A 230686-nucleotide genomic window follows, 5' to 3' on the forward strand; every position below is an offset into this window, starting at 1 on the left:
TGATCGTTCAGAATAGCAGTGTGCTAAAGAAACTTCCTGCGGAACCTTAAATCTTTGCCCATCCGTTGGGTGAGCCTGTCGCCCCCCCCATCCAGTACCCTGAGCTACGCGATGGGCATCTTGGTTCAACTCTCTAAAAACACGAAAAGGCTCCCTCATCAGGAGCCTTTTTGTGTTTTTAAATATTGTTGTTAAAATTCTTCTTCTTGATTTAATACTTCTTTGTGATTACTCAGATTAGTTCTTGTTTTGGTTTTGTGTTTGTTGATCTGTCGTCTAATAGATTCAATTGCAATATCCGTTGCTTCCTCGAAACTTTTAGCTTGTGCTTTGGCAAACAATTGATTGCCGGGAACATTAAATTTAAGTTCTACTATTTTGTTGGCTTCATCTTCTACGTTTTCCAGTCGCAAATAACATACACCTTCGATGATGTTATCCAAGAACTGATTTAGTTTTTCCGCTTTCTTCTTAATGAACTCGATTAGCTTACTGTCAGCATTAAATTTAATAGATTGCACTGTAATGTTCATTTTTCCTCCTTTTTTAAGCTTTTGGATGAGCTTGTTTATAAATTGATTTTAAACGTTCTGCCGAATTATGGGTATACACTTGCGTTGCCGATAACCCAGCATGACCTAATAATTCCTTGATTGCATTTAAATCTGCGCCGTTGTCCAACAGGGCGGTTGCAAAGCTGTGCCGCAACACATGCGGACTTCTTTTCTTTTGGGAAGTGATCGTACTTAAGTATTTCTTGACAATTCGATATATCAGTTTAGGATAAGCTTCCTTCCCTTCTTTGCTAACGATCAATTCTGTTGATTTGTTTTGAAAATCTTTTGCTTTCTTCAAATCCAAATACTTCCTCAATTCGTTGGCCAATGTTTGGTGTATGGGAACAAAACGCTCCTTGCTCCTTTTTCCGAATATAAGTATTTTTTTATTATAAAAATCAATATCCTGCTCCTTTATTTTTAACAATTCCGCCAAACGAATACCAGTTCCAAACAAGAGTTCCAAAACGATGAAATCACGGATTTGCTCAAAATCCTCAGACGATGAATTCATGTTGTCCAATAATTTGATCATCTTTTCTTTCTCGACGACCACTGGCAGTTTCTTCGCTGTTTTCAAGGATTTGATCAAGGCAATCGGATTTTGCTGGACCAGACCTTCACGCATTAAAAATTTATAGAATGATTTCAATGAGGATATCGCCCTGTTCACCGAAGTGGCCTCTTTGCCCTGCTCCTTTAAATTGGAAAAATAATACCTCAAAAATCGATAGTCAATTTCCTCAAAAGCCATGGACTCGACATCCAAAAATTGGAACAGACCATCAATCTCACGCTCATAAGCAATGATCGTATGTTCAGAATACCGCTTCTCAAATTTTAAATAATTAATAAATCGATCCTTATACATTCTCATTTGCTTCTTATTGTAATATTAAGGATTATATAGCATAAAACATGTGATAAAGGACAATTTTACATTTGACTTACTTCACAATTTCTTAACCCCTCTTATAAGGTATTCCTATTAATATATACGAGTTAAAACTTAGCTTAGTATGCTAATACCGGAATTGTTTTCAACAGATTCAGATTTTCCATGATAAGGAGAATATAATGGCCAAAAGACCTTTGTCCCTCCAAAATTCCAGGTGAAATATCCTTACTCTGCATCGGGTCTTATTCGAGACATATTCGAGAAATCCTCTAGGCAGTTCGGGCGTTATCGAATATGCCTCGAATGAGGTCAGGATTAAAGCCGATAGCTGGACAAAAAAAGAGAGCTTTCCGCAATGGAAAGCTCCCTTATTATTATTATAATTCGATTAAGAATTAAATCTTATCTGTAGCATTTACAGCGTTCAATTCAGCAAAAGCTTGTTCCAAACGCTCAACGAAAGCTTCTTCACCTTTACGCAACCAAACACGTGGGTCATAATATTTCTTGTTTGGAGAGTCAGAACCTTCTGGGTTACCGATCTGTGCCTGTAGGTAATCACGGTTTTTAGCTTCGTATTTTCTTACACCGTCCCAGAATGCCCATTGCATATCCGTATCGATGTTCATTTTGATAGCGCCATAAGAAATTGCTTCTTCGATTTCTTCTGGTGAAGAACCTGAACCACCATGGAATACAAAATTAACAGGTTTTTCAGCTGTTAAATTGAATTTCTCGCGGATGTATTCTTGAGAGTTATGTAAGATAACTGGTTGCAATTTCACGTTTCCTGGCTTATAAACACCATGTACATTACCAAATGCAGCAGCTACCGTGAATTTATCAGAAACTTTAGAAAGCTCTTCAAAAGCATAAGCAACCTCTTCTGGTTGAGTATATAGTTTTGAGCTATCTACATCAGAGTTATCTACTCCATCCTCTTCACCACCAGTAACTCCTAATTCAATTTCGATAGTCATTCCAAGTGGTTTCATGCGCTCTAAATATTTTTTAGAGATTTCGATGTTCTCTTCCAAAGGTTCCTCTGAAAGGTCCAACATATGAGATGAAAACAATGGCTTGCCATGTTGAGCAAAGAATTTCTCGCCAGCGTCCAACAATCCATCAATCCAAGGCAATAATTTTTTGGCAGCATGGTCTGTGTGCAAAATAACGGCAACACCATAGTGCTCTGCTAATAAATGTACGTGTTGAGCAGCTGATACAGCTCCTAGAATACATGCTTGTAAATTGTCATTATTCAGGGATTTTCCAGCGTAGAACTGTGCTCCACCGTTTGATAATTGAATGATCACAGGTGAATTAACTTTCTTAGCCGTCTCCATGACAGCATTGATAGAATCTGTACCGATAATGTTTACTGCAGGTAATGCAAATTTATGCTCTTTTGCTTTTTCAAAAAGCTCTTGAACTTGATCTCCAGTTAAAACTCCTTTGAAATCTTTTAGGCTCATAGTATATTTTCTAAATTTTATTAATACCAATAAAGATAAAGTTTTTTTGTGAGTTCAAAGAATATAGTGTAAAAAATACACTATGAACTTTTTAGGCATCCTCCATAGTCTCCCTCCGTAGCTATTAAAGATTTTATTAATATCTTTAGCTGAATAAAACTTTCAAATATTATTATAGCTATGCTTCAGGTCTACGGAATTAAAAATTGTAATACAGTAAAAAAGGCAATAGATTGGTTAAATGAAAACCATAAAGAGTATGTTTTTCACGACTATAAGAAAGAACCGGCAACCTTAAACAAACTTGAAGAATGGGAAAAAGAAATTTCTTGGGAACAGTTGGTGAATAAAAAAGGGACAACCTGGAGAAAGCTGAGCCCTGAAGAACAGGCTGCCGTTAAGGATGCAAAGAGTGCAAATGCAGTCCTTCTTGGTAACAATAGTATGATAAAAAGACCACTGATCGAAAGTCCGAATGGTATTTTATTAGGTTTTAATGAAGACGAATACAAATCTAAATTATAAACACGCATGAATAAATCTATTATTAAGATATCCTTAGGCCTCCTATTGGCCCAAGCTGGTATTTTACAAAGCAGTTTTGCACAAAAAGTCGAGAGTAAATACGATTACAAAGAGGCTTTTAAACCCGGTTTTTATACCCAGAATGGAAATGTTTATCGTTCTGCTTCGGGGAAACCAGGCCAACTTTATTGGCAGAATGCAGCAAGTTATGATATCAAAGTAAGCTTGGACGATAAGACCCATGAGGTGAAAGGAACCGTAAAAATCCATTATACAAATAATAGCCCCGACCAATTGGATTTCATCTGGTTGCAATTGGAACAAAACCTATTCAATCAAAAATCCATCGGTCAAGCCGTGGTCCCATTGACAAACAGTCGCTACGGTGACGCAGGATCCGATTTCAATGGTGGATATACGATTTCCAATGTTTCAGGCGGTGGTAAGGCTGATGTAAAGTACAGCATCGACGATACCCGCATGCGAATCGACCTTCCTACTCCATTGGCAGCTAACGGCGGCAAAACAGAAATCAGCATGGATTTCTCGTATATCGTCCCTCAGTATGGCGCTGACCGTACAGGTATCCTTCCTACGGAAAATGGAGATATCTATGCTATCGCACAATGGTACCCTAAAGTATCTGTTTATGATGACGTAACTGGCTGGAATACTTTACCATACTCTGGTCCAGGTGAGTTTTACCTTGAATATGGAGATTTCAATGTAGAGGTAACTGCTCCTGCGAATCACGTGGTTGTCCTTGGTGGTGAATTATTGAACCCGCAAGAGGTATGGACCAAAGAACAGTTGGAAAGATACAACAAAGCAAAATCAAGTGATAAAACCGTCATTATCCGTTCTCAAGATGAAGTGACGAATAAAAATTCTAGGCCAAACAAAAGCACATTGACCTGGAAATATAGATTGGAAAATGCAAGGGATGTAGCTTGGGCTTCCTCTAAGGCATTTATCATCGATGGCGCACAGATTAACCTGCAAGATGGTAAAAAAGCATTGGCGCTATCTGCTTATCCAAAAGAGAGCAATGGTGGAAATGCATGGGAAAGATCTACTGAATATACTAAAGCTTCCATTGAGTATTATTCAAAAAAATGGCATAATTACCCTTATCCAGTTGCCGTGAATGTAGCATCCAATGTTGGGGGTATGGAATATCCAGCAATTGTGTTCTGTGGTAGCAAAGCAAAAGCAGGAAGCCTTTGGGGGGTAACGGACCATGAATTTGGCCATATTTGGTTCCCTATGATCGTAGGTTCCAATGAACGCCTTTATGCCTGGATGGATGAAGGTTTCAACACATTTATCAATGACCTTTCCACAGAGGCCTTCAACAATGGCGAATATTTCCGCAGAATGGGCGATAGAAATGCCATGGCGAAAGCGTTAATGCATCCGAACCTGGAGCCAATTTTCACCAGTCCTCAGGGCATGAAAGAAAGAAACATTGGCTTATTGGCTTATTATAAACCGGGATTTGCGCTTAGGATCTTGAGAGATGAGGTTTTAGGTCCTGAAAGATTTGACGCTGCCTTCAGAAAATACATCGACTATTGGGCATACAAACACCCTACACCAAATGATTTCTTCCGTACGATTGAAAATGAAACCGGAGAAAATTTAAATTGGTTCTGGAGAGGTTGGTTCTTGAACAATTGGTCTTTAGATCAAGCGATTAGCGATGTTAGCTACGTAGATTTAGATCCGGCCAAAGGTTCGGTGATCACGATCGAAAACCTTCAAAAAATGGCAATGCCCGTTGTGGTTGAAGCAACAACAGCAAGTGGTAAAAAAGTAAGAAAGAAATTACCAGTTGAAGTTTGGGAAAGAAATACCTCTTGGAAGTTTGTTTTAGATACTACTGAGAAGCTTACTAGCGTTAAAATAGATCCAGACAATGTTTATCCGGATATCAATCCAGAGAACAATAACTGGACATCAAAATAATATATGAAGATTCACAAAAATTTATTGCTATTGGTTATGTTGCTTTTGGGCAACATAACTATTTCATTTGCACAAGAGATCAAAGGCATAGTTTATGATTTGGAAACCAGTAAGAAATTGCCTGATGTACTGATCAAAAACCTGCGAACTAACGATCAAGTAAAGACCGATCTACAGGGGAATTTCACAATCCCTGGAAAGATGAGTGATTATTTAAGTCTAACCGCCCATGGTTATGACCGAGATACTGCATTTATCTATCAGGAAGGAATTACCCGTATCTATTTAGTAAACGACAAAAGCACCATTACGATTGATGAAGTTGTTGTTTCTAAGATTACCGATAGTCGATTGACCAGAGAAATCGAAAGGGCCAAGAACAACAGTAAAGCTGTTGAAACCAGCACAACCCGTGGAGGTTTGAGGATATCCCCTTCCCGATTATTTGGCAAGGAAGCCAAACAGGCGAGAGCATCGATAGAAATCTTGGAAATAGAACGAGAGCAACGGAACGTAGACCGCGTATTTACAAACGATGTCATCCTTTCACTGATTCCAATGGAGCGACAAGACCTTCTCTTGTTCAAAGATGGCTATAGGCCTTCCTATGAGTTTATCAAACAAGCTTCACCAGAAGATCTAAAAGCTTATATCTTGGATTCCTATGCTAAATTCAAGAAAAATAAGGTTGAGCCAATAAAGCAATAAGTTTTTTGGAATAAACATTTTATACAATAATTTGTATTAATAACAGGTTAGTCAAACTTTGAGAGAGGTTTGCTAACCTGTTTTTTATTGAATAAAATAGGACATATATGAAAGTAGCATTGATCGGAGCAACAGGGTTTGTTGGCTCCCATATATTGGAAGAATTGGTACACAGAAACATGGAAGTGACAGCGATCGCTCGGGATGTAGAAAGTCTCAAAAATAAACCTCATGTCCTAGCGGTACAGATGGACGTGATGCATGACACCAGCCTTGGCAGTGCTTTAAATGGCAATGATGTAGTAATCTCGGCGTTTAATGCAGGCTGGACCAATCCTGAGATCTATGATGATTACCTAGAAGGATCCAGACATATTCTAAAAGAATTAAAGGAGACCGGAATAAAACGTTTCATTGTCATTGGAGGTGCAGGAAGTCTCTTGGATGAAAATGACAATAGGCTTGTGGATGACCCTAATTTTCCAAAGGAGATTAAACCTGGTGCCTTGGCAGCAGCGGATTTTTATGAGGTTATCCAACGGGAAGATGAATTGGATTGGACCTTTATCAGTCCAGCCATTGAGATGAATCCAAGTAAAAAGGGAAAAAGAACTGGAAAATATAGGACTGGAACAGACCATCCTGTTTTTGATCATGATGGTCATTCCAATATCTCAGTTGAAGATTTGGCCGTAGCTGTGGTAGATGAAGTTGAAAACAATAAATTTATCAAAAAGAGATTTACAGCCGGCTATTAAGAGAGCACCACTAGCCTACTAGCTTACTGATCTTTAAGTAACCTATTTGAAGTATATCTTCAGATGTATCAGTAGCCTCCTGTATGCTGATGTGGTACTGTGATTTGAATTTGGGATTTAGCAAGTCTGATACTTCATAGATGTCATCTACATCGATACCATATTTATCATCGATGTGGGATGATTGATGATGTTTCCAAAATACGGTATCCTTGGCCACTTTGGTCGCTTCAGCTAAATCAGCTGCTACCACCAGCTGCTTGTAATGGTATTCCTCCATGTCATTGGGTTTGTATCCGCCTAAATTGACGAAAAATAATTTTTTGAAATTATCGGCTGTTTTCTTGGCCTTCTCTACAATTTGAATTTTGTACCCAGCAACCTTGCCCACCTTTCTCCAGGAATCGATATGCATCCTCCCTTCTAGAGCGGGCCAAAACTCATTCATAGCCGGCACTAAGTCCTTCAATTCATCAGCAATTCCAAAGAAAACATCATGCTGTTCGGTAAACCTTCCTTCTGGCTTACCGCCAATTACCACCATAAATAATTCCATAGTATTTTATTATTCCTTAAATTCGAGGTTCAACTAATTTAATTCTAATCCATGAAAAAACTATTCAGTCTGTGCATTATTTTTTTATCAATTATCTGTCATGCCCATGCTCAGAAGATCGACAAAAAGCTTACCGAGAAAATCAATCAAGCGATTGCGGGTTTTGAGGGGGACTTGGGGATTTATGTGAAGCACCTAAAGCAAAACAAAATAGTTAACATCAATGCTGACAGCATCTTTCCTACAGCAAGTGTAGTAAAGGTTCCGATACTGCTAGGGGTTTTTCAAAAAATAAAAGACGGGGAATTGAGCCTAGACCAAAAATTTATTTACCGAGATTCCCGAGCATATGGAGGATCTGGACTCATGCAATTTTTTAAGGACAGTACCGAAACTGACCTAGCCACATTGATTGGATTAATGTTGAGTTATAGCGATAATGTGACTTCCATTTGGTGCCAGGAATTGGCAGGTGGAGGTCAAAGCATCAATCCTATTTTGGACCAGTTAGGCCTTCAAAACACAAAGGTTAATTCGAGGACTCCTGGACGTGAAGAAATTTGGAAGAAGTATGGTTGGGGACAAACTACAGCAAGGGAAATGGCAACATTATATGAAATGATCCGAGACGGCAAAGTGGTTTCTCCTGCTCATTCAGATAAGATGTATCGGTTCTTAAAGAACCAATTCTATAATGAAAGGGCCCTGTCGCAGTTCCCTGCTGAAGTCAACTGGATTGGAAAGACCGGATCTTTGGATGAAGTGCGTTCTGAGGTCGTCTTGGTGAATGCACCACATGGTGATTTTGTTTTTTCTTTCTTCAGCAATAACAACAAAGACCGGAGTTGGACAAAAAACAATGAGGCCGAGGTCCTGACCAGAAAGATTGCGAATATCATCTGGAACCATTATGAAAAGGATTTTACCCCTTTTTCAGCTGATTAGTAGATATTAACGGTCTGTAAATTATCAAATAATTGTAATAACAGCGGTTATTTAAGACAAAATACTCTTTAATAAATAATACTGCTTATCTTTGAACTTTAGGTATTGATTATGTTTTCAAAAGCTTGTGAACACGGGATTAAGGCAATCATCTATATTGCCACGCAATCATTAGAAGGAAACCGCGTAAAAATTACGGCGGTAGCTGAGCATACTGGTACGCCAGAAGCCTTTACCGCAAAGGTTTTAGGGCTATTGACCAAGCATCAGATCCTACATTCGATTAAAGGACCATTCGGAGGATTTGAGATGGACCATAATCAGATACATAATATCAGTCTATCGCAAATTGTGAAAGCGGTAGATGGAGATCAGATCTTCATGGGCTGTGGATTAGGGTTGAAAGAATGTAATGCCTTGAAACCTTGTCCTATGCACAATAGTTTTGTGAAGATCAGGACCGATTTAAAGAATATGTTGGAAAAAACTACGGTCTATGAATTGGCTGTAGGCATTATTTCCGGTGAAAGTATCTTAATGAGGTAATGCAGTTTTTGAGGCCAATTGGCCTAAGAAGTTAAAGGAATTTAAGCATGGAAAGCGCGAAACATGATATCCAGAATATAGAGGATATCAAAGTATTGGTCAATACATTTTACGACCAAATAAGAGAGAATGAGTTGTTGGGACCGATCTTTAATGGAATCATTCAAGATCGATGGCCGGAGCATCTTGAAAAAATGTACCGGTTCTGGCAAACCGTTCTTTTGGAAGAGCACACCTATTATGGAAGTCCCTTTCCACCTCATGCAAAGATGCCGGTAGAAAAGAAACATTTCGACCAATGGGTTGGCATGTTTTCTAAAACCGTTGACAGCTTATATGAAGGTGAAAAGGCGGAAAGAGCAAAATGGCAAGGTGCGAGAATGGCTGAAATGTTTCAATATAAAATTGAATACTATCAGCAGAACAATTTAAAGCCACTAATTTAAATCAAAACCATATAACAACTATTTAGATAGGGATTTCCATCTTGCAGCAATGCAAGACCAGAAGTTGTTACGCCTAAATAAGGCAAAAAAAAGAGCTATAATTTCAAATTATAGCTCTTTTTACTTTAGTCTAATATTTTATTTCTTCGGCAGCCATTCACTGAAGAATCCCATTACTTTGTTTTCATCATAGCCTTTTCCTGATTCAAGGCTACCACTTTCACGCGTGAAAAGGACTTTACCATCGCTGTCCATGACGATAAAAAATGGAAAGCCATATTCCTCTCCTTTACCAGCTGCGTATTTATTAAATACTGCATCATTTTTATTTTCTGGGGAATAATTCAGGTGGTAATACACAAAGTTATCCTTTAGCAGATTGGCTATTTTGCTGTTTTGATGGATAAAATTGTTGAACCGCAGACACCAAATACACCAGTTACCGCCAGCTTGAATGATAATATTCTTGTTTTCCTTTTTAGCCAATACGACTAAACTATCTATATCTTTTTGAGCATCCGCCTCAGGATGATAAGGTTTTGCTAAGGAATCCAATTCTAGATTTGCTTTTTTTGTTTGGGCAAAACTCTGTGTTTGGAATGCTGAAAGCAGCATCACTAGGCTGAATCCTAATATTAACGTCAATTTCTTCATGTATATATATTTTCCAATGTAAAAACGACACGAATTTAATTAATCGTATGTAATTTTAGCATCATTTTACTTATTCATTATCTGTGTACCATTATCTTCTAATCCTTCACTCCTATTTCCGTTGGCTTGTTTTATTTGCGCTTCTATTTCAAATCGGCTGGATTTTTATCAACCATAGAAATAACAAGATCTTTAGTTTGAAGGATTATCAGATCTTACTTAGATTGACCTCGATCTATAATATACAATTCCTGATTGGTTGGATTTTATACCTGAACAGCCCCATCGTTACTGCCTTTTGGAATGATCTTTCAGTAGGTGTAAAAACTCGTCAACTCAGGTTCTTCGGATTGGAGCATATGTCAATGATGACTTTGGCGGTATTCCTGATCAATATCGTGAACAACCTTGTAAAGAAAAAGATTGGCAGCAATGGCTTTACTTATTTATGGAAAAGATATATTTGGATCAGTCTAATCATTCTGAGTTCCATTCCTTGGTCATTTTCTCCTTTTACCAACCGTCCTAACTTTAGATTTTAAGTCCCTTAGCCTTTGGTGAAATAGTTGATGAACTGAAATACCGAAGTTAAGATGACTACCCCTAAGACAATGTATTTGAAGACCCTTTCTGAGGTATATCTCAGGATTACTTTTCCCAAATAACTTCCCAAAATACTCACTAGGATCAGAAAAGGGATGAGTTTTATATATGCTGAAGGAAAATACCCTTGGGAAACATATACGACAGCTCGACTGAAATCAACACCTAGATCTATCAGGGCCGAAGTGGCAATAAAGATGTCCTTGGGTAGATTGAAGGCAGCAAGTGTAATTCCCCTAATGGCACCGCCAGTCCCAACAAGACCCGCAAAAAAGCCGGATATGACCCCTCCTAAATATAAGTTCTGATTCGTCTGTTTCAAGGGTTTGTCAAATCGGAAAAGAAGGAATACGGCAAGGCTGGCAATTAACAGGTTCATTCCCAATTCCATTTCCTTGACAGGAACGTATTTGGTCAACATAGCACCGATTATCACAAATAACACGGCAGGAATGCCGAGTTTCAGTGCTATATCTTTATTGATACCATTCCGGAATAAGGTAATCTTGGAAAGGTTACTGAAGACATGGAACACAGCTGTAATTCCCAATACTGCTTTAAAATCAAAGAACAGGGAGGCGGTCGGAACGAATAATATGGATGAGCCAAACCCAGACACCGTACCAATAATCTCTGTGATCAATGCTAAAACCAAGAAAATAAAATACTTCTCCATCTGAAGAATATTCGGTTAACAGTTAATAATGTTTTTCATGCAATAAATTGCCGGTCGGTATTCAAATATACCATTTATCAGATAGAATCAAGGTTATTGAGCTGAATTGGAGTATGGAAAATCGGTAATGCGTTTAATTTTTCCGTAAAAAAGCAAATGGGTGGGAATCTTATCGAAACCCAACCCATTTTTTTGGTGTTCTTTGCTTTTAATCGGAAAGCTAAGAACGATGGAAATGTATCATAATGATACTGTGAAGCTTGTTTAATTTCTGGTTTTATCTCCAGCCACCCCCTAAGGACCTATAAAGGTCAACATAGGATTCTAAGTGTTCTTGACGCAATTCGACCAATGCCAAATCTGAATCAAGTGCATTACCTTGTGCAGTGATCACCTCCAAGTAGGTCGCATAACCACCTTTGAATAACAATCCTGCATTTTTAACGGCTTTTTCTGAGTTCTCGACTCTTAATCTTGCAAATTCTAATTGCTCCCTTAATTTCTCTACGGTTACTACTGCATCTGATACCTCAGAAACAGCTTCCAATACCGTTTTTTGAAAATCTATTTCAGCCTTGTCTCTTTCAATTTTTGCAACTTCCCATTCGGTCTTTAATTTTCTGTTCTTAAAGATTGGAGCAGTCAAGCTTCCACCAATTCCACCTAAAAGGGAACCTGGAATGGAAAACCAGTTCTTTGGCAAACTAGAGTTGACACCAAATACCCCTTCAAGGGATAAACTTGGATAACGCATGGCCTGCTGTATATTTGCATTCGCATTAGCAGCAATCAAACCTAACTCCGCGCCTCGCACATCAGGTCTATTCCGGATGATCTCAAGCGGTGAGCCTAAAGAAATATCTTTATTTTCAGCAAATAAGTGCTCAAAACTGGTTCCTCTTGACACAGAATCTGGCATCTCGCCAATCAAAATCCTCAATGCATTTTCCTGAAGGACGATTTCTTTCTCCAATTCAGGCACTAAGGAGGCCGCGATCAATCGCTGGGACTCGGTTTGCTGGATAGCTAATGCGGTAATTTCACCTGCATCATATTGAAATTTGATCATCTGAAGGGTGCTATCGTTCAGTTGAACATTTCGTTTAGCCACTTCGATTTTGGCGTCTAACATCAATAGGTTAAAATAGCCTTTGGCAACACTAGCGATCAAATTGGTCTGGATGGCATTCTTCGCCTCCTGTGTATTCAGGTATTCTGCAACCAATTGGTCTTTGGCATTGCTGATCTTGCCCCAGATATCAATTTCCCAACTGAAGCCTATTTCTGTACCAAATTGGGAGGTATAAGTAAACATGTTCTCAGGTGCTTTTTTACCATTGAACTCATACCATCTGGTTGATGGACCAGAACCAAAGTGCTTGGATCTGTACTGTTTATTGACCCCAGCAATGGTTGCATCCACTTCGGGCAGATAATTGAACCTATTCTGGCGCATCCATTTGTTAGCAATCTCAATGTTTTTCAATGCGGTTTGCATATCATAGTTATTGCTCAATGCAGAATCAATCAAATCTTTTAGGGTAGGATCATGGAAAAATTCTTTCCAGGAAATCTCACTGATACTCGAAGTATCACCGAAATATGCCAGGGTATCACCCCTGAATTTCTCAGGCATGTTTAAATCGGGTTGCTGGTATTTCTGCCCTACCTTACAGCCCTGCACCATAAAGAATGCAGCACAAAGACAACCGATTAAAACTCTAAATATTATTTTCTTATTCATTGATGATCTATTCTTCTTCTTCCGTTTTAATTTTATTACGAACCTTTTCGTCCAGGGATTTGAAAACAACAAATAGCACTGGGATAATGAAAATACCAAAGGTTACTCCAAACAACATACCGCCAGCGGCACTGAAACTGATGGAATGGTTACCGATCGCTGATGGTCCAACAGTCCACATCAATGGGATCAAACCTGCTACGAATGCCAAACTGGTCATTAGGATCGGTCTTAACCTTAATCTTGCACCATTGATAGCGGCATCCACTATACTCATTCCCTTGTCTCTTTCCTGCACGGCAAACTCGACAATAAGGATGGCATTTTTCGCAAGCAAACCAATCAACATGATCAAACCGACCTGCACATAGATATTATTTTGTAGTCCTGCCAGACCGATCGTTGCATAAACTCCAATCAGACCTACTGGAATGGAAAGTAATACCGCCCAAGGGAGGATATAGCTTTCATATTGTGCAGCCAATAAAAAGTACACAAACAGGATACTCAATGCAAAGATGAGGATGGTCTGTGAGCCGGATTGACTTTCTTCCAAACTCATACCGGTCCATTCATAGCCGATATTTCCTGGCAACTTATCCTGTGAGAATTTCTCAATGGCCTCCATGGCATCACCTGTACTGTAACCCTTAGCAGGTTCAGCGTTGACTACGATGGCATTGTACAAGTTATATCGGGTGATGGTTTCCGGTCCAACGATCTTTTTCAAAGTGACTATGGTATTGATAGGCACCATTTTTCCTTCGGTATTCCTCACGAAAATAGAGCTAAAGGATTCCGGGTCGGTACGGAAATCAAAATCTGACTGTACATACACACGGTACTGTCTACCAAATCGGCTAAAGTCTGAGGCCTGTACCCTTGCGAAGTATAAACGGATGGTCGACATCAAACTGTTGATGCTCACCCCCAATGATTTAGCCTTAACTACATCAATATTGACTTCATATTGCGGGAAGGTCGATTTAAAACTGGTATATGCATTTCCTATCTCAGGTAATTCATTCAGTTGATTGATAAAGGTATCAGCCAAGACGTTGAAATCTCGGATATCACCTCCTAACCTATCCTGAAGAACCAGCTCGATACCGGCGAAGTCCCCAAACCCTTGAACGGTTGGTCTAGGGAAGACCGTAAATTTAGCTTCATGAAGTTGGGATAGATCATTCCTTACCGTATCCATAAATTCCTGGATATTCTTGATATACTTACGGTCAGCATGAGGAACCAATGTAATATAGCCAGCAGCAAATGCCGGACTGGAACTTGCGTCCAGTGCATTATACCCTGATACGGACGTCATCCCTTCGATATCCTTGTGTCTCCTTAAGATACTATCAGCTTTTTTGAGGACTTCTGTCGTTCTGGACAAGGAAGCACCTGCAGGCATGGCAATATTAAAGGTCACGAATCCATCATCCTCCGTCGGGATAAAGGATTTGGGTGATTTCATCATCAGGAAAGCTCCGATAGCCGTAATTACTGCTAATCCAGCCCATGCTACCTTTTGATTTTTGATCAACTTCTTAACACCAATGATATATTTATCAGTGAACCTATCGAATGAGGTATTAAAGGCTGTAAAGAACCTGTCTTTATAGGTATTGAATTTATTTTTCTTCTTACCGATTTCCTTTTCATCTTGAGGGGCCTTAAGAAGCAATGCACATAATGCAGGGCTTAAGGTCAAAGCGTTCAAGGCGGAAATTAAAATGGCGGTAGCCAAGGTATAGGCAAACTGTCGATAGAAAATACCGGCCGGCCCCTCCATAAACCCTACAGGTAAGAATACTGCGGCCATAACCATCGTAATGGAAAGGATAGCTCCCGTAATCTCCGACATGGTCGATAAAGTCGCCTGTCTCGGTTTTTGTCCCGTAGCATGCATCTTATGGTGGATGGCCTCGACGACGACAATGGCATCATCGACCACAATACCAATGGCGAGGACGAGTGCAAACATCGTCAGTACATTCAGCGAGAAGCCAAAGAGCTGCAAGAAAAAGAAGGTACCGATGAGGGATACAGGAATTGCAATGGCAGGAATCAAGGTGGATCTGAAATCTTGCAAGAAGATAAATACGATGATAAATACCAAGATAAACGCCTCGAAAAGGGTATGTTTTACCTGATCGATGGATTGGTCAATCTGGTCGCGCACGGAATAGGTAATATCATAGTCAATACCTTTCGGGAAGTATTTCCTCTGTTCCTCTAATACCTTACGTACCTCCACATCAATATCGTGGGCATTGGAACCACTGGTTTGGGTTAGGTTAAGCGTCAAACCTGGTTTCCCGTCAACCTTGTTATCAGAGTTTAAGTTGGTAGCACCAAACTCAACCCGGGCAACATCTTTCAGGTATAGAACGGAACCATCATTATTGGTTTTAATGACGATATTCTGGAATTCTTCCGGCTGACTAAATCGTCCTTTGTGTTTAATAACGGTTTCAAAGGCCTCATCAGATGTTTCACCAAATTTACCCGGTGCAATCTCAAAGTTTTGATCTTTGATGGCATCCGAAATATCTTTGGGCACCAGATTATACAGAGCTAATTTCTCTGGATTTAACCAAACACGCATGGCGTAATCCCTAGCTCCTAACCTGGAAACCTGGGCCACCCCATCAACACGAAGTAATGGGCGCATTAAGTTAATCTGAGCAAATGCCTGTAGGAATGTTTCATCGTAGACCGAATCTTTCTGGTTCGAGAAAATATTGATGGTCATGATAACCCCACTTTGCCGCGGCATCGTGGTAATACCAGCTTCGTTTACTTCCGCTGGAATGGAAGATATAGCTTTTGAGATCCTCGTTTGAACGTTTACTGAAGCCACGTCGGGGTTGGTACCGGTTTTAAAATATACGGTTACCGAACCAGAACCTGAGTTGGAAGCAGTTGACCTGATATAAGTCATGTTCTCTACCCCGTTGATTGCTTCTTCAATTGGCAATAATACGGAGCTGGCTACAGTTTCAGCAGTTGCACCGGGGTAACTCAAGGAAACAACTACACTTGGCGGAGCGATTTCAGGGAAACGCGTTACTGGAAGTAACTTCATCCCAACCAATCCCAAAATAACCAAGATAATAGATACAACAGTAGCTAAAACGGGACGACTTACGAATGTTTTAAGCATATAGCAATATTAGGGTTTAGCTATCCTAAGCCCTTCCTGCATGTGCAAAGGAAAGGTTAGAATAAGCAAAATTAATTTGACAATTATTTTTGTTGAGGTATAGGCATGATCACAGAGCCATCAGTCAGCTCTTCGAATCCACTTAAAATTACGCGGTCACCTTCTTGAAGTCCTTCAGATACGATATACTTATCCTTGGTAGAACCGTTCAATTTGATGTTACGACGTTGTGCCTGATTGTTTTTGTCAACAACAAACACAAAGGTTTTGTCCTGCAATTCATTGGTCGCAATCTGCGGAATCTGCAATACATCTTTTTTGACTTCGGCAATCTTTAAGGTACCGGTACTTCCTGAACGCAAGATATTGTTTGGATTAGGGAAAGTCGCTCTCAATGAGATGGAACCTGTGGTTCTATCAACTTGTCCATTAACCGCATCTACAACACCTTTGGAAGAATATTCCTCACCATCGGCCATCATCAGGGTAACCTCTGGGAAAGTCAGGCGTTTCAATTTATCGTATTTACGACCTTCGACACTATCAGCTTTTGCCTGTGCCTTTGAGAAGTACAAGAAGTCTGATTCGTTCATCGCGAAATAGATATAAACCTCCTGGATATCCGATAGATAAGTCAAAGGTTCTTTATCGCCTTTGGTAATCAAGTTTCCGATACGCTTAGGAATACGTCCTATATAACCACTCACTGGCGCGGTGATCGTTGTAAAATTTCTACTTAACTGTGCCGAGCGAACTTCTGCAGCTGCTTGGTCCAGTCCTGCTTTTGCGACTTGATAGTCAGATTCGGCCGATGCTAATCTAACATCTGCAATGACATCGTTCTCTACCAAGGGTTTCAAACGGTCAACTTCTAACTTCGCATTCTTTAATTTGGCTTGCGCCACTTTCTCTGCAGCATACATATTATTTAAATCCTCTTGATAAAAAGATGGATCTATTTTGAATAGCTTCTGTCCTTTTTGCACATAAGCACCTTCATCTACATAGATTTCCTGCAGCAAACCCTCTACCTGAGGACGTACTTCAACATTTACCTTACCTTCAATGGTACCTAGGTAATCTTTTACCGTTACAGCATCCGATTTATCGACGGTGTAAACTGGTAATGCCATGGGTTTTGCGGTATCTTCTTTTTCTTTGGATTTACTTTCAGAACAACTCGACATGATGCCGACTGCTCCTATTAATAATAACGTTGCTTTTAAAATTGATAACTTTGTTTTCTTCACAGTAATTTTCCGATTTTGTACTTTGTATTCGTAATATTTTTATTACACTTCCATCTTATTAACGTATCATTTAACAATTATTGTACCGTTTAACATTTGTTAACAGATTATACTTTAGTTAATATTTTGTTAATTCTAAGACATTTAAGCTTTAAATCATTGGTTTTCAAAGCATAAAACCAAACATTTGAAAAATAAAAAAGGGGGATTTCTTTATTTTTTTTTAATTAAACCAATTGGAAAATCAGCAGTCAAAGGCAATCCTTTGTATGATTTCAAGGAAATTTCAAGGGGATATTATTGCTACGGAGTATATAAAGTAACATATTTTGGTCAAATCGAAAGGATTACTCCAAATATTGACCTTGCCTTATTAATAGCCAGCGATACTTATTGAATACCGAGGACTTTGAAATAAAGCCCAGATATTGCTCATCTTTATTGACCACCGGAAGGATCCAAACATCTTCTTTGTTCATCTTGGTCATCACATGCTCCATATTCTCTGTTTCAATGATGATATCATTCGGTTTTTGAGCCAGGACTGCAAAAGTTTTGTCTCTTCCCTCCTCTTCTCCTAATAGAATTGAAAATAATCGCTCGCTGTAAAGAATACCAAGCAATTTTCCTTTTTCATCTACGATCGGGAATATATTCCGTTTGGAATGAATAATATCTGATTGACGGTCCAATGGGGTCTGGTCTGGTCTTAGGACGACAAAATTGGTTTCAAGAACATAGCGAAGTTTCATCATACTGAGTACGGTCCGGTCCTTATCTTCATAAGAAAGAAGATCTCCGGATTCTGCCAATACCTTGGTATAGACGGAATGCTTCATCACCCCTCTATTGATTAGGTATGAAATGGAGGCTACCAGCATCAAAGGTACCATCAAGGTATATCCACCGGTGATTTCTGCAATCAGAAAAATCCCTGTCAATGGCGCATGCATAATACCTGCAAGTGCAGCTGCCATACCAGCCATTACGAAATTAGGGACATTGAGCTGCACAAAGCCTGTTTGGTTCATGCCATAGGCAAAGGCAAACCCGATCAATCCCCCCATAACCAAACTAGGTCCAAAGATACCTCCGTTTCCTCCCCCATTGATCGTAAAGAGTGAGGCAAAGGATTTCCCAAACAGGGTCAATATCGTATAGCAGACGACTACCCAGGCCATATCCCTATAGTCTGAAAACAAGGAGTTCTTGACAATGGAGTTAAAGTGCCCATCTAGGATTTGTTGAATGGTCAGATAGCCCTCTCCATATAAGGCAGGGAATACAAAGATCATGACTCCCAAAGATATCCCACTTACCCATACCTTATTATATGGATTCTTGATCTTCGAAAACCAATTCTTAACTACTTGGCTGATCTTGGAGAAATAGATGGTATAGAGGCCGACCAAAACGGCTAATAGGATGTAAAAGAATATCGAGCTCACTTCCCAATCTGTTGCGGCAGTATGGAACAAAGGTTCGCTGTATAAGATCCTGGAGATTACCGCAGCTAAGGCCGAGGAAATCAACAATGGGATAAAGACAGGGATTGAAAACTCGGGCAATAGGATTTCAATGGCAAATACCATCCCAGCAACGGGGCTGTTAAATGCTCCGGATATACCTGCTGCAGCTCCACATGCCAAAAGCATCGTAACTTCTTTATAGCTCAATCCGAAGAATCGACCGATATTGGAACCAATGGCGGAACCCGAATAGGCAATCGGCGCCTCCAATCCTGAAGACCCCCCAAAGCCAACCGTAATGGCACTGGTAACAATTTGAGAATAAATATTATGTAAATCGATTCGACTGGAACGTCGGGAAATGGCGTAAATGATTGGTGTGATTCCGTGTTCAAGCTTCTTTCCCTTGATGAACTTGCGGACATATAGCACACTCAGGAAAATACCGATCAGCGGAAATATTAAATAAAGGGAATATTTGAAATGCCACTCTAGATCATCTTGTAATTTGGCCGCGATAAAATGAGTTAATCCTTTCAAGAGTGCAGCTGCCAACCCGCCTACAATACCCACCACAAAGGCTAGAACGATTAGAAAATTTCTGTTCGAAATCTTCTGCATTCTCCACCTATTTAAAGCCTCTAGTTTCTTTAGAAATTTTTGTCTCATTCTTTGGTCATTTCTCCTTTTAGATAGCTCAAGATTAATGTTTGCTATTTATAAAGGCTAAGGTTCCTATTATTAAATTAGCGTGAATAAAATCCCCTATTTTCTGCAAATATAGGAACCATTTATCGAATAGTTAAATAATACCCTAGGTATTACAGCAATAAATCTTTTTTGCCGATTAACATTTAGTATTTTTGGGGTGAAACAAAATCTATAGTTATGTTAAACTTTATCAAAGCAGGGATTATTGCTGCTTTCTTAACCACCGGAACGGTCATCATTCCGAATGCCATTCCTGATGAAGGGATGTTCCCATTGAGCGAACTGGGCAAGGCCGGTCTGAAAAAAGCAGGATTAAAAATTAGCGAAAAGGAAATCTATAATCCCGGACAGATAGGCCTAGTCGACGCCTTGGTTCAGGTTAGTGGATGTTCTGGCTCTTTTGTCTCGCCGAATGGATTGATCATCACCAACCATCACTGTGCTTTCAGTGCCGTTCAATTAGCCTCCACACCCGAACACAATTATTTAGAAAATGGATTCGTTGCGAATTCACATGAGCAAGAAATCGAAGCCAAGGGACTGAATATCCGGATTACGGACTCTTATGAGGATGTATCCCAAAGAATCTTAGAAGCTGTTGCTAATGTCACTGACCCTAGCCAGCGCATCGATATCATTACCAACAAAAGAAAAGAAATTGCCAAAGAAGCTGAAGCCCAAGATCCAACCATCAAAGCTGAGGTTTCTGAGATGTTCATTGGCAAGAGCTATGTATTGTTCAAATATAAAACCATAGAAGATGTGCGCTTGGTTTATATCCCTAGACAGAACATTGGAGAGTTCGGTGGTGAGACGGACAACTGGGTTTGGCCTAGACATACAGGTGACTTCTCTTTCTTGAGAGCCTATGTTGCCAAGGACGGTTCTTCTGCGAAATACTCTAAAGATAATGTCCCTTATAAACCAAAGAAGCATTTAAAGGTGAACCCTAAAGGTGTAAATGAAAATGATTTCGTTTTTATCCTTGGCTACCCTGGACGTACATTCCGTCATAGACCTGCCCAATACATCGAATATCAGCAGCAATATTTATTGCCATATACCTCTGAGCTTTATGATTTCCAAAATCAACAGATGCTACTTGCAGGAAAAGATGATAAAGCTACTGAATTGGCACTTGCAACAAGGATCAAGAGAAATGCAAATGTAATGAAGAATTACAGAGGTAAATTGAAAGGATTGAGAAACATAGACCTTGTCAATACCAAGATCAAGGAGGATGAGGAATTGGCAAAATTCATTGAAAATGATGCAACGTTGAAAGCTCAATACGGTTCCTTGATGAAAGATATAGACCAACACTACGGATTGGTTTTTCAAAATGCAGAAAAAGAATTATGGTATAACAATATCTATTCTGGAATTCGCTCCTTACAGTTTGCTTCATTGACCAATAGCTTCCAAGATGCAATTAACAAGGAGTTATCCAGCAAACGCAAGGAAGAACTGTACAAGGCCAATGTAGATAATTTCAAGAAACAGTTAGCTGGCCTTTATGAAAGCTTCAATCTGAATGTAGATAAAAGCATTGCAAACAGCATGTTTGCCCAAGCATACCAATTAAAAGATGGCAATGCCCTTCCTTTTGTTGCAGCTCACAAGTTCAGTAATGAACAGGCAGCTTCTGATTATATCACTAAAGCCATCGAAGACTCTAAACTTTCTAATCAAGAGTATTTTGAAAACACGGTCCTAAAGGATGTAAATTCTTTCTTAAAGTATTCGGATGATTTAATGAAATTTCAAAAAGAACTGGAAACAGAAATGCAGCCATTCTATGCGGAACAAAAAAGAAGAGAAGGTAATTTGAACAAGTTAATGGCGGATTATATTGCCGTAAAAGAAAAGTTCCAATCGAAAAGCTTTATCCCAGACGCGAATTCAACCTTAAGGTTGACATTTGGAAACATAAAGGGCTATAGCCCTGCAGACGCCACCTACATGGAGCCATTCACTACCGTAAAGGGAATTATTGAAAAAGGAAACTCAGGTTTAAATGAATTCACCTATCCTGAAGCAATCAAAACCAACTGGTTGGACAAGAACTTCGGAAACTACTTCAAAAAGGATTTGAACGATGTACCTGTTAACATCCTATATAACATGGACACTACGGGCGGAAACTCAGGTTCACCTATCATGAATGCTTACGGAGAATTAATCGGAGTGAACTTCGATAGAGCTTATGATGCTACTATCAACGATTTTGCTTGGAATGAGAGCTACAGTCGTTCGATCGGTGTCGATATCCGTTATGTGTTATGGATAGCAGATAAGGTTGACAATGCCCAATTCATCATCCAAGAAATGGGAGTTAAATAAGACACAATATATAGTTAAAACTGATTCGGCCAGTCTTGCAGAGCAATGACTGGCCGAATCAGTTTTAACTATATTAGAATTTAGATTTGGTAATTTTTTCTGAATATGGAAGATACATGGGAAGAGCAGCCGAACCATACCAGGTATAAATAGAATAAGTCAGATACCCCGCTTTTATGGCTGGATCAGTCTCCAGAATGGCTTTCGCTTCCTCTTCTGTCTTTACATTGTTTAGAATAAACAGACCCCTATATTGATCCGTATTCTTCCCAAAAGGACCAGCAACGATCAGCTTCTCTTCCTTAACCAACCTGTTGATATTATCCATATGGCCTTTGAAAGCTGTATTGATCAAATCTTTGTCCTGATCTTTATTTTCTCCAGTCTTCAAAACCACATAAAAGTAGGATTTCATGCCGTATTCATCTGAACCTAACTTCTGTGCTAAAGCTTCATCATAGGCAGTATCCTGCTCTGCAACTGAAAACTTCTTAGGCACGAAGATTTGTGTATGCTCTTTTCCCTGTCCAGCAATTTTTACAATCAGATTCCCTGTAGAGTCTGGAGCCTTGCTATAGGTAATTTCTTGCGGGAAATCATGCTTATGATTAACAAACTTGATCTCCTTATCAGATGGTTTACCATCGGCAGTAAATTCAATTGTTAAACCTTTATTCCGCCCCACTACCGTAGCCATCAAAACTACCTTCCCTTTTATCAATTGAATATCCAGATATTCAGAAACCTGAGGAATAGCACCGTCAATTTTGTAACCAAAGCCTTTCATGCTCTTGTCAGAAAGTACATCCCAATGTTCTTCGCTATTGCTCCCCTTAATTTTCCAATGACCTTTTAAAAACAGCGGTAATTTATCTTGGGCACAGGAAAGCTGAAAGCAGAACAGACACAGTACAGCAAATAGTATTTTCATAATTAGATGTTTTTGCAAACATAATTATTTTCAAACTACTTAAATAATACCCTATACAAAAGATGGTTCTACACTTGAATATTCTGCAATAAATTGTTCTACCTTTTCAACCATGTTCTTACTTCCGATGATCAACGGAGTCCTTTGGTGCAATTCAACAGGTTCAATGTCCAAGATTGGCATCTCACCGGTTGTTGCTTTACCACCTGCTTGTTCAGCAATAAATGCCAAAGGATTACATTCATACATCAATCGGAGTTTGCCATTCGGATACTGATACGTATCCGGATATAGGAACAGACCACCTTGAATCATATTCCTATGGAAATCGGCTACTAAAGAACCTATATATCGTGATGAATATGGACGGTTGGTTTCTTTATCGATTTCTTTACAGAATTGCAGGTATTGTTTAATCGCAAGGGAGAACTGATTGTAATTGCTTTCATTTACAGAATAGGTCTTTCCATTTTCAGGAATCCTTAAACCTGGATGGGAAAGACAGAATTCTCCAATAGATGGATCCAATGTAAAGCCATTCACTCCCTTTCCAGTAGTATAGACAAGCATGGTTGAAGAACCATAGATCACATATCCTGCAGCAACTTGTTTTCTACCGATCTGCGCAAAATCAATGTTCTCGATATCTTCTCCGGAGCTTACTCTTTTATAGATGGAGAAAATGGTACCTACTGACACATTTGCATCAATATTGGAAGAGCCATCCAAAGGGTCAAAATAAACCATATACTTACCTACAGCGTATTTATTTCGCTTTGTCAGATCTATTCCGTCTTCATGTTCTTCAGAAGCCAGATAGCAGCATTCGCCAACTCTTTCCAATGCATCCATAAAATAATGGTCTGCAAATACATCTAGTTTTTGCTGCTCCTCACCTTGGGCATTGGTATTCCCTTGCTTGCCTAGGATGTCAGCAAGGCCAGCTTTATTTACTTCTCTATGGACAATTTTGGCTGCTAAAGAAATCCCTTGTAGCAATCGAGTCAATTCTCCTTTTGCTTGGGGAAATTGGGTTTGTTGCTCAGAAATAAATTGCTCTAATGTTTGAATTCCCATTTCTCTGTTTATTAACTCAATACCTTTTCAACTGGTTTCGGGATAAATTGAGCATAGTTTTCATCAAACATTCCCTTTAATTTTTCCGCTAACTCCTCATAAGCTTCTTGATTGTCCCAAACGCGTTTAGGATTTAATAGATTAGTTGGGATTTCAGGACATTCCCTTGGCATCTGTAAATTGAAAATCGGATGTTTTTCATAGCCTGCCTCGCCAATATGACCTTCCATTGCGGTACGGATTAATTGACGGGTATATTTTAACTGTATCCTTCTACCTACGCCGTAAGGACCAGCTACCCAACCCGTATTGACCAACCAAACTTGGATATCCGGATTTTCTTCAAGTTTTTTCCTTAACATTTCTGCGTAGTGCATCGGGTGCAATGGCATAAATGCAGCACCAAAGCATGCAGAGAAAGTAGCCGTAGGAGTCTTTACTCCCATTTCTGTTCCTGCTACCTTAGCTGTATATCCATTGATAAAATAATACATAGCCTGTTCAGCAGTAAGCTTGGAGATCGGAGGAAGCACTCCAAATGCATCCGCACTTAGAAAAAAGATATGTTTTGGTGAAGCACCATATCCCCTAGGATTTACATTTTCCAAAAATTCGATTGGGTATGAAGCGCGCATATTTTCTGTGATGCTGCTATCGTCATAATCTGCTTCACGAGTCCCAGGTTTGAAATTCACGTTTTCCAATAATGCACCAAATTTGATAGCATTAAAGATTTGTGGTTCATGTTGCTGCGTCAAACCAATGGCCTTTGCATAACATCCACCTTCGAAGTTAAACACCTCATTTTCCGTCCAACCGTGCTCATCATCTCCGATCAATAAACGACCATGATCAGATGATAACGTTGTTTTACCCGTCCCAGATAGGCCAAAGAATAAAGCTGTGTCGTTTTTCTTACCGACATTGGCAGAACAGTGCATTGTTAACACGTTATGCTTTAAAGGCAAGTAATAATTCAGTGCAGAGAAAATCCCCTTTTTAATCTCTCCTGTATATGCCGTTCCGATGATGATGACCACTTTACGGGTTAGATCCAAAACCACGCAGTGTGAAGTTGGCAAGCCCAGCGCTTGGTAATCTTCAACTTTTAGATTTGAAGCTGCTAAGACCGTCCAATCGATTGGTCCTTGCGTTTCAACATCCACATTGATAAACATATTGTTTACAAAAATATCCTGACAAGGACTTTGGGTAACCGTAAGCACATTTTGCGCATAATCTTTATGATTACAAGCTTGTACAGATCTTACATAAATAGGATTTAATGAAAGATATTCAGTTACCCTAGCAAGCAACAGGTCAAACAGCTCAATGCTCATGGGTTTATTTACTTTTCCCCAATTTACATGCTCTGCTGTCTCGGAGTCTTTTACGATAAATCTAGACTCTGGCGAGCGCCCTGTAAAAATGCCAGTTTTGAAACTCAATGCTCCTGTTTCTGTTAAGGAAGCTTCATTATTTTTAATCGCTCTTTCCACCAGTTCTGGTACTGGAAGTTGAAAATAAATTGGACTTGAAGGACGGATCCCAAGTGACTCCAATTGACTACTGATTAAATTTGTCATATATAGGATTTATTTTGCGAACAAAGCTATATATATTTTTAGCAATAAAAAAAGTAAATTTAGCATATTGTAAAATTTACACAATTGTAACTATCTTATTTTCAATTGAATAAAATGAAAAATATAGATATAATTAATTTAGCAATTTTTGACAGCAAAAAACAGCGTTTTCCATAATGTGCCTTTAAACAGTTTAAATGCATTTTTCATGGTTTCTAGCGATTTTTAAGGGATTTTAAGGTATTTATTATTTTAATTGAAATGAAAATGTAGCGATAATTCTACCTTGCTAAAATGAAATGACAATATCCTTTAATAAATTGACAATATATGTTAAAAATTATTCCAATTTTGATTAAAAATCAAACGTAAAATTTGAACTTACTCAAATAAAAAATCCCTTAAACCCTATGTTAATACTAGACTACCTTCATGTATTCTCTATAAATTTTAGGAATCGTGACAAAGCTCAAATAATTCCATACATTAAGATTACCATTTCATTGTAATTAGCGATGTATATTTACCCTATGAAGAACATCCAATATTCACTACTGGAATTAGCTACCTTAAGAAAGAATAATACAGCCGCTGAGGCGATCGAAAGAGCCTCGGAAGGTGCCAAACATATAGACAAATTAGGTTATACCAGGATCTGGCTTGCCGAACACCATAACATGGAATTCATTGCCAGTTCGGCCACTTCAGTACTCATAGGCCATATTGCAAGCCAAACAAAAAACATCAGGGTTGGATCCGGAGGGATTATGCTTCCTAACCACTCCCCTTTGGTGATTGCAGAACAATTTGGGACCTTAGAATCTATTTATCCCAACCGAATTGATTTAGGCCTAGGGCGAGCTCCCGGCACTGATCAAGTTACAGCTATGGCGCTTAGACGGAATAATTTAAATACGGCTTTCTATTTCAAAGATGATGTGCAGTCCCTACAGCGCTATTTCAGTTCCGACAACCACAGCTCCAAGGTTCGCGCATTCCCTGGCGAAGGCTTAGAAATCCCTATCTGGATTCTAGGGTCCAGCACAGACAGTGCCTTCCTTGCTGCGGAATTGGGCCTACCCTATGCATTTGCGGCACACTTTGCCCCAAATATGTTAAAGGCCGCCGCTGATATCTATAGAATGAATTTCAAACCATCCGAACAACTACAGGAGCCTTATTTTATGGTTTGTGTAAATATAGTGGCAGCAGAAACCAATGAAGAGGCAATATTTTTATCCAGCAGCTTGCAGAACCTTTTTGCAGGAATAGTGACCAACCGAAGGATGCCTTTATCAGCACCAACGGAAAAACCAATATTCCACGGAATACCCGAAATCGAGCAAGCGGTTCAATCCATGACTTCAAGTACCTATACAGGCAACCCTGAACAATTGGCCAGGACACTTAATGAATTGATTGAGGAGGTAAATGCACAAGAGATCATGACAACAAATTATATATTTGATGATCAAAAAAGATTGAGATCCTTTGAATTAATTAAGGACACTTTCGATTTAATTAACAAAGAATAAGCAATTTCAACACATTCAGGTAATAAATAAAAGGGGATTTAACGTAAATCCCCTTTTTTATACCCTAACATTAGGGTATTGATAAAAAATATTAATAAAATAAACTCAAAAAACACATTTCTCTAAAACGTTTATGGTTATTTACTGTTATATTTACTACATCACACATAACTAAATCTTTGTTGAAAAGATTGCGAAGCAAGTGGCACATTAACGCTTGTCTAGCTTAATAAGGTACAAATATTATTAATGTGATTTAGTAATTAACAATTTTGGAGATATCAGTTAGATGTCCTTGGAAGGGTATGAATTTATCCTAAGGGTTAAAACATTGATTGAAGCAAAAAAAGTGAATTTCTAAACAAGTGAATCTAAACTGTTAGGCTATGGTTATCCAATCATAGCAAGATTTGCAATGCACTAAAACGCTTTATATCTATTAATGAATTTAATTGAGCTCCAATGATTAATAAAAAATTAGATTATGATTTGGAATTCTGCATATCTAGACCCACACCTGAATAAGGTGCCTAAACACATTTACAGCCAAATTGTGAATGACGAGGAATTGCCTGCCGAAAAATCAGACGCAATTTACATTGCTATTATTGGAGGTGGTCCGAAAGGTTTTTATGCTCTAGACCGTTTTATTTCTAAAGCTATAGACCAAAACATCCATAAACCCATCAACATTCATTGGTTCAATCACAACCGAGAATTTGCCTCTGGACCTCACTTCCAACCTACTCTGCCTTCCTATCTCATCATGAATGATTGCATTGCGGAAATCAGCTGTTGGGAAGAGCCGGAATCGTCACATTATATTCCAAACAGATTAAAACTTATTGATTGGATCCATCAAAACAAATCTGCAGAAAGCAGTCCTAACCCTTCAGATTTCTGTTCTAGGGAGCTGATGGGACTCTACTTAATGGATGCTTTGCACAAGACCTTGAGCCATAAACCCAATCAGATCGAAGTTAGCTTGGTCAATAGCAATATCTTGGACATGGATATACACATGGACAGAGTACAGCTGACAAGTTCGAAAAAGACATTGCCGTTCCAATATGAATCTGCCATATTTTGTACTGGCCACAGTTATTCCAATATGGAGGAAGAAGATCTTTTAGCATCGGATTGCAATGAAAACATCCTCTATCTTCCGCAAACATACCCTGTGGAGCTATTAGATGAGATTCCAGCGCAGGTCGATGTTGCCATTAAAGGAATAGGCTTGACCTTTATGGATGCTGTCCTACACCTTACTGAAGGCCGAGGAGGAATATTCTATAAACAGGACCATGAATACCGCTATCTTCCATCGGGATATGAGCCTATAATCTATCCGTTTTCAAGAAGAAACCTTCCCATGTTACCGCGGAATGCATTCTGGAATGGAAATAAATATGAATTAAAAATAATGAATGAGGATTGGCTCAATTTGTTGAAAAGCAGAAATGAACCTTTAAATTTTGAAAGGGACATACTGCCTACCTACAACCTTGAAGCACAATTAGCCTTCTATTCCTATACCCATGCAACCCAAGAGTTGACTTCAGCGGAAATTCTAGAGTTCATTGATACTTTTGATGCAACCAAACTGTTTTCAATCTCCGCACTCATCGATCCGATGACCTATTCAAAAGTGCAGATGGAAACAAATTACCATGAGTTCATTGTCGATCTTAGCATATACAGCATGAAGCTCTCTGACCAAGGTGAGCTAAAAAGTCCGATGGCAGCTGCGATTGCTGCGATTCGAGAAGGCTTTTATCTTATTGCCGAACTCTTTTCGCATAATGGATTTGACGAGGAATCCCAGGAATCCTTTGAAAAATATTGGCAAGGGTTCATTAATCATACCGCTTTTGGACCTCCAAGAGATAGTATTGATAAATTGTTCTGCTTGGCAAAAGATGGCTATGTAAAATTTATTTTTTCTGAAGAACCAGTTGTCGAAGTCCAACCTGAAGCCTTATTGTTAAAGAATTCTTATGTAGAAAAAGAATTTAATTTCCTGATCGATGCCCGAATCCCAAAAGGCAACCTGAAACTAAAAAACAACAAGCTATACGAACGTATGCGAAGGAAAGGATATGTGCAGGAAATTGTCAATGGAAACTATAGTAACGGGAAAATAGCGGTTGATAGAGAAGGAAAACTTATAGGCAATATACAGAATGGCTTAATTTACCTGTATGGAATTCCAACCGATGGAATATATTTACAGAATGACAGCTTATCAAGAGAAACGAATAATTTCAGCAATACCTGGTGTCAGGCTACATTAGAAAGGATAAAGAATAAATCAATATTGGAAAGCAGGCCAAATTACAGTCTAACCTTTACTAATGTTAATTACACAAACTTAACACCGAATTAATACACAGATTAAAGTCTATTTATATTTTTGATAATAAAAATTATTAAAGATGATAAAAGACGAAGTATTAACACAAGAATCGAATTCTATATTGATAGAATTCCTGTATGATGGTGATGATTTTAATTCAGAAGAGGATTAAAATCCACCATCATTTTTTTATCCCTCTCCCATTAACAAAACCAACCCCAATACCCTTCTTTATTTTTACAATTCGATTTTAGAAGAATCGAATAATTTTCTGTTTTCAAGCATTAAGCGCTGAACCACCAAGCTATTAAACTCTTTTTCAATATAATGGAATATATTTAATTTTTAATTACATATATTTATTCATATTAAACCATTGTTATAATACCTTTATCATTCAAAAATGAACACTCCAGTCAATATGTCTGACAAAAATTTGTACATCAAGTATTACAAATTCATAAATTTCTATGCATTCAAATTAACAGGGGATTATGACCGCGCAGAAGATTTAACACAGGATGCATTCACTTCTTACCTGTTGAACAAATCCAAAATATCCAGCAATCCCTCGGCCATTAAATCCTTTCTTTATACTACCGTGAGAAATAAATTGATCAATGAACATAGAAGAAATGAAATAAGTCAAAGGTATTGGAGAATTACAGGGTTTGATGAAAAAGATCCCCAAGATATTGACCGTCTCGTCATCTATACGGAACTATTGCAAGAAATCGATAGACTGGTCAATGCCCTACCCAACATGTGCCAACAGGTTATCAAACTCAGCTTTTTTGAAGGACTTACCAACAACGAAATTAAAGACCAATTAAATATCAGTATCAACACGGTCAAAACCCACAAAAAAAGAGGCCTAGCATTTCTGCAGAAGCACCTTAATCCCGAATATTTCTTAGTATTTATCAATTTCTTAACTTCCAATTAAATTTATTTTAATAAGCTTTCATCCTTTTCCGTAATTAAGTTTTCTTAATTATAATTATGAACCAAAAGGAGAAACTAATCGCCATTCTGATCTTCAAGTACATTCAAGGTATCTGTACGGTCCGTGATATCAGGAAATTAAATAATTGGTTGGAAGAAAACATCGATAACAAAGACTTTTTCCGAGATGCTGTAAATACCACGCAACTCAAAAACGATTTGGAGCTATTGAATTCTTTCGATGCTGAAAAATCATGGGCCAAGAGACAAAAAAAGAAGAAAAAGAGTTTATATAAATTCGCTATTGCAGCATCTGCATTCCTTATTGGATTTTCCGTGCTGTTCATGGATTTCGATTCTTGGCTTGATGACCGAGTGTCAAAGCAACATGCACGGCAAGAACATAATGAAACCACAATTTCCAAAGATAAATTTCCGGCCAAGGTCGGAGCTCAGCTTATCCTGACTAATGGTGAAAAGATCCAATTGGATAAGCCTTTACAGGTGAAACTTTCAGGAGAAATCCTCAATTCGGATCAAAAAATCATAACTACAGTCAACCAATCGACTAAAAATGAAAAAATAAAATGGCTAGAGATCCAGGTTCCTGCTGCCCAATATTATTCGATCGTACTTCCTGATAGCAGCAAGGTCTGGTTAAATTCCAACTCAACCCTAAAATTTCCTTCTCGATTCGATCAGCAAATCAGAATGATCAACTTAAGCGGTGAGGCTTATTTCCAGATAAAACACCATCCAAAACATCCCTTTATCGTCAAAACAGCCGATGCAGAAATTAAGGTTTTAGCGACTTCCTTTAATGTCAATAATTATAACAACAATTTAATAGCCTCCCTTGAGGAAGGTAAAATTGAAATAAGGTCAAAATTAGATCTCAAAGAATTGAAGCCTAATCAGAAAGTCGAGCTTATTGCAGATAAACTCATGATTTCAGATTCCGACTTACAAAAGGAATTAGCTTGGAAAAACAAAAAGTTCATCTTCCATAACGATAAACTCGCTGATATTTTATTCCAGATTGAGAATTGGTATGGCATAAGGACCAATTACCAAAGCATCCAGAAAAATGATGAAACTTTTACGGGCACTATTGATCGAGATGTAAACCTTTCTAAGATCCTTGGCATCTTAAATAACACCTCCAGATACAATTTCCAGATTATAGATAACCAAATAATTTCAACCCTTAAACATTGATAACATGAGGACATAACATCTATTTTAGGGATATAAAGCTACCTGTGGCTAGTCCCGATACAAACAAGAACCAATTTTAAACATCTAATCAATTTCTTAAAATGCTGTACTTTTTAGTTCACAAAAAACTAGGAAAAGAGAAAGGCTTTGACCTTAAATTCCTAGTAAAGATCCTAAAGTTCATTATTCTATTGATCCTTTTGATGCTATATAGCATTATCGTAAAGGCAAATGAACAATTAATATCCGTAAAGTTCCAAAAGGCAAAATTAAACACGGTCCTAAAGGCGATTGCTGATCAAACCAATTATCAATTTTTCTACAATGACCGTGTAAACCTGATCACTGGCCCTATTACCATTAATATAGAGAAGGGTACCGTGGTGCAAGTCCTGGAATTAATCTTGCCAAAGGAAAAACTGGCCTATCAAATTTCGGACAACCAAGTTACGATCAGTATCCGCAGGCAACAAACCCTGACCTCCTTTGTCAGCCAACAAGAAAACATCCAGGGTACTGTCCGTGATGCTGAAGGCAAAGCACTACCTGCTGCATCTGTCAGCATTAAGGGCACTAACAAAAGCACTTTTACAGATCCTGATGGAAAATTCGAGATCTCTGCCCTACCCACAGATATTGTCATTGTCAGTTTTCTAGGTTATAAGAGACAGGAGGTCACCATAAGGGGAAGAAAAACAATCAACATCACGATGCAACGCGACCAACAGACCTTAGAAACTGTTGATGTGGTCGCAACTGGCTACCAAACCATTGATCGACGTAAATTTACCGGAGCAGCAACGAAAGTAAAAGCCGAAGATGCACAACGATTTGGGGTTCCAGATGTATCCCGAATGTTGGAAGGCCAGGTCTCAGGTGTGAGTGTACAGAATGTCTCGGGTACCTTTGGAGCGGCTCCGAAAATTCGTGTACGGGGTGCGACCTCCATTACCGGTGATAACAAACCGCTATGGGTAATTGATGGGATTATTTTGGAAGATGTGGTCAATATTTCCAATGACCAATTATCTACAGGTGATGCCAACACGCTATTGGGATCCTCTGTCGCCGGAATAAACCCCGATGATATCGAAAGTTTCGAAATCCTAAAAGATGCTGCCGCTACATCGCTTTACGGTGCTAGGGCAATGAATGGAGTGATTATTATCACGACAAAAAAAGGTAGATCAGGAACTCAAGCCGTTTCCTATTTAGGAAATTTCACGACCTACCTCCGCCCTTCCTATTCTCAATTTGATATTGTCAATTCTTATGATCAAATGTCAATTTATTCAGAGATCGCCAGAAAGGGAGCCATTGATTATGCGTTGATCCGGAACAATATGAATTCCGGGATTTTCGGAAATTTATCCAGAGGCTTGTCTACCTGGAAAGCAGATGGAACCCCTTTAATTGAAAACACCCCCGAAGGTCGTGAAGCCTTCTTGAAAAGATACATCTATCAAAATACCGATTGGTTCAAAACTCTTTTCAACAATTCATTGTTACAGGAGCACTCCGTGAGTTTCTCAAACGGTAACAATAAGGTCCAAACCTATTATTCAACTTCATTTTTACAGGATAATGGTTGGGCAAAAGCGAATGGAGTAAGAAGATATACTGCGAATATTCGAGGAAATTACAATATCACCGATAAGTTATCGATAGGCTTGTTGACAACAGGTTCTATCCGTGACCAAAAAGCTCCCGGCACTTTAGGGCAAGATAGCAATCCAGTTACGGGTGTAGTGTCAAGAAATTTTGATATCAATCCTTTTTCCTATGCTATGAATACCTCAAGGGTCATCGCGCCCTTTGATGAAAATGGAAACAGGGAAAATGTAACCATGAATTATGCTCCGTTCAACATATTAAATGAACTGGATAAAAATTATATGGAGTTAAAAATGATTGATCTAAAGGTCCAAGGGGAACTAAACTATAAGCTTCCTAAAAACATAAATTATAACTTCATTGGAGCATATCGCTATGCAAGCACAGGAAATGAACATAAAATAAATGAAACCTCCAATTTATCCAATGCTTATCGTGCCGGTACAATTTACGGAGTAGACGGAATTGAAAATAGCATCATCGCAAACCAAAATAGGTTCTTATACCGAGACCCTGCCAATCCAGACGCTAGACCTATTTCCGTTTTGCCTTATGGAGGTATCTATATTACCAATGAGAACATTCTTAAAAGCTTTTATTTAAGGAACAGTTTTAATTGGAACCTTACTTCTCAAAAACACTATTTCACAGCATTCGCTACACAGGAAATAAGATTCTTGGACAGGATGACGAAAGATATGACCGGTTATGGATATCAGTTTGATAAAGGCGGGGTTCCTTTTATAGACCCAAATATTATCAAGATGGCCGTAGAAGGAAATTTACCCTACTACAAAATGCAGCTCTTCTCTGACCGTTTTGTAGCCTTTGCGGCAAATGGAACTTATTCCTTCGATAGCAGATATCAATTTACCGGTACAGCTCGATATGATGGGTCAAACCAATTAGGAAGAAGCCGCGTGGCAAGATGGCTCCCAACTTGGAACCTTTCTGGTTCATGGAATATCGACCAAGAGAATTTCTTCAAAAATCAGACTTTCTTCAACACCTTGACCTTGAGAGGTACTTATGGGTTGACCGCCAGTATGGGACCTGCCACCAATGCAAGTTTGGTTCTGCGTTCAGGTTCTGTCAACCGGCCATTCATTCATGAACAGGAACCGGTAATCAACATCGATTTTTTGGAAAACCAAGATTTGACCTGGGAAAAGCAATATGAAACGAATATTGGTTTAGATGCAACATTCGCCAATAGAAGATATCAGATTGTTTTGGATCTATATAAAAGAGATGCGTTTGATCTAATTGGTCCGATGCGGATTTCAGGAATTGGTGGTGAAGCTATAAAATATGCCAATTATGCCGATATGAAATCGCGGGGAATAGAATTATTGTTTAAGGCAACTGTGTTTGACAGAAAGAACTGGGGCTGGAAAACCCAATTGACAAATGCTTTTTACGACAATGAAATTACCTCCATTAGAAACGAACCTAACATCTGGAATTTAGTAAATTCTGTTGGAGCAGCTAAAGAAGGATATCCCCATCGTGGCTTATTTTCCATCGACTTCGATAAATTGAACGAATTCAATGGCACACCCATATTTGTCAATGAAAACAATGAAATCTCAAACAATGTATTCCTTCAAAGTATACAGACGAACTATTTAAAATATGAAGGACCGGTAGACCCAACATTCAATGGTGGTTTTTATAACAATTTCAACTATAAAAACCTTAACCTTTCGTTTTTAGTAACCTATAGTGCAGGAAACAAAGTAAGACTTAATCCTATCTATAAGAATCAGTATTCCGAATTGGATGCCATGTCCTATGATTTCCTAGATCGTTTTCTAGCGCCGTATGAAAGCTTATCCCCTTCTATTGCGACCTCTAGAACGTCTTCTAGATTACCTGGAGACCAAGTTTATAACGCATACAATTATACAGATCAACGCGTGGCAGATGGTGGATTTATCAGGATGAAACAGATCACCTTGGGCTATCAATTTCCAAAAAAATTCTTTGGTAAATCAATCTTCAATAACCTCTCTTTAAATCTTGTTGCAAACAACCTCTTTCTGATTTACTCAGATCCAAAGTTGAATGGTCAAGACCCTGAATTTTATGGATCCGGAGGAGTGGCATTGCCAATACCACGTCAATTTACTTTATCCATTAAAGCCGGATTATAAACGAAAACTATTATGAAAACAAATGTATTATTAACTATCCTTTCTGCCTTTCTATTGTTGGGATGTTCTAAATTTTTAGAGACACCACCCGATTTAAGGACAGAATTAGACTCACCGAGCAAAATTGCAGAATTATTGACTTCAGCTTATCCTAGAGGAAATTACATCCCTTTTACGGAATCTGCATCAGACAACGCTGGAGACAAAGGAATGACCAGCAGTTCCAATGTTCAAACGAACATGAACCCATGGATGTTCCGGGATGTGGAGACCAATGATTCCGATTCCCCCACCTTTTACTGGTATGCCGCATACAAGGCCATCAGTGCGTCTAATCATGCATTGGAGGCCATAGAAAAAATTGGGTTAAACAAGCAAACTGAGTCTTTAAAAGGTGAAGCCCTTTTGACCAGAGCCTATGCACATCATATGCTGGCCATCTTGTTCTGTAAAGATTATGATCCTATTACCTCCAGCACAGACCCTGGTATTCCTTTTATTGCTGTACCTGAAAAATTTGTACTCAATAAATATGAAAGAGGAACGGTTAAGGGCTTATATGACCTCATTGAAAAAGATATCGTGGAAGGACTTCCCTTACTTGATGACAATAGATATAAGGTCAAAAAATACCATTTTACCAAAGCTGCAGCCCATGCCTTTGCAACTCGCTTTTATTTATTTAAACATAACTATCAAAAAGCCGTTGAACATGGCAACCTTGCACTTGGGGAAGACCTTTCCAATTATATCAGGCCAGTAAATAACAGAGCCTTTGCTGGTTTGGAATACCTGACCCTGGAACAATGGTATTCAAGCACGGAAAACCCGACCAATCTTTTGTTAGTGGAAGCCGTTTCATCTTGGGGTAGAGATTTAGCATTCAATAGATTTGGATTTACCGCTCCTATACTTGCCGAATTAATCTATGGAGACAATATCACTACAGGTCGTTTTGCATACCCTATTTATGGTGGAACGGATTATTCCTTAAATATCCCAAAATTTAGAGAACACTTTGTGAAAGGAAGTCTAAATGCAGCCTATGGTATACCTCATAATATGATCCCACTATTGACTGCAGATGAGTTGCTATTAAACCGCGCGGAAGCTTATGCTCGCATTAAAAACTACGATAAAGGTATCAAAGACTTAAATACGTTCATCAGTCGTAAAGTCTTTTACGGCGCAGATATCCCTGTGTATGAACCAAATATCCACAATGTCAATGTCAATCGGTTAAACTCTTTTTACGGGAACTTAAATCTTGAAGAAAACATTATTAAAGCTGCCTTAGACTTTAAAAGAAGGGAATTTCTTTTTGAAGGACTTCGATGGTTTGATATCGCTCGACATAAAATAGTTGTGGTCCATAAAACTCATGATGAAAAAGAAACCTACATACTAAGTGCAAATAGCCCAATGCGACTTTTCCAGTTACCTGCTGAGGTCGTTTTATCAGGTGTTCAACCCAATCCAAGATAAAATACAATCGTTATGAAACATTATAAATATGCTATATTCTTACTCCTAATTTCCCTATTTACTTCTTGTGCCAAAGAGGAAACCTTGCCCGAAGAACCGATTGTGGATTTAGGTGGTGAAAGATGGGCAAACGGACCTTTAGATAGATTTATCCTCCAAGAATTTATTAAATCCTATAATATTGAGATCAAATATAAATGGACTCCATTCGAAATCAATTATAATAGGACGCTGGTACCGCCCCAAGAAAAAAAAGTGATTCCTGTACTAACGGCTGTTAGAGATATATGGATGAAACCCTATGAAAAAGTTGCTGGGAAAGAGTTTTTGAAGAGGTACTCTCTATCCAAGTTCATCTTGGTCGGCAGTGCGGAATACCAAAACAATGGAACTATTATTTTGGGTACTGCCGAAGGCGGAACCAAGGTCGTTTTATATGTTGTTAATGACTTTGATTTTTCAAAGCCTGAGACAGTCAGTCAGATGTTACATACCATTCATCATGAGTTCGCCCATATTCTGCATCAGAATATCCATTACCCTCAGGCCTGGAGAGGCATAAGTACAGCCTGGTATACACAAACTTGGTTCAATACCCCAGAAGCAACGGCTAATTCTCAGGGCTTTGTGTCGAGTTATGCAAAATCTGCCGAACAAGAAGATTTCGTTGAAACCATTGCCTACCTACTGGTGGAAGGACAAGAGAAGTTTGACGAGTTGGTAAAAGCCAATGTTCCTGTAGAAGACACTTTCCGCCTGAAGGAAAGAATCGTTGTCCAATACTATAAGGAAGTCTTCAATATCGATTTTAGGGCTTTACAAAGAGAAGTTCGAGCCGCATTTACTTCGTTAACTAAACCAACAACAAAATGAAACCATTAATTTTCTCAATGATTATATGCTTGCTCCTTATTTCCTGTAAAAAGGAATTTGAAGGAGTGCGACCTGATGCAAAATTGAACCAATTAAAAGATGAATATGCAAAACAATTGACGAGTTCAAAAAATGGCTGGATTGGCTATTTATATCCCAAAGGTGGAGGAAGTTATACTTTTAAGTTCACTTTTGACGATAAAAATAGGGTTAAAAGCTACGCAACAATTGATAACATCAAAGCAGGAACTTCCGACGAAAGTTCTTACCGATTAGCTGCTGATCAGGTTGTAAGTCTTTATTTTGATACTTATTCCTACATCCATCAACTATCAGATCCCGATGAACAAAAGAGTGGTGGTTTAAGGGGTGGTGGTTTGATCTCAGATTTTGAATTTTCCATTATCGAAACATCGACAGATACGATAAAGCTAGTAGGAAATCATAATGAAAGTGATTTAATTTTGATTAGGGCCAAAGAAAATGAAGGTGATGATTATATTAAAAAGGCTTTTATCCTGAATGAAAAGGTCGATGAAATTAATCAGCTATCACATTACTATAAAACCCTAAAAATAAACAACAAGGATTACGGGGTAATTTTCAATCCAGAATCTAAAAATATTGCTTTTTATTATGAGGAAAATTCAAATTTCAAATCCTTTAAGACCGAATATGCTGTAAACGACAAAGGAATTTATTTGAAAGACCCTTTTAATGCAGGTGGATTTGCAGTCAAAGGTTTTGAAAACTTTATCATTGATAAAACAAACAATAAGGCATCTGCCCAATTAAATGGATCTGTAAATATCGATATCACAAACCAAGACAAGCCCATCTCTATCGATAAAGATGCGCCTAGAAGAATGTATCTGATCAATAAAAGATATTCCTCTGCTTTTGGTTTTACGATCGCAGGTAAAAAAGATGCCTTGGGAATTAGATCCTTCCCTTCCTTTAATTTCCTGCTATATATCCCAAGAATGTACATAGACCCTTTTGACGCCTTGTTTATCATATTTTTGGACGAGTACAATCTTGGCCCCGTCTTTACCACTTTATATAACAATCAAGGCATTTTATCCTTCAAGGTATTTCGTGACATGGCTGGACAGAGCTTTGGGCCTGAATTTGAAGAAATAGTTAAAAATCAAAATCAGATTTGGTTTGATCCACAAGGGTTTTACGTTTTTGAAACGGGAGATGAACAATTCGATTTTGTAAGTGTGAAAGATAGTAGAGTATGGATAAGATTTAAATAATAAATATCATGAAAAAATATATATGGTTAATATTATCCCTTTGTGTCCTATTTTCCTGTAAAAAAGGAGAACTGAAAACTTTTGAAGTTGAAGAAGTCTGGGAGAAACCGGAAGTGAAATTACAACAATTAAAAGATGCCATAGCGGCACATAAAACAGGTTGGGAATTTACCCTTGAATATGGTCCAAATCAAACTGCAACCTATGGTTATCTTGGATTTAACACAGAAAAGTCTTCTGAATTCATGAGTGATTTTTCAAGGAACTTTTTAAGATTTGACAATACGGAATATCACTTTGGAATTGTTAATACCAATGCTTCATTATCATTTCCAAAAACCAGTAAATTTGGTAATCTCGCTGCTGATGCTCTACATATCGACACCTTATTCTCGTACAAGATCATCAAGAATGACACGATAATCTTGGAAGGAGAAACTAAAAAATCAATCCTGACTTTGACAAAATGTACTCCAGAAAAATTAACCAAGTTGAAAGGTAATTCTATTATTGCAGACCAAGAAAAAATCAAGAAATTGACAGAAATGCCGAAATTCTTCTTTTCTTATAAGCAAAACGGCAAGACCTTTGGTTTAGAAATCGACACCTCTTCACGGCAATTTTTATTTTATTCTGGAACCGATCAAAATCCAGTCGTTACGAAATCAAATTATTTCTTTAATGGCAATGGAGTTTCTCTGGTAAGACCAATTGAAATTGATGGTGTGAAAATAAAATTGATGGAAGGTTTAAGGCTCAACTCAACTTCGCTAAGTTCTAAAGATGGAATAGAAATCTCGAATGTCGGCAAACCACAAGTTTACGACATAAAAACAGCAAAGGAATTTACCATTGCCGGTACGAAAATTTTATGGTGGACATCTTCTCAAGGCTTTGGAAAGCGAAATCAACCTGATATTGCAGGCTTTCAAAAACTACCAAATTTCACTTCGTTTACTCTTGCTCCAAATTATGATTATAATGAGGAGTATAAAACCTATTACTGGTTTATGGCCATTGGTTTAAGAGGGGCTACCGCTGTTAGTAACCATGGTCCTGTAGCTAGATTTGGAGATAATGGTATCCTTAGGTTTATTCCATTTTTGGAAGGCAGACCCTCTACTAACCCTGCAATACTCCAAGCCATGAATATCACTACAAGTTATATCTATAACCCTAATGGGTTTTATATCATTAAAACGGGTCTTGGTTATACAATAGTCGATGCAACAGATGGATTAACTTGGGCTTATTTCCAAGATAACTCTGATGTTTCTTAGATTTATTTTACCAACTCCCTAGCTAGTATTCTTTCTGGGGAGTTGGTTTCTTTTTACCACACATTCAACAAACTATGCTGGCTTGCCGTAAATAAATTCCTAAACACGATATTCAATTCATTGTCTTTTTGCGCGGCCCTAATCCCGAACAAAGGCAAAATCTCTGCACAATCCATCCGCACATCCTTGGCAATTTCTCTGGATAGTTCTCCGATTTTCAGATACAGATCTGCCTCGACTTCATTTCCTTCAAGGGCATTTTCCCATAGCTCAGCAGCATAAGCCTTCACCTGACCTACCTTTCCTTCAAATTTTGTGCGTAATTGATCCAGCTGTTTGAAACGAGTTTTACTATGTTTATCCGCCCAATAGGTATCCTGAGACTTCTCGAAATAATACTTTTCGCACAGATCCAAAAACCGCTTAAACATGCCTACATAATTCACCAGCAAGGTCAATTCTGCAAATGGCATAAAAGGAATATTGAAAAGAGCTGAATCAGATTGCTTAAATTTTGGATCCAGGACAAAAGCATTTTCCTGGGGCACTTTCAGGTCTTGAAAGGAAAAGGAATGGCTAGCGGTACATTCCAACCCTATGGTATCCCAATCATAATGGATCAGTACATCATCCTTTGGCACCAGGAAGGAATAATACAAACTCTCGCCAGATTCATTCTTCAGTACCTCCCCATCTTTAATGATTTCAGCATTGAAGGTGAAATGGGTTAAATGAGGTGCACCGGTGGCATAGCTCCAAAAACCAGAAACCACATAATGGTCGCCAGCATCAATCGCCTTCCCTCCGACTCTTCCGCTGCCTCCCAAACAGATCTTGGGATCAGACCAGAGGCTTTTGGCAAATTTAGGTTGTATAAAACCGGCAAACATATTCGCTCCTGCACATAAAGTTACCGTCCAGGCTAAGCCGCCATCCCAATAGGCCAACTCTTCCAATAAATTTAAGCCTTCTGGAAAGGACATTTCCAAGCCGTTTAATGTTTTCGGCACCCAAAGATTGAACCAGTTGTTTTGGTACACAAGGTCAAGTTGCTCTTTCGTAAGCGCCTTATTCTTGATTCCTTCGGTCTGTAATTCCTTTATGATCTGGATTTGTTCTGATGTCAACATTTAATTGTCTGTTTTTAATTCTAATTTTTGGATCTTCATGATCCGTTTCCAATTGAGGTAACCGAATATGGCAACTATAAATAGAAACGTGGTCAGTGCAGCAAATAGGTAAAGATCTTTATGGATCAATAATGGAATCGCGAAGAAGTTACTGATATTGAGCAAGATCCAATTTTCTATTTTTCTTTTCGCCAAGAGCCACATACCTGCCCATGCTGTGGAGGTCACCCAAGCGTCCCAAATAGGCACATCGGAATTGGTAATGCTGCGAAGCAAAAAGTAAAAGATCAAGAAACCTCCAAATACGATGCTGAGAACGGTAATCCATTCTTGCTTAGTCGTATGGGTAATGGGCTGTTCCTTCGCGGTCTTATTGCTTATCCAAAACCACCAGCCATAGATACTCATTACCAAATAATAGATTTGTAAAGCGATTTCAGCATATAGGCCTGCATTGTACAGAACCAGCATCCCGGTCGTAATTCCCATTATCCCAAATAGGTAATTGGACACCTTATTGTTCTTGGACAATAGGACTTGGATAATGCCGCAGATCACAGAAAACCTTTCCAACCAGGAAGTTTGCTGCAATGTTTGAATAATGTTATTAAAGATTTCCTCCAATTTCGCGAAATGGTAAAAGCACTTATGGAGATAAGGGAAAGGATCTTTGTTTATTCCTACGCCAGCATTACCTGGATCAGGTTCATTCCGATCAAAACCGGAATTGGGTATTATCTCAGCCTAAAAATATGTCCCGTTTTCAACGGGACATATTTAGCACCCCATAAGTATTGTAAATTTTATTTATCGATCTGCAAAATAGCAGAGGTACGATTTCTTGTTGATTGACACAGCTCGGCATCATCATTTAACTTCTTGCCCCAAGATGGAATCATCTCACGCAATTTTTTACGGTAAGAATCAGATTTTGCACGGTCAGGGAAACATCTTTTCAATAAGTTGATCATGATCGCTACTGAGGTTGATGCACCTGGTGAAGCGCCCAATAAGGCAGCAATGGAACCGTCGGCACTGGAAACGACCTCCGTTCCGAACTCCAAGATACCACCATGTTTAGGGTCCTTTTTGATAACCTGTACGCGTTGGCCAGCTTTTTCGATTTCCCAATCTTCCAATTTAGCGGTAGGCATAAATTGTTTCAGGGAATCTAATTTGTCCTGAGGTTTTTTCATCACCTCGGTGATCAAATATTTAGTCAACGGTAGGTTATCCAATCCTGCCGATAACATCGGACGGATATTGGAAAGTTTAATGGATGCCGGCAAATCGAAATAAGATCCTTTTTTCAAGAATTTAGTCGAGAAACCTGCATAAGGACCGAACAATAGAGCTTGTTTTCCATCGATATAACGGGTATCCAAATGCGGAACCGACATCGGAGGAGCACCTACTGATGCCTTTCCATAAACCTTAGCATGGTGTTGCTTGATGATCTCTTCATTGTTACATCTCAACCATTGTCCACCAACTGGGAAACCACCGTAGCCTTTAGCTTCAGGGATTCCCGATTTCTCCAACAATAATAAAGAGTGTCCACCTGCACCGATGAAAACAAACTTAGCCAAGATTTCTCTCTTCTTGCCTGTTTTCAAATCTTTAACTTCTACTTCCCATCTACCATCATCCTCACGGTCAATATCTTTAACTTCTTGGTTCAAGGACAACTTGATATTGTCTTTTCCATCCAAGTAAGTAATCAAATCCCTGGTTAATGCACCGAAGTTCACATCAGTACCGATATCCATTTTTGTAGCAGCAATAGCCTCTTCAGCTGCTCTGCCTTCCATCATCAAGGGAACCCATTCATTCAACAAAGTTTTATCCTCGGTATACTCCATACCTTTGAATAGATTTTGTTTGGTCATGGTCTCAAATCTGGTCTTCAAGAATTGCACATCTCTATCGCCAAACACGGCCGACATATGCGGAACGCGGCGGATAAAGTGATTAGGGTTCTTGATAATATTCTTTTCTACTAGGTAAGACCAAAACTGCTTGGAAATCTCATATTGTTCAGCAATACTGATTGCCTTATCAATTTTCACACTTCCATCAGGCTGCTCTGGTGTATAGTTTAGTTCACAAAGTGCCGAGTGACCTGTACCGGCATTATTCCACGCATCTGAACTCTCTGCAGCAACAACATCCAAACGCTCGATTATCTCAATATTAATATCTGGACTCAGCTCATTAATTAACGTACCTAACGTCGCGCTCATGATGCCTCCACCAATCAGAACGACGTCAACCTCCGTTTTTTTTGTTTTCTTACCCATGGTTTTTAAATGAAATACAAAATTAATATTCGGTTTATATTATAGCGAATAAATTTGTCAGAAACATTTCAAATAATTGTGATTTTATCAATAAACACCTATTCCCTTATTCAAATCTACCATAATCCCATTTTTTTGAATTTTTGAGGGTTATAAAGGGGTGCTTTGGGATTAGATAGGCTCACCCACCGGAGGTTTGAACCAGGATTGGGGTATTTTTTAGAACCAGGATGAAAGGGATAAGAGGATAGACCAAGATCTGGGGAGGAACCAGGATAAATGGGATGTGAGGATAGACCAAGAACGTAGCCCATTGACTGCGGTTAATGCAAATTTGCGAAGGGGCGGCTTGCATACGCGCGCCACCTATTTTCTACATCATCCACAGACAGGAAGGATCTTGGAACCACACCATTTATTATGCTCAAGCCTCTCATCCTGAGGGATTAAAATTTGAACTAAATTTATCGGAAAGTGATGACAGCATGTTTGCATTGAAAATCTATTAGCTCTTTTATTTTTTAAATATAGAACCACTTTTGGGGTTCCATTATTTTAGCAGGCATGGCACGTTAGCCTGACAGTCGCGCAAAAACGATGTTCGATTAATCGAACATCGTTTTTGCATTAGCCCTATATAGTTTACCATCCTTCCTAAAATAATTCATTCCCTCTGGGGATGTATGGTGGCTAGAAATAATTTTCTGATAAATAAATATGGGCCTGAAAGGCTAGAAACACGCTTCTATCAAACTTGTAATTGGCAGGAAGGATCGCAGAGAAATGCGAACCTACAAAATCAAGGACCCATCTTGGTATTGGCGTACAGTTCCTTGACCTTCGGTTAAGGATGACAGGGACTGTGGGAGGAAAACCGTACAGATTCTTCACGAATTGTTCAGAATTGTAAGTTCGCTGAAGAGGGATTCAGAGTGCAACGAAGAATCTATTGTTGTTTTTTGAGGATGTTGGTCATAGCGAATCGTAAGATTAGCAAACTGGTTTCTTTCTTCAGGAAAATTGATAGACGAATAATTCATCTCCGCTGGGCAATGTCATAAAGTTTAGTTTTTTTCTGTGATTGGTAGCACAGTTTCTCTATTCAGAAAAATCTATTGAAAAATATTTCACCCACGCTGTGGGTTCGCCATTTCTAACATCCAATTTCTATAAAGATTCCACCCCCGCTGGGGGTTTTTAAAATAAACACCAACCTTCCGAAGGAAGCTCTCTGGCAACCGGCTCATTTCCAATGGCGGAAAAATGGAAAGAATGCCGTTGCCCAGCGTGATGGGATTGGCCTTGGAATGCTTTCAAAAAATTCTCCATCAAAAGGGAGAATTTTGAAGGAAGATATTCCCGACAACAAGGCACTCTTGTCCATGTGCGGATGACCGTGCGAAAAGCCAACTTAAATGAGCCGAAGCGGTTTGGTTACTTTTCCGCGAAAAAGTAACGAAGAGAATGCGGTCAATCTGCAAACGTACGACAGAAACTTTTCCAAAAATGAAGATTGGATAGTTCCGAGACCTTTCGTTCCTCAAGGTGACAGGGGAAAGGTCAAGGAAAAGGAGGTTTGTCCCGCTTGTGCTTAACCCCTGAACGACCCATCCTTCTATATTTATGTCACTGAATCCTTCCTATTGCTATTCATTTTTTGTATTATGCAGTTTATTTTCCACTTTTGTGGACTTTACATTATTGAACATAAATAATTATTTATATGAAATTGTTAGCCGGAAAAACAGCCTTGATTACTGGGGCATCCAAAGGGATCGGTAGAAAAATTGCTGAAGTATTTGCCCAAAATGGAGCGAATGTTGCTTTCACCTACCTTTCTTCGGTAGAAAAAGGCCAAGCCCTAGAAAAAGAACTTGAACAATTCGGAACAAAAGTAAAAGGATACCGTTCTGACGCTTCTAAATTTGATGAAGCTGATAAATTAATCAATGATATCGTTGCTGATTTTGGAACCCTTGATATCGTCGTGAACAATGCCGGAATTACTAAAGATGGTCTATTGATGCGTATGACGGAAGAAAACTGGGACGATGTGATCAACATCAACCTGAAATCAATCTTCAACGTTTCAAAAGCTGCTTCCAAAGTGATGATGAAAAACCGTAAAGGTAGCATCATCAACATGAGTTCTGTAGTAGGTGTACAAGGTAATGCTGGACAAGCTAACTATGCAGCTTCTAAAGCAGGTATCATCGGTTTCTCCAAATCTCTTGCTAAAGAACTGGGATCTAGAAACATCCGTACCAATGTGGTAGCTCCTGGATTTATCCGTACTGAAATGACAGATGTATTGGACCCTAAGGTTGTTGAAGGATGGGAAGCTAATATCCCATTAAAACGCGCTGGTGAACCTGAAGATGTTGCCAATGCATGTTTGTTCCTAGCTTCTGACCTTTCTTCTTATATCACTGGACAGGTAATCCCTGTTTGTGGAGGCATGTTATAAGATCGAACGAATTTTAATATATTTCTTCGGGTCAAGTTCTGGTCTCATTCGAGACATATTCGGAAAATTCCGAATATGTCTCGAATGAGGTCAAAGCTTGATCCGATTTTTTTTTAACTGTTTTTGGGATTTTTGAATTTCGACAGCATTAGAAAAACATTTAATATTTGTTGTCGTATATTTGCAGCAATGGAAATTTCGGACAAAATATTCGCTATTCAAAATGAAATAGACTTTAACAATTGCGCAGTTGAAATCTTTAGATTCCAAGCCAAGAACAATCTAGTCTATCAGCAATTTCTGGATATTTTAAAAGTGAATCCAGAAGCAATACAGCATTACCGTGAAATCCCTTTCCTCCCTATCCAATTCTTTAAATCGCAGGAAGTAATCATAGAAGGATTGGAACCGGAAGTGACCTTCTCTTCTTCAGGTACAACAGGTATGATTACCAGCAAACATCTTGTCGCAAAGGGTGAATTGTATGTGGAGAGTTTCAGAAAAGCATTCGAGCAATTTTATGGTAAGGTTGAAGACATCGCCATCGTGGCCTTATTGCCCTCCTATTTAGAGCGCTCTGGTTCATCCCTGATCTATATGGTTGATGACCTTATTAACCGATCTAATCAACCCGAAATTGGTTATTTTCTATATAACCATGAGGATCTGCTGCAAACATTGAGCAAACTCAAGAAAGAGGGAACCAAGACTGTCCTATTCGGAGTGACTTATGCCCTATTGGATTTCATTGAACAATACCGAATTGATTTTCCAGAGTTGATTGTGATGGAAACAGGTGGAATGAAGGGCAAGAGAAAGGAAATGATCCGTGAAGAATTGCATCAGATCTTATGTGAAGGGTTTAATGTGAAGAGCATCCATTCTGAATATGGCATGACCGAATTGCTTTCTCAAGGATACTCTTCTGGGGAAGGATTATTCCATACCCCAAACTGGATGAAAATCTTGATACGTGACACCAATGATCCACTGTCCTTATTGGACAATAAAAAAACAGGAGCAATAAATGTCATTGATTTAGCCAATTATTATTCCTGTTCATTTATAGCTACACAAGACCTTGGAAAGTTCCATACAGATGGATCCTTTGAAATCTTGGGTAGGTTTGACAACTCGGATATCCGAGGTTGTAATCTGTTAGTTCAGTAGCTTATTGCAAGCTAGGATCTTCAAAGGTATTTCCAGCATTGATATCACCGGTATCATATCCTTTTTTGAACCAGTACATACGTTGTTCAGAAGAACCATGGGTAAATGATTCCGGATTGGACTGTCCATAAGCTTGTTCTTGGATATGGTCATCACCTACAGCTGCTGCTGCACGCATTCCTTCAACGATATCATCATAGGTGATCTCTACATCGGTAGATTTATTTAAGTGATGTGCCCAAACGCCAGCATAGAAATCAGCTTGCAATTCGGTCATTACCGAGATCTTATTGTTTTCACGTTCGCTCAGTTTTGCTCGCATGGCATTGGTTTGCGATAGAACTCCAAAAATATTTTGGATATGATGACCTACCTCATGCGCAATGACATAAGCTAAAGCAAATTCACCCTTAGCACCATATTTTTGAGATAGTTCACGGTTAAAGCTGAGGTCAAGATATACTTTTTGGTCACCTGGACAGTAAAAAGGTCCATAAGCTGATCGACCAACTCCACAACCACCAGTTTCGGTACCTTCGGTGTATACCACCATGGTTGGTTTAGGATATGATTTTCCATTTTCCTGAAAAATCTTGCCCCATACATCATCGGTACTGGCCAGAACAACGTCAGCAAAATCCATTAATTTATCTTCTTCGGGGGTAGACTGATATTCACCTTGCTCATTGACAGTTCCTTGTTGCCCTGATCCTTGCATCTGGTTCAACAAATCATTAGGATCACCGCCCATTAAGAAGCCGATAATCAAAACGATAACCCCTCCTATTCCCCCAAGAGTCATTTTCTGTCCACCGGACATCCCTCTACGATCTTCAATATTTCCGCCGCGGCGGCCGCCTTGCCATTTCATAAATATTTCTTTATTTAATTTTAGTTTGTTTTGGTTACACTACAAATTCTTTGCCATAGGTATTATCAGGTGATAATATTGGTTAAAGGTACAATTCATTCCCCTCATTTAAAATGCTTATCTTTGAAATCATTATATATTACCAAACATATGTTATTAGACGATCTGAAAAATAGAAGTGAGAGTCAATGCGAATTATGTCGCTCATCCGAAAACCTGGACATTTATGAAGTCCCTCCTACTTCGAACCCTTCTTTAGATAACAGCATTTTGATATGTTCTGTTTGCAGAGCGCAGATAGAAAAAACCGAACAGATTGATCCTGAACACTGGAAAGTCCTTGGAGAAACCATGTGGTCAGAGCATTTGCCGGTGCAAGTGGTTGCATGGAGGATGTTGAGCAGATTGAGAAATGAAGCTTGGGCAGCCAATAATTTAGATATCCTATATTTAGATGATGACACCTTGGAATGGGCAAAAAAGACCGGTGACCATGAATCGGAGGCAACCGTAGAGTTCCACCAAGATTCGAATGGAACCCGCTTGTTTGAAGGTGATACCGTGGTGCTAATCAGGACATTGGACGTAAAAGGTTCAAGCATTTCAGCAAAATTGGGCACCGTAGTGAAAAATATTAGACTTGTTCCTGACAATACCGAACAGATTGAAGGTAAGATTGAAGGGCAAACAATCGTTATATTAACTAAGTACCTGCGTAAAGGCTAAGCTTTTAGGCAGCAAGAAAAACATAGAACATGAAAAAGTTATTATTCACCGCATTGATTGGACTTGCTTGTTTACAGGTAAATGCGCAAGAAAAAATTGATGCAAAAAAAATGGAAGAGGTCATAGCAAAACCTCAGACACAATTATTGGATGTTCGTACCGCTGCTGAATATGCCGGCGGCCATATTCCCAATTCGGTGAATGTGGACTGGAACGAAAAAGAAAACTTCAAGGAATCCTTAAAAACACTTGATAAAAATGAGCCTGTTTATGTGTATTGCCTTGGTGGTGGTAGAAGCAAACAAGCTGCGGCATTCCTGACAGAAAATGGTTTTAAGGTATATGATTATTCAGGTGGTATGATGGACTGGAGAAGTGCAGAGAAACCTGAGATTAAACCTGACAACGCTAAGGAAAGCAAAGGATTAAGCACTGAAGATTTTGATAAGATCATCAATTCATCTGATCTGGTTTTGGTTAATTTTTCTGCTGTATGGTGCGCTCCTTGCCAAGAGTTGAAACCTACGATTGAAAAGATTGAAAAAGAACAGGCTGGAAAAGTTAAGGTAGTAAAAATTGATGCGGACCAGAACAAGGAATTGATGAAGGTTTTAAATGTGCGTGGCATTCCTCAACTATTACTTTTCAAAAAGGGTGAGGAAGCTTGGAATAAATCAGGCGTTGCAACCGAAGCTGAAATATTAGCTCAAATCAAAAAAGCGAAATAAAGAATCAAATAATTAGAAAAAGGTGAATCAAACTGTATTAATATCCGGAGCGGTCCTAGGAATTCTATCCATTGTACTTGGAGCATTTGGGGCGCATGCCCTAAAAAAGGTGCTTTCTGAAGAAAGATTGAGTTCCTTTGAAGTTGGAGTTCGCTACCAAATGTATGCTGCCATAACCCTGCTGATCATCGGTTTTCACCTTGATTTCTCGAGTTCTATTGAAAACTGGGCATATTATGGTTTGTTTTGGGGATGTATCCTGTTTTCAGGAAGCATCTATATCTTGAGCTTTAAGGACCTTTTGAAGTTCAATATGAAATTTATCGGTCCAATTACCCCTTTGGGCGGTCTATTGATGATCGTGGGTTGGCTAATGCTCTTGATTTCTTTTATGAACTAGAAACTTAAAAAAGAAAAAAAATCCCCGAAAAATTTTCGGGGATTTTTTTATAACTCTTTATACCACTTCAAATACTGGTCAATGGCTTTTTTCTTGTCATCATCCAAATGGTAATTCAAATTCTCATTAAGATATTTATGATAATCAAAATTTGGGAAAATTGGCAAACCAGGAATGACATCATCAGGTCTGGAAACTCCATCTGCTAATGCAGCATTGAATTTTTCCTCAAAACTATCCGGTAATTTCTTATTCGACACCCAGACGGCGTAGGCAAATGGCAAACCTGTCAACTCTTTCCAATAATGCCCCATATCATAGGCATAAGGAACCTGCTCTTTTTTACCAAAGGTTCTGTCACCGATCAATACATAGGCATCAGCCTCTCCTTCCGTGACAATTTCCACATCTCTCTTCCAGTAATGCTTCAAGAGTATCCTAGCAAGACCATTTGAGGTCCTGGATTGCTTGTCCAAAAGCAGGGTATTGATTTCCTCAATAGGTTTCGTGGAGAAGATAAAAACTGAATCAACATAATCGGTTGAACCAATACAGTAATCACCGATATAATGATATTCCTTTAGATCGGTTAATGCGGCAGTGGGAATAATCCCCATATCAGATTCGTCGGCAATAACCTTGCGAGCACATTCTGATGGATAATCTACAGAAAGCTCAATATCGTTCATTACATCTGAATTTCTTATTCCTTGCAAAAAGGGCAATGTATTGGTATAAGAAACTGCAGATATTCTAATCTTATTCATTTAACAAACCTTCTAAATGTTTTGTATTGTAATAATCAACAATAGAAAAACTGTTGTTTTCATACTCTAATTTATATAGAGCGGTATTAGTGTGTGGAAAGTCATCCATTTTACATACGGGAACCTTAGTCAGGTGACAGAGCATTATCCGCATGGCACGACCGTGCATGCAGACCAGGATCGTTTCTTCGTCTTCTTGTTCCAACATGTAATCAACGGCTTCTTTCTGTCTATAGACAAGGGCATTTGGAGATTCCCCATTTTCAATAGCAAGATCCAGATCATTGTTTTTCCAAGAGGTAACCACTTTATCGAATCCCGACAGGATATCTTCAGTCTGCTCCTGCCCTTCGTAGATTCCCCAACTGATCTCATCCAAGCCCATCAATTGTTCCATAGGAACACCGTCTTTTAGGAAAGGAGAAACCGTTTGGTGGGTCCTCAATAAGGTTGAAGTATAGATCTTGTCAAAAGGGATGTTTTTATAAGCATCGTAGAAGGCTTGGGCCTGCTTAAATCCATTGTCATTCAATGGACTGTCCACACCTCTGCTCTGCACAATACCTTTTAAATTTAAATCGGTTTGACCGTGACGTATAAAATAAAATGTTTTCTTCAATTTAGCTCCGACTTATGAATTTACGACAGGCAAAGAATAATATTGTTTCTTTGGATTGGTTTCTTCAAATACAAAATCTTTATAATCTGTGACCACATTATAAAGGGTATCACGTTCAATCGGATGGCGACCAACATTCTTGATCAATTCAACCAGCTCTTTCGTACTCATCGCAGGGGTCTGTTCTTCAGCACCTGCCATACTATAGATCTTGGTGGTATCATCCAATGTGCCATCGATATCATCTACTCCAAAACTTAGGGCCATCTGAGCTGTATTTCTAGAGATCATCGCCCAATATGCTTTGATATGGGCAAAATTATCCAGATAAATTCTCGCTATGGCATAATTCCTCAAATCTTCAATAACGGATACCTCAGGGACATGGTCCATTTGGTTATCCTTGTTCCTGAATTTCAAAGGGATGAAAGTTTGGAATCCACCTGTTTTGTCCTGCAATTCCCTTAAGCGCTCCATATGGTCTACACGGTGCCAGTATTCTTCAATATGGCCATATAGCATGGTTGCATTGGTATGCATTCCTAATTTATGTGCTTGTTCATGGATATCTAACCATTGTTCAGCATTACACTTATCTTCCGCAATCTTCTCCCGTACTTCAGGATGAAAGATTTCAGCACCCCCTCCCGGCATGGAATCCAAACCACAGGATTGCATGAACTTCATACCCTCATAATGGCTCAATTTTGCTTTCTTGAAAATATAGTAATATTCTACAGGGGTCAGACCTTTGATATGCAGGTCTGGTCGGTGCTCCTTGCAACGTCTAAAAAACTCAGCATAAAACTCAAGGTTTTGTTTAGGGACAACTCCCCCAGTGATATGGACTTCGGTTACAGGCTCGCCATCGTATTTTTTCACGATGTCCATCATGCCATCAACATCCATTTCCCAACCTTCTGTCCTGTTCTTGATCAATCTAGAATAGGAACAAAATTTACAGTCATAAACGCAGACGTTGGTTGGTTCAATATGGAAATTACGGTTAAAGTAGGTGTAATCTCCGTGTTTTTTCTCTCTGATATAATTTGCTAATACGCCTAAATATCCTAATTCTGCGTTTTCATAAAGGTATACGCCTTCTTCAAATGTAATACGCTCGCTATTAAGTACCTTCTCTGCAATTAGCTTTAATTCATTCGATAAATTTTTGTCGTTCAATAAAAACGATAATTTTTCTGTTGCTTCCATTTCGCAGTCCTTACTATACAAATGTAGGAAAACATACCCGAAAAAGCTAAATTTTGGAGGTCTAAGCTTCTACAAATTGTTGCATATCAATCAGACGTTTGTAAAGACCATTTTGAGCGATCAAATTCAAATGCGAACCGACTTCGACAATTCGACCAGCTTCCAAGACGATAATTTTATCTGCATTTTGAATGGTACTCAAACGGTGCGCAATAACAACGGTGGTCCTATTCTCCATAAGTTTGTACAGGGAATCCTGCACAAGACGTTCAGATTCGGTATCCAACGCAGAAGTTGCCTCATCCAATAACATGATAGGAGGATTTTTCAATACCGCTCTGGCAATACAGATACGCTGGCGCTGTCCACCAGAAAGTTTGGAACCACGGTCACCGATATTAGTTTGGTAGCCAGCTTCGGTTCCCATGATGAAATCATGAGCATTGGCAATCTTCGCTGCTTGAATAACCTGTTCTTCCGTTGCTTCTGCATTGGCAAAAGCTATATTATTGAATATCGTATCATTGAACAAGATCGACTCTTGGTTAACCACGCCGATTATTCTTCTTAGGGAATCTTGTTTTAGATCCCTGACATCGATTCCGTCTATCAATATTGCCCCTTGGGTAGCATCCATAAATCGAGGGATTAAATCTACCAAGGTTGATTTCCCTCCACCTGAAGGTCCCACAAGCGCTACGGTTTCACCCTTATTGATGGATAGGTTAATATCTTGCAAGACTTGTGTCTCCTCATAAGCGAAGTACACATTATTGAATTCAATCTTGCTATCAAAACGTTCTATATCCAAGGCGTTCGGTTTATCTGCTACTTGATTCTTCTCATCAATAAGCTGCAATACACGTTCACCCGCAGCAATACCGTTATGAATATTGCTAAATGCATCGGTCAGTGCTTTTGCCGGACGCATCACTTGAGAGAAAATGGCTATATAAGCGATGAATTCAGAAGCTTCTAAATCACCTTGACCACTTAAAACTAGGTGTCCACCATACAGCAAAATTACTGCGACCATAGCCACACCCAACAATTCGGATACTGGAGACCCCATCTGTTGACGGCGTACCATCCTGCGGTTGATCTTTGCATATTCATCATTCTCCCAATTGAACCTCCCTTTAATAAATTCAACAGCATTGAATGATTTAATGATTTTTATACCAGACAAAGCTTCTTCCAATAAGGTAATCATATTGGCATAGATCTTTTGTCCCTGTTGGGCTTGATGCTTTAAGGTTTTAACGATCTTGGAAATAAAAAAGGCCGATACCGGAATGACCAACAAAGAAAACACCGTTAGTTTTGCAGAAATCAGGAACAGCATGACTAAATAAGCAATCAATTGCAAGGGCTCCTTGAAAGCAACCTGTAGAGTTCCCGTAACGGAAAACTGAACTACCTGTACATCGGATGCAATCTTGGAAATGATATCCCCTTTGCGTTGATTGGAAAAATAACCAAGGTGCAGGTTCATGACATTGTTAAAAACCGACTTTCTCAGATTTAACAAGGTATGTATCCTAAGGTTCTCCATGATCCTTTGGGAAAGGTACCTGAAGAGATTACTGATAAATACCGAAGCTACTATGACGATACAGACATATTTCAATGCATTGTATGGCCCTAAACGGTAGTTAAGGTCATAGGCAAAGTAATTGAAGTATCCCATCACATCAAAGCCTTCAGGCTTGGCAATAGGTTCGATGACGGCATCTTGGGAGTTAAATAAAGTATGTAATAGCGGTGCTAATAATGCTAAATTCAAGGTGCTGAACACCACCATTATCAAAGTACATATGATATAAGGAATAGCATATTTTTCTATGGGTTTCGCGAACGAGAGCAGTCTAAAGTATGTCTTCATGCAGATTACTAAGATTACAAATGTAATAAAAATTGTAATCTAAGCTGATTTTCGATCCTGATGGCATTGAATTGTTGCAAATAAATGTCAAAATCCAAGCTTAATAGTACATGGATCCCAAGCATCAAAATCACTATATAATGGTTTAATATTCTTGTCAGATTAATAAGGCTTAGTTTTCATAATACTGATAGTTTTCCCTGGTGACAATGTCAATTGGCATATATTGTAACTTAACGACCTTTCTTTTTGCAATAAAGAACTCATACAGGGCCAGAAATGCCTTATAGCCTTGTTCCAAGGGTTTCTGACAGATCAAGAAATCAATGATGCCATCTTTCAGGAATTCAATATTCTTACTGTGATAGCCATTACCCACTAATTTGATATGATCTAGACCACGATTTTTCAGGTAACTCGCAACGATATAGGCTCTTGAATTCGTCACATAAATAAGCTTAGGGTTTTTATTCAGCAAATAATCATCCATGAAAACGGAGAATTCATCATTTTCGTTTATTTCGATGTTAAAGCTGTCAATGGAGCAATTATAATGGCTATCCAGAAAATATTGTTCGAATCCCCTGATCTTTTCTTCCAAATGCTGAATTGAATCTTTCTCTCTGACCACATTGACCACTAAAATCTCATCTTTGGGTTGAATAAGGTACTGGCATAAATGACCTACCACCCTTCCTGATTGTTCAAGGTCTTGCCCGATATAGCTTAATGGATGGACTTTAGGGACCTGAGATTCAATAAAGACAAACTGTATCCTTCTTTCAATACATTTAGCAGCAAATTCCCGTGTTTCATTGATAAAAATAGGTACCACAATAACGCCATCGATATGTTTATTTAAAAGCTCTTCACTCTGTTCAATAAAACTCAATCGGTCTTCCATATCGAAGAAATAATAACGTAAGTCGACCCCAAAATCACCGAATTCTGAAAGCGCCTCCTTAATACCTGATACGGGTGCATTCCATTGGTCTGCCTCTGAGCATTCCTTGGGAATCAGGATACCAAACTTATAAACTCTTTTGGATGCCAATCTTTTTGCCAGAATGTTTGGCTTATAATCCATTTCTTTGATTATGGACAATATCTTTTCCTTAGTTTTTTGTGCTACGCCAGTTCGATTATGGAGAACTCTATCAACCGTGGCTATGGATACATTTGCTCTGCGAGCAATCTCTTTTACACCAGATAATTCAGATACTTTCATGCGTCTAGATAATTAAAGAAAATTTTTTACTCTTTGTTGTATTACACTATCATTTAAACGAAAATACACTTTTAAATCATTAATTATTATTTTCTTTTAAATTAATTTTATATGAACAAGTTTTTACATATTAAAATCAGGGGTAAAACAATACTTAACAGGAAAAATAGTTTAATCTTCATATGTTAATTGAACATTAATAAAGGTGCTGAAAGCATCTCATGGAAATAAATCGAGAATATGGACGAATACCCATTCCATCAAAACCTACACAATAATTAAATCCTCATGCAATACAAATCAGTTAAACCGACTGACTTTCTTTGAGTTAATTTTTTTAAGTAACCGATCATTTTCCTAATAATTATTTTTAGGTAATATATTTGGGCTTTATTTGATGTAGCTTAGTTAGGTTTTGGTTATTTAATAAAATTTAAAAAGGTTAAAAAAAAGTGGAAGTTTAAAATTCTTATGATTTTATTGAAAATCGGCCATTAATTATTCAAAAAGTAGGTTTATTATTTGTCATAATTGAAATAAAACCATTAAGATTTTATAATTTTATCGCCAAATTAAAACAAATAATGGAAATAGAAGTAGCGAAACGACTTCAACGAACTGAAGAATACTACTTTTCGAAGAAGTTGAGAGAGATCGATGAGATGAACAGGAACGGTGCGCAGGTGATTAACCTTGGCATCGGCAGCCCTGACTTGCCTCCTCATCCCGAAGTGATCAAAACGCTTCAGGAGCAGGCAGCATTATCAACCGCTCATGGTTATCAAAGTTATAAAGGCGCTCCTGCCCTTAGAACTGCCATGGCTGATTGGTATGCTCGATATTATCGCGTATCGCTAAATCCTAATACTGAAATCCTTCCATTAATTGGTTCAAAGGAAGGGATCGTTCATATCTGCATGACCTATCTACAAGAGGGTGATGAAGCTTTGATTCCGAATCCTGGATATCCGGCCTATTCAAGTGCGGTAACCATTACTGGAGCTACTCCAACCACCTATAACTTGAAGGCTGAAAACTCCTGGCTTCCTGATTTTGAGGAACTCGAATCTAGGGATCTCAGTAAGGTAAAACTAATGTGGATCAATTATCCACATATGCCTACAGGTTCATTGGCTAACCGTTCTTTCTTTGAAAGGATCGTTGAGTTTGGAAAGAAACACCAGATCCTGATCTGCCATGACAACCCATACAGTTTTATCCTGAATGAGCATCCCGAAAGCATCATGGAAGTGCCCGGAGCAATGGATGTAGCCATTGAGCTAAACTCGCTGAGTAAATCCTCCAATATGGCCGGATGGCGCATAGGAATGTTAATCGCTAATGAAAACAGGATCGGTCAGATCATGAGGTTCAAAAGCAATATGGATTCTGGTATGTTTTTACCGCTTCAGTTGGCTGCAGCCAAAGCATTGAGCTTGGATAGGGAATGGTATACACAACTAAATCAGGAATATAAGGTTAGGCGAGAAAAGGTCTATGAGATCATGGATCTATTAGGCTGTACTTATGATACCAAGCAAGTAGGACTTTTTGTCTGGGCCAAGATTCCGGAAGGATTTGAAAATTCCTATCAACTTTGCGATGATGTCCTATATAAGGCGCATGTATTTATCACTCCTGGAGGAATATTTGGTTCTGAAGGAGAAAAATTCATCCGCATTAGTCTTTGTGCAAAAAGCGAGGTCTTTGAAAACGCTATCGAACGGATCAAGAAAGCGATCGATTAAATCTTAGACCATTTTTTAAAAATTTGAATATTATTTGAAATGAATATAGCAATTGTCGGAATAGGTTTGATCGGTGGTTCCATCGGTATCCGACTTAAAGAAACCAAACTCTTCGAAAAAATTATCGGAGTAGAAAAAAGCGAGGTAAATCAAAAGAAGGCTCTCCAATTAGGTCTGGTAGATGAAATCCAAACCTTAGAGGAAGCATTGAAGTCCTGTAAGGTCATTGTCCTTACCATTCCTGTAGATGCGATCATGGTCTTGCTGCCAAAACTATTGGATATAGCAACAGATCAGGTCATCATCGATATGGGATCCACCAAGTCTAATATCCTGAACTTAATCAAGGACCATCCAAACCGTGGAAGATATGTAGCAGCCCACCCAATGGCCGGTACAGAGTATTCTGGCCCTGAAGCAGCCATCCCTAATTTGTTTAAGGATAAAATGATGGTCTATGTAGAAGCATTTCGCTCGGATGAGGATGCATTTGAACTGGCAGATTCCGTAACGGAGCAGCTGGAAATGAAAACCTCTTTTATGACGGCAGAAGAACATGATATGCATACTGCCTATGTTTCGCATATTTCCCACTTGACTTCTTTTGCATTGGCACTAACTGTTCTGGAAAAAGAAAAATCTCAGGGTAGGATCTTTGAATTGGCGGGTTCAGGTTTTCAATCGACCGTCCGTCTGGCAAAATCATCTCCCGATATGTGGACTCCAATCTTCAAGCAGAACAGAAATAATGTGTTGGAAGTATTGGAAGAACACATCAAACAACTGCAACATATCTACGATAAGATTGAAAAGGAAGATTATGATGCAGTACATAAATGGATTAAGAAATCCAATAAAATTAAACGTATCATTAAATAAAAGCTTATGTTGGAAAGAAAAACCTTAAGCAACGATTTGGTAAAATTAATCCCCATGATCAAAAATGATTTTGAATGGGTATTTGCTGCTGCGTCAGATCCAGAAATCTGGGCTCAACACCCAGACAGCAATCGCTACACACCGGTGGGTTTTACCAGATATTTTCAAAAACTGATTGATACTGATATCCCCTACTTGATAATAGACAGCAAAACCGAGCAGGTTATTGGTGCCACTTCATTCTATCACTATGATAGAAATGAAAAGTCAATAGCTATCGGTTATACCTTCCTTGCCAAAGAATATTGGGGTGGAGCATACAACCAGTCCGTAAAAAACCTGATGATGGATTTTGCCTTTGAAAAATTGGATAAGGTAATATTTCATGTAGCCTCAGAAAATACACGTTCTCAGAAAGCATTGGAAAAAATCAATGCGGTAAAAGAGAATGAATTTGATGAAAATGGTAGTTTGAAATTTACATACGCCATTTACAAAAACAATAGATAAGCAAATTATCGAACTGTATTTCAATCCCTTACTCAATGCAGTAAGGGATTTTTTTTGTTCAAATTTGTTTTAAAAAGCATTATATCGTAATATTGCGATACAAGGGAATACTATGGGAATTACAAAGAGTGAGATCTTTACCGAGGAACAAAACAAACTGGCCAATTACTTTAAGGTGTTAGGCCATCCTGCCAGGATTGCTATTCTACAGCATATCGTGAAGCAAAAGGGCTGTATCTGCAATGATTTAGTGGATGAACTGGGCTTGGCACAAGCCACCATTTCCCAACACTTGAAGGAGCTAAAAAGCGTAGATATCATCCAAGGAAGCATTGAAGGCAAGAGTGTATGCTATTGTATCAATGAAACGGTATGGAACGAACTCCAGGATGAAATCCATCATTTCTTTGAAAAGCCGTTTAAGAATGAAAAATGCTGTTAGCATTTTTTTTAACCCTAAGCATCGCAATATTACGATATATATATTAAAACAAATACCATGAAACTATCAGAAATAAAAGAAATCCTTCCCACATTGGACAATGTGGAGTTTCAATTGGAAAACGGAAACCAAGTTCCCGAACATTTTCATGTTACGGAAATAGGCAGTATCATTAAGAATTTCATTGACTGTGGTGGGACGATCCGCAAGGAGAAGGTCGTGAATTTCCAATTGTGGAGCGCCGATGATTTTGAGCATAGACTAAAACCAGGGAAATTATTGGACATCATAAAATTATCAGAAGATAAGTTACAAATTGAGGATGGAGAGATTGAAGTAGAATATCAGGCTGATACCATCGGAAAATATGACTTGGAATTCAACGGCAAGCAGTTTATCCTTAAGAACAAAAAAACTGCTTGTTTGGCGGAAGATTCGTGTGGGATTCCTCCCAAAAAGCAAAAGCTGAATTTGGCAGACCTGAATGTAATCGAAGGTTCTTGCTGTGTTCCAGGTTCGGGTTGCTGTTAAATATAAAAGAAGGAATGGTAGTTAACCATTCCTTCTTTCTATCAAGACCATCAGCATCAGACTGAGAACAAAACGCTCATCATCGACCTCACGCTGGGTTAATTTATTAACTGTAAACTTTCGACCAAAGAAGGAAGGTTCCTTTATAATTTCAAATACGGGTTCATCTTGATCATTTCGAAGGATATAAGCGGGGTTGAAGAGATAACCTGATAATATCCCTATCAAAGGGAGCTCGCCAAATAGCCCATCCCAAAACTTCACCCAAGGGTTCTTTTCCTTAATGGTATGGTCTTGGACATCGTTTGGATCCATTAGATTAAATGTAGACCTCCATAAAGATTTTATAGATTTCCTCCTTACCTTTCCGATCACTTTTCCTGTGCGATCTGTAATGGTAAATGTTTGCTGAAAGTCTATGAGTTTATTGGACCGAAGCTCATATAGCAATTCTGCCTTACTTTCATCCCTATAGACCATGATAATGTCACGCCAAGAGAATATCTTTTCTCGGACATAGTAGATACTGTTTCCATTGGCATCCTTTGCCGAAAAATCATTCGCAAGGCTCGTTACACGAAACTGGAAATGTAAAGGATATTGTAGGTCTTTCATGAAATAAAAATAGAGAATAGAATTGATATTTGGATGAAAGGACTTGATAGACTTTACAATGAGATAACGGTTGTGTAACACTACAATAATAGTCCCAGCCTAATTTTGCTAAATCATTTATTCTTAACTTTAAAACAAACACCTAAAACCATAATATTAAGTCATTATAATGAATCGAATTAAATATTATCTGAGCCTAGCATTTATTTGCAGTTTATCTATCAATTCCTTTTCTCAGGTCAAGCCCATTGCCTTTTTGCCGAACGCACATTCGCATAACGACTATACGCGCAATAATCCTTTTAACCAAGCTTACGGCTTAGGTTTCGGATCAATTGAGGCAGATTTATTCCTAAAGGACGGAGAACTATATGTTGCACACGACCCTGAAGACATTACCAAAGAAAGAACCTTTAGCAAGCTGTACCTAGAGCCAATACTCGAAGCGTATAAGCATAGCTCTGATGGATACCTGTTTCCTAACAAAGGGCAATTGCAACTCTTAATTGATCCAAAAACCGAAGGTGCACCGATTTTAGAGCATCTGACCAAGTTATTGAAACCGCATCGCCATCTTTTTGACAGCAAAAACAATCCTAAGGCCGTCAAGTTGGTTATAAGTGGAAATCGTCCGAAGCCTGCAGATTTTCATAAATACGATGAAATCTTCTATTTTGATGGGACGTTGAACGAGAAGTTCAACCAACAAGAGTTGGAAAGAATAGGGCTTATTAGTGCAAGTTTTGGTTCTTTATCCAAATGGAATGGCCTTGGACGATTAAACGACAAGGATTTAAAAAAAGTAAAATCTAAAGTAGATTCTGTTCATAACCTTGGAAAGAAAATCCGTTTTTGGGCAGCTCCTGATACAAAAACCACATGGATTGAATGGCAAAAAATAGGGATTGATTTCATCAATACGGACAAACCTTTTGAGTTAAGTGAATTCTTGCTCAATGAGCCAAAAACAGTTTATCAAGAGGACTCTACATACATCCCCTATCAGATTAAGGAAAAATTCCAAACTGGTTTAAAACCGAAAAACATTATTCTATTGATCAGTGACGGTGCCGGGCTATCGCAGCTTTGGGCTGCTGCCATGGCCAACAAAGGAAATCTGAATGTACTCAATATGCCCTATACAGGATATCTAAGGACACAACCCACTGACAACTACCATACCGATTCTGCCGCTGGAGGCAGCGCAATTGCCACAGGCCATAAAACCAAGAACCGATATATCGGGGTCGATAGCTTGGGAAATAAAGTAGAGAACCTGCCAGACCGGTTGAACACATTGGGTATGAGGACTGGTATTGTGTCCAATGATGAAATCACTGGAGCTACTCCATCTGCTTTTTTCACTCATGTCAATGAAAGAGACCTTTCTGACAGTATTGCTAACGACATTTTATATAGTAAATTAAACTTATTCATTGGCGGTCCTAACCAATCCTTCAGTAAAAATGATAGTTCACTCATTAAGAAGTTAAAATCTAAAGGTTTTGAAATCGGGACCTCTTTCGAAACCGTTCAAAAAAGTTCTGCTAAGCAACTTTTGGTTTTTCAAGAAGACCAAGTTGACCATAAATGGAATAAACTGGATAAAGAGCAATCGGAAATCAAAACATCCTATCGCTTTATTGAACATGCCTTGAAGCCTTCCATTGATTTCCTGCAAAAGGGAAATGACAAGGGATTTTTCCTAATGATTGAGGGCGCAAAAATTGATGGTGGTGGTCATAGCAATTCTACCGGTTTTTCAATTACGGAATATCTGAGTTTTGATAGATTAGTCGGTCAAGCATTGGAATTCGCGGAACAGGATAAAGAAACTTTGGTCATCGTGACCTCTGACCATGAAACCGGTGGTATGATTGTGCTTGATGCAGATCCAAAATCTGGAAGGGTCCTGGCGAGCTTTGCCACAAATGACCATACGGGTATTCCCGTTCCTCTAATGGCTTATGGACCCGCTGCAGAACGGTTTCAAGGATTTTTGGACAATACGGATATCGCAAAGATTATTTACGAATTAAAGGGCCTAAAATAGACAATCCAGCTGCCTAGAAAAAATTAAGGCTAGTTTTCCTTGAATCGGAGAACTAGCCTTAATTATTATTTCTTTAATGATCTAAGTCAAATAGATTAATATTTCCACTTCAACCTATCGAATACCTTTGACCACATCCAAATGGGTCCTATCGTCAATAGATTCAAGAAGGAAGCATTTCCTTTTTTTACCTTATTGCTGCTTAAGAACAATCCCAGCAATCCAATTATTGCAATAATACTGCACACTAAGATGACCGTTGGTCCGCCATCTCGCTCAACATATTCCAGTTGGACGATGAAATAACTCATGATCCCAATCGTGAATAGCACGGCATAAGAAAGGGTCGGTGCCAATTTCAAATAACAGTAAATGACAATAGCTATAAAAAATGACCCCCAGTTCAAGAACGTATGGGCATTCATCTTAACCAAAAAGTCTAATTGAGGAAAAGGGATCATCCATATCAATCCCATGATTCCAAAGAAGGCCAAAAAAATAAATATGGCATATAAGGCAAAGTTTCCCGTTCCATATGTTTGATCCAATTCGTAAAAATGTTTCTCTACAGGTCTGGAAAATTCTACCTTTTTATTGGTTTCATTAGCCTTTTTCTTCATGCCTGCAAAGTTAACTATTCTTCGCTAACATTTTATCCTTTCTATACGCATAATAAAACACTACCGGTAATACGGCAAAGGAAAGAATCAAACAGATCAACAGCCCACCTACAATCATAATGGCTAAGGGCTTCTGTATTTCAGACCCCATCCCACTGGAAAGCGCAGCAGGTAGCAATCCCATCGAGCCCATCAAGGCAATCATCACAATCGATCTGATCCTACTTTTCACTCCTTGGTCGATAGCTTCTTTCAACGGTTTCTTTTTCAGGTACTCCTTCATCACAGCGATCAGGATGATTCCATTGATGGTATTTACACCGAAGAGAATAATTAATCCGATACCAGCGGAAATCCCAAAGATGGTGCCTGTGATCCATAAAGACAGGAAGCCGCCAATAAAAGCAAATGGAATGGTAATAGCGGCAATGGCGGTATCTTTCATATTTCCAAAATTACTGTACAGCAATATAAGGATCAGCACCAAGGAAATAGGAATAACCGTCATCAATTGTTTGGTTGCCCGTTCCTTGCTTTCAAATTCACCGGCCCATTCCATATAGTTCTCCTTAGGAAGTTTTATGGAACTGGCTACGACCTCTTTTGCCTCCTCAATGGTACTCCCTAAATCCCTTCCCGATATGCTAAAACCAATACCAATGTATCTGCTATTGCCCTCACGATAGATAAAGGCAGGTCCTGTCACATACCCAATGCTAGCGATCTCTTGCAACGGGATGTTCTCACCGGTGCTTGTCGGTATTAGGATATTACCTATTTTTTCAGGTGTATCCCTATATTCCTTATTGAATCGGAGAACAACATCAAACTGTCGGTCTTTTTCATAAAATTTGGTTGCCGCCTGTCCGCCAATGGTCATCGCGATAACGGCTTGTACATCCTTGGTAAAGATGCCATACTTGGCCATTTTAGAATCATGAAGCTGAATCCTTAATTCTGGCAATCCTATATTCTTATAAACGTTGATATCTGTAATCCCTCGAACCTTACCGATCGCATTTGATACCTGATTTGCATAATCTTCTAACTTATACAGATCATCACCGAAGATCTTAATAACCAAAGAACTCTTAACCCCTGCCACATATTCCTCAACGTTATCTTGAATGGGTTGGCTAAATCCAAAATTAATACCAGGGTATTGATTCAATTTCTCTCTCAGTTCCTCGATGATCTCATCCTTGTCCAGTCCTCGTTTCCAAGTGTTTTGTTCAGTCAATTGGACATTAAACTCAATATTAAAGAAGCCCGTGGGATCAGTTCCATCATTGGGTCTTCCAGTTTGGGTTAAGATAAAATCTATCTCCGGACAGGTTTCTACCATCAATTGTTTCATTTCCTTGGTCAACCGGCTGGATTCATCCAGATTAATGCTATTGGGCAAAGTCGCCCGGATATAGATGGCACCCTCATTTAATTGAGGAAGGAACTCAGAACCATAATTCATGAACTTTATCGAACATAATGCTAGAATGCCAACAAAAACAACGAGGGTTATTTTTTTGAATTTCAGGGCATAACTATAAAGTCCATAGATAGATCTATGAAAGAATCTGGTCACAAAGTTTTCTTTCTCTTCAATGCCTTTGGTGAAAAGCAACTTGCACATGGCAGGAACATAAGTCAAACTTAATATCAAGGAACCTAACAACGCATAGCCTAAAGTAAATGCCAATGGGGTAAACATCTTCCCCTCTACCTTCTGGAAAGAGAATATAGGCAATAACGCAACGATCAGAATCATCAATGCGAAGAAAATATACGAAGCCACACTGCCTGCACTTTTCTTGATTACTCCCATCTTGGACATCTTTGCAAACCGCTCCGGACCTACCTTATGGGATAGCGTCGCTAAAGCAACAAAAACTGTTTCTACGATAACCAGTGTTCCCTCCAAGAGTAAACCGAAATCCAAAGAGCCCATTGAAATCAGATTCGCTGGTAACCCCTGGATCTTCAGCATTATTATGGCAAATAAGAATGAAAGCGGAATAACAGAAGCCACAATAAAGGTGGATTTCCAATTATATAGGAAGATAAATACAATCAGGGATACCAGTAAAACACCTTCAACAATGTTTTTTGAAACGGTCTTGACCGTGCTGTCCACCAATTTCGTGCGGTCAACAGCCGTCTCGATCTTGACATTATCCGGTAATGTCCTAGTATTTAATTCTTCGATCTTCTCCTTAAGCAATCCAATAACCTCGGAAGGGTTCTCCCCTCTCAACATGACCACAATCCCCTCCACCACATCTTCCTGCTCATTGTATCCTACGCGACCCAACCTTGGTTTATTGGAAACTACAACCTCTGCAACGTTTTTAATCAAAACAGGCGTAGAGCCATTTAATTTGACTGTTATATTTCCTATATCTTCAATCTTGTCCAACAACCCGACACCACGCACCACATAGGCTTGATCTCCTTGTTGGATTACATCCCCGCCCACATTGATATTGGATTTTGATACCGCTTCATAAACATCAAGCGGTGTCAGACTGAAATTTTTTAGTTCGGTCGGATTGATCTTGATTTCATAGATCTTTTCCTCTCCTCCGAAACTGATCACATTGGCCACTCCAGGTACGCCAAGAAGCTCCCTTTCAATTACCCAATCTTGGATAGCTGATATTTCCTTGATTGGCAGATCGCTCTTAATAATGTACCTAAAGATTTCTCCTGTAGCTCCCGAAGGTGGTTCTACCTCTATTTCCGTTCCTTCTGGAAGGTCTATTCCCGCTAATTTATTAGAAACATATTGCTGAGCATAAAAGTCATCTACCCCATCTTCGAACTGTACTGTTACCACAGACAGACCGAATAAAGAAATCGAACGGATATTTGACTTCTTGGGAATACTGTTCATCTCCTTGGAAATCGGCAAAGTGACCAGCTTCTCCACCTCCTCTGCACTTCGACCTGGCCATTGGATGATAATCCTCGCCCTCGTATTGGTAACATCAGGAAAGGCCTCAATCGCTGTATGTTTGAGCGCATAAATACCCGCAAACAAAAGGGCAAAGGTGGCAAATAAAATAAAAGTGGTATTCCTTAATGAAAAGGTTACTATATTTTGAACAAATTTCTTCATCCTTACAAGCCCTTAATCTGTTCAAAAATCAATAGTGCATTGCTACCAATAACCTTTTCGTCCGCTCCCAATTTATTGCTTACATAGGTCACCTCTTCATTGCTCGAAATAATTTCTAGCTTCTTTGCTTCCAATTGGCAATCTCCCTTGTAAACAACCATGAAATTTTCATTGTTACTGAATACAAGCGACTTATTAGGAATGGCTAATGCTGTTTCTTCTGATTTTACTTTATCGATAATGATGTCTGCGCTCAAGCCGGGCATCAGGTTAAGGTTTTGGTTCTCCAATACCACCCGTGCCTTCATTACATGCTCATTGGCATCAAATACGTTGTATATTTTATCAATTTTCCCGGTATAGACTTGATCTGGATAGGCAATGGTCCTCACCTTAACCTGGTCTCCAGTTTTGATAAACCTAAGGTTACTTGCATAGACGTTCAACATCACCCAAACTTCCTTCAGGTTCGAAATAGAAAACAAGGGATTGCTTTCCTGAGTAATGATTTGCCCTTGGCTGATATCTTTTTGGATGATATAACCATTTTTAGGTGCTAAAATCTGGAATGTCCCCTCGCCTACAGCGTGATAAAGCTGCAAAGATTGATTGATGCGTTTCAATTCAATCTTGGCACTTTCCAGTTCATGCTCCACTTGCAGCATTTCTGGTTCTGAAATCATCCCATCTTTCAACAGGTCTTTCTTGGTAACCAAAAGCTTCGCTAGTAGATTGATCTGGTTTTGCTGCGCATTCTTCTGTTGAAACAGACTTTGGATTTCCGTTGATTTGATGGTAGCCAGGACCTGACCCTTTTTAACTTGGTCACCTAACTCAAAATCAACTCGATCGACTACCCCAAGCAACAAACTTCGAAAGGTTACCAGATCATTCTCATTATATTCAATCTTTCCCGATAAGGTCAATTGCTCTACAATGGGGCTTTCCTTGACCGTAATAATTTCAGTAGTCTTTTTTAATTGAACGCTGATACAAAACCCTTTTGTGCTATCCTGTACGTCAATTTGTTGCTGCTGGCTGCTTCCACAGCCAGTGCAACATGCAATCAGGGTAATTAAACCTAAGGGTAAACTTTTAATATTTTTCATTATTATAGTTCCTGGCCAACCACATACTGTAGTTGTTCAAATGTGATTAAATATCTTTCCTGTAATTCCAAATAGGCTTGCTGAGCTTCACGAAAAGCTTGGGAGAAATCAATGAACTCGATGAGGGTCACCTGTTGTTCCTGAAGATATTTGATATAATTCTCTAGTACCCTGTGTTGGGCTTCAGTATTCGTATCCTTCCAGTTTGTGAGGTTCTCCCGAAATAAAGACAGCTTATTCAACAGCTTATCAATCTCATTTCCTATTTCTATTTGCCTAGCTTGAAACTGCGCTTGACCTTGCTCAACTTGGATTTTTGCAGCTTGGATATTTCCCTTATTTCTGTTGAAGATGGGTAGTTCAATGTTTAACCCAATACCAATGAAATTACTCATCACATTACCTCCACGCTCATAATTCATCAACAGGTTTAAGTTTGGGGTTCTCTGTGCTTTCTCCAATCTCAACTGACCTTCAGAAAGCTGAATTTCATTGGCCATCGAGCGCAAATAAATATTTTGGGAATTTGCTTTCTCCTTCAGCTCGGTCGGGAATAAAGTCTTCTCGCCAACCTGAAATCGATCAAAGGATAATTGTTCTGCTTTCAGATCTGGCAATTGAGTAAGGGTTCTTAATTGCTGAATGATCTCATTTTTTTGGCTCTTTATATCCAAAAGCTCCTTCTGGATACCGATTAACTCGGTATGGACCCGTAAAAAACTAACTTGGGATACATGCTGTTTCTCAGCTTGCGTCTTATATTGCTCATTCAATTTGGAGAACAATTCCAAAATGGATTGCAATTGATTTTCTTCCAATTGAATTCTTTGAAGGCTATAAAAATTGGTTCTTAAATCGAGCTTTAACTGCCTCAGGATCTCCTCAAACTCCAGCTGGGCAGAAGTCTTCTCCAATGTTTTAATGGCCACTCGTTTCTTTCTCTTTCCAGCTGTCTCGATCAGCTGTTCTAATTCCATGTTGAGCTGCTGTTTACTTCCGAAATTACCAATGATATTGGGCATGGTTTCAAAAGAGCGGTTAGCCCAAAGGTTAAGGTTGTCAACGGTAAGATTTGGGTTGGCCCATAACTTCTCCTGAACGATTAATGCTTCAGACCTATCAATATGAAACTTATTCGCGATTAACTGCAAATTGTTTTTCAGAAACTGGGATTCTAAATCCTTTAGGGAATAGGTCTGGGCTTGCAGAATAACAGCAAGGCAGCTTAGTACAAAAATTAGATAGAATTTCTTCACCATTAATATTTTCTGCAAACCTATAGCTTGCAGATTAAGGTGAGTTTTAAATTAGATTAGAATTTGATTAGAATTTGAGGGAGACCTGTGTTCCCATCCCTTCACTTTGTAGTTTCATTTCAACTTTGTGCAGTACAAAAATAATGTTGGCCATAGAGAGACCGATTCCCTTACCCGAAAATTTATTAGTGTTTTCCCCGCGGTAAAAGTTTTCCTTTACCTTATTGAGGTCCTCCTGAGAGATGCCGATCCCTTGGTCTACCACTAAAAGCTCCAACCTACCCAGGTCTTCATGAAGTATCACAGTTACTTTCTTATTGTTTGAATACTTTATCGCATTCTCAATGATATTATTGAAAGCTAAGGCCAAGAGCTTCTCATTCCCCTCCCATTCCATTAAGTTAGCATCCTCAACTTCAATTTTCACCTCAATATCAGCTTGGTAATAGAGAACCGCATTTTCAATGACCTGCCAAACAATCTCATCAATTCTCAATCTTGAGAACTCAAAGCTTGTTTTTGCACCAGACAGCAACATCATGTTTTCCAATGTCTCTTCCAGATCAGTGGTATATTGCTTGAGTTGCTGGATTACATCTTCATATTCCGCATTTGTCCGCTCTCTTTGGTTGGTTACCTCCAAGGTGCCCAATAGCGCGGTTATCGGAGTCCTGAGCTCATGGGAAACATAATCAATGAAATTTTTCTGAACATTGAAGGTTTGCGAGATACGATCTACAAACAGGTTATAGGTGTTCACCAAATCCTGTATTTCCGAATAGGATCTTTCCAATTGGATAGGTTTTTCAAAGTTCTTGCTATCTCGGTCTTTGATCTGTTTGATTACATCGACGATTGGCTGGTAAGCAATATAGCCCAGGAACCTTGAAAAGAAGTAAATTATACTCAATCCCACAAAAAATGCAATAATCAAGATATGGAATAAAGACTGCATCTGCTTATTGAAGTCCTCTTTGGATTCTCGGGTTACAATGACAAAATCCCCTTCGTTATCATTATAGAAAATACCGTTATAAAAGAAATGTTCTGTGTTAAAGAATGAGTTTTTATCCGTCCTGACCTGCGTTATAAATTCCTTCGAAATATCAGAAATTACGGACATGTCTCCAGCCTTTCTTTTATCAAGACTATCAAATACAACTATATCTCTTCTGGAAATAGTCTTCTGCAATTGCTTTTGGATATTTTCATGATCCAGGCTGCTCAACTCATCGCGTTCCAGATAATAGATGGCTGCCAATAATGATTTACTTTCTAAAGCATGTTGCTCAGATTTTTCCATCTGCACGTAATAGGCAAAATAAATAACTACTGAAATCAACAGCGTAACAACGCTAAAGATACAGATTGAATATAAGGCTAACCTATGCTTTAACTTCATGAATCATATTTAAACATATATCCAATCCCTTTTACGGTTTGGATGAACTTCTGATCTTGGCTTTCAACTTTATTTCTCAAATAGGATATATATACATCCACTACATTGCTGTGATTGTTAAAAGTAATGCCCCAAACTGCATTTAATATTTGCATTCGGCTGACCGTCTTATTTCGGTTTTCGATTAGGTACATCAACAATTTAAATTCCCTTGGCGAAAGGTCTACCAATTCGCCCTTTAAAAAGACTTTATACTGATCCGTGTCGATCTGCAGCTCATCAAATTCCAAAATCGGACTCTTCGGCTTTTCCTGATTATGGTATTGCTTTCTCCTGCTCAGGGCATTGATACGCGACAGCAGTTCCTCAAAATGGAAAGGCTTGGTCAAATAATCATCAGCACCATAATCCAAGGAAGTCACCTTGTCTTGAATACTGTTTAAGGCACTAAGCATTAATACAGGGGCATAAACCTGTTTATAGCGTAAGGTCTGTAATAACTGCACCCCATCGATTCCAGGCAACATTATGTCCAAAACAATGACATCCCAATCAATTTTAAGGTTCTCTTCCATCAAGGCATCCTCCGCCGTCTTACAAAGGGTAACCAAAAAACCATTTTCCTCTAAACCTTTAATTAAGAAGGAACTTATCCGATGATCATCTTCTACAACTAATACTTGCATTTCTTTTAATTATTTCAAATTTAGCCATTTAGCCCGTACCTTAATGCTATTTTATTGAATTCTAATCAAATTCTAATACAAGGGAAAAATAAAAAGCCCATCAAATGATGGGCTTTCCATAGATTCTAAATGAATTTTATTTTGCATAAGAAACCGATCTGGTCTCTCTAATTACTGTTACTTTGATCTGACCTGGATAAGTCATTTCCGTCTGGATACGGTTTGAAATATCTGCTGCCAAGATCTCAGCTTGTGCATCAGAAACTTTCTCGCTTTCAACTACAACACGCAATTCACGTCCTGCTTGGATAGCAAATGTTTTCTCCACACCTGGATATGACAACGCTAGGTCTTCTAGTTCCTTCAAACGTTTGATGTAGCTTTCTACGACCTCACGTCTAGCACCAGGACGGGCACCTGAAATCGCATCACATGCCTGAACGATTGGAGATATCATTGAGGTCATCTCGATCTCGTCGTGGTGAGCACCGATCGCATTGCATACATCCGGATGTTCCTTATATTTCTCTGCCAATTGCATCCCCAAGATCGCGTGAGGCAATTCCGGGTTATCATCGGGCACCTTCCCAATATCGTGCAGCAATCCAGCTCGTTTCGCATGTTTCACATTTAGTCCCAATTCAGCCGCCATCGTAGCCGCAAAATTCGCAACCTCACGTGAGTGCTGTAATAGGTTTTGACCATATGAAGAACGGTATCTCATTCTTCCCACCATCCTGATCAGTTCAGGGTGTAGACCATGAATACCTAAATCAATGACGGTACGTTCACCGATTTCAACAATCTCATCTTCAATCTGCGTACGGGTCTTTGCTACTACCTCCTCGATACGTGCCGGGTGGATACGACCATCCGTAACCAATCTATGTAAAGATAAACGGGCAATCTCACGACGAACAGGATCAAAGCCTGAAAGGATAATCGCTTCTGGCGTGTCATCCACGATAATCTCTACACCAGTCGCAGCCTCAAGTGCTCTAATATTACGACCTTCACGTCCAATGATACGACCTTTGATCTCATCATTTTCAATGTTAAAGATAGATACCGTGTTTTCAATGGCAGATTCAGTAGCCGTACGTTGGATAGTTTGGATAACTACTTTCTTGGCCTCTTTCGATGCTGTTAATTTCGCTTCATCAACGATATCCTTGATCTGCATGATCGCTTGAGAACGAGCTTCTTCACGCAATGAATTTACTAACTGTTCCTTAGCTTCCTCAGCAGACAGACCAGCCATACTCTCCAATTGCTTGATATGTTGGCCTTTTAACTGTTCTACCTCTTCCTTTTTCTTGTCATTGAACTCAATCATTTGATCCAATTTCTTGGCTTTGTTATCCAAATCCTGTTTTTCACGATTTAGATTCTCCAATTTTTGATTTAATGACTGTTCTTTCTGACGAATGGTATTCTCTTTTTGAGAGATGGTATTATTCTTTTGGTTGACTTCTTTTTCATGCTCAGCCTTCAATTGCAAAAACTTCTCTTTTGCTTCTAGCTGACGCTGCTTTTTTATATGATCTGCTTGTTGCTCTGCATCCCTTACTATTTGGGCAGCCTTATCATTCGCTGATTGCTCCTGCTTTTTGAACAACATCTGCAAAAGATATCGTCCAATAAAAACACCGACAACCAGTGAAATTATTATTGATATAGTAGTTGATAACTCCATTTGTTATTATTTATAATTTAATATGTTAATGTAATAGCATTTATTTTCCAAAAAAAAAACCGCAATTAAATAAATCAGGTACCATGTATTATTAAACTTCGATTACACATGATTTGAGCGTATGATCATGACCTAGATGGCTTTCGCAAAATGGCCTACATCTTTAAAATTGCTCGTGATATTGAAGCGTTAAGTTTAAAATAGTGACAACCCGAATTTAATTGCGGCAAATTCGTCGTTACAAGCTCTAAATTCTAAGAACGTAAACGTTTTATTTTTTGAAGAAATCCGTCAGAATATTGTCCAGTTCATGAATGGAATGCTCCAGACCAGAATCCTGGTTCTGACTATTCCGCTCAGCCTTGATCATCCCCGTGGCATATTGCAATACACACATCGACAACAAGTCTTGCTTATCACGAACCGCATAGTTATCCTGCAGTTCTTTAATTTTCTCGTTTATTAGCTTCGCGGCATATCTAATCACCTCTTCCTCCTCCGTCTCAACACGTAAAGGATATACTCGGTCTGCTATATTTATTTTTATGGAAATCTCTCCCATTTTCTTTGAGCTTAATAACGTAATAAGTCTATTCTCCTACTCCCTTTTCCTACTTCAATAGACTTATACATTTGTCTATTTCTCGCACAAAATCGTTAATTTTTCGTTTTGTGTCAAGTACTTTTTCATTTATAGCGTCTTTATCGATCTCCGAATTGTCTAATGTTTTGGCAACCGCCAAGGCTTTTACCTTGTCTTCCAGCTGCTTAACTTTATCCGAACTCGTATCAAATGCAACTTGCAATGATTGAACTTCTAACTTTAACAAGTCATTCTCCTCTTGCAAGGCTTCACACAATTGAATAAGATTTTTCGTTTTCTCAACGATAATATTCATTTGGGAAGATAATGACGCCATAGTATTTCGCAATTAATGTATAAATTTTTAGCGCACTGATGCGCCTACTTCTTTCTCAAAGTTAATAATTAATTTTTGAATAATTGCATCAATTTGTTTGTCTGTAAGTGTTTTTTCTTCGTCCTGAAGCGTAAAACTCAAGGCATAGGACTTCTTACCTTCCGGCAATTTATCTCCCTTATAGACATCAAAAATCTGAACATCCTTCAACAACTTTCTCTCTGTCTTTGTGGCAATTAAACGCAATTGCTCAAAGGTCACCTGATCATCCAGCAACAACGCTAAATCACGTCTTACTGATGGGAATTTTGAAACTTCCTTGTAAGTGATTTTATTTTTCTTGATCACTTTAATCATCAAGTCCCAATCAAATTGCGCAAAGAATACCGGTCCATCAACATCTGTTTTCTTCAGGTTAGCTTTTGAAACCGCCCCAAAGGAAACCAAGACCTTCTCTCCTTTTCTATAGCTCAATCCATAGTCAAAGTACGTCCCAACATAATCCTCAACGCGGATACCTTCTACTTTCAGTCTTTTTACGATATCGTCTACAACCGCTTTGATATCATAGAAACTTACACCTTTGGCATTATTATTCCATTGCTCCGATTCTTTCTTACCTGAAATAGCGATAGAGAACAATTGCTTTTCTACGTAATTACCTTCCACTAAATTATAGGATCTTCCGTATTCAAAGATCTTCAGGTCTGCATTCTTGCGTTTTTGATTGTACCCAATGGCAATCAAAGCTGAGAACAACAGGTTCTGACGCATCACGTCCAAATCGCTACTCAATGGATTTAACAGCTTCACAGCGGTCTCCTCATTTTCCAGGTAATCATCTTTGGTCAATGAATTCGCCAAGATCTCCCTATACCCATTCGCGATCAATAGATCTGCAATCTGGTTCAGCACAACTTCCTTATCTGGTTTCTCCGAGGTATTTAAGGATGCTTTGATCTGCGTCTTTAGTTCAATATTGTTGTATCCATAGATACGTAATACTTCCTCAACCACATCAATCTCACGGATGACATCTACTTTATATGCAGGCACTTTGACATCAAATCCCTCAGCAGTCTCATTTTCAAGTTCAATGCCTAAACTCACAATGATCTCTCTAATCGTTTCTGCAGGAATGTCTTTTCCGATGACACGTTGAATATTTTGATAGCTTACCGGAAACTCAAATGGTTTTATAGGATTCGGGTACAGGTCAACAATACTGGATGACACTTCCCCACCGGCAACTTCAGCAATCAGGATAGCTGCTTTTTTCAAAGCCTCTACAGTAATATCCGGATTGGTTCCACGCTCGAAACGGAATGATGAATCGGTTTTCAGCGCGTGTCTTTTCGATGTTTTCCTAACCGTTACTGGGTTAAAATAAGCCGACTCAAGGAAAATCGAAGTTGTTCCTTCCGTAACACCGGAATATTCACCTCCGAAAACCCCTGCAATACACATCGGTTTCTCAGCATCTGCAATCACTAAATCCTCTGATGACAGCTTACGCTCTACGCCATCCAAAGTCTTGAACAATTCACCTTCTTTCGCTTTCCTAACAATTACCTGATTTCCAGAAATCTTGTCCTGGTCAAATGCATGTAATGGTTGTCCTAAATCATGAAGGATATAATTGGTTACATCGACGATATTGTTGATCGAACGAACACCAATTGCACTTAATTTATTTCTTAACCATTCCGGAGACTCTCCAACTTTGATATTCTTGATGTTAATTCCAGAATACCGAGGGGCATCTTCTACAATATCAACCTTTACCGAAGTTCCAGTTGTTGACAGCTCTTGAAACGAACTTAAATCCAGAGATTTTACATTCGACCTGAAATAAGCCGCTAAATCTCTTGCCACACCCAAATGGGAAGCCGCATCTGCACGGTTTGGTGTCAAACCGATTTCATAGCAATAATCATCCTCCATCTTGAAGTATGATTTCACCAAACTGCCTATTTCTGCGTCAGAATCAAGCTCTACAATACCTGCATGGGAAGTACCCAAACCAATTTCATCCTCGCCACATAACATCCCTTCTGATGCTTCACCACGAATTTTCGACTTGGTAATTTTAAAAGGGTCATCCGATGTAGGGTGACAGGTTGTGCCAACCTGTGCAACTATAACTTTTAAACCGCTGCGTACATTCGGTGCACCGCACACGATATTCAACAACTCAGGTTTACCTACGTTTACTGTTGTTACTTTTAGTTTATCAGCGTTAGGATGTTGCTCACAAGTAATCACTTCTCCAACTACCAACCCTTCCAATCCTCCAGGAATACTCTGCTCAACCTCCAAGGACTCTACTTCTAAACCAATATCTGTCAAGATTAAGGAAAGCTCCTGTGGGGTTTTATCTATATCAATAAAATTCTTTAACCAATTATAAGAAATTCTCATCGCTACAATTTTTCAAGACACAAAGATAGAACTTTGTGACCTAAATGCACAGGTTTTTTGGACTATTATCGGGAATTACCTTATTCCAAATCAACAACAGGTCTGCTGTTTCATATTCGACATATAAAAAGCCTGTCTACTATCTAAATAAATATATTAATTAATCTCATGTAAAACCTTATTTATCAAGGCCACACAAACGCTCCAAGTGCTGGTAATTGATTCCAAAATAAGCTTTCAGACTTTTGATCTTTTTTAAGATTTCATCCTGCTTCTTAGGATCAATCTTTCGCTTAGAACCGACCAACATAACATTTTTAGGCGTATGCTGATCAGAAATAAACTGTATGACTCGCATTTCATAACCATAATACTCTAAGATCAAGGCCCGAATGCTATCCGTTAGCATCTCTGCATGACGTTCTAAAAATATACCATATTGGGTCATGAAATCCAGGTCATTCTTAGCTTTCACTGCCTCCAATTCCCAACGCACCTGTTTATGGCAACAAGGAGCCACCACAATCAGTTCAGCATCATTTTGGATGCCTTTGTATATGGCATCATCCGTAGCGGTATCACAGGCATGCAAGGCGATCAGCACATCTATTGCTTCAGCAGATTGATATTCTTCAATGCTTCCTTCCTCAAAACTCAGGGTTTCAAAACCAGACTCTTGTGCAACCTGATTACAGAAATCAACCAAATCCTTCCTGTATTCTATCCCCACTACTTCCACCTGTATCCCAAGGCTATTTTTTAGGTAATCATAAAGTGCGAAGGTCAGATAACCCTTTCCTGCGCCCATATCCAGCACTTTAAGTTTTTCCTTGGAAGGAAGATCCGAAAGTGACGAACTCAATAATTCGATATAATGATTGATCTGCTTCCATTTATCCTGGGCATTCTTGAAAACCTTTCCTTCGGCATCAGTAAGGTTTAACTGATGCAAATAGGCCTTACTGGAATCTGTAATTTTTCGGTCCTTAATTTTATCATGGGACAGGGACTGCTCCTTTCTCCGCTCTACTTTTTCTTTTTGCAGACGCCATTCTCCTTTTTTGTTCATCTGAAAAACCAGATTTTCACTGATGCTCTGAACATTCACCTGCCTGAATCCCCTAAAGTCCACCAGCTTTTCCAGCTCTATTACAGAATCTTCAATGGAATAATTCTTAGTGATATCTTTCGTTTGATAACGATAAACAAATGAAAGCATTAAGTCCTGTTTTATTAACACAGGCTTTATATAGATATTTTTTAGATTAGCCTCTTCACCTCGGTAATTACCTAAAGAAATTTTTTGCAGTTCTTTTCTTAAAAGCATCCCTTCCAGCTCACCTAAAAAATCCTTGAATACAGTCATATCATTATTATTTCAGGACAAAGATAATCATTGCCCACAAACTAATTCGGCCTGGAAGGTCAAATCAATGTTTAAAGGTTTCCCAAGCTGATAAATCAACCTCCATATCTTAGGCTTATTGGCACATTTAACGTACCTTTGTGCATGCTAAATCCTAAAATTAAAGCCGTATTTTTTGATATTGATGGAACATTATTGAGTTTCAAGACCCACAAGGTACCTGAATCAACCGTTGAAGCGATCAGGTTACTTCAGACCCATGGCATCAAAACCATTCTTTCAACGGGTAGATCCATAAACAGTATTGATCATATCAAATTTTTGGATTTCGATGGATATATCACCTTTAATGGCGGTTATTGCCTTACCCACGATTTTGAAGTATTATTCAAGCAGACCATTGCCAGTCAGGATATACAGTCCGTAATTGAGTATGCAAAGGAAAAACCCCTTAGTTTCTCCTTTATGTCTGAACAAGAGATTACCATTCATGATGTAACTCCAGAAATAGCCGGCATGTATGCCCACCTTAACTTACCAGTCCCAAAATTGGTCGACATGGAAAAGGTTGATGTACATAGCATTTTACAGACTAATATCTTTTTAGGGCCTGAAGAAGAAAAGCAGTTTATGGAAACCGTTATGCCGAATTCTCTTGCTTCGAGATGGACTCCTCTATTTGCCGATGTGAACCCCAAAGGCTTAAGTAAAAAGGTTGGGATTGACATATTCTGCAAGCATTTTGGCATTCCATTGGAAAACACCATGGCCTTCGGTGATGGTGGAAACGACATCAGCATGCTTAAACATGTTCAGCTAGGAATTGCAATGGGGAATGCAAATCCAGAAGTAAAAGAAATTGCTGACTATGTTACAGATGACGTAGATAATGATGGAATCTGGAATGCGCTAAAATATTTTTCAGTTTTATAATATACCAAATTCTAGGTATTGCGGTTTTCATCGTAGTTAAATATATTTGGAAAATCAAAACCAAATGTTAACTCACAATGAAAAATAAAAATCTCCTTGGACTCACGCTTCTGTCCATAACCATCGTCCTGTGCATAATCCCATCCATTTCTGTAGCACAACAGAATACCGTAAAATTCAATCTGTTACCATTGGTTGGTAAAACCTTTGCTTTCGAATACGAACGCATGGTAGCACCCAAAATGAGTGTTAATGCAAGTATTGGATTTAGAGGTAAATCATCCCTTCCTTTCAAAAGTACTATTGAGGATTTGATCGAAGATGAAAACTTTACAAATGATGCTACATTAGATCATTTTACATTCTCTCCAGAATTCAGATTCTATACCAGCAAAAAAAATGGAAATGCTGGAAGAGGATTTTATGTAGGTCCTTTTTTCAAATATGGAAAGTACAACATCACGACCAATTATCCTTATGAAACTGACCAAGGTACCACAGAAACAGTTCCTCTAAAAGGTGGAATCGGAACATGGGGCTTCGGTTTCGTCATTGGGTCCCAATTTAAACTTGCAAAATCAGTATTCATGGATCTTCGAATCCTTGGACCACATTATGGGGGCGCTAGCGGAACCATATCAGGAAAAATGGACCTTTCCCCTCAAGAGCAGCAATACCTAAGAGAAGAACTTGAAAACTTACAGAATGATATTGTAGATATTGAAACCACCGTAGATGCTCAAGGCGCAACCCTAAAAGCAAAAAGCCCATGGGCAGGTATTCGCGCCGGTATCTCTATCGGATATAGATTTTAAGATAGACAGCAAAAGATAAACACAAGACAATAGACTCATGTCCATCCCTAAATAGGGTATTTATAGAAATTATGGCGTATAGCCATTAAGTTCTTAGAAAGTCAAAAGCGGAATTCTAAATATAAATAAGAATTCCGCTTTTTTATAACTCTGATTCTGGACAAATAGTGAAGAATCTGTATGATTTTCCTCCAAAAGGACCTGTCATGCTGTACCGAAGGTACAGGAACTGTACGCCAATGCAAACTTCCATAATTTCAATGTGGATTTTTGTGTTTTTCCGAGACTCTTCCTGTGTCAAGATTTAATCAGAATTGATATTATTTTAGGTCTGTATGTTGCGGGCGTATGCAATTCGCCCCTACTATATTGGGGACTTTCCAGCGACATGTTGATCATAATCTTGGTCTATCCTCTCATCCTCGGTGGGTGAGCGGAGCCGAACCCAATCCTGGTTCTTTCCCCAAATCTTGGTCTATCCTCTTATCCTCGGTGGGTGAGCGGAGCCGAACCCAATCCTGGTTCAAACATCAAAAAGAGCCTATCTAAAAATTAGAAAGGCTCTTCATTATAATTTCTAAATACCAATTAAAAAAATCTAATTGACTCCCTTATAATCGGCGTAAAAAAAGATCTGTTGTCTCTTGTCTTTTGTCTAATGTTTATATTAAGAAAGCACCACGTCTTCCTTAGCCATTAAATAGCGTTCCGCTTCTAAAGCAGACATACATCCAGTTCCAGCAGCTGTGATCGCTTGACGGAAAACATGGTCTTGAACATCTCCACAAGCAAAAACACCAGGGATATTGGTTGCCGTACTATCGGCTTTGGTTATCAAATAACCAGTTTCATCCATATCTAAGATGCCTTTGAACAACTCTGTATTTGGCTTATGACCGATAGCTACAAAGAAACCTGTAACCTCTAGGTCTTGAAGATTTTTGCTTTCGTTATTGATCACACGGACACCGGTCACCACTTGGCCGTCTCCTAAAATCTCTACTGCTTCCGTATTATAAAGAACTTCAATGTTCGGAGTATTGTTCACACGATGAACCATAGCTTTAGAAGCACGGAATTCATCACGACGAACCAACATATAAACCTTTTTACAAAGCTTAGCTAAGTAAGTTGCTTCTTCAGCGGCTGTATCACCAGCTCCTACAATGGCAACATCTTGCCCCTTGTAGAAAAACCCATCACATACTGCACAAGCCGAAACACCAAATCCATTATATTTTTCTTCTGAATCCAGTCCTAACCATTTAGCAGTTGCACCCGTAGCGATTATAACGGTTTCAGCCTCAACGGTCTTAACCCCATCAATCTCTACCTTATGGATGCCACCATCAGTTGAAAAATCAACCTTCGTAGCATATCCAAAACGTACATCTGTTCCAAAACGCTCCGCTTGAGCACGTAAATCCTCCATCATTACCGGACCAGTGATTCCTTGTGGGTAACCAGGAAAATTATCAACTTCTGTAGTTTGGGTCAATTGTCCCCCTGGAACCATACCCGTATAAATAACAGGTTTTAAATCAGCACGTGCAGCGTAAATGGCAGCAGTGTATCCAGCAGGTCCTGATCCTATAATTAAACAGGAAATACGTTCAATCTCTTGTTCTTTATTCATCATAATATTGAATGGTTCTTTATTTTTTAAATTTATCTTGCAAACCCTTTAACATATCATTGGTAATGGGTTTACTAGGCTCTGGTTTCCTTTCCGGCTTTTTGAAATCCTTACTTGGAGTACTTGTTGCTTGGACCGGATTGTTTACCCTTGCCTCTCTTTTCTTGTTTTTATGCTCGTTCCAAATCCCTTCCAATACCTTCTTGGTATACAATGGGAAATCTCCATTTTGCATCCAAGCATAATAGCTCGGTTCAACATCAAAAACATCAACAACTTTCTTCCCTTTGTGTTTTCCAAAGTTAATGGTTGCATCGCCATCCGCATCATAGACCAAACGTCCGGCAAAATCCACCGGTTTGCTCAGGTTGGTAAAAGAATGCAAGGCTTCAACGTCATTGACTACAGGTACAGAAACAACCCCATGCTTATCCTCATATTCTACATTTTCATATTTAGACAACTGCGCTTTCAAGACTTCATAGGTTGCTCTTACATCGGCCTCAGCAGTATGGGCATTGTCTAGACTCTCATTGCAATAGAACTTATAGGCTGCCTTTAGCGTTCTCTGCTCCATCTGATGAAAGATGTTCTGTACATCTACAAAGGACCTTCCTTCCAAGGAGAAGTCAACCCCTGCACGTAAAAACTCTTCCATTAACATTGGGACATCAAACTTGTTTGAATTGTATCCTGCTAAATCCGCATCTCCGATAAAATTTGCGATCTCTTTGGCTCTCGCTTGAAAATTCGGCAGATCCTTCACATCCGCATCATAAATCCCATGAAACATAGAAGACTCAGCCGGAATCGGCATCTCAGGGTTCACCTTCATCGTCAAGGTCTCTTCTTTTCCACCTGGACTGACCTTCAATATGGAAAGCTCTACAATTCTATCACTTGACACTTGGACACCCGTAGTTTCCAAATCAAAAAATGCCAACGGGCGCTTTAAGTTTAACTCCATTTTCTATTTAATGTTATGCTCTTGCAAATATGACAAAAATACAAAATCTATTGCTCACAATAGACCATTTAAACCAACAATAAGTGTTTTGAATGTAAAATCAATTATTTTTGAGCTACAAAAGAATGATCGCTCAATGTTTTCAGGAAAGCGATGATGTCAGCTTTCTCCTCTTCATTCATAGGTAACCTATTCCCATTTGCCTTAAAGATAGGGTCTAGATTCTCTGCATACAGCACACCTTGATCCATATAATCTAATACGTCTTTTAACGTCTTAAATTGTCCAAAGCTTCCATAAGGCGCAGTAAATTCAATATTTCTTAACGAAGGGACCCGATAGCTCATCCAATCTTTTGGATCACCCGTTACTCTTGCCCTTCCCGCCTCTTCTGTATCCGGGTTTATCGGGAAACCAATATTACGAAAGCTCTGATCGGTAAACAGCCCTGTTCCATGGCAACTTTTACATTTCGCCTCAAACACTCTTAACCCTTTTTCCTCCGACTCGGAAAATCGCTCCTTGCCTTGATGGACCACCCTATCGTATTTACTATCCGCACTGATCAATGTATATTCAAATTGAACAATGCTTCTATAAATTCGGTCAGCAGTAATTTGTTCATCTCCAAATGCCTTCCTGAACATCTCTTTATAGGTAGGATCATCCCGAAGTTTAGCAATGACTTCCATGATCGATGAATTCATCTCTTCATGGGTAATGATAGGCACCAAAGGCTGTTTCTCTAGTTGAAGGATATTACCATCCCAATTATAATGCCCCATAAAGGCCATGTTTTGGATAGCAGGCGTATTTCTTAACCCGACTCGATTGTATACCCCAATAGATTTAGGATTCTCATCTGCAAATGCCTTTTCAGGCTGATGGCAGGAAGCACAGGAAATCGTATTATTTCCACTGAACCTTTTTTCATTGAAGAGCATCTTCCCAAGTTCTACACCATATTTTGTAGGCTTATTCCCCTGGACCGAGGCATTCATCGTAGGAAAATCCACAGGGATCTCCAAAGGTATTTCAGGATTGTCAAATGGAATCTCATCAATTTCCTCCCTGTCTTGACAGGAACTCAAAAATCCAAGCACAAAGAATAGAACGACTGACCATTTTATCTTTCTCATATTGAAAAAATAAAAGAAAGAGCCTTCCTTACTCTCGAATAAGAAAGGCTCTAATGTATTAATTTTCTACTTTGCTAATGGAGAACATACCTGAAAGGTCGCTGCTTCCATTTCCACCTAAATTATCTACGAATTTCACCATCTGCACAGCAGTATGGATATTCGGCGTAGCGTTGTCACCCATTCCAGTACCTGTAGACAAGGTAATGGTATTGGTTTTTCCACTTAATAATTTATCGAAATCAGCATTGATGGTGATTTTAGGAGAGGTACGTCCTACAGTAGCTACTGAAGTCAGATTCAAGGAAATTTCTCTATAGGCATCTACCCCTTGGGTATAGGCACCTTCCTTACCTTCAACTGTACTTCCGGTATGGATAGACATCTTTTTATTATCTGCGCCATAAAAACCTTCAAGTTTAGTAAAACGATAGCCTGAACCCCACTCCCACATCATTTCGGTGTCATTGGCACCTGCCGCTTTATAAAAGTTAGGGAACTTCGTTTCGTCCAAAGTATTCAATTCCTGTTTTACACCTAGACCAAATTTGATCTGTTTGTATTCACCTGAAGGAATATTGCTCAACACAAAATCTAAAGACGTTGCTTTAGCTTGATTGATAACTGTAGCCCCTTTATCCAGATCATTAATGTTATATGGGATTTCCGTACCTTCTGCTTTGATCAAACGAATGTTACTGATTACATACTTAATTTCAGAAAACTGATGTACCTGTCCGGCAGCTGACGTGTTTTTGCTTGCGGTACTGCTATTAGCATCGCCAAGTACGATACTTTTTCCTTTAAAGGTATTATCAAAGTGTAATGTAATATTATTGGCAACCGGATCAACACTATCCTTAGAACAGGACACGAACAAAGAAACAGCAAGTAAAGCAGCAATATATTTAATTGAATTTTTCATTAGATTAATTTCTTATTTATTTTTAATTATTTGATTTTTATAACATTAACTTCTCTTATATAAACTTAAAATAGATAATAGATAGGTGGTGGTATAAAAATCTCTCTGGAGGGTTCCTTATAATAGACTTCTTGATAAGCAGTGATTACTTCATTGTATTCCGAATCAGAATTACTCAAAATAAATTCGAAATCTGAGGCAACGAGCATATCGACCCTTGGGTAATTTTTGAGCGTCGCTGTTTCTGAATTTTCCTGATCTTCCAATTGTTTCTTCAAATGGCAAAGCCCATGACATTGCATCTCAGGCTTATTTTTGTTCTCACAATAAGCCTTTTCAATCTTTTCTTGGTTGAGCTTAAAGTGCATAACGATAATGGCCTGCTGAAAACCGATCAGCACAGACAATAACATCAATATTCCACTTATTACTCGAACCAACATCTTAGAAGCTTAATTTTATGGACGTAAAAATATTCCTTCCCATTCTTGGGATATTTCCCCAGTCTGCATAAGTGCTGTAATATTCATTGAATAGGTTTTCAGCTCCAACCTGAACCATGGCTTTATATTTCCCAAAGGTCAGGTTATAGTCTGCCGACACATTCCATACCTGATATGCCGCAGTAAGGTCTTCACCATACTCAGGGCTATAATTTCGCTGCTCCATATCGCCATTTAGGGAGGTCTGTATACCAAACTGCTTATACATATAATGTAAGGAAGTCTGATAGCTCAATGGCCTGATAAACGGTAGGTTTCCCCCTCTTTCATCAGTCGCACGGGCATAGGTTACATTCCCTTTCCAATGTAGATGTGGCAGGATATCATAATTTGCATTGACACTGACATTGAATATCCTTGCATGATCTAATGAAGTATAGCCTTTGACCCCAACAGATTGATAATTCATCGGGCTCCCTAAGCTTAAGATCCGCCCAACTATATAGTTTTGAATGTAGAAATAGTTAACCTTTGCATCGATCCCCATTCTTTCTGTCTTGAAACCGGCACTCGCATTTCCTTCAAAGGATATTTCATTTTTCAGATTTGGATTACCGATATAATCGTAGCGATCAAAACTATTGTAGATATAATAACCATAACCTTCTGATACTGATGGCGCTCGCTGTCCATAACCTGTTCCCACAGAAAAATTAAACCTGTCTACGCTCAAGTCATAACTGGCATGCAAGCCTGGAAGGACCCTGCTCTTTTCCTGTGGAGTACCGGGATGAAAAATCCAGTTAAATTCCACATACTTGGAATGGTTATAGTTATAGCCCAGTGATCCGCCAAAATTCAACCTGCTATTTTCCGTAAAATCATAGGAATTGTTCATCGATACACTTGCAAATCGGCTGGTTACCCAAGGCCAACTGTAAGCGAACATGGTTTTCTTGCTTCGATCCTGTGGATACATCGTCATTTCTGCAATCGATAGGTTCTGATAGGCATTCAATTGGATGTCTGAACTGTATCGACCTTCTTTCAGGTTCACACTCGAGACCAGCCCAAAGGTATTGCTCCACCCCGGCATATCCATATGCACAAGGTTTTCCGGTCTTTTGGTATCGTCCATATAATGTTCGATGGCATTAAAATAGACTTTGGTATCCCAAACTTTAAATAGACCTTCCTCAAACAATTGTTTATAGGAAGCAGAAGTAATGATTGCCCTTGAAAGCCATAGGTCCATAGGTAAAGCCGGATAGCCTACATCATTGGCCTGGTCAAAGATTGCATCGACTCGGATGGATGAAAGATCACTGGTCTTATAGGCAAGACCAAGTGAACTATTGAACTTCCGGTATTGCGAATGCTTCACCTCCTCCTTATTCCCATCTAGGTAATTTCCTGCTTTACGATAGGCCACACTTGCATCTGCAACAAACTTATCACTGCTATAGGAAAGATTGCCCAAGTTAAAGAACTGGTTATTGTTGAACTCAAAGCCACTTTGGTAAGAGCCTTTATAATGGGCAATGCTATCAAAGGCCGTACTTTTTCGCTTCAGGTCAATGCTTCCAGAAACTGTAGCTCCATGCATGCTCCCTTCTTGACCAGATTTGATATCTATGGTCGACAGATTATTGCTCTCCACATAAGAAGTAATGGGATCCATTTTATCTGTACAGGCACCAAAAATATGCATCCCATCAATGGTAATGGTCGATCGTTCCGAGCTCATATTGTTCAACATAGGCTCCCAAGCATAGGCTCCCCTCTTGATAAAACTGATCTTATCTGATGAGGCCAGAAATTCATCCACTGAAACAGCCATCTTCATTTCTGTCTCAATCTTCCGTTTCCGAATCCCTTTTACTTTAACCTCTTCGATCTTTTGAACCGTATCTTGTTTATTCCTTAATGTATCCTGTGCTTGTGATTGTAGGGAAATAAGGAAAAGCACAAGGATGGAAATGATATTACGCATAGCTTTTAGAATAAAATATCAATGAACAGTTCACTTTTTTTACCTTCCACACCCGGTGTAAAATCCTTGGGCACCTCAGTTCCCTTAAGGATCTTTCCATTTTGGTTGATGAATATGAAATTCAAGGTCCAATTTCCAGTCATGGTATAGTTTACCACGCCATGATAAAAGCCGTCTTCCCCTTGAACTAAATCTTTATTATTTGGCGAGGAATGGTTACCCATGGAAGGTTCAGGCATCCTTGGATCCAATTTCAGGGTGAAGCCTTTGACTTCTGAATAATTGAACTGACTTGGATCTGGAAACTCTGTCTTTGAGGGAGTCAAAGGTTTATTGTATTTGTAAACAGCTGCCAGCAAGTTATTTTCAGCTACTTTTGGGGACCGAGGCCCCAATAGTGCAATAAAATATTGTTCACTGTCATTTCCAAAGAAGGAAACCATGTTCAGGTTTTTATTGGTCTGCTCTTTTACTGTAATCGGTTCCTTGATCTGCAATTCTTGCGTTCCAACTTTCATCTTTATATACAGGTCCCATTTATTTTCACTACTGCTCAGTTCTGTAAATACTGCGTAGGCAGCATAGAACTTCTCCGCTGAATTATATGTCAATTGATAGCGATGAGGGCATGACACTTGTTTACCCTCTATCCCTGTCATAATGGGCAAAAAGCCAAGTGATGCTGAATTGACCTCTGCATTGCTTTGTTTGTTGAAGACCTTGATCCGTAGCTCATTATAGCCTTTGGTCAAAGTACCATTCAAAGCCTCTACACTTACTTTATAGTCGTTTTTTTCAAAGGAATAGGCTTCCTTAAATTCCAATTTTTCTGGTTGTTCTGTACCAATTTCAGCTTCATAATCTGTTTTTTCTTTTGTACAGGATATGAATAATAGGCACAGTGAAATAATCATTATTATTTTCTGCATTATTAAATAGGTATTGCTGTTTTAAAAATGAAATGAAGGGCAGTAAGAAGAAAGTTTAGAAAAATTGCACAAAGACCAACAAACACATCATGTGCTTGAGCATCAATTTCAATAAAATTCAATAAAGGGCTGTCCTACTGCTAAGATTAAGCAATTGGGGGACGGAAAAGCGGATTGCTGAATTCGAATCTATATTCAGAGATGTAAATTGGAAGAGGCTTTTCAACAGGCTCTTCAACCGTAATAGGTTTAATCAATGTACTGAATTCTTTATGAACATAATGCGAGCTATATTCATAAACCACGAAATTCTTTTTGGATTCCTTTTTCTCTTTGTCTCTGATTTTTTGCATCAACACACACTGACCATTACAATGTAAATCTGGGCGACTCTTGTTGATACAGTTGGCAATGTAGTCCGGAAGATGAATCTCATACTCCATAGTCATGATACTGCGATAAAAAGATTGCAGCGTCAAGCTCAGCAAAAGGATATATGTAAACAAGAGTTTCAAATCTGGGCTATTGTCTTTAGCAAATATGTCCCAAATATAAGGAAAGATTCTATCATAATAATATAATTGAGGTTTTATTTTGGGGGATTTGAATTGGGATTGAGGCTCGGCTCTAAACGGTCAAATAGGATTGGAGAATAGGGCGAGAATTGGTTTAAACCAGGATTCCCTTCGACGCCGCTCAGGGTAAAGGATGAGAGGAAGGACCAAGATTACAACTGAAAGGCTGTCACCCTGAGAAGTAAAAATTTGAACTAAATTTATCGGAAGGAGATGACAGCAAAGAGAAAGGCAAAAAAATGTTTTCTTTAATTTTAGTAATATACCCCCCTTTGGGGTTCCATTATTTTAGCTGGCATGGCACGTTAGCCTGAAAGTCGCGCAAAAACGATGTTCGATTAATCGAACATCGTTTTTGCATTAGCCCTATATTGTTTAATACCATTCACGCTAAAATAATTCATCCCCTCTGGGGATGTATCGCGGATAAAAAATATTCGTCTGGAAAATAAATATAGGTTTAAATACCTAGAAACACAGGTTTATCAAACTTGTCATTGTAACGGAGGAAGGATCTCGGGTTTTTACATACCCAATTTGTTTATGATTGCATTGGCGTACAGGTCCTTTACCTTCGGTAAAGGATGACAAGGTCGTGGAGAGGAGAACCGTACAGATTCTTCACTATTCGTAGAGAATTGGAAAAGGACCCAAAAGGGATTCAGAACACAGCGAAGAATCTATTTTTGATTTTTTAGATTTGATGTCATGCCGAATCGCAAGATGAGGCAACTATTATTACTTATTTTATGCCCTTAAAGGGGATTTTCAGAAAAATATTTCACCCACACTGTGGGTTATCCGATTAACAATCCGATTTTCTACAAAGATGTCCCCCCTTTGGGGGCTTTAGACAAACTTCAATTATGTCATTGGTTACAATACAACGAGGAAGCCATTAATAATTTTATTGAAATAAAAAGGATTTATTCATCCTAACGTGTAAATAATTACAGAAAGGTATGTGGCGGACCTATGCGATACAGTCTACGAAACTTGATAAATGGAAGCTAGGAATCGTTATAATCTTGGTCTATCCTCTCATCCTCGTTGGGTGAGCGAAGTCGATCCCAATCCTGGTTCAAAACCAACCCTCCCACAAAAAAAAGAGCAATTCTCATTGCTCTTCCCTATTTCATATCTTCAGGATATGTCTATCCCAATACCGACTTCAATTTATCAACCTGAAAATCAACTAATTTCTGTAATGGTCCAGAAGCCATCATTTTCATCATCATATTCAAACCTGCTTCGATCACAAATGTGGCACTGGTGCTGTTATCGGAAGAGGGTTCCAATTTCCAACGTAATGTCAAAGGAAATGGTGCTTCTTCAATCGGCACACTTACCAATTCTTTGTTTTCTAATCTTTCGCTGATACGTAGGGACAATTTAGCCATATTCTTGATGGTAAATCTTGCTTCATCGGCTGTTGAGCTCCAGTTAACAATGTTTTCTGGCATCAACTGCTCGTGGTTGTTCATATCCGAAAGAAAATTATAAACCTCAGAAACGGGTTTATTGATTTCAACAGTGTTTTGAATAATTGTCATAGTTTATAATTCTGGGTTCCAGTTTGCTGGATCAATTTTCCATTTCTCCAAAAGTTCAATATCCGATTCCAAGATATAGCTGTTAGAAGCGGCAACATGAATTAGGGCATCGTAGTTACACAAACTGTGGAAAGTACATTTTGCCTCTTCAAAGTTTTTGCGTGCAACTTCTAGTCCGTAAGTAAAGATTGAAACCAATCCCACAACGTTACATCCTGCATCACGCAATGCTTTCACGGCTTGCAAACTGCTTTTTCCAGTAGATACCAAATCCTCAATGACAACAACACGCTGACCACTGATAACTTCACCCTCAATCAGGTTCTGACGACCATGATCCTTTGCACTGCTGCGTACATATGAAAAAGGTAAGCCTAAATCTTGCGCAACCAATACTCCTTGAGGGATCCCTGCAGTCGCTACTCCCGATATCATATCAACCGATCCAAACTCCTCTTGAATCAATTGTGACAACTTTTGACGGATGTATGTACGGATAGCTGGATGCGATAACGCAACACGATTATCACAATAAATTGGTGACTTCCATCCAGACGCCCAAGTAAAAGGGTTTTTAGGTTGTAATTTTATTGCTTTAATTTGCAATAAGGATTCAGCAACTTTTTGTTCAACCTCATTTAAATAATTCATGGCACAAATTTATAAAATTTATATGAACCAATCTCTGTTAATTTTGGCAGATTTTACCCCTCATATTAAAGAAAACGTTCAAACAATTGGTTTACAAGACATTGATCTGGAAAAACTTTTCAACGACTCCGCTCACAGCACAGATAAATCTGTGTACCTATACATACACCCTAATATCAGAAAAGTTTTTAAAAAGATTTTATCTACAACCCGTATCGTTAAAGCTGCCGGTGGATTAGTGACAAATGGTAATGGTGAATACCTATTTATACATCGCCTTGGAAAGTGGGACTTGCCTAAAGGTAAGGTCGAAGAAGGTGAAAAAATGAAAGATGCCGCCCTCAGGGAAGTCGAAGAAGAGTGCGGAATTGAAGTCGATTACCTAGGCAAAAAGGTAGCAACAACCTACCATACCTATTATATGCGCAATAAATTTGTGCTGAAACAGACTAAATGGTACCAAATGGGCGTTAACAAAATCCCTAAACTGACGCCGCAACTCGAAGAAGATATTGATCAAGCGGAATGGTTAAAATCATCTGAACTGAAAAAGGTAAAGGAAAACACCTACCCTTTGATCTTGGAAATCGTGGAAACCATCAAAAAATAAACAGAAAGGGAGCTGAAATTCAGCTCCCTTTCCAATTTTTATTGCTTTTCCTATCCAAAAAACTTTTCTGGATCGAACCCATATTGTTTCAAGACATCTGCAGGTACACCATTCCAAACCCCCGGTTTATTACCTACGTATCCTATGTCCTTCACGCCCATTTCACTGGTAAAGAATCCCGTTGAAGTCAGGTCACGCATCAAGGAAAAGAAGGCTACTCCTTGGGCCATTTCTGGTTTTGCTTTTTGCGGGTAAGCAATTTCATCAACCATCGCAATCTGCTGTTCCTTCTTACATTTTACAAATGCATTTCCATAGGTTTTTTGACATTGTACATCAAGCCATTTCAAGCCTCCACGTAAAGGAGTTTGATAGCTAGGGATATCCTTGGACATAAACTCGATAAATGCCGGTACGCCTGCCTCTGAAGCACTACCTGAAACATCATCTTTTGGAATAATGATATCCGCCAATACCGTGATGGTCGCCATTTCATGATCCGAAAAGAACTTCTCGGCCATTAAGGCTTCGGTACGCTTATATTCAAATTCCTGTACCCCTGGTAATTTTTCCGAACTGCCCGCTGCAGCTTTTCCTGCTTGCCCAGAGCTTTTATCATCTTTACAGGATGCGGCCAATACACCAGATCCTGCTGCAAGTAGCCCTAAGGCTTTAAGTGAATCTCTTCTATTCATCGCTTTTGGGTTATGCTAATTTTTTGTTTTCTTCTAAAATATATTCTGCTGTACGCATGGACAAGGCCAAGATGGTCCAAGTCAAGTTTTTATCGCCCTGCTGCACAAATGGACCGGCATCCACCACATAAACATTCTTACAGTCGTGCGCCTGTCCCCATTTATTCAACACAGAAGACTTAGGATCATTCCCCATTCTGGTTGTTCCGCCTTCATGGATGATCTTTCCTGGAGCCTCTAGACCATATAAGGTATCCGCACCAGGTATATTGGAGGTAATGATTGCTCCCATCTCATGCATGATCGATTGGAAAGTATCTTGCATATGCTTCGCCTGTGCGATTTCCTCATTGGCCCATTTATAATGGAAGCGTAATACTGGAATACCAAATTTATCGACCTTGCTAGGATCAATTTCACAATAGTTGTCTTTCCTGGCCAAAGCTGTTCCACGACCTGCCATTCCCACATTTGCTCCGTAGAAACGACGATAATCGTTTTTCAGCCCAGCGCCATAACCCCCCATTTCTTTTTTAGCACCATCTGCCCCAGGAACCATTCCGTTTACATTAGGTACCCAGTTCATAAATCCGTAAGATGGCATATGTAAACCGCCACCATACTCAATATGGTAACCTCTAGGGAAATTCAATTTCTTATTGTCTTCCCACCATGGAGAATAGATATGCACACTTCCGGTACCATCTTCATTATAGCGTTTTCTATCCAAAAGTTCAGGGATAAATCCGCCTAAGCTTGCTCCCGTTGAGTCATGTAAATATTTCCCAACAAGTCCACTGCTGTTTCCAATTCCACCTGGATGTGCCTTTGATTTTGAATTCAACAATAGTCTGGCACTTTCACAGGCACTTGCACCTAGGATCACTTTCTTACCTTTTACGGAATACTCCTGAAGGTCTGTAGTGTTCACGTATGATACTCCTATTGCCAATCCTTCATCATTCGTCAATACCTCACGAACCATGGCATTGTCGATCACTTTCAAATTCCCGGTCTTCATCGCAGGGATAACCAAACATGAAGAAGAGGAGAAATCCCCGTATACCTTACATGATCGACCACATTGCCCACAATAGAAACAAGTTCCCCTACCCTTAATTTCTGGTGATGCTTCTGTTAAAACCGCACCACGACCAGGAATGACAGGAACACCAGCTTTTTTAGCACCTTTATGAATGAACAATTCATTCAATCTAGGCTTAGGTGGTTTCATAAAGATCCCGTCCGGTTCATTATGTATACCTTCTACCGTACCATAAATACCGATCATACGGTCTACACGGTCGTAATAAGGTTTAACCTCATCATAAGTAATCGGCCAAGCATCGGTAAGCCCATCCGTAGGTTGGAAGTCATCCGGTCCCATACGTAAGGAAATTCTTCCCCAGTGATTGGTTCTTCCGCCTAACATCCTTGCACGGAACCATTCAAATTCTGTTCCTGCCACTTTGCTATAAGGCTCACCTTCTAATTGCCAACCGCCATAAGCCGCATCAAAATCACCAAAAGGCCTTGTGACACCTGCCCCACGTCGTGGAGACTCCCATGGCCAGCGCATTTGCAATGCATCCTTTGCAGGATCAAAAAACGGCCCTGCTTCAAGCATCAGGACTTTTAGCCCTGCATTTGCCAAAATATATCCAGCCATACCGCCTCCAGCTCCTGACCCCACTACAATGGCATCAAAAACCTCAGGGTTTTCTTTAATTTGAAAAACACTCATAAACTTTTGTGATCTTGATTTAAATTCGGTTTAAATGATAGCATATTCTTGCTTATACTATTTAGCAACACTAAATATAGCAATTCTATCGCCTATTCCAAGTATCAATGGATAAAATTTTTGATACGTATTGATCCATTATTTTTCATAGATGAATATTTTAACCCATAAAAATTCAAGGGTGATGGGCTGTTTTCTGTTCACAAATTCAAGAATTTTAAAGGGTAATTTATCCCGACCTAATTCAGGATTCATTCGAGACATATTCGGGAACCGTTCCATTATTCCTCCGATACAAATACAGATTCACCTTAAACATTTTGCGAATTTTCGGAATGTGTCTCGAACAAGGTCTAAATAAATCTTGAGAATAATTTGGGGGCAAGAATTTTGGCTACCTTAAAAAGTTTGATGAAACAGGGCAAAAAAAGGCTAGAAAAATATTGAATTTTTCACGCGGGCTAATGAATGCTCCCCTTTATTAAGGCAAGATACATAGTTTTAGGGAATAGGTTTAAAGATAGGCCTGACCAACAAATAAAAAGGGACTGAATTTCTTCAGTCCCTAAAAAAAAATAAAAAAAATATCTATCGGTACATTTCTTCTCTTTGAGCTTTTATAGCTTCAGAATTAATGTATTCATCATAAGTCATCAACTTATCAATAATGCCATTTGGCGTAAGTTCAATGATACGGTTAGCAACAGTTTGTGTCAACTCGTGATCTCGTGATGTAAACAACACCGATCCTTTGAAATCATTGATACCGTTGTTCAATGCGGTAATCGATTCCAGGTCCAAGTGGTTGGTTGGTTCATCGAAAATCAAGAAGTTTGCCCCTTGAAGCATCATTCTTGAGAACATACAGCGCATTTTTTCACCTCCAGAAAGCACAGAACACTTCTTAAGTACTTCTTCTCCCGAGAAAAGCATCTTTCCCAAGAATCCACGGATAAACTGCTCATCCGCATCAGGTTTAGTGGTATAATCTCTCAACCAATCTACCAAGTTATCTGTTTTGCCTTCGAAGAATTCAGCATTATCGATTGGCATATCTGCAGGAGTAATGGTTACACCCCATTTAAATTCACCAACGTAATCTTTATCGCGTCCAGAAAGAACATCATAAAATGCAGAAGTGATCAAGTTATTCTCTGCTAATACAGCGATCTTATCACCCTTATTGACCATAAAGCTGATATTCTTGAAATATACTTCGCCATTTACGGTCTTGCCTAAGTTTTCAACGGTCAGGATTTGATCCCCTGGATCTCTGTCCATCATATTGAACATAATCGCTGGATACTTTCTGTTAGAAGGTTTGATATCCTCAATATTGATCTTATCCAAAGCTTTCTTACGGGAAGTCGCTTGTTTGGACTTAGAAGCGTTGGCTGAGAATCGACGGATAAATTCCTGTAATTCCTTCACCTTATCTTCCATTTTCTTGTTTTGGTCAGCACGTTGTTTCAATGCCAATTGCGAGGACTCGTACCAGAATGTATAGTTACCGGAATAGATAGTCATCTTACCAAAGTCAATATCGACGATATGGGTACAGACCGCATCTAAGAAGTGACGGTCGTGGGAAACAACCAATACAATCGCTTCATAGCTAGCAAGAAAGTCCTCTAACCAAGCGATGGTATTAATATCCAAGTCGTTGGTAGGCTCATCCAGGATTAGGATATCTGGATTACCAAATAAAGCCTGTGCCAAAAGGACGCGGACTTTTTCATTACCATCCAACTCCTTAACTAATTTATAGTGAAGTTCTTCTTTAATTCCAAGGTTGCTCAGTAGGGTCGCTGCATTACTTTCAGCATTCCAGCCATCCATCTCAGCAAAAAGGCTTTCCAATTCACCGGCTCTTTCACCATCAGCATCAGAGAAATCTTCTTTCATGTAGATTTCATCCTTTTCTTTCATCACCTTATATAGCTCTTGGTTACCCATCATTACCGTTTCGATAACAGAGAACTCATCAAATGCGTAGTGGTTCTGATTTAATACAGACATCCTCTCCCCCGGAGTGAAGGCTACTGATCCAGAAGTAGGATCTACTTCTCCAGAGATAATTTTTAAAAAAGTCGATTTTCCGGCACCATTCGCTCCAATAATACCGTAACAGTTTCCAGGAGTGAACTTTAAGTTGACATCTTCGAATAGGACACGTTTGCCATAACGAAGAGATAAATTCGAAACGTTAATCATGTCGCAAAGATACAGTTATTTATTGAGTTTGGGAAGGTTGCAACACGGCCTTTTTAAGGTTTGCTTTTGTTCACTTTTCATGCAACTCCCTCGGGTTCATTTTGTTTCATGAACATTCCAAAACGCTAGGTTAATTTTTTTGAAAATATTCAATAAACATCCTTTAAACCTTTCAAATCCGATGCAGTCAATACGATATACTTTAACAATTATTAATTAATTTAACATGAAAGCAGTATTTTTAATTGCCCTAGCATCTATTGTTTTATTCACAAGCTCATGCGGAACTATTTTTACGGGAACCAAGCAAGATGTCTTGATCAAATCTTATCCCAGTGGTGCTAAAATCCAAGTGGACGGGGTAGATCGAGGTGTCACTCCTGCCACTGTTTCCTTGAAGAAAGGTTTGAATGGACCAGTCATTACCTTAACCAAGGATGGCTATGAAAAGTACCAGTTCAATCCTGAAACTACTTTTAATACAGTTTCCATTTTGAACCTACTGGGCATGGTAGGTTGGGCCATCGATGCTGCAACTGGGGCAATGATGAAATATGACCCAAAATTCTATGAACTAGAATTGAAACCAGCAAATCAATAATTTTTAGATTATTTAATAAAATGCCATGTTTAACAAAACATGGCATTTTCTTATAGTCTTTCCAATTCGGCAGACAATGCTTTTAAATCCTGTTTCATCAAATTGATATTCGACTCCAATTGATCATACATATCTGCTCTATTTTCCAACTGTTCGCTTGTATACTCCCCCCCTTCTCCAAAATAGAGTTCCAACATTTCTTTTTCAGATGATTTGGTAATTTGTCCGAAACTACTCCATTTCTGTACGATCTGTTCCCTTAGTGAGGTCTTGATCCCATTTTCTGGACTGGCGTAATTCAAATAATACCAAACCGCAGCAGGAAAGTTTTTCGAAGTTGCTGCTCCAAACCAGACATCCCTTAAGGCATTTCTTTTATGGAAGAAATCTGTCTTTTCATCGTTCAACAACATCATCACACCAAAGGTAGCTTCAGCAACACCCGTTGAGATACCAACGACATGGCTAGCCCCTTCATCTTTGATCACCCCTTCGGTCAAGATCGCTCCTAATGCACCGACTACGATAGCGGCAACAGTCAGTTTGGACTCTTTTCCCTGGATCTTACCTTCGAGGTAATTAGCCACTTGGCTGGTCCGCTCCTCCTCACAGTCCATTTCTGAAGAAATAGCTGAAATTTCAAGTGAAGAGCTATTGATCTTTTGATCGATAGCCTGCTTCAATTCCAATAGTTCCAATCTATATCTGAGATCCTCGGGTTTAGGATTTTGTTTTAGCTCTGCATATTTAGAAACAGTCTTTAGGATGCCTATGGCATTAGCCATATTTAAGCTACTGAAAGTCAATTTATTCGCCAACAATGTGGATACCTTTTGTTCATGGAGAGGAATAGGGAGGCTATCCACCTCATATTCATACACATTTTGCTGATTGCAATTGCTATGGTGCAGCAGATCTCTAATTTCAATGTTTTTGACTGAGGCGCAGGAATTCAGGAAAATAATTCCGGAAAACAGAATGAATATGGAATTTAACCTTAACATCATATTTTGAAGCAAATAATAGTCGTGTAATAATTAGACAATATTCTAGCTTGAAATCGATAATTCCAAGGAAATTTGAAAATTTTCGTCAAATGACAACCTATTAACCTCAGGTGCTGTAGAAGAATTCCTCCGAAAATCTTCAAATAATAAATTTGTGAGATTTTCTAAAAAAACCTTTACTTTACACAATATTTAATGGCTAATAACTATTTAAACCAAATTAATGGATAATATTATCTCCTCGATCTCCAATCTAGTATGGAGTGAAGTTTTAATTTATTTGTGCTTATGCACAGGGCTTTACTTCTCCATCCGTACAGGATTCCTTCAAGTTACTTATTTAAAAGACATGCTAAGGTTACTCTTCGCCAAGAAGAAATCAGATGAAGGTATCTCTTCCTTTCAAGCCTTTGCCTTGGCAATTTCTGGCCGTGTCGGAACCGGAAATATCATCGGCGTAGCAACGGCCATATTCTATGGTGGCCCTGGTGCAGTATTCTGGATGTGGGTCATTGCCTTTTTAGGTTCAGCCTCAGCATTCGTAGAGGCGACTTTAGGTCAATTGTACAAACAGAAAGAAGGCAATGAATTTAGGGGTGGTCCTGCTTTCTATATTGAAAAAGGACTTGGGGTTAAATGGTACGCAGCAATATTTGCTATTCTAACCATTGTAAGTGCAGGTTTATTGCTTCCCGGTGTACAAAGTAATGCGATAGCATCTTCAGCTTTCAACGCTTATCAAATTCCTCCTTCCTACACAGGAATTGCTATTGTAGGCTTATTGGTCCTCATTATTTTCGGAGGTGTAAAACGTCTGGGTTCAGTAGCGGAGTTCGTCGTTCCGTTTATGGCTGGTGGATATATCTTGATGACCTTGATCATCATTGGAATTAACTTCCAACAAATCCCTGAGGTATTTGGACTTATCTTTAAAAGTGCTTTTAGTTTAGATGCTACCTTTGGAGGTATTATCGGTATGGCTATCGCTTGGGGGGTTAAGCGCGGAATTTACTCCAACGAAGCTGGACAAGGTACCGCGCCTCACGCAGCAGCAGCGGCCGATGTATCCCATCCTGCTCAACAAGGATTGGTTCAGGCGTTTTCTGTATATGTGGACACCTTATTTGTTTGTACTGCAACAGCATTGATGATTTTATTTACAGGAATGTACAATGTAACAAATGTGGATGCTGCAGGCCAACCGACCACACTGCTCGTGGAAAATTTACCTAATGTAGATTATAATGGATTTACCCAAGCCGCCGTATCCCATCATTTCCCTGGATTTGGAAACGGCTTCGTCGCGATTGCGCTCTTCTTCTTTGCATTCACAACGATTATGGCTTATTTCTATTATGCAGATACCAACGTAGCTTACCTCGTAAAAAGCGAGAAAACGAGAAAAATCCTAGGCTGGGTATTTAAGATAGTTTTTTTAAGTACGGTTTATTTTGGAACGGTCAGAACAGCTGATACAGCATGGGCAATCGGTGATATAGGCGTAGGTTTAATGGCCTGGACCAACATAATTGCCATCCTATTACTGAGTAAACCAGCCATGAAGGTTTGGAAAGACTATAAAAGCAAAAGAAAACAAGGAATCGAAGATCCTTCCTTTGACCCTAAGGCTATCGGAATAAAAAATGCGGAGTTCTGGGAGAACCAAGAGAACTAAGACAATACTGAAATGAACAAAAAAGCGAGATTTGATGGCGTTATCAAATCTCGCTTTTTTGTTAATGAATCCCGAAGCAGGTAGTAGCAAACACTAAAACGAATGCCACTAATAACAACAGAATTAAAGTTGTCAATGGGGTTCTTTTCATTTCAATTGTTTTATGTTTATTCTGGTGATTGTAACTAAAGTTACACATTATTTCCTATTAGCAAAGCATCAAGACTTTGAAAATCAGTTTGTATGGCTAAAAATATGTCCAAATAAAGCTAATTGAGGGATTCTCTATCCATGAAAGGTTTGATTGTCTGAATAATATGCTAATTTTGGGAAATTTTTTTCATTTAATCTAAGCTTATGACTAAAGGCAATATTTGGGCCTTGTTACCACTCATCCTGTTTGTCGTGATTTATTTCGCAGGATCATTTATATTAGGTGATTTCTATGCCTTACCTGTCTTAGTAGTCTTTGTACTTTGTCTTTTCGTCGCCTTTTTTCAATTTCCTAAAAGAGCTTTTAATGAGAAATTAGCCCATTTTGCCCAAGGGGCCGGAAATGAGAACATCTTGATCATGATCTTGATTTTCCTACTGGCTGGAGCATTCGGCGAGGTATCCAAAAATATAGGTGCCATCTCCTCCACCATCAACTTTGCCTTAACTTATATTCCTGCGCAATATGTCCTATCAGGTCTGTTTTTAGTTTCCTGTTTTATATCCACCTCATTAGGTACCTCGGTTGGGACTATTGTAGCCCTTGCGCCTATTGCAGTCGGCTTGGATGAGAATATCAGTGGGATCATGCCTATTGCCTTGGCAGCGGTAATCGGAGGTTCCATGTTTGGAGATAACCTTTCCTTTATCTCCGATACCACCATTGCAGCCACCAGAACGCAGGGCGTCGGGATGAAGGAGAAATTTAAAGTGAATTTTAAGATGGTGCTGCCGGTTGCTATTATCGTCATGATCATCTATGCATTTCAAGGTAACCAAATGCTACACGATAGCGCAAATATGAATGTAGGGGATTTTGAACTGATCAAAATCCTTCCCTATGTCTTGGTCTTTATCCTCGCTCTATCGGGGCTAAATGTGATATGGACCTTAGGGATCGGGATTTTAAGTGCTGCAATCATTGGCCTGAGCACTGGATCCATTGATTTCCTGACGGTTTTAAAATCCATTAATGATGGTTTTGCAGGCATGTTTGAATTGAGTATCCTTTGTTTGATCATCGGTGGTGTAGTAGGCATCATCAGGTTAAATGGGGGGATAGATTATTTATTGAATACAGTAACCAAACGCATCAATTCCAAGAAAAGAGCAGAGCTAAGCATCGCTTTTTTGGTTAGTTTGGTCAATCTGGCCATTGCCAATAACACGATCACCATAGTCATCGTAGGACCGATTGCAAAGGATATTTCAGATGAAAACGGTCTGGAAGGAAGTCGGGTAGCCAGTATATTGGATACGATTTCCTGTTTTATCCAAGGCCTGGTCCCTTATGGAGCACAGATCCTAGCGGCAATGGCTGCGGCAAATGTGGTTCTTTCTGAGGAAGGAAGGGCATTGCTTTCTCCGATTGATGTGATGCAATATTTATATTATCCATTCTTGATGGGTATTGTGGCTTTCCTGTTCATTATCTTCAGGAAGGAAAAACCACAGGTTCAGACGGCATAATCCTTAGAGCATACTATTACAACATCCTGCCTTTCATGTCCAATTTCTTGATCAGATTGGATTTTACGATGGCATATAGGCTATCTTTTGCTTCGGCAAATGATATTCCATAGCGCCTGGATTTTGGATGAAGCTCATCAGGGAATCTCGCCAATAAGGCATCATAATATTCATCAAGTGCTGTTTGATCGGGCATTTCATATTGAATCCTGATCTGAAACCTTCTGATCAAGGCAGTATCGATAATGTTTACATGATTGGTTGCACAGATCAGCAATACATCTGCCGGTAAATAGTCAATCTGTTGGATTATGGAATTGACCAATCGACGCATTTCCCCAACATCATTATCATCGTCACCCCTCGCCTTACCCAATTGATCAAATTCATCTAAAAACAATACAGCTTTATCTCGTGCTGCGCGATCAAATACCTGCTTTACATTTTGAGAGGTTTCCCCTATCCTAGAGTTGATTACATTACTCAGGTTCAAGATAATCAGTGGTTTTCCTAAGCTGTTTGCTATGGCCTTGGCGGTGGTAGTTTTCCCGCAACCGGAATGACCAAACAGGAGGACTTTATTACTGACTGGCAGACCGTACTCATTTAACTCTTCAAAATAGCGATGCTCTTTGATAAGCTGATCGATCTTTAAACGGTTTTCTTCGCTCAAGAAGACATCATCAAGCAATACAAGGTCTTTATCCTTAATAATAAGGTCCTGAATATTCATAATTTCCCACTCCTGTTTAGACCGTAAAGATAAGGCTTAAATGGATATTTGCGGCAATAAAAAGCCGCTCAATTCAGTTGAGCGGCTAATTGATTAAACCTCTTTTCGGTTATTTCCGGAATCGGTATCCAATAACTTGTAATTCGGATCGACTCCAACCTCTGCAGGCTTTTTATCTACAGTAATCTTAAGATTATTGTTGATCTTATCGATCTTTACTTTTTTCAGGTATAGGATATTATCTACTTTATACCCATTCTTTTCAACAGGTTCTCCTAACACAGCTACTTCCACATAATCTTTCAAAGGCAAGGATTGAATTGTTTTCTTGCCATTCTTGTGGGCTAATGCGGTTCCTTTCGTATCCTCATAGCTCTTTTTACCTAATGGATCGGTTCTATATTTGGAAACCTGGAAATTAATATCTACTTCATATTTTCCGTTTGCCAGTTTCTTGACCTTGGCATCCTTGACCTCATTGTCGTAGATTGTTACGGTTTCAAACATATCTTTGATCAAATATTGCAAGGAATCGGGAACCACAGGTCTAAGCATATTTACAAACTCAATAGAGGTGGTATATGGTGGGTTCTGAAATTTCACTTTCTTGTTATAGCTTTTAAGGAAATCGTTGAACTTCTTCTCTCCCAGATAATCGCTCATCGCATACATCACCAATGAACCTTTGTTATAATGGATATAGCCTTGGTTTTCATTGAACATCAATGGGTTTTCGCGGATCATTTCTTGAGACCTGCCCATTAGGTATTGGTCTAAGGCATCTTTCAGGAACCTGAACATCTGTTCTTTCCCATAGGTATGCTCTAAGACTTTCAGCGAGCTGTATTCTGCTAACGATTCCGACATCATGGTTGTCCCTTGGGTATTGGCACCGATCACTTGATGGGCCCACCACTGATGGGCAAATTCATGGGCTATCACGGAATATGGATAATCTACTGCATTTGGATCATCTTCATCCACTTTGGCAATGAAGCCAATACCTTCGGAAAATGGTACCGTATTAGCAAAAGCCTGCGCAAAGGTCCCCATGGCAACTGGAAACTCAATGACACGCATTTGGTCAAATTGATAAGGTTCATAATTGGATTCATAATAATCCAAAGACTTCTTCATGGATGCCATCATCCTATCTAGGTTATACTCATGCCCCTTATGGTAATAGATCTCTAAATCCACTCCATTGTGCTTTTCTTTTTTGGTTTCATAGCGAGCTGACATAAATGAATAGAAATTCAAGATTGGCGTATTCATTTTATAATGGAAATACCGTTTATCTCCGCTCTTCCATTCTTTTTGCAAATAGCCTGGAGCAATGGCAATCTGATCCAAGTTCGTGCTCACAATAGATTCATAATTGATCCAATCTGCATCATTGGAAATATAATTGTTTCCTAGTTTGCTCGAATCTCTAGGGTCCGCCATCCTGTTTTTATCAGGTAGGCCATATTTCTTACGGACCCGATTATCGGATAGCTCCGCAGCAGCAGAATAACTTAGGGTTGGAAACATCATATTATTCAGGAATGTCCCATTTTCCATTACAGGGGAACGATCAAACAAGAAACCGTTCACCTTATTCTTAAGGTTATAGTCAATCCGCAAGGTATCACCTGGGTTTAAGGGTTTAGCTAAGGTATAGATATCAACCGCCAAAACACTGTCTCTTAAGAACAACTTGGCATCCTTTTCGAATATTATTTCGATGAGGTTAGCATCGCTTTTATTCATGAAGATGGTATCTATAGGCTCGGTGGTTTTATTTAAATACGTAAAAGATGCTTCCGCCTTGAAACTTCTGTTTTTAGGATCTAAATCTAACAGAACATATACATCAGTCAATCTAGGGATAGCCCTATCCTCATACTTTTTGTATTTCTTTTCATAATCGACTAGCTGTAACTCTCTTTCAAGCACACTGTAACGTGGCTGTTTTACATTATTTTCTACATAGATGGCATAGCCCAAGCTAAAGAAGCCAACAAAAGCGAGCAGCATAGGAATGATCAATGCGGGTTTGGAACGCTTGAAGAAAAGACTGATTTTCTCTTTTAGATTGGAAACAATTCCACGTCTCCAGAACAGCAAGGTTAAGCCGAACAGTCCCAGTCCAAAAAGGATCCAATAAATTCGATAATAGATAAAATGGCGGATATCGGCATATCCATTCATGTCCGAATATCGGAACGATGCACCCTCTCCTGGCTTGAATATAGCCTGTTCGATTCCAATCTTGGTTAATAGCGGTATGGCAAAGAACAAAATCAAGCAAACGATAAATCCTATAAAATAATTCTTGAAGAAATTATGGATGAATAAGGAAAATAGAATCAGGAAAAGGAATTTTAAAGGATATAGAATGAACAATTCATAGGCATAGTGACCTAGTTCGAAGTTATAGAAACCTTTATAGGTTTGATATACAATACCATTGATCAAACAAACCAACATGACCAAGTACACTAGTTTTATCATGGCCAAGGCTTTTGAAAGTAATAGCACCCAGTTAGGAACTGCAGTCGCCTCAATCAAAAGGAACATATTGGTCTGTCTAGACCTTTGTATCAGCATACCCGCAAATAGGAAGATCATGATATTCAAAAAGAAGGTATAGATGCTTCCCATGGCGATGAGGACTTGCCAGGTTACCGGATAGGTATGGGTTCCAAACAATTCGCCGGAAACTGAAATCACAATCAGCACAAACAAAAAGGCTATACTGAGCAGAATGATAAATGTCCAGTTCTTGATCAGGAATTTAAAATCGGTATTGGAAAGGCTCCAGCTCAACTTCAGATTAGCGAAGAAGCTATAGTCTTTTTTAACTGTTGGAAGTGCAATTTTTAGGATGCTTCCAAAGTTGTCTTTAGTCATCCTTGCAGAATCTTTGGATTTCTTAAAGGAAATACCGAGCTGAGAGAAGCTGAACTTAAAGTATACCAATCCAAAAAACAATAGAGAAATGCCTAACCAGATCAACCTATTGTAGATCAAAACGCCCGAGATCGGCAATAGGTTATTGTTCTGTTCATCGACACTCCAATAACGGCTGTAGTATAGAATAGGCTCAAAACCGAATGGGTCTAATAAAGCTACCAGATAGCGGTTGTCCACATTTTTAACTGCGGCCTCAAAAAGGGCTTGCAACAGGAACAGAATGAGGACGAAAACAAAACCCACATAAATATTTCTGCTGAAGGTAACTAAGGCAAAAATAATGCTTCCAAAGAGGATAAAATTGGGAAGAATAGTAATCAAAAACCCATAGATATAGGCAGTCGGTTCATTGGGACCTAGTAACTCGGTATTAATCCCTGGAAGAAACTGCCCTGAATAATAGCCTATTGCACAAATGACGGCTATAATAGTTACGATCAGTAAGGAACTCAGGAATTTTGCCGAAAGGTAATTCAGCTTTTCCAGTGGATAGGAAAACAATAAGGTATGTACATTGTACAGATAATCCCGATAAACGGAGGCACCGATGATCGTCGGCAACAAGAAGTAGATCAGGGTGGCAAAACTATTGAAAAAGCCTGCTATATTGATTGGGGAATTTATGAAAACGGGTGTGGAGGTCGTACTCGTCACCGAGTCAAATGCGCCCAAACTGGTAATAGTGCTAAAGAATGCTAGACCAAAATAGATAAAACAATAAATATAGAACACTGGTTGCTTCAACCAACGCTTTATCTCGAAGAGAAAGATGGTCTTAAACATTTACCTTGTCACTCTTTAGGGTTACGAAATATACATCCTCAAGGATTGGCTTCGCTGGGCTAAAAGATTCATGTGGCTGTTGCTCAGCATGTACACGGATATTTAAGCTGTTATCTTGGTTGTAATTGGAAGAGATCACATTGTAGATGCTGTTTTCTTTCTCAAAATCAGCGCGATCTATTTTCTTTTTCCAGATCTTTCCAACTAAGCCATCGGTTCCCTCTTGCGTACTCCCACGAAAAAGGACCTTACCCCCATTCATAATGGCGAGTTCATGGCAAAGCTCACGGACATCATCGACGATATGGGTTGAAAAGATGACCGTATGTTGGGCACCTATCTCTCTCAGGACATTCAGGAAGCGGTGTCTTTCTGCTGGGTCCAATCCGGCTGTAGGTTCATCGACAATGATTAATTTAGGGTCGTTGAGCAGCATTTGGGCAATACCAAAACGTTGCTTCATACCTCCTGAATAACCGCTTACGCTTTTGGTCCTGAAGTCATACAGATTTGTGATTTCTAAGGCGTTGGACACGATCTTTTTACGGTCCTGTTTATTGCTGATACCTTTCAATTCGGCGAAATAGTTCAGTAAATCTTCAGCTGACAGGTTGGGATAGACGCCAAACTCCTGTGGAAGGTAACCGAGGATCCGCCTCAAGGCATTGTTGTCTTTTAGTACATCTATATCTCCGAATTGTATGTTCCCGCTATCAGGGCTCTGAAGGGTCGCGATGGTACGCATAAGCGAAGATTTACCGGCTCCATTGGGTCCTAATAACCCAAACATACCGGCTCCAATCCCTAAATTAACATGATCTAGTGCTTTAACACCGTTGTTATATGTCTTCGTTAAATTCGTAATCTTAAGTTCCATTTATAATTGTTTGATGTTTCTATTAATTAGTACGTATTTGTTAAAAAAAGTAACAGAAAAAATAAAATATTTTTTTCTGTTACTTTTTCTTAAGGATAAGACTGTTAGACATAAGACCTATGGAAATGGACCAAAAACCAATGGTTTTGTAAGAATATTAATGCCTAGTACCGAGATGCAAAGGTCTGATGTCTCTTAGTCTAAAACCAAGAAAGCCGACAATTTCTTGTCGGCTTTCTTGGTTTTATTTAATTTTTATTTTTTATAATACTTCATTGCTTCAGGAACCATTGCCTGCAATTGGCTGATACGTCTAGCATCGCTAGGGTGAGTACTCAACCATTCTGGATTTCCACCTTTTTTGCCTTGCGACATTCTTTCCCAGAAAGCTACAGCTTCTTGGGGGTTGTAACCAGCCATTGCCATCAAGATAAGACCAGCTTTATCAGCTGCTAACTCATCGTTTCTTGAGAATTTCAATGACCCTACTTGATAACCAATACCATAAATCTGGTTGAATAAACCAGTATATCTACTGTTACTGATCGTTCCGGCAGCATTTAATAATTGTGCTCCGAACTGAGCTGCCATTGCATTGGATACTTGAGACACTGAGTGTTCCTCAATTGCGTGAGCAATTTCATGCCCCATTACGGTAGCTAATCCGGCATCATTCTTTGCGATTGGTAAGATACCAGTATAAACTGCAACTTTACCTCCTGGCATACACCAAGCATTCACTTGATCACTTTCAATCAGGTTGAATTCCCAGTTGAAGTTGAATTTATCAGCAGCCCCAATCTGCCTCAAATATTCATTAGTCGCAGCTGCAATTCTATTACCCACACGTTTTACTTGAGTAGCAGCAGCTGAACCCGTTTCAACTTTAGAGCTATTTTTACTTAAAAAATCTTTATATGCTAATGCAGCTTGGTTATTGATAGTCTGAGAGTCTACCAATTTAAGATACTTTCGCCCGGTAATGGCGGAAGTAGCACAACCTACCAAAGTAGCTCCTAAGAGCAGCATGGAGGCGTATTTTGTTATTCGTTTCATAAGTGTTCTTGATTTAGTTTATCTAATACATTTAAATTATCTTGAAGTATTAAACAAAACTTGTACCCAAAAGTTTAATCCTGTGTTTTTTTCTTGAATAAATATATTTTGGATTCTTTGCCTTTGAGAAGTCTTTCAATGTTTTTCTGGTGAGTGACTAGAATGAGGGCACAAATTGCGATTCCATATAGGAGAATGGAAGGAACGGTCGTCTTAAAAATAAATGCTACACTAAATGGGAAGGCAAAGCCGGCCATAATGGAGCTCAAGGATACATAATGGGTAACTAGGAGTACGACGATGAAGACTGACACACATACCAGCGCTGCAGGCCAATGGATCGCGAGGACCATACCAAATAAGGTTGCAACACCTTTACCACCTCTGAAGCCGGCGAAAATCGGAAATAAATGTCCTAAAACAGCGATTACCCCCAAAGCCAACTGTACATTGACAAATTGAGGTGCGTCATGATTTCCTACAATCGTGGCATCTAATAAATAAGGTAAATTAGTGGCTGTCCAGCCCTTTAAGATATCGACGAACATCACAATGGACCCCGCCTTTTTACCCAATACACGAAAGGTATTGGTGGCACCGGCATTTCCACTTCCGTATTCACGTACATCTACTCCATAAAATGCCTGTCCAAACCATACCGCAGTAGGGATCGAACCGAAAAGATATGCTAATATGACAATTCCAACAAGGTATATTGATATCATTTACAGCAATTTACTAAATAAGTTTTGCTTTTAAGCTTAAATCCAGACTTTTGACCGAATGCGTTAAAGCACCAACAGAGATAAAATCTACACCGGTTTTCGCATATTCAGCAATCGTCTCTAAAGTGATCCCACCAGAAGCTTCCGTAACCAATCTGTCATCAACTAAATCAACAGCTTCCTTCACTTGTGCTGGACTGAAGTTATCTAACATAACACGATCAACAGCCGGAAGGTTTAGCACTTCATTTAATTCCTCAAAATTTCGGACTTCTACTTCAATAGCAATATCTAATTGGTTTTGTTTTTTGTAATCAAAGGCTGCATTCACCGCAGCGGAGATACCGCCCGCATAATCCACATGATTATCCTTGATCAAGATCATATCATATAGACCGAAACGGTGGTTGGAACCTCCCCCGATTTCAACAGCTTTTTTCTCCAAAAACCTTAACAAGGGAGTTGTTTTACGGGTATCCAATACCTTCGCATTAGTCCATGCTATGGCCTTCACATATTGAGCAGTTTGGGTAGCAATACCAGACATTCGCTGCATGATATTGAGAACCAAACGTTCTCCTTTAAGAATAGTATGGATTTTTCCTTTTATTTTGAAGGCTATATCTCCGTATCTTACAGAGTTGCCATCAGCGAGAAGCTGTGTAAATTCTATGGTTGGGTCAATTTGAGAAAATATTTCTTTAGCCACTTCTACCCCTGCAAGGACACCCTCCTCTTTGACTAATAATTGAGCCTCTCCTAATTGTTCTTCTTTTATCGTAGATAATGAGGTATAATCCCCTGCTCCTACATCTTCCACAAGGGCCTCTTGAACAAAATGTACTAGTTTATCTTTGAATTCTCTCTCCATTTACAATTTAAAATTAAGCGAAGATGAATAAAAATATATTTATATGGAAACTTAAATACGAAAAACTGAACATTATTCTATCCGAAGTTCATTGATTTGGGCATCTCCCCCCGATTGAACTAACTTGACAAAAACACGGTATGAACCTTGGTTTGTCTTGATCTGATAGACGATATAAAAACTGTTGTTACTGCTGTTAGTCCGTTGAACCTGTTTCACTTCGGAGGTTTTGGTCAACCGAAAGAAATCACTCAGGATTACCTCAGCTTGGAACTTGGAATAATACCCCGAATCATTCTTGATGGATAAGGAAACATTCTGTCCAAAAAAGTTAGCAACATTCTTGGCGTTATTCGCTTTCAATGCCCCTAATATTTCTAATCCTACGTCAGATTGAAAACTACTGAACAATAGAAACGGCAAAAGCAGCATCGCAAAAGCAATCTGCCTTATTTTTTTCCAATAACCATTCCACATTTCTATCATAATTGACTTGGAGTCAAGAGCAGCATATTATGTATGATAACAGCCACTAAACATTAAATTCATTTTCCGAAGAACATTCAGCGAAAATTATGCCAATCCTTGTTAAAAACGCATTTTCACTATTTTGTTGCAATACAAACTATACAGCCTCATTCCTTAATATTTTTATGAATTATAAGTATATTTGTTTAATGAGTTCTGAAAATAAAAAAGTAGCACTACTGATCCTGGATGGACTAGGCTACGGAAAAAATGATAATTCAAACGCTGTAATAGCCGCTAACACTCCTTTTTTAGACTATTTGCTGTCAACCTATCCTAACTCCAAACTTGAAGCATCTGGCGAAGCCGTAGGTTTACCTGCAGGTCAAATGGGCAACTCTGAAGTTGGCCATATGAACTTGGGTGCCGGTAGAATCGTATACCAAGAATTAGGACGGATCAATAAAGCCGCTCAAGAAGGTGTCTTCAAAATTGACCCTACTATACAAGCTGCTTTCAATCATGCAAAAACAAACAACAAAAAAGTACATTTCATCGGCTTATTGTCTGATGGAGGGGTACACGCACATATTGAACACTTAAAGGCCTTAACGGATGCTGCTAAAGATGCAAAGCTTACTAATGAGCAAGTGTTTATCCATGCTTTTTTAGATGGTCGTGATACCGACCCAAATGGTGGTGTTGGCTATGTTACTGATCTTGAGAACCACTTGAAACATTCAGTAGGAACAATTGCTTCAGCAATTGGTAGATACTATTCAATGGACCGTGATAATCGTTGGGAAAGAGTAAAACAAGCTTATGATCTATTGACTAAAGGTATCGGTATCCCTTCCAACAACCTTGTTGAGTCGATTGAACAATCGTATAGCCAAGGTGTAACGGATGAATTCCTTAAACCCATCGTGATGGTGGATGCGAATGGTCTTCCAAAAGCTACCATCCAAGAAGGTGATGTGGTTATCTGTTATAATTTCCGTACAGACCGTGGTCGTGAAATCACCGTTGCCCTTACTCAACAAGCATTTCCGGAATACGATATGCATCCACTGAACTTGTATTATGTGACCATGACTTCTTATGATGACACCTTTAAGGATGTGAAAGTGATCTTCCAAAAAGACAATCTAACACAGACTTTAGGAGAAACCTTGTCCTTACAACATAAAACACAAGTTAGGATCGCTGAAACAGAGAAATATCCGCACGTTACGTTCTTTTTCTCGGGCGGTCGTGAAAACGAGTTTGAAGGTGAAAGAAGATTATTGATTCCTTCTCCTAAGGTTGCTACCTATGATTTACAACCTGAAATGAGTGCCAATATTATTGCCGACTCTATCTGTAAGGATATGGAAGAAAATGGTCCAGACTTCATCTGCCTGAACTTCGCAAACCCTGATATGGTAGGCCATACTGGAGTTTTTGAAGCAGTCGTAAGAGCAGTGGAAACAGTTGATGCATGTACCAAGCGAGTGGTTGAAACTGGAATCAATAACGGTTATTCCTTTATTATTCTGGCAGACCACGGTAACTCAGAGTTCATGATCAATGAAGATGGCTCTGTTAACACGGCACATACAACCAACTTGGTTCCTTGTATCTTGATTGACAGTCAATTTAAAAACATTAAGGATGGTAAGCTTGGTGATGTTGCTCCAACAATATTAGCGCTGTTGAACTTGCCAATTCCTACCGAAATGACAGGAGATGTCCTTGTATATTAACATAAAAAATATTCAAATCATGGCAGCAGTAATCATTACTGCTGCTTTTTCTAGTTGTAGCAACAGCAATCAAGAGAAGAAGGCCCCCAGTAGTCAAGAAAAGTATTTTGACATCCCTGCCTTTTTCCAAAAGGAAATAGACTCTTTGGCATCCATAAACCCAGAAATCAATAAAACTGTAAAAAAGGACAATCAGGAGGAAACCAAAAAACTAAAGATCAAGGATTGGCAAATTGAGCTTTCAAGCTTTCAAGCCATAGACTTGAACAAACCAGCTTATGCTGGTTTTGTAAAGGTAGATTCCACCGATTCCTTAATCCAATATAGTTTCACTAATCCTGAGTTAGATCTTTCCTGTGTTCGGATTAAATTAGACAATGAAGGAAACCCAGAAATGATTTCTGTAGAAAAGGAAGTAAGAAATACCTTATATAAGACTTCTGAATTCCTCGTTTATGAAAAAGATAATTTTTATTTGGTTGAAAAATACCAGCATGTAAAGGTTATGGGAGAAAATTATTACAAAGTCCAAGGCGAGTTTTAAATCGTCCAAACATAAAGGCTCGAAACAATACTGTTTCGAGCCTTTTTTTGTTTATAAGCGTCGTCTAATCCAATAACCCCATAATGGGCAAGATTGTTTTAATTAATCTTCATAATGAACCAGTGAAATGATATTATCACTGAACCGGGTCAATCTGCCAGCACTTTGAAGAAAATCCAAACTGATCACAAAAGAATAACCTGTGATCACTCCTCCTAATTTTTCCACCAACTTACTCGCCGCAACCACTGTCCCGCCGGTTGCCAGCAGATCATCGTGCATCAATACCTTGGTACCTTGTTGAATGGCATCCTCATGCATTTCTATCGTGGCCTGCCCGTACTCCAATTTATACGATTCAGAAATGGTATGGAATGGCAATTTCCCTTGCTTACGAATGGGTACAAAAGGTTTATTGAGCTCTTGTGCCAAAAGGAACCCGAATAAAAAGCCTCTGCTTTCAATTCCGGCAATGACATCAATCTCAATTCCTTCCAGTTTTTTCGCAAACTCCTGGACCGCTAGTTTTACTATCTCAGGCTGTTGCAATAATGGAGTAATATCTTTAAACACGATCCCTGGCTGCGGAAAATCAGGAATATCACGTATATAGGCCTTCAGCTGTTCTTCAATCATCGATGCAATCTAAAATCCAAATAAAGTTCAATTTTACGGAAAAATTCTTCATCCAACGAATGAACATTCCTTAAATCTTCCATGGATTTAAATGCACCGTGCTGTTTTCTATAATTGATGATTGTCTGCGCTCTTTTGAATTTAACGTAGGGATGTTTACCTAAATCATTTTGGCTGATCTGATTAATCGGAAGTCTTTTGACCAAGCTGGTATCAATCCTCAGATAGGGTAAAATATTCTGATAGGTCTCATCCGGTAGGCCATAGACCTCTGCAAGCTGTTCCAGTTTGACATAACCACCTAAAGCTTCCCTGAATCGAACAATTCGCTTAGAGAAAGCTGGGCCGATTCCTCTTAATTCCATAAACGCCAAACTATCCGAACTATTGATCTCTAAAATCCGATTCTCCTTTTTCGCAAACTCCTTTCTATCATACGTAGGAATTCTCTCCTTGTATTCCCTTCTTTTCAACTCAGGCATCTGCACAAAGGGCAATAACTCCTCAAGTTTTTCTTCGTTCAGCGAGTAAATTTTCCGTAGGTCTTCCTTCTCATAAAAAGTCCCACCCTTATTTCTGTAATTGATAATTACCTGAGCCTGTTTGCCGCTCAGACCCAACCTTTGCCAACCTGCTTTATCCAAGGTATTCGGATCAAACTGAAACAGCTCCGTCTTTGGCTTTTTCCTTACAACAGGTCCTTTTGCTACATAAGATCTTTCCTCGTATTGAGGCTCAGCCTTTTCAGCAACATGGAAATGTTCAATTCGTAGGGTAATCTCTTTTTTAGGATAGAATATAGGAAGGAAGATATGGGCGAGAAAGAGCAGGAATAAGATACAGATCAAGAACAACATCCCTCTTTGCTCCTTTTGGGACAGTTGAAAGTACTCGGCAAGCTTTCGCATATTCAAAAAACTTATGCTAATCCATTGTTAAAACTTTGATTAAATTTGTAAAAATATCCGATCGAAACAACATGCATTTTGTCCGCCCTTTTTTTATCCTCAATTACGTGTATCCACAAGCGATTTGGAGAAAAGAAAAAGATAGAAATAATATTTACTTAACATTTGACGACGGTCCAATACCTGAAATCACACCTTGGATACTGGATTGTTTGAAAGAAAAAAACATCAAGGCGACCTTTTTTTGCGTAGGAGAAAATATCCAAAAGCATCCGGATATCTTTCAAAGGATCCTTGAGGAAGGGCATGCCGTAGGAAACCACACCTATAACCACTTAAAAGGATGGGACACAGATAACCAACTATATCTGGACAATATTGCCAAATGCAATGCCTTGACAAAAACATCATTATTCCGACCACCCTACGGCAGAGCCAAGAAATCCCAAATGAAGATCTTATCAAAAGAGTATAAAATCATCATGTGGGATGTTCTAACGGGTGATTACGATCATCGGATCAGCCCCGATCAATGTTATAAGAATTGTATTGACTTTACGAGAAATGGCAGCATCATTGTCTTTCATGACAATGTTAAAGCCATAGATAATGTAAAATATGCTCTACCAAAAAGCATTGATACCCTCTTGGCAAGAGGTTTTCAATTTAAAACCCTATCCATCTGAGGCCTTATCGATTTCTACTGTATAATCCCTCGCACTGCTAACGCTGAAATACCCCAATGCTCCATTGCTGATATTTGAGCTAGGGTTTCCTGGCGAAGCACTCCCAGGGTTAGTGGACATATATTCAGACCAATAATTATAGGATTCCTTACTGATTACATACCTTCTTACCAACAATTGATCCCCAGGCTTGATCTCATTGCCATATTCCCGGCCCAATTGATGGGTGACTTCATTACCATTATTGTATTTATCAGAGAATACTGAATTTGACTTAAACGGACCATCATTGATTTTAATGCTGTAACGGTAAAAGTTTTCCTCCCCTTCTGGATCATAAAACTTAAAGTTCAAAAAGAAATAGGTCTCCTTAAAAAGGGTTTCCTGATTTACCCCGATCGATTCCACTTCAATATAAGGCAACATCTTTGTTGTTGATTTATATTCCTTGCCATCAACACTTACGGTCAAGGTGTAAGTTTCGCCAACAGAAATAGGCATATTGGAGTTTGCATAGCGCCCTTCTCCAACAGAATTGAACCTAAAGGTCCTGCCGTTTCCCAATTGGATAAAAACAGAAGCATCAAGAACCGGCTCAAAAGGTCTAGGTTCATCAAAATCAACCGTTCTGGTGACAAGAACTTCATGCGTACTCTCCTCATTGTTCATATCCCCAACAATCACGATCTGGGGACTGACCTTATTCAGGTCTACATCGATCAACTCTTCACAACTGCTGAATAAGAGTATAAAAGATAAAATGAACAAACTATATATCGGTCTCTTTTGCATCATCTTAAAATTTAAAGTTCCAAGTTACTGAAGGAATAGCACCAAACAAGGCTATTTTATAGGCTTCAGTGATATTAGCATTTTCTTTATTTTCCCTAAAATCAATTACATAGGCATTCTTGCGGTTGTAGGCATTATACACACCAAATGACCAGCTAGAATGAAATTTCTTGTTCTCCTTTTTAGGCTCATAGGTTGCCGATAGATCCAAACGATGATAATCAGGCATCCTGTAACCGTTACGCTCTGCATAGTAGAACATGGTCCTTCCGTCAATTTGATACTTGCCACTTGGGAAAGTGATGGCATTTCCGGTATAATAAACGAAGGTAGCACCCAATGTCCATTTCTTGGTCAACTGATAGATACCCACCAAAGAAATATCGTGGGTTCGGTCTTGCCTAGCATCAAACCAAGTACCATCATTGATCTCGTCAAATTGTCTTTCACTCTTTGAAAGTGTATAGCCCAACCAGCCACTGAATTTCCCTTTTCTCTTCCTTAAAAGAAATTCTGTTCCATAAGAACGACCGACACCATAAAGCAGCTCACCTTCCAATTGCTTATTAGCCTGCAGGTCGGCACCATTTCTAAAGTCAATTTGGTTGTGCATATATTTGTAATAGGCCTCTACCGAAAACTCATAGGTATTATCCTTAAAATTACGGAAGTAACCCAATGCCGCCTGATCAGCAATCTGCGGCTTTACGTTCATACTGCTGACCATGTATTGATCCGTCGGTAAACTCGCCGTAGTATTGGTCAATTGGTGCAAATTCTGCGACATCCTATTGAAACTGGCTTTGATGCTATTGCTGGAATTGAATGCGTAGGAAAGAGATAGTCTCGGTTCAATATTGAAATAATGCTTGGCAATCCCTGACTCATAGTAAGATTCGGAAATTGCGTCGCCATCCTCATTAAATTCATAGAAAGTACCCGGCCCCATGACCATGAAATCACTGAATCTCACGCCGTAGATCAAGGATAGCTTCTCAATGGGTTTCCAATCATGGGATATATATGCAGAGGCCTCAATGCCCTGTCTCCTTTCGATATCAATACTGTTGATATCCGATGATTCATCTACTGCACTGATGCTGGCAGGACGGATTTCCTGACGCAAAAGGTTGACCCCAAACCGAATGGTACTGTTATCATTGGAGTAATATGAGAAGTCCTGTTTCAGGTTTAGGTTCCTGATCTTGGAAGCAATCCTGAACTTAGAATCATCACTGTTAACATTAACGTGATAGGCGAAATCACTATAGATCAAGGAAGTATTGCTAAACAATTGCGGATTGATGATGGAGTTCCAGCGCACTGTGGCGGTTGAATTACCCCAATCAAAGGCAAATAGATCTGAATACCCTAAATCATCCTTTCCAAAATAACCTGATAAATAGATGGTATTGCGATCATTCAATTTATAGTTGAATTTGGCATTCAGGTCATAGAAGTATAGTTTACTTTGACTAGCCTTTTCATCGGGCGAAAACTTCAGGAACAGATCCGCATAGGTTCGTCGTCCGCTTATCATAAAGGAGCTTTTATCTTTAACAATCGGTCCTTCCAACTTCAATCTAGATGCAATTAACCCAATTCCACCTTCCCCACTGAACTTCTTGTTGTTTCCGTCCAGCATACTGATATCCATTACCGAAGAAATACGGCCACCATATTGAGCGGGAATCCCCCCTTTAAACAGGTTTGCATCCTTGATGGCATCAGAATTAAAAGTAGAGAAGAAACCCATTAAATGAGATGCGTTATAAACGGTTGCCTCATCCAAAAGGATTAAGTTTTGGTCACCACCACCACCGCGCACATAGAAATTTGAGCTACCTTCACCCCCAGGAGATACTCCGGGAAGCAATTGAATGCTTTTCAGCACATCCTTTTCACCAAACAGGACTGGAATATTCTTCAGTTCCTCCATGCTGAATTTCAGATTCCCCATTTGCGCAGAAGTAACATGGTCATCCTCTTTTTTACCAGTTACAACGATTTCCTCAATCACACTTGAATTAGAAACTAACTCAAAATTAAGGCGTTTGGAAACATTGACTTCCACCTGTTCATCCTTGCTGGCATATCCAACATAAGATATTTCAATCTCATGCTTACCTTCCGGCAAACTGATCGAGTAGAATCCATAATTGTTCGAATAAGTGCTTAAATTAAGCGCCCTCACTCGAATTACTGCTGCAATTAAACTTTCACCTGAATTAGCATCACGAACATAACCGCTTAAGGTTAATTTTTCCTGTGCCAAAGTCAAATTACTAACAAAAATCAACAGCGCAATGAGACTGATGCTCATGCATTGAGATAGCGATTTCACTCGTTTTAGGTTAAAAATCATGATCAAAAATAAAAAAGCCATTCTGAACAACAAAATGGCTTTTACAGGTTTATAATCTCGTATAAAGTCCAAATTTATTAATATTATTCAATCTAGCAAATAATTTATCCATAAAAGTCATTATCCTAGACTTTAGAAAAGAAATCCTGAAAAAATATCAATTGATATTGAATTGATTTGCTCCAATAATCCCAATTGTGGGCCCCTGGCATGCTTAAATATCGATGTGGGATATTTAAGTAGGTTAATTTTTCATGGAATTTTGCATTTACTGCATAAAAAAAATCTTCTGTCCCGCAATCAATGAAAATTTCTAAAGACTTCGGCTTAATCAAGTGCGTCAATTCCATCACAGTATGACCCTCCCACACCTGAGGATTTTGATCATACGCACCTATCCTTTTTGCCATATCCCAATTATTAGGAAAAGGACGGATATCCACCCCTCCAGCGGTACTTCCTACCGCTCCAAAGGTATCTTGATGACGAATGGCTAAATATAGAGCGCCATGACCGCCCATGCTCAATCCTGTGATCCCACGTTTGCTGCGATCTTTGATAACAGGATATTTTCCATCGATATAATTCACCAACTCCTTCGCCACAAAGGTTTCATATTTAAAATCTTGATCTATTTCTGAATCCCAATACCAACTGCCAAAACCACCATCTGGACAAACAATCAATATGCCATAGCGATCTGCCAATTCCTTGATGGCTGGAACCTTGTTTACCCAATCTCCATAATTCCCTGAATAGCCATGTAAAAGATATAAGGTAGGCAGGTCTTTCTTCATTGATCCCTCTGGTTGAATAACGACTGTTTTGATTGCTTTGTTCATTGCAGCACTGTGTACTGCAATGGTATCCACCTTTGCTGCCTGAACTAACCCGGAACTTAGGAAGATAGCCAGTAAGGATAAAATGATTCTCATGAGATTTAGTGTTTAGAAATATGATAATAATAAAGATACGAGTCTAGTCCGAATGGACGCTCACTGATTGTAAAAATTCCGTCTGATTTGCGATCAAAAGAAATAGCCTCCCCTTGAGGTTCTGGCTCATAAGGAATAGGTAGTGGCTGCTTCTTTAGCGCTTCAACCAATGGAGCTTTATTAGCTAAGGGCCAGTAAAATATATTGGTTAAATTTTTCATAACTACAGCATCCCTTTTTGGAGAAATATCTGCAGCTGTAATAAATGTAAATGGAAAACTAAGATTCGGTTTGAGGAGATAAGTATCTTTATTCTCCTTAAAGATTTCAGCAGAATACAGACTGGATCTAAGCTCCCTTTTTGAAACTAAATAGAATTGTTTATCCAAGGGATCTATGAAAATTGCCTCAGCATCCCTGGCTTTTCCTGGATATTTTAAATGCTTGATCGAAATAGACGACCTTGAAATAGAATCAACTTTCACTCCCGATTTCAAAACTGGTTCAGGAAAGATATAAAGAGAAATTTGGGTTCTTTTGGCCAAATTATCACCGATATCCGCCAAAACCACATAGGACTTTCCGTCCAGCTCTACCCAAGCAATATCCTCAATATCAATTGCTTCCAGCCCATCTAATTGATAAGTACACATCAGGTTTGCAGTGGAATCAATTAAATAAACCCTAGCATCATCGCCACTATCATTATGCACCCAAAACATACCGGGATTATTGATGGAAGAAATTATGCCTGAAATTTCATCCAATGCCGGATCGCTTACTTTTCCCTGAACAACACGTTGGCCATGAAGGACTTCTTGAGCAAGACAGTGATTACCGCTAATGACTATGATAAACAGGCAAAATATTAATCGTACGTAGTGTAATTGCATAAAAAAGGACCAGCTTTGAACTGGTCCTCTAAAATACACTAAATAAATTTTATTTACCTTCAAATGCAGAAATTAATGCTGCACGATTGGTCGAATCTTTTTCTCCAAGTTCGAAGGATTGTTTGTAAGTATCAACATAGCCAAAAATCTCAGCCTCTTTACCTGAACCGTTATCAAAGAAATATTTAAAACTGTAGGTCCCAGGTTTAGAAAGGTCTACTTTATCCTTGTTAGATGAAAAAACCATAGGTTCCAAGGTTGTAGTGGTCATTTTGCCACCGGTAGGTAAATTGAACAATGTACCTAATGATTTCACGAAATTATCAGAAGCTGCACCATTTGAGGTAATCCTTACAGACCCTTTCTTGAATCCCAATTCCTCATCTGGTTGACCTTGTGCATCAATACCGGCATCAATGGTCTTTAATACTTCAACCGTAAACCCTACAGGCTCATTATTATATTCTGCTTTAGCTTCATAAACGATGGAAGAGTCCGTTGGGTTCGGATTTGTTAAATCAAAATATAGGTGCAACAGACTGCCATCAGTGGTATTGGTCATCGGTTTCAAAGCAGTAGAAGCCGTTGTACTTGTGGAATCACCTGAACCACCTTCGGTTTTGTTGGAATTACCACATGAACCCATCCAAACCGCTGTAGAAACCAGCAAAGCTATAGTTGTTATCTTTTTCATAATCTAATATGTTTACTTTTAATACAATAAAATATCGCTTTTGTTTATTATTTCTTGATCAAAGCATCATACATAATCTCCACAGGGTGAAAGGATTTGCGCTGCAGTCCATCCTTGATCTGATGCCTACAGCTTGTACCTGCGGCTGCAATAAGGTATTCCTGACCTGTTTTACGCAAGGTAGGAAATAAGACCAGTTCAGCAACCTTCTGCGAGACATCAAAATGTTCCTTTTCGTAGCCAAACGAACCTGCCATACCACAACATCCTGAAGGTATCACTTCCACCTCATAATTGGAAGGGAAGGATAAAAATTCCTTGGTAGCATCCACCAATTTGAAGGCTTTCTGATAACAGTGACCATGCAGCTTGATCTTTTGAGGCTCTGCCGTGAATTGCTCCGGATGTATCCGGCCTGCTTTCATTTCACGAACCAAGAACTCATCGATCATCAAGGCATTCTTTGCCAAGGTATTCGCTTTCTCACGTTTAGTTTCGTCAACTAAATCTGGATATTCATCTCTAAAGGTTATGATAGCAGAAGGCTCAATCCCTAACAGAGGACTTTCTGAACTCACTTCCTGTGAAGCTAAATCCACGTTCTGATTGGCAAGTTCTTTTGCTTTCTTGACAAATCCCTTCGACAGATAGGTCCTACCACTTTCCTTTAACTTAGGAACGATAACTTCATATCCCAGAGCAGTTAATAACTTATAGGCGGTTATCCCAACTTCCGTATCGTTGTAATTGGTAAACTCATCACTGAACAGGAAAACCTTACGTGTACTTGTGGTATTGGGTTGTTTTGAGGCCCATTGGCTGAAGGTGGTTCCATGCACTTTTGGCAAGGATCTTCCAGGCGCAAAACCAACCACAGACTTGATGATGCTTGAAGTAAAACTATTTGTTGCAAAGAAATTATAGATTGGAGCAACCATAGACCCCAGTTTTTGGGATTCAGTAAAATTGGCAATCAGCTTCGCCCTAAAAGGACTTCCATTCTCATCATAATAATGCTGTAGGAACTCGGCCTTCATCTTTGCGATATCGACACTGGATGGGCATTCCGTTTTACAGCCTTTACAGCTCAGACAAAGGTCCATCACCTCTTTGATCTCCTCATGATTGAATCGATTGCTCTGTGTGGAGTTGGTCAGGAATTGACGCAACATATTGGCCCTAGCACGGGTGGTATCTTTCTCATCCCTAGTTGCCATAAAAGACGGGCACATCGTTCCACCAGTTATTTCTGTTTTCCTGCAGTCTCCGGAGCCTGAGCATTTTTCGGCCAAACGTAGGATGCTTTCGTTTTTGGTAAAATCAAAATAGGTCTTGATCTGCTTGGCATCAGTCACCTGATCATAACGCAGATGGGTATCCATTGGAGGGGTATCAACAATCTTTTTAGCATTAAACACATTGTTGGGGTCAAATATGTTTTTAACCTGTAACAGAAGCTGATAGACCTTATCACCTAGAACTTTTCCAATAAATTCACCTCTTAATCTTCCATCACCATGTTCACCACTCAATGAACCATTATACTTCAATACCAAATCCGTTGTTTTTTCCAAAATACGACGGAATTGCTTTTTCCCTTCGGCCGTTTTTAGATTGATGAAAGGTTCAATATGCAGTTCACCTGCTCCAGCATGTGCATAATACGAAGCATGCACCTGTTCCTCTTTTAAAAGTCTTTGTATATCGGATACATAGCCCGGCAGGTCCTCTGGGGAAACTGCACAGTCCTCAATCAGGTTCACGGGTTGAGAATCGCCAGGTAGGTTACGGATCAATCCCAAACCAGCCTTACGTACGTCCCAAACCAAATTAGTCTTTTCAACCCCTGTGATCCATGGATAAGCATAGCCCAAACCGGCTGCTTTTAGCTCAGCGACCAAGCGTTCCGCCTTTATGGCTATCTCTTCCTGACTATTGCCCCTAAATTCAACGATCAATAAAGCCTCAGGATCTCCTTCAATAAAAAATCGGTTGTATTGATATGTTGGATGTCCAACGGTAAAATCTAAAATATACTTATCTACCAATTCAGATGCTTCTGGCTTATTGTTCAAGGCAATCACATTTCCTCGCATACATTCCACCATATCATTGAAATGAACGCATAAAAGGCCAATTTCTTTTGCCGGCAAAGGCATCAGCTTAATTTTAGCCTCGGTGATGATGCCGATCGTCCCTTCCGATCCGGCCAATAGTCGACATAGATTGAAAGGCTGACTGTTATCCGACAGCATATCAAGTGCATAGCCAGTATTCCTACGGGTTATCTCCGATTTCGGATAACCGGCATGTATAGCTTCTTGGTTTTCTTTGTTGGTCAATAGGTCGTTCAGGTTCCTGTAAATACCACCTTCACGGGATCTTAACGAAAGCTTTTCAAAATAGGCAGCTTCATTCAGTTCCTTAAACAGTACTTCAGACTCATCGTCCAATAGCACATTAGCTTCCAATAGGTTATGACGTGTATCTCCCCAAACGATTGAATGCAATCCAGATGAGTTATTTCCGATCATCCCTCCGATCATAGCCCTGCTGGCTGTGGAGGTTTCAGGACCGAACATCAATCCAAATGGTTTCAAATAGGCATTCAGGTCATCACGGATTACACCGGGTTGAACCCTTGCCCACTGCTCTTCTTGATTGACTTCCAATATCTGATTGAAAAATCTAGAAATATCGATAACAATACCTGACCCTACTACCTGACCAGCCAAGGAGGTTCCAGCCGTTCTTGGAATCAAGGTAACGTGATTTTCATTTGCAAACCGGATCAAGGTCTTCAAATCTTCTATTTGTTGGGGAATACAGACTGCCAATGGTAATTCCTGATACACCGAGGCATCTGTAGAATAGGCTAAACGCATCGTCTGATGGGATGCTATATTTTCATCATAAAAGAAATCCCCCTTTAGGGATTCAGCTAAGGCTGCTAATTTTAACTCTACTGACACGATAAGATAGATTGAATAACAAAACTACGCATTGTTTCATTAATTATAAGTCATAAACATATATTTCCATATATAGTCTAATTTGACTATATTCGTATAAGCCTCAGCAACAATAATTTGTGCATAAACGCCAAAATTTAACCTCAAAAAATCCATCCCATCTTATTAAAGTCATAATTAACTGAATAAAATTCTTTTTTTAGCTTATTTCTTTGAATTTAATTCGGCTTTACCGATATTTGCGGCATTATGGCGAAACTAGAAATTTCCTTGGATCAAATTGATCTTCAGATTATCCGGATCATGCAGGACAATGCCCGCACGAACAATGCCGATATTGCCCGTGAACTCGGCATGGCCCCTTCAGCGATCTTAGAAAGGGTAAAAAAACTGGAGCAGAAAGAAGTTATCCTACAATATAATGCCAGGATCAACCCTGTTGCCCTGGACCAAAAAATGCTTTCCTTTATATTCATCAAGACTCAGGATATCATCGGCGTACAAAAAGTAGGCTTACTTTTGGCCGAAATACCGGAAGTATTGGAGGTACATGATATTGCTGGTGAGGATGGTTACTTAATCAAAGTAAGAACCAATGATTCTGCGGGGCTCGTTGACCTTATGCGCAATACCCTCAGCAAGATAGAAGGCATCATATCCACAAGAACTACAATAGTTCTGGAGACCGTAAAAGAAGACAATAAATTAGTAATTCCTGCAAAGGACTAAATAATACCATGGTAAAATCATCAAATCCATCAGGCAGCATCATCATCTTTGCCTACTTGGTGGTGTACATCGTTTGGGGATCTACCTTTTTCTTTATTGAGAAAGCCTTGCACGCTTTCCCTCCTTTTGTATTGGGCTCGATCAGGTTCATCATTGCCGGTTCCCTGCTGATGTTTTACTGTTGGGTTAAGGGGTATAAGATTTACATTAAGAGTGCCGTAAAAGATGCTGCATTAGTCGGTTTCCTTTTACTGTTTGTCGATATGGCGGCCATCATCTGGTCGGAACAATACATTTCCAGTGCCATCGTATCCATTCTTTCTGCTGCTACGGCCATCTGGTTTATTATTTTGGATAAACCTAAATGGAAAGAAAACTTTTCTAGCATCCCCACCTTATTGGGCTTGATCCTTGGATTCCTAGGTGTAGTCATGTTGTTTGCAGAGCAAATCTTTGGAGCTTCCGCAAATGACGGGGACAATGACAAAAAACTTACTGCCATGATCGTCATGACTGTAGGAACCATTGGATGGACGGTAGGTTCACTAATTTCCAAATACAACAAGAAATCAGAGAACAAAAAGAGTGCTGAACCGAATGCTGTAAAAGAACCTGAGGAAGACCTCAATGTGATGGTCAAAACAGCATGGCAGATGGTTGTTGCTGGTATAGCCTTTACGACGGTTGCACTTTTGAACGGAGAATATAAAAATTTTGAATTTAATTCCGTTCCATTGGAATACTGGGGAGCCATGGTTTACCTAGCTTTGTTGGGATCCATTTTGGCCTTCAGCTGTTATATTTTCCTTTTGCAATATCGCCCAGCTACCGAAGTCAGCACCTACGCTTATGTGAACCCGATAGTAGCGCTGATATTGGTCCATTTCTTTACGGACCATGTGGTGAGCAGAATGCAGATCATAGGCCTTGCAGTAGTCTTGTTCAGTGTGTTATTGATGAACTGGAACCTTTACCGGGACAGCTCAATCATTAAAAACTACAAACGCAGACGTAAAATCCGTAAACTACGCCATATGGCACCAAAAAGTAGTATCCCAAGGATTGTGGAAGTCGCTGAATTTGGGCAAAAGAAGACCAAAAAGCCAAAGGAAAACCCTGAAAAAGGAAGTTCTTCTTCGGAGAGCACAAACACTGACAAAAACAAAGGAAAGAGCTTTGATCAAGAATTCTACGATTAGATATCAACAATAAAATTTTACGAAAAGCGGACGCCAAGGCATCCGCTTTTTTTATTAAATTCGTTCCATCACCTAAGTCAAGGATTACATTTGACATTTCAAATCTTGCCTTTACCCTGCTCCTTCAAATTCTCTCATTAAAATACATCCACTTTCTCCGATTTCGAACTTAGTTTTATTCGAGACACATTCCGAATTTTCCGAATGTGTCTCGAATAAGGTCAAAGCCAGGTCCGAAAAAAACCCTCGGGTGTTACAATTCCAAATCGAATTCCCACAGATTTAAATCGCTTTAAAATCTTCCTGTAAACAATTTGTCAAAACAACCAAAAATTACTGACTAATTATCATGAAAAAGTCAAATCGTCAATAAGCCTATTTAATAAATCATCAATATTATCTTTATTTGCAATACTTTTTGAACACAGAGAGTAAAAAGTCAAAAAGTCATAGCATGAAAACGAGATTATTTTACTTGACCATACTAATCGGAATGATTTTTTCGTTCCAAGGCCTGTCCGCACAGAGTTTTATTACCATCAAGGGGAAGGTAATGAACGCAGACAACTATGAGGCCATACCTTATGCTTCCATTAAAGTAATGGGTGCCAATAAGGATATTGGGACAAGCTCCAATGAAAATGGAGAGTATACGCTGACCATTCCAGCAGAGTATAAAAAAATCAAGATCAGTTCTGTGGGTTTTGACCCAGAGGAATATCCTGTTGCTGATGAGAAAGAACAAACCATACGTGTGATGCTGTTCCCTGCCAACTCTATTGAGGAAATCGTAGTAAGGGCACCTAAAAGAGGTAAATACTCCAACAAAAACAATCCTGCTGTAGAACTGATTCGAAAGGTGGTTCAACATCGCGACCAAAACCGTCTGACCGGTCAGGCATATGCTGAATACGACCAATACGAAAAGATCAGTTTGGGATTGAGCAATCTGGATGAAAAGTTCAAGAACAAAAAGGTATTCAAAAAATATCAGTTCCTGTTCGAAAAGGACGACACTTCACAAGCAGCATCAAACTATGTATTGCCGGCCTATATGGAGGAGAAATTTTCTAAAGTTTACTTCAGAAAAGATCCTAATGCCAAAAAGCAATATATCATTGCGGACCGTAAGGCTGAATTTGACCCTAAATTTATTGACAATGATGGTCTAAGTAAATATTTCAACCGTCTTTATGATGAGGTGGAGATCTATGATAACAATATTACCATCTTGACCAATCAATTCTTGAGTCCAATCGCCAATTCGGCTCCTACCTTCTACCGTTTTTATATTACGGATACGATAAAGAACGAAAATGAATCTTTGGTAGAGTTAAGCTTCTTCCCTAGAAATAAAAACGACCTTTTGTTTAAAGGTAAGCTATATGTAACCTTGGATGGGAATTATGCGGTTAAAGGTGCTGAAATGACCGTAAGCGACGAGATCAACCTGAACTTCGTTAGGGACCTGAATATTGAACTTGGCTTCAACAAGACCAATGACAACAAGTACTACTTGACAAAATCAAGTTTAGGGATAGATTTCTCCATTACCAATAAAGGTAAAGGGATCAAAGGAAAACGCGTTGTATTGATCAATGATTATGTGAATGGCAATGTGCGTCCAGACAGCATTTATGCGGTACCGGATAAATATGTGGTCATCCCAGAGGAGAAGAAAGAAGTGGCGGAAACAAAATCGGAAAGCTATTGGGCAACCTTAAGGCCAGAGCCGCTATCGAAATCGGAGCGTTCGATCTATACGAACATTGATTCCTTGCAGAGCATGCCTTCTTTCCGTACGTTCATGGATATCTCTGCATTGGTACTGTCAGGATATAAACAAGCGGGTCCAGTTGAAATTGGCCCTGTGAATACCTTTTATTCCTACAACCCAGTGGAAGGATTCCGTTTACGTGTTGGTGGCCGTACCACAGAGCAATTGAGCAAGCGTTTCTATGCTGAAGGTTATGGTGCATATGGATTTGAGGACCAAAAATGGAAATACTTCCTTTCAGGTACTTATTCTTTGAACAATAAGTCGATCTATAAATTTCCACAGCATTATTTAAGGGTTTCGGCTTCATACGATACAAAGATCCCTGGACAGAATCTGGAATTCGTTCAAGAGGACAACGTATTGCTATCCTTTAAACGAGGTGAGAACAAGAGTTATCTGTACAATGAGGTTTACCGTTTAGACTATAAGGTAGAGTTCAGCAATAACTTCTCGATGAATGCTGGTCTGGGAACTTGGAAACAAACGCCTGCAGGTGTCCTTTCCTATACCCTACCGATGGCAGATGGTTCACATAAGATTGTGAACAACTTACAGAGCACCGAATTTAATGTTGGTTTTCGATATGCTCCAAAAGAAGAGTTCTACCAAGGTAAACTTTATAGGACTCCAATTTTCAATAAATACCCGATCATGACCTTCAATTATACAGCTGGCGTAAAAGGAGTATTCGGAGGAGAATACAATTACCATAACTTCTCTGCAGGTATTTTCAAAAGATTCTACCTATCCCAATTGGGCTATGCTGATATCAACGTAGATGGAACTTACATTGCTGGGAATAACCTTCCCTTCCCAGTATTGAACATCCATCGTGCAAACCAGACTTACGCATATCAATTGCAATCCTATAACTTGATGAACTTTATGGAATTCATTTCCGATCATCATGCTTCCTGGAATGTACAGTACTATATGAATGGCTTTATTTTCAACAAGGTTCCATTGTTGAAAAAACTGAAGTTGAGAGAGGTATTTAGTTTCAAAGGCGTTTATGGTGGATTGCGTGACAGCAACAATCCGAGTTTGAACAATCAGGTTTATGATTGGCAGACCAATGGATCAGGCGAGCAGATGTCCTTTACTTTTGGGAATAAACCCTACATGGAGGCAAGTGCCGGTGTAGCGAATATATTTAAGGTATTACGTGTAGATGTGGTAAAGAGATTAAACTATTTGGATCATCCAGATGCTCCAGAATGGGGAATACGTGCAAGAGTGAAGTTTGATTTTTAGGAGACCTTATGGATATAGTGAGGGTTAGTTTTTTTTGAAATAGTTTAAATAATGTGAATAGGTTCAGTGATAGAAAATTGAGGATGTAATGTGCGGGAGTTCTATCAGCTGACTAAGAAAAGCGGGCCTAGTGTCCGCTTTTTTGTTAATTAGGCAAGCAGCCAAGGGCTAAATGGAGAGGATTGATTGGTTATTCATTAATTTATGGTTAAATTTAAGTATCTAAAATTTGATCATGAGTGCTAGAACATGGAATATCATTAAGATCGTTGCAGCTTATTTTTCTTTATTGCTGAATGTGCTCTATATTAGCACATGGATATATTTAATTGAAAACTCCAATGGTTTTGAAGAGGCCCAACAGCGATTTGGGAACCTATGGAAAATCGACCATACCCTACTTATCTTTTCAGCGATTGTCCTTAGCATTTTCTCCATCATCTATTTTGCCCGAACACCTGGTTTCTTAGCGAAGTTATTTTTACTCGTCCAGATTATATTCACAGGTTGGTTTAGTTGGTCCATGCTTTAAAATATTAGAACCCCACAACGCTAGCCTAAGACCGAAAACCCAATTGCATTCTTTTTTAATAATTTCCTTGCATAGAAAGGTGATATCCATTACTTTTGTTGCATTATTAAAATGAAGAACGCTTGTACACATCAATACGTAATGCATCATCGCCATTGTGGCGATAGATATTAGTATTGGCTTCTACGTGGAGCGCAAGTTACCCCCAGATTCTTTATTGTTAATAATTTTTTCACTCAACATAAACTCTACATTTTGAAAAATCTCAAAATTGCTATCCAAAAATCAGGTAGATTAAACGAAAAATCAGTTCAATTGCTTAAAAATTGCGGATTGGACTTCGAAAACTATAAAAGCTCATTAATTACAACGGTATCCAACTTTCCCCTAGAAATATTATTCTTAAGAGATGATGATATCCCCGGTTATGTTGAACAGGGTATTGCAGACCTCGGTCTCGTTGGAGAAAATGTAATTGAGGAAACCCTGTCCAATGTTCAGTATCTACAGCGATTAGGTTTTGGGAAATGCACCTTAAAATTAGCCATTCCAAAAGACTCAACCATAGACCGCCTAGAAGACCTGAACGGCAAATCCATCGCAACCTCCTATCCTAATATCTTACAGCAATTTTTGGACGAATATAAGATCAATGCAGATATCCAAATGATCTCTGGATCGGTTGAGATTGCTCCGGGACTTGGGCTTAGTGATGCTATCTGTGATATTGTATCGACTGGTGGAACTTTAAAAAGCAATGGGTTGAAACCTTTTGTGGATGTTAGAAATTCTGAAGCGATATTGATCGGTAGAGATGGTTTGGAAGAAAACCCGATTATCTGTGAACTTTTGCAAAGAATCCAGTCGGTGTTGCGTGCAAAGGAAACGAAGTATGTGGTATTGAACGTGGAGAAAAAGAACCTGTCGCAAATTACCGAACTCTTGCATGGGGTAAAGAGCCCAACGGTGGTTCCATTGGCTGAAGAAGGCTGGGTAGCTGTACATACCGTAATTTCTGAGGATGATTTTTGGGAGAAAATCAATAAACTAAAAGCGGCAGGCGCACAAGGTATTGTCGTGATGCCGATCGAAAAAATCATTATGTAACATGCTAGAAACTTATCTATATAAAGACTTAAGCAAGGAGCAGATCCAGGAATTGGTGAATAGGAACACCGATCCGAACCATGCGATCCAAGATACGGTCCTCAATATCATGGAGGAAGTTAAGGAGCATGGCGATCAGGCCTTGAAATCATATGCAAAGAAATTTGATAAGGTAGATCTTGAGCAGCTATATTTAGGACAGGATGATATCGATGCCTTGGCATCGACCATCTCCCGTGACCAGATGCGCGCTCTGGAAATCGCCTTCCAGAATATCCATAAATTTCATCAGACCCAGCTGAAACGCGAGCGTACGGTTGAAACCATGCCCGGTGTGAAATGCTGGCGTGAAGTAAGACCCATCGAAAAGGTAGGTCTGTACATTCCCGGTGGATCGGCCGTTTTGCCAAGCACATTGTTAATGCTCGGTGTACCGGCAAGGATAGCGGGATGCAAGGAGATTGTGGTCTGTTCACCTCCGCAGAACAATGGCAAGATCAATGGATTCGTAGCCTATTGTTTGAAACTGTTGCAGATCAATAAGATTTACTTGGTTGGTGGAGCACAGGCCGTGGCTGCGATGGCGTATGGTACGGAAACCATCCCTAAGGTCAACAAGATCTTTGGACCAGGGAACCAATTTGTGACCAAGGCAAAAAGTCTGATTCAAGGCTTGACGGATGTCAGTATAGACATGCCTGCCGGACCTTCGGAAGTATTGGTCATTGCGGACGAAAGTTGCAATCCGGCCTTTGTAGCGGCTGATTTATTGGCGCAGGCTGAACATGGGATCGACAGCCAAGCGATATTAGTGGCAACCTCGAAAACAATAACCGATGCCGTGCAGGAAGAACTGAAGAAACAATTGGAAGTTCTTCCGAGAAAAGAATTGGCGGAGAAAGCGATGCAAAATTCTTACATGGTCATTGGAGATACGCTTCAAGAAGCCATGGAATTCTCGAACCTGTACGCTCCGGAGCACTTGATCTTGGAGACCAATGAGTGGAAAGACTTGATCAATAAAGTATTGAATGCAGGATCGGTATTCTTGGGCCACTTAACCCCTGAGAGTGCTGGCGATTATGCATCTGGAACGAACCACACCCTACCGACCTCAGGTTTTGCCAGATCGTATTCAGGTGTATCTGTAGATTCCTTTGTCAAGAAGATTACTTTCCAACATATTTCAGAGGAAGGCTTACAACATATCGGTTCTACCGTTGAAATATTGGCGGAACTGGAAGGCTTACATGCCCATAAGAATGCCGTGAGCATCCGCAAAAAATAATGAAACAGAAAAAGGGATATCCGAGTGGACATCCCTTTTCAATTTCGATTGATTCCTCAATTATTTCTTTTTCTTCTTCTTTTTACCTTTATCGTCACCAACGATCTTATGGTAAATTTCAGCGAAAGCAGTTTTAAGTTTCTTTAGGGTTTTACCCTCGTTCTTTTTCGCTTTTTTAGAAGATTTTTCATCTTTTGCCTTAACAGAATCCTTTTTCGCTTTTTTCTTAGGAGCTTTTTTCGCCTTTGGCTTCTCCTCTTTTAACTTAGCTTCCTCTTTCTTCTTTTTGATGTCTTTAGCTTTCTTATCATCTTTTGCTTTCGCAGCTTTTACAGGTTTCTTGTCAGCTTTTTTATCCTTTGCTTTTTTCTCCGGATTTTCCTTTACGGTTTTATTGTTAGGAACTCCCTCTTTGTAAGAAGCTTCTTTTTCAATTTTCACCTCTTCAGCTTTTGTAGGAACGGCTGCCTTAGGTTCTACCTTTGCAGCAGTAGATTTCGCTACCGGAGCTTTTGCAGTACTTGCAGCCGCTGGTTTAGCAGGGCTTGCAGCTGCTGGTTTAGCAGGGCTTGCTGATTTTGCAGCTGGAGTTGAAGTTTTCGCAGCAGGTTTTGCTGCAGCAGGTTTTGCAGGGGTAGCTTTAGCTGTTGCTGTTTTCTTGCTGGCCGTTTTTGCAGAAGTATCAGCAATCACAGGACTAACTTTAACATTTGGAATAGAAGTTTTACGAGCACGGGTTCCTGCACCTTCGCCACCTGAATTTCCAGAACTCGGGTTAGGTTTCGGGGTTGGAGTTTTCGCAGCTGGTTTATTTGCTGGAGTTGTCTTTGCAGGAGCTTTTCTAGTATTTGCTCTTACAGGTTTAACGGGACTGTTGTTTTCTGCAGTTTCCGTAGCTGTTGTTTTCGCGTTGTTTTCCTCAGCCATTGTTTATAGTTTTTGTATAGTTCAGTATTTTGTTTCTTACAGGTCTTGATGATCAAAACCTAGTCATTAATTCTTTGAAGCTTATTTTGCTTTCAGTTTTGTGTAATTTGAGTTGAATTGAGTTTCTATATTGCTGCTAAAAAAGCGTTGATGTTAGAAACAATATTCATAAAGTGGACGAATATTAATTCAATCAGGACAATATTTTAACTTATCATCTTTTAAAACAGTAATATAGCAAATATGTTTATAAAATCCTATCCAATTAAACTTAATTGGGTTTTTGAAGTCATATAAATTGATTACATTTGTTGCCCATACATAACGGGGTCGACCGGAATTGACAGGATAGCGATGGTTATGTAAGCATGCAGTGCATTGTTAGTCTAGCACTTTAATCTGAACTTTCAACTTTTCAAATGGCGAAGAAAACTACGCCTTAGCTGCTTAATTTAGAATTAAGATTTAGCTTTTGTCTCGTCAAGCTTTGTTCTACCGCTTGACATCCGAGGCACCGAATCGTAGGACTGGTCCTTGCGACGTTGCTAAGTAAGGACGAGAAACAACAACTACGGAGTACGGTATAGGTAAGCGACTCACCTTCCCTCTCCCGACAATCAAAGAGAAGCTAAGCATGTAGAAAGCGTAAATCATACTATGTTTGGACGAGGGTTCGAATCCCTCCGGCTCCACCCGAGGGGATTGAAGACATTTCAATCCCTTTTTTTGCAACTTTTAACAACCCTAATTCACTCATTTTCTGAACATTACGATTGAACAAAGGATTGATTTTGAGAGTTCGATAGCTCCCATTATCGATGATGAGCCCCAAATTGAACACCCTTGAAAGTAGCGTACGCTTATCTATGACATTTGATGATTCATAGAGCTTCGATAGATCCGAGAGCTTATTCAACTCCGAATTCAAGATCTTTTTCAGCCTTTCTTTATCTTTTCCAAGATCAAAATCATTTAGTTTTAGCGATTGTATTTTTTGTGTTAGATCGCTATGCCATCTGGAATAGGTCTCCTGATTAATACTATTGTTGATCCATTTCTCCTCGACCGACCGCAAGGATTTTTCGGCTGCGGCAAGTTCCTTGTTTCTATTTTCTTTGCGCTGTTTTTCTACTTTAACTTGATGGTTCAAGAGCTCTGTGGCCAGCGTTCGAACATCTTGAATGAGATCCTCAGGGAGACTTATTAACTTCAGGATATCGAGGAGTTTTTCATGCGCCTTTATTGCACTGATATTGTTATGCTTCGAGGTTAGCCTGCAGCGGTAATAGTAATAATATTGTCCTGTCTTTCCACGGGAGGCGGCACCAGTCATATAACGTCCACAGTGACACTGTAACAATCCTCGAAGTGGGATATCCTCATGCAAAGTAACAACTGTCCGTTCTTCTTTCCGGAACTTCTCTTGAGCTCGGTTCCAAGAATATTGATCGATAATAGGTTCTGCATTTTTTACCGGAAACATACCACCAGGATTGTTTTTCCATGCTTTTACTTTTTGGAATCCACTGTACAGTGGATTCTTTAAAATACGATGGATGCTAGAATTGCCTGTATGCGGGAACCCTTGGGATATGGCAATTTCCTGAATCTTATAGATGGGGACATCCTTTAAAAATAGATCATAGATGTTCCGGATTATTTGCGCTTCCTCCTCATCGATTACCAACTTCATTTCGCGTTCGCTTCTCACCTTTACATAACCGTAAGGCGCAGCACCACCATGAATATATTTCCCTTTGATAGCCTTGGCGGAATATATACCCCAGTTGATATCGTTCTGCCGCTTGATGTTTTCCGAATCACCCAAAAGAAATTCCAGTCCCATCATAAAGTAAGAACTGTGATCGGTAACATCGTATACCATTCCCCGACCTGCACTTACGATTTTTATTGCGTATTCCTTTTGGATTTTCATGACCATGTTGATCGCATCTCCCGTAATCCGGCTAAAGCGTGTCAGTTCAGAAACAATCAGGTAATCAATTTCCCGATGGTTCTTTTTGATAAATGAAAATAAAGCTTTTACATCCGGTCGATCGAATGTTTTGGCACTATAACCTTCGTCCCTGAAAGTATCGATTATTTCAACATCCGCGCTAGTTGTCCATTGCGAGGTAATAAAATCTTGTCGTTCGATGCTGTGACGGCTTTGGTCATAGTTACTGAACCTTAAATATCGAATCCCTTTTTTCATAATTTTAACAGAATGGATTTGTTAAATAAACAACATTAAATCGGAAAAATTCCGATTCTATATGCTATTATTGACATTTTTTATCGGGTATTGAGCTCATTCAAACTTAAGTTGTTCGATGAGTTCCAAAAAATACTTTTTTGACCAGATATCAAGTTTTTGGTTATCTGGAATAAACTTGACAATATCCTCCTTCACCGCCTCCAAGGATACAGAGTCGATACGATTCTTCAAAAGATCCAATATTTCTTCTTTCTGTATGGTTGAATTCGTCCATTCTCCTGTATCTTGCGCTCTGGCTAGGAAATGATCCAGATTCAATGGAACTCCTTTTCTGATGTACCACTCTAAGTCATACCAATCCCTACCCTTGACCCTATTTTGCCATTTACGAAATAGTAATGCATGCATTTTTCCTGCAAATAGATTGGATTTGGTAAAGCATTTGACATAAAAAGAATAAGGTTTGAGCAGAAGCTTCTCCTCGGTTTCAAAACGCAGTGGTGGTTGTTTATCCACCTCCAATTTGATCTTGAGACCAACCATTGCACCCAAGCCCGCTTCTAGCACCATTCCTTCTAGGATTAGTTCTCTCCAGACTGTTTCCGGTTTTAAGAAGGCTGAATCGATCGAAGTTTCTTTAGTCTTTTTCTTTTCCTTAATACTAACTTGCAACCCAACATTAGCAAACTCCTCCACCAGTCCTTTAAAATGAGGTTCTAACGAAAACTCAGGATCACTCGATAGCAATGAAAAATCCAAGTCTTCTGAAAATCGGTCCAGTCCATAAAATATACGCAAGGCAGTACCTCCATAAAATGCCGCTTTCTCAAAAAATCCAGATCGTTGAAGACCAGCCAAGGCTACTTCTTGCATAATCTCGCGAAGGGCAGAGAATGCCTGTTCTTGATTCTTTGGTTCATAGGAAGCCAGCCATTCTTTTATCATCATAATCAATTGTTTTTAATGACCCTAATTAACCATTCAAGGCTTTTCTTTTTAGGTGAAAACTTCAACCATTCCTCCATCATTTGGACATCCAACATGGACAGTTGATCTGCATCCATTCGTAGATCTTCAAATAAAAATGATTCAGTTTGCAATTTACTTCTCAATAAAATACCCGAAGTGAGGATGATCCGGTCAAAGAGTGCTTTTTCAGGGCTCGCTATCAAAACGTTTTGTCTTTCTGTTAACTCGACACTTTTAATTCCCAATGAATAGTAGCTTTCTTCAACATGGTAATACCGAAAACGGCCGATAGGCGTTTGATAATACTTGGCCAATTTAGTGGTACAGGACAATACCTCAAAAACCTTTTCTGGAATCATTCCCCAATACGAAAGTGCAGAATCCAAAGATACATAACTTGGCCCCCAAAGATGGTTGGCAACTAATTTATGACTAGGTGGATCTATGCGCAAGTTCTGGCCAGGAATATACAGTCCATTCTTCAATGGAATCAATTTACCCTGTTTAATCATTTCGCTGATCTTGTCATTGGGACGTTGATAATCATTCAGCAAACTCAGTAGAATTTGGCGTGTAAGCACCTGTTCATGGTAATTCAATAAGGCATCTTCGACTTTCATGTTAAATATTTAAATAAAAATCGGAATAAATCCGATTTAAGCAAAATTATTTAACATTTATTTTCTTCGTGACGGTCTTTTATATCCCCATACTCCAAAATCAGTTTTTAGGTATCTTCTCAGCACGTTCTGAAGGATGATTTCTGCCAATAGTTTAATGGTCTTTTGGCGTTCTACATCCAAAGCCTCAGCAGACTGAACCTTCCGGTTCATTTTCATTGGTGTTCCTTTCCCTTGTTCATTCATCATCTATCTCTTCATAAAAAATGCTGCCTTTCCATAATCGACAAGGCAGCACCATTTTCTAATTTCCCGTTAGTTCAAAATCCCGTCTCCATTCTATATAGACTTATACGACTCGGTTTATTTCGGTTGTATGAGGGCTCATAATGCAAGTAACCAAAATCATTCAAATCAGATAAACACCCGTAATAGGTACTTGATGCCCGGATCTTAGCCATAGGCATGATCTGTCGACAATAGGCCTGGATATAGGCTGGCCGATCACATTCCAGCCAATATATCCAAATGGCAGTATATATCGCAATATGGGTCGAACCGATGCGACCGTCGCTTACAATTCCGTTCATAAACTTGCTGATCAGCTCCAATCCATTTCCTGAATGCATGGCATTATCCTAAGGATTGTTTTACTTTTCGCTTGGATGGCTTTTCTGCAGATTCTCCATCAGCTGCTGTTCCCCTTTTCACCTTCGCAGACTTTTTTTCTTCTTGTGCTTGTTCCTTTCGTTGATGTTGAGGTATGGATTGGCTAATTTTCTTATTATTGGTATCATAGATATTTATGGTTTTGTATTGCGGATTTGCCTCTACAAAGATCTTGATCGTCTCTTCACCTCGCAGCATGCTCGCAGATTGTAGGTTTCCCTTTTTCAGTGAATCAAGAAATTCATCTCGGTATTGCTGGTCCTTGAATGATTCGATACCGATCCCATCCAATTCTTTGGATAGATCAAATCCGTAGTTGTCGTGATATTGATTCATTTTGTAATTCCCAAACGAGTCTGTCTGCCTAAAATCCAATTGCAGCCAAGCTTTATAGTCCTCACCGTTTTGGTTGGTTAACTCTTTATAGACCGAACGGCCACTGAGCAGGTTATAGGCTTCCTTCATCGTGATGTTCTTTCCCTTATGGATATAGAATTGCTGGCTAAGCTCTTGACTAGCGCCCTGCTTTTGAAGTTCCATTTTGTACGAATTGAAAAAATAGAAATCCGTTTCCTTGGATTTGCTGAAGTTTAGACTTGCCTTCAGGTAGTCTTCCTGGTATTGGGCATGGAAGTCCAAGGTAAAAGTCGGCTTCCCTTGAACCAAGGCTTCTCTTAGTTCATTCTCTAATCCTTCTCCGAAACCGGTGAACTTGACCTGTTCACGTAGGTATTCAAAATTTTTGCTGTTCATGATAGGTATATTTAATCGTTTATCCATTTCGCCTTCATCAGGTCTTTGTTTTTCAGTCGTATTTCAAAATTTCTTCCGCCATCTTTCTCCTTGATTTCTACCAGTAGGTGTTTTTGATCGGCCAGCGTAAATTTGGGCAGCACATAGACGATTTTTTGTTTTGCAGAACCTGCCACCGATACGTTGCATTTAGGTATAGGGATCGGGCTGATTTCAAGTTCTTGGGATGCTGTCCTTTTGACCTGTTTATTATCCCGGACAAAGAACCTCAGGTTTTCCATGTCATAATCGATAGCCGATTTATTGCTGATCTGGAATACGAAATAAAACAGGTTATCTTGCACGAATAATCCCTGAAGCGCACATTCCATACCGAATGCTTTACGACCTTTAATCAGCTTATCGGAAGGTAGCAGTTTTAATAATTTGATATTCGTTTCCAAGCGCTCCTCATTGGCATTTGACCCCGGAATCTGTCCGCTGCGAATTTTAGGAACGACATATTCGAGCTCCTTTGGTGATTTTGCATAGCTTAATATAAAGCTGTGCAGACGTCCGTCTCCTGTAATAACCGAGAGGTTTGTGGTGTCAAAATCGGCGATGGAAGATTTTACCTGCAGGATGTGTGCCGCACCCTGGGCTTTCTGCACCAAAATATCCGGACTTCCGCGATCAACACCAACAATGGAAAAAGGAAAGACAATATTGGTGGTTTTGTTATGGCTTATGGCGAGGTTCGTCGGCTTCCTCTGCTGAGCCGTGGCATTCCAAGGATACCAGATCCCAAGGATTGCCAAGTACATAAGAATGTTTTTCATGATCTATTTATTGAATAAATGTTGTTGCCTCTTTATTATTTCTGCTTGAGCAAGACCCGGTAACCGTCCTTAATGGTCACCTTGATTAGCTGCGCTTTTCTGCCAAGCAGATCCTTTGCCGCATCGATTCCCACATCGATCGCCTTTCCACTCAGCGATTCATTCAATTCACTGAATCGCATGGCTTGTATTCCTTGATCTAAAGCGTTCTTAGCACCTTCCCGGGTGATGGATCCTGGAATATAGATGCCCGCAATCCCGTCCAAGTCAAAGAGCGCTAATTCCACGGGCAGCAAAGACTGATCCATACGAATTCCACTGATCTTGACCTGAAGTCGATCGCCTTGCAGGCCGACCACACCGAATAGCATGCTGCCTTTCCTTAGCGTTGAACCAGCAAGTTGAACATCCTCTCTCAAGCTTATCCTTATGGTGGATCCATTGACAACCGTTTGTTCTCCGTAGATTTCAGCCTGAATGGCTTTTTCCTGTTGCAGCTGCATTTCCCCCGGATCACCCAGTCCAAAAAATCCCTCTACTTCACCTTCAACAATGGTATCCAGCATCAAACTTCGCGGCACAAGATCCCGATCAGAAGTCACTCCATAAATAGCGGGTTGTAGTGCCAGAGCTTCTTCCTGCATTTCCTGCTGCAGGCGTTCGGGATGCTGAATCAAAATGATTTTCTCGAGCATGCTTGAAAGCTGAGCGAGTTCTGGGTCTTCCGTATTCCCCGTTTCCATCTTTTGCATCAACAGCTCAAGCCTTTCGACATCTGAAGAAATGGGAGAAGTTAACGTGCTTGGCATGTTTTCGTATCGATTTTCCTGCAATGAAGGGGGTTGTTGGTTCAGCTGGGCCTGAAGCGCAAGCAAGCTTTTTTCCAGCATTGCCGCTTGTTGAGAACCTTCATTCGCTGTCTCGAGGTTCATAAAAGCATCGTCTGTTGACGAGAATGCTCCGTCTTGAATGCTGTCGCCCGTCTGCTGGTTCCAATTCTGGTTCAGAGGCACAGATGTTATAGGTTGGCCATCCTCAAGGAATACGCTATTTGCATAAAGATCCATTTTGTCCGGTTGTCCTTTACTGGAAACTTGTGCCTGTGGAACATCCAACAAGGTTCCATTTTTTAAGCTGTCTAAGGTCTCCTTTTTATGTTGTCCAAGGTTTCCTATACTCCAAAATCCCATAGCGGCAACGGGAAGGATCAGTAGTGGGGCGGCAAAAAGCAGCTGCTGCTTGCGCCGGCTCCATCGGAATTGTTTCATTTTATTCATGCGATTTATTTTGGTGTTTATTTTTACTTAAAAAGTCGTTGGAAGTACATGGGTAATAGCAGGGATCCATTTGTAAAGTATCGTGTTTTAGAATGATTGGCTGTATAGGAGGAGGAAAATTCAGCTGTGTGCTTCGATGCAGGTGAAATTCATGCGGCACGCGATATACTGCCGGAACCATTTCTATTAAACGTATTAGTAGATAGATGTGTACCAGCACCAGCACACTTGAGACCGTAATAAAGCAAAACACGGGATCCCGAGGCAACGCCACTGATCTCTTTTTTAGTGCGATTGCATGCCGATCTTTAAGAACCATATCCAACCTTTCCATCTTCCCCTCCTTCCAAGATTCTTACATTTTTAATATGGATTTATCGATTTCTTTGGGTGACTTCAATATCCTTGTTTTCCAGTGTCTTCCATTGTTCAATCAGTAGCCCATGCGGATTATGGTCCGATCGCTCGATTTCTCTTAGAGCCCCCTGCGTAATGAGCGAGCGAACGACGACTTGGCTACTTCTGGTGATGGTTTGCTTACCAAAAAAGCGAAAATGCATCTCCAGCTGACGCTCAAAAAGCTGGATACTATCAACTGCGATCTTCTGGCTGACATTTCCCGAAACCAAGTTGGTATAATACCCGCTTTCCAAGAGGTCCGAGAAGACGCGGTGGGCACGCTGGTCCGCCAAGTACAGCGCCATTCGGATATTCTTACGGTTAGCCTGCTCGTCGGGTACCAGATTGAAGAACAGCTGGTGAAAATTTGCGATATGACTTTTTGCCTCGGCGTTAAAATTTTCTCCGCGATTGCTGGCGTAAGCCTCCATGGCTTTTCCCTGTGCAAGGACATAGATTCGGTCCTGCATGCCGCGTACTGACCTGAAACTCTGATACAGTGCATAAAAGCTCAGTATAAGGCTCCCAGATACAGTCAATAGACTGAATAGGCGTACTTGCTGAAATGCACGATCCAAGTTTCTTAATTTTCCAAACATATCTCCTCCTTTTTAATCATAACCTTAATCAAGCACCTTACTTATTTTGGATACTTCTTACCCATAGATTACTGCCCTTTCAATTTATCGTCCATATAGGAATCCCCCTTTCTCTCATGGGGGAAATAAGGATCCGACTGGCTGCTTCCCGACAGATCTTGGGTCATTTTATTATGGGCTGAACCTAAGGCATCGATGACCATTCCCCCTGCAGCAGCGCCCCCACTGAGGACCACTTGACTGGATTTGGATATCAGGCTTCCAACTTTCTGACCCAGCACCGAACTACCTCCCGCATGCACGATATAGTTGGCTACCGAAGGCACGCTGAAATAGCCCACGATACCGATGATCAGGAAAACCAAATACGCCAGGTCCGTCCGGCTAAAGAAGGTATCTCCTTGATCGGCGAGTTGTGAGAGGTCAAGCTTGAGCATATTTTCCTGGATTTTGCCCAGAATACCACCAAAGATATTGGCAACAGGAAGCCAAAGGAAGATATTGATGTATCTGGCGATCCAAACCGTCAGGGTATGCTGAAAGCCGTCAAACACGGCAATGCCGAATACCAAGGGTCCTAAAATGGATAGCACCACCAACTGAAAGGTTCGCAGCGTATTGATGCATAGTGCGGCGGCCTCAAACAGGATCTGCAGGACCTCGCTGAGCCATTCCTTGACTGAATTGCGGAAATTATAGGATGCTTTGGCCATGGCAAACTTGATATCATTGCCAATTTCATCCAACATTCCCTCTGATGAAGGATCTTCACCGTGGGTATATTTATACCATTTATCACGATTTCCTTCTCCGGTATCCCCTACATACATTTGCCAAGAATCGGTTTGCCTGATGGCTTCTTCCTTTTTTTCAAGCAGCACTTCAATCGCGCGGTTTGAATCCTTCACCATTGCCGAACTAGCTGATACGACCGGATTCATCACGCCATTGATCAGCGAAATGACCGATGGAAACAGGGCAATGCAGAAGCCGATGACAAATGGTCGAAGCAAGGGATAAAAATCCACCGGTTCCGCATTGGCAATATGCCGCCAGACCCTAGAACCGATATACCACGTCGCAGCAAATCCGGCAATCCCTTGGGCTACACCGATCAGTGTGCTGCAAAGGGGCATCATCTCCGCGTATAGTTGCTCCAAGACAGTATGCATACTCTGCATTTCCTGGGCAATTCCCTGCCCCTTGGATACCAAGGGAATCATAGAAGCAAATAGAATCAAGCCCAAGTATACTAGTAAAGGTTTCATCATCCAGAATTTTAAGGTTGTTCAATTTGCTTTCGAATGGATCTTACATCATTCACTTCCTTCTTGCGCTGAAGCAGCAGCAATTTGGAATCATTGGAAAATTTTCTTAGAAAAATCGTAATCTCTTGCATTTCATCATGGATTCCATCGATCGCATGGAGCCGTTCGGAGTCGTTCATGCTGAGCGCTCGATCACTTAAGACCATCACCAGCTCCTCCAAGTTATTTAACGAGCGATCTAACAGGCCTTGATAAATCTTTACCAGATAGCTCAGTTCCCCGTCTTGAAAAAGATTTTTCTTATTTAGTTGCCTGTTGAAAGTTCGGCAAGTTTCGATGATATTCAGCTGCATTTGAATGATGTCGGCAACTTTATGGTATCGCCTCACCGTTGGACTTACGCGAAGCAGTGCATCCAAAAAGGTTTTGTGTAGGTTGAAATTACCGGCACTCAGATCCTTTACAGTACGGTAGCCGCCTTGAAGGATGTTATAGCCCTGTTTCATTTGCTTCAATATGGTTTTGAACTGTGCCAGCTTCTCCACATTGAGCAATAGTTGAACCACCTCAGCGGATTGTGACCTAACTGGCAGTGCCTGAACCAAGATCATCAAGAAGGCAAAAATTATCGGTTTTATCGCTTTCATTTTCTTTACTTTTGTTGATGAAGCCTTTGCATATCAGAAGATCGCTTCAGCTCCTTAATCCTATTACTTTCCAAGTAATTCGTCGTTATCTCCACTTCCCGGATCATTAGGAGATGCTCTTTCAAATGCTCATGAATTTGCTGCAAACGAATCAATCTTTGCTGATCTTCAAGGTCAAAGGATTCCTCCAATAATTCCACAAGCTGATCAAAACTCGTAAAGCTTTTCCTTAAGATACCTTCCAACATAGATCGCATATATTCCTTTTCTACTTGGGAAAGTTCACTTCCTGTTAGGCGTTTGCTCAGCCGGCGATGCATAGCGACAATTTCCATCAGGATGGCCGTACTCTCAGCAATTTTTCCGAATCGACGTACAGCAGGGCGAACTAGGCCAAGGGATCTAAAAAAAGTATTGTGGAGCCTGAATTCATCTTGCTTCCATTCGGCTACGATGCCCATTCCGGTACGAAATACACGGTAACCCTTAGTCAAAAGATCTAGGTACATTTGGTTGGCAAGAATCTGGGTCAGCAGGTATTCTTGCTGAGTCTTCTTCTGCCGGATCCATTCTTTTAGTGTTTGCCCTTGAACTAGGCTTGTGGTCAACTGGATTGCACAAGCCAAGGCGATCCATTTTCTCATCGTTCTAAATTTTTATCAGGGATTCCATGGAGTTTTTTGATTCGCAGAACCTCTTTTAAGGATTTACTCCGTTGCAGGCTGAGCAAGCTATTCTGCCGGTTGAACCGTAAAAGGCTCTGGTAATTATCCTCGACTCGATCGCTTAGGACATTGATTAGTGTCATGCGTTCACCATCACTCATCTGAAAAGAATAGGAACTCACCAAACTGGTAAGCTCCTCGACATTACTTAAGCTTTCCGCTAAGATGCCGTCATACACTTTGGCCATATAGTGCAGTTCTTCTGCTGTAAAATGGTCTTTCTTTTTAAGGTCGTTCCAAGTTCGCTGATAGATTCCTACCATAGCGACTTGCTTTTGAATAATCTCCTTCACCTGATTAAATTGGACTAAGACTGACTTTACCTTCATGAGCGATTCATAATAGGATGCAAATGTTTCCTTTTGACGGAAACTCCAGGCAGCAATCTCGTCCAAACGAGTTTTGGAGAGTAGATTTTCTATTGTTTTTTGTGTTTGTTGAAGCCAGATTGTTTTGTTCTGCAGCCGCTGAACTTTCAAATCCATGGCCTTGACTACTTTTTTTATCGCCGCCTTGATGACTTCTGAAAGGACCAATTGTGCACTGGCCGTTGGCCGGTTTGGCACAATATGCATGAACAAAAAAAGCAACATAATTACGATAAAATGCTTTTTCATAACCCTATATACCAATTAATTAAAGTTTATATACTGATCAGTTATTTACTGGATGATATCTTTAACCATAGCCTTTACAGCACTTTGAACATCCCCATGCTGAGCATCCATGTAACTTCGCAGGAGAAGTTTTTCGCGTTCCTCGGTCGTGTAGACCAGATACTCCTCCTTCGACACTTCCGTACGGTAAACTTTGCTAATGACACCTGCAAGGCTAATAAAGACTTCCTTATATTTCAGATTAGGATCATTCGCTCGGTTCAGTGAGAGCACTTGTGCCTTTTCTTTTTCGGTCAGACCAAGGAGTTCTTGGATCTGATCAAATCTGTTTTGATATTTACTTTGGTCGAGCAAAATCTTGCAATCGCTATTGTTGATGATGGCTTGCTTGACCACAGGCGAAGAGATGATGTCATCGACTTCTTGGGTCACCACGACCGCCTCACCGAAATACTTTCTGACCGTCTTGAAAAGGTATTTGATATATTCAGCAAAACCTTCCTTCATCAGGGCTTTCCACGCTTCTTCGATCAGGATCATCTTACGCACACCTTTCATTTTTCGAAGCTTACTGATGAAAACTTCCATGATGATGATGGTAACAACGGGAAATAGAATCGGGTGGTCTTTAATGTTGTCCAGCTCAAAGACTATAAACCTTTCGTGGAGCATATCCAACTTGTCTTGGCCATTGAGAAGGTAGTCAAATTCACCTCCTGCATAGTAAGGACGCAGAACATAGAGAAAATTATCGATATCGAAATCCTGCCTCTTCACACGATCCCTAGCCACCGTTTGACGAAAAGTGCCATGGAGGTACTCATAGAAACTGTCGAAACAGGGGAAAATTCCGTCCTTTAGGGCAAGATATTCATAGAAACCGCTGATGGCGTTGGATAAGGCAACATATTCTGAACGGCGAAAAGCTTCGTCATCTTTTTTCCATAGCGCGAGCAGCAGTGTCTTAATACTTTCTTTTTTTTCGGTATCCAGCGGGTCCCCCTGTCCTAGGTAAAAAGGATTGAACCGGATTGGATTGTCTTCGGTATAGGTAAAGTAATAGCCTCCAACCAGCTCGCAAAGTCCTTGGTAGGAATGTCCAACGTCCACCAAAACCACATGGCAGCCTTGTTCAAAATAAGTTCGGACCATGTGGTTGGTAAAGAAGGATTTTCCACTTCCTGAAGGTCCCAAGATAAATTTATTCCGATTCGTACAGATCCCCATTTCCATAGGTTCATCACTGATGTCAACATGGAGTGGCTTTCCGCTAAGTCTGTCTCCAAGTCGGATACCAATAGGACTAATCGAACTTCGATAGCCTGTTTCCAGATTCAAAAAACAGCTGGCTTGGTTAGTAAAGGTATCGAAGCATTCGTTCATAGGAAAAGAACCTGCGTTTCCAGGTATCCCTGCCCAGAAAATTTGAGCTGCTCCTACCGTTTCTTCTTTGATCCGGCAGTCCATGCTCGCAAGGGAGGATGAAAGCAGTTGCTTTGCTTTTTTAAGTTGTTGTTCCTCTTCTGACCAGATCAGAATATTAAAATGCGCTTTGACAGCTTGATGCTGCAGCGCAAAAGCTTCGTTTAAAAAAGCATTGGTCGCATCCCTAGCAATAAGGTTCTGCCGACTGTAAGCTGCAAGGGATTGTAGACGCAAACGCTTGCCTTCCATTTTTTTTAAGGTCTGCTCGGCATCTTCCAAAAAGATATACTGGTTATACAGGTGATTGCAGGGAAGCAGTTGTCCCAAATGCGAAGCAAAACCCACGCTGAACTTGCTCCTGTCTGTGCTGTATTTATCGTAGTTCATGCGGCTTGCGCACAGCGATGGAAGGGATTCCGCATCACCGAGGGTATAACAGCCTACCTCTTTTCCGCCAATTCGAATGTCATTGCTTAGATCAATGTCACGTAGCAAGAGTGGCTCGTTGCCTGACGAAAGTGTACAGTACCGTTCCAGCAGTCCTGCCTGGTTCAATGTACTCTCTAGCTCGTCATGCCTCATATCTCGAATTCGGCAAAGTCCACTTTCTTGAAGGATGTTCACGAATTGCTGGCAACATTCCCGAAAACGTTCCGCATAGTCATCCTCCAAAATGTTTCGTGGAACAAGATTAGGCTTGATCAGGTTCGAAAAAAGCGAATTGACAATTCGTTTAGGTTCGACACATTTGCTGAGTAGCAAAAAGCATCGATGGTCAAGAAATGGACGTTCATGGAAATGTCGGTCTGAAGATTGGCTCATAAAACTGTTAGGATCGGGTCGAAATTCTGCTCGAAAGACACTTTCTAGAAACCAATCCTGCTTATGCAGGATGCTGTGCTTGGGTAGCAGCCGCAAAGCACGCACCCAAGCTTGATGAAAATCCTCAAAATCCTGTTCGCTTGAGGTAAATATTTCTGGAAGCACCAGTTCATAGGCCAACGTCAGATCGCCCATTTTACTGACCAATGCATTACCTTCAATTTCCAATATTGGAAACAACGCTTCCATCGACCTCTCCTTTGCCATATCTGTATCTTATATTTTAGGGACTTACTTAAGTGATTTGATTATTATTATTTAAATCTTTCTTCCAAACGAAAGACGGATCTATTTCTGCTCCGAATAGCTTTAGGTAACTGTGACTTGGCAATTTTTTTCATCAGGCCATACTGTCCATACTTCCGACTAAAGCGAAATATTTGGATAAAAAGAATGCATCCCAAGGTTATTATGATTGCCAAGCATAGCATACTTGGGACTCCCAGATAATAAAGCCCCGCAAACAGGAACAGCAACAGGAGTATTCCGATAGCCAGATACCAGATGTACTGCGCTTTGAGTCCTTTGAACTCTAGGGGTTGATTGATGCCCTTATTGATCGGGTAAACTGCACTTGCCATTTTCCTATACGTTGAAAAACGATTTGATGACCGTTGCTACCAACACTAAAAACACACAGCTTCCAAACCATGCCGCCGCGACCTTACCTGTATCAGGATCTCCATTGTTCCATTTCTGGAATACCTTGACCGCTCCTATAAGTCCTAGTATTGCCCCTACGGCATACATCAACTTGGTGCCGGAATCAAAATAGCTCCTTACCTTCTCATTGGCTTCATTGATGCCTGCCAGGCCATCTTGGGCAAAAGCAATTTCATGAACCTGCAAGCAGGCAATAAAAATCAATTTGCACAATTGCTGCTTCCACCTCCTTGGATTCCCTTCAATTTCCTTCATCACTATGTGGGTTAAGTTTTACTTTTTTTGGTAAGCGGAATGTCCCGGTCAACAGGCAACCATTCTCCCTATTCTCCAATTGCCCCAACGCTGCTGGTGCTGTGAGGGGACATCCGCTATATTTTTATGCGATCGATTTCCAGATCCGATCCATCTGTTTTTGGCTAAGCTCCCCTTGCATATCCTTGGATTCCTGAAGAATCATTTCCTCGATGGAAGGCCTTAATTCCACTTGACATAATAAGGGATATTGCATAAGCAGGCTTAAGATGTTTATATGGAGATCTTCTGCACTACCCTCGATTCGCGATTGTTTAAAGATCGTTCTGAGTTTTTGGCAGAACCGGTCCAATTCCATTTCCACCTGAAAACCTTTGTCTTGATCCTCTTGGCTATCTTCAGCTCGTTCATTCCTAGTATTTTGGTAAGGTGTAAATTGCTGAGTTGAACCTTCGATTGCCTTGAGTTGCCCTTCGAAAAAACTCAAAAACCTCCTGCGGTAAAAAACCACCAGCAAAATCAAATAATAGAGCATGGTCGATACCATGGCGAGCAAGATAAAGTGATTCCAGTTCAGTTCTTTCATGACGCTTTACGTATTGGTTATCATTCTAATAAACAGACACCTGTCCGTTGCTAAGATCAAAGTAAGCGGTTGACGCTTTGGCAAAAAAGAACAACTTTCTTCTTGTTCCTCTGCTGTTCCCTGTTCCCGTCCCAAATTGTTTCCAGAGCGGCATTTTTATCATTTACTCCCTGGAAAGAATTCTGCCATGAAGTCCGGACTTCGGGTCGGAGGCGGAACAAAAAATTCCGGCATAAACACTGTCCCAGCCAACTTCCCTTCATTTATTCCGTTGCTTTTTGCCCTTGCTTTCCTTCATCCGCACCAGATGCCATAATTCATTCCATTCGTAAACTTAAAACTGAAAACTATGGAAACTCAACAAAATCAACAGGAATGGCAACAGGTTGCCGAAGTACGCATATCTTACCAAAACCCAGTTCGACCTTCCCAAAGACCAAAGCTCACATCTTCCAAAGAGGTTTATTCCCTACTGCTCACCTGTTGGAATGCAGAAAGGATAGAGTATGCCGAAGAATTTAAGATTCTATTGCTCAATACAGGAAATAGGGTGTTAGGAATCTATCAAGTTTCTGCAGGTGGTATTGATGCCACTCCAGTGGATGCCAAAGTGATATTTACCGCAGCCCTCAAGGCGAATGCCTCAGCTTTGATCCTGGTGCACAACCACCCCTCGGGAAACCTGGTTCCCAGTGACCCTGATATCCTGCTCACAAAGAAAATCGACCAGGCAGCACGGTTGCTGGACATCCGCGTACTGGACCATCTGATCATATCTCCAGATGGTTATTATTCTTTCAAGGATTCCGGAAGGCTATAATTACGAGCTTATTCCACCTTATTGAGGCTTATAGGATAGGGTTCCATAAGCCTTTTTTTATGGAATTTGAAAATTCACAACTTACAAGCAAACCCGCTGTGCATGGATAAATAAGGCTAACTTTCAACTTAATGATAGTTCAGTTGAGGGGTTTATGTTGATTCCACCAGTTTGAAAGTTATGTTCTTTGATCCGCTCATTACTTCCCTTCTTCAGCAAGTTTAGGAATAGGAACCGATCTTTAGGTAGAACAGAGAACATTCAAAAGGATAAATCGTTTGATTCGGTCCTTAAACGAGATGAAGTTAGTAAATAAGTAAGTAAGTAAGGGATAATTGCAGATTTCAATAGCTTTGGATCTTTTCGATCATCTTCTCCAGCAGGCCAACAGCAACCTGTCGGTCCCTATCTTCTGGAGAGTACGCTTTGCTGCGGACCGCTCCATAGGAAAGATTTACCTTGCGGTCGGTACTTAGGAATGGGATGATCTGCCGAAAGACCGCGTTCATGGATTTGGCTCCGACCAATCGGCTTTCATCCATGGCACGCAGGATGAGCGCAAGCTGGTCAGCAGAAAGGTTGCAGGTAATTTTCTCCAAACCACTTTGCTTGGCCTTGACTCCATCCTGAAATGGAGGTCGAGCCCCTTTATTGTCTTCAAGGGACAAATACCTTTCGATAAACTGTTCCAACAACCCTATCATTCGGTTTTTTCTGATACCGTTCAACCGTGAGGTTTTCTTTAGTGTCAGCAGGTATTTCCCGAATGATTCCGTAAAGGAAATCTGCTCACTGGCGTCCGATTTTTCGATTCCCCTTTTAACCCTTTCGAGTAAACTGCTCATGTACAGCCCATCCCGATAATCCAACAGGATCAGGTTCGCATCGACCCAGGTTAACGGAGGGTGATGGAAACTCTGAGGGACATGCTGCTTAAATCTATCCATAAAGGCTCTCAGTTTTTTCAATACGCCATACCTAGGATTCTGTTCCAACCGTTCACTGAGGACCTTTTTGAGCAAATCGATAGTATCTCCTGCATTGGTTGGAAGGGGCACCTGAGCGGGGTCAAAAGACTCGTCAAGCTCCCTTTGGAATGCCTTTACCATCCGTTTGCTCAAGGGATCATTTCCGTTCAAATGCTGGGAAAACCGTTCATCGATTTCCCCTAAAAATGTCTCCAATAGATTGACACATTCGCAAGGCCTGCCTTGTAAACCATCAGGTTCAATTTCCTTTGAAAGGTTCTTCAACATATAAAGGATTGTATTCCGTACTTTCCTGAATTCCCTTTCAAATTGGTATTCCTTTTTTCGTAAGAAGTACATTCGTTGGATTGATATTGCGGTTTGGGTCAGTAGTTCTGATAGAGATGTATCCACAAGTAAACCACCATTCGCACACATTGAAGCGGAATCGTACCACCCAATCAGTGCCATCAATTTTTCCGTTAAATCCTTTCCCATAATCACCGAACTGCATGAAAAATTTTTTCCAATCGACAATCATCCCTATGCTCAGGCCTGAGGAAGGTTCAATCGACCGGCCAGGCCATCAATACAGCCATCCAAATGGTTGAAGAAATGGATCCGCTCCTTTTCCGAAAGTTTGCTCAGGCAGCTGGACTTATTCAATACGCCACGGATCCAATCAATGGTTTCGGTAACGTACCTCATATCCAAGGTCGCAATGCTATTGATGGTATAGAGCTTGACCGATACGGACTGCTGGCCATCAAATCGGCACAGCATCTGGCTTATGCCCAGGTTCACGGGCGATAGGTAGAGGTCAAAGTGCACACCCTCGTGTTTTTCCTGCCTTTTGGTCCATCTTTTTAGATTCGTTATGAGATGGCCGAGCTGCTCCAGTAGCAGGCCAATGCTATCCTGATTTCGAAAGCTACCGATGTCATAATGGTATTCCAGGAGTTCCAGGATTGGCCCGATCGTGCCCCTTGACCAGATTTCCCTGGATGGGATCCTGCAGTAGGTTTCATGTAGGTTTTTAAACACCGGTTCCAGGTGCTGCTTTTTGAGTTCATAAACAAAATCCTCATAACTGACCCCTAGGTTCAGCACGGCTTGGTTCCAGGAGTAGAGCTTAAAATAGGTTAGCTCGGCAAATTCCATAAAATGGAAGATAGGGATGTCGTCGGCAGAGAAGATAATCTCCTTTTGCTCGCAAGAAACCATGTGCTGAAGTTGGAGAAGCAGCTGGTGGATATATTTGGTATAGTTATAGCTATCCTGATGGTTGAGGCTCGTGTGCCTAAATACTACATTGTGCCGGTCACTAAGCAGATAACTGTCCAGCGAAACGCCATAATGGCGGCAGAGCTTCCCTAGTTCACTGGCAGTGAGCTGCACATCACCACGCTCCCTGCGGTAAACCGCATCCCTGCCCAGGTGCAGCAGTTCGGAAATTTCCTTCGACCAGGAGGCCGGATTGGAAATCCTTGAGCGAATTTCCTCAAATAACAATTTTTGAATATCCATAACTGGAAAATTTAGGTTCAAAAACTAGACGAATTCGCAAAATATAAATTAATAATTAATATCACAATCTTTTTGCTGCATTGGTTAACAAATATTTTATTCAGTTAAATAATTGCAGAAACGGCGGATGTCACTGGACCTCTTACGGCATTCGCCAAAATTATCATTGTTCCCTGCCCTACTTTTAGCTAAAAGCAATACAGCTAACCATGAAACAGCCAATTGATAGCTTAGACAGCCTATTGGGTCCTTCCCAGACCCGCTATTTTTCCTTTGGATTCAGCAGGTTCCAATTTCAGGTTTCCAATTTCAGCCTGGGTGGACAAAACCAGATCCGAGGATCCTTTTCCGTTCATTATGATGGTCCGCAAAGGCCAAACCAACAGGCACTACACTTGGGAAGCATGGAATATGTTGCCATGGGCTTATTTTTGGCAGAGGGCATACTCATCAAGCAGAAACGGCTGACCAGGTATGAAATTAACCGCTCCATCCTGCGGAACCTTACGCTCCAAATAAAAAAACCAATGGACATCACGAGCGGAATGACCGTACCGTTTGAAATATCCATTGCTGAATCCCATCAGGATCTCAATTCGATCAACATTGGCTTGACAAGCATGGAACTAAAGATACAGAATGCCCACGTGCGTATCGTTATAGACCATCCCGGCCCAACCCAGATCGATTTTCGGGATTTTGATCTCTGGCCTTTTGGGGAAGGTTCCCTCCACCGAGAGTTATACAGGCAGCGCAACCTCGAATTGGACCAAATCTACATGGACCTACAGACTGAATCCATTTCTGCCCAATTATCAAGACCGTTACCATATCCTTCGGATGTTTGGGGATTCAGTGCCTATGACAATCCCCTTAGTCCTTTGGACAGCGTTCGGATATCGGGACAGCTGATGCAGGTGCTGCTGTATACCCTTCTGTCCAAAGATCGGTTGGATTGTCCCAATATTTGGCTTAGGAGCATGGAAATCGACTTTAAGCGTCCCTACCGATCCGATTGTTACCGCGTTGATCTGCAGTTCGACCTCCGCCAGCAGACCATGCTGCGCGGGAAAGCTTGGCAGACCGTTTCGCTCATGAGCCAGATGGGCAACATGGATGCAAAATTTAAGATTTGCCATGAGATGCCCTGAACATAAGCCCCGGATCGTGATCAGCGGGACCTACTGCACTGGAAAGACCAGCCTCTCGATCGCCCTTTCCCTAGCTACCGGGATTCCAACGACCCATGCCCCAACCATGCGTGAGATCCTTCCTTGGTTATTTCCGGGCACCTCGCTAAAGGATTGTTCCTATGCACAGTTGCTTCGTTTGGGGATGGAACGCTTTGAGCGGCGCGTTCATGCCGAAGCTGGATTGTCCACAGGCTTCATCAGCGACGGCTGTCCACTTCAGGAATGGCTCTATGGCAGCACCAGGCTGATCACCGGTGCTTATCCCGAGGAGAATAGTTGGACCATGCTGTGGAAGAAACTCAAGAACTATCGCGAATTTCGGGATTTTGAACTGTTGCTGGCTGGTTTTGAAAAGATGGCCAAGACCTATACAAAGAACAGTTATGACATCTTCTTTCATCTCCCAGTCGAATTTCCTTTTATTGAAGATGGCCACCGACCTACCTCGGAGCGTTTCCGAGAGGAATCAGAAAGGATACTGATAAATACGTATCGAAGTCTTCAAATTACCCCGATATATGTTTCCGGAACACTCGAAAACAGGCTGAAAACGATACTAAGTCACTTAAACATAACATCAAAAATACCACTGGCAGAGGCAGTCGACCTTTCGGTAAAACTCAAAGAACGTCTATTCGATCGGATAACCCTTGAATAGAAGCCCATCACTTTTATTAATGAAGGGCATTTCAAAATGAAATGTATCATGAAATTTATACTTACCCTTCCTGAAATAACCTCCAGAGAGCTACTGCTAAAAGGAATAGTAGATACTGTCTTTCTCCCACTACCCTGTTCGGCTTACATGTACTTAAAAGGTGGTCGTTGCCAGATCAAAAATGCCAGTTTTGACAGAGAATGCCTGCTGATCGAACATTATATTATTAGCTGTGAAAAAGAATATTCCCTAACCATACAGTCTACCTCGAATGTTTATGTTTTGCTCATGCTTTTTAAAGGTTCGATAGCCTATACCAATAAAAACGGCATCAGTCCCATAGTCCTGCATCCTGGAGAGACGATACTGCTGTTTGCCCGCCAGGACATGTATAATATCACCTTTCTTGACCAGAAGATTGAACTCTATACCATTAGCATATTAGACACATTTTCTCCGATACTCTTTCATCGAAACAGCCTGCTACCTGATTTTGTTGCAGATTTTAACAATAAGAAAATAAATGGAACCCTGCCTCAAAAAATGGACACCTATTTCACCATGTCTTTAAAAAGATTACTCAAGGTTCCGAAAAACAACAAAACACGCTACGAAAATTATCTCATCAATCGCTTTTCTAAATTACTGTCTGCCTACAAAGGACTGAACGGGAAATACAGTGTTCAGCACACCTCATTAACAATCAATGAAATTCATAGCGATTTAACGATTCATTTTTTACAGGCCGACAACCAGTTTATTCGAAGGCTGGCCAGAAAAAACGGAATGTCCATTTCCAAAATGGATCGTCTGTTTAAAGAGAAGTATGGGACAACGGTCCGAAAGTTTATCAACGAAAAGAAATTTGAACTCATCACTGACCTATTAATAAAAACAGAAATATCACTTTTGGAGCTATCGATGAAATTCAATTTCAGCTCTGTCAGCGCCTTGAACAGAGCGTTTAAAAAACATTACGGAACAACCATGAGAAAATTCCGAGGCACCTATAAAAATCAACCACTTTCGAAAAAGTAAAAAAATAATACGCATCAAAGTTGGTTAACCTCAGATGTTTTTCCTGCTTACTTTTGAAATAGATTGGACAACCGAATAACGAACCATGTTAAGCACGCCGAAACATACCAGAAAATTTGCTCTGTTCCCCATCAAGGGTTTGCTGGATATTTTCAACAGCAAACCCAGCGAATGTAATCCGAATACATAACCAATAAAAGAAATAGAAATGAAATCAATCCATAAAAATAGAACGTCAGTACTTGGACTAGTACTGTCGCTCATAGCACTAAGCGCCATAACGCTAACATCCATAAAAGCAGGAGAGAAAGCCAGCGAAAATGAAACAAGAATCCCTGCAACTTGGAGTTTCACCGGAACAAATCCTCTGGATTCAAGCCACTACACATTAGGGCAGCCCCTGCCGTGTAACGACGTTCCTGAACAGATCTGCAGTATAGAAGCTGACGCCAGCGGCAGCTACCCAGATCTTACTCCTGAAAGAAAGGCCGACATTCAAGAAGTTCTCGATGCACTGGATAACAATGAGGTTCCCTCTACGAACAACACCGTAACGGGATTCCGCAGCGAATAGTGAAGCACCCCTTTTTTAGAGTTCCCATATCTTCCATTAGATATGGGAACTTGTTGATTAATAAACTGGGCCATGGATTAACGAGGGTTTTGTTGCATCCCAGAAAGTTCAATAACCTGATCCGGTATAGCAGAAACATAACGCAAATCACCGGCAGGAAGTTCATAGTCCTCCCACGAAGCACCATTGAAAACTCTGCGCTTCAGATCCTTCCGAAATCTATGATCCCGATTCAGCCTCCTTAGGTCACTCCATCGCACCCCCCGAAATAACAGTTCCTTTCTGCGCTCAGCAAGGACCGTGTCTAGAAGCTGGTCTTGATCAAGTTGTCCAATCGGTTCAAATATATTTGGATCATATCGATGGGCAAGCAACAAGTTTAAGATCTCCATTCCTCGAGCCACATTTCCCCTACGGGTTTCGCATTCGGCGATGATAAGGTAGAGCTCATCAGTAGCAAGACCACAGAACAATGTGGGCTCAAGTCCGCTATAAAAACCTTTAAATGCGGAATAACCATTGGATTTCTCTTCAAAGAAAGCTTCCCTCCTCAGGTCACCTTGCTGATATTGGCTAAGAAGCAACGTGTCCATATTTGAACGGCTTTTGGTAATGTATGTTGCCGAAGATACATTTTTTGCAAAATAGATAATTTCCACATTCTTGGAAACTTCAAAAGGATTAACCGCAGAAAGGTCTATCGTATTGTAATTCAAAAGCTTATTATTCAAAGAATAAGCTTCTTTTGCGAATTTCAGCGCTTCCTCGTATTTTTCAATAGATAAATAAATCCTGGCAAGCAAGGCAAATGCTGCCACCTTATTGGGTCTAGTTATAGTTTCTGAGTGAACAGGTAAAAGTTCTAAACTTGCTTTCAGATCGTCCAGTATAGATGTATAGGTGTCCTCGACGGAATTTCTTTGAAAGGCTTCGTTGATATCTGAGGATGTACGGATCGGAATACCCGCAGAGCGATTGTCTCCATTGGGATCGTATGGTGCACAATAGAGCTGAGAGACCGTAAAATGACGCATGGCTCGTGAAAAAAGTGCTTCGCCTTTCATGAGGTTGAGGTTGTAGGTGATTCCATGGTCCTTGATCTGCTTTTCGATCGATTCCAGCACGACATTGGAAATCATGACCGCTTTATAAGAAGAAAACCAGCTTGAATTTTGAAATGTTGAGACATCTCCGTCCCACACGTAAAACCTTTGGTCAAGCTCCGATCGGGACTTCCAAACCGTATAATCAATGAAATATTCATCACTGAAAAGATCATTCAGCCCGGGAAAGGCGCTATTCATCAAACCATCGTTATCAAGCAGGGCCCTTATGTCCTTTTCATTTTCGGGAATGGACAGCGAACCGTCAGATTTCTGATCCAGAAATTTTTCACATCCCGTATTCAGGACAATTGCTGCCAGCATTAGTATATATAAACTCTTCATCATGCTATTGATTTAATATTTCCAATTAATGCCAAAACTGAAACTTCTCGGCTGCTGCCAGGGATAAGCCTCTGGATCGAGATGCTCAGAATTTTTGGTCAATAACAATCCCAAATCATTGGCCACTCCGAAAACTGTAATTCTGGAGCTGCGTTTTGCCAATTTCAGATCAAATGCGTAACTGACTCTTAAATCCCTTACCCGGATATAATCTGCCGCGTAGATATTAGCCTCCGACTGAGCATAAAAGGCATCCCTGCTGGAGTTGGCAGGGTAGGTCATGCTTGGAACCGTTGTTCCCAGCTCGTCTCCTGGCTCCTTCCACCTTTTAGCATAATCGCCATGCGTTCGCCATAAATTGTAAACTTCGCCGTACATGATCGTTTGCTTTTGCGCAAAAGCACCAAAGTTATAAGTCAGCTGCAAGGAGACTTCCAAATCCTTCCATCTGATAGATGTCTGAAAATTACCAAAATAAGGCGCCATAGAGGTTCCGAAATAGTTTAAGTTTTCTACCGAATCCCGCATGAGAGCACTATAATCTTTGGATAGCGAGCCATCCATCAATCCCTGAGGGTCTCCGTTTTCAGGATCAAGTCCCGCAAAGTAATAGGCAAAAACCGGATAGGGACTTCTATTCTCCAAAGGCCTCATCGACGACCCCACGTTTTGGGTATAGAAAGATCCGTTGACCGATGCTCCGTAATATTTAACGATGGTGTTCCGGTTTTTGGAAAGATTGAGTGACGACGACCAATAAAATGCTCCGATCGGAATTCTAAAGTTAAGGGTAGCATCGAAACCCGCTCCTTTCATCACCCCTACGTTCTTGGTTACGTCTGTAAAGCCCATCGTAGGGTCCAAAAGATCGTCTGCCAGCAGATCTGTCGATTTTTTCCAATAATAATCAAAGCTGCCCGACAGTATACCCCGGAAAAGGGAAAAGTCTGCTGCAAGATTATACATCGCAACATCCTCCCACCGAAGGTCCGCATTCGGTAGACTGCGCACTTGGGCCTGCGGAAAGTTATTCATCCAGCGCGAGGAATAATTGAGGTAAGCGATAATGGGCAATGTCGAGGTGGTCCCGCCTGCATTTCCGCTATGGCCAAAAGTTCCCCTGATTTTTAAAAGATCGATTACGCTGCTAAGCAGCATCCAGCGTTCCTTGCTTAGTTCCCAGCTCATTCCAACAGACCATAAGGGATTCCAGCGACGATTCGTGTTCACGCCAAAAATATTCGAGGCATCCTTTCTAAAGGATCCACTGACACTATATTTTTCCCAGAACCTATAGGCTGCGTTTCCATAAAATGAGACAAAGCGTTTGTCGTTCCGTGTGATGTTCTCACCAGTTGCAATCCGCTGGCTACCCATTAGTCCATTGTAGGTAGGAAAAAGACTATGTTGGTCTACAGGAACGGTGGTAAGCGTACGCTCATCGTACCCGTAGTATCGGAAGGAATTTGTTTTTACGGCCGTACTGTTTATATCCGTTCCAAAGATCATGTTGAGCTGGTGACCTTCTCCAAATTGTTGGTCAATATTGACCATAGCTCTTCCCCGATGTGCGGTAAGATCATTAAAACCCATATCATGAATGGCACCATAAGGAATCGGATAGCTGTAATTCCCCTCTTCAACCTGAGTAAACAGATTGACCAGATCGCGAACGTAAAATGATTCTGGATCATAGATACCGGACTTATCTGCGGACTGTCTCCCAAGGCTATACATCAGGTTAAGATTCATCCAATTCAGAACAGAATATTGAACGTTAACATTCGCATTTGTTAGCCTTATCCTATTTATTGACCTGCTCACACCGATTTCTTCCAGCGGGCGATATTCCCAATCCATTAAGCCTTTATCATCTAGCTGAGCCAGATAATAAGAATTATATGTACGGGGGATACTCGCTGCCCTTCCATCTTTTCCGATCAGTTCGGCATAGGGATATAAGTTAGCCCGTCCCCCGCCGATGGAAATAGGAAAATCATTTCCACCTAGTGGCAATGTGCTCTTGCTGCTACTGTGATCAAGGCTTAGATCAATTTTGACTTTCTGAAAAGGTTCATAAGATATGTATTGCGAAAACGTCGTCCTCCCTGAATTGGAAGTGTGTATATTCGCACTGTTTCGGTCATAGCCAACACTTCCCCTAAACCCTAATTTATCCATTTGCTTTCCAAAAGATACATACTGCTGGAAGACGGAAGGATTCTGATAGTAATGCTTTAGCATAGTTTCCCGGTAATCATTCTTCGATAAACTTTCAAGTGTTTGCTCAAGATGTCCCTTAGTAATTAAACCTTCCTGATGCTGTTTTAACAGATCTACAACCGGAGATATAATAATGCTTCGGTTAACGGCAGGATCAAGCAGGGAATTAAAAAAACCCTTTTCGAAGAGCATGCGCTCCACCTCAATAAATTCCGCACTGTTCATGATAGAATATTTCAAAATCCGTGGTTTCTCCGAGATCTTGAAATTGCTTCGAAAGTCTATAGCCATGTTTTGGCCGGAAGCTTTTTTTCGGGTAATCACCAGGACGCCGTTGCCGGCACGCGATCCCCAGATACTGGTCGCAGCAGCATCCCGAAGCAGCGTAACGGACTCCACGTCGGCCGGGTTGATCGAATTCAGGTCGCCGTCGAATGGAAAATTATCCACCACGATAAGCGGTGAGGTCATCGTCGTCGTAAAGGTACTCAGGCCACGTACCATGAGCTCCTTGCTCCCCGCCCGGGTCTCAAACTGGAGTCCGGGCATCGAGCCTTCAAGGCGTTCAATGAGCGAGCTCCCGACACGCTTATCGATCTGATCAGATCCGAAAACAATGTAACTGCCCGTCGATCTCTCTTTAGAAATCTGCTGATACCCCGTATGTACGATATTGACCGTCTCCAAGCTATCGCTGGTTGGGCGAAGTGTAACCAAAATTTCAGGCCTTTCCACATCAAATATCAGTACCTGATTTTCATATCCGAAATGCCTGACAGCGATTTTACCTTTATCCGAAGAAACAGCAAGAGAGAACATTCCATTGCTATCGCTCAACGTTCGCTTGTCCGATCCAATTACCTCGATCGTCGCTCCAGTAATAGTTTGCTCTTTCTCATTTATAATTTTACCATGAACCCTATACTGTGCCCAGACATCTATCGACGTAAAAAACAATAGACTTAAAATAACAATTGTTTTCATAATCAATCGATGTAAGGTTTGTCGAATTTCTGATCCAATAGGTTTCGATACGTGATCAGCTGAACAACACCATATTTGTTGATCCATACATAATACGGAAATCCGCGATTGGGAAACAGCTGCTGAAGATAGCCATCCTCGATGACCGAAACCATATCCTTAAATCCGATACCGGTAAATTTACCAACCTGACCATTCAAGGCCTTTTCAATCGTTTTCAGATTGTCCTTAGAACGGTTCGGGTTTACTCTAATAACCGCTAGGTCTTTTGTATGACTTTGGACATAGCTTTCTATTTCAGGTTGGTTTTTGAGGCATGCAGAGCACCATGTTGCCCAGAAACCCAGAACTAGCATTTTTCCTTTATGCTCTGTAAAATCTCTTCTGAGCGTATCGCCCTGCGATACAAAAAGATGTTTAAGACTCCAAAAGCCGGCAGGAACTTTGTCACCTACCCTTAATTCAGGGATTTGAGTGCCAGGGCAAGCAGCAGCCTCCGGGTTTGGAGACTGTGCCAGCACAGGATTACTAAACAACAACATTTGGAACGCCAAGAGCAAGGCAATGAAAATTCTTAAGGTACATGTTTGATTATTTAAAGCAGTATGCTCTATTAGACAGATTTTTTTGGACAGTTCTCTCCTGCCCCAATAAAAATTCTTCATTTTTTAGGATTATTAATTGTTTCGGAATTAGAAAATCTATGAATAAGTGGGGATTAAGAAATTAGTATCAACACCAAATGGTAGATACATCAATCCTATCAAAAATCAAACTGGCGATTTGATAAGGTTTTTTAAGAATTGTTTTTTCATAACTCACTGTTTTAGTTTATAAAGTGAGTCTCTAATGAAAGGAACCTATAGTGGGTTACTGCCAACCGTACAGCAGGCTTCCGACAGCCAAACAGAGCGGAATTACAGCAGTAACCCAAGAACTATAGTGAATACCTAAGGTACACAAAATATTCTTGGGCATTACACTACCGTCTCGTCTGTTTGCAGTTTGTCGGAATTTGCTGTCGAGACTCTTTTAGTCTAATGCACTTACACCACATAATGGTGTGATGATACAAATATAAATAAAAGGACATAAATGTCCTAATAATTTTTAACTTATTTTTTGACATTAGTATTCAATGTCGGAAAAAATTAGAGATATAAATTTTTTAAAACAATTTGGGCAAAATCTTAGGTCCATAAGAGAATCGAAAGAAATGTCTCAGGAGGAATTTGCTTCCTTTTGTAATATCGATACGAGGCAGTTGGGGAGAATTGAGAGAGGTGAATCCAATTCAACAATTTTAACAATAAAGAATTTAGCAGATAAACTTAACCTTCCAATTAGCTATTTTTTTGACTTCTAGCAGAAATCAATCACAAAAATATTGATTTCTAGGATATCAAAATAATGATTAAAAGTAGGGTATGCCCAACTTCACTTTACTCAGGCTCAGGTGACTCGCTCAGGTGACTCAGGATGATCATATTCCAGAATCTATTTTAAAATTAAAGGAAACCATTAAAAAAGGAAGATCAGTGGTTTCTATTGGATTCTCTGTGGTACGGAAAAGTTCTTTAGTTTATACAGGCTGTAATGAAAATATATTAAAAACAGCTGAATCCACTTCTTCTACCTCGAAATGGAACCACTCATCAACTCTTAGTGAGATGGTCTTAATGAAGATGAAGGGGCCTGCAATCTTGATGCATACACCAATCGTCAGGGAATTGCGAATAACAATTAAGGGCCAACGTCATATTGCTGATTTTTTAGATATTTCAAGCTCCTCCAGACATTTTCATTTTAAAAATTTTGAACATATAAACGAAACCGGATATGTTTTAGATTCAATAGAAAACGGAGATTAAATAAAAAGTTAATCTAAGCTATCTAAAACCAACGAATCAAGCATCACCGTTCACACATTCAGAACATGAAAAAAGGAAGAAATGCAAAAAAATGTGAAAATATTGAAAGGTATTAAAATGCACAAGCCAAATTTGCAATAGCCTTATTTAAAACAGTGGATGCATTAAAAACACCTCTCCTGTACTACAGAGCATCAATCCCGACAATCATCCGTAAAACTCATTTGGATATTCCACCATTCCCTGTACATTTTCCAATGCATTATCTGTCAATTCTATCAACATACAGTTTTTATCAGGAACATCAAAAGGTAGTTTTATCCCGTAATTTTTCATCATTTTGTATCCGAACTTCGGATAGTATTTCTCATGGCCTAATAATATTATAGATCCATAATTTAATTTTTTGGCTACTTCATGGGCCTTTTTTATCAGACCAGCACCGATCCCCATCCCTTGAAAATTTTTCAATACAGCCACAGGAGCTAAAGCTAAGGAAGATGTTACCTTTGAATTATTATCAATAATCTTAATTTTAGTCAGTAAAATATATCCAACGATCTGTTCATCTATTTCAGCTACCAGAGATAACTCAGGAATGAATGATTCGGATTTTCTTAACCTTTCAACTAAAAATTGTTCCTTGTGATCAGTGAATTTTTCACCTTTGAAAGCATTTTCAATTAGCTTGAAAACTTCCTTATAATCCTTTTTCTCTTCTTGTCGAATGTTCATCCTTTAAATTATTTGTTTAATAGATCTTGACCAATGAATCTTTTCATTTCTAACAGAAACCAATTGTTTTAGCAATCTGCAATATCCAGTTCAATGTGTTCTATATTAGATAAATATACCTGTCCATTTCTTACATTTCAATTTGGACCTTGTCGTTGGCAAATGGGTCGTTTCAAACCAATCCATTGATTCCCAAAATAGGATGATTTAATGCAACGATTGATTGATTTTATGATATTCTTTTTGTTTAAAATCAGGAAAATATATACTATTGAATTATTGTCTCGAAACAATCCTAAATTTCATTTCTTTACCTATATTAATATAAAAGACTTTATTTCTTAGGCAGGCTTAAATTGGATATATGACTGTATAATAAATTTTAAGTCATTCTTTTCCAACTTAAAAAAGAAGAAACAACATCATCTTTCCTGCAAGTTATATACTGTTCCTGCAGGATCTTGGATCCAATGCATATTTTTGGGAAGTTCCTCAATTTCGTCACAAGTTTGAACACCCTGTGATTCTAAATAGCTTGTTGCCTCCTCGATATTAGGGACTGTAAGCTGTAACCAGGTTTCAGAATGTGTATAATTATCGACACAGTCCAACCAGATAACATTTCCACCAAATATTACCTCATGTGTTCTTGAGACTGTTGGATTACTAATCGGTTTCTCTTCTACAGTTAGTTTTAGAATATCTCTATAAAAAGCAATCGTACTCTCATATTTACTTTTGGGTATTTTTATGGCAATGTTAATACCCGCTTCAAATCTAGTTTTCATACGCCTGTTAATTAATATATTTCAGTATTTAATATTTCCTTTCATTCTAAGGAAATCCTTCATTTTCATTAGCTAAAAAATTCTGAAGATTTCGCCTATTGGGCTAAAAAACTGACAAGTTTTTTGTTATTTTAACAAATGAAATTGATTTGCATATATCCTTTTCCAACAAATCCTTCATCGTTATTAATAAAACTCCTTTCGAATATCTAGGTGTGACATTCAATAAAATACTTATCATTTAAAATTGAACTTGCCATCCCCACGCTTTCACCTTTGAGATAAAATATTCAATTCTACAATTATCAACGGAATGGGTTACATCTATAGTTTCAAATGTTTCACTGCTCTCCTTTCCCAATTTACAACAGCTTTATGTCAATAAACTCTATGTCCAAGATAATTTCGTATCTGTCAAAGCCTGCCAGTATGGAATTGGATGTTAATTTTATCCATTGCTTACTACATGTTCCAATAAGTCTGCTCAAGGGCGTGCTTCCTGAACCTTCAAAATGACCTGGAATGAAAAATTTGCCTAATGGGTGATTTCTCAAATAGTTTGATTACTCTTATTATTTTCTTAAGGGACCAATCTCCTTAACTATTTCACCATCGCTGTTCATCATTTTTATCATGGGATTCCCCAAGGTGTCAACAGAAAGTATAATTCTAGGTTTTTCATCTGGACCATTAATTATCAAGCTAGAATTACCATTTTCGGTCATCAAGTTGATTCGATTTGTATTACCACCAATTTTGCCAGACAAGTCTTTATCATTAATTACAATCCCTGATTTATAGGTATTGGCCTTATTATTTTGCTGGGTCAAGAAACCTATAGCATCCGCATTGTCATAATCAAATGCCAAAGCGTAGGTATTTGTTTCAGGATTTTTAGATATTGCGATCCCCCCACATTCATCACCTTTTTCATTATAAAATATAATCCCTGCAGGATTTAAAGCTCGCTTATATTTTTTGCCGAACAAAATGGGTGGTTCCATCCGCTCTTGATTGGAAATGATCATTCTGTTTATGCCATTGTCATCAACTATATTAATCCGTTTTACGGTAATTTCATCAAAATTTTCATTTAATGATTTAAAAGAATATAAAAGCATAAGAAAAGCCACTGTTACCGTTCCTGCATAAAATCCGATTACCATCTTGGTTATTTTTTTCATATTAAAACACATTATAGTTTTTTTAATTTACTGGTGCTAGCGCTTAATCATAAATCAGTAGGCAATTATCCGAGCATTTGATTTAGTTTTCTTCTAAAGATGCATGGCACCATGAAATAAGTAAACAAAGAAATGGAATTTCAAAAACTAGAAATTGTAAAATATCATTTTTTTTCAAGAGAGTTAAATTTTGTCTTGACAAAATACACCAGTACTCTAGAAATATTAACGTGGGCTAATAAGCTTAAAATGAATTTGTTTTTTTGGAATATCATTTCCAAAATATCAATGGTTTATTCCTAAAGAAGAGATATGTTAGGTTACAGGAATTTAGATGGATTTTTGCCTGTAATAACTTTAAAATCTTTAATAAAGTGAGATTGATCATAGTAACCAGCATTTAGTCCCATTTCGGTAAGAGTGGCATATTTATCTCCATTTTCAAATAGGTTCCTGAACCTCACAATGTTTGAAAATTTTTTCGGAGAAGTCCCTACTTGTTTCCTGAATTTTTTTTCAAAAGAATCCCGACTCACGGCTAATACATCTACTATTTTTTTAATGGAAGTAGAACCCTGACTATGAATGATTTCATTTACGGCTTCTTTAATGTTATCTTTTTTTTGCGTAAATAGGATTTCATCGAGCAGGAATTTTTCAATCCTTTTTATCAGATCAGCATATTTACCCTGTTCAGCAAATATTTGCTCAATTTGGGACAATTGGTTTGGATTTAAAAAATTACTATAAGCAATAAACTTCTCAAAAAAATCATTTATAGGGCAGTTAATTAAGGAAGGAGCCATCCCTGGATTAAAGATAATGGCAAATAAAGTCGTACCTTCAGAGAAATCAAAATGTAGAGAAGTTCTAGCTACACCAAAAGCAAAAGCCTTTGGCAATTTGATTGTTGCATCACCTTTTTGTTTCATTTCTATCGAACCACTAATGATATAGTTTAGAGATACAGATGTACTTGGCAGGGTTTCTAAGCTAACCAAATCTGAAGCCTCCACAATCAGGAATTCTTTGACATAATCTTTCAGCATCCGATCTGGATCGAATCGATATTCGTTTACTTTGCTAAACTGACCATGCTCAAAAAAAGCAATGTTCTTTCTCTCCATTTTAGTAAAATTCCAATTTCTCTTCCTTCCTATAATCAATAAGGCAACCTCCTGCCTCTCTTGCTATTCCGGGATTTTGTCTCTTCTTTTATATTGATTTTAGATAAAAATAACAATTTTACAACATATTTGGCCCGCTTTCAATTTCCTGCTTAAAATGAATTTCAAACTACCCTCAGCATAAGACTCTACCTATCTATTTGACGATAATGGATATGTGGACGTTCCATCCTCTGGATATTCCTGTACAATGATATTATGATTGATTTGGACAAAGCAAGGTTCCTTTCGGCTATAAATATTCCGAAGGAAGCGCACCAGCCGAGTTCTTCTTTGCTGTTGAATGGGCTGTTGCAGAAAGCAGCGTTGAACAGCAAGGTTACACGAAATATCGTTCACATTTCCTTGAACTTTGATCCAACCGAAAAGGATCTATCTGATGATAAGTTGATCGAGATCGCCAAAAGTTATATGGAAGAAATCAGCTTTTCGAATCAGCCTTTCTCATTTACCTACACCTCGATGCTGCACATCTTAATAATCATCTAGTAGATATAAATGTACCCTCCGATGGAAGTCACATTGAAATGCACAACATGGGTCGTAATACGACAGAAAAGATGAGGTGTTTGATTGAACGGGAATTCAATTGGGACAAAACAGGACAAAGGACGCTGAGGCTGTCTAATATTCCCAAAGGTAAAGATCTGGCAAGGTGCAACATGGATGGAGTGAGAACCGAGCAGCCATTCAGCATGTGCTTGAGGAAATGAAGCGATTAACTATACATTTTTTGATACCACCATTTTCCTCGTGTATTGTGATAACAACACGAAAAAGGAAACCAGGGTACCCCAGCCAAAAACGGAATCCGTCATCAACGATACCGTTCCTTAATCTTTGTATTCAATTTTACCGGACCTCCGCAGGAGTTTTAGATTATTATTTTGCCAAAATGCCGTTAATCAAATGGTGGATATACTCCGAAATTGGTAGTTCATATTAAATAGATTTACGACACATTATACCAACAATAATCAATAGATAAATCCAATATCAATTGATCGCTACCTAAATGATAGAACTAGTTGCTGATGCAAGGGAGGTTTTAGTGAAAGGTACAATTGAAAAGTAAGATAATTATTCAATAAAGTCAGACTGCGAAAATTGAATTGATATTCTAGGCGCACAACTCAATGCTTATAAACTTGACGTAAAACAGAAGCTAAGTTTTAAAAAGCTCGCATCAGCCTTTTAAAACCCATTCAGTGTCAAATTTAGTTTTCCTCTTCTAACGGGACATAACAACCAAGGGAAGGAAAAGTAAAATAACTAACAAGTGTTTTATTATGGATTAACATAACATTGGAAATTTGTTTTCTAATTAAGAAACTTAAAATGATGAATATTTATCAATAGGAATTGATAGAAATACATTCATGACTGGAAACAATGGATAGAGCTGAAAAGGAGATGGATGTTAAAGTGAAATAATTTGGAATTTTCCGAATGTGGGTGTATTGAGGGCCATGTGGATAAATTAGTTATTGCATCTTAGTTGCATTAATAAATTCTAGTATATATATTTGCAACATTATTGCATTTATAGGATTATACAATTATTTTATGTCTCATCTACTCTATCCATTACAAATTAAAATAAACTTGAAAGTTTATTTTACTGTTTTCCTTCTCTTTGCTTCAAATTTTTTAGCCTCATCCCAGGAAACGAATCGCAAGGTTTCAAATCAATTAACCGTTACCTTATTGGACAGCATTGGACAGCCTATTTCAGGTGCCACTATAAATCGTTTTGGGAAAGGCACCATTGCCATCAGCGACAAAAACGGAAATTTTAGCCTCTCCCTGAAAGAATCAATAAAAATTGAAATTAGGCACATTAATTTTGAAACCCTTTCAAAATCCATCTCAAAAGATGTGATTTCATCCGACCAGACCGTCCACTGGGTTTTAAAAAAGAAACCACAATTCTTAGATGCAATCACCGTCACTGCCTCTACCGTTTCCAGGGAACTACGTCAGGTTGCTTCCAGCGTTTCCGTTTTGCAAAACGATGACCCGGAGTTACGCCAGATTCAATCTATTGATGAGGCATTGGCCTTTATTCCCGGGGTAATGGTGGATCGAAATCGAGGTTTGACTACAACGGGTACACATACGGGAGTTGTCCTTCGAGGGACTGGTGCTGCCAATCGCACCTTGGTTATGAAAGATGGCGTACCCATTAATGATGCCTATATCGGCGGAGTTTCGGAATGGAACAGCCTTGCTGCCAATAGTATAGAACGGATTGAAGTAATTCGTGGACCTGGCTCTTCCATTTATGGGTCTAGCTCCATGGGTGGGACGATAAATTTAATCACCCAAAGCCCCACTGAGCGGCCAGTGCTAGGTGCGGAGTTACGATATGGCTCCATGAACACTTTCCAGGCAAGTGCCAAAGCCGGAAAAAAATTCGGCAAACGTTTTGGAGCAATAGCTTTTGCCGAATACAAAAGAACAGATGGCAACCAATATATGGCCGATGACCTCTGGAAAGAGTATTACCAGAAGCCAAAAATGGCATTATTAAATGTTAATAGCCGATTGACATACAATTTTGAAAACGGAGGCATTTTATCAGCCACGGCTGATTTCAATACCCAAGAACCTCTTTCCGGAACAACCACACTCTACGACGATTATACTTTCACCGGCAATTATCAGGTACGTTATAAAAACATGTCTGCCAAATTTGCTCCTGATGTCTTGATGTATTACAACGTCCAAAACCGAACCTCTCAAGCTTTAAACTGGAATATAAAGGATAATCAATACAACACAGAGAATTATAACTCCCATATCCCATTGGATACTTATGGAGTGATTGCCAAAGTAAGTCATAACTTTTGGAACAATGACCTAACTATCGGCGCTGATCTGCGCTTTACAGAAGTGGTTTCGAAGAAAAATTACGCTAATAAGGGCGATCAGAACTTCAACGGAAGGCAAGATTTCATCTCCTTTTTCCTAAATGACGATGTCAGCATCACACAGAAATTACATGTCAACTTAGGTCTTCGTTTTGACCATTGGGCAAACAGAAACGGGTATTTTTCCGATGATATCTCCGAAAAAGAAATCATTATCCAATACGACGACGCCACCTCCTCGGTTTGGACCCCAAAAATTGGTTTAACCTATGATGTTAGGCAGAACTTCCGACTAAGATCGGTTTATGCGACCGGTTTCCGTGCCCCTGGAGCCTATTACATGTATAATTCCACCGCATTGGGAAGTTCCTTCCGATTAGGAAATCCAGCCTTGAAACCTGAAAGAATGAAGTACTCTTTGGAATTAGGCACAGATTGGAAAGCTGTTGAAAACCTGGAATTATCAGGAACGGTATATACCTCCCAATACAGTGATTTTCTTTCTGCCATCCTGATTGATGCCTCCCAGGTACCGGATTATTTCGACCCTGGAAATTTACCAGTCAGACAATACATCAATATTGGGAAGGTGAACCTTTGGGGCTTGGAGAGTTCCCTAAAGTACCAGGTTAGTCCCTCGCTTTCAGTTCAGGGAAGCTATTTCCACAACCAATCGAAAATCAAAAGATATGAGACTAATCCTGGATATGAAGGAAAACAAATGAATGACAATCCGAATAACATTTATTCGGGTGCAATCATTTATGACAATCCAAAAATTGGGCAGGCAAGTTTCTGGGCACGACATTCTAGCTCTTACTTTGGGGATCTCGAAAATACAGAAGAGAAGAGAATGGATGCTGTCAGTCTCTTCGACCTAAAGTTAGCTAGACAAATAGGTCCTGTAGGTTTAAATTTTACCGTCAACAACCTTTTTGACAAACAATATTATGGGACCTACTCCTCCCCTACATCCTATTATTTCACACCAGGAAGGACTTTGTTGTTAGGTATTAATTATCAACTATAAAAGATATTTTAACTATGATTCAATTTATTGAGAACCTCTTGTTCCAAATTGGGAACCTCCTTCACATCCCGGTATTTCTTGGACTTATCCTTATGGTCATCTGGGTGGTTTGGTCACTTGGCACCTTTGTGGTGGAATGCTGGAATAACAAAAAGCAAAAACGCGTACATGAATTCCTGAGGAAAAACGATTCCGAAATCAAACGTATTCTTTCTCATCAGGAAGAAGCAGAGATTAATCTAACGGAATTGGTTCAAGGATGGGAGAAGAAAGAAAATGCCGAGTTGGACAAAATTAGATTTCTAGTAAAAATAGCCCCATCCCTAGGGTTGGTCGGCACATTGATTCCTATGGGACAATCTTTGTCCACTTTGGCAACAGGAGATATGTCGGCGATGGCAAATCATATGGTAACAGCCTTTACGGCGACCATCATTGGTCTGGTTTGCGGGATTGTCGCTTACCTGATCTCTCTCAAAAAGGAACAATGGTTATCTCGTGATTTTTTAACCTGTGAGGCGATCCTCGAACGTAGATTGCGAATTTCCCAAAAAGCAGACCAGTCATCTTTATTAAAAAAGGAATATTTAAAATCATGAGGAAATTATTGAGTAATAAATCTGAATATAGCCAGACTCCTTTGGAAGACCCTATTAGTGGAGTTGCCAATCTTTTCGATATCAGCATTGTATTAATTGTAGCTATGATAATCGCTTTGATGTCTGCACTGAATGTTCTCGACCTCCTTAATCCCGAAGCGGACATGACCTTGACCAAGAAAAATAAAGATGGTCAGATGGAAATCATCACTAAAAAAGGTAAAGAGATAAGAGTCCAAAAGATATATCCTGAGGAGGCCTCCGGACAGGGAGAACGTCTGGGAACCGCATACCAACTCAAGGATGGCCAGGTAATTTATGTTCCCGAAAAATAAATTATGAAAATGATCAAGAGTATCTATGGGTTATTATTGGTTTGGAATTTATTTTCATTCGCAACCCATGCCCAACAGCTTAAATCAAAAAACAGAATCGCCATATTGGTATCCGATAATTATAGTAAACCCTTATCAGACGCGATCATACAATTGGAAAAATTCCCTGACTTTGACCGTCAGTTTGAAGTTTTAACGGCGAATGAGGACCCCTCCAGTATAGAACAAGCAGACTTAGTCGTCTGCTACGTTCATACAGGTCAGGTCATCCAACGGTATACCGAAAAGCTGAAAGCCATTGTAAAACATGGAGGGAAAGTTTATGCTGTCGGTATTACTCCTGAAGCTGCCAATTACCAAGCCTGGGGAATGCAATTTGACAGCAAGCTGGATAGTTATTTTGAGAATCCAAGTTCTGAGAACCTGGCTCGCATGGTACAACTTCTCTGCGACAGACATTTGGGAAGTTCCTTTCAACCTGAAGGTCCAATAACATTCCCTAACTATGCCATTGTAGACTGGCAAACCAATAAAATTTATCAAGATACCGTATCCTTTAAACGGGAGTTCCAAACCCTAGCAAATGCTCCCTGGATAGGGATTTACGGCTTTCGCTATGAGTTTGTCACGGGGCAATATGACTACCTGAAAACGTAAGCTAAAGCACTCACTGAGCAAGGCTTCAATGTTTTGATGTTCTATGGATTTCCTCTGGACCATGCCGTACAACAGTTTTGCATCGATAGTCATGGCCAAGCAGGGATTGAGGTTTTGTTGAACACCTCCTCCCTGCCTGGCGGATCTCCGGAGAAATTATCCAAAATCTTCTCCAAATTAGGCGTGCCTGTAATCAATGGTATTACCTATGCCCAAAATAAAAAAGAATGGGACAACACTTCCATAGGTTTAAATGTAGCAGATAGGAGCATGACCTTGGCACGCCCCGAAATCATGGGGCAAATCCAGCCTACCATTCTGGCAACGCAGGAAATACTGGTTGACAATTTGGGTAATTCTTATAAACAAAAAAAAGAACTGCCAGACCGTGTTCCGCATCTGGTAGAAAAGATTAAAGCCTGGGCTGCAATTAGAAAAAAGAGTAACGATGATAAGAAAGTGACCCTCATTTATTACAACGGTCATCCAGGGAAACACAATATTGGAGCGAGTTATTTAAATGTTCTACCGAAAAGTATATTTCATATTTTGGGATCTTTGGGGAATGAAGGTTATGATTTAGGCAGGCAGAAGATCACAGAAAAAGAAGTGTTCAACCGAGTCATGTCGGGTGGGAGGAACATTGGCACCTGGGCACCTGCTGAATTATCAAGAATGGTCCGAGAGGACCAACCCATTTTAATTCCAATAAAACAGTACAAGGAATGGTTTTCCCGATTAAACCCGGATTTCCAGGAACAGGTCATCAAGAAATGGGGAATCCCGGATTCATCCCAAATAATGACCTGGACAAATGGGAAACAACAAAAGTTTTTTGTCCTTCCACAAGTACGGTTTGGTCATATCAACCTTATGCCACAACCTGCCAGAGGTTGGGAGGAAAATGAGGAAGCCTTATTTCACGATGTGTCGCTACCGCCACACCATCAATACATTGCTTTTTACCTCTATCTTCAGCAAAAAGGAGAGACAGATGCGTTGATTCATTTAGGAACACATGGTACACTTGAATGGCTCTCCGGGCGTGAGGCCGGTATGGATGGAAAGGATGCCTCGGATGCCTTACTTGGCTCCATGATTAATATTTATCCGTACATCATGGATAATGTTGGTGAAGGGACCCAAGCAAAACGTCGTGGCGGGGCTGTCATTATTGATCACCTGACACCACCTTTTCAAAAAGCAGGGTTGCGACCCGAACTCCGGGAACTGGCCGGATCCATCAGTGATTTTAATATTGCTAAAGAAAAAAGCCCGCTATTGGCTCAGGCGAACCTAAAATCGGTTAACCATTGGGCCAAGGAGGCTAATATTGCCAGGGATTTAAACATGAGTGAGGAAATATTGGAATCGGATATTCAAAAGCTGGAACATTATCTCCAAGAACTGAATGAGAAAATTACCCCGATGGGTATGCATACCTTCGGTATTTCTCCGACAAAAGAACAGGCTTTTTTGACCGCTGAGGCCATGGCAAGCAAACAGACGGGATTGTCCGCAAATCAAAAGGAAGAATTTATCGCGGAATATCTCGACAAGCTACTAAAAAGTGGACCTTCCGAGATGCAGGTTTTACTGGATGCGTTGGATGGGAAATACGTAGAGCCAGGTTTAGGAAATGACCCGATACGCAATCCTGATGCCCTCCCTACCGGTAAGAACTTTTATGCCTTTGACCCTTCCAGAATGCCTTCTCCCGAAATATTTAAAAAGGGACAAGAGATGGCGGAACAGTTAATAAAACAATATACGGAGAAACATCATGGAGCCTATCCTGAAAAGGTTGCTTTCAATCTATGGTCTGTAGAAACCATTCGCCATGAAGGAATTATGGAATCACAGATACTCAGCCTGCTAGGTGTAAAACCTACCTACGATGGCTTTGGTAAGATCAGTGGACTTGAATTAATCCCTCGTGGCCATTTGAAAGGACCTCGGGTGGATATTGTGGTTACTCCATCAGGATTATATCGGGATATGTTTCCAAACATGATGACCATGTTGGATAATGCCGTTAGCCTAGCTTATTCTGCAGAAGAAAAAGACAATATCATTAGAACGCATGTTGATGCAACACAACAGCAATTGGAAAAATCAGGCGTTAAGGATGCAGATCTGAGAAAACGCCTGGCTTTGGTTCGACTTTTCGGTTCAGCGACCGGAAGCTATGGTATCGGTGTGGATAATGCCGTCCAGGCCACCGATAAATGGGAGGACAATAAAGAGATTGCCGAAGTCTATTTTAACCGTTCGGGACATCTTTATGGACAGGGATTCTGGGGTGTTCAAGAGGATCAAATTTCAGAGTTAAAGAGTCTCGCGCTCTCCATATTCAAAAAGGCGCTATCCGGAACAAATACCGTGGTACATAGCCGTTCAACCAATGTATATGGGGCTTTGGACAATGATGATTTCTTTCAGTATTTGGGCGGAATGACTTTAGCTATTAAGACCATTGATGGCAAGGAGCCTGATGTCATCATCAGTAACCTCATTGATCCTGCTAATTTAAGTCAGGAATCTTTGGGTAAATTTATTGGTCGAGAAATGAATACCCGTTATCTCAACCCGGAATGGATAAAAAAGATGATGGACGAAGGCTATGCCGGTGCGAGGATGATAGGTCAGGTGACCGATAATATGTGGGGCTGGCAGGCGACTACCGACCAGGCTATACGAGCGGAAGACTGGCAGCAATGGCATGATGTATATGTGGCTGACAAGTATGATCTGGATATTAAGAAACGCTTTGCAGATGCTGAAAACACTTATGCCTACCAAAACATGCTGGCCAAAATGCTGGAAGTCGTGCGAAAGGAATATTGGAAACCAGATGAAGAAACAAAAAACAAGTTGATTTCATCCTATCTGGAAACCGTTGAAGCAACTGGACTTTCATGTTCTGACCAAGTATGTAATAATGGAAAGCTATTAAAATACATCGAAAGCAATACGTATGGAGCTACAGAAAAAAACTCCTTATGGACTCTTCATCAACATTTGGGGAATATTTATTCGTTTCCTGAGCAGGCTCCTCTTGGTTCTCGCCCGAACCAAAAGAACATTTCAAAGCCAAGCAACCAAAACCCTAGAAAACAAAAGTCATCCGCAAAACCAGATGTATCACCTACAACTAACTCTACTGTCAAAGGATTTAAAATGGAGGAAAAAACCTTGTTAAAAAACAATAATACGAAGACATTTGATAAAGATATGGATTGGCGAATCATCGTTGCATTAGGTGCTGTATTTACACTGGCTTTGTTTATTGAAAAAAGGAGGTCGTAATGGGAAAAGCGTCCGCAACATTCGGATTCAAACTTTCGGTATAATATCTTTATAAATTAATAGTGATTGCTTCAGGATAAAGATTCATTTTCCTAGACCTGATGTTCCCTAGTATAAAGATAATGTTCGAATCGGCTACAGCAGAAAACAAAAGAAGCGATACTATATTTGAAAACAACCATGACAGCTAAATCTCTAACACTCATGAAAGTTATGACTACTAATTCCAAATACTTGTGAAACGTGGCAGGATTTGAACTTTTCTTTTTTTTTCCATTTTGTTTAATGCTACTTACGGATTTATCTTACAGAATTGTAAGTTCCTAACTCCCTAAAAAGCTCTTTTGTAAGCTTTCCATAAAACATTAATATTGACCAAATCGATCCTAATCAATTATTAATTAGGTTTTATAAATAAGAAATTCTTATTATAGATTTAACGAAATGGATTGCTGATTCTTTTGCAATCGGCAAGATGTCCGGTTGTTAAACAACCGCAATGGTAAACCTAACTCGGAACTCGTGGTTTTGTGGATTAAAGTGTTTTGATGGAAATTGTGCAGAAAGGGAATGTGATGGAGGATAATAGTCAAAATAGAAGCAGAATCGTAGGTATTCGGTTAACAGTTTCTGAATTCCATAAATTGGAGCAGCAGTGGCGAGGTTCAACCTGTAGAAAGCTGAGTGAATATGCTCGTTCGGTTTTGTTAGGCAAGCCAATTATCAGGTCCTATCGCAATAAGTCCTTGGACGAGAACATGACCCTGCTCATTCAGCTTCGTAATGAACTCAACGCCATTGGGATCAATCTCAATCAGTCGGTAAAGAAGCTGCATACCTTCTCTCCTCAATCAGAACTGAAGTCTTGGATCCTGAATCATCAGCTCCAGGCTAGGTTACTTTCCAATAAACTAGCGGAGATTAAACTGCTCATTCAAAAGATGGGGGAAACATGGTTGCAGTGATCAAGACTGGAAGTTCCATCCGCCGGATATTTTTGTACAATGAAAACAAAATTGAGCTTGGAGTGGCAAGGTGCCTCTCCGCTATAAATTATCCGATGGAGGCGCACCAGATGACTTCTTCCATGCGGTTGAATAGGCTCTTGCAACAAGCTGCGTTGAACAGTAAGGTTATGCGCAATAGCGTTCACATTTCCTTGAACTTTGATCCGACCGAAAAGGATCTATCTGATGATAGGTTGATCGAGATCGCTAAACGTTATATGGAAGGGATCGGTTTTTCGGATCAGCCCTTTCTCATTTACCGGCACTTTGATGCTGCACATCCTCATATTCATATAGTAAGTATCAAGGTACGCTCAGATGGAAGTCGGATCGACATGCACAACATGGGCCGCGACCAATCCGAAAAGATCAGGTCTTTGATTGAGCGGGAATTCAATTTGGTCAAAGCAGGTCAAAGTACGCTGAAGTTGTCGCATATTCCCAAAGGTATTGATCTCGCCAAGGTACATTATGGACGGAGTGAGACCCGAGCAGCCATTCAGCATGTATTGGAGGAGGTACTGAATTCCTACAGCTTTAGTAATCTCCATCAGTTGAATGCCATTCTTCGACAGTTCAATGTGCTAGCAGACCGAGGAAGCGAACGTTCTAGAATCTATACCAACAAGGGTTTGCTGTATCGTCTAATGGATGAGCATTGCAATAAGGTTGGCGTCCCAATCAAGGCTAGTGATTTATTCAGCAGACCCACATTAAAGAATTTACAGGGTCGCTTTGAGCAAAAGCAACCATTTCGAAAGCAGCACAAGGTACGGACAACCTACTCCATCGATAAGGCCATGCTGGGGCAATTCAAGGATATCGAGGAATTTAAGGAAAGACTTAAACGACAGGCCATTCACGTGGTGCTCCGAGAAAACGCCAATGGGGTTGTTTATGGCATTACCTATGTAGATCACAAGAACAAGTGCGTATTCAATGGAAGCGAGCTTGGCAAGCAATACAGTGCCAAGGCTATATTAGCACGATTGGCTGATCCCGTCCTTGAAAAGAATTCCATAAAGCTTCAGGACCGTCCTTTCGTTAGGTTGAATATTGTCCCAGCTAGATCCGAACCAAATAAGGTTAATGGTAGGTCTGGGATTTCGATGAAGGTTCTTTTGATAGCTAAGAACCCTTTAGAAAGACTTCTCAATTCGCCACATTCCGCAGATTATATTCCCCATGCCTTTAAGAAACGTAGGAAAAAGAAGAAGCGAAAAATCCAGTAGTGATGGGTTGGGAAGGGATGATTTATTAAGTAATTCATGGATGAGCAATAGATAAATTAAATGACCGAGCATGGCACTACAAACCGGAGAAAATGAACAGGCACTTCGAAAGATAGTCGACCTCACACGTTGGATAGCAATCGCATCGCTCCTGATTCACTTCTATGCGATAGGATACAATTGGTTTAGGGAGATAGGTTGGCAACATGCGTTCACCGATCGTATCATGCTGATACTGCACAGGACAGGTCTTTTCAACAGCCTGCTGACCTCCAAGATGCTGGCACTGGGATTTTTATTGATTTCTTTGATTGGTGCAAAAGGAAAAAAAGATGAAAGAATCACATATCAAAAACCCATTGTCTATATATTAATCGGGTTATTATTATATTTCTTTAGCGATGTAGCTTTCCACATACCGATTACTTATGAGCTTCGGTTATATGGATATATCATGCTGGCAAGCTGCGGCTTTTTGACCTTTCTAATGGGCGGTACTTGGATGACTAGGGTAATTTCCGCTAAAATAGTCCAATCCGACATTTTTAACAGGGAAAATGAAACCTTTCCACAGCATGAAGAACTCCTGGAAAATGAATATTCCATTAACCTGCCGGCGACCTACCTGCTTAAGAATAAGGTGCGCAAAAGTTGGGTCAACATCATTAATCCATTCCGAGGGATATTGGTTCTGGGAAGTCCAGGTTCAGGTAAATCCTATTTCATCATTCGGCATATTATCAGCCAGCATATTCAAAAAGGATTTTCGATGTTCATCTATGATTTCAAGTTCGATGATTTGACGACGATTGCCTATAATCATTACTTGAAATATTGCAGAACTAATGATAGTCCCTTAAAATTTTACAGCATCAATTTCGATGACCTGAGCCGGTCGAGTCGTTGCAATCCCCTTGATCCTAGCTCCATGATCGACATTACTGATGCAGCAGAAAGTGCTCGGACAATTCTTTTGGGACTGAACCGGGAATGGATAAAGCGCCAAGGTGATTTTTTTGTGGAGTCGCCCATCAACTTCTTGACGGCCATCATTTGGTATTTACGGCGGTATCGACAAGGGGAATTTTGTACACTTCCCCATGCTATCGAATTGCTGCAGCTGGATTACGACACCTTATTTTCACTTCTGCGCGCCGATAAAGAAATCGAGGTACTCGTCAATCCCTTCATCAACGCTTACCTCAATGATGCCATGGATCAACTCGAAGGACAGATTGCATCGGCCAAGATTGCTTTGGCAAGGCTCTCCTCCCCCCAATTATATTACATCCTTTCGGGAAATGACTTTACTTTGGACATCAATAACCCGCAGGAGCCCAAGATATTGACCATGGGCAACAATCCCCAGAAAATTCAGATCTATGGAGCCGTGCTTTCCCTGTACATCAACCGATTGGTCAAATTGGTCAACCAGAAAGGAAAGATCAAGTCAAGCTTGATCTTTGATGAGTTTCCAACAATATACCTCAATAATATCGATAGTCTGATCGCAACGGCCCGCGACAATTTAGTCTCCACCAGCATCGCCATTCAGGACCTAAGTCAACTGCGCAAGGATTATGGCCGTGAGCAGTCCGACGTGATCATGAACATATCTGGAAACGTGTTGTCCGGGCAGGTAAATGGAGATACGGCAAAACAGCTTTCCGAGCGTTTCGGAAAGATATTGCAGGACAGGGAAAGCTATTCGCTGAACAGTGCCGACACCTCGATCAGTCGTTCCAAGCAGCTCGAATATGCTATTCCGGCATCTAAAATCTCTTCGCTGAGTTCCGGTGAGTTTGTGGGCATGGTTGCCGACAATCCAAAAAGCAAGATAATGCTCAAAGCATTTCATTGTTCCATAATCAATGATCATCATTTATTGGAAAAGGAGATTAAAGATTATAAAAAGATACCAATCGTTCGCCAGCTAACCACTGAGCAGGTAATCACAAACTTCAATCAGATAAAGAAGGATATCGAAGATTTGGCATTCCATGAAATGAGGCGCATTTCCGATAGCCCTTCCCTGGCCTATTTATTGGTTAAGAAATAATTGGATGTAAAGATGTGTCAATATTGACCGAAGAAAGTCCATTTTAATGCGATATAGGAAACCGGGATTTGAGATGAGCTTCTCAATTGTTTATCCTCGCCTGAATCGTGATCTTTCTTTGAACATAATGATGTTAATTTCTTTTCCATAATGAAGATTTTTTCAGGGAGCCAATTTTAGATTAAACTGCCTCAGAAAATCATAGATTTGGTAGCCCCTCCTTTTACCAAAAGATTTTATTCTCAATAGATCGGTTATGGATTTACTGCATAAATCACCTACCGTATTTATTCCATGGTCATTTAAAAGGGTTACTAATTGTGGGTCTAAGGAAAACCGTTCATTAAAAAGGTCTACTCCATACAGCAGCTCTTCATTTCGCCGCTGAATAAAGTCCAACAATTCCGATATGGAGACCATGTGTTCTCCCCTAGCTTGAAGTTCTTTCAATTTGGATATTATTTCTGAGGAATTCATAATCAATTCTTTAGGTAGAGAACTTAAATTTAAGGAATCTATTTAGAAATAGAATATTTTTATGGAAGTATAATTATTAAGCGAGACAAAGAGCTGAAAATCGCTGAAAACGTTTTCCATGTTTTTGGTTTAAAGAAACTTAAAATAAAGGATGGGAAAAACCTGATCAGAATTGTTACTTCCATAATACTTAAACCTGATTTTTGAAGGTTTTGGATTATGGCATATCGAAATCATGCCTAGTTCATGGTTCCGGTTTAGATCTTGGCAACCCTTTTGGGTATATTACAATTCACCAGAATGCCTATCTAAAGAAATTGTGAAAGCTTTGGGGCAATTGCATGATTAATATTCAAACCTTTCAAGGTGAATGGACAAAATTACATTAAAAAATTACACGACTACCACCTACGATATTGGTATCATTTGATAATAAAAAATAGGTTTAAATTAAATCTGTTGTATTTATTTCTAATTTTAAGGTCTTAACTGGTTTTAAACCATAATTTATGAAAAAACTCATGTATTTACTCATGTTGCTTTTGCTAGGCTTAAGTTCATGTAAGAAAGATGAAACATTTAACGAAATGGAAACATTTGTCATCAATGGTGAAACATTTAGTGTAAGTGAAACTAGAATGAGGCTTGCAGTTATTTTGGATATTGATGAGAACAGATTAACTTATATACCGGAGAAGGTTGCATTTAAATTGGACACCCGTAATGATCAGGATCTTATATATATCGAACCAATTATTGAGTCGATTAAGAATGTTAAGGTACCAAAAAGTCAATCATATCGTTAGGCTCTTTTATTTAATGATTTGTAAAACCAAATTTTCGAAGTAATGAAAATCGATTTCACTATTGTGTTACTTCTCTTTTCCCTTTCCTTATTTTCTCAATTATGCAATACTTCATAGGGAATCATAGTAGAGGAGGTTAAGAAAATGAACCTTCTTTACTAATTCAGGAATATAAAGGAGATTTAAAATACAATGTTGATTTAGATGATCTTAAATGTGGGGGAGAATATATTTTTGCAAAAAATAAGTTAATTTGGATTATGTACAGATTAAGCCCTGTCGTACAGGAAATAACGAAAGAAAATCAAACAGGAATTTGTGTTAAGCCCTAAAGAATATCCAGCAGAGATTTGGAGATCCCAGAATTAGAGAAAATGAAAAATTACATATTTGGTCTCTTATTGACTTTTCAATTAAGGCATCTCATAAAAGTAGTAGTTCACAAGAAACAGTGAAAGTTTCTTGTGAACTACTACAATCCAAAAAGATTTCTTGTATCCTAATCTAATATTAGATTTTTGTTTTGAGTTCCCTTGGTATCCTTTCAGCTTAACAAGTATTTACTGGCTTCATTTATTGCCTATATCCAACCATTTAGCATAGAGCCGTACCGCATCCCTTAACATATACCTCACACATTGAACTTAGCCGTCTTAATTAGAGAACACTCCACTGGGAGTATTCTATGCCCTTTGAAGCATGCTATAACTACGATTTTTCAAAATCATTCATATTATTGCAACTAATTAAAATAAAAAATCTACTTTTTATTGTAGGATATAACTTACCACGTCTTTCTAATTTTTATTCCAATTTATCATAAAATTGAGTACCGATCCTCAAACCATTTCCTTTTTCTCTCCAAATTCTAACAAATCCATTGGAACTCCATTCGGGATTCCTTCCCGGAACATACATGAAGTTTTCACCTTGCCATAGATTCTCCCCCATATATTTAACGTCTGCAACAACATGAAATCCCTTTGCGCCAGGAGGAAATGCAGTGCCGACCTCGTCTATTTCCACATAGCCCCATTTTAAACCAATATCATAATGCATATCTATAATAAGTCCCGTTTGGGTATGGATATATCTTCCATTTGCTCTTGCAGCTGGCTCGATATCGGATTCATTGTCCTCTGGTTCACAGGAGAAAAACATGGCTATCAATACTGTAAAAACAACCATGCAGGTGATTCTAATTAATTTCATAAAATTGGTTTTGGGACGAATTTAGAAAAAGTTCCTAAATCGGGATATACCCAATCTTAGGTATTTTATATGCCTGAGATTTACATGGCCTCCACCTAAGTCCAGAGAACCACCATAAAAGTAAACTATTTAAAAACCTTTTCTTATATTGGTTGTTAAGTAAAATGCATAAATAGCTAAATAATCCCAATAATCGGTTTTTAATTGGGATAGTATCTTTCCCCGGACAGGTCATTTGTCCGGGGATATTTTGCGTGTATTGGAATTTCATGGATTAGAGTGGTAATTCTCGTTCAATGCTGCAGTAGTTTTCTAACATTCGCTGCTTTATTTTACAATTGGTATTTTCTTAAAAAAAAGCTGGTTAACCTTACTGGTTCCTCGTGAGAAAAACTTTTCTAGTGATTTTATCCCTTCTATTTATCCATGCCGTTCCTATCATGGTTTATAATTGCTGTATCTTTTTAGTAGTTAAACTTGTAAAACATTTTACCCTAAATTATTGCCATTCATAATTGGACCTTCTCCATTTGGGCAATTGTCATTTCGCAACGTTAATTCACCATTCTTGTGTAATTAGCTGTTTTATTGAACCTGTCCTGTAGTACGTTCGTTCCGCCTTTAACACGCTTCCTCACTGCTAAGAGGAAGGTTAGTGAATAATCTTTGCCAATCCCCAGAAACCGCGAACTTTGAAGTCTTTCAATGCAGTTGGAAAATAGAACTCTTATGTTTCTATCAGATCTGGATTGGCCCCCATTATTCGTAGCAGATCATTAATTCTCTCCTTCCTTTTTATTTTATTTCCTTTTCACCTGATTTCATTTTTCCACTAATTAATTTTATATTTATTTCCTCAGCTTTATAAATTATAACTATTTAGCCCAATAGATAGTAGGTATTGGGCTTTTTATTTTTTATTCTCTATATTTAAGAACTTATATTCTACTTCCCCAAAGTAGGATGTTTTCATAGATAGTATACCCAATGACGAATTCGTTATTGGGTTTATTATTTTTAAGATCTTTTGCTTAACTTTAAATCAATCATAGATAGTTTATTGATAAGACATGCCCAATGGATAGGGGAAATCCATTGGGTTTTTTGTCTTTATCTATACTCTGAACCATATTTATTTTTGTTATTTTTGCCCATTCCGGGTACTTCCCGGGGCGTGATTTTTAACCCAGCGGCAGGATGCCGTTGGGTTTCTTATATTTAATCCCTATCTTTAATCTTCAGGCATGCAAACCCTTCATAAGGTTTAATTTAGGTAGCCCAGTAATTCCTGTTACTGGGCTTTTGTTTTTAATTTGTAACTTCATTACACCATTCTATCCCAATTAGAAGGATTTCGTATTCCGAGCCCAGCAGTCTATATGTTGGACTTTTTATAATATTTTATTATTTTGGGGCGGATTTTTAAGAATCCAAACAATTAGCGATATGCCCAGTGACTTATGATGCTGGGCTTTTTGTTTCATGTTCCCGCACCATCATATTTTTATATCAGCCCCTTCCAAAATAGGTGCTTGGTAATTTTAATTTATTACCTTTATTGCGTTAACGGCACCACGCATGTCGTTACTCGGTTAATAAGTGCACCCCTCAACCACTCATAGTTGAGGGGCTTTTTTATACCTTATCAAAATACTTGCTCCCCATTTAATGACCAAACCAATTCTTGTCCCGATCAATCCGATGAAGTCAAATGACGTCCTTAACATATGGGTCGCTTTATACACGGTCATTTGTCGGAAAAATACCAGGTGAACAGGAAAGCTTTAGTTGGTACGTTTGAAGTGACCACCCGGAAAACATTTGAGACTTTGCCAGGCGTGCTGAAATTTTTATAACCGGAGATGTGGCTAGAGAAAGGACAACGGGATTGAAGCCATTTTACCCTACCAAGAAAGACATGTCAACAATAAATTGACTGTTACTTAGATGGATCAAATCGGCCTCATTCAGAGCAATTTATACACTGGAATACCTCTCAGGTCAATATTAAGGGCAATGGTTGCTTGATCGTGCAGTAAAGGAATTTTTGCCAACACCAGCTAATCTAATATTTATGAAAACATCGCCATAATAAGCCATTAGATATAATTTGCCATCTATGACACCCTCCCTCACCGTTCTGGTAATCTTCCTGATCCAATCATATTCCAGAGCTACCCATAATCCGGCAGACCGAGCCTTGCTGCCTCCTACAGTACCGAAAATTAGCGGCTAGAGATGCTCTAATAACTGGATGCCTGCCGTAGCTGTCAGCTACCTGTGCCAATGCACAAAATCGTTGAACCATCCCTAGGAAACAAATGCATCGTTTATGCCTTTGATCAGCCTTGTGTTGTAAGTATGATATTATTGTTCAAGAATCCTTTCTGCCACTTAGAGGTCAATTTCTTCCAGATTTAATCCAACCTGTCCAGGATGTAGTAAGATGTGAGATATTCGGTCGGTATAGATCTCATCCTCATAATCGTGGCGCATAGAGCTCTTTTCTGCCAATCTTCCCTTGACGGTCGCGCCCACCTGATTGGAGACTTCTGATGAACATGTGTGTGGATAACGTCACTTTAGACCATTTCCCCCTGACCTTGACCCCTTCATTCCGATACCAAGGGACCACCAAGCGATCAGGACTAACCCAAAGGCCAACCTATTTTGTTGACGAATAACGCACCTTTATCCGGAGCCTTCGTTTCTTCGACATAGTGGGCCTGTTTTTATTTCCTACAGTTTGAATCTTTAGATAAAATTGATTCCTAATATCAATTAAGAAAATTAGCCTTCCGGTCTATGTTGATAAAGTGGATGACAAAAAATCATTGAATCAAAGACAATACAGAAATATAACCCTCTACACCGAGTTTTTTTTGTTTCTCACCTTTCTTTAATGGGAATAGAAATTTTTATTATTGTAATTCAAAAAAAACAGTTTTCCTATGTAGCATTCAAGATTAAGGTTTCGTTTCATCCAGAAACCAGATCTAAAATGAAAAATAAAGCATTCACCACCTTTACACTTTTTCTATTATTACTATCAACCATTTTTTTCAATAGCTGCGACAAAGAAGGAAATCCCCTGCCAGATGATAGGTATGTCGAAATATCTTATAATGGAGAAACCTTTATTCAACAAGGAAGGGCATTTGACTTGAACTATCGCAGTGGGCCAAAATTTGATTATAATTATCATAACCTGCCCCAATATGCAAATGGAGTTAGGTATATTACATTACATGCTTCCTTGAAAAAGAAAGGTTCAAAAGAATCTCCCATACATACTATCTTTGTAAAGATTCCTGTCGGTAAGGAGATCCTTCTGAACCATGAGTATGTTATCAGATCACTCCCAGGGAAACAGATAATTAATAAAATGGACGATTATATATCAATTAATGAAAGGGAGAACCTTTCATTTATTAGATATAATCCATACTTAGATTATTCTCAATACATTTTTGGTGATGGTAAGGTCTATTTTACCAAAATAACAAAGAAAGAAAATGGAGCTGAGGATATTGAAGGCACTTTTGAATTCACGATTCCATCGTTTGCGGAAGACGAGGGATTTGATGTAGTAAAAGGGAAATTCAAGCTTTATCTTAATAAAATCTAATGTTGAATATATTTGTTGAGTTTTAATCCCCTCCCTATCCGAGGGGATTTTTTTATACCATTAACCAGCCAGCTTATCAAAAAATAAAAGTTGCCTAAACCAATTATTGATCTAAATGTTCCTTATATATATCTAATAATGTAAATGAAAGCAAATAGAAGTTTTTTTTACAGGAATTCATTATCAATCGTGTTTATTTCTTTGTTCTTGTTGGCCCTGATTGGTCAGATTTACTTTGGTTGGAAGGAAAGTGTTAGTGAATAACAAAAACATGGGAAGGAACTTTTATTTGGTGATTATTTATTTTCTGGCCATTTTATATCAGCGACATTTGAAAATTTTCAAAGCGAATTCCTTCAGATGGCGCTTTATGTTATACTTACTATTTTCCTTCGCCAAGTTGGATCAGCTGAATCAAAGGAAATAGACAAAAAAGAAGAGGTGGATCGGGAACCCATTTACAGACCAGGCGCTCCAGCGCCAGTGAAAAGTGGCGGATGGAGACTCTTAATATACAAACACTCACTTTCTATTGCGTTTTTGATTCTTTTTATAGCATCTTGGGGATTACATTTATTCGGCAGTTATAAGGGGAAAATGGAGGAGAATGCACTGGAAGGTAAGCCCTCCATATCGATAAGTGAATATTTGTCTGAACCCACTTTTTGGTTCGAAACTTTTCAGAATTGGCAAAGCGAATTTCTATCGGTTGCTTCAATAGTTATATTAACAATTTTTCTTCGTCAAAAAGGCTCACCAGAATCCAAACCAGTTGACAGTCCACATTGGAAAACAGGAAAATAGACTTTATGGTTTCAAACATAGATTACCTAAAAAGATGCTTTAAACCCCTTTCGGTAAGCTCAAAGTCATAAGGATAATCAAATTGTATATATTTATTTAATGGAACGATCATTTTCTCCTCCAGAAGAAATGTTAGATCCTCTTTAAAATTTTCAAAAATTTCCAATTCTAAGATTGGTTTACCAGTATATAACCTGAATAATATTAAATCCTTTAAAGGCAATGGAGTTTCCATAAAATGTTTTGAATCTGACAAAACAACAAGAATCTGTATTAATAAAAAATGTCATAAACCAAACCCATTATGTTGAGGAATTGTTTTTAAAAAATTAATAAATCAAAATCTTTTTATAAAGTAAACATCCATTCGCATGAATGGACGTTTACATATAACGTGAAAAATGAACCAATTTTTGTGTTTTTTCGCTCCTTAATCTTCCTTTTATGCCTGTGCATTTATATGGGATTCTGCAATATCTATTAAGATTGGTCGTTTTCTTCCTCTTCCTGCAAGGTCCTCTCCAAAATGTTGGCTACTTGATCAATTGCCAAGGTAATGGTTATTTGATCTACCCCCATCCCCTTTAGTTTCAATTTCATAATGCTCACCTTTTTGGGATGAAATGATCAAAGCGACCTACATAACTACCGTAAATTTCTCCTTTTTGCATCTCAATTTTTGTATTATTTTATATTTTGCTGCTCGTAAAGGTATATATCCTCCAAAGAATGGTCAGCAATGGACTAGAGCATGCGTAAAAGGTAAGGTTTCGCCTTGTCCAACCAACGTAGCAATTTTTGTATAGGGCAAACGATCAAGTTTGCCCCTACTCTTATTTCCACCAATAATAATAGTTGTGGTTGGCATCATATTCAAATCCGCAACGTGGATATAATCTGTTGCCTATATCATTTGTCTTTTCGGTTTCAAGCATCAATCCGCAAGCACCGGTTTCATCGCACCATTGCTTAGCTTTATCTATCAGCGCTACCGAAAAGCCCTTGCCTCTGTAGTCGGGATGAACAAACAAATCGCTCAATAGCCATTGCTTGGCCAATTTGATGTAATGGTAAAGTTTGTACAACTGGACAAACCCAACTGCAGTGCCATCGGCATAAACCACAAAAATGTGGGATTGATCGTTTTCCATCCGGTCTTGAATGAACTTTTTGCACTTTTCATAATCGTCTTGCTGTCGGTAGAAGACCCGATAGCGATTGAATAACTCTGCTGTAGCGTCCAAATCTTCCAGACCTACTTTCCTGATGTTGATCTCCATTTTGTTAAGATTAAATATTTGCTCAAAAGTATCCGATCTCCGTTTTATCATGACGGTACAGTTTATGGATAATTAGGTAGTCCAGGCCAACAAGTGGTAACCGTACAGTTGTTTTAGTACGATTAGAACTCGTCATAATTTATCTTTATCCTCGTACTTATGGGCATTGCTACACAGGCCAAGATCAGGCCTTGTTGTATGTGGGTTTCAGACAGAACAGAATTTCTCATTAAACGTACCTCCCCTTTCTCCAATTTACAAGTACAGCTGCCACATCTTCCGCTGCCACAAGAATACGGTGCGTCAATCCCAGCATGCAGCATGGCAGACAGCAAAGGCATCTGCTTATTCCATGGGATTTGGTATGTGGTGCCATTGATGGTCACAGTTACTTTAACCTTGTCCGATGTCTTAGCATCTGGATGGTTGTTTTTTGAATGTGGATTCATATGGTATATCATTTAGCTGTGGACAATGATCTATAGGCCCGAAAAATTCACATCTTCGGGCTATAGATAGTTATTACCTTAGCTCTTCTATGGAAGCCCCAAAGTTAATATGTAATACATTCCCATTGGGGAGAACTAAAGCTGGAACAGATTTTACACCTGATGCCGCCGCTTCGTCTACTTTAGATCTTTCCATACCCAAATGGATTACCATAACCTGACCTTCGGGTATGAGGGTCAAAATGTCCTGTTCTGCGCTTATGCATACAGGGCAACCTGCGTGATAAAAAATTGCTTTTTCCATTTTACTTTGATTATATGACATTTAATATTGGTATACTTCATTGTCTATTGTTGAAAGTATCCTGTCCAGTTCTGCTACTTCATCTGTATCAAGGGGTTGCAATGGGCTTTTGAATCCCCCTCCGCCAACTCCCAATAGATCTAGACCTGCCTGGATGGAACGTGGCAAACCTTTGGCAACAATGAATTTCAATAGGTCAACCTGTTTGTAGAATACCTGCTGAGCTTTTTCAAGATCATTTTCCTGTATGGCATCATAAAGAGCTAGATTGAGTTCTGGTATCAGATTCGGCGCAGCCGTACACCATCCTCTTGCACCTGCTGCAAAAGCGGATAATGTCAAGGGATTGGAACCGTTGAAAAAAGCCACTCCATCGCCTAATTCTTTTCTTAAAGAATGCATACGTAGAATATCGCCTGAACTTTCCTTAATCATCGTAACATTTGGGATTTCTAACAAACGCTTCAAAAGTGCTGGGGACATATCCACGCCACTGGTGGCAGGGTTATTATAGGCCATAATCGGAATGGAAATCTTAGACGCAACAGTGTCATAGTGTTTTGCAATTTCATCATCGCTCAATTTCCAATAACTCATAGGGATAACCATTACGGCCGTGGCACCGGCTTTTTCGGCAAATTGCGCATGGTAAACAGTTTTCTCCGTGGTAAGGTTTGAAACACCGACCAATGTTGGTACTCTGCCGGCTACCTGTCGTAAGCAGGTTTCGGTCAAAGACTCTTTTTCATCATCGCTGAGGTAAGGCATGACACCCGTACTTCCCAATGGCGCAATGCCGTGAGAACCTACCCTAATCAAGCGTTCCACTTGTTTTCTGAATAGTGGGATATCAATATTCTCGTTGTTGTCGAATGGTGTAACCGGATATGCAATTACACCTTTAAATGGTACTTCATTCATTTCTTATCTCAATTTAAGGTTAAAAATCTCTTCCCTCTTCTTCACGTAATGCCACACCTAGGTTTTGAAGTTGCGGGGCATTCTCACAAGCGATGTATTTTGCAGCCTCGACTTCGCTTAGGTTGTGGTGCTGGTGCCAAGCCCAAGATGGAATGTAAACTGCATCCCCTGCTTGCCATTCTACGATTTCATCTTCTACAAGCGTTGATCCTTTTCCCTCAAGCACATACAAAATGGTTTCGTATGTATGGCGGTGTTTGTGAGTTTTTTGTCCTGGCAACAGGCCACCTATGGTCATGCTTACGTTTTTGCTTGGCAGGTCCACAAAGAAAACTGGGTGCTTTCTTTCTTCCGAAAACTGATTGTGGATACCTGCATTTTCAACATTTTTGTGGATGACGTGTGAGGTTCTAACAAAGGATGGTCTTGCAAAGGTCTGATGGAAATCCTTTGAGCTGAACTGTTTCTGTTCTGCGTGGATCGATTTTTTTACTTCTGTGGCAGTTTCTAATTTTGACATAATTAAATTATTTATTGTTTATTGCAATATTGCTATACAAAAGTATCGTACATTTGGACCATTAAAATGATACAGTTTTTATATAATTAGATAGTCCAGATGCTGAGAGGTTGGAAATTTGAAATACTATTAGATGGAAAATCAGATAAAGCCATCTATCTGCAGATAGCCGATGCCATTATAAATGATATCCAATCCGGCAGGTTAATGCCAAGCGAGGCGCTGCCCGGAAGCAGAAAACTTGCACAGCTCTTGAAGGTCAATAGGAATACCGTTGTAGAAGCATTGGACGTACTGATCATGGAAGGCTGGTTAACTCCCAAAGAGAGACAGGGTACCTTTGTGGCCGATACCTTGCCCGATTTTATGGGAGGCAAAAAAAGCAAACGTGGTACTCTTAATGCAAAAAATGCCATAAACAAACATTATCATTTGCAGTTTGATGATGGAAGCCCAGACAGTAAAATTGCTCCCATCACAGAATTGGCAAGGGCTTACCGCCAGATCTTCAACCAAAAAGCACGTTGGCAAATGATGGGATATGGCAATGAATTAGGTGATCTGGAATTTCGAAAATCCATAGTGCAAATGCTCAATCACCAGAGAGGCATGCAGGTCGATCATCATAATATCTGTATCACCCGAGGCAGTCAAATGGCGATGTATCTGACAGCTCAATATCTGTTTACAGAAAATGATTATGTAATCGTTGAAAACCCAGGATATAAGCCTGCTTGGTCCGCCTTTGAGAATGCAGGTGCAACATTGTTGCCGGTAGGCGTAGACAAGGACGGCTTGCTGATCGAAGAGGTTATTGCCTATCTGAAATCGGGTAAAAAGGTAAGGGCAATTTACGTTACCCCGCACCATCAATATCCGACCACTGTGACATTGAGTCTGAAGAGAAGGTTGGAATTGATACAGCTTTCCAACGCATACGGTTTTACGATTATCGAGGATGATTATGATAACGAGTTCCATTTTGGTTACCGCCCTGTATTGCCTTTGTCAAGTTTCGGCGAACTGAAAAATTATGTATATATAGGCAGCATGAGCAAGGTGGTTGCGCCTGCCCTTCGCATAGGTTATTTAGTAACCCATGACGAAGCCCTGATGGAGAGGGTAAGTAGTTTGCGAAAGATTATTGATGTTCAAGGAGACAGTATTATGGAACAGGCAATTCTGCAACTTATCAAGGATGGCACCATAAAACGCCATATCAAAAAAGCGTCTCACCACTACAAAGCCAAAAGGGATTTTATGGCCGGTTTGCTCACAAAATACATGCAGGACAGAGCAACTTATTCAGTTCCCGAAGGTGGTTTGGCTTTCTGGATTGTACCCAATAAGCCCGTGGATTGGTCCCAAATTCCCAAAAAACTTAATAGCAAGGGAATCAAGATCATCAGTCCCGATACCTATAGCTTCAATGAGACCATATATGGTATCAGGTTGGGCTATGGTTCACTTTCTGAAAAAGAGCTGGAAGAGGGCATAATTGCCCTACAAGAAATCCTATAACAAGTGGAAGCTGTCGACATACAAAACTCCAATTCACGGTACTTCTTGATATGCGCCCGGGCTTGATTTCAAAAAATGTTTTAACCTTTACATATTTGAAAAATGAACCAATACAAGCCACAAATCTAGGTTTTGTTCATTACAAGCTTTTGGTGGCAAATTATCGATAAGTAACCTGAAAAGAAGTTGAAATACCTAGGCATGGAAATGCGCAATTATTGCTTTTCCACTAAATATTTCCAATATCTTTTGGGTACATGTCTCAGGTGTAATTTGATGTTTTTCCTTTCTTCAATATTCGTACTCTTAAAGTAGGTTTTCCATAAATGTTGAAATTCCGTTCTATTGGGTCAAGATCCAATTCAATAGGTGATAAATTAGGAATTGATATCACCATTAAAAGTAAAATTGGAACCGGAACTTGTGTAAAACTGATGCTCCCTCCCAAATAACTATTGAATTCCAACCTTATTTTGATTAAAGACAGGACATATATTATTAAATTTATTTAATGAAAATTTCCGATTATTTAAAGCAAGAAACTAAAAAATTCCATCACATTTCCGAAGCATTGGTTATTAATTATATCCGAAATATGAATTCTGAAAAAGATTACACGGATCTATTAAAAAACTTCTATGTGTTTAACAAAGAGATACATCGCTTTACGAATTCACATGTACAACAATTTACGGAGCACTATCCTTTCTTCTTAGGTTTAAAACAAATTGAGAATGATTTTGTCGCCTTAAAATTGGATTTACCTGAGTTGAAGGAAATGAAAATCCTCCCGAATCTACATTCTGAACAACAGGCATTATGTGTAACATTATGTTCTCCAAGGATCATCATTGGGAAGACCATATATTGCTAAAATCCTTAACAAACTTGATTTCGTTTCAACCGATCATTATTTTAACGAGACATCAGATATTGCCCCTAAGGTTTGGGACCGATTTAAATCAATATTAGATTCCAATATCCCAATAACAAATAGCTTTGAAGCTATTTCCTGGACAAATTTGACGTTGGAATTTTTGATAGACTTATTTAGGAACAACTAAAAATCATGGTCACTATTAATTACACGAAAATGATTAAACTTTAGATCTTTGTACAAGAACTATTATTTTTATATAATTTTTGCAATTGAAACATTTTTTTTTAAAAATGTAAATTTTTATATTTTGAATTGAATTTTAAATAAGTCCTTAAGGTTCAAAAGATTTAGACATACAGAAATTTAGCCATCCCTATAAAATTTATTTCTCATTTAGGAATGGGTTATCGGTCCTATCGTGCTTTACCCAAATCAGTTTAGAGGTGTCATAACCAATCCTTTGCGCACTGTCTAGAAAGCTTTTTTTAATCCCTTCGGGTATATCTTTTGTCCTTGATAAAATCCATAAATATTTCAAACTTTTTCCAGCAACCAGCGCATATCGATAATTTTCGTCCAATGCAATGACGTTGTATCCCGAATAAAAAGGGCCGAAGAAACTTACTTTTAATTCAGCAATATGCATATTATCGCTAAATTTTGCTAAACCAATGGCTTTTTTCCATTTCCCCTTCTTGTAGTTGTAACCGCTGTTCAATACCTTAACAGAGCCATCATCGTTCAAGCTGTATTGAGCGGAAACATTGTCCAGATCCTTTTCAAAACTGAAATCAAACCGGGCAATTTCATACCAAGTTCCCAGGTATCGACCCATTTCAAAGTTTTTTACCGCTTCAGCACCTTTGGGAATGGATGAACAGGAATTTAGAAACGTAAACAGAACCACAGAAAATGCGATTACCAAAATCCTATTTTTTATGACCATCATTTCTTTTTTTAAATAATTTAAAAAAATAGAGAACCAAAAGGAATTGCGTATATCCATAGACGGCATCCTCAATTGGTATAGTTAATATGCGTACCCCAAGAAAGTCCCGGGGGTTGTAGTTCACTATGGGCGATTCCAATCCTGTTCCTGTCAGTACGCCGTTTACTGGAAGGAAACCCAACATCAAAACCGTAAATACTAGCGATGCTTTTCCAATCCATTCTGCCCGAACAATAAAATGCAGGTAGATTAAGGTTGTTAGGGTAGCGATTGCCGTGATAAGTGTGTATATTTTATCATAATGCAACAATGCCATAACCGAACAGATTACCACACTGATAAAAACAATCAGGTTATTAAACCCAGATAGCCATCCCAACCTAAAGAACTTCTCGAAACAGAAATAGGTAAATATACATGAAAACGGAATACAGATAAAAAAAAGCCATTCCTCGATCGGTAACCCAGCCAGTACTATTCCGAGCGTATAATCGGTATTGAACCACCAAACACCTTTTGCCGTAAACCATATATCCCAAGCGATGAAAGGAATGGCAACAATAATTGCAGATTTTAAAAACTCCCCAAAATGACGATTAAAATAAATTCGTTTATCGTATGAGGCAATGAAACATATGATGACCGTAAAGAACAATATTGCGGAATAGGTATAAGCCATCATTTTTTTCCAGAGTTAAAGTACATTTTAAAATATTTGAATGGAACGAAAAGAAATCCAAAACATTCACCGTCTTCTTTCCCGATATGCCTGTGATGTTGCTTGTGTGCCCTGCGGAGTGCCAAAAAATAGGGATTTTGGGTCTGGGACAGAAATTTTACCCTTTGATGGATAAAAATATCGTGCACAAAAAAATAAGCCATTCCGTACAGCAAAATGCCTAAACCGATATGGAACAGGTAATTGAAATTTTCTACCGACCCGAAATACATCAAAGCAATCGTTGGTATGGAAAATATTACGAAAAAGTAGTCGTTCTTTTCAAAAGCGCCCTCACTGCTGTGGTCGTGATGGTCTCTGTGCAGGAACCAAAGGAAACCGTGCATGACATATTTGTGGATAATCCAGGTTGCCCCTTCCATCAATGTAAATGTGATCATTACGATTAAAAAAGCCATATCAGTTGTTAATTGGGTTAATTAGTTTTTCTATGATGTCGCGCCGGAAATCGAAAATATCCGTCAATTTCCTTTTCACTAACAGCAAATGTGCAATCTGTCCTACCAGGCCGAAAGGCAGTTCGTAATCTACCGTATCCTTCATCAAGACCCCATCTTTATTGGGGACGAATTCATGAAGATGCCTCCAGTACTTATAAGGTCCTTTCTCCTGTAAATCAATAAAACATTCATTGTGTTCAACATGGGTGATTCTTGTCCTCCACTTCAAAGGGATTCTAAGTAACGGAGAAACGATATAATCGATGATCGTACCCTCAGCAATCTCCTCAGCGACATATTCCGACAGCACTGTAAAACCAATACCTTTAGGCGTAATCTTGGAAAGGTTCTTGGGAGAAGAGAAAAAACGCCAGGCTTCTTCGACGTCACAATTCAATTGTTGCTCTCTGTATAGCCGATTTCTCATAAATTAATCTTTTAAAAGTGTCCCTATCATCTTAAGAAGAATCTGCGACCTAATTTGGAGACTGTTTTCCTTAATAAAAGCGGAATCCTCATTTATGTTTGATTTGTACCCTAAAAAGGATGGAGCATTTTTTTGGACAGAAAGCCTGATAAACCTCAATTCAACATTCTCAGGTTCTTTTTTGATCGCTTTCTCGATGTTTTTCTTTCCTTCTCTGAATGTTTTGAGTTTGCTAATGGGACTAAAAACATGATTTGCCCAAATAGTTTGCAATCCACCTAAATATCCCAGATGAGTAGCAGAATTGTTTTTAGATTCCATCAATTCTCCAATCATTCTTTCGCACAATGCCCGGTTTGATACCAACTTGCTGTAATTAGACCTCACATCTTCTACAGCAATTGGACTAAAAATCCTTAAAAAGAATACTGAACTAATGAGCAAACCAGTTATATTCATCATAAAAAAGCCGTTTTATATCGTACATAACTTTTGAACGCCACGTATGCCTTTTCGGCATTGGGAACCCGAATCCTATTATTCAATATCTCTTTGGAGGATCTTCTTTTTATTTTTTGGAACAATGACAAATAGTACCTATAAGCTAAATATACACCGAACCTAGCGGAGCTGGGCAGTTTCTTAATTCCAACAAAAGCAATTCTAAACTCTTCTTCTATTTCCTTTTCAATCCGACATTTCACGCAATTATCAAATATGCGCATATCGATATCTGGAAAATAGGTCCTTCCCAAAACCTGATAATCATCCCTCAAATCCCTTAAAAAATTAACTTTTTGAAAAGCGGAGCCTAATTTCATTGCATAAGGTTCCAGTTCTTTATACCTTTCGGCGTCGCCATCCGTAAAAACTTGCAGGCACATCAACCCGACTACTTCCGCGGAACCAAAAATATATTCTTCATATAGCGCTGAATTGTAGTCTATTTTCCGCAGATCCATTTCCATACTATGCAAAAACTTTTCAATTAGGATTATGTCTATTTTAAAAAGATTTACCGTTTCTTGAAAGGATTGAAGGATTGGATTAAGGGATATCCCCTCGTGAAGTGCAACATAGGTTTCTGTTTTTAACCGGCTCAAGAGCTTCTCTTTATCATATCCATGAAAACTATCCACGATTTCATCGGCTAATCTCACGTACCCATATATGGCATATATTGCAGATCGAATTGAGGGTTTCAGCGACAGGATTCCCAAGGAAAAACTAGTGCTATATTTCTGGGTTGTTATCTTGCTAACCGAGTATGAAAGTTCGTCAAACAGCTGTTTCATGGTTTTATTTTTTTAGTTTGATTATTTCGTTTGCAACAATTCTACCTGAAATTATGGATGGAGGGATCCCAGGTCCGGGAACCGTCAATTGACCTGTGTAGAATAAATTTTTCAATCTTTTGTTTCTTATTTTGGGCTTCAGGACTGCAGTCTGACCTAGCGTATTAGCCAATCCATAGGCATTCCCACCATAGGCATTATAATCCGAAATAAAATCGCTGACACAGTAGCTTCTTTTGTATTCGATCTTTGACCGTAGATCTTGTATCCCTGTATGCCTTTCTATCCTTGAAAGCATGTTGTTCAAATATAGTTCACGTGTAGTTTCTCCATCGTCAATCCCGATTGCCAACGGCATTAGAAGGAATAAGTTCTCTTTGCCCGGGGGAGCTAAAGTACTGTCTGTTTTGGAAGGGCAACAGGAATAAAAGAGAGGCCTCTGTGGCCATTTTTTTTCTTCATATATAGAATCGATATGTTCATCAAGATCATTCTCAAAAAAAAGCGTATGATGTTCGAGGTTGGGAATGCTTTGATCGATCCCTAAATAATAAATCAGACTGGAGGGTGCAAAGGTTCTGTTTTGCCAGAATTCTTCTGAATAATTTCTGTTCTCTTTACTTAATAGGGTTTCTGTATGATGATAATCCGAAGAAGCAATGACAGCATCAAATTCATGGATCTTGCCATTTATGGTTAACGAGCTAACCTTTCCGCTACATGTGTTTATACTTTCAACGGTTTTGTTGAAATGGAAATTAGCACCTTGACTTTCGGCTACTTTTTTCATCGCCAAAACCAATTGATAAAACCCGCCCATCGGATAATAGGTCCCCAAAGCATAACCACCGTAATTCATCAAACTATACAATGCAGGGATATCCTTTGGAGAAGCACCCAGGAAAATTACGGGAAATTCCATCAAGGTCCTTAGCTTTTCACTTTTAAAATATTTAGCAACGTAAGGCCTGAAGCCCGTCAACAAATCCAATTTAATCGCACTTTTGACTATCTTGAGAGAGAGGAATTCACTCCAATTGTGACAGGGTTTATTAATAAAATCCTGCATTCCTACTTCATACTTAAACTTTGCCGCTTGCATGAATTTCTCCACTTGCATTCCAGCTCCTTTTTCGATTCCTTCAAACAAGACTTTAAGCTCTTCCAGACATTCGGGAATACTAATTTTTCCTTCTGAAAAAACCACTTCAAACTGTGGGTTTAACGATATCAACTCAAAGAAATCAGAAGTGTGACAACCGAAATCAGCAAAAAAACTATCCATAATATCCGGCATCCAGTACCAGCTGGGTCCCATATCGAAAACATATCCATCATCGGTTGAAAACTGCCGCGCTCTACCTCCCGGCCGATCATGTTTTTCAAACACGTGAACATCATTACCTGCCTTTGCCAGGTAGGCACTTGCAGATAGTCCCGAGAATCCTGACCCTATAATGGCTATTTTCTTCTTCATCGCCTTTTATCCTTTAAAGCTTCATTCAATAAATATTCTGTTTCAATATTCTTGTAATATATCCGTTGATGGAACTTATTGAGTTTATTGAGCAATTTGATCAGCTCCATTTTTTCGGGATGGTTTAAGTCTCCTGTAACTATTTCGGTCGCTTTCCTGATTCTGTCCATTTGGTTTTCTAAAACATTCAATCCTTTGAAGCTGATTTTTAAAACTTTACTTCTTTTGTCAATTTCAGAATCAGTTTGATTGACCCAACCTTGAGAAATCAGACGATTGATAATTTGCATTCCAGCAGGTTTCTCGTGAACGTTCTTTTTTATCAAATCCATTTTGGTCATTTCACCAAATGCCTTTAGGTTAATCAGGTAAATAAAGTCTTCCTGCGAAGAGAAATCAGAACCGTATATGGCTGATTTGGAATAACTTTTAGCATATCTGTTCATATGGACAATTAAGGTACTAATTACACTTTCTGCACTGCGCCCACTTTCTTTTCCTTCCCAATAAGGCTCGGTCTCCATCTCCTGGCTGTTATATTTGACGTTTATCCATCTTTTAAAACCTTCGATATCATCAGGATATTTGTTTTCTAACGAATTTTCTATCTCAAATTCTTCAACTAGATCGATAACACTTTTTAAAATATCGTACTTCATTTTTGTTTTGTTATACAATTATACTAATTTTTATTTACAATAGTATTATTTTATACTTTTTTAAATTTTGATTTTAAATTTGAAAATAAGAATATTGCATATCCTTGTTCTCCAAACTTACTTAATCCCATCCCAATCAAACCTCTTCTACGCTTTTCACATCCAAATACGGCTTTGCACCTTAACATTGGGCACTGTTACCGAATCAGGCGTCGTTTTTTGTCCTTAAATAATATTCTTGATTTTGCAGTGCTTATAAAAATTATGATAAGGGCCCTCATCTTTCAAAATGGAATAAACGTAAACTGAAAAAATTATTATTATTCGTAATCCAAAGTGGAATAAACATTATTTTTTTATCTAATTTAATATTTTCGAAAACCATATTTAATTGGCTGTGTTATTTTGTTTATATTAAATTAAATACATATGGATTCTTTAGATTTAAAAGGAAAATGGAACATCCTCAAAGGTAAGGTTAAACAGAAGTATGCAGATTTAACGGATGACGATCTTCTTTATGTTGAAGGAAAAGAAGATGAACTCTATGGAAGGCTGCAGGAAAAAACGGGCAAGACCCGTGAAGAGGTAAGATCATGGTTAAACGATTTGAATAAGGAAGCATAGATAACAGTTTAGAATCTGGGAGCCTAACCTTATCAGTTAGGCTCTCTTCATTAACACTACTTGATTTGGTTCAAGATTTAATAATATTCCTAGATTTCTTAAATCGATATCCTGCCACTAATGACAGATGCTCGATGGATACATTTTTTCTATAGAATTGGATTTCTTGAAAATTTCAAGAGTAAAATAGATTCTATACTCAAACCCAAAGGGTAACTACATCATGGAAAATTATTTGAGAGCATTCCTAACGTATTTTTTCGATTAAAATATTTTGTGGTATTAGAGACAGGATATAATGGTACATCTAATAGAATAATTACTGGCACCCTTGTTAATTATAGAAATTTGATGTAAAATTTCATCAATTATCCTGATCAAGATCATTTTTCAATCAGGCCCAGTGCTTTAGCTTTGGGTTTGTTTTTTAAAACGCCCAGTGAACCAATTCAGTTTATGATGAGAAATCAATTTATCTTAGTTTGCCTAAAGTCAATGCTGGATGGTATTTTTGACTATTATGACATCAGCCTAACTAAAGTAGATACTAGACTCCATGCTGAAGAGAGCTGGCCAATAGGAACTGATGTTTATGTAGTTTGCGGAATTTATGCCTCGCAGATCTATGTTCAAAGACTCTACATTGTCAGAGAAGCAACCGAAAACATGATCAAATTGCAGATTGAAAAACTAGCTGTTCGATTGAAAACAGAAATATCTAAGTCAAATAATCAACTCTCCCAAGGATAATTGGGAAAAGTTTGCCTTTTCCGGTCAAAGAAAAGGAAATTCCTACCTGATCCTTCTATTGGCATTGCTGCTGATGAACATTTCATTTTTTCCCTCAGAGATTATGACCACAAATCTTTCATAATGCTTAAGGATATCAGCGATCAGTTCTTCCCTTGTGAAAAATCTCACATCATATCCCTGCCGGGCGTCCCCAAAATATGCCAAAGGAAAGTAGGCCCCCCCTTCCCCACTATCCGTAAGGTTTTCTTCACTCTGGAAATATTCAGGGACTTCCCTGGATTCACGCCTGATGCCGTAGAGGAAATTGTTGACAAGGTCATACTGAATCTCGATCTCTACGAACTTTGGTTCTGAACCCTGGGTAACCTTAGCTTCGACACCATTCATCATGAATTCTTGCTGTAGCTCATGGATAGCTTCAGCAGCTATTTGGTTGATAAATTCATCTACATCGCTCCGGGCGTCAGCATTTACGATTTGTTTTAGCCGTTCTTTCCAGAATTTCCCCGACCACGGAACAGTCGATACCGAGAACTCTTGTTCGTAATACTTCTTATCGATCGACAGGGCCTTAACAAGGCAAAATATCATCATCAGTATGATTAACGAAAAGGGAAGTGCTGTGATCAGGGTCATGCTCTGCAGTGCCTCCAACCCTCCGGCATTCAATAAGAATAGTGCCAAAACGGCCAACAGCCCGCCCCATCCTGCAATCTGCCATTTAGGGGAAATCTTTGCATTCTTGGTTGCGATGCTGTTCATCACGAACATTCCTGAATCTGCCGAGGTTACAAAAAAAATCATGATGATCCCTATCACCATAAAGCTGATCAATTTGGTTAATGGCAGGTATTCCAAAAACCTGAACATAAGGGAATCTGGATCAGTTGCCAGTGCGCTCAATGCACCTTCCGCAACATGGCTGTCCAGCCATATGGCACTATTGCCGAACACTGACATCCACATAAAATTGAAGATAGAAGGAAGGATAAGCACCGCAGCGATAAATTCGCGAATGGTTCTTCCTTTTGATATCTTGGCGATGAATAGGCCGACAAAAGGGGACCATGAGATCCACCAAGCCCAGTACAGGATTGTCCAATTGTAGAACCATGGCAAGGATTCTTCTTCATAAACATGGGTATTGAACGTTAGGCTGAAGAAATTACTGATGTAATTTCCAATCCCTTCCGTGAAGCTCCCTATCAGATAGACGGTCGGACCAAGAAAGAGCACGAAAACCATCAGCAAAATAACCACCCCTATATTGATGTTACTCAAGATCCTTACCCCTTTATCAACTCCTGTAGTAGCTGAAAAAACTGAAATCGATACCAGGATAACGACAATGAAAACCTGGTAGATGAAATCGGTACTAGGAACGATACCAAGGATCTCCAATCCTGAATTTACCTGGACCACCCCAAAGCCTAGGGTTGTCGTAATGCCAAAGAAAGTACTGCATAGGGCAAAAACATCGATTGCATTGCCCCAATTACCCTGGATCCTATCCTTCAATAATGGATACAGACAACTTCTTAGCGATAGGGGGAGTTTATACCTATAGGCAAAATAGGACAGTGCTAGACCGACAAGCCCATATATTGCCCAGGCGTGGATACCCCAATGGAAAAATGTATACAGTTGGGCATTTTTAGCCGCATTGACATAACTGTTCTTGGCAAAAATCTCATTGGTATAATGTTGCATGGGTTCTGAAACACTAAAATACATCAAGCCTATTCCCATGCCTGCAGCAAAGAGCATAGATATCCATGAAAAAAATGAATAATCCGGAGAGCTGTCGTTCCTGCCCAGTTTGATGTCGCCAAATTTACTGACCATCAAAAATAAAAGGAAAAGTACAAAAATGGTTACCGACCAGACGTATACCCAATTCAGGTTTACAAAAATAAAGGCCTTAATATCATTTAGGATCTTGTTCACTGCCTCAGGGAAAATAGCTGATGCCAAACATACCCCTACAATAAATATCAAGCTTGGAATGGTGACTCCCATGCTGAGGGATGATCTGAAATTTTTCGTTTTTGACATAGACTGGTTCTATTTTTTAATCAAATTAAATTTATGCCTTTTCAGGCAATATTATCTGTTTTTTTTCTAGATCACACCATTGGTATTTTGACAAGGTTTTGAAACATGCAAATCAACCATTTTTCAAAAAACAGTACCAATTCTTCTGACACCAATGAAAAGTTAACAATAGGAGCATTCGCAATTGCACCATCATTAATTGCTCGATTTCCCTTATTACATTTTCAAATTGATCTACATTCTTTTGTTTTTATCCTTTACTTGGTTAGTATAATTGCTCGTTTCAAGTTCCCTGACAAAATCCTCTCCCCAGTAATGAACATCATAATGTTTAATTTGTTGTAAGGACCTCTTGATCCGCAAAAGGGCTTCCTCTTCCGGCATGGTAAGGGCTTGGTGTAAGGACTCGATCATGCTTCGGCGATCATAGGGATTTGTTGGGACACAATATGGGAGTTCGACAGACGCACCAGCAAATTCAGAAAGTACCAGAACTCCCGATTGGTTCAAGATCCCCTGTGTTGCGACAAATTCCTTGGAAACAAGGTTTAGACCATCTCGCAAAGGTGTTATCCAAGCCACATCTGCCAGAGCATATTGGACAAGGACTTCTTCGAATGGAAGCGCTTGGAAGAAATATTGAATTGGAGTCCAGTCCAGAGTAGCGTACCTACCATTGATTTCTCCCACAGCCTGATTGACCTGATCCCTGATCTTGTCATAGATGCGCATGCCTTTCGATGGTGGGGTACAGACGTTTATCAGTTCGACCTTTCCCCGAAATTCGGGATATTCCTTCAGAAACTCCCCGAATGCCAATATCTTTTCCAAAGGTCCCTTCACATAATCCATCCGCTCAATTGACACAATTCGTTTCATATCTTTATTTTCTGCCTCCGCTCTGTATTTTTCGATCCGCTGCGCAATCCCTTCCTTAGTTATCAAGCTCTCAATCAACTCATAATTAACTCCAACCGGTTGTGCACCTAATCGAATAGTTCGTCCATCAACAGAGATTATTTTGGTCATCTCTTCAACACCCAACGCCATACTATAGGTAAGAAACTGCTTGGAAACATTCACCGATCTCACCCGCTTAAAAGGAGTGTGACTGCGCAGGACATCAATAAAATTCTCCACATACCTGGGGATATGGAAACTGATAAAATCACACATTAACAAGCTCCCTATGATCTCCCTTCGCCATGGAATCGTATTGAAAATATCTGCTGCGGGGAAAGCAGTGTGGTGAAAAAAACCAATTTTAAGATCTGGACGCATCATTTTTAGGAATGAAGGGACCATCCAAAGATTATACTCGTGAATCCATACCAATGCTTCAGGTTCGGCTTCTTTCGCTATCCGCTGGGCGAAAAGCTTATTTATTTTTAAATAATGAGCCCAGTCCAGGTGATTAAATTTAGCCTTATCGACAAAAGAAAAAATTGTTGGCCAAAATGCTTCCTTGGAAAACACCCTATAGAATTTATCAATGTCTTTCTGGGAAAGTGAGATAGCTGAGACATCAAGGTTAGGGTATTTATCGATATCAACCTTTTGCCTTACATCCTGATTTCCTTCCCCAAGATCCACTTCCTCACCAATCCAAATGCCGGGTCTCCCCTTTTCAAAGAGTCCTAATAAAGAAGGGATTATTCCATTGGGGCTTTGCGGGGGAACATTTTTAATGCTCCCCTCAACCATGATCCTTTCGAAAGGCAGTCGATGGTAAACCATTACCAACTGGCGATCTTTGGAAGATTGCCGAAGCAGTGGTTCTTCAATGAAATTATCAACGAAGGGGGCAAAAGATTCGATTTTTTCCATACATTCAAGAATCCCCCCAGCTCCCGGAAGACGTGCCTGATATACATTCATCAGATCTTCTGTAGCATCAAGAAGTGCGGCTTCAGACTCCCCAACAGCAACACCTAAAAATCCAGTATGGAACAAGGAGAGGTCGTTCAATGTATCACCCGCAACCAAAACCTTGTTTTCTGGCATACCCAAATGAGCCACCAATTTTTTCAGTGAACTCCCTTTATTGACGCCTTTAGGAAGAATATCCAAATATTTTCCCAAGGATGTGACCACATCACAATTTCTCCCTTCAGCAATAGCGCGAACCTTTACTAAATCCGTACTTGCATCGTAATAATATGAGCAGCGTCGCTGCTGGGGGACTCTTTGATATACCAAACCGGGAATCTCTGAAAAATCCCCCTGAAGTTCATATACCGAAGGCCAATTACTTTCGATTTCATGTTGAATGGAGTCTATCGTAGTGAGTGTAGCACCCTCGCAAATAGTAGCCCCCACATCGGCAATTATAAAATGTGGTGTTGGGATCGTTGGATCGTTCAACAAAGGGATAACAGATTCCAATCCTCGCCCCGTAACGAAGACCAATTGAATATCCCTATTTCCCTTGATAATCTGATAGAGTTTTAGGCGATCTTCCATTGACCCCCCTAAAAATGTTCCATCCAAGTCAGTCGCTAATAGCATCATTTTAATTTCCCTTCCAATTCCTTAAATTTTGATCTTACGGAATGGTTTCCGTATAATATTTCATAAATAGATTCAAGGATGGGTAAACCCAATCCCTGTTCTTTCGCATAGCAAAAAAGCCCTTTAGTTGCCCAGTAGCCCTCAGCTACCATCCCTAATTTATCCATTGCTCCTTCTGCCGAATGCCCTTGGGCAACAAATTCTCCAAAACGACGATTTCGGCTGTTGTTCGAGTATGCCGTCACCAGCAAATCTCCAGCATAGGAAGAATTCAAGATCTCTCTTTGCGCATCCCTTTCAGTCCCTAGGATACATTGCATTTCGAAAAGAGCATTGCTAACGAGCACAGCCAGGAAATTATCGCCATAACCTAAACCTTTGGCCATACCGCTAGCTATACCTAATACGTTTTTATAGATAGAACCATAACCAACTCCAATTGGATCAATGTTGCTGCGCACTTTAACATAAGGTCTTTTAAACAACACAGCTAACTTATCAGCCGTATCTGGGTTTGAGCAGGATAAGGTCAGGTAAGTTGGTTTGTTTTCTGCAATTTCTTCTGAATGGCAAGGTCCCGCAATGGTCACGATATGGGACTTCGGTAATTTCAAAGTTTGGCTCAGAAAACTGCTGGGGACTTCATAATTAGCTCCTACAGTACCTTTCATTGCGGCTAGTACAATCTTGTTTTCAAAAAGTGAACAATCTAGGTCATAACAGACCTGCTTCAGGGAGGCACTTGGAACGGCAAAAATGATAATCCTTGATTGAGCAACCACATGCCGCAGGTTTCCACTGGGAAAAACAAATAAAGGATTGAGTTGAACTTGCGGAAGGTAACTAGGATTGTTTCCATTTTCCTTGACATGGTTTACCTGTTCTTTCCTTCGCAGGTACCAATATGTTGGGATCTTGTTTTCGGTTAATATTTTTACTAAAGCAGTAGCCCAACTTCCACCACCAACAACACTTATTTCAATCAAACTTTGGGGATTAATTTGCAGAATATTGGCTTAGAATTCTGCAGTTAAATAATTAATGAGCAACAAATGTATGAAATAATAAACTAATAAGCAATTTTTTTGGCAAAATAATTGGATTACATAGTTATTTATACCGAATTTAAGTTAATTGGAGGAGTTAAATATGATACTTATTGCCCTAATTAGTTTAGGCTTCAAAATAAGCGTTTAAAATTCAATCCCAACTGAATTGCTTAAACTTCCTCATAACTTCCGCTGGATACCTTTCTAGTTTGGACAAGCTTTTTCCTTGACCGTTCTTTCCTGGATAAGATCGCACCCAATTGGAACATCGTTCTGGCATTATGCTTCGCCTTCATGGAATTGATGGACTTTTCAATGAAGCTCAAGCTATTCGGTCTGATGCCCTGACCTTTGAGTTCAGCTGAGATTTCCCCCTGATTCATACCTTGCATAAGGAATTCTATTATTTTATATTGGATTTCCATTATTCCATAAAGATAGAACAAGTGCTGCTATTATAGATATGATAAAAAAAATCCGGAGTAGACTTACTCCGGATACGCTTAACAAATTTATTGGCCGTGAGGTTGCCACTATTGTATTTTGGAGTTCCTAAATATATAAAAAAACAAGCTCTTCCAGCCACTCGAGGCGTTTTTTTTGCCAATTGACCTCACAATGTAGATACGTCTTAATTCAATCAATCGAACATTTTTTACATCCAGGGTTTTCAAATGTCTTCATCTTCTCCATCCACGAGGATAACCCACTGAACAAAATTCAGGGAACTAAAGACTCCGTTTGCAATATAGATATCTGTTCATATTGACCAGTTCTGCTCAGAATTAAATTATTTATATAAATATCAGTTTATTGGGATTTTATCAACACTCCCAACTCCTTACTGATTGATATGGTACCATCAGCATGGACCTCCCCTTTTAATCTTTACCCGAACAAGGGAGTGAACCGCCTTCGGATATCTTCACAATTCTTAGCGTTGAATTTCTCGATCAGAGAAAGAATATTAAAAACCAAATCGAAACTGGGTAAGAAGGAAAGATTACCAAAAAAAGCCCACGGTTTGAATCTTTTCGATCATAACCATATATAGCATAGTTTAGAGAACCAAATCCGATAGTTCATTTTCTCGCCAACTTACTCCATTGCCCGTAGAGTAGATTATTCGGTTATGTTATTTCTGGGATTTCCGGATCAGTGCAAAAAACATTTGTGAAATTTCAATTTTTTTTCACTTGTTCCTATATTTGACCCTAAAGCGTTAGAACTCTAACTAACGGGCCCAATGGATAGTAGCTATTGGGCTTTTTTGTGAAGAATATTTTCATTAACTTTACTAGTCAATCATAGAGAGTTTATTCAATAATTCCCAATGGATAGGGTGAATCCATTGGGTTTTTATTTAAATCCTTAGATTTAATTCTATAGTAATTGCTCCAATTTGCTTTTCTAGCAAGAAGTCTTTGTTTTACTCACAGTTGTCCTTATCATTCTCCATAATAACTATGGAAAAATATGAAATGCAATTTTAAAGAATCTTAAAGGATGTAGGGGTAATGATGGTTTTAGCCAAATATTCCTGTGATAATTCATATTTGGATAATTTTAGGTTCCGGAGATGTTTTTACCATTAGATAATTTCAAAGAAGGTTTATCAGTTATTGAAATTAACTAAAGTTTATATAAAGAATAGGAAAAAGCAATCACTTCTTAGTGAATCTAATTCTTTAAGCAGGGATGATAAATAAAAAATGCCAATCTTTCTTGATTGGCATTTTGTTAAGCACTCTAATACTATATTCTTTATTCGGCTTTGGAATTTAAGTTGGTATCGGCAATAGAGGTTAATTTTTCATCACAGGATTTTTCCTCCTTTAGGGTTGCCAAAAGCAGTTTTAACGCATCCTTATGCTGAAGGACCTTTGCGAAAGCTGCCAATGTTCCGTAAGTAGCGATTTCGTAATGCTCAACCTTCTGCGAAGCGGCAATTATTCCTGCATCACGGACAGCACCAGGCTCAGTTTCTTCCATTATGCCTTTTCCCTCTTCTAACAATCCTGCCATCGCATCACATTTCTCTGCTTTAGCTTTAACCCCGATTGACTTAAATACTTCTTCAAGCCTACTAACATGTTCCTTGGTTTCTTCCAAATGTGAAGAAATGGCAGTTTTTAGTTTTTGCGAGGTTGCATTTTTCTCCATTTTAGGTAACGCCTTTACCAATTGCTTTTCGGCCCAGTAAATATCTTTTAGACCGTCTTCAAATAGATCCTTTAAATCTTTAGCAGCATTACTTTTTGCTTTAATTTTAGTTTCTGTACTTGCTGATTTTGTTGTTGCCATAATGAAAACTTTTAGATTGTTTTAAATAAGAACAACCCTTATTTATAATAGTTCAATTTTTTATCAAATCAGATGAAGGTTGATATAATTCTATGCCATCGAGAGCAAAACCAAACCCATTACCCATCAAAAAATTTCATGTTTTATAGAAAGTGCTCTGACGTTGTGAATTATCGCCGGAAATCTTAAGCTAAGAGAAATTTATATTCTAAAATAAGAACTTACCCAGAAAACATTTCGGGGAGTATATTTTTTGGATTAGCCATACCTATTACCTTTTATTTTTTCATTGAGCCGCTCATCTGTCCATTTAAGAAAATCCTCTAAAACTATTACTGGGACCTCATCGGCAATAGCTTCACGATATTCATCCAAATTTCACCCTACAAGAATGGGGAACACGTTCAAAAGGATTTGATAACTCTTTAATACCAATAATCATAATAATTTCCTGGTCATAATTTGAATGTTCTTGGTTTTTTACCTAAATCGGTAATAGGGATCAAATAACACTATGTTACCCTAACGTTAAAACCATTAAATTAGACCATGCATGGCTGGTTTTGTTGATCATGGCACGCGTACTTTGTATTAAAAGATCAAATTTGTTATTCTCTTTTGATTGCTTTTTGGATATATTGAAGATCAAGTCCTAAAATTATTGGATCATCTTCAAGTATAACATGCACATATTCTTTAGCTTCTTCTTTGAATCTAGTTTTTACAATCCAAAATGCAGACACTCGCAAACACCCTGACATCTAATTTTGAAAGAATGTACATTATCTATATAAATTGACCTATTTACAAAGGCAGTGTTTAGATTTATTTTGGTTTATTAAATTTTTCTTTTAATGTGTCACAAATAACTTAATTGTTTGTTTATCATACATGAAGAAGGTTTCTATAGAGCCCCTAATTGCAACCGCAAATAGGTTTTTGGAATAGGGCCTTGAATTGAATAAAATACCATAGTTTGGAATAAATTGTCTGATCTAATTGGAGAGATATATATTTTGGGTGCATTTCCAAGTTTGTTAAGGACCCGTTCCTAAAATACCTGCATTTCTAAAGCGGGATTCATTTATTACAAGAATGCAGAAGAGTTGCTGTCAGTCCACCTAAACTCTCACCACTTTATGTATTTAAGAGCGCATACCACCTAATAAAAGTATTTTTTTCACTTTATGAGTGAATCATTTTTGTCACATGATCCTGTCACTACTTAGCCATAATGGAACGCTGGGATATATTTTTTGATAGGGTGACAAATTGGGATCTCTACATAATGAACAAAAAAAAATGGCCTTAACCTAAGTCAAAGCCAAACAATTATTAACAAATGGAGTACTTTTAAATTACGCGAACATTTGTGGCGTTCATTCCTTTCTGTCCGCGTTCAACATCAAAAATAACATCGTCATTTTCTCTAATGTTTTCCCTTAAGCCCGTACTGTGTACGAAAAGGTCCTGTCCGCCATCATTTGGTGAAATAAATCCAAAACCCTTGGTGTTGTTGAAAAACTTTACTTTTCCTTCTTGCATTGTAATAAAAATTAATTAAAAAATCTGTTGGGCCAGTGGCCGTTCCTTTTGAAACCTAACGTTTCAATAATCATTCTGTTGACAAGAAAAGGATGTTTGTTAAAGGAGGTTGAAGGAGTCCAATCTCAAATAGTTTCTGCATCGTTTTAGATGGTAACAAATTAGCAGCTGAAAATGCGAAACTAAAAAAGATAGATTAACTGATCGGTTTCAGAAAGCGTAGGCAGAGCCTGATTATAATCAAAGGTAACAAAAATTAATTATAATCCTAATTTTATTTTCTCATTGATTTAATAACCTTAAAATGCGAGTTAAATGCCGCCCAAAATGTTGGGTATTCATTGTATATCATCCCATACTCCATACATGTTGCTTTGACGATCCTGTTCAGTTCAGGATAATGGATATGGCTTACTTTCGGGAAAAGGTGATGCTCTACCTGGAAATTAAGCCCGCCCAACAACCATGTCAGGAATATACTGTCTGTTGCAAAGTTCGAAGTCGACTGGAGCTGGTGCACCATCCACTCGTCCTCCACCCTGTGGTTTTCAATGGTCTTGAAATCGGTAATTGACACGACATGGGCAAGTTGGAAGACCGTAGCCAAACATATCCCACATACCATACTTGCAACCAATAATCCTACGAGGGTAGGTATAAAACCCACAAAGATGATAGGTACGATAATAAAAACAACTAGGTGGAGTAACTTGCTGACCCAGAAAATTACCTTTTCCTTCTTGGGGATCAGAATTTTTGAAGAATGGAGACTTAACCTTTGCCTAAGGAACTTTTCATAATCCTGAAAAAAGATCCAAGCAAGATAAGAAATCGAATAGAGAAGAATAAAATAGAGATGCTGAAACCGATGGTGCTTCCTTATGGGCTGGTCGTGATGGATGCGCATGAATTTGATCTCGATATCATGGTCCTCGCCATCTATATTGGTATAGGTGTGATGGGCAATGTTGTGCTTCAGCTTCCAAAGGTAAATATTGCCTCCCAAAAGGTTCAGGGTGTAAGACAGTATGGAATTAATATGCTTGTTTTCCGAAAAGGTATTATGTCCTGCATCATGCATGATGTTAAATCCGATTGCGGCCAGATTTACACCCAATAACATGCAAAGAATGATTCCTATCAACCAATGTGGCTGGATAAATATTAATGTTATATATATCACTACTAAACTGGAAAGGAGCACAATCGCTTTAATCGTCAATTTTCGATTGCCGGTTTTTTTCAATTTATTTTGGATGAAGTAATCGTTGATTTTATACTTAAGTATATTGGAGAAGGAAGTTTTTCCTTTTGAGAATTTTATTTTGGTATTCATACTGTTGCGCTATACTATTTAGCTCCTGATTTTTTAACTAAAATATAAAAGTACCAATAATATAATTTAATTCTATCAAAAATAATTAAAATTTATTTACCAAAATATAAGAAATCAGGAACAAGTTTCAGGCTTGAGATAATTTCATGAACTCATTAAAAAGGATGAATTAGTAAATAGTTTTCCGTGGCAATTGTTTGTCCTAAAAACTTTACTTAAAAAGGATGGAAAAGTTTAAGACGCAGTTACTGAAAAATAATTATGTTTCTTGCGAAAATATGCACACTCGATTGAACTGCATATTCAAGAGAAGTCATTTAGACACACCCATGTTTCCCTATTCCCCAGGAACTAATAAATAACAGAAAGAAACTTGGCTGAAACCAAAATTGAGTTATAAGAGTATATTTTGAACGTCACGGAAGTTATCTATAGTTTCTTTATTACATTCTTTAATTGGCTATCGTTATCCTTTAGGACTTCTTCAACATATTTAATGGCCAATTCCAATGACTTATGATCCCTTATCCATTCAGCGTGTGTCAGCACGAATTTTTCAATGTCCAATTTCAAGAGCTTTTCCATAAAATTTGCTTTTTTTACTGGACAAATGGTAGGATGAATAGGTTCTGTTTAATTTCAAAAAACCTTATCCAGCTGCAGTCCTCCCAATTGGAATTCTAGGAAATTTTTAATCTGTTCTAAGGAGCCCTTTTATTAAAATTAATGGAAAACCAAATAATTGACGGATAAAGGTCTTAAGGTATATTTGATTTTTTAATTCATAATCTATATAATTATAATTCCTGGTCTTTTTTAAAACCATTATTAAAGACATTTGTTACTGACAGAGAGATATAAACATATGAAAATTATGTTTTTGTTTAATTAGGCTCCCCAGATCGTCAAGGTTTTGGGGATTTTTTTGTATATTGGATAATCATCTTTTAGCATGATGATTATCGTTTAGAGCCTCAATTGTATTTCAGCATTCGATTGGGGCTTTTTTTTCCGAAAAAACACCTGATTGGAAGGGTTTAAGGGCTAAATTAATTTATCTTCACCACATGATTCTTGAATTTTTGATTTTGTTAAGGAAACTTTACCATAGTGCCATGGAATCCCTTTAGTAGAAAGTTAATGCATATTTGTATGAGATTCATCAACAACTCATCATAAAGGCTTTTTTTTTGAGAAATTACTGTAGAATGAATTTATAAAATTTATTCATCAAATATTACAAGGAAAATAGTAGATTGAAATCCTTTAACATAACTTGGACAATTAGGGAAACACTGATCCTTTCCCTTATCTCATAATAGTTTTTTTAGGGCTTTGTCCAAAGCAAGTTTCATCCCAATTATTACCAATGCTACCATTAAATCACATAAAAGGTATTATGTTTGACAAAGATTTCAAGTTGTAATGCGTGAAAGTTAAAACTCACTTTATCCTAATGGATATTAACGATATCAAAAATGCACTTCTATGGATTACCATGGCCTTAATTAAATTAAATCGTCCTTAGAAAATCTAAGGACGATTTAATTTCAATTGTACAGTTAGGTGGATTACCATCCGGGATTTTGGCCAAGATCCGGATTTACAACTAAATCCGCATTTGATATTGGCTTCAAATATTTTTTATCATCAAACCTCCGATTCTCGTCTGCTCGCCAGATAATATGCCCTTTGGTTCCTTCAGTCAATTTCGCCGCTTTTCCATCAACAACAAAATAGGACACTCCTTGTTTTGGACTTGATGGTGTTTTGGTCACAAAGGATACATCAGGCGTTCCATTGCCATCTAGATCCATTTCTTGATCCATTCCCGGTACATAAATACCTTTCCATGGCATCTCCAATAAGGTTCCTTTTTTCCAACGCATCAGGTCATCATAACGTAAACCCTCATAAACCAATTCAATCCCTCTTTCTCTACGGACCTCCAACAAGTATTTATCAGAAATTTCCGGAAAATAAACCTGTTGCAAATAACGATCAACATCAGCAGGTGGTTTTGAACTGATTCCCGCACGCGCCCGCAACGCTCCAATGGTCTCATTCCACAGGGCAGCATCACCCGATAATTTACCCAATTCTGCTGATGCTTCCGCATAATTCAGTAAGATCTCCGCATATCGCATCATCGTAATGGAATTGTACCCCTCCGTTACACCATCTAATCGCTTGTCATCCAAACTGAATTTCATAATATGGTAACCCGTAAAGGTATACCCAAAATTCGCCGGTGCTGCAGATCCATCTGAACGTTTATAACCCAATCCGCGAACCGTCTGTGATAATCGTGGATCGCGATTCTTCATCTCATCTACGAATAATAGCTCGTCATATCCTACTTGATCTGTAAAACGGCTTCCATCCACATTCAAATAGGTGTTGACAAATTGTTTGTTCAATCCCCATCTCGCACCAAATGTCGCTGAATTAAATTTCCAGGTAATTTCATGCCATCTCTTTAAAGCATTGTTATAAACATTGGACCACATGACCTCTCCTGAAACGGGATTCTCACTCGTAAATAGGGTTCGGTAATCCTTGCTTGGATTGCCGGTACTGTATAAGGTATATTGCTTTGAATCCACAAGCTCCTTGGAAGCATTCAAGGACTCTGTCAACCATTTTTCTGCCGTATTGGTCAACTTGATCTCTGGATGATATTTGCGATAGGTCCCTTCGAATAAACAAATCCTGGATTTCATCCCCAAGGCTACCCATTTTGTCATCATGGAAGAGGTATTGTCTTTCTTATCACGAATATTGGTTACCGCATAATTCAAATCCGCAAGAACAGAATCCATTACCGCATGTCTGGGATCGCGACCCTTATATAATAACTCTTTATCTTCTGTTGCCAATGGCTTTGAATACCAAGGCACATCCCCATAGTCTTTGACCATATCAAAATAAAACATGGCTCTGAACAACCGGGCAACCCCTGAATAATGCTTCCTTGCTTCTTCTGGAATGGATGGGTTATCGTATTTACTTAAGAAATAATTGATATTCCGAAGTTTCGTCCAACTCCATGCCCCTTGATCAACAGCTGAGAAATTTCCCGAGATAAATTTCGGAGAATTATTCTTGGAGGTATATTCACCCATTTCATCCGCTTGCACAATGGATAAACCAGATGGGATAAATTGTTGATAGAAGGAATTTGCATAAAGCTGTAAATCAGCCTCTGTTGTGAAATAAGTGTTTGGAACTAATTTATCAAATGGCTCACGGTCCAAGAAATCCTTGCTACATGAAGTAAATGCCAGCGCAGCCAATCCTAATATACTATATTTAATTTTTGAGTTCATGATGGTAGAATTAGAATGTTACGTTAAGACCAAAAGTTGTTGTTTTTAATTGTGGATAGGCGTATCCCTCCCCTGAACCATTGGTTAATTCACCAATTGGCTTCTCTATAACTTCTGGGTCAAAATTCTCGGTATGTTTAAACAATCCTGAGAAAGTGAATAAGTTTTGCGCACTTGCAAAGACTTGTACATTGGCTAACTTAGTTTTCTGCAGCCATTTTTGTGGCACATTATAGTCAATGGTCAATGATTTTAATCGTAAATAAGAAGCATCTTGTAAATAACGGGTTTGCGGTGCTCCCAATGAACGGTCAGTACCCAAGGCGGTATAACCTCTATATCTAGGGAAATAAGCATCTGGATTTTCTTCTGACCACATATCCTCCATCATTTTGGTTGGCTGATATCCATAGGGTCTATTGTAAGGACCCCAGAACAATCCAGCTTCTGGTGAGAAATAATAATCACGCTTTGCAATCCCTTGGAAAAATGCCGATAATCCTATCCCATTCCATTTTCCGGATAAGGTAAACCCAAATTGGTAGCGTGCTGAATTATTACCAATAATGCGACGGTCTCCAGGATTATCTACTGTATTATCACCTGAGTTTATGACACCATCAACTTCTCCGTTTTGATTTGGTAAATCTGCAAATTTCAAATCTCCAGGTAACCAAACATTGTTGTTCGAGTTACGGATAAAACTTTGATCCGCATGGTTGGCAACATCTTCTTCTGAAGTAAAGAAACCTAAGGTTTCATAACCCCAAATCTCACCAATCTCCTGACCTACATAATAGTTGTTCAATAATTTTTTTGGATTGTTGAAGCGAGTAATATGGGATCTGCTATCCCATAAAGATCCATTGATTCCCCAGTTAAAAGGCTTTCCGGCCAATTCAAATTGATTATTGTAATTCACCGTCAATTCCCATCCTTTTGTCGATAAGTCCGCAAAGTTTCCATAAGGAACAGCGGCACCAAAAACATTTGGCAATGGCTCACCCACAGTAAACATATCGTAGGTCATCCGGTTATACCAATCGAAGGTAAAGTTCAAGGCATTATCGAAGAACCCTAAATCTGCACCCACGTTAAACGTTGTGGATCTCTCCCAGGTTAAACCGGATGGAATAACTCCTGGAATGGAGGTATAACTTGGTTGAACACCTCCTAGGATTACTCCGGTTTTAGCCACCGACATCTGTTCTAGATAACGGTATGGTACTACGTTTCCATTTCCTAATGAACCATAGGAAGCTCTGAACTTCAAATTACTAACCAATGGTTTTGCATCTTGGAAAAACGATTCATTGGAAACAACCCATCCCGCTGAAACCGAAGGAAAGAATCCAAATCGTTGGTCCTCAGGAAATTTCGAGGATCCATCATAACGACCGTTCAACTCAATCAGGTATTTACTATCGTAAGCGTAATTGAAACGGTAGAATAAACCTAAATATGCCCATTCATTACCACCTCCTGTAATATTAAAATTCAAGCCATCCATTAAGTTGAAATCCGGTTTGTTAGGTAAAATAATACCATCACGTTGTGAATTCAACTTTTTCAAGGTTTGAGTTTCTACGTTGTAACCTAATAAGGCATTGATATCATGCTTATCTGCAAATTTCTTGGTATAGTTTGCCGTTAAGTTCCCCGCAAGGTATTTTTTACGCTCGCCCAATTGTCTCAATAAGCTTCGACCAAAACGATCTATTACTCCCGGTGAATTACTATAGTTGATATAATTATTGGTTCTTTGCTCATCTTCCCAAGTTCTGGAATAGGTGAAATCTCCTTTTAGCGTCAGTCCGCTTACCGGTTTGATAATCACTCCTGCGGTATTTCTCAATACAGTATTATTCAGGTCTGAAGCATTGTTCCCTTCAATAAAGGATGCTATTCCGGTATATGCCGCTGAATGGGTATAGGTTCCATCAGGATTATAAATTACCGCCATGGGATATCCTTGGTGCTCAAACTGCCTCCAGATATTGCCATCACCATCTGCAAACATCGGATAGTGATAATCATAACTGCTGATTTCTGTATTGTTCTGGAAGGTCAACCAATCTGTAACTTTGACATCTCCTTTTCCACGGATATTGTACTTGTTAAACTTGTCTGGATTAAAATTGAACAAACCTCCTTGGTGAAAATATCGGCCAGATAGGAAATATGATGCTTTTTCTCCTCCTCCGGATACGCTCATCGCCTGTTCGGTACTTGGCATATTTTCTCTATACACCATATTGTACCAATCGGTATTTCCAAAATACTCATAACGATTCGTCGCCTTATTGAAAACAACTTCCTCGCCTCCAGGATTCTCGGAATGCTGTTTCAAAGCTTCCAAATACTCCAATGAGAATGGATAAATGTTATTTACGGAAATTGGAGTTGATTTATAATCATACCAGGCATTAAAAGCTTCATTAAAATTCTTGGCCCATTCATAACCATTGGTCACCAATTTTGGTTCTACCACTCGGTTATTCATTGAAAAGTTAGAGTTTAAGGTTACTGTTGCTTTTCCGGCTTTCGGGTTTTTCGTGGTAATCAAGACCACCCCAAAAGCTGCTCTGGATCCATAAATTGCTGCCGATGAAGCATCTTTTAAAACCGTTACACTTTCGATATCATTCGGATTGATCATATTGGGATCTCCTTCAACCCCATCAATCAACACCAAAGCACTACCCCCAGCACCAATCGAGGTTGATCCACGCACATTGAAAGTTGCTCCGCGCGTCGGACTTCCATCCACCATCTTTAGGTTTAAGTTGGGAAGTGCTCCTTGCAACATCCTACTTAAACTTGCCGCAGGACGGTTTTCAAGGACCTCTGAGGTTACCTGTGAAACGGCCCCGGTCAAATTGATCTTCTTTTGGGTTCCGTACCCGACAACTACGATCTCTTCAAGATCGTTCTTGTTGTCCAGCTGTATAACCACATTGTTCAAATCACCAGAAACCTGTTGGGTTTTGGTAGTAAACCCGACAAATGAGACAACCAAAGTCACATTGGACTTACTACTTTCCAAGGTAAATTGACCATTTTTATCCGTCGCTGTAGCACGATTGGTGCCTTGAATTGCAACCGTCGCGCTTTCAATTGGATTTCCACTCCCATCAACTACCCTCCCCAAAATAGTTTGTTGAAAATCAACTGAATTCATTAACTCTGTCCTCAATTTTGAAGCCGAGCTTTGGATTGGTAAGGACAAAACAGTCCCCGCCAATAGAAATATTGGTATGTAAGATTTCATAAAATTAGAATTCGCTTTTTACTTTAAATTGATGTCAAATTGTAAATGCTTATCACTCCGAATAAATGTTGATATTATTTCATAGGTTAAATTCGATTGCCCTGCTTCGGCAGTCAAGATTTGAGTGGATTCTGGATATAAAACCAATCTCTTGGTGCCATTCCCTCCTTTTAATTCCAACTCAAAATATAAATCACTGTTGTTCTTAACTTCGTAATAATTGGTTCTTACCTTGGTCTTTGCATTGGTTTTCTCATGGTAAGCTGGAGAAACTGAAATCGATGCTTTTACTAGATCTCTAACATTTTCTTCCTTTCCAAACAGGTAGTTACTCGACCAAACTACCGTCCTACCAGCTTCCAATGCCTCGCGGATTCCGGCAGCTGTACGATCTTTCGCCATGACCAGTGTCATCGTTCTATGCACACCTTGCTTCTCGATGTTATAATCATGAGCAATCAGGTTATGGATATCCGTATTTCCAATAATGGTTAAATTACGGTCCAAAGCCCAATCCAATGCTTTCTTATGAAAACCTAAGCCATTTACAACCTCAATTCCATGCAGCTTTTTCTCTTGATACATCTTCTCAACAAAGTCAATCCATTCATAGGACCCTGGAATTGCAGTTGCTTTCCATCCGGGGTGATTCCAGAAAATAAATGCTTTTTGGGCGTAAGCCTTGTCGATTGCTTCCTGATCTAAATTGGAATTGTTATCTGATACCAAGTCGTCTGCATCTTGAATAAACAAAGCGTTAAAATGTCCTGGAGGCGTTTGTCTTGTCACTTCCGTTCCTTTGACCAAAACAATATTATTCTCCTTTGCCAGTTCAACAGCTAAATCATGCGAACGATTGTGATCTACCTTTACATCCGCACTGTGGGGATTATATTCCATATGCTCGGTATATGAAATAGCATCCAACCCTTCACGCCAGGCCTCTTGAATTCTCACATTTGGCCATACATGACCATCGGTAAATACCGTATGCATGTGAAAATCACATTTCAATACTTGAAAGCCATTGACATCGGGAATAGTTAGATTTTGCCGTTTTACTGGATATGCGAATTCTGTCAATCGCATAATGCCATCATCAGTCTGTGCTTGTAATAAGCTAACCGAAAAAAAGAAGATTCCAATTAAGGATAATTTCATTTTCATAGTTCACACTATTAGGTTGATTTATAACGGCAAAAATAATTAAGGTTTGTTAACACAATATTAAGAATATGTTTTCGATTAATTAATAAAAAAAAAGAATTTTAAACAAAAAAGTGAATTTTTAAAGCATTTAATCAATAAATAAAAATAAAACTTAATTGTTTTTTATTTACAATCATAAATTGAATTTAACTATTACCGATAAATCGAAATAATCAGCATTAAGGAAGAAAAAGAATTAGGACATTTTTCCGTACAGATAAATTATATCTGTTAGAATTTTAGGAGGAGTTAAATATGGTTTTTAATAAATACCAATCCATAGGGATTTATTAACCCAAATAAAAGAAAGATACTCTTTCCAATATTTTATATCAATATAGCTTGGTAAATGCAAGCCAACTCCTTGAAAATATCTATTTAATTATGCTATTTTTTTTTTGTAGTATTGAGATAGGTCAAAATAGGTTGACTCCACAACTACCGTTGTGTCATATTCAAGAAAAATACTAAACATATTTCCGAGAGTTATGTTCAAGAGTTCATTGGTATCTTCAATATAGTCTGGAGTGGTGATTTTCCTAACGGATTTATGCAGTACATTCAAATTTTCAAATTTATAAGCTTTAAAAAATACTTTAAATAATTAGTTAACTGAGCTAAAGCAAATATTATTTCACAACGAAGGGATATTTTTAAAAATTTATTCTAAAAAAAGAGTATTTTATCCGATATTGTTCAGGATTTGTTAAACCGAATAACTTTAAGATATACAGTATTTTAACCAACATCGATTAATTGATACTGTAATTGCTATAATTCTTATATAATGGGATGTATTAATGACGTTAAAGTAACTTGGTTTAAAAAATAATTAAATTTTGCATTAAATATAGATTGTGGAACCATCTTACTGGAAAAAGATAATTGAGGAATTAAAAACTTCCTACAAGAAATTTGAAAGGGTTTATATTGATGAAATTGAAGAGGAGGATTATAAAGATCCGCTCACATCAATCATATTTGATTTTTTCAAAATATCGTTTACGGTTATGTTGATGATTCTAGCATTTTTATTGTCATAGGAAGGAATAAAGCATGAGTACCAAACCAACTATTGATTTCTTAACCAGGGTTAAGGAAATGTTAAAAAAGATTGAAACACTGTTAAAAGAGGGTGCTAATTTAGAGCCAGAAAGTAGGTTTATTAGAAGATTATTTTACCTTTTTGAAATAGTTACCATTTTTGCGATGTTTTCTTGCTTTTTCTTCTATTTAAATGTAGTATTTAGAGCTGAATAGGATTGATTATCATAAATATGATATTTTATCAATGAGTAATTGGAAATCCTAAAATTGCTAACAATTTAAAGCACATTTGATTGCAAATAAAATCCCCCATTATTGAAATGCTAAAAATCACTGTTTGATTCCACCAGTTAACGCCAAATACTTGGTACCTTTCTCTAAAACTTACTGCATACAATGATAGTTCCTTTTACGTTTTAAAAAAGATATTCAAATTTAACTTCAAGATAAAAACACAAAGTCTTCAGGCTTATTGGAAAAAGTGAATTGGTTAACATAAAAAAGTGACAACCTTTATTCAAGATTAAAAATCCGATAGTAAAAAATAACGGTTGGTCCCTGGCCATGCGCCGCCCAGAAACATTTTTATCTTCTCCTCGCCTACTTGGATTAATGCCTAGCTCCGTGAAGATAACACATATAGTTTTTTGAAATGGAAAATTTCCCAGCAATTCAGCCTTGTTTGCCGAACTCAAAAATCAACATTTCATTTTAATTGTCTTCATCATTATATACTTTATGAATAATCAACAATTGAAAGGGCCTGAGGGACCATTCCTTCCAGTACTAAATATTAAGATACACTATAAATCTTAATGTTCGGCTTGCCCTTTATGTATGGTTTCAGGGAGGTAACCACATTTTTTTTAAAAAGGTTGCTCATCAGGTATTCCTGAGCATCTTCTACACACTCAAAACCGTGCAACAGCTGCACATCGTCGATATGGTATAATAGTTCTTTCGACAGAGCACCTTTTATTGTCTCTAGAAAGGGTTGTTTATACAGGCAATAAACTGCCGCTGCACCCGCTAAATCCATACCGACAATCGTAAGTGTAATCACTAAATATGCCTTTGCCATAGGTGTAAAATTTTGTTTAACAAAAGTCTTTGATTTACAACTTTTAAACAATGTGCAAATAGGAAAACAAATGGTAATTTTAAGAAATGGACTTTCTAAACTCTTTCGGTGAAACACCTGTATATTTTTTAAAATATTTTACAAAATAAGAGGCATCTTCAAAGCCTAAACGGTAAGCCACCTGATTGACATTGGAGTTGGAATACAATAATAGACGCTGAGCTTCCAATATAATTCGCTCCTGAACCATTTGGGAAGGAGTTTTATGGAGCTGTTGGTGGGTGAGGTCGGACAGACTCCTCGAAGAGATATGCAATGAACTGGCATACTCGGCAATGGTATATCCTTTTTTATAGTTTTCGTCTATCAGCTTGATGAACCTCATAAGCACCAATCTTTTATCGTTGAAAGTTGGAGACCAGGCCTCAGATCCCTGTTCAAAAATGTTCTTCTTGCGCTGTACCTGAATAAGGAATGATTTGAGGTAGCTGCCCAAAATCAATTCCTTGCCAAATGTTTCTTCATTGTTCAATTCATCCTTTATCTGTGAAACATACCTATCCAAGGTATCGACCATCCCCGTACTGACGTTTAAAGAGGATTGATGGAGGGAATTATTAAATAAATTGAAATGCAGGAAAAAATCTAATGGGCTTTGTTCCTGTAACAGGAATAACCGGTTAAAATGAAATAGCACACCTTCATAATCGTAATTTTCATCAAAGTAATGCACCTGATTGGGTCCAACGAAAAAAATCGAATTATCAAAAACATCGTAGGTCTTGAAATCGACATAATGTTTCCCTTTTCCTTTTTTAAACCATATGACCTGATAAAAGCTGTGAATGTGCGGTCTTACTACTTGGCATTGATTTTCCATTAAATGTGCCTTCAGATCATATAAAGCAAACTGTGGACATTCAGGCTTGTGCCTATTTAGATGATATTCATTGATTATGTTCGACTTTTCTTTTGCCATAGACACTCAACTGAGAACACTGTACCTTTTTGCTAATTTACAAATTTGGTGTATACTCCAAATCCACCAGTATATAGATTCGCTTTTTTTTCCTATATGTTCCATTATTTTTCCGATTTGTCCACTGATATCAAAGAGATAAAAATGGAAATTTGAAGGTTAAAATCAAAAACGGTTCCATAAGATGAATGAAAAGCAACGTATTGTTATCATAGGAGGTGGATTGAGTGGGTTAACTTTGGCTTACCTGCTAACAAAAAGGAATATAGATTTCATTATTTTGGAAGCATCTTCCAGACTTGGCGGAAGGATACAGACCGTCACAGGAACCTTACGGACTCCTTTGGAATTGGGCGCAACCTGGTTCTCCGACATGCATTCGAATCTTCTGTTTTTAATAAATGAATTGGGACTCCGAAAATACCCACAGTTCTCAAAAGGTTTAACATTGTTTCAGACCAAATCGTTTGAACCACCACAGAAATTCTATATCCCCGAGGCTGAAAAACCATCTTACCGTTTAACCGGGGGCACGCAAATGTTGATCGATACTTTGGAAGCTAAGCTACCCCAAGACCGTATTTTTTTGAATTGTAAGATCAGATCGATAAAACAAACAGAGGAAGGTATGATGCTTGAAAATGATATGGGCAAAGAAATAGAGGCTGACAAAGTCATCCTGTGCATTCCTCCACAGTTAGTATCTAATATAATGTTTTCACCATTGTTACCTGAAGAACTCACGGCCCTTCTTCCCAACGTACAAACCTGGATGGCAGGATCAATAAAGTTCACATTGGAATATGGCCAACCTTTTTGGCGGAGCCAGGGTTATTCAGGAATGCTGTACAGCCATGCAGGTATCATTACTGAAATGTACGACCATACCAATTTTGAAGAGGATAGATTTGGCTTTACGGGTTTTCTAAACACAGGGGCTTCAGCTTACATGCCCAAAGTGAGAAAAGGGCTTGTTTTACAACAATTAGGCGAATTGATTGGGAAAAAGGCACTCACCCCAACTGCTTATTTTGATAAGGTCTGGTCAGATGAATTTATATTGACTGGTAATCTGACAATCCAACGTCCGCATCAAGATAACGGGCATCCGCTGTTACATCACAGTTATATGAAGGGTAATTTGTACCTCGCAGCAAGTGAAACGGCAACCCAATATCCCGGTTATATGGAGGGGGCGGTTATTGCGGCTCGATCAGTATCCGAAAAACTGATTGAATTTATAACCTAGCGATTTTTGATCATTAATTAAAATATCTATTCAAAGTTTCAGTGAAACGTTTGATAGGGAACTCTTTTCAGTAACCAACCAAATTACACCATTAAATTTAATGTGAATCCGCACAGCAAAGTTTTATAGAAAATAATATCCTTATCAAAAAATGTCTTGGTTCATTAATTGGTGGTTATTTCAAGTATCGTCGTCCGAAAATCATATCGTTTTATTTTTATTTGAAGAAATCTGGTCATGAAAGAAAAAAAATCCTAAATGTTTTATGTATTGAAAGAATTTATCCTAGGGATGAATAATGTTACAGCAGAAATGTTGTTCGCCAGCCAACAAACATTCTGCTATTTTTTGCTTTAAGTAGCAATTAAACAAAAATATAACCAAAGAATTATACAGTCATACTTGCCTTTAACCAAATTACTATATATTTGCGAACCATACTTAAATCATCATATGAAACTTCTATTAGTTCATTTATTTATTCTATATCCCTTTGTGGTTTTGGGCCAATCCGAAACCTCAAACATTATTATGAAAACGGAGTACGGATCAAAGAATAAAGAATTGAGAGAACTCTTGCGTTTTGAAAATATTGACCATTATAATGTGGTATTCTCTGGGAAAGAGCTAAAGGGAAGAAATTTTTCCTTGATTTCAAAAACATATTTGGATGGTGTTAACACAAATATAGATACGATCGTGAACTCTAAGCAGACCGGAGATCCGAGGATCGCCTCTGATAGTCTCAGTTTTTCAGTTACCGGAAAGAAGATGGAGGGAAGGCTTAAGGTATTTTTTAAATTCCAAGGCCAAGGAAATGAAAGGTATTTTGAGGCTATTCAGTCTGATGATTATTCTATGCGTGACATTGGCGTGGATTGGAAAATAAAAGTAGGTGATCCATTCCCTGCTTTTGCATATATTTTACCCTATGAAAGAAATGGCCAAAAGATGTACTGTGAAGTGGATAAACACGGAAAAGATATAAACTCATGGGGAGCAAAATTTGGTATTAAGCATTATATAATCTTTGAGATTAAATTTGATTAAAATTTCTAAAAAGTATAACCTCATTAGCAAGATCTAGCAAGCTACAGAATTCAATAATGTTTATTTCGCAATTCATCAGTATTACCACTGAACTGAATTCTTACTTACATAAGGAATAACATGTGAAATTTAACGATATAAAACATCTCCTCAACCCAAGGTCTTGTTTTCCTGTTCATATGCTTAGATTTTATGAGTAAACCTTTTCAGTTCGATTTTGAACTCTATTTAGACCGTGGTGGCAGTGGTAATTTTACAAATCGCTTCAATCAATACTTTTCTCTTTTAAACCTGATGGACACGCAAAGAATGGTCCTAATCCCTATTCATTTCCAATCTCCTTCAAATGATTGATCTATTAGACCTTAACCAATGATAAGCGATTGTAGAAAGATCAATCAAAGGAAAATAGTATGCCAAACATAATAAAATTTGAACTTTTTTCATACATAGTACAGAAACTTTAGTCTTTAAATTTCTTTAATACAATTTATACATTCGAATATGAATAAAGTTATTGATGGATCATGGCCGTGGATGATTCCAGATTTCAAAAACTTAATAATATTCACATATTATAATAGTTTCACTTTGATAAAAAAATAAGTAAAAACTTATTTATATTTAAATGTTCATAAAGTAACATTGTTCAAATATTAAAAGCCCTGATTTGAATTTTCAGGGTTTTTACTTATATTTAAGTTCTCTTTGTACAACCATTAAAGGAAAATCAAAAAAAACCTAACGGATTAGCCTCATGTTAGGTTTTTTTATTTTCCGATCTAAATTACCAAAAATGATTCCACTGTTTCATTTTAAAACTTATATTAAACGGATGTGGGAATAAATGGTTTTGTATTTTTCAAGGATTTGCTTATCCGACCGCGATCAATACACTGTATTATTAAATATTGGTTTTGAATTGTAATCCTAATAAAATTCCTAAAATATCATCATTTACCTCTTGAATTGATTTGCTGAAAGCGAATTTTTGATATGCACAAATAATTCTATTCCTTACTCTTCAGATTGTTTTAATTTTCTTTCCTTTTTAGGGTAATTTGAAAATGATTTTTTTCGTATCCAATATAAAATATTCCCGATTTTCCTGTTTTTTTAATCTCAAAATTGAAATTTTGAATATTCCCAATACCTTTTTGGGAATAGGTTATCCAATAGATGTTCGCTCGTAATTTTCTTGAATTGAATTGCAGGATTTTATACAATCATTAATTATGAATAAACCATAATATCCCAAAACACAAGTCATATACAATAAGAATCCTGTGATTATTCCTATTAGTTTTCAAAAATCACAGAATTGTATTTGAGATATATTTACCTGAGAGAAATTATCCTTTAAAAACAACTTATCCTAGTATTCAGCTTGTTCAATATATTGGATTGGTATTATTAAGGTTTTCTAATATTATTTTTGATTTTTCAAATGCTTGATCCATCAGAGAGTCTCTCATATCAATTTCCTTTCTCAATTGATCTGTTTTTTTTATCAGAAATACATTTAGTCCAATGGAAATCAGTAGAAAGAATAATAGTGCAAAGGCAGCAAAAATGAGGTTTTGTTTCATCCTAATATGCCACCAAATTAATATTTTTTCACTACTTGTCCAAAATAGTTATCGACATAGGCTCTCTTGATCAAAGACAAAAGTTAAAACTTTCCTTTCCATGTCCTCATAAGAATTAAATTTTTTCAACAGAAGCTAGATAAAACAATAATTATTTTCAAGGCTAATGGTGGTGACTCCACTTTACCACAATTTATTAAGTTTAAATGGATATGGAAACAAACGTCATTCTCATTCATTCACTAATTTGGAAAAATTGTTCAGGAAGGATTTCCCCACATTTGCTAACTTTATAATTTACAGATAACAAAATAAACGCCTTCCTTATCACGAAATTTCATTGCTCGGAATTCTGTATGCCGTGAAATTTCAATGATCATATTTTCAAGAACATTAGGATCCAAAATGCTATTTATTTCATTTGACCTGAACCTGAAATTTCTTTCTGCATATCTCTTCTCGTAGAATTCTGTAAGGAATTCTATTTTATCTTTTTTTGTTCCATTGACAAACATTTGGATGAAATTTAATTCAATTTTAAATAATAAAAACGATAATTACGCGCTTAATATTTGCTTAATTGTAAGATTAAATCCATTATAAGTATCCCCTAAATTTTAAAGAAAAATTTTCACTCGAAGATGAAATACGTGAGAAAAGAAATATTGTATTTAACAATAATCATAACGACTAAAAGCCAAAAAATGACATTCAAGGAATTTCCCAATGGACATTAAAATCAAATCCTATGTTAATCCTCATAATTTGTGACCAATTTTCTTGTAATTTATAAAACCTGTCGACAAATGGACAGAACTTGGTAAAAATTGATAAAAATTTAGAAATTAACCTCGTCACATTGCATAGAAGGTGTGTATACCGTCTGTTAGTTTAGGGTCTTTCCAAAGCGTCCATAAATAACTGCTCCGTTTGGATTCTATCAGTTTATTTCAATTTTACCTTCGAAATTCTTTTCCTAAAATTTCATGGATCTCTATTATTTTTTCTTTTCAAGGTCAATTTCTGAATAATTCACCCAATGGACCTCAATTGTTGAGATTTTTCTATTTGCAACATTCACATTACCGTGATTTATTTCCCATATTATTTGATACATTTATAAAAATGCTTTAAAAAGCGAATATTAAAATAAATTAGGTCCAGATCTTCCGCCGGAATGTTCTGGTTTTAAATTTATTCCATAATTTATGCACTTTTAATGTATCATAAAATGTAGTATGTTTTTTAGTTTGGCCCATTGGGAAAATTTCAATGGGCTTTTTTAGTTTCATTGCCTAATTTGATCTCTATTAAGGTTTTGTCCAGAAGCCTCCTCAATGTACAATATATTATTGGACTCTTTGATCTCTATTGTTTTTGCTTCTCTTAAATTGTCTTCCAAAAAATAGCTTGTTGATAATCATTCCCAATGAATTGGATGAATCCATTGGGATTTTTATGTGTACATCTGATCAGGGATCCCTTTTATTTTTAATCTTACAACAGACCCCTCTACTATATTCTAAAAGCTCAATGCCGTGGATACGGTTGTTTTTTTTCATTGGATGATTATTTCCGGTAACTATTTATTTTTAATTCTATTTACTCCAAATCTCTTCTATCATTTTGTTCTTAATATTTCCGTCGAAAATTTCAAGAAGGAATGAAAGAGAAAAATTCGTATTCTATATACTATTCGATAATGACAACAAAGTATTCATCCAAATATTAATTCACATTTCTATATGCCATTCATCACATTTTAATTTAGATAAAGGTTAATTAGATTTAAACAGACTGTCTTTTTTATTTTCCAGATTGGACAATCGGTATTTACTTTCTTTTAGTCTATTATTATATTTCAACCAGCTGAATAATTACCTATACGGACCATTCTTACGTAATATTCAGCTTCTGCAAAGCCCAATTATTAAAATCTCTTTATCAAGCCTAATTATTATATTACATATCGGTTTATTTACAATCCTGACTAGAACAAACGTTATTGCATGGGATATATATAATTGGTACCTTTAAGCTCCTTAATTCTACAATAATTGGTTTGTGCCCAATGGCGTCCCCCGCTATTGGGCATTGTTTTATTTATAAGTTAATTAGTAATTTTAAGTAACTCATAAAAGTCAGCACCTAATCTTCACAGTGGAGGGATCACCGCTGTTTTTTTGTTTCACCAAGATTTTTTTCAAGGAAAAAAACAGGTTACAGATTATCTCATAATATCACAGATAGTAAAATTAGATTTTTACCCAATAGCATTTCCCGCTATTGAATTTTATTTTTATTTGTTATCTTTAAGTATTAATTCTACAATAGATCGGTTTGTGCCCAACTGCTTTTGCTTTTGGGCTTTTTTATTCAAATTATTTCTCCTAGCTTTATTGTATAATCATAAATACATTTTATTATCAATCTTACCCAATGGAAAGGGACGTTCATTGGGTAATTTTGTTATATTTGACAAGTTCAATTTTTTACATTTGATCAAATAAGGCTAACCAATAACTTTTTCGTTATTGGTTTTTTTTAATTATTATCCTTAACTTAACCTTTGCAGTATGCAAACCTCTCATAGGTTTTTAATCTCAGGTGGCTCAGTGATTTTATTGCTGAGCTTTTTATTGCACTTAGGTCATGTAGGCTTTCTTCTCCCCTAACTTTATCCATATTCAAATGGTCATGAAAAAATTCTTGATTTCTAGTTCCAAACTATATGTGTTTATTGGCCTTTAATAAAGAAAATTAATAAAATTCATCTTTCTCCCTGCATTACACTTTCACAAATGTCCAGCTTATTCACAAAGAAAAAACACATATATTCTTAGTTAGGTAGAATCATGCGATAGTACATGCCGAGCACACCTAGCTATGGACTCCTCAAAAATGCTCTACTCCAAGGCTAACTTAAATTGCCCCATATTGAACTTGGCTGAAAAAAGAATTTTGCTTGGGCTGCTTGGCCGAAGGACGCCAACATTCATATTATAATTGATGATTTGAGATTCTATCTTTAACAACCACTAAGACCACAACCTATTGACGCTCCTTTTAATTGACTAAAATGATAATTTTAATTCGCGACAATGAAGATATAATTTTTATCTAAATCAAATCTTTAATTGCAATTTTCAACGTTTTTTAGTAAATCATGATAAATCCTCTATACAACCATTTAAAGGAAAATCAAGAAACCTGATGGGATATTTCCTATCAGGTTTCTTTGAGGTTAAGAAATCAAATGTCAATAGATTATTGGATAAACTTTACATTAGTTTCGCAAATTACCCTAATTAATAGGATGTGTTAATTATCAATTTGCTATAACCTCCTGAATAAGAAATTCGTTTGGGTATATTTCTGCTTGCAAAACATAATAAATTGTTCAACACGTATCCAATGTTAGACTAAAGTGAAAATAACTGCTTATCAATGACTGATATTATATAAGATTATCAAAATACTTAATAATCCCTATTTCCTCTAAGAAATAAACCTCTGGAACGACCTAAAGATTAAATCTACTATAAGCCGATCTATAGGTTAAAAGTCGAGCACCAGAATCCAATCATTTCCACGTCCTCTTGAAGGAGCAGAGAATTTGGCAATGCCATTTCCTTTCAACTTCTTTTTAGTCAACCAATTACCATTGCGTGGGTTGTACCAGACAGTCTCAATCTCAATTCGATCAAGTACGGGTAAATTCAAGATCACATCCGTACCATTGGGTAGATAAACCATAGCGAAATCATTGCCCGTTGAAGCAACTGTCCAATCAGTATCTGCTCCATCAGTATTCAGAATCAATTCTGGAAACGGTTTCATTTGGTTAGCTTTTCTCGAACCTAGGAGATTACGTGCATGGATGATATCCCAAGCCCCTGCTAGATCTAAATCGTCAGTCCAAAAACTTCTTGCAAAACCAACGGGTTCATTGGACTCATCACGCATTTGCCAGATCGAATGGCATCCGTATGTATAACCAAACCCACCAGAAAATATTGACCAGTATAGCGACTGCCTTACATCCACATCATCGAACCAACCTAATTCATTAGGGTTCCAGTTAACAGGATGATTTTCATACCGAGGTTCTGCATCCATGATAGGTTTTACAGGTACGCGATGATAATCAGGCACTAAAATTCGCCTATAAATTTCTGATGTGCGTTTGGCATGGCCAGTCTGAACCATATTAAAATCCAACCAATCCTCATTATGAAACCATTCAGCAGAACTTCGTTCACCTATTGGGTGATAGGTCATTAAATGTTCGTTATCCATCGATTTAATACCTTCCGCCATGGAGCACCAAATATCAAAGTTTTTCCCGCCACCAGACCTATCACCTCCCATTATCCATATAATGTTAGGGTGACTTTTGTATCTCTGGCCCAAAAATTCCCCATATTCAAAGGCATTTTTTTCAGTGAATATTTCTGGACCTATCCCCCATTTTTTATCAACCTTATCACCCCAAGTTGGTAGCAGACCAATAAAAAGCCCCTTTTCACATGCACGTTCCACAACCCAATCAATATGTTTAAAATAATTCTCGTTGGGGTGACTAGGATCTCTTCCTAAAAGAGGTACATTCCCCTCACTATTTGGAACAACCAATCCATCTAATTCCGCAAGAATTACCGCTTGAATTACCGTAAATCCTTTCTGTCGCCGATTTTCTAAATACGTTTCCGTACTTTTCTTATCAAGTCGATGAAATAATTCCCATGCAGTATCACCAAAATAGGGAAAATGGTCCCCATCTTCAAAGGCCAAAAATCTCCGGCTAGAATCTACTACTAATTTACCATGTGAGAAATCAACGGAAGGTCCATTCCATTTAATTTCTTGAGCGAAGATGGAAGGTAGTATCGATAAAGTTGATATAATGAAGACAAAATAGGTTTTCATGGTTTTCAAAATATATGTTTAATTCTAGCGGAAAAACTTTCTAATTCAAATAACGGTAAGATTCGTTTAAACACAACGTTGTTAATATTTATTATCTAAAGATTTTCTGAAGACTGTTAATGAAAATCCTTTGTTATTCGCACGAGGGTCATAAGTAAGCTAAATGCTGAAATCCTAAAAAAGTAGTTGGTTCAATTCCTCCATTTGACCAATTTTTAGTAATGAGCGTGAATTAAGACCATACAAGGGGGCTTCTTTTTTAGATATGTTACTTATATTAAATACCAGGAAAGTATTTGGAATCTGTCCCAGTACATTCAATTATCCCTTGCAATAGGCTTTTCCAAACCACCTTGAAAAAGGGATGATTTGGATTTCGATCATAATCCACCTGAGCTACATGGAGTTTACCATTTGCATCAGGGTTACTGTCGTTGATAAAGAATTTATTGGCAATAAATGATAAGATCCCTTTTTTACCTCTACCCTTACCTGGATCCTTAAGTAATTCAACTTTCAGATGGTCATATTCAAAATTGAATTCCCCCCAATTCTTGGTGTCATTTCCTTCCATGTCAAAGGTAATTGCTTTTAAATTGCCTTCCGTCAAACGAATGTTGAGAAGTGGTTCTAAGATTCTGTTATACCCTGAAACCTTCATGGCAGATAATTTGCCTGCATAAGAATAATTACCGATATCGCTTAGCATGTCAAAGGAAAATTGGACTTTCAGCTGACCTTGACCATAAACACTTCCTTGCAAATCGGCATTCATATTCCTATTTTTACGTAGGACAGATCCTACATTACTAACATTCTGAAATGTCCCGCTGATATTCTTGAAATCAATTTTCCCCTCTCTGAAATATTTGTCACTAATTTGCGCATAACTCAGATCAATGTGGCTAACCCTGACGCCCTTAATGGAAATGGGAACGCCGACCTCAAGTAATTGCTGAGCAGGAGATTGACCAATTTTAGAGACATTTTCCTTTTGGTATCGTTTATCTTTTGCTAGTTCAAATAGGCCACCTTTAACATGCATACTGTCAGCCTCAAAAATCTCTCCCAACAAAAGCTTTTGGCTATTTACACCAGTAATATGGATAGAATCGATTTTCATATCGATCCTTGGCTTATTGAGTTTATCCTGCTTGGCAAAATTCTCCAAATTTAAAGTAGGCTGAAGCGCTAAATTACCAATATTCATCATTCCGTCCTGAGAACTAAACCTGAAATCTTCTATTCTAAATTTATAGGGAGCTCTCTTCAAATCGGTAGTGAATTCTGGAATATGAATTGCAATGTCCTTTGCATATAAAATACGCATGCTGTCTTTGAGAGATTGTTCATCAAGCAAAAATTTCGTCACGGTCAGATTTGCCCCATTGACAGTAATTGAATTTCTCTTTTCATTATTTAGATTCACAAACTCCAAATCAATGGAATTCACCCGGAATTCATCTAGAGCAATGGACTTAAAACGATTTTTTATCCTATCATAAAGATTTTTCTCTGATTTATCCATGTTGTACGAACGACTCCTTAAAATAGCTTTACACTTTAATGAATCCAGCTCAATAGAACTTATTTGGATTCTCTTCTTTACCAAAATATCCCAAAGATTCAAGCCGCTTACTCTCAAACTATTTGTTCTTCCTTGAAATCTGGTGTTTGGAGCTTTCTTGGAGATGTCCAGATTCTTGTATATAATACTTTCGTGGACAAGCCTTACATCCTTCAAAGACAAATTACCACCAGCAATGTTTAGATCCAGATCGCTATATTTTATGCTGTAAAGACCTTTCGAATATTCGGCGATAGTATCCTCCAACCTTTTACCTAGCAAAGGTTTTAACTTATGAGAAACAAAATATGATCCGACCAACAACAATAAAACCAGAGTCGATAGAATAACGATGCTGATTTTCCAAATTTGCACTTTTTTTTTGTTCCTCATCAGATAAATAACAAGCTAAATGAGGATTTTGTTTGTGTTGCAAGTTGAGAGGTGCCTGTTTTTACAGAATTGGTACAGTTCTACCAAAATAATAATCCATGATTAGACGGTTGAAAATTTTCATCGTTATATTCATCAGCAGTAACCTCCTTGGTAAAACTATGGAGCCCCTAGAAAATGCGGAAAATGTCGGAGGTTGAACAATTCCGGATCTATTGGATAGCGACCCTAATTCTAAAAACCCAGACTCAATCAAAGAGCCTGGGGAGGTACTAATTATGTTTCCAAGGATAGAATAAAATGTTAAGTGTCTTCAAAAAAGGCAGGGGGATTAGGAATTAAAACATTCTCTTAATGCAATAGCTCCCTGTAACTAGAAATCAAACAGCAACTTATCAATTGGCGTAAATTCCGGTTTTGTCCAGATAAATTTCTTTTCTTCCATTTTGGAAAACCTCATTAATTGGAACGAAAACATCAATAAGATCCTCTCGATAACCTTCCAATAATAATTCTATACTTTCTGGACTAACCTTATACATCGTATAAATTGCATCATTGTCCAGAAAACTGATGTCAGATTTGAGCATGTTGACCTGAAAACTATTAAATAATTCATTTGCTGAATCCCTATCAACTTTGACAAGGTTTTGTGCTGCAAGATCATACCTCTCCATTTCTTTCTCTAATTTATCAGCATATTTTTCTGTTAGATATTTTAAATACAAATTTCTATCCCCACTTCGCAAAGCTTCATTTCTATAGGCAATTTTCTCCGGAGAGATTTCAAACTCGTATAGTTCAGGACGTTCTTTATAATGAAAATATTCGTTAAAAATTTTCAATCTTTCATCTAAGGTCATATGTTTTTCATTAATTTCTTGCTGCAAATTAAATAATATTAAATCAATATTATTGAAAATTATAGGATTGGAATAAGAAAACTTAATGAATTGTTCAAATTGGATCCCAAGAACCCATATAATCATTCATTTCGCTTTGATTAATGGTTGTTTTTCATTACAGAAGATTGGACGTTACTATATATAACGAAAGAAGGGGGATGATTTTTTAGCGTTAATTTCCCGCTATCTGTGATCGATAATAATTTTGATTTCTACTAATTCCATGCATTAGCGTTTATTAAAAGTTATTAGTCTATATTTCATTTTAATAACTATTTATGATTTAATAAACTGTAGCCCAAATTGAAACTCAAAATAAAAATTTGACTTATCTTTTATTTCAATAAGCATTCAATATTTTTATTCTAGGGTTAGGTTAAATATGAACCGCTTTAAAAAAAAGTCAGTTTGACCCTTTCCCATTTCAATGGTTTCTGGTAATTTATAAAATTTAGATAGTGTAAGATCAAGCACTTTAAAGTTACTACATAATACCAGAAAAATGGAGTGATGATTTATAGCATTTCAACAAAACTATAAGAATGCGTAAAATATCAATCAACTATCAGCTAGGTAGTCAACCGAAGGCCCCTCAATAAATATTATGTTATTTCTCAAACGACACTGGACTCTTAAAGATTCATGGAAATCAAAAATAAGGCAAAATCCCCCATAAAACCGCCATTTGAAATTTAAAAATAATTTGCCCTCATATGACTTATTTTATCAACAACATTTACTATTCCTAACCCAGAAAGGTTCTCAATCTTTCCAATTCATTGAGCCTTACAGGTTTTGTTAAATACTCCAGGACCATTCCATTTTCCATGGCCATTTTCCTATCCGATGGACTTAGGGATGAACTGACCATAATTACAGAAACCCTTTTGCATAATCTATGCCTTTTAAGCCGTTCCATCACTTCCCATCCATCCATGATCGGCATCATGATGTCCAAGAAAACAAGGTAGCTATGGTCATTGTCTTGTTGAAGGTCT

The 230686-nt window shown here is 38.9% G+C and carries 193 protein-coding genes, 1 other RNA gene, 3 pseudogenes and 1 riboswitch (1 of these 198 cut by a window edge); of the genes and pseudogenes, 72 read left to right on the forward strand and 125 right to left on the reverse strand.

The window, feature by feature from the left end; all coding sequences use genetic code 11:
* Positions 1 to 191: 191 nt before the first annotated feature.
* The 3 genes from hpf to fbaA all read right to left on the reverse strand — a co-directional run bounded on the left by hpf (position 192) and on the right by fbaA (position 2930).
* Positions 192 to 533 (reverse strand): ribosome hibernation-promoting factor, HPF/YfiA family, encoded by a 342-nt coding sequence (gene hpf / locus RT138_RS06140; protein WP_185211943.1) that lies wholly within the window; start codon positions 531 to 533, stop codon positions 192 to 194.
* Positions 534 to 546: 13 nt separating this feature from the next.
* Positions 547 to 1434, reverse strand: a complete 888-nt coding sequence (locus RT138_RS06145) for a tyrosine-type recombinase/integrase (RefSeq protein ID WP_313190014.1) — start codon at positions 1432 to 1434, stop codon at positions 547 to 549.
* Between the two features lie 416 nt (positions 1435 to 1850).
* Positions 1851 to 2930: a class II fructose-bisphosphate aldolase gene (fbaA, locus tag RT138_RS06150; protein ID WP_313190015.1), complete on the reverse strand. Its 1080-nt coding sequence runs from the start codon at positions 2928 to 2930 to the stop codon at positions 1851 to 1853.
* Positions 2931 to 3110: 180 nt separating this feature from the next.
* On the opposite strand from fbaA, the gene RT138_RS06155 reads away from it, so the two are divergent.
* From RT138_RS06155 to RT138_RS06170, 4 genes are all read left to right on the forward strand, one after another.
* Complete coding sequence (locus RT138_RS06155) at positions 3111 to 3455, forward strand: ArsC family reductase (protein ID WP_313190016.1); 345 nt, start codon at positions 3111 to 3113, stop codon at positions 3453 to 3455.
* A gap of 6 nt (positions 3456 to 3461) precedes the next feature.
* Complete coding sequence (locus RT138_RS06160; RefSeq protein WP_313190017.1) at positions 3462 to 5423, forward strand: M1 family metallopeptidase; 1962 nt, start codon at positions 3462 to 3464, stop codon at positions 5421 to 5423.
* 3 nt (positions 5424 to 5426) lie between these two features.
* Positions 5427 to 6131: a hypothetical protein gene (locus RT138_RS06165; protein WP_313190018.1), complete on the forward strand. Its 705-nt coding sequence runs from the start codon at positions 5427 to 5429 to the stop codon at positions 6129 to 6131.
* Between the two features lie 107 nt (positions 6132 to 6238).
* Positions 6239 to 6889, forward strand: coding sequence for an NAD(P)-dependent oxidoreductase (locus RT138_RS06170; protein ID WP_313190019.1), 651 nt, complete (start codon positions 6239 to 6241; stop codon positions 6887 to 6889).
* 10 nt (positions 6890 to 6899) lie between these two features.
* Here the strand turns inward: RT138_RS06170 and RT138_RS06175 are convergent, their stop codons facing one another.
* Positions 6900 to 7445: a DUF1543 domain-containing protein gene (locus RT138_RS06175; RefSeq protein WP_313190020.1), complete on the reverse strand. Its 546-nt coding sequence runs from the start codon at positions 7443 to 7445 to the stop codon at positions 6900 to 6902.
* 51 nt (positions 7446 to 7496) lie between these two features.
* Here RT138_RS06175 and RT138_RS06180 point away from each other — a divergent pair, with 51 nt between their 5' ends.
* From RT138_RS06180 to RT138_RS06190, 3 genes are all read left to right on the forward strand, one after another.
* Positions 7497 to 8390: a serine hydrolase gene (locus RT138_RS06180; RefSeq protein WP_313190021.1), complete on the forward strand. Its 894-nt coding sequence runs from the start codon at positions 7497 to 7499 to the stop codon at positions 8388 to 8390.
* Positions 8391 to 8501: 111 nt separating this feature from the next.
* Positions 8502 to 8936 (forward strand): RrF2 family transcriptional regulator, encoded by a 435-nt coding sequence (locus RT138_RS06185; protein WP_185211933.1) that lies wholly within the window; start codon positions 8502 to 8504, stop codon positions 8934 to 8936.
* Positions 8937 to 8983: 47 nt separating this feature from the next.
* On the forward strand, positions 8984 to 9382 hold the full coding sequence (locus tag RT138_RS06190) for a group III truncated hemoglobin (protein ID WP_313190022.1): 399 nt from the start codon (positions 8984 to 8986) through the stop codon (positions 9380 to 9382).
* Positions 9383 to 9520: 138 nt separating this feature from the next.
* Here the strand turns inward: RT138_RS06190 and RT138_RS06195 are convergent, their stop codons facing one another.
* The gene (locus RT138_RS06195; protein WP_313190023.1) at positions 9521 to 10036 is read right to left on the reverse strand and encodes a DUF255 domain-containing protein; all 516 of its coding nucleotides are present in this window, start codon (positions 10034 to 10036) and stop codon (positions 9521 to 9523) included.
* Between the two features lie 83 nt (positions 10037 to 10119).
* On the opposite strand from RT138_RS06195, the gene RT138_RS06200 reads away from it, so the two are divergent.
* Positions 10120 to 10578, forward strand: coding sequence for a hypothetical protein (locus RT138_RS06200; RefSeq protein ID WP_313190024.1), 459 nt, complete (start codon positions 10120 to 10122; stop codon positions 10576 to 10578).
* Between the two features lie 5 nt (positions 10579 to 10583).
* Here RT138_RS06200 and RT138_RS06205 read toward each other — a convergent pair whose 3' ends face one another.
* The 5 genes from RT138_RS06205 to RT138_RS06225 form a co-directional block, all read right to left on the reverse strand.
* Positions 10584 to 11315, reverse strand: a complete 732-nt coding sequence (locus RT138_RS06205) for a sulfite exporter TauE/SafE family protein (protein WP_313190025.1) — start codon at positions 11313 to 11315, stop codon at positions 10584 to 10586.
* Between the two features lie 277 nt (positions 11316 to 11592).
* Positions 11593 to 13059 (reverse strand): efflux transporter outer membrane subunit, encoded by a 1467-nt coding sequence (locus RT138_RS06210; protein WP_313190026.1) that lies wholly within the window; start codon positions 13057 to 13059, stop codon positions 11593 to 11595.
* Positions 13060 to 13066: 7 nt separating this feature from the next.
* Complete coding sequence (locus RT138_RS06215) at positions 13067 to 16225, reverse strand: efflux RND transporter permease subunit (RefSeq protein ID WP_313190027.1); 3159 nt, start codon at positions 16223 to 16225, stop codon at positions 13067 to 13069.
* Positions 16226 to 16308: 83 nt separating this feature from the next.
* Entirely contained in the window at positions 16309 to 17475 is a 1167-nt protein-coding gene (locus RT138_RS06220; protein ID WP_313190028.1) for an efflux RND transporter periplasmic adaptor subunit, read from the reverse strand.
* 347 nt (positions 17476 to 17822) lie between these two features.
* A complete protein-coding gene (locus tag RT138_RS06225) occupies positions 17823 to 19565 on the reverse strand; it encodes a chloride channel protein (protein WP_313190029.1) in 1743 nt (580 codons plus the stop codon).
* A 267-nt stretch (positions 19566 to 19832) separates the two neighbouring features.
* On the opposite strand from RT138_RS06225, the gene RT138_RS06230 reads away from it, so the two are divergent.
* A complete protein-coding gene (locus tag RT138_RS06230) occupies positions 19833 to 21998 on the forward strand; it encodes a S46 family peptidase (protein ID WP_313190030.1) in 2166 nt (721 codons plus the stop codon).
* Positions 21999 to 22071: 73 nt separating this feature from the next.
* Here the strand turns inward: RT138_RS06230 and RT138_RS06235 are convergent, their stop codons facing one another.
* The 3 genes from RT138_RS06235 to pckA are packed head-to-tail and all read right to left on the reverse strand — an operon-like array spanning position 22072 to position 25592.
* Complete coding sequence (locus tag RT138_RS06235) at positions 22072 to 22929, reverse strand: YciI family protein (RefSeq protein ID WP_313190031.1); 858 nt, start codon at positions 22927 to 22929, stop codon at positions 22072 to 22074.
* Between the two features lie 51 nt (positions 22930 to 22980).
* On the reverse strand, positions 22981 to 24006 hold the full coding sequence (gene fbp / locus RT138_RS06240) for a class 1 fructose-bisphosphatase (RefSeq protein ID WP_313190032.1): 1026 nt from the start codon (positions 24004 to 24006) through the stop codon (positions 22981 to 22983).
* Positions 24007 to 24017: 11 nt separating this feature from the next.
* On the reverse strand, positions 24018 to 25592 hold the full coding sequence (pckA, locus tag RT138_RS06245; RefSeq protein ID WP_313190033.1) for a phosphoenolpyruvate carboxykinase (ATP): 1575 nt from the start codon (positions 25590 to 25592) through the stop codon (positions 24018 to 24020).
* 530 nt (positions 25593 to 26122) lie between these two features.
* On the opposite strand from pckA, the gene RT138_RS06250 reads away from it, so the two are divergent.
* The 9 genes from RT138_RS06250 (at position 26123) to RT138_RS06290 (ending at position 40316) form a co-directional block, all read left to right on the forward strand.
* Positions 26123 to 27127 carry an LLM class flavin-dependent oxidoreductase gene (locus tag RT138_RS06250; RefSeq protein ID WP_313190034.1) on the forward strand — a complete coding sequence of 335 codons (1005 nt, stop codon included), beginning with the start codon at positions 26123 to 26125 and terminating at the stop codon, positions 27125 to 27127.
* 484 nt (positions 27128 to 27611) lie between these two features.
* Positions 27612 to 29513 carry an FAD/NAD(P)-binding protein gene (locus tag RT138_RS06255; protein WP_313190035.1) on the forward strand — a complete coding sequence of 634 codons (1902 nt, stop codon included), beginning with the start codon at positions 27612 to 27614 and terminating at the stop codon, positions 29511 to 29513.
* A 391-nt stretch (positions 29514 to 29904) separates the two neighbouring features.
* Positions 29905 to 30429 (forward strand): RNA polymerase sigma factor, encoded by a 525-nt coding sequence (locus RT138_RS06260; RefSeq protein WP_313190036.1) that lies wholly within the window; start codon positions 29905 to 29907, stop codon positions 30427 to 30429.
* Positions 30430 to 30485: 56 nt separating this feature from the next.
* Positions 30486 to 31646, forward strand: a complete 1161-nt coding sequence (locus RT138_RS06265) for a FecR family protein (RefSeq protein WP_313190037.1) — start codon at positions 30486 to 30488, stop codon at positions 31644 to 31646.
* A 101-nt stretch (positions 31647 to 31747) separates the two neighbouring features.
* Positions 31748 to 35416, forward strand: a complete 3669-nt coding sequence (locus RT138_RS06270; protein WP_313190038.1) for a SusC/RagA family TonB-linked outer membrane protein — start codon at positions 31748 to 31750, stop codon at positions 35414 to 35416.
* Positions 35417 to 35428: 12 nt separating this feature from the next.
* Positions 35429 to 36901, forward strand: a complete 1473-nt coding sequence (locus tag RT138_RS06275; RefSeq protein ID WP_313190039.1) for a RagB/SusD family nutrient uptake outer membrane protein — start codon at positions 35429 to 35431, stop codon at positions 36899 to 36901.
* A gap of 12 nt (positions 36902 to 36913) precedes the next feature.
* Positions 36914 to 37774 (forward strand): substrate import-associated zinc metallohydrolase lipoprotein, encoded by an 861-nt coding sequence (locus RT138_RS06280; protein WP_313190040.1) that lies wholly within the window; start codon positions 36914 to 36916, stop codon positions 37772 to 37774.
* Positions 37771 to 39036, forward strand: a complete 1266-nt coding sequence (locus tag RT138_RS06285) for a DUF4302 domain-containing protein (protein WP_313190041.1) — start codon at positions 37771 to 37773, stop codon at positions 39034 to 39036. Before RT138_RS06280 ends, RT138_RS06285 begins: the two co-directional genes overlap by 4 nt.
* An 8-nt stretch (positions 39037 to 39044) precedes the next feature.
* Positions 39045 to 40316 (forward strand): DUF4302 domain-containing protein, encoded by a 1272-nt coding sequence (locus tag RT138_RS06290; protein ID WP_313190042.1) that lies wholly within the window; start codon positions 39045 to 39047, stop codon positions 40314 to 40316.
* Positions 40317 to 40369: 53 nt separating this feature from the next.
* Here RT138_RS06290 and RT138_RS06295 read toward each other — a convergent pair whose 3' ends face one another.
* The 3 genes from RT138_RS06295 to RT138_RS06305 all read right to left on the reverse strand — a co-directional run bounded on the left by RT138_RS06295 (position 40370) and on the right by RT138_RS06305 (position 43746).
* Positions 40370 to 41446, reverse strand: coding sequence for an acyl-CoA dehydrogenase (locus tag RT138_RS06295; protein WP_313190043.1), 1077 nt, complete (start codon positions 41444 to 41446; stop codon positions 40370 to 40372).
* Positions 41447 to 42019: a nicotinamide riboside transporter PnuC gene (gene pnuC / locus RT138_RS06300; protein WP_313190044.1), complete on the reverse strand. Its 573-nt coding sequence runs from the start codon at positions 42017 to 42019 to the stop codon at positions 41447 to 41449.
* An 87-nt stretch (positions 42020 to 42106) separates the two neighbouring features.
* Positions 42107 to 42244: riboswitch (TPP riboswitch) on the reverse strand.
* Between the two features lie 5 nt (positions 42245 to 42249).
* Entirely contained in the window at positions 42250 to 43746 is a 1497-nt protein-coding gene (locus tag RT138_RS06305; protein ID WP_313190045.1) for a malate:quinone oxidoreductase, read from the reverse strand.
* A 1723-nt stretch (positions 43747 to 45469) separates the two neighbouring features.
* On the opposite strand from RT138_RS06305, the gene fabG reads away from it, so the two are divergent.
* Together fabG and RT138_RS06315 are read left to right on the forward strand one after the other, a co-directional pair.
* Positions 45470 to 46213 (forward strand): 3-oxoacyl-[acyl-carrier-protein] reductase, encoded by a 744-nt coding sequence (fabG, locus tag RT138_RS06310; protein WP_185211910.1) that lies wholly within the window; start codon positions 45470 to 45472, stop codon positions 46211 to 46213.
* Between the two features lie 189 nt (positions 46214 to 46402).
* Complete coding sequence (locus tag RT138_RS06315) at positions 46403 to 47383, forward strand: acyl transferase (protein WP_313190046.1); 981 nt, start codon at positions 46403 to 46405, stop codon at positions 47381 to 47383.
* A gap of 1 nt (position 47384) precedes the next feature.
* Here the strand turns inward: RT138_RS06315 and RT138_RS06320 are convergent, their stop codons facing one another.
* Positions 47385 to 48254, reverse strand: coding sequence for a neutral zinc metallopeptidase (locus RT138_RS06320; protein ID WP_185211908.1), 870 nt, complete (start codon positions 48252 to 48254; stop codon positions 47385 to 47387).
* Positions 48255 to 48404: 150 nt separating this feature from the next.
* Between RT138_RS06320 and RT138_RS06325 the strand changes: the two genes are divergently transcribed.
* Genes RT138_RS06325 through RT138_RS06335 form a run of 3 tightly spaced genes read left to right on the forward strand, consistent with a single transcriptional unit; the run spans position 48405 to position 50108 of the window.
* Complete coding sequence (locus tag RT138_RS06325) at positions 48405 to 48980, forward strand: PhnA domain-containing protein (RefSeq protein ID WP_313190047.1); 576 nt, start codon at positions 48405 to 48407, stop codon at positions 48978 to 48980.
* Positions 48981 to 49009: 29 nt separating this feature from the next.
* Positions 49010 to 49708, forward strand: coding sequence for a thioredoxin domain-containing protein (locus RT138_RS06330; RefSeq protein ID WP_313190048.1), 699 nt, complete (start codon positions 49010 to 49012; stop codon positions 49706 to 49708).
* A gap of 22 nt (positions 49709 to 49730) precedes the next feature.
* Complete coding sequence (locus RT138_RS06335) at positions 49731 to 50108, forward strand: DUF423 domain-containing protein (protein WP_185211906.1); 378 nt, start codon at positions 49731 to 49733, stop codon at positions 50106 to 50108.
* A 47-nt stretch (positions 50109 to 50155) separates the two neighbouring features.
* On the opposite strand, the gene RT138_RS06340 is transcribed toward RT138_RS06335, so the two are convergent.
* The 5 genes from RT138_RS06340 to RT138_RS06360 form a co-directional block, all read right to left on the reverse strand.
* The gene (locus tag RT138_RS06340) at positions 50156 to 50875 is read right to left on the reverse strand and encodes a menaquinone biosynthesis protein (RefSeq protein WP_313190049.1); all 720 of its coding nucleotides are present in this window, start codon (positions 50873 to 50875) and stop codon (positions 50156 to 50158) included.
* Entirely contained in the window at positions 50868 to 51494 is a 627-nt protein-coding gene (locus tag RT138_RS06345) for a histidine phosphatase family protein (RefSeq protein WP_313190050.1), read from the reverse strand. The genes RT138_RS06340 and RT138_RS06345 overlap by 8 nt, the downstream gene beginning before the upstream one ends.
* A gap of 12 nt (positions 51495 to 51506) precedes the next feature.
* On the reverse strand, positions 51507 to 52706 hold the full coding sequence (gene mqnE, locus RT138_RS06350; RefSeq protein WP_313190051.1) for an aminofutalosine synthase MqnE: 1200 nt from the start codon (positions 52704 to 52706) through the stop codon (positions 51507 to 51509).
* Between the two features lie 61 nt (positions 52707 to 52767).
* Positions 52768 to 54591: an ABC transporter ATP-binding protein gene (locus RT138_RS06355; RefSeq protein ID WP_313190052.1), complete on the reverse strand. Its 1824-nt coding sequence runs from the start codon at positions 54589 to 54591 to the stop codon at positions 52768 to 52770.
* A gap of 172 nt (positions 54592 to 54763) precedes the next feature.
* Positions 54764 to 55819 (reverse strand): substrate-binding domain-containing protein, encoded by a 1056-nt coding sequence (locus RT138_RS06360; RefSeq protein WP_313190053.1) that lies wholly within the window; start codon positions 55817 to 55819, stop codon positions 54764 to 54766.
* A 584-nt stretch (positions 55820 to 56403) separates the two neighbouring features.
* On the opposite strand from RT138_RS06360, the gene RT138_RS06365 reads away from it, so the two are divergent.
* From RT138_RS06365 to RT138_RS06385, 5 genes are all read left to right on the forward strand, one after another.
* On the forward strand, positions 56404 to 57567 hold the full coding sequence (locus RT138_RS06365) for an aminotransferase class I/II-fold pyridoxal phosphate-dependent enzyme (RefSeq protein ID WP_313190054.1): 1164 nt from the start codon (positions 56404 to 56406) through the stop codon (positions 57565 to 57567).
* Positions 57568 to 57606: 39 nt separating this feature from the next.
* Entirely contained in the window at positions 57607 to 58446 is an 840-nt protein-coding gene (locus RT138_RS06370) for a prephenate dehydrogenase (protein ID WP_313190055.1), read from the forward strand.
* Between the two features lie 6 nt (positions 58447 to 58452).
* Entirely contained in the window at positions 58453 to 58956 is a 504-nt protein-coding gene (locus tag RT138_RS06375; protein WP_185211898.1) for a GNAT family N-acetyltransferase, read from the forward strand.
* 112 nt (positions 58957 to 59068) lie between these two features.
* Entirely contained in the window at positions 59069 to 59398 is a 330-nt protein-coding gene (locus tag RT138_RS06380) for a metalloregulator ArsR/SmtB family transcription factor (RefSeq protein ID WP_313190056.1), read from the forward strand.
* 57 nt (positions 59399 to 59455) lie between these two features.
* Positions 59456 to 59929 carry a DUF6428 family protein gene (locus RT138_RS06385; RefSeq protein ID WP_313190057.1) on the forward strand — a complete coding sequence of 158 codons (474 nt, stop codon included), beginning with the start codon at positions 59456 to 59458 and terminating at the stop codon, positions 59927 to 59929.
* 21 nt (positions 59930 to 59950) lie between these two features.
* On the opposite strand, the gene RT138_RS06390 is transcribed toward RT138_RS06385, so the two are convergent.
* Positions 59951 to 60544, reverse strand: a complete 594-nt coding sequence (locus RT138_RS06390) for a hypothetical protein (RefSeq protein ID WP_313190058.1) — start codon at positions 60542 to 60544, stop codon at positions 59951 to 59953.
* Positions 60545 to 60713: 169 nt separating this feature from the next.
* Here RT138_RS06390 and RT138_RS06395 point away from each other — a divergent pair, with 169 nt between their 5' ends.
* Positions 60714 to 62597, forward strand: a complete 1884-nt coding sequence (locus RT138_RS06395) for an alkaline phosphatase (RefSeq protein WP_313190059.1) — start codon at positions 60714 to 60716, stop codon at positions 62595 to 62597.
* Between the two features lie 95 nt (positions 62598 to 62692).
* Here the strand turns inward: RT138_RS06395 and RT138_RS06400 are convergent, their stop codons facing one another.
* From RT138_RS06400 to RT138_RS06450, 11 genes are all read right to left on the reverse strand, one after another.
* Positions 62693 to 63217, reverse strand: coding sequence for a hypothetical protein (locus RT138_RS06400; RefSeq protein WP_313190060.1), 525 nt, complete (start codon positions 63215 to 63217; stop codon positions 62693 to 62695).
* A gap of 10 nt (positions 63218 to 63227) precedes the next feature.
* A complete protein-coding gene (locus RT138_RS06405) occupies positions 63228 to 66332 on the reverse strand; it encodes a CusA/CzcA family heavy metal efflux RND transporter (RefSeq protein ID WP_313190061.1) in 3105 nt (1034 codons plus the stop codon).
* Positions 66333 to 66334: 2 nt separating this feature from the next.
* A complete protein-coding gene (locus tag RT138_RS06410) occupies positions 66335 to 67441 on the reverse strand; it encodes an efflux RND transporter periplasmic adaptor subunit (protein ID WP_313190062.1) in 1107 nt (368 codons plus the stop codon).
* Between the two features lie 2 nt (positions 67442 to 67443).
* The gene (locus tag RT138_RS06415; protein WP_313190063.1) at positions 67444 to 68715 is read right to left on the reverse strand and encodes a TolC family protein; all 1272 of its coding nucleotides are present in this window, start codon (positions 68713 to 68715) and stop codon (positions 67444 to 67446) included.
* A 49-nt stretch (positions 68716 to 68764) separates the two neighbouring features.
* A complete protein-coding gene (locus tag RT138_RS06420) occupies positions 68765 to 70099 on the reverse strand; it encodes a HAMP domain-containing sensor histidine kinase (RefSeq protein ID WP_313190064.1) in 1335 nt (444 codons plus the stop codon).
* On the reverse strand, positions 70096 to 70785 hold the full coding sequence (locus RT138_RS06425) for a response regulator transcription factor (protein ID WP_313190065.1): 690 nt from the start codon (positions 70783 to 70785) through the stop codon (positions 70096 to 70098). Before RT138_RS06425 ends, RT138_RS06420 begins: the two co-directional genes overlap by 4 nt.
* A gap of 136 nt (positions 70786 to 70921) precedes the next feature.
* Entirely contained in the window at positions 70922 to 72481 is a 1560-nt protein-coding gene (gene rny, locus RT138_RS06430) for a ribonuclease Y (protein ID WP_313190066.1), read from the reverse strand.
* A gap of 271 nt (positions 72482 to 72752) precedes the next feature.
* Positions 72753 to 73043, reverse strand: a complete 291-nt coding sequence (locus RT138_RS06435) for a cell division protein ZapA (protein ID WP_185211888.1) — start codon at positions 73041 to 73043, stop codon at positions 72753 to 72755.
* A 49-nt stretch (positions 73044 to 73092) separates the two neighbouring features.
* A complete protein-coding gene (locus RT138_RS06440; protein WP_093095920.1) occupies positions 73093 to 73401 on the reverse strand; it encodes a hypothetical protein in 309 nt (102 codons plus the stop codon).
* A gap of 27 nt (positions 73402 to 73428) precedes the next feature.
* Positions 73429 to 75822 (reverse strand): phenylalanine--tRNA ligase subunit beta, encoded by a 2394-nt coding sequence (pheT, locus tag RT138_RS06445; protein ID WP_313190067.1) that lies wholly within the window; start codon positions 75820 to 75822, stop codon positions 73429 to 73431.
* A 178-nt stretch (positions 75823 to 76000) separates the two neighbouring features.
* Positions 76001 to 77188, reverse strand: coding sequence for an SAM-dependent methyltransferase (locus tag RT138_RS06450; RefSeq protein WP_313190068.1), 1188 nt, complete (start codon positions 77186 to 77188; stop codon positions 76001 to 76003).
* Between the two features lie 144 nt (positions 77189 to 77332).
* Here RT138_RS06450 and RT138_RS06455 point away from each other — a divergent pair, with 144 nt between their 5' ends.
* Both RT138_RS06455 and RT138_RS06460 read left to right on the forward strand, forming a co-directional pair.
* Positions 77333 to 78121, forward strand: a complete 789-nt coding sequence (locus tag RT138_RS06455) for a Cof-type HAD-IIB family hydrolase (RefSeq protein WP_313190069.1) — start codon at positions 77333 to 77335, stop codon at positions 78119 to 78121.
* 77 nt (positions 78122 to 78198) lie between these two features.
* Positions 78199 to 78936 carry a DUF3575 domain-containing protein gene (locus tag RT138_RS06460; RefSeq protein WP_313190070.1) on the forward strand — a complete coding sequence of 246 codons (738 nt, stop codon included), beginning with the start codon at positions 78199 to 78201 and terminating at the stop codon, positions 78934 to 78936.
* A gap of 667 nt (positions 78937 to 79603) precedes the next feature.
* Here RT138_RS06460 and trxB read toward each other — a convergent pair.
* From trxB to pyrE, 10 genes are all read right to left on the reverse strand, one after another.
* The gene (trxB, locus tag RT138_RS06465) at positions 79604 to 80572 is read right to left on the reverse strand and encodes a thioredoxin-disulfide reductase (protein WP_313190168.1); all 969 of its coding nucleotides are present in this window, start codon (positions 80570 to 80572) and stop codon (positions 79604 to 79606) included.
* 19 nt (positions 80573 to 80591) lie between these two features.
* On the reverse strand, positions 80592 to 81539 hold the full coding sequence (locus RT138_RS06470) for an exonuclease domain-containing protein (protein ID WP_313190071.1): 948 nt from the start codon (positions 81537 to 81539) through the stop codon (positions 80592 to 80594).
* A gap of 104 nt (positions 81540 to 81643) precedes the next feature.
* Entirely contained in the window at positions 81644 to 82678 is a 1035-nt protein-coding gene (locus tag RT138_RS06475) for a cytochrome c peroxidase (protein ID WP_313190072.1), read from the reverse strand.
* Between the two features lie 58 nt (positions 82679 to 82736).
* On the reverse strand, positions 82737 to 83603 hold the full coding sequence (locus RT138_RS06480; protein ID WP_313190073.1) for an MbnP family protein: 867 nt from the start codon (positions 83601 to 83603) through the stop codon (positions 82737 to 82739).
* Between the two features lie 65 nt (positions 83604 to 83668).
* Positions 83669 to 84046 carry a hypothetical protein gene (locus tag RT138_RS06485; RefSeq protein ID WP_313190074.1) on the reverse strand — a complete coding sequence of 126 codons (378 nt, stop codon included), beginning with the start codon at positions 84044 to 84046 and terminating at the stop codon, positions 83669 to 83671.
* A gap of 1 nt (position 84047) precedes the next feature.
* Positions 84048 to 86039, reverse strand: coding sequence for a TonB-dependent receptor (locus tag RT138_RS06490; protein ID WP_313190075.1), 1992 nt, complete (start codon positions 86037 to 86039; stop codon positions 84048 to 84050).
* Positions 86040 to 86044: 5 nt separating this feature from the next.
* A complete protein-coding gene (locus RT138_RS06495; protein WP_313190076.1) occupies positions 86045 to 86968 on the reverse strand; it encodes a hypothetical protein in 924 nt (307 codons plus the stop codon).
* 146 nt (positions 86969 to 87114) lie between these two features.
* Positions 87115 to 87411: a hypothetical protein gene (locus tag RT138_RS06500; RefSeq protein ID WP_093095895.1), complete on the reverse strand. Its 297-nt coding sequence runs from the start codon at positions 87409 to 87411 to the stop codon at positions 87115 to 87117.
* A 1286-nt stretch (positions 87412 to 88697) separates the two neighbouring features.
* Positions 88698 to 89096 carry an SRPBCC family protein gene (locus RT138_RS06505; protein ID WP_185217849.1) on the reverse strand — a complete coding sequence of 133 codons (399 nt, stop codon included), beginning with the start codon at positions 89094 to 89096 and terminating at the stop codon, positions 88698 to 88700.
* A gap of 3 nt (positions 89097 to 89099) precedes the next feature.
* A complete protein-coding gene (gene pyrE, locus RT138_RS06510; protein ID WP_185211873.1) occupies positions 89100 to 89747 on the reverse strand; it encodes an orotate phosphoribosyltransferase in 648 nt (215 codons plus the stop codon).
* Between the two features lie 22 nt (positions 89748 to 89769).
* Here pyrE and RT138_RS06515 point away from each other — a divergent pair, with 22 nt between their 5' ends.
* The gene (locus tag RT138_RS06515) at positions 89770 to 90357 is read left to right on the forward strand and encodes an NUDIX hydrolase (protein WP_237235561.1); all 588 of its coding nucleotides are present in this window, start codon (positions 89770 to 89772) and stop codon (positions 90355 to 90357) included.
* 50 nt (positions 90358 to 90407) lie between these two features.
* Here the strand turns inward: RT138_RS06515 and RT138_RS06520 are convergent, their stop codons facing one another.
* From RT138_RS06520 to RT138_RS06530, 3 genes are all read right to left on the reverse strand, one after another.
* Positions 90408 to 91052 carry a gluconate 2-dehydrogenase subunit 3 family protein gene (locus RT138_RS06520; RefSeq protein WP_313190077.1) on the reverse strand — a complete coding sequence of 215 codons (645 nt, stop codon included), beginning with the start codon at positions 91050 to 91052 and terminating at the stop codon, positions 90408 to 90410.
* A 10-nt stretch (positions 91053 to 91062) separates the two neighbouring features.
* On the reverse strand, positions 91063 to 92796 hold the full coding sequence (locus tag RT138_RS06525) for a GMC family oxidoreductase (protein ID WP_313190078.1): 1734 nt from the start codon (positions 92794 to 92796) through the stop codon (positions 91063 to 91065).
* A 588-nt stretch (positions 92797 to 93384) separates the two neighbouring features.
* Positions 93385 to 95010, reverse strand: a complete 1626-nt coding sequence (locus tag RT138_RS06530; protein ID WP_313190079.1) for an ATP-binding cassette domain-containing protein — start codon at positions 95008 to 95010, stop codon at positions 93385 to 93387.
* A 226-nt stretch (positions 95011 to 95236) separates the two neighbouring features.
* Here RT138_RS06530 and RT138_RS06535 point away from each other — a divergent pair, with 226 nt between their 5' ends.
* Positions 95237 to 95611 (forward strand): PEGA domain-containing protein, encoded by a 375-nt coding sequence (locus RT138_RS06535; protein WP_313190080.1) that lies wholly within the window; start codon positions 95237 to 95239, stop codon positions 95609 to 95611.
* A gap of 50 nt (positions 95612 to 95661) precedes the next feature.
* Here RT138_RS06535 and RT138_RS06540 read toward each other — a convergent pair whose 3' ends face one another.
* Positions 95662 to 96618, reverse strand: coding sequence for a hypothetical protein (locus RT138_RS06540; protein WP_313190081.1), 957 nt, complete (start codon positions 96616 to 96618; stop codon positions 95662 to 95664).
* 223 nt (positions 96619 to 96841) lie between these two features.
* Between RT138_RS06540 and RT138_RS06545 the strand changes: the two genes are divergently transcribed.
* Both RT138_RS06545 and RT138_RS06550 read left to right on the forward strand, forming a co-directional pair.
* The gene (locus tag RT138_RS06545) at positions 96842 to 98293 is read left to right on the forward strand and encodes an alanine/glycine:cation symporter family protein (protein ID WP_313190082.1); all 1452 of its coding nucleotides are present in this window, start codon (positions 96842 to 96844) and stop codon (positions 98291 to 98293) included.
* 357 nt (positions 98294 to 98650) lie between these two features.
* Positions 98651 to 99976, forward strand: a complete 1326-nt coding sequence (locus RT138_RS06550) for a Na+/H+ antiporter NhaC family protein (RefSeq protein WP_313190083.1) — start codon at positions 98651 to 98653, stop codon at positions 99974 to 99976.
* 16 nt (positions 99977 to 99992) lie between these two features.
* On the opposite strand, the gene RT138_RS06555 is transcribed toward RT138_RS06550, so the two are convergent.
* The 7 genes from RT138_RS06555 to RT138_RS06585 form a co-directional block, all read right to left on the reverse strand.
* Positions 99993 to 100709 carry an ATP-binding protein gene (locus RT138_RS06555; protein WP_313190084.1) on the reverse strand — a complete coding sequence of 239 codons (717 nt, stop codon included), beginning with the start codon at positions 100707 to 100709 and terminating at the stop codon, positions 99993 to 99995.
* A gap of 93 nt (positions 100710 to 100802) precedes the next feature.
* Positions 100803 to 104450, reverse strand: coding sequence for a M1 family aminopeptidase (locus RT138_RS06560; RefSeq protein ID WP_313190085.1), 3648 nt, complete (start codon positions 104448 to 104450; stop codon positions 100803 to 100805).
* Complete coding sequence (locus tag RT138_RS06565; RefSeq protein ID WP_313190086.1) at positions 104443 to 105327, reverse strand: ABC transporter ATP-binding protein; 885 nt, start codon at positions 105325 to 105327, stop codon at positions 104443 to 104445. The genes RT138_RS06560 and RT138_RS06565 overlap by 8 nt, the downstream gene beginning before the upstream one ends.
* Positions 105328 to 105582: 255 nt before the next feature.
* Positions 105583 to 106383 (reverse strand): M48 family metallopeptidase, encoded by an 801-nt coding sequence (locus tag RT138_RS06570; protein ID WP_185211861.1) that lies wholly within the window; start codon positions 106381 to 106383, stop codon positions 105583 to 105585.
* Between the two features lie 74 nt (positions 106384 to 106457).
* Positions 106458 to 107108 (reverse strand): glycerol-3-phosphate 1-O-acyltransferase PlsY, encoded by a 651-nt coding sequence (gene plsY / locus RT138_RS06575; RefSeq protein WP_185211860.1) that lies wholly within the window; start codon positions 107106 to 107108, stop codon positions 106458 to 106460.
* 13 nt (positions 107109 to 107121) lie between these two features.
* Positions 107122 to 107979: a carboxylating nicotinate-nucleotide diphosphorylase gene (nadC, locus tag RT138_RS06580; protein WP_313190087.1), complete on the reverse strand. Its 858-nt coding sequence runs from the start codon at positions 107977 to 107979 to the stop codon at positions 107122 to 107124.
* 72 nt (positions 107980 to 108051) lie between these two features.
* Positions 108052 to 108465 (reverse strand): DUF4783 domain-containing protein, encoded by a 414-nt coding sequence (locus tag RT138_RS06585; RefSeq protein ID WP_313190088.1) that lies wholly within the window; start codon positions 108463 to 108465, stop codon positions 108052 to 108054.
* Positions 108466 to 108656: 191 nt separating this feature from the next.
* Here RT138_RS06585 and gpmI point away from each other — a divergent pair, with 191 nt between their 5' ends.
* Both gpmI and RT138_RS06595 read left to right on the forward strand, forming a co-directional pair.
* Complete coding sequence (gene gpmI, locus RT138_RS06590; RefSeq protein WP_313190089.1) at positions 108657 to 110192, forward strand: 2,3-bisphosphoglycerate-independent phosphoglycerate mutase; 1536 nt, start codon at positions 108657 to 108659, stop codon at positions 110190 to 110192.
* A gap of 19 nt (positions 110193 to 110211) precedes the next feature.
* Positions 110212 to 110736 (forward strand): hypothetical protein, encoded by a 525-nt coding sequence (locus tag RT138_RS06595; protein WP_313190090.1) that lies wholly within the window; start codon positions 110212 to 110214, stop codon positions 110734 to 110736.
* Between the two features lie 102 nt (positions 110737 to 110838).
* Here the strand turns inward: RT138_RS06595 and RT138_RS06600 are convergent, their stop codons facing one another.
* A complete protein-coding gene (locus RT138_RS06600) occupies positions 110839 to 111372 on the reverse strand; it encodes an adenine phosphoribosyltransferase (RefSeq protein ID WP_313190091.1) in 534 nt (177 codons plus the stop codon).
* Positions 111369 to 112280, reverse strand: a complete 912-nt coding sequence (locus RT138_RS06605; RefSeq protein WP_313190092.1) for a helix-hairpin-helix domain-containing protein — start codon at positions 112278 to 112280, stop codon at positions 111369 to 111371. Before RT138_RS06605 ends, RT138_RS06600 begins: the two co-directional genes overlap by 4 nt.
* Positions 112281 to 112315: 35 nt before the next feature.
* On the opposite strand from RT138_RS06605, the gene RT138_RS06610 reads away from it, so the two are divergent.
* Positions 112316 to 112966: a polysaccharide deacetylase family protein gene (locus RT138_RS06610; RefSeq protein ID WP_313190093.1), complete on the forward strand. Its 651-nt coding sequence runs from the start codon at positions 112316 to 112318 to the stop codon at positions 112964 to 112966.
* On the opposite strand, the gene RT138_RS06615 is transcribed toward RT138_RS06610, so the two are convergent.
* From RT138_RS06615 to RT138_RS06640, 6 genes are all read right to left on the reverse strand, one after another.
* The gene (locus tag RT138_RS06615; RefSeq protein WP_313190094.1) at positions 112955 to 113761 is read right to left on the reverse strand and encodes a DUF4249 domain-containing protein; all 807 of its coding nucleotides are present in this window, start codon (positions 113759 to 113761) and stop codon (positions 112955 to 112957) included. The two genes, RT138_RS06610 and RT138_RS06615, sit on opposite strands and share 12 nt — an antisense overlap.
* 1 nt (position 113762) lies before the next feature.
* Positions 113763 to 116123, reverse strand: a complete 2361-nt coding sequence (locus tag RT138_RS06620) for a TonB-dependent receptor (RefSeq protein ID WP_313190095.1) — start codon at positions 116121 to 116123, stop codon at positions 113763 to 113765.
* Between the two features lie 125 nt (positions 116124 to 116248).
* Positions 116249 to 117058 (reverse strand): alpha/beta hydrolase family protein, encoded by an 810-nt coding sequence (locus RT138_RS06625; RefSeq protein WP_313190096.1) that lies wholly within the window; start codon positions 117056 to 117058, stop codon positions 116249 to 116251.
* A 5-nt stretch (positions 117059 to 117063) separates the two neighbouring features.
* Positions 117064 to 118014 carry a hypothetical protein gene (locus RT138_RS06630; protein WP_313190097.1) on the reverse strand — a complete coding sequence of 317 codons (951 nt, stop codon included), beginning with the start codon at positions 118012 to 118014 and terminating at the stop codon, positions 117064 to 117066.
* Positions 118001 to 118645, reverse strand: a complete 645-nt coding sequence (locus RT138_RS06635; protein ID WP_313190098.1) for a hypothetical protein — start codon at positions 118643 to 118645, stop codon at positions 118001 to 118003. The genes RT138_RS06630 and RT138_RS06635 overlap by 14 nt, the downstream gene beginning before the upstream one ends.
* A 47-nt stretch (positions 118646 to 118692) precedes the next feature.
* Positions 118693 to 121617 carry an FAD-linked oxidase C-terminal domain-containing protein gene (locus tag RT138_RS06640; RefSeq protein ID WP_313190099.1) on the reverse strand — a complete coding sequence of 975 codons (2925 nt, stop codon included), beginning with the start codon at positions 121615 to 121617 and terminating at the stop codon, positions 118693 to 118695.
* 249 nt (positions 121618 to 121866) lie between these two features.
* Between RT138_RS06640 and RT138_RS06645 the strand changes: the two genes are divergently transcribed.
* From RT138_RS06645 to hisD, 6 genes are all read left to right on the forward strand, one after another.
* Positions 121867 to 122346 carry an Lrp/AsnC family transcriptional regulator gene (locus RT138_RS06645; RefSeq protein WP_185211848.1) on the forward strand — a complete coding sequence of 160 codons (480 nt, stop codon included), beginning with the start codon at positions 121867 to 121869 and terminating at the stop codon, positions 122344 to 122346.
* Between the two features lie 8 nt (positions 122347 to 122354).
* Entirely contained in the window at positions 122355 to 123545 is a 1191-nt protein-coding gene (locus tag RT138_RS06650; protein WP_313190100.1) for an EamA family transporter, read from the forward strand.
* A 454-nt stretch (positions 123546 to 123999) separates the two neighbouring features.
* Positions 124000 to 126579: a DUF5686 family protein gene (locus RT138_RS06655; protein ID WP_313190101.1), complete on the forward strand. Its 2580-nt coding sequence runs from the start codon at positions 124000 to 124002 to the stop codon at positions 126577 to 126579.
* A 235-nt stretch (positions 126580 to 126814) separates the two neighbouring features.
* Positions 126815 to 127111, forward strand: coding sequence for a hypothetical protein (locus RT138_RS06660; RefSeq protein ID WP_313190102.1), 297 nt, complete (start codon positions 126815 to 126817; stop codon positions 127109 to 127111).
* A 255-nt stretch (positions 127112 to 127366) separates the two neighbouring features.
* Positions 127367 to 128218, forward strand: coding sequence for an ATP phosphoribosyltransferase (hisG, locus tag RT138_RS06665; RefSeq protein WP_185211844.1), 852 nt, complete (start codon positions 127367 to 127369; stop codon positions 128216 to 128218).
* A 1-nt stretch (position 128219) separates the two neighbouring features.
* The gene (gene hisD / locus RT138_RS06670; RefSeq protein WP_313190103.1) at positions 128220 to 129506 is read left to right on the forward strand and encodes a histidinol dehydrogenase; all 1287 of its coding nucleotides are present in this window, start codon (positions 128220 to 128222) and stop codon (positions 129504 to 129506) included.
* Positions 129507 to 129566: 60 nt separating this feature from the next.
* Here hisD and RT138_RS06675 read toward each other — a convergent pair whose 3' ends face one another.
* The gene (locus RT138_RS06675; RefSeq protein WP_313190104.1) at positions 129567 to 130433 is read right to left on the reverse strand and encodes a hypothetical protein; all 867 of its coding nucleotides are present in this window, start codon (positions 130431 to 130433) and stop codon (positions 129567 to 129569) included.
* A 326-nt stretch (positions 130434 to 130759) separates the two neighbouring features.
* Here RT138_RS06675 and ssrA point away from each other — a divergent pair.
* Positions 130760 to 131128: a transfer-messenger RNA gene (gene ssrA / locus RT138_RS06680) on the forward strand.
* On the opposite strand, the gene RT138_RS06685 is transcribed toward ssrA, so the two are convergent.
* From RT138_RS06685 to RT138_RS06765, 17 genes are all read right to left on the reverse strand, one after another.
* Positions 131089 to 132648 carry a recombinase family protein gene (locus tag RT138_RS06685; RefSeq protein WP_185211841.1) on the reverse strand — a complete coding sequence of 520 codons (1560 nt, stop codon included), beginning with the start codon at positions 132646 to 132648 and terminating at the stop codon, positions 131089 to 131091. The two genes, ssrA and RT138_RS06685, sit on opposite strands and share 40 nt — an antisense overlap.
* A gap of 96 nt (positions 132649 to 132744) precedes the next feature.
* A complete protein-coding gene (locus RT138_RS06690; RefSeq protein WP_237235560.1) occupies positions 132745 to 133599 on the reverse strand; it encodes a nucleotidyl transferase AbiEii/AbiGii toxin family protein in 855 nt (284 codons plus the stop codon).
* 2 nt (positions 133600 to 133601) lie between these two features.
* A complete protein-coding gene (locus RT138_RS06695; protein WP_185211840.1) occupies positions 133602 to 134240 on the reverse strand; it encodes a hypothetical protein in 639 nt (212 codons plus the stop codon).
* Positions 134241 to 134297: 57 nt separating this feature from the next.
* The gene (locus RT138_RS06700) at positions 134298 to 134489 is read right to left on the reverse strand and encodes a hypothetical protein (RefSeq protein ID WP_185211839.1); all 192 of its coding nucleotides are present in this window, start codon (positions 134487 to 134489) and stop codon (positions 134298 to 134300) included.
* A 71-nt stretch (positions 134490 to 134560) separates the two neighbouring features.
* Positions 134561 to 134869 (reverse strand): hypothetical protein, encoded by a 309-nt coding sequence (locus RT138_RS06705; protein ID WP_185211838.1) that lies wholly within the window; start codon positions 134867 to 134869, stop codon positions 134561 to 134563.
* 4 nt (positions 134870 to 134873) lie between these two features.
* Positions 134874 to 135662 carry a hypothetical protein gene (locus RT138_RS06710; protein WP_312696123.1) on the reverse strand — a complete coding sequence of 263 codons (789 nt, stop codon included), beginning with the start codon at positions 135660 to 135662 and terminating at the stop codon, positions 134874 to 134876.
* Positions 135663 to 135673: 11 nt separating this feature from the next.
* Positions 135674 to 136480: a conjugative transposon protein TraN gene (gene traN, locus RT138_RS06715; RefSeq protein ID WP_185211836.1), complete on the reverse strand. Its 807-nt coding sequence runs from the start codon at positions 136478 to 136480 to the stop codon at positions 135674 to 135676.
* 35 nt (positions 136481 to 136515) lie between these two features.
* Entirely contained in the window at positions 136516 to 137670 is a 1155-nt protein-coding gene (gene traM, locus RT138_RS06720; RefSeq protein ID WP_185211835.1) for a conjugative transposon protein TraM, read from the reverse strand.
* A 461-nt stretch (positions 137671 to 138131) separates the two neighbouring features.
* On the reverse strand, positions 138132 to 138755 hold the full coding sequence (gene traK / locus RT138_RS06725; protein WP_185211834.1) for a conjugative transposon protein TraK: 624 nt from the start codon (positions 138753 to 138755) through the stop codon (positions 138132 to 138134).
* A 68-nt stretch (positions 138756 to 138823) separates the two neighbouring features.
* Positions 138824 to 140026 carry a conjugative transposon protein TraJ gene (traJ, locus tag RT138_RS06730; protein ID WP_312696121.1) on the reverse strand — a complete coding sequence of 401 codons (1203 nt, stop codon included), beginning with the start codon at positions 140024 to 140026 and terminating at the stop codon, positions 138824 to 138826.
* An 8-nt stretch (positions 140027 to 140034) separates the two neighbouring features.
* Positions 140035 to 140670, reverse strand: a complete 636-nt coding sequence (locus RT138_RS06735) for a TerB family tellurite resistance protein (protein ID WP_237235558.1) — start codon at positions 140668 to 140670, stop codon at positions 140035 to 140037.
* A 5-nt stretch (positions 140671 to 140675) separates the two neighbouring features.
* Positions 140676 to 141314 (reverse strand): hypothetical protein, encoded by a 639-nt coding sequence (locus RT138_RS06740; protein WP_185211833.1) that lies wholly within the window; start codon positions 141312 to 141314, stop codon positions 140676 to 140678.
* Entirely contained in the window at positions 141311 to 142012 is a 702-nt protein-coding gene (locus tag RT138_RS06745; protein WP_185211832.1) for a conjugal transfer protein TraI, read from the reverse strand. Before RT138_RS06745 ends, RT138_RS06740 begins: the two co-directional genes overlap by 4 nt.
* Before the next feature lie 45 nt (positions 142013 to 142057).
* Entirely contained in the window at positions 142058 to 144526 is a 2469-nt protein-coding gene (locus tag RT138_RS06750) for a TraG family conjugative transposon ATPase (protein ID WP_185211831.1), read from the reverse strand.
* 47 nt (positions 144527 to 144573) lie between these two features.
* Positions 144574 to 144900: a DUF4133 domain-containing protein gene (locus RT138_RS06755; RefSeq protein WP_185211830.1), complete on the reverse strand. Its 327-nt coding sequence runs from the start codon at positions 144898 to 144900 to the stop codon at positions 144574 to 144576.
* Between the two features lie 4 nt (positions 144901 to 144904).
* Positions 144905 to 145237, reverse strand: coding sequence for a DUF4134 domain-containing protein (locus tag RT138_RS06760; RefSeq protein ID WP_185211829.1), 333 nt, complete (start codon positions 145235 to 145237; stop codon positions 144905 to 144907).
* A gap of 124 nt (positions 145238 to 145361) precedes the next feature.
* Positions 145362 to 145823, reverse strand: a complete 462-nt coding sequence (locus tag RT138_RS06765; RefSeq protein ID WP_185211828.1) for a hypothetical protein — start codon at positions 145821 to 145823, stop codon at positions 145362 to 145364.
* Between the two features lie 349 nt (positions 145824 to 146172).
* Here RT138_RS06765 and RT138_RS06770 point away from each other — a divergent pair, with 349 nt between their 5' ends.
* Positions 146173 to 146643 (forward strand): RadC family protein, encoded by a 471-nt coding sequence (locus tag RT138_RS06770; RefSeq protein WP_093095777.1) that lies wholly within the window; start codon positions 146173 to 146175, stop codon positions 146641 to 146643.
* Positions 146644 to 146987: 344 nt separating this feature from the next.
* Here the strand turns inward: RT138_RS06770 and RT138_RS06775 are convergent, their stop codons facing one another.
* Together RT138_RS06775 and RT138_RS06780 are read right to left on the reverse strand one after the other, a co-directional pair.
* Complete coding sequence (locus RT138_RS06775; protein WP_185211826.1) at positions 146988 to 148109, reverse strand: hypothetical protein; 1122 nt, start codon at positions 148107 to 148109, stop codon at positions 146988 to 146990.
* A 51-nt stretch (positions 148110 to 148160) separates the two neighbouring features.
* Positions 148161 to 149138: a helix-turn-helix transcriptional regulator gene (locus RT138_RS06780; protein WP_185211825.1), complete on the reverse strand. Its 978-nt coding sequence runs from the start codon at positions 149136 to 149138 to the stop codon at positions 148161 to 148163.
* Between the two features lie 209 nt (positions 149139 to 149347).
* Here RT138_RS06780 and RT138_RS06785 point away from each other — a divergent pair, with 209 nt between their 5' ends.
* The 4 genes from RT138_RS06785 to RT138_RS06800 all read left to right on the forward strand — a co-directional run bounded on the left by RT138_RS06785 (position 149348) and on the right by RT138_RS06800 (position 152601).
* A complete protein-coding gene (locus RT138_RS06785) occupies positions 149348 to 150289 on the forward strand; it encodes an AvrD family protein (protein ID WP_312696119.1) in 942 nt (313 codons plus the stop codon).
* Between the two features lie 16 nt (positions 150290 to 150305).
* Entirely contained in the window at positions 150306 to 150989 is a 684-nt protein-coding gene (locus RT138_RS06790) for an AAA family ATPase (RefSeq protein ID WP_169918989.1), read from the forward strand.
* Positions 150990 to 151037: 48 nt separating this feature from the next.
* A complete protein-coding gene (locus tag RT138_RS06795) occupies positions 151038 to 152027 on the forward strand; it encodes an AraC family transcriptional regulator (protein ID WP_185211822.1) in 990 nt (329 codons plus the stop codon).
* Positions 152028 to 152235: 208 nt separating this feature from the next.
* Positions 152236 to 152601: a hypothetical protein gene (locus RT138_RS06800; protein ID WP_093095768.1), complete on the forward strand. Its 366-nt coding sequence runs from the start codon at positions 152236 to 152238 to the stop codon at positions 152599 to 152601.
* 77 nt (positions 152602 to 152678) lie between these two features.
* On the opposite strand, the gene RT138_RS06805 is transcribed toward RT138_RS06800, so the two are convergent.
* The 3 genes from RT138_RS06805 to RT138_RS06815 are packed head-to-tail and all read right to left on the reverse strand — an operon-like array spanning position 152679 to position 157921.
* Positions 152679 to 154052, reverse strand: coding sequence for a RagB/SusD family nutrient uptake outer membrane protein (locus RT138_RS06805; RefSeq protein WP_313190105.1), 1374 nt, complete (start codon positions 154050 to 154052; stop codon positions 152679 to 152681).
* 9 nt (positions 154053 to 154061) lie between these two features.
* The gene (locus RT138_RS06810; RefSeq protein WP_185211820.1) at positions 154062 to 157256 is read right to left on the reverse strand and encodes a SusC/RagA family TonB-linked outer membrane protein; all 3195 of its coding nucleotides are present in this window, start codon (positions 157254 to 157256) and stop codon (positions 154062 to 154064) included.
* Positions 157257 to 157258: 2 nt separating this feature from the next.
* Complete coding sequence (locus RT138_RS06815) at positions 157259 to 157921, reverse strand: TlpA family protein disulfide reductase (RefSeq protein WP_185211819.1); 663 nt, start codon at positions 157919 to 157921, stop codon at positions 157259 to 157261.
* A gap of 473 nt (positions 157922 to 158394) precedes the next feature.
* Here RT138_RS06815 and RT138_RS18875 point away from each other — a divergent pair, with 473 nt between their 5' ends.
* Together RT138_RS18875 and RT138_RS06820 are read left to right on the forward strand one after the other, a co-directional pair.
* Positions 158395 to 158622 carry a helix-turn-helix domain-containing protein gene (locus RT138_RS18875; protein ID WP_093095763.1) on the forward strand — a complete coding sequence of 76 codons (228 nt, stop codon included), beginning with the start codon at positions 158395 to 158397 and terminating at the stop codon, positions 158620 to 158622.
* 103 nt (positions 158623 to 158725) lie between these two features.
* Positions 158726 to 159127, forward strand: coding sequence for a hypothetical protein (locus RT138_RS06820; RefSeq protein WP_312696115.1), 402 nt, complete (start codon positions 158726 to 158728; stop codon positions 159125 to 159127).
* Positions 159128 to 159334: 207 nt separating this feature from the next.
* Here the strand turns inward: RT138_RS06820 and RT138_RS06825 are convergent, their stop codons facing one another.
* The 4 genes from RT138_RS06825 to RT138_RS06840 form a co-directional block, all read right to left on the reverse strand.
* Positions 159335 to 159862, reverse strand: coding sequence for a GNAT family N-acetyltransferase (locus tag RT138_RS06825; protein ID WP_093095760.1), 528 nt, complete (start codon positions 159860 to 159862; stop codon positions 159335 to 159337).
* 422 nt (positions 159863 to 160284) lie between these two features.
* Positions 160285 to 160650, reverse strand: a complete 366-nt coding sequence (locus RT138_RS06830; RefSeq protein WP_093095758.1) for a hypothetical protein — start codon at positions 160648 to 160650, stop codon at positions 160285 to 160287.
* Between the two features lie 572 nt (positions 160651 to 161222).
* Positions 161223 to 161834, reverse strand: coding sequence for a hypothetical protein (locus tag RT138_RS06835; protein ID WP_185211817.1), 612 nt, complete (start codon positions 161832 to 161834; stop codon positions 161223 to 161225).
* Positions 161835 to 162154: 320 nt separating this feature from the next.
* Complete coding sequence (locus tag RT138_RS06840; RefSeq protein WP_312696113.1) at positions 162155 to 162961, reverse strand: helix-turn-helix domain-containing protein; 807 nt, start codon at positions 162959 to 162961, stop codon at positions 162155 to 162157.
* A 258-nt stretch (positions 162962 to 163219) separates the two neighbouring features.
* Here RT138_RS06840 and RT138_RS06845 point away from each other — a divergent pair, with 258 nt between their 5' ends.
* The 10 genes and pseudogenes from RT138_RS06845 (at position 163220) to mobC (ending at position 176122) form a co-directional block, all read left to right on the forward strand.
* The gene (locus RT138_RS06845) at positions 163220 to 163510 is read left to right on the forward strand and encodes a relaxase/mobilization nuclease domain-containing protein (RefSeq protein ID WP_185211815.1); all 291 of its coding nucleotides are present in this window, start codon (positions 163220 to 163222) and stop codon (positions 163508 to 163510) included.
* Positions 163511 to 164626: 1116 nt separating this feature from the next.
* Entirely contained in the window at positions 164627 to 166924 is a 2298-nt protein-coding gene (locus RT138_RS06850) for a TonB-dependent receptor (protein WP_313190106.1), read from the forward strand.
* Between the two features lie 14 nt (positions 166925 to 166938).
* Positions 166939 to 167523: a MotA/TolQ/ExbB proton channel family protein gene (locus tag RT138_RS06855; protein WP_312696111.1), complete on the forward strand. Its 585-nt coding sequence runs from the start codon at positions 166939 to 166941 to the stop codon at positions 167521 to 167523.
* Positions 167520 to 167858 (forward strand): DUF2149 domain-containing protein, encoded by a 339-nt coding sequence (locus RT138_RS06860; protein ID WP_185211812.1) that lies wholly within the window; start codon positions 167520 to 167522, stop codon positions 167856 to 167858. The genes RT138_RS06855 and RT138_RS06860 overlap by 4 nt, the downstream gene beginning before the upstream one ends.
* A gap of 3 nt (positions 167859 to 167861) precedes the next feature.
* Complete coding sequence (locus RT138_RS06865) at positions 167862 to 168515, forward strand: hypothetical protein (RefSeq protein WP_313190107.1); 654 nt, start codon at positions 167862 to 167864, stop codon at positions 168513 to 168515.
* A 15-nt stretch (positions 168516 to 168530) separates the two neighbouring features.
* Positions 168531 to 170033 (forward strand): annotated as a pseudogene (locus tag RT138_RS06870) (cobaltochelatase subunit CobN); the annotation flags it as partial.
* Positions 170007 to 171824, forward strand: coding sequence for a cobaltochelatase subunit CobN (locus RT138_RS06875; protein ID WP_313190169.1), 1818 nt, complete (start codon positions 170007 to 170009; stop codon positions 171822 to 171824). The pseudogene RT138_RS06870 and the gene RT138_RS06875, both read left to right, overlap by 27 nt.
* A 548-nt stretch (positions 171825 to 172372) precedes the next feature.
* A complete protein-coding gene (locus RT138_RS06880; RefSeq protein ID WP_214649461.1) occupies positions 172373 to 172789 on the forward strand; it encodes a plasmid mobilization protein in 417 nt (138 codons plus the stop codon).
* Positions 172777 to 174063 (forward strand): relaxase/mobilization nuclease domain-containing protein, encoded by a 1287-nt coding sequence (locus RT138_RS06885; RefSeq protein WP_185211810.1) that lies wholly within the window; start codon positions 172777 to 172779, stop codon positions 174061 to 174063. The genes RT138_RS06880 and RT138_RS06885 overlap by 13 nt, the downstream gene beginning before the upstream one ends.
* 70 nt (positions 174064 to 174133) lie before the next feature.
* A complete protein-coding gene (gene mobC / locus RT138_RS06890) occupies positions 174134 to 176122 on the forward strand; it encodes a conjugal transfer protein MobC (protein ID WP_185211809.1) in 1989 nt (662 codons plus the stop codon).
* Positions 176123 to 176139: 17 nt separating this feature from the next.
* Here mobC and RT138_RS06895 read toward each other — a convergent pair whose 3' ends face one another.
* Both RT138_RS06895 and RT138_RS06900 read right to left on the reverse strand, forming a co-directional pair.
* A complete protein-coding gene (locus RT138_RS06895; RefSeq protein ID WP_261771997.1) occupies positions 176140 to 176271 on the reverse strand; it encodes a hypothetical protein in 132 nt (43 codons plus the stop codon).
* Positions 176272 to 176284: 13 nt separating this feature from the next.
* A complete protein-coding gene (locus RT138_RS06900; protein WP_185211808.1) occupies positions 176285 to 176599 on the reverse strand; it encodes a DNA-directed RNA polymerase subunit alpha C-terminal domain-containing protein in 315 nt (104 codons plus the stop codon).
* A 509-nt stretch (positions 176600 to 177108) separates the two neighbouring features.
* On the opposite strand from RT138_RS06900, the gene RT138_RS06905 reads away from it, so the two are divergent.
* The gene (locus RT138_RS06905; protein WP_185211807.1) at positions 177109 to 177405 is read left to right on the forward strand and encodes a hypothetical protein; all 297 of its coding nucleotides are present in this window, start codon (positions 177109 to 177111) and stop codon (positions 177403 to 177405) included.
* Between the two features lie 804 nt (positions 177406 to 178209).
* Here RT138_RS06905 and RT138_RS06910 read toward each other — a convergent pair.
* On the reverse strand, positions 178210 to 178617 hold the full coding sequence (locus RT138_RS06910) for a hypothetical protein (protein WP_185211806.1): 408 nt from the start codon (positions 178615 to 178617) through the stop codon (positions 178210 to 178212).
* A 2902-nt stretch (positions 178618 to 181519) separates the two neighbouring features.
* Between RT138_RS06910 and RT138_RS06915 the strand changes: the two genes are divergently transcribed.
* Positions 181520 to 182245 (forward strand): hypothetical protein, encoded by a 726-nt coding sequence (locus RT138_RS06915; RefSeq protein ID WP_312696108.1) that lies wholly within the window; start codon positions 181520 to 181522, stop codon positions 182243 to 182245.
* Between the two features lie 144 nt (positions 182246 to 182389).
* A pseudogene (locus RT138_RS06920) lies at positions 182390 to 183049 on the forward strand (DUF6766 family protein).
* Positions 183050 to 183071: 22 nt separating this feature from the next.
* Here RT138_RS06920 and RT138_RS06925 read toward each other — a convergent pair.
* From RT138_RS06925 to RT138_RS06950, 6 genes are all read right to left on the reverse strand, one after another.
* Entirely contained in the window at positions 183072 to 183284 is a 213-nt protein-coding gene (locus RT138_RS06925; protein WP_185211804.1) for a hypothetical protein, read from the reverse strand.
* 598 nt (positions 183285 to 183882) lie between these two features.
* Entirely contained in the window at positions 183883 to 184380 is a 498-nt protein-coding gene (locus tag RT138_RS06930; RefSeq protein WP_237235556.1) for a GNAT family N-acetyltransferase, read from the reverse strand.
* 71 nt (positions 184381 to 184451) lie between these two features.
* Entirely contained in the window at positions 184452 to 184778 is a 327-nt protein-coding gene (locus RT138_RS06935) for a 2Fe-2S iron-sulfur cluster-binding protein (protein WP_185211803.1), read from the reverse strand.
* 73 nt (positions 184779 to 184851) lie between these two features.
* Positions 184852 to 184974, reverse strand: coding sequence for a hypothetical protein (locus RT138_RS06940; RefSeq protein ID WP_261771996.1), 123 nt, complete (start codon positions 184972 to 184974; stop codon positions 184852 to 184854).
* Between the two features lie 129 nt (positions 184975 to 185103).
* A complete protein-coding gene (locus tag RT138_RS06945) occupies positions 185104 to 186003 on the reverse strand; it encodes a dihydrodipicolinate synthase family protein (RefSeq protein ID WP_185211801.1) in 900 nt (299 codons plus the stop codon).
* Between the two features lie 19 nt (positions 186004 to 186022).
* Positions 186023 to 186523, reverse strand: a complete 501-nt coding sequence (locus RT138_RS06950) for a cupin domain-containing protein (RefSeq protein ID WP_185211800.1) — start codon at positions 186521 to 186523, stop codon at positions 186023 to 186025.
* Positions 186524 to 186622: 99 nt separating this feature from the next.
* On the opposite strand from RT138_RS06950, the gene RT138_RS06955 reads away from it, so the two are divergent.
* Positions 186623 to 188044, forward strand: a complete 1422-nt coding sequence (locus RT138_RS06955) for a PLP-dependent aminotransferase family protein (RefSeq protein ID WP_185211799.1) — start codon at positions 186623 to 186625, stop codon at positions 188042 to 188044.
* Between the two features lie 215 nt (positions 188045 to 188259).
* Here RT138_RS06955 and RT138_RS06960 read toward each other — a convergent pair.
* A pseudogene (locus tag RT138_RS06960) lies at positions 188260 to 188376 on the reverse strand (DUF4130 domain-containing protein); the annotation flags it as partial.
* Between the two features lie 179 nt (positions 188377 to 188555).
* Here RT138_RS06960 and RT138_RS06965 point away from each other — a divergent pair.
* Positions 188556 to 188918, forward strand: coding sequence for a hypothetical protein (locus RT138_RS06965; protein WP_185211798.1), 363 nt, complete (start codon positions 188556 to 188558; stop codon positions 188916 to 188918).
* A 388-nt stretch (positions 188919 to 189306) separates the two neighbouring features.
* Here RT138_RS06965 and RT138_RS06970 read toward each other — a convergent pair whose 3' ends face one another.
* The 8 genes from RT138_RS06970 to RT138_RS07005 are packed head-to-tail and all read right to left on the reverse strand — an operon-like array spanning position 189307 to position 194910.
* The gene (locus tag RT138_RS06970; protein WP_312696107.1) at positions 189307 to 189873 is read right to left on the reverse strand and encodes a lipocalin family protein; all 567 of its coding nucleotides are present in this window, start codon (positions 189871 to 189873) and stop codon (positions 189307 to 189309) included.
* Positions 189854 to 190555, reverse strand: coding sequence for a lycopene cyclase domain-containing protein (locus RT138_RS06975; protein ID WP_093095708.1), 702 nt, complete (start codon positions 190553 to 190555; stop codon positions 189854 to 189856). The genes RT138_RS06970 and RT138_RS06975 overlap by 20 nt, the downstream gene beginning before the upstream one ends.
* Positions 190552 to 191010, reverse strand: coding sequence for a sterol desaturase family protein (locus RT138_RS06980; protein ID WP_185211797.1), 459 nt, complete (start codon positions 191008 to 191010; stop codon positions 190552 to 190554). The genes RT138_RS06975 and RT138_RS06980 overlap by 4 nt, the downstream gene beginning before the upstream one ends.
* A gap of 1 nt (position 191011) precedes the next feature.
* Complete coding sequence (locus tag RT138_RS06985; protein WP_313190108.1) at positions 191012 to 191479, reverse strand: SRPBCC family protein; 468 nt, start codon at positions 191477 to 191479, stop codon at positions 191012 to 191014.
* 3 nt (positions 191480 to 191482) lie between these two features.
* Positions 191483 to 191941, reverse strand: coding sequence for a hypothetical protein (locus tag RT138_RS06990; protein WP_185211795.1), 459 nt, complete (start codon positions 191939 to 191941; stop codon positions 191483 to 191485).
* A complete protein-coding gene (locus RT138_RS06995) occupies positions 191938 to 192774 on the reverse strand; it encodes a phytoene/squalene synthase family protein (RefSeq protein WP_093095702.1) in 837 nt (278 codons plus the stop codon). Before RT138_RS06995 ends, RT138_RS06990 begins: the two co-directional genes overlap by 4 nt.
* A gap of 4 nt (positions 192775 to 192778) precedes the next feature.
* The gene (locus tag RT138_RS07000; RefSeq protein ID WP_185211794.1) at positions 192779 to 194251 is read right to left on the reverse strand and encodes an NAD(P)/FAD-dependent oxidoreductase; all 1473 of its coding nucleotides are present in this window, start codon (positions 194249 to 194251) and stop codon (positions 192779 to 192781) included.
* Complete coding sequence (locus tag RT138_RS07005) at positions 194248 to 194910, reverse strand: MarR family winged helix-turn-helix transcriptional regulator (RefSeq protein WP_185211793.1); 663 nt, start codon at positions 194908 to 194910, stop codon at positions 194248 to 194250. Before RT138_RS07005 ends, RT138_RS07000 begins: the two co-directional genes overlap by 4 nt.
* Positions 194911 to 195339: 429 nt before the next feature.
* Between RT138_RS07005 and RT138_RS07010 the strand changes: the two genes are divergently transcribed.
* Together RT138_RS07010 and RT138_RS07015 are read left to right on the forward strand one after the other, a co-directional pair.
* Positions 195340 to 195537 (forward strand): CsbD family protein, encoded by a 198-nt coding sequence (locus RT138_RS07010; protein ID WP_185211792.1) that lies wholly within the window; start codon positions 195340 to 195342, stop codon positions 195535 to 195537.
* A gap of 495 nt (positions 195538 to 196032) precedes the next feature.
* Positions 196033 to 196287 carry a hypothetical protein gene (locus tag RT138_RS07015; protein WP_312696106.1) on the forward strand — a complete coding sequence of 85 codons (255 nt, stop codon included), beginning with the start codon at positions 196033 to 196035 and terminating at the stop codon, positions 196285 to 196287.
* A 42-nt stretch (positions 196288 to 196329) separates the two neighbouring features.
* Here the strand turns inward: RT138_RS07015 and RT138_RS07020 are convergent, their stop codons facing one another.
* The 11 genes from RT138_RS07020 to RT138_RS07070 form a co-directional block, all read right to left on the reverse strand.
* Positions 196330 to 198345 (reverse strand): BCCT family transporter, encoded by a 2016-nt coding sequence (locus RT138_RS07020; RefSeq protein ID WP_313190109.1) that lies wholly within the window; start codon positions 198343 to 198345, stop codon positions 196330 to 196332.
* A gap of 234 nt (positions 198346 to 198579) precedes the next feature.
* Complete coding sequence (gene ggpS / locus RT138_RS07025; RefSeq protein ID WP_312696105.1) at positions 198580 to 200856, reverse strand: glucosylglycerol-phosphate synthase; 2277 nt, start codon at positions 200854 to 200856, stop codon at positions 198580 to 198582.
* Positions 200853 to 201842, reverse strand: coding sequence for an NAD(P)H-dependent glycerol-3-phosphate dehydrogenase (locus RT138_RS07030; protein WP_185211789.1), 990 nt, complete (start codon positions 201840 to 201842; stop codon positions 200853 to 200855). Before RT138_RS07030 ends, ggpS begins: the two co-directional genes overlap by 4 nt.
* A 233-nt stretch (positions 201843 to 202075) precedes the next feature.
* Entirely contained in the window at positions 202076 to 202297 is a 222-nt protein-coding gene (locus tag RT138_RS07035; protein WP_312696104.1) for a hypothetical protein, read from the reverse strand.
* A gap of 1372 nt (positions 202298 to 203669) precedes the next feature.
* Positions 203670 to 204209 (reverse strand): ferritin-like domain-containing protein, encoded by a 540-nt coding sequence (locus RT138_RS07040; RefSeq protein ID WP_185211787.1) that lies wholly within the window; start codon positions 204207 to 204209, stop codon positions 203670 to 203672.
* 1353 nt (positions 204210 to 205562) lie between these two features.
* A complete protein-coding gene (locus RT138_RS07045; RefSeq protein ID WP_185211786.1) occupies positions 205563 to 205754 on the reverse strand; it encodes a cold-shock protein in 192 nt (63 codons plus the stop codon).
* 274 nt (positions 205755 to 206028) lie between these two features.
* Entirely contained in the window at positions 206029 to 207090 is a 1062-nt protein-coding gene (locus RT138_RS07050) for a fatty acid desaturase family protein (RefSeq protein WP_185211785.1), read from the reverse strand.
* Positions 207091 to 207519: 429 nt separating this feature from the next.
* Positions 207520 to 207675 carry a hypothetical protein gene (locus RT138_RS07055; RefSeq protein WP_157739439.1) on the reverse strand — a complete coding sequence of 52 codons (156 nt, stop codon included), beginning with the start codon at positions 207673 to 207675 and terminating at the stop codon, positions 207520 to 207522.
* Positions 207676 to 208661: 986 nt separating this feature from the next.
* The gene (locus tag RT138_RS07060) at positions 208662 to 210419 is read right to left on the reverse strand and encodes a RagB/SusD family nutrient uptake outer membrane protein (RefSeq protein ID WP_185211784.1); all 1758 of its coding nucleotides are present in this window, start codon (positions 210417 to 210419) and stop codon (positions 208662 to 208664) included.
* A gap of 10 nt (positions 210420 to 210429) precedes the next feature.
* Positions 210430 to 213600, reverse strand: coding sequence for a TonB-dependent receptor (locus RT138_RS07065; RefSeq protein ID WP_313190110.1), 3171 nt, complete (start codon positions 213598 to 213600; stop codon positions 210430 to 210432).
* Positions 213601 to 213708: 108 nt separating this feature from the next.
* The gene (locus RT138_RS07070; protein WP_312696101.1) at positions 213709 to 214857 is read right to left on the reverse strand and encodes an Sb-PDE family phosphodiesterase; all 1149 of its coding nucleotides are present in this window, start codon (positions 214855 to 214857) and stop codon (positions 213709 to 213711) included.
* A gap of 1098 nt (positions 214858 to 215955) precedes the next feature.
* Between RT138_RS07070 and RT138_RS07075 the strand changes: the two genes are divergently transcribed.
* Positions 215956 to 216159 carry a hypothetical protein gene (locus RT138_RS07075; RefSeq protein WP_185211781.1) on the forward strand — a complete coding sequence of 68 codons (204 nt, stop codon included), beginning with the start codon at positions 215956 to 215958 and terminating at the stop codon, positions 216157 to 216159.
* A 580-nt stretch (positions 216160 to 216739) separates the two neighbouring features.
* On the opposite strand, the gene RT138_RS07080 is transcribed toward RT138_RS07075, so the two are convergent.
* Positions 216740 to 217027 carry a hypothetical protein gene (locus RT138_RS07080; protein ID WP_185211780.1) on the reverse strand — a complete coding sequence of 96 codons (288 nt, stop codon included), beginning with the start codon at positions 217025 to 217027 and terminating at the stop codon, positions 216740 to 216742.
* A gap of 79 nt (positions 217028 to 217106) precedes the next feature.
* Positions 217107 to 218006 (reverse strand): AraC family transcriptional regulator, encoded by a 900-nt coding sequence (locus tag RT138_RS07085; protein WP_185211779.1) that lies wholly within the window; start codon positions 218004 to 218006, stop codon positions 217107 to 217109.
* Positions 218007 to 218190: 184 nt separating this feature from the next.
* Between RT138_RS07085 and RT138_RS07090 the strand changes: the two genes are divergently transcribed.
* The gene (locus tag RT138_RS07090) at positions 218191 to 219255 is read left to right on the forward strand and encodes an NAD(P)/FAD-dependent oxidoreductase (protein ID WP_312696100.1); all 1065 of its coding nucleotides are present in this window, start codon (positions 218191 to 218193) and stop codon (positions 219253 to 219255) included.
* A 453-nt stretch (positions 219256 to 219708) separates the two neighbouring features.
* Positions 219709 to 220305, forward strand: a complete 597-nt coding sequence (locus tag RT138_RS07095; RefSeq protein ID WP_093095673.1) for a hypothetical protein — start codon at positions 219709 to 219711, stop codon at positions 220303 to 220305.
* Between the two features lie 5147 nt (positions 220306 to 225452).
* On the opposite strand, the gene RT138_RS07100 is transcribed toward RT138_RS07095, so the two are convergent.
* The 4 genes from RT138_RS07100 to RT138_RS07115 all read right to left on the reverse strand — a co-directional run.
* Entirely contained in the window at positions 225453 to 226823 is a 1371-nt protein-coding gene (locus RT138_RS07100) for a glycoside hydrolase family 140 protein (protein ID WP_185211777.1), read from the reverse strand.
* Between the two features lie 277 nt (positions 226824 to 227100).
* Positions 227101 to 228765 carry a hypothetical protein gene (locus tag RT138_RS07105; RefSeq protein WP_313190111.1) on the reverse strand — a complete coding sequence of 555 codons (1665 nt, stop codon included), beginning with the start codon at positions 228763 to 228765 and terminating at the stop codon, positions 227101 to 227103.
* A 413-nt stretch (positions 228766 to 229178) separates the two neighbouring features.
* Entirely contained in the window at positions 229179 to 229673 is a 495-nt protein-coding gene (locus RT138_RS07110; RefSeq protein ID WP_139185418.1) for a hypothetical protein, read from the reverse strand.
* Between the two features lie 760 nt (positions 229674 to 230433).
* Positions 230434 to 230686 carry the 3' portion of a response regulator gene (locus RT138_RS07115; protein ID WP_185211775.1) on the reverse strand. The gene runs 128 nt beyond the window's last position, so only the last 253 of its 381 coding nucleotides appear in the window; the start codon falls outside the window, past its right edge — the gene reads right to left on this strand; its stop codon occupies positions 230434 to 230436.

Origin of the sequence: Sphingobacterium sp. (genome assembly GCF_032065005.1) — a bacterium.
In the GTDB taxonomy this organism is placed as follows: Bacteria; Bacteroidota; Bacteroidia; order Sphingobacteriales; family Sphingobacteriaceae; genus Sphingobacterium.

Bases quoted from the DNA above. Each gene is read 5' to 3' on its own strand.
- hpf (WP_185211943.1), bottom strand. From the start codon at position 533: ATGAACATTACAGTGCAATCTATTAAATTTAATGCTGACAGTAAGCTA.
- RT138_RS06145 (WP_313190014.1), bottom strand. From the start codon at position 1,434: ATGAGAATGTATAAGGATCGATTTATTAATTATTTAAAATTTGAGAAG.
- fbaA (WP_313190015.1), bottom strand. From the start codon at position 2,930: ATGAGCCTAAAAGATTTCAAAGGAGTTTTAACTGGAGATCAAGTTCAA.
- RT138_RS06155 (WP_313190016.1), top strand. From the start codon at position 3,111: ATGCTTCAGGTCTACGGAATTAAAAATTGTAATACAGTAAAAAAGGCA.
- RT138_RS06160 (WP_313190017.1), top strand. From the start codon at position 3,462: ATGAATAAATCTATTATTAAGATATCCTTAGGCCTCCTATTGGCCCAA.
- RT138_RS06165 (WP_313190018.1), top strand. From the start codon at position 5,427: ATGAAGATTCACAAAAATTTATTGCTATTGGTTATGTTGCTTTTGGGC.
- RT138_RS06170 (WP_313190019.1), top strand. From the start codon at position 6,239: ATGAAAGTAGCATTGATCGGAGCAACAGGGTTTGTTGGCTCCCATATA.
- RT138_RS06175 (WP_313190020.1), bottom strand. From the start codon at position 7,445: ATGGAATTATTTATGGTGGTAATTGGCGGTAAGCCAGAAGGAAGGTTT.
- RT138_RS06180 (WP_313190021.1), top strand. From the start codon at position 7,497: ATGAAAAAACTATTCAGTCTGTGCATTATTTTTTTATCAATTATCTGT.
- RT138_RS06185 (WP_185211933.1), top strand. From the start codon at position 8,502: ATGTTTTCAAAAGCTTGTGAACACGGGATTAAGGCAATCATCTATATT.
- RT138_RS06190 (WP_313190022.1), top strand. From the start codon at position 8,984: ATGGAAAGCGCGAAACATGATATCCAGAATATAGAGGATATCAAAGTA.
- RT138_RS06195 (WP_313190023.1), bottom strand. From the start codon at position 10,036: ATGAAGAAATTGACGTTAATATTAGGATTCAGCCTAGTGATGCTGCTT.
- RT138_RS06205 (WP_313190025.1), bottom strand. From the start codon at position 11,315: ATGGAGAAGTATTTTATTTTCTTGGTTTTAGCATTGATCACAGAGATT.
- RT138_RS06210 (WP_313190026.1), bottom strand. From the start codon at position 13,059: ATGAATAAGAAAATAATATTTAGAGTTTTAATCGGTTGTCTTTGTGCT.
- RT138_RS06215 (WP_313190027.1), bottom strand. From the start codon at position 16,225: ATGCTTAAAACATTCGTAAGTCGTCCCGTTTTAGCTACTGTTGTATCT.
- RT138_RS06225 (WP_313190029.1), bottom strand. From the start codon at position 19,565: ATGCAGAAGATTTCGAACAGAAATTTTCTAATCGTTCTAGCCTTTGTG.
- RT138_RS06230 (WP_313190030.1), top strand. From the start codon at position 19,833: ATGTTAAACTTTATCAAAGCAGGGATTATTGCTGCTTTCTTAACCACC.
- RT138_RS06235 (WP_313190031.1), bottom strand. From the start codon at position 22,929: ATGAAAATACTATTTGCTGTACTGTGTCTGTTCTGCTTTCAGCTTTCC.
- fbp (WP_313190032.1), bottom strand. From the start codon at position 24,006: ATGGGAATTCAAACATTAGAGCAATTTATTTCTGAGCAACAAACCCAA.
- pckA (WP_313190033.1), bottom strand. From the start codon at position 25,592: ATGACAAATTTAATCAGTAGTCAATTGGAGTCACTTGGGATCCGTCCT.
- RT138_RS06250 (WP_313190034.1), top strand. From the start codon at position 26,123: ATGAAGAACATCCAATATTCACTACTGGAATTAGCTACCTTAAGAAAG.
- RT138_RS06255 (WP_313190035.1), top strand. From the start codon at position 27,612: ATGATTTGGAATTCTGCATATCTAGACCCACACCTGAATAAGGTGCCT.
- RT138_RS06260 (WP_313190036.1), top strand. From the start codon at position 29,905: ATGTCTGACAAAAATTTGTACATCAAGTATTACAAATTCATAAATTTC.
- RT138_RS06265 (WP_313190037.1), top strand. From the start codon at position 30,486: ATGAACCAAAAGGAGAAACTAATCGCCATTCTGATCTTCAAGTACATT.
- RT138_RS06270 (WP_313190038.1), top strand. From the start codon at position 31,748: ATGCTGTACTTTTTAGTTCACAAAAAACTAGGAAAAGAGAAAGGCTTT.
- RT138_RS06275 (WP_313190039.1), top strand. From the start codon at position 35,429: ATGAAAACAAATGTATTATTAACTATCCTTTCTGCCTTTCTATTGTTG.
- RT138_RS06280 (WP_313190040.1), top strand. From the start codon at position 36,914: ATGAAACATTATAAATATGCTATATTCTTACTCCTAATTTCCCTATTT.
- RT138_RS06285 (WP_313190041.1), top strand. From the start codon at position 37,771: ATGAAACCATTAATTTTCTCAATGATTATATGCTTGCTCCTTATTTCC.
- RT138_RS06290 (WP_313190042.1), top strand. From the start codon at position 39,045: ATGAAAAAATATATATGGTTAATATTATCCCTTTGTGTCCTATTTTCC.
- RT138_RS06295 (WP_313190043.1), bottom strand. From the start codon at position 41,446: ATGTTGACATCAGAACAAATCCAGATCATAAAGGAATTACAGACCGAA.
- RT138_RS06305 (WP_313190045.1), bottom strand. From the start codon at position 43,746: ATGGGTAAGAAAACAAAAAAAACGGAGGTTGACGTCGTTCTGATTGGT.
- fabG (WP_185211910.1), top strand. From the start codon at position 45,470: ATGAAATTGTTAGCCGGAAAAACAGCCTTGATTACTGGGGCATCCAAA.
- RT138_RS06315 (WP_313190046.1), top strand. From the start codon at position 46,403: ATGGAAATTTCGGACAAAATATTCGCTATTCAAAATGAAATAGACTTT.
- RT138_RS06320 (WP_185211908.1), bottom strand. From the start codon at position 48,254: ATGAAATGGCAAGGCGGCCGCCGCGGCGGAAATATTGAAGATCGTAGA.
- RT138_RS06325 (WP_313190047.1), top strand. From the start codon at position 48,405: ATGTTATTAGACGATCTGAAAAATAGAAGTGAGAGTCAATGCGAATTA.
- RT138_RS06330 (WP_313190048.1), top strand. From the start codon at position 49,010: ATGAAAAAGTTATTATTCACCGCATTGATTGGACTTGCTTGTTTACAG.
- RT138_RS06340 (WP_313190049.1), bottom strand. From the start codon at position 50,875: ATGAATAAGATTAGAATATCTGCAGTTTCTTATACCAATACATTGCCC.
- mqnE (WP_313190051.1), bottom strand. From the start codon at position 52,706: ATGGAAGCAACAGAAAAATTATCGTTTTTATTGAACGACAAAAATTTA.
- RT138_RS06355 (WP_313190052.1), bottom strand. From the start codon at position 54,591: ATGAAGACATACTTTAGACTGCTCTCGTTCGCGAAACCCATAGAAAAA.
- RT138_RS06360 (WP_313190053.1), bottom strand. From the start codon at position 55,819: ATGAAAGTATCTGAATTATCTGGTGTAAAAGAGATTGCTCGCAGAGCA.
- RT138_RS06365 (WP_313190054.1), top strand. From the start codon at position 56,404: ATGGAAATAGAAGTAGCGAAACGACTTCAACGAACTGAAGAATACTAC.
- RT138_RS06370 (WP_313190055.1), top strand. From the start codon at position 57,607: ATGAATATAGCAATTGTCGGAATAGGTTTGATCGGTGGTTCCATCGGT.
- RT138_RS06375 (WP_185211898.1), top strand. From the start codon at position 58,453: ATGTTGGAAAGAAAAACCTTAAGCAACGATTTGGTAAAATTAATCCCC.
- RT138_RS06380 (WP_313190056.1), top strand. From the start codon at position 59,069: ATGGGAATTACAAAGAGTGAGATCTTTACCGAGGAACAAAACAAACTG.
- RT138_RS06385 (WP_313190057.1), top strand. From the start codon at position 59,456: ATGAAACTATCAGAAATAAAAGAAATCCTTCCCACATTGGACAATGTG.
- RT138_RS06390 (WP_313190058.1), bottom strand. From the start codon at position 60,544: ATGAAAGACCTACAATATCCTTTACATTTCCAGTTTCGTGTAACGAGC.
- RT138_RS06395 (WP_313190059.1), top strand. From the start codon at position 60,714: ATGAATCGAATTAAATATTATCTGAGCCTAGCATTTATTTGCAGTTTA.
- RT138_RS06400 (WP_313190060.1), bottom strand. From the start codon at position 63,217: ATGAAGAAAAAGGCTAATGAAACCAATAAAAAGGTAGAATTTTCCAGA.
- RT138_RS06405 (WP_313190061.1), bottom strand. From the start codon at position 66,332: ATGAAGAAATTTGTTCAAAATATAGTAACCTTTTCATTAAGGAATACC.
- RT138_RS06410 (WP_313190062.1), bottom strand. From the start codon at position 67,441: ATGAAAAATATTAAAAGTTTACCCTTAGGTTTAATTACCCTGATTGCA.
- RT138_RS06420 (WP_313190064.1), bottom strand. From the start codon at position 70,099: ATGAAGTTAAAGCATAGGTTAGCCTTATATTCAATCTGTATCTTTAGC.
- RT138_RS06425 (WP_313190065.1), bottom strand. From the start codon at position 70,785: ATGCAAGTATTAGTTGTAGAAGATGATCATCGGATAAGTTCCTTCTTA.
- rny (WP_313190066.1), bottom strand. From the start codon at position 72,481: ATGGAGTTATCAACTACTATATCAATAATAATTTCACTGGTTGTCGGT.
- RT138_RS06435 (WP_185211888.1), bottom strand. From the start codon at position 73,043: ATGGGAGAGATTTCCATAAAAATAAATATAGCAGACCGAGTATATCCT.
- RT138_RS06440 (WP_093095920.1), bottom strand. From the start codon at position 73,401: ATGGCGTCATTATCTTCCCAAATGAATATTATCGTTGAGAAAACGAAA.
- pheT (WP_313190067.1), bottom strand. From the start codon at position 75,822: ATGAGAATTTCTTATAATTGGTTAAAGAATTTTATTGATATAGATAAA.
- RT138_RS06450 (WP_313190068.1), bottom strand. From the start codon at position 77,188: ATGACTGTATTCAAGGATTTTTTAGGTGAGCTGGAAGGGATGCTTTTA.
- RT138_RS06455 (WP_313190069.1), top strand. From the start codon at position 77,333: ATGCTAAATCCTAAAATTAAAGCCGTATTTTTTGATATTGATGGAACA.
- RT138_RS06460 (WP_313190070.1), top strand. From the start codon at position 78,199: ATGAAAAATAAAAATCTCCTTGGACTCACGCTTCTGTCCATAACCATC.
- trxB (WP_313190168.1), bottom strand. From the start codon at position 80,572: ATGAATAAAGAACAAGAGATTGAACGTATTTCCTGTTTAATTATAGGA.
- RT138_RS06470 (WP_313190071.1), bottom strand. From the start codon at position 81,539: ATGGAGTTAAACTTAAAGCGCCCGTTGGCATTTTTTGATTTGGAAACT.
- RT138_RS06475 (WP_313190072.1), bottom strand. From the start codon at position 82,678: ATGAGAAAGATAAAATGGTCAGTCGTTCTATTCTTTGTGCTTGGATTT.
- RT138_RS06480 (WP_313190073.1), bottom strand. From the start codon at position 83,603: ATGAAAAATTCAATTAAATATATTGCTGCTTTACTTGCTGTTTCTTTG.
- RT138_RS06485 (WP_313190074.1), bottom strand. From the start codon at position 84,046: ATGTTGGTTCGAGTAATAAGTGGAATATTGATGTTATTGTCTGTGCTG.
- RT138_RS06490 (WP_313190075.1), bottom strand. From the start codon at position 86,039: ATGCGTAATATCATTTCCATCCTTGTGCTTTTCCTTATTTCCCTACAA.
- RT138_RS06495 (WP_313190076.1), bottom strand. From the start codon at position 86,968: ATGCAGAAAATAATAATGATTATTTCACTGTGCCTATTATTCATATCC.
- RT138_RS06500 (WP_093095895.1), bottom strand. From the start codon at position 87,411: ATGGAGTATGAGATTCATCTTCCGGACTACATTGCCAACTGTATCAAC.
- RT138_RS06505 (WP_185217849.1), bottom strand. From the start codon at position 89,096: ATGACAATTATTCAAAACACTGTTGAAATCAATAAACCCGTTTCTGAG.
- pyrE (WP_185211873.1), bottom strand. From the start codon at position 89,747: ATGAATTATTTAAATGAGGTTGAACAAAAAGTTGCTGAATCCTTATTG.
- RT138_RS06515 (WP_237235561.1), top strand. From the start codon at position 89,770: ATGAACCAATCTCTGTTAATTTTGGCAGATTTTACCCCTCATATTAAA.
- RT138_RS06520 (WP_313190077.1), bottom strand. From the start codon at position 91,052: ATGAATAGAAGAGATTCACTTAAAGCCTTAGGGCTACTTGCAGCAGGA.
- RT138_RS06525 (WP_313190078.1), bottom strand. From the start codon at position 92,796: ATGAGTGTTTTTCAAATTAAAGAAAACCCTGAGGTTTTTGATGCCATT.
- RT138_RS06530 (WP_313190079.1), bottom strand. From the start codon at position 95,010: ATGATTAACGTTTCGAATTTATCTCTTCGTTATGGCAAACGTGTCCTA.
- RT138_RS06535 (WP_313190080.1), top strand. From the start codon at position 95,237: ATGAAAGCAGTATTTTTAATTGCCCTAGCATCTATTGTTTTATTCACA.
- RT138_RS06540 (WP_313190081.1), bottom strand. From the start codon at position 96,618: ATGATGTTAAGGTTAAATTCCATATTCATTCTGTTTTCCGGAATTATT.
- RT138_RS06545 (WP_313190082.1), top strand. From the start codon at position 96,842: ATGGATAATATTATCTCCTCGATCTCCAATCTAGTATGGAGTGAAGTT.
- RT138_RS06550 (WP_313190083.1), top strand. From the start codon at position 98,651: ATGACTAAAGGCAATATTTGGGCCTTGTTACCACTCATCCTGTTTGTC.
- RT138_RS06555 (WP_313190084.1), bottom strand. From the start codon at position 100,709: ATGAATATTCAGGACCTTATTATTAAGGATAAAGACCTTGTATTGCTT.
- RT138_RS06560 (WP_313190085.1), bottom strand. From the start codon at position 104,450: ATGTTTAAGACCATCTTTCTCTTCGAGATAAAGCGTTGGTTGAAGCAA.
- RT138_RS06565 (WP_313190086.1), bottom strand. From the start codon at position 105,327: ATGGAACTTAAGATTACGAATTTAACGAAGACATATAACAACGGTGTT.
- RT138_RS06570 (WP_185211861.1), bottom strand. From the start codon at position 106,383: ATGAAACGAATAACAAAATACGCCTCCATGCTGCTCTTAGGAGCTACT.
- plsY (WP_185211860.1), bottom strand. From the start codon at position 107,108: ATGATATCAATATACCTTGTTGGAATTGTCATATTAGCATATCTTTTC.
- nadC (WP_313190087.1), bottom strand. From the start codon at position 107,979: ATGGAGAGAGAATTCAAAGATAAACTAGTACATTTTGTTCAAGAGGCC.
- RT138_RS06585 (WP_313190088.1), bottom strand. From the start codon at position 108,465: ATGATAGAAATGTGGAATGGTTATTGGAAAAAAATAAGGCAGATTGCT.
- gpmI (WP_313190089.1), top strand. From the start codon at position 108,657: ATGAGTTCTGAAAATAAAAAAGTAGCACTACTGATCCTGGATGGACTA.
- RT138_RS06595 (WP_313190090.1), top strand. From the start codon at position 110,212: ATGGCAGCAGTAATCATTACTGCTGCTTTTTCTAGTTGTAGCAACAGC.
- RT138_RS06600 (WP_313190091.1), bottom strand. From the start codon at position 111,372: ATGATTGAAGAACAGCTGAAGGCCTATATACGTGATATTCCTGATTTT.
- RT138_RS06605 (WP_313190092.1), bottom strand. From the start codon at position 112,280: ATGCGAAAGCTTGCCGAGTACTTTCAACTGTCCCAAAAGGAGCAAAGA.
- RT138_RS06615 (WP_313190094.1), bottom strand. From the start codon at position 113,761: ATGATGCAAAAGAGACCGATATATAGTTTGTTCATTTTATCTTTTATA.
- RT138_RS06620 (WP_313190095.1), bottom strand. From the start codon at position 116,123: ATGATTTTTAACCTAAAACGAGTGAAATCGCTATCTCAATGCATGAGC.
- RT138_RS06625 (WP_313190096.1), bottom strand. From the start codon at position 117,058: ATGAGAATCATTTTATCCTTACTGGCTATCTTCCTAAGTTCCGGGTTA.
- RT138_RS06635 (WP_313190098.1), bottom strand. From the start codon at position 118,645: ATGAAAAAGATAACAACTATAGCTTTGCTGGTTTCTACAGCGGTTTGG.
- RT138_RS06645 (WP_185211848.1), top strand. From the start codon at position 121,867: ATGGCGAAACTAGAAATTTCCTTGGATCAAATTGATCTTCAGATTATC.
- RT138_RS06650 (WP_313190100.1), top strand. From the start codon at position 122,355: ATGGTAAAATCATCAAATCCATCAGGCAGCATCATCATCTTTGCCTAC.
- RT138_RS06655 (WP_313190101.1), top strand. From the start codon at position 124,000: ATGAAAACGAGATTATTTTACTTGACCATACTAATCGGAATGATTTTT.
- RT138_RS06660 (WP_313190102.1), top strand. From the start codon at position 126,815: ATGAGTGCTAGAACATGGAATATCATTAAGATCGTTGCAGCTTATTTT.
- hisD (WP_313190103.1), top strand. From the start codon at position 128,220: ATGCTAGAAACTTATCTATATAAAGACTTAAGCAAGGAGCAGATCCAG.
- RT138_RS06675 (WP_313190104.1), bottom strand. From the start codon at position 130,433: ATGGCTGAGGAAAACAACGCGAAAACAACAGCTACGGAAACTGCAGAA.
- RT138_RS06685 (WP_185211841.1), bottom strand. From the start codon at position 132,648: ATGAAAAAAGGGATTCGATATTTAAGGTTCAGTAACTATGACCAAAGC.
- RT138_RS06690 (WP_237235560.1), bottom strand. From the start codon at position 133,599: ATGATGATAAAAGAATGGCTGGCTTCCTATGAACCAAAGAATCAAGAA.
- RT138_RS06695 (WP_185211840.1), bottom strand. From the start codon at position 134,240: ATGAAAGTCGAAGATGCCTTATTGAATTACCATGAACAGGTGCTTACA.
- RT138_RS06700 (WP_185211839.1), bottom strand. From the start codon at position 134,489: ATGATGAATGAACAAGGGAAAGGAACACCAATGAAAATGAACCGGAAG.
- RT138_RS06705 (WP_185211838.1), bottom strand. From the start codon at position 134,869: ATGCATTCAGGAAATGGATTGGAGCTGATCAGCAAGTTTATGAACGGA.
- RT138_RS06710 (WP_312696123.1), bottom strand. From the start codon at position 135,662: ATGAACAGCAAAAATTTTGAATACCTACGTGAACAGGTCAAGTTCACC.
- traN (WP_185211836.1), bottom strand. From the start codon at position 136,480: ATGAAAAACATTCTTATGTACTTGGCAATCCTTGGGATCTGGTATCCT.
- traM (WP_185211835.1), bottom strand. From the start codon at position 137,670: ATGGGATTTTGGAGTATAGGAAACCTTGGACAACATAAAAAGGAGACC.
- traK (WP_185211834.1), bottom strand. From the start codon at position 138,755: ATGTTTGGAAAATTAAGAAACTTGGATCGTGCATTTCAGCAAGTACGC.
- traJ (WP_312696121.1), bottom strand. From the start codon at position 140,026: ATGATGAAACCTTTACTAGTATACTTGGGCTTGATTCTATTTGCTTCT.
- RT138_RS06735 (WP_237235558.1), bottom strand. From the start codon at position 140,670: ATGAAAGCGATAAAACCGATAATTTTTGCCTTCTTGATGATCTTGGTT.
- RT138_RS06740 (WP_185211833.1), bottom strand. From the start codon at position 141,314: ATGAGAAAATGGATCGCCTTGGCTTGTGCAATCCAGTTGACCACAAGC.
- RT138_RS06745 (WP_185211832.1), bottom strand. From the start codon at position 142,012: ATGAAAAAGCATTTTATCGTAATTATGTTGCTTTTTTTGTTCATGCAT.
- RT138_RS06750 (WP_185211831.1), bottom strand. From the start codon at position 144,526: ATGGCAAAGGAGAGGTCGATGGAAGCGTTGTTTCCAATATTGGAAATT.
- RT138_RS06755 (WP_185211830.1), bottom strand. From the start codon at position 144,900: ATGGCAAGTGCAGTTTACCCGATCAATAAGGGCATCAATCAACCCCTA.
- RT138_RS06760 (WP_185211829.1), bottom strand. From the start codon at position 145,237: ATGAAGGAAATTGAAGGGAATCCAAGGAGGTGGAAGCAGCAATTGTGC.
- RT138_RS06765 (WP_185211828.1), bottom strand. From the start codon at position 145,823: ATGAAAGAACTGAACTGGAATCACTTTATCTTGCTCGCCATGGTATCG.
- RT138_RS06770 (WP_093095777.1), top strand. From the start codon at position 146,173: ATGGAAACTCAACAAAATCAACAGGAATGGCAACAGGTTGCCGAAGTA.
- RT138_RS06775 (WP_185211826.1), bottom strand. From the start codon at position 148,109: ATGGGAAAGGATTTAACGGAAAAATTGATGGCACTGATTGGGTGGTAC.
- RT138_RS06780 (WP_185211825.1), bottom strand. From the start codon at position 149,138: ATGGATATTCAAAAATTGTTATTTGAGGAAATTCGCTCAAGGATTTCC.
- RT138_RS06785 (WP_312696119.1), top strand. From the start codon at position 149,348: ATGAAACAGCCAATTGATAGCTTAGACAGCCTATTGGGTCCTTCCCAG.
- RT138_RS06795 (WP_185211822.1), top strand. From the start codon at position 151,038: ATGAAATTTATACTTACCCTTCCTGAAATAACCTCCAGAGAGCTACTG.
- RT138_RS06800 (WP_093095768.1), top strand. From the start codon at position 152,236: ATGAAATCAATCCATAAAAATAGAACGTCAGTACTTGGACTAGTACTG.
- RT138_RS06805 (WP_313190105.1), bottom strand. From the start codon at position 154,052: ATGATGAAGAGTTTATATATACTAATGCTGGCAGCAATTGTCCTGAAT.
- RT138_RS06810 (WP_185211820.1), bottom strand. From the start codon at position 157,256: ATGAAAACAATTGTTATTTTAAGTCTATTGTTTTTTACGTCGATAGAT.
- RT138_RS06815 (WP_185211819.1), bottom strand. From the start codon at position 157,921: ATGAAGAATTTTTATTGGGGCAGGAGAGAACTGTCCAAAAAAATCTGT.
- RT138_RS18875 (WP_093095763.1), top strand. From the start codon at position 158,395: ATGTCGGAAAAAATTAGAGATATAAATTTTTTAAAACAATTTGGGCAA.
- RT138_RS06825 (WP_093095760.1), bottom strand. From the start codon at position 159,862: ATGAACATTCGACAAGAAGAGAAAAAGGATTATAAGGAAGTTTTCAAG.
- RT138_RS06830 (WP_093095758.1), bottom strand. From the start codon at position 160,650: ATGAAAACTAGATTTGAAGCGGGTATTAACATTGCCATAAAAATACCC.
- RT138_RS06835 (WP_185211817.1), bottom strand. From the start codon at position 161,834: ATGAAAAAAATAACCAAGATGGTAATCGGATTTTATGCAGGAACGGTA.
- RT138_RS06840 (WP_312696113.1), bottom strand. From the start codon at position 162,961: ATGGAGAGAAAGAACATTGCTTTTTTTGAGCATGGTCAGTTTAGCAAA.
- RT138_RS06845 (WP_185211815.1), top strand. From the start codon at position 163,220: ATGATTGATTTGGACAAAGCAAGGTTCCTTTCGGCTATAAATATTCCG.
- RT138_RS06855 (WP_312696111.1), top strand. From the start codon at position 166,939: ATGATTCAATTTATTGAGAACCTCTTGTTCCAAATTGGGAACCTCCTT.
- RT138_RS06860 (WP_185211812.1), top strand. From the start codon at position 167,520: ATGAGGAAATTATTGAGTAATAAATCTGAATATAGCCAGACTCCTTTG.
- RT138_RS06865 (WP_313190107.1), top strand. From the start codon at position 167,862: ATGAAAATGATCAAGAGTATCTATGGGTTATTATTGGTTTGGAATTTA.
- RT138_RS06875 (WP_313190169.1), top strand. From the start codon at position 170,007: ATGGCAAGCAAACAGACGGGATTGTCCGCAAATCAAAAGGAAGAATTT.
- RT138_RS06880 (WP_214649461.1), top strand. From the start codon at position 172,373: ATGGAAATTGTGCAGAAAGGGAATGTGATGGAGGATAATAGTCAAAAT.
- RT138_RS06885 (WP_185211810.1), top strand. From the start codon at position 172,777: ATGGTTGCAGTGATCAAGACTGGAAGTTCCATCCGCCGGATATTTTTG.
- mobC (WP_185211809.1), top strand. From the start codon at position 174,134: ATGGCACTACAAACCGGAGAAAATGAACAGGCACTTCGAAAGATAGTC.
- RT138_RS06895 (WP_261771997.1), bottom strand. From the start codon at position 176,271: ATGGAAAAGAAATTAACATCATTATGTTCAAAGAAAGATCACGATTCA.
- RT138_RS06900 (WP_185211808.1), bottom strand. From the start codon at position 176,599: ATGAATTCCTCAGAAATAATATCCAAATTGAAAGAACTTCAAGCTAGG.
- RT138_RS06905 (WP_185211807.1), top strand. From the start codon at position 177,109: ATGAAAAAACTCATGTATTTACTCATGTTGCTTTTGCTAGGCTTAAGT.
- RT138_RS06910 (WP_185211806.1), bottom strand. From the start codon at position 178,617: ATGAAATTAATTAGAATCACCTGCATGGTTGTTTTTACAGTATTGATA.
- RT138_RS06915 (WP_312696108.1), top strand. From the start codon at position 181,520: ATGGGAATAGAAATTTTTATTATTGTAATTCAAAAAAAACAGTTTTCC.
- RT138_RS06925 (WP_185211804.1), bottom strand. From the start codon at position 183,284: ATGGAAACTCCATTGCCTTTAAAGGATTTAATATTATTCAGGTTATAT.
- RT138_RS06930 (WP_237235556.1), bottom strand. From the start codon at position 184,380: ATGATAAAACGGAGATCGGATACTTTTGAGCAAATATTTAATCTTAAC.
- RT138_RS06935 (WP_185211803.1), bottom strand. From the start codon at position 184,778: ATGAATCCACATTCAAAAAACAACCATCCAGATGCTAAGACATCGGAC.
- RT138_RS06940 (WP_261771996.1), bottom strand. From the start codon at position 184,974: ATGGAAAGATCTAAAGTAGACGAAGCGGCGGCATCAGGTGTAAAATCT.
- RT138_RS06945 (WP_185211801.1), bottom strand. From the start codon at position 186,003: ATGAATGAAGTACCATTTAAAGGTGTAATTGCATATCCGGTTACACCA.
- RT138_RS06950 (WP_185211800.1), bottom strand. From the start codon at position 186,523: ATGTCAAAATTAGAAACTGCCACAGAAGTAAAAAAATCGATCCACGCA.
- RT138_RS06955 (WP_185211799.1), top strand. From the start codon at position 186,623: ATGCTGAGAGGTTGGAAATTTGAAATACTATTAGATGGAAAATCAGAT.
- RT138_RS06965 (WP_185211798.1), top strand. From the start codon at position 188,556: ATGAAAATTTCCGATTATTTAAAGCAAGAAACTAAAAAATTCCATCAC.
- RT138_RS06970 (WP_312696107.1), bottom strand. From the start codon at position 189,873: ATGATGGTCATAAAAAATAGGATTTTGGTAATCGCATTTTCTGTGGTT.
- RT138_RS06975 (WP_093095708.1), bottom strand. From the start codon at position 190,555: ATGATGGCTTATACCTATTCCGCAATATTGTTCTTTACGGTCATCATA.
- RT138_RS06980 (WP_185211797.1), bottom strand. From the start codon at position 191,010: ATGGCTTTTTTAATCGTAATGATCACATTTACATTGATGGAAGGGGCA.
- RT138_RS06985 (WP_313190108.1), bottom strand. From the start codon at position 191,479: ATGAGAAATCGGCTATACAGAGAGCAACAATTGAATTGTGACGTCGAA.
- RT138_RS06990 (WP_185211795.1), bottom strand. From the start codon at position 191,941: ATGATGAATATAACTGGTTTGCTCATTAGTTCAGTATTCTTTTTAAGG.
- RT138_RS06995 (WP_093095702.1), bottom strand. From the start codon at position 192,774: ATGAAACAGCTGTTTGACGAACTTTCATACTCGGTTAGCAAGATAACA.
- RT138_RS07000 (WP_185211794.1), bottom strand. From the start codon at position 194,251: ATGAAGAAGAAAATAGCCATTATAGGGTCAGGATTCTCGGGACTATCT.
- RT138_RS07005 (WP_185211793.1), bottom strand. From the start codon at position 194,910: ATGAAGTACGATATTTTAAAAAGTGTTATCGATCTAGTTGAAGAATTT.
- RT138_RS07010 (WP_185211792.1), top strand. From the start codon at position 195,340: ATGGATTCTTTAGATTTAAAAGGAAAATGGAACATCCTCAAAGGTAAG.
- RT138_RS07015 (WP_312696106.1), top strand. From the start codon at position 196,033: ATGCTGGATGGTATTTTTGACTATTATGACATCAGCCTAACTAAAGTA.
- RT138_RS07020 (WP_313190109.1), bottom strand. From the start codon at position 198,345: ATGTCAAAAACGAAAAATTTCAGATCATCCCTCAGCATGGGAGTCACC.
- ggpS (WP_312696105.1), bottom strand. From the start codon at position 200,856: ATGATGCTATTAGCGACTGACTTGGATGGAACATTTTTAGGGGGGTCA.
- RT138_RS07035 (WP_312696104.1), bottom strand. From the start codon at position 202,297: ATGCAAGGTATGAATCAGGGGGAAATCTCAGCTGAACTCAAAGGTCAG.
- RT138_RS07040 (WP_185211787.1), bottom strand. From the start codon at position 204,209: ATGGCAACAACAAAATCAGCAAGTACAGAAACTAAAATTAAAGCAAAA.
- RT138_RS07045 (WP_185211786.1), bottom strand. From the start codon at position 205,754: ATGCAAGAAGGAAAAGTAAAGTTTTTCAACAACACCAAGGGTTTTGGA.
- RT138_RS07050 (WP_185211785.1), bottom strand. From the start codon at position 207,090: ATGAATACCAAAATAAAATTCTCAAAAGGAAAAACTTCCTTCTCCAAT.
- RT138_RS07055 (WP_157739439.1), bottom strand. From the start codon at position 207,675: ATGGAAAAGCTCTTGAAATTGGACATTGAAAAATTCGTGCTGACACAC.
- RT138_RS07060 (WP_185211784.1), bottom strand. From the start codon at position 210,419: ATGAACTCAAAAATTAAATATAGTATATTAGGATTGGCTGCGCTGGCA.
- RT138_RS07065 (WP_313190110.1), bottom strand. From the start codon at position 213,600: ATGAATTCAGTTGATTTTCAACAAACTATTTTGGGGAGGGTAGTTGAT.
- RT138_RS07070 (WP_312696101.1), bottom strand. From the start codon at position 214,857: ATGAAAATGAAATTATCCTTAATTGGAATCTTCTTTTTTTCGGTTAGC.
- RT138_RS07075 (WP_185211781.1), top strand. From the start codon at position 215,956: ATGAGTACCAAACCAACTATTGATTTCTTAACCAGGGTTAAGGAAATG.
- RT138_RS07080 (WP_185211780.1), bottom strand. From the start codon at position 217,027: ATGGCAAAGGCATATTTAGTGATTACACTTACGATTGTCGGTATGGAT.
- RT138_RS07085 (WP_185211779.1), bottom strand. From the start codon at position 218,006: ATGGCAAAAGAAAAGTCGAACATAATCAATGAATATCATCTAAATAGG.
- RT138_RS07090 (WP_312696100.1), top strand. From the start codon at position 218,191: ATGAATGAAAAGCAACGTATTGTTATCATAGGAGGTGGATTGAGTGGG.
- RT138_RS07095 (WP_093095673.1), top strand. From the start codon at position 219,709: ATGAAACTTCTATTAGTTCATTTATTTATTCTATATCCCTTTGTGGTT.
- RT138_RS07100 (WP_185211777.1), bottom strand. From the start codon at position 226,823: ATGAAAACCTATTTTGTCTTCATTATATCAACTTTATCGATACTACCT.